Source organism: Streptomyces sp. NBC_01465 (assembly GCF_036227325.1).
Classification (GTDB): domain Bacteria; phylum Actinomycetota; class Actinomycetes; order Streptomycetales; family Streptomycetaceae; genus Streptomyces.
In genome coordinates this window covers 6565534-6796219 of record NZ_CP109467.1, presented here as the reverse complement: position 1 = coordinate 6796219, position 230686 = coordinate 6565534, and the positions used below count along the sequence as shown (strand labels likewise).

198 protein-coding genes, 3 rRNA genes and 1 pseudogene (2 of these 202 running past the window's edge) are annotated in these 230686 nt (G+C 70.5%); 96 read left to right on the top strand and 106 right to left on the bottom strand.

Annotation, left to right across the window (positions count from 1 at the left end; genetic code table 11):
• Positions 1-281, top strand: the end of a protein-coding gene (gene glgX / locus OG707_RS31915) for a glycogen debranching protein GlgX (RefSeq protein ID WP_329124491.1). The gene continues 1843 nt to the left of window position 1, outside the view; only the last 281 of its 2124 coding nucleotides appear in the window; its start codon lies beyond the left edge, outside the window; it ends in the stop codon at positions 279-281.
• A gap of 15 nt (positions 282-296) precedes the next feature.
• On the top strand, positions 297-2645 hold the full coding sequence (gene treY / locus OG707_RS31910; protein ID WP_329124489.1) for a malto-oligosyltrehalose synthase: 2349 nt from the start codon (positions 297-299) through the stop codon (positions 2643-2645).
• On the opposite strand, the gene OG707_RS31905 is transcribed toward treY, so the two are convergent.
• Both OG707_RS31905 and OG707_RS31900 read right to left on the bottom strand, forming a co-directional pair.
• On the bottom strand, positions 2605-3465 hold the full coding sequence (locus OG707_RS31905; protein WP_329124488.1) for a cytochrome P450: 861 nt from the start codon (positions 3463-3465) through the stop codon (positions 2605-2607). The genes treY and OG707_RS31905 overlap by 41 nt on opposite strands.
• 48 nt (positions 3466-3513) lie before the next feature.
• Positions 3514-4428 carry a LysR family transcriptional regulator gene (locus OG707_RS31900; RefSeq protein WP_329128086.1) on the bottom strand — a complete coding sequence of 305 codons (915 nt, stop codon included), beginning with the start codon at positions 4426-4428 and terminating at the stop codon, positions 3514-3516.
• A 114-nt stretch (positions 4429-4542) separates the two neighbouring features.
• On the opposite strand from OG707_RS31900, the gene lpdA reads away from it, so the two are divergent.
• On the top strand, positions 4543-5964 hold the full coding sequence (gene lpdA, locus OG707_RS31895; protein ID WP_329124486.1) for a dihydrolipoyl dehydrogenase: 1422 nt from the start codon (positions 4543-4545) through the stop codon (positions 5962-5964).
• Here the strand turns inward: lpdA and OG707_RS31890 are convergent.
• A complete protein-coding gene (locus OG707_RS31890; RefSeq protein ID WP_329128085.1) occupies positions 5930-7216 on the bottom strand; it encodes a M14 family zinc carboxypeptidase in 1287 nt (428 codons plus the stop codon). The two genes, lpdA and OG707_RS31890, sit on opposite strands and share 35 nt — an antisense overlap.
• Before the next feature lie 146 nt (positions 7217-7362).
• Positions 7363-8883 (bottom strand): glycoside hydrolase family 3 protein, encoded by a 1521-nt coding sequence (locus tag OG707_RS31885; protein WP_329124483.1) that lies wholly within the window; start codon positions 8881-8883, stop codon positions 7363-7365.
• Positions 8884-9051: 168 nt separating this feature from the next.
• Between OG707_RS31885 and OG707_RS31880 the strand changes: the two genes are divergently transcribed.
• Both OG707_RS31880 and OG707_RS31875 read left to right on the top strand, forming a co-directional pair.
• Entirely contained in the window at positions 9052-9192 is a 141-nt protein-coding gene (locus OG707_RS31880) for a hypothetical protein (protein ID WP_329124482.1), read from the top strand.
• A complete protein-coding gene (locus OG707_RS31875; protein ID WP_329124480.1) occupies positions 9189-10349 on the top strand; it encodes an anhydro-N-acetylmuramic acid kinase in 1161 nt (386 codons plus the stop codon). The genes OG707_RS31880 and OG707_RS31875 overlap by 4 nt, the downstream gene beginning before the upstream one ends.
• A 6-nt stretch (positions 10350-10355) precedes the next feature.
• Here the strand turns inward: OG707_RS31875 and OG707_RS31870 are convergent, their stop codons facing one another.
• Positions 10356-10769, bottom strand: a complete 414-nt coding sequence (locus OG707_RS31870) for an SSI family serine proteinase inhibitor (protein ID WP_329124478.1) — start codon at positions 10767-10769, stop codon at positions 10356-10358.
• Positions 10770-10916: 147 nt separating this feature from the next.
• Positions 10917-11465 carry a DUF1707 and FHA domain-containing protein gene (locus tag OG707_RS31865; RefSeq protein WP_329124476.1) on the bottom strand — a complete coding sequence of 183 codons (549 nt, stop codon included), beginning with the start codon at positions 11463-11465 and terminating at the stop codon, positions 10917-10919.
• Between the two features lie 118 nt (positions 11466-11583).
• Here OG707_RS31865 and OG707_RS31860 point away from each other — a divergent pair, with 118 nt between their 5' ends.
• Positions 11584-12537 carry a GNAT family N-acetyltransferase gene (locus OG707_RS31860; RefSeq protein WP_329124474.1) on the top strand — a complete coding sequence of 318 codons (954 nt, stop codon included), beginning with the start codon at positions 11584-11586 and terminating at the stop codon, positions 12535-12537.
• On the opposite strand, the gene OG707_RS31855 is transcribed toward OG707_RS31860, so the two are convergent.
• Complete coding sequence (locus tag OG707_RS31855; RefSeq protein WP_329124472.1) at positions 12495-13871, bottom strand: GH1 family beta-glucosidase; 1377 nt, start codon at positions 13869-13871, stop codon at positions 12495-12497. The genes OG707_RS31860 and OG707_RS31855 overlap by 43 nt on opposite strands.
• 95 nt (positions 13872-13966) lie before the next feature.
• On the opposite strand from OG707_RS31855, the gene treZ reads away from it, so the two are divergent.
• Both treZ and OG707_RS31845 read left to right on the top strand, forming a co-directional pair.
• Positions 13967-15712, top strand: coding sequence for a malto-oligosyltrehalose trehalohydrolase (treZ, locus tag OG707_RS31850; protein WP_329124470.1), 1746 nt, complete (start codon positions 13967-13969; stop codon positions 15710-15712).
• A 247-nt stretch (positions 15713-15959) separates the two neighbouring features.
• Positions 15960-16958: an aldo/keto reductase gene (locus tag OG707_RS31845; RefSeq protein ID WP_329124468.1), complete on the top strand. Its 999-nt coding sequence runs from the start codon at positions 15960-15962 to the stop codon at positions 16956-16958.
• Between the two features lie 30 nt (positions 16959-16988).
• Here the strand turns inward: OG707_RS31845 and OG707_RS31840 are convergent, their stop codons facing one another.
• Positions 16989-18116 (bottom strand): aminopeptidase P family protein, encoded by a 1128-nt coding sequence (locus OG707_RS31840; RefSeq protein ID WP_329124465.1) that lies wholly within the window; start codon positions 18114-18116, stop codon positions 16989-16991.
• A gap of 65 nt (positions 18117-18181) precedes the next feature.
• On the opposite strand from OG707_RS31840, the gene OG707_RS31835 reads away from it, so the two are divergent.
• A complete protein-coding gene (locus OG707_RS31835) occupies positions 18182-18826 on the top strand; it encodes an NAD(P)-dependent oxidoreductase (protein ID WP_329124463.1) in 645 nt (214 codons plus the stop codon).
• On the opposite strand, the gene OG707_RS31830 is transcribed toward OG707_RS31835, so the two are convergent.
• Positions 18820-19422, bottom strand: a complete 603-nt coding sequence (locus tag OG707_RS31830) for a nucleoside/nucleotide kinase family protein (RefSeq protein ID WP_329124461.1) — start codon at positions 19420-19422, stop codon at positions 18820-18822. The two genes, OG707_RS31835 and OG707_RS31830, sit on opposite strands and share 7 nt — an antisense overlap.
• 161 nt (positions 19423-19583) lie before the next feature.
• On the opposite strand from OG707_RS31830, the gene OG707_RS31825 reads away from it, so the two are divergent.
• Positions 19584-19973: a VOC family protein gene (locus OG707_RS31825; RefSeq protein ID WP_329124459.1), complete on the top strand. Its 390-nt coding sequence runs from the start codon at positions 19584-19586 to the stop codon at positions 19971-19973.
• 9 nt (positions 19974-19982) lie between these two features.
• Here the strand turns inward: OG707_RS31825 and OG707_RS31820 are convergent, their stop codons facing one another.
• Together OG707_RS31820 and OG707_RS31815 are read right to left on the bottom strand one after the other, a co-directional pair.
• Complete coding sequence (locus OG707_RS31820; protein ID WP_329124457.1) at positions 19983-20864, bottom strand: class II fructose-bisphosphate aldolase; 882 nt, start codon at positions 20862-20864, stop codon at positions 19983-19985.
• 4 nt (positions 20865-20868) lie between these two features.
• Complete coding sequence (locus OG707_RS31815) at positions 20869-21753, bottom strand: SIS domain-containing protein (protein WP_329124455.1); 885 nt, start codon at positions 21751-21753, stop codon at positions 20869-20871.
• A 98-nt stretch (positions 21754-21851) separates the two neighbouring features.
• On the opposite strand from OG707_RS31815, the gene OG707_RS31810 reads away from it, so the two are divergent.
• Positions 21852-22631: a DeoR/GlpR family DNA-binding transcription regulator gene (locus OG707_RS31810; protein ID WP_329124453.1), complete on the top strand. Its 780-nt coding sequence runs from the start codon at positions 21852-21854 to the stop codon at positions 22629-22631.
• Here OG707_RS31810 and OG707_RS31805 read toward each other — a convergent pair.
• From OG707_RS31805 to OG707_RS31785, 5 genes are all read right to left on the bottom strand, one after another.
• Positions 22618-24456 (bottom strand): hypothetical protein, encoded by a 1839-nt coding sequence (locus tag OG707_RS31805; RefSeq protein ID WP_329124451.1) that lies wholly within the window; start codon positions 24454-24456, stop codon positions 22618-22620. The genes OG707_RS31810 and OG707_RS31805 overlap by 14 nt on opposite strands.
• A 440-nt stretch (positions 24457-24896) precedes the next feature.
• Positions 24897-25013, bottom strand: a 5S ribosomal RNA gene (rrf, locus tag OG707_RS31800).
• 77 nt (positions 25014-25090) lie between these two features.
• Positions 25091-28216: ribosomal RNA gene (locus OG707_RS31795) — 23S ribosomal RNA — on the bottom strand.
• A gap of 302 nt (positions 28217-28518) precedes the next feature.
• A 16S ribosomal RNA gene (locus OG707_RS31790) occupies positions 28519-30044 on the bottom strand.
• The 16S, 23S and 5S rRNA genes sit together here, the layout of an rRNA operon.
• A gap of 518 nt (positions 30045-30562) precedes the next feature.
• Positions 30563-30973 carry a cupin domain-containing protein gene (locus OG707_RS31785; RefSeq protein WP_329124449.1) on the bottom strand — a complete coding sequence of 137 codons (411 nt, stop codon included), beginning with the start codon at positions 30971-30973 and terminating at the stop codon, positions 30563-30565.
• 53 nt (positions 30974-31026) lie between these two features.
• On the opposite strand from OG707_RS31785, the gene OG707_RS31780 reads away from it, so the two are divergent.
• The gene (locus OG707_RS31780; protein ID WP_329124447.1) at positions 31027-31992 is read left to right on the top strand and encodes a GlxA family transcriptional regulator; all 966 of its coding nucleotides are present in this window, start codon (positions 31027-31029) and stop codon (positions 31990-31992) included.
• On the opposite strand, the gene OG707_RS31775 is transcribed toward OG707_RS31780, so the two are convergent.
• A complete protein-coding gene (locus OG707_RS31775; RefSeq protein WP_329124444.1) occupies positions 31989-32948 on the bottom strand; it encodes a D-2-hydroxyacid dehydrogenase family protein in 960 nt (319 codons plus the stop codon). The genes OG707_RS31780 and OG707_RS31775 overlap by 4 nt on opposite strands.
• A gap of 119 nt (positions 32949-33067) precedes the next feature.
• Here OG707_RS31775 and OG707_RS31770 point away from each other — a divergent pair, with 119 nt between their 5' ends.
• From OG707_RS31770 to OG707_RS31735, 8 genes are all read left to right on the top strand, one after another.
• Complete coding sequence (locus OG707_RS31770) at positions 33068-35254, top strand: carboxypeptidase-like regulatory domain-containing protein (protein ID WP_329124442.1); 2187 nt, start codon at positions 33068-33070, stop codon at positions 35252-35254.
• Between the two features lies 1 nt (position 35255).
• On the top strand, positions 35256-36494 hold the full coding sequence (locus tag OG707_RS31765) for a TRAFAC clade GTPase domain-containing protein (RefSeq protein ID WP_329124440.1): 1239 nt from the start codon (positions 35256-35258) through the stop codon (positions 36492-36494).
• Positions 36491-38965 carry a GTPase-associated protein 1-related protein gene (locus OG707_RS31760; protein WP_329124438.1) on the top strand — a complete coding sequence of 825 codons (2475 nt, stop codon included), beginning with the start codon at positions 36491-36493 and terminating at the stop codon, positions 38963-38965. Before OG707_RS31765 ends, OG707_RS31760 begins: the two co-directional genes overlap by 4 nt.
• A complete protein-coding gene (locus OG707_RS31755; RefSeq protein ID WP_329124436.1) occupies positions 38962-40596 on the top strand; it encodes a TRAFAC clade GTPase domain-containing protein in 1635 nt (544 codons plus the stop codon). The genes OG707_RS31760 and OG707_RS31755 overlap by 4 nt, the downstream gene beginning before the upstream one ends.
• A gap of 6 nt (positions 40597-40602) precedes the next feature.
• Positions 40603-40734: a hypothetical protein gene (locus tag OG707_RS31750; RefSeq protein ID WP_329124434.1), complete on the top strand. Its 132-nt coding sequence runs from the start codon at positions 40603-40605 to the stop codon at positions 40732-40734.
• A gap of 73 nt (positions 40735-40807) precedes the next feature.
• The gene (locus OG707_RS31745) at positions 40808-41470 is read left to right on the top strand and encodes a vWA domain-containing protein (protein ID WP_329128083.1); all 663 of its coding nucleotides are present in this window, start codon (positions 40808-40810) and stop codon (positions 41468-41470) included.
• Positions 41467-42330 carry a protein phosphatase 2C domain-containing protein gene (locus OG707_RS31740; RefSeq protein ID WP_329124432.1) on the top strand — a complete coding sequence of 288 codons (864 nt, stop codon included), beginning with the start codon at positions 41467-41469 and terminating at the stop codon, positions 42328-42330. Before OG707_RS31745 ends, OG707_RS31740 begins: the two co-directional genes overlap by 4 nt.
• The gene (locus tag OG707_RS31735; RefSeq protein ID WP_329124430.1) at positions 42327-43658 is read left to right on the top strand and encodes a protein kinase domain-containing protein; all 1332 of its coding nucleotides are present in this window, start codon (positions 42327-42329) and stop codon (positions 43656-43658) included. Before OG707_RS31740 ends, OG707_RS31735 begins: the two co-directional genes overlap by 4 nt.
• Positions 43659-43667: 9 nt before the next feature.
• On the opposite strand, the gene OG707_RS31730 is transcribed toward OG707_RS31735, so the two are convergent.
• Both OG707_RS31730 and OG707_RS31725 read right to left on the bottom strand, forming a co-directional pair.
• On the bottom strand, positions 43668-43994 hold the full coding sequence (locus OG707_RS31730; RefSeq protein WP_329124428.1) for a hypothetical protein: 327 nt from the start codon (positions 43992-43994) through the stop codon (positions 43668-43670).
• 13 nt (positions 43995-44007) lie between these two features.
• Positions 44008-45510, bottom strand: coding sequence for a hypothetical protein (locus tag OG707_RS31725; protein WP_329124426.1), 1503 nt, complete (start codon positions 45508-45510; stop codon positions 44008-44010).
• Between the two features lie 229 nt (positions 45511-45739).
• Between OG707_RS31725 and OG707_RS31720 the strand changes: the two genes are divergently transcribed.
• From OG707_RS31720 to OG707_RS31670, 11 genes are all read left to right on the top strand, one after another.
• Positions 45740-46543 carry a putative protein N(5)-glutamine methyltransferase gene (locus OG707_RS31720; protein WP_329124424.1) on the top strand — a complete coding sequence of 268 codons (804 nt, stop codon included), beginning with the start codon at positions 45740-45742 and terminating at the stop codon, positions 46541-46543.
• 76 nt (positions 46544-46619) lie between these two features.
• Positions 46620-47729: a substrate-binding domain-containing protein gene (locus OG707_RS31715; protein ID WP_329124422.1), complete on the top strand. Its 1110-nt coding sequence runs from the start codon at positions 46620-46622 to the stop codon at positions 47727-47729.
• A gap of 102 nt (positions 47730-47831) precedes the next feature.
• Positions 47832-49181, top strand: a complete 1350-nt coding sequence (locus OG707_RS31710) for an ABC transporter substrate-binding protein (protein WP_329124420.1) — start codon at positions 47832-47834, stop codon at positions 49179-49181.
• Between the two features lie 40 nt (positions 49182-49221).
• On the top strand, positions 49222-50208 hold the full coding sequence (locus OG707_RS31705) for a carbohydrate ABC transporter permease (RefSeq protein WP_329124418.1): 987 nt from the start codon (positions 49222-49224) through the stop codon (positions 50206-50208).
• Complete coding sequence (locus OG707_RS31700) at positions 50205-51071, top strand: carbohydrate ABC transporter permease (RefSeq protein WP_329124416.1); 867 nt, start codon at positions 50205-50207, stop codon at positions 51069-51071. Before OG707_RS31705 ends, OG707_RS31700 begins: the two co-directional genes overlap by 4 nt.
• A 44-nt stretch (positions 51072-51115) precedes the next feature.
• Positions 51116-52096, top strand: a complete 981-nt coding sequence (locus OG707_RS31695) for a hydroxyacid dehydrogenase (protein ID WP_329128081.1) — start codon at positions 51116-51118, stop codon at positions 52094-52096.
• Positions 52093-53973 (top strand): DUF2264 domain-containing protein, encoded by a 1881-nt coding sequence (locus OG707_RS31690; RefSeq protein ID WP_329124414.1) that lies wholly within the window; start codon positions 52093-52095, stop codon positions 53971-53973. Before OG707_RS31695 ends, OG707_RS31690 begins: the two co-directional genes overlap by 4 nt.
• Positions 53974-54065: 92 nt before the next feature.
• Complete coding sequence (locus OG707_RS31685; RefSeq protein WP_329124412.1) at positions 54066-54188, top strand: hypothetical protein; 123 nt, start codon at positions 54066-54068, stop codon at positions 54186-54188.
• Between the two features lie 29 nt (positions 54189-54217).
• A complete protein-coding gene (locus OG707_RS31680) occupies positions 54218-56092 on the top strand; it encodes a RiPP maturation radical SAM C-methyltransferase (protein ID WP_329124410.1) in 1875 nt (624 codons plus the stop codon).
• A complete protein-coding gene (locus OG707_RS31675) occupies positions 56089-56625 on the top strand; it encodes a DUF5825 family protein (RefSeq protein WP_329124408.1) in 537 nt (178 codons plus the stop codon). Before OG707_RS31680 ends, OG707_RS31675 begins: the two co-directional genes overlap by 4 nt.
• A 4-nt stretch (positions 56626-56629) precedes the next feature.
• Positions 56630-57916, top strand: a complete 1287-nt coding sequence (locus OG707_RS31670) for an MFS transporter (RefSeq protein WP_329124406.1) — start codon at positions 56630-56632, stop codon at positions 57914-57916.
• Here OG707_RS31670 and OG707_RS31665 read toward each other — a convergent pair.
• Positions 57888-58331, bottom strand: a complete 444-nt coding sequence (locus OG707_RS31665) for a MarR family winged helix-turn-helix transcriptional regulator (RefSeq protein ID WP_329124404.1) — start codon at positions 58329-58331, stop codon at positions 57888-57890. The genes OG707_RS31670 and OG707_RS31665 overlap by 29 nt on opposite strands.
• An 89-nt stretch (positions 58332-58420) precedes the next feature.
• Here OG707_RS31665 and OG707_RS31660 point away from each other — a divergent pair, with 89 nt between their 5' ends.
• Positions 58421-58831: an organic hydroperoxide resistance protein gene (locus OG707_RS31660; RefSeq protein ID WP_329124402.1), complete on the top strand. Its 411-nt coding sequence runs from the start codon at positions 58421-58423 to the stop codon at positions 58829-58831.
• Between the two features lie 12 nt (positions 58832-58843).
• Here OG707_RS31660 and OG707_RS31655 read toward each other — a convergent pair whose 3' ends face one another.
• The 4 genes from OG707_RS31655 to OG707_RS31640 all read right to left on the bottom strand — a co-directional run bounded on the left by OG707_RS31655 (position 58844) and on the right by OG707_RS31640 (position 63266).
• Positions 58844-60403 carry an aldehyde dehydrogenase family protein gene (locus OG707_RS31655; RefSeq protein WP_329124400.1) on the bottom strand — a complete coding sequence of 520 codons (1560 nt, stop codon included), beginning with the start codon at positions 60401-60403 and terminating at the stop codon, positions 58844-58846.
• Between the two features lie 137 nt (positions 60404-60540).
• Positions 60541-62088, bottom strand: coding sequence for a pectate lyase family protein (locus tag OG707_RS31650; RefSeq protein WP_329124398.1), 1548 nt, complete (start codon positions 62086-62088; stop codon positions 60541-60543).
• An 87-nt stretch (positions 62089-62175) separates the two neighbouring features.
• Positions 62176-62631, bottom strand: coding sequence for a nuclear transport factor 2 family protein (locus OG707_RS31645; RefSeq protein WP_329124396.1), 456 nt, complete (start codon positions 62629-62631; stop codon positions 62176-62178).
• The gene (locus tag OG707_RS31640; protein ID WP_329124394.1) at positions 62628-63266 is read right to left on the bottom strand and encodes an HD domain-containing protein; all 639 of its coding nucleotides are present in this window, start codon (positions 63264-63266) and stop codon (positions 62628-62630) included. The genes OG707_RS31645 and OG707_RS31640 overlap by 4 nt, the downstream gene beginning before the upstream one ends.
• Before the next feature lie 94 nt (positions 63267-63360).
• Between OG707_RS31640 and OG707_RS31635 the strand changes: the two genes are divergently transcribed.
• Positions 63361-64371 (top strand): GlxA family transcriptional regulator, encoded by a 1011-nt coding sequence (locus tag OG707_RS31635; RefSeq protein ID WP_329124391.1) that lies wholly within the window; start codon positions 63361-63363, stop codon positions 64369-64371.
• Here the strand turns inward: OG707_RS31635 and OG707_RS31630 are convergent.
• The 5 genes from OG707_RS31630 to OG707_RS31610 are packed head-to-tail and all read right to left on the bottom strand — an operon-like array spanning position 64313 to position 69138.
• Positions 64313-65011, bottom strand: coding sequence for a hypothetical protein (locus OG707_RS31630; protein WP_329124388.1), 699 nt, complete (start codon positions 65009-65011; stop codon positions 64313-64315). The genes OG707_RS31635 and OG707_RS31630 overlap by 59 nt on opposite strands.
• Positions 65008-65844, bottom strand: coding sequence for a carbohydrate ABC transporter permease (locus tag OG707_RS31625; RefSeq protein WP_329124386.1), 837 nt, complete (start codon positions 65842-65844; stop codon positions 65008-65010). The genes OG707_RS31630 and OG707_RS31625 overlap by 4 nt, the downstream gene beginning before the upstream one ends.
• Positions 65841-66800, bottom strand: coding sequence for a carbohydrate ABC transporter permease (locus tag OG707_RS31620; RefSeq protein ID WP_329124383.1), 960 nt, complete (start codon positions 66798-66800; stop codon positions 65841-65843). The genes OG707_RS31625 and OG707_RS31620 overlap by 4 nt, the downstream gene beginning before the upstream one ends.
• Positions 66797-68065: an extracellular solute-binding protein gene (locus OG707_RS31615; RefSeq protein ID WP_329124381.1), complete on the bottom strand. Its 1269-nt coding sequence runs from the start codon at positions 68063-68065 to the stop codon at positions 66797-66799. The genes OG707_RS31620 and OG707_RS31615 overlap by 4 nt, the downstream gene beginning before the upstream one ends.
• Positions 68066-68118: 53 nt before the next feature.
• A complete protein-coding gene (locus OG707_RS31610) occupies positions 68119-69138 on the bottom strand; it encodes a hydroxyacid dehydrogenase (protein ID WP_329124379.1) in 1020 nt (339 codons plus the stop codon).
• Between the two features lie 200 nt (positions 69139-69338).
• On the opposite strand from OG707_RS31610, the gene OG707_RS31605 reads away from it, so the two are divergent.
• Positions 69339-70514, top strand: coding sequence for a substrate-binding domain-containing protein (locus OG707_RS31605; RefSeq protein ID WP_329124377.1), 1176 nt, complete (start codon positions 69339-69341; stop codon positions 70512-70514).
• A 52-nt stretch (positions 70515-70566) separates the two neighbouring features.
• On the opposite strand, the gene OG707_RS31600 is transcribed toward OG707_RS31605, so the two are convergent.
• Positions 70567-73467, bottom strand: a complete 2901-nt coding sequence (locus OG707_RS31600) for a GH59 galactosidase (RefSeq protein WP_329124375.1) — start codon at positions 73465-73467, stop codon at positions 70567-70569.
• 300 nt (positions 73468-73767) lie between these two features.
• Here OG707_RS31600 and OG707_RS31595 point away from each other — a divergent pair, with 300 nt between their 5' ends.
• Both OG707_RS31595 and OG707_RS31590 read left to right on the top strand, forming a co-directional pair.
• Positions 73768-75777: a glucose PTS transporter subunit IIA gene (locus OG707_RS31595; protein WP_329124373.1), complete on the top strand. Its 2010-nt coding sequence runs from the start codon at positions 73768-73770 to the stop codon at positions 75775-75777.
• 108 nt (positions 75778-75885) lie between these two features.
• Positions 75886-76737 carry a PRD domain-containing protein gene (locus OG707_RS31590; RefSeq protein ID WP_329124371.1) on the top strand — a complete coding sequence of 284 codons (852 nt, stop codon included), beginning with the start codon at positions 75886-75888 and terminating at the stop codon, positions 76735-76737.
• Positions 76738-76762: 25 nt separating this feature from the next.
• Here the strand turns inward: OG707_RS31590 and msrB are convergent, their stop codons facing one another.
• The 4 genes from msrB to OG707_RS31570 all read right to left on the bottom strand — a co-directional run bounded on the left by msrB (position 76763) and on the right by OG707_RS31570 (position 79983).
• The gene (gene msrB, locus OG707_RS31585; protein ID WP_329124368.1) at positions 76763-77170 is read right to left on the bottom strand and encodes a peptide-methionine (R)-S-oxide reductase MsrB; all 408 of its coding nucleotides are present in this window, start codon (positions 77168-77170) and stop codon (positions 76763-76765) included.
• A 12-nt stretch (positions 77171-77182) separates the two neighbouring features.
• Complete coding sequence (gene murC, locus OG707_RS31580; RefSeq protein WP_329124366.1) at positions 77183-78577, bottom strand: UDP-N-acetylmuramate--L-alanine ligase; 1395 nt, start codon at positions 78575-78577, stop codon at positions 77183-77185.
• A 46-nt stretch (positions 78578-78623) separates the two neighbouring features.
• Entirely contained in the window at positions 78624-79076 is a 453-nt protein-coding gene (locus tag OG707_RS31575) for an indole-3-glycerol phosphate synthase (protein ID WP_329124364.1), read from the bottom strand.
• A 124-nt stretch (positions 79077-79200) separates the two neighbouring features.
• Positions 79201-79983 carry a pyrimidine reductase family protein gene (locus OG707_RS31570; RefSeq protein ID WP_329124362.1) on the bottom strand — a complete coding sequence of 261 codons (783 nt, stop codon included), beginning with the start codon at positions 79981-79983 and terminating at the stop codon, positions 79201-79203.
• On the opposite strand from OG707_RS31570, the gene zapE reads away from it, so the two are divergent.
• From zapE to OG707_RS31550, 4 genes are all read left to right on the top strand, one after another.
• Complete coding sequence (gene zapE / locus OG707_RS31565; protein ID WP_329124360.1) at positions 79982-81097, top strand: cell division protein ZapE; 1116 nt, start codon at positions 79982-79984, stop codon at positions 81095-81097. The two genes, OG707_RS31570 and zapE, sit on opposite strands and share 2 nt — an antisense overlap.
• Before the next feature lie 36 nt (positions 81098-81133).
• On the top strand, positions 81134-81559 hold the full coding sequence (locus OG707_RS31560) for an OsmC family protein (RefSeq protein WP_206963921.1): 426 nt from the start codon (positions 81134-81136) through the stop codon (positions 81557-81559).
• Positions 81560-81667: 108 nt separating this feature from the next.
• Positions 81668-83038 (top strand): alkaline phosphatase PhoX, encoded by a 1371-nt coding sequence (locus OG707_RS31555; RefSeq protein ID WP_329124356.1) that lies wholly within the window; start codon positions 81668-81670, stop codon positions 83036-83038.
• A 23-nt stretch (positions 83039-83061) separates the two neighbouring features.
• The gene (locus tag OG707_RS31550) at positions 83062-83928 is read left to right on the top strand and encodes a PPK2 family polyphosphate kinase (RefSeq protein WP_329124354.1); all 867 of its coding nucleotides are present in this window, start codon (positions 83062-83064) and stop codon (positions 83926-83928) included.
• A gap of 1 nt (position 83929) precedes the next feature.
• Here OG707_RS31550 and OG707_RS31545 read toward each other — a convergent pair whose 3' ends face one another.
• Positions 83930-85039 (bottom strand): baeRF3 domain-containing protein, encoded by a 1110-nt coding sequence (locus OG707_RS31545; RefSeq protein ID WP_329124352.1) that lies wholly within the window; start codon positions 85037-85039, stop codon positions 83930-83932.
• A 92-nt stretch (positions 85040-85131) separates the two neighbouring features.
• Here OG707_RS31545 and OG707_RS31540 point away from each other — a divergent pair, with 92 nt between their 5' ends.
• The gene (locus tag OG707_RS31540) at positions 85132-86001 is read left to right on the top strand and encodes a polysaccharide deacetylase family protein (protein WP_329124349.1); all 870 of its coding nucleotides are present in this window, start codon (positions 85132-85134) and stop codon (positions 85999-86001) included.
• Here OG707_RS31540 and OG707_RS31535 read toward each other — a convergent pair.
• The 4 genes from OG707_RS31535 to OG707_RS31520 are packed head-to-tail and all read right to left on the bottom strand — an operon-like array spanning position 85998 to position 88334.
• Positions 85998-86147, bottom strand: a complete 150-nt coding sequence (locus OG707_RS31535; protein WP_329124347.1) for a hypothetical protein — start codon at positions 86145-86147, stop codon at positions 85998-86000. The two genes, OG707_RS31540 and OG707_RS31535, sit on opposite strands and share 4 nt — an antisense overlap.
• 14 nt (positions 86148-86161) lie before the next feature.
• A complete protein-coding gene (locus tag OG707_RS31530; protein WP_329124345.1) occupies positions 86162-86830 on the bottom strand; it encodes an ABC transporter in 669 nt (222 codons plus the stop codon).
• Positions 86827-87660 carry an ABC transporter ATP-binding protein gene (locus OG707_RS31525; protein WP_329128079.1) on the bottom strand — a complete coding sequence of 278 codons (834 nt, stop codon included), beginning with the start codon at positions 87658-87660 and terminating at the stop codon, positions 86827-86829. The genes OG707_RS31530 and OG707_RS31525 overlap by 4 nt, the downstream gene beginning before the upstream one ends.
• A complete protein-coding gene (locus OG707_RS31520) occupies positions 87657-88334 on the bottom strand; it encodes an AIM24 family protein (protein ID WP_329124343.1) in 678 nt (225 codons plus the stop codon). Before OG707_RS31520 ends, OG707_RS31525 begins: the two co-directional genes overlap by 4 nt.
• Before the next feature lie 72 nt (positions 88335-88406).
• Here OG707_RS31520 and OG707_RS31515 point away from each other — a divergent pair, with 72 nt between their 5' ends.
• The 6 genes from OG707_RS31515 (at position 88407) to OG707_RS31490 (ending at position 95208) form a co-directional block, all read left to right on the top strand.
• On the top strand, positions 88407-89117 hold the full coding sequence (locus OG707_RS31515) for an aminoacyl-tRNA hydrolase (protein ID WP_329124341.1): 711 nt from the start codon (positions 88407-88409) through the stop codon (positions 89115-89117).
• Between the two features lie 95 nt (positions 89118-89212).
• The gene (locus OG707_RS31510; protein WP_329124340.1) at positions 89213-90736 is read left to right on the top strand and encodes a DUF692 domain-containing protein; all 1524 of its coding nucleotides are present in this window, start codon (positions 89213-89215) and stop codon (positions 90734-90736) included.
• Between the two features lie 4 nt (positions 90737-90740).
• Positions 90741-91793 (top strand): TIGR04222 domain-containing membrane protein, encoded by a 1053-nt coding sequence (locus OG707_RS31505; protein ID WP_329124338.1) that lies wholly within the window; start codon positions 90741-90743, stop codon positions 91791-91793.
• Positions 91794-91880: 87 nt separating this feature from the next.
• The gene (locus tag OG707_RS31500; RefSeq protein ID WP_329124336.1) at positions 91881-92654 is read left to right on the top strand and encodes a DUF4142 domain-containing protein; all 774 of its coding nucleotides are present in this window, start codon (positions 91881-91883) and stop codon (positions 92652-92654) included.
• A 63-nt stretch (positions 92655-92717) separates the two neighbouring features.
• The gene (locus OG707_RS31495; protein ID WP_329124334.1) at positions 92718-93485 is read left to right on the top strand and encodes a TIGR04222 domain-containing membrane protein; all 768 of its coding nucleotides are present in this window, start codon (positions 92718-92720) and stop codon (positions 93483-93485) included.
• A gap of 91 nt (positions 93486-93576) precedes the next feature.
• Positions 93577-95208: an alpha/beta hydrolase gene (locus OG707_RS31490; RefSeq protein ID WP_329124332.1), complete on the top strand. Its 1632-nt coding sequence runs from the start codon at positions 93577-93579 to the stop codon at positions 95206-95208.
• Positions 95209-95233: 25 nt separating this feature from the next.
• On the opposite strand, the gene hemQ is transcribed toward OG707_RS31490, so the two are convergent.
• Together hemQ and hemG are read right to left on the bottom strand one after the other, a co-directional pair.
• Positions 95234-95950 carry a hydrogen peroxide-dependent heme synthase gene (hemQ, locus tag OG707_RS31485; RefSeq protein WP_329124330.1) on the bottom strand — a complete coding sequence of 239 codons (717 nt, stop codon included), beginning with the start codon at positions 95948-95950 and terminating at the stop codon, positions 95234-95236.
• A 4-nt stretch (positions 95951-95954) separates the two neighbouring features.
• Positions 95955-97391, bottom strand: a complete 1437-nt coding sequence (gene hemG, locus OG707_RS31480) for a protoporphyrinogen oxidase (protein ID WP_329124328.1) — start codon at positions 97389-97391, stop codon at positions 95955-95957.
• A gap of 142 nt (positions 97392-97533) precedes the next feature.
• Between hemG and OG707_RS31475 the strand changes: the two genes are divergently transcribed.
• Together OG707_RS31475 and OG707_RS31470 are read left to right on the top strand one after the other, a co-directional pair.
• Positions 97534-98469, top strand: a complete 936-nt coding sequence (locus OG707_RS31475) for a DUF4349 domain-containing protein (protein ID WP_329124326.1) — start codon at positions 97534-97536, stop codon at positions 98467-98469.
• A 16-nt stretch (positions 98470-98485) separates the two neighbouring features.
• Complete coding sequence (locus OG707_RS31470; protein WP_329124323.1) at positions 98486-99844, top strand: FAD-dependent oxidoreductase; 1359 nt, start codon at positions 98486-98488, stop codon at positions 99842-99844.
• Here OG707_RS31470 and hemE read toward each other — a convergent pair.
• On the bottom strand, positions 99841-100905 hold the full coding sequence (gene hemE / locus OG707_RS31465; RefSeq protein WP_329124321.1) for a uroporphyrinogen decarboxylase: 1065 nt from the start codon (positions 100903-100905) through the stop codon (positions 99841-99843). The two genes, OG707_RS31470 and hemE, sit on opposite strands and share 4 nt — an antisense overlap.
• Before the next feature lie 68 nt (positions 100906-100973).
• On the opposite strand from hemE, the gene OG707_RS31460 reads away from it, so the two are divergent.
• From OG707_RS31460 to OG707_RS31415, 10 genes are all read left to right on the top strand, one after another.
• A complete protein-coding gene (locus OG707_RS31460) occupies positions 100974-101624 on the top strand; it encodes a DUF3000 domain-containing protein (protein WP_329124319.1) in 651 nt (216 codons plus the stop codon).
• A 152-nt stretch (positions 101625-101776) separates the two neighbouring features.
• Entirely contained in the window at positions 101777-102439 is a 663-nt protein-coding gene (locus OG707_RS31455; protein WP_329124317.1) for a helix-turn-helix transcriptional regulator, read from the top strand.
• 78 nt (positions 102440-102517) lie between these two features.
• Positions 102518-103801, top strand: a complete 1284-nt coding sequence (locus tag OG707_RS31450; RefSeq protein WP_329124315.1) for a ribonuclease D — start codon at positions 102518-102520, stop codon at positions 103799-103801.
• Positions 103802-103993: 192 nt separating this feature from the next.
• Positions 103994-105220 (top strand): thiolase family protein, encoded by a 1227-nt coding sequence (locus tag OG707_RS31445; RefSeq protein WP_329124312.1) that lies wholly within the window; start codon positions 103994-103996, stop codon positions 105218-105220.
• Entirely contained in the window at positions 105217-107358 is a 2142-nt protein-coding gene (locus tag OG707_RS31440; protein WP_329124310.1) for a 3-hydroxyacyl-CoA dehydrogenase NAD-binding domain-containing protein, read from the top strand. The genes OG707_RS31445 and OG707_RS31440 overlap by 4 nt, the downstream gene beginning before the upstream one ends.
• Before the next feature lie 85 nt (positions 107359-107443).
• Positions 107444-108490 carry a phage baseplate protein gene (locus OG707_RS31435; protein WP_329124307.1) on the top strand — a complete coding sequence of 349 codons (1047 nt, stop codon included), beginning with the start codon at positions 107444-107446 and terminating at the stop codon, positions 108488-108490.
• Positions 108491-108631: 141 nt separating this feature from the next.
• Entirely contained in the window at positions 108632-110686 is a 2055-nt protein-coding gene (locus tag OG707_RS31430) for a hypothetical protein (RefSeq protein ID WP_329124305.1), read from the top strand.
• A gap of 52 nt (positions 110687-110738) precedes the next feature.
• The gene (locus OG707_RS31425) at positions 110739-111548 is read left to right on the top strand and encodes a rhamnogalacturonan acetylesterase (RefSeq protein WP_329124303.1); all 810 of its coding nucleotides are present in this window, start codon (positions 110739-110741) and stop codon (positions 111546-111548) included.
• A complete protein-coding gene (locus OG707_RS31420; RefSeq protein WP_329124301.1) occupies positions 111545-112369 on the top strand; it encodes an Ig-like domain-containing protein in 825 nt (274 codons plus the stop codon). The genes OG707_RS31425 and OG707_RS31420 overlap by 4 nt, the downstream gene beginning before the upstream one ends.
• A complete protein-coding gene (locus OG707_RS31415; RefSeq protein WP_329124299.1) occupies positions 112363-113964 on the top strand; it encodes a glycosyltransferase family 2 protein in 1602 nt (533 codons plus the stop codon). Before OG707_RS31420 ends, OG707_RS31415 begins: the two co-directional genes overlap by 7 nt.
• Here OG707_RS31415 and OG707_RS31410 read toward each other — a convergent pair.
• Positions 113898-115052, bottom strand: coding sequence for a hypothetical protein (locus OG707_RS31410; protein WP_329124297.1), 1155 nt, complete (start codon positions 115050-115052; stop codon positions 113898-113900). The genes OG707_RS31415 and OG707_RS31410 overlap by 67 nt on opposite strands.
• 125 nt (positions 115053-115177) lie before the next feature.
• Between OG707_RS31410 and OG707_RS31405 the strand changes: the two genes are divergently transcribed.
• Positions 115178-116287: an LCP family protein gene (locus OG707_RS31405; protein WP_443071423.1), complete on the top strand. Its 1110-nt coding sequence runs from the start codon at positions 115178-115180 to the stop codon at positions 116285-116287.
• Here the strand turns inward: OG707_RS31405 and OG707_RS31400 are convergent, their stop codons facing one another.
• On the bottom strand, positions 116288-116473 hold the full coding sequence (locus OG707_RS31400) for a hypothetical protein (RefSeq protein WP_329124294.1): 186 nt from the start codon (positions 116471-116473) through the stop codon (positions 116288-116290).
• Positions 116474-116585: 112 nt separating this feature from the next.
• Entirely contained in the window at positions 116586-117632 is a 1047-nt protein-coding gene (locus OG707_RS31395) for a hypothetical protein (RefSeq protein ID WP_329124292.1), read from the bottom strand.
• Positions 117633-117711: 79 nt separating this feature from the next.
• On the opposite strand from OG707_RS31395, the gene OG707_RS31390 reads away from it, so the two are divergent.
• Positions 117712-118077: an NTP pyrophosphohydrolase gene (locus tag OG707_RS31390; RefSeq protein WP_329124290.1), complete on the top strand. Its 366-nt coding sequence runs from the start codon at positions 117712-117714 to the stop codon at positions 118075-118077.
• Here OG707_RS31390 and OG707_RS31385 read toward each other — a convergent pair.
• The 8 genes from OG707_RS31385 to OG707_RS31350 all read right to left on the bottom strand — a co-directional run bounded on the left by OG707_RS31385 (position 118053) and on the right by OG707_RS31350 (position 129362).
• Positions 118053-119525 carry an ArnT family glycosyltransferase gene (locus tag OG707_RS31385; protein ID WP_329124288.1) on the bottom strand — a complete coding sequence of 491 codons (1473 nt, stop codon included), beginning with the start codon at positions 119523-119525 and terminating at the stop codon, positions 118053-118055. The two genes, OG707_RS31390 and OG707_RS31385, sit on opposite strands and share 25 nt — an antisense overlap.
• Before the next feature lie 72 nt (positions 119526-119597).
• The gene (locus tag OG707_RS31380) at positions 119598-121115 is read right to left on the bottom strand and encodes an amino acid permease (protein ID WP_329124285.1); all 1518 of its coding nucleotides are present in this window, start codon (positions 121113-121115) and stop codon (positions 119598-119600) included.
• A gap of 188 nt (positions 121116-121303) precedes the next feature.
• Complete coding sequence (gene dxs, locus OG707_RS31375) at positions 121304-123229, bottom strand: 1-deoxy-D-xylulose-5-phosphate synthase (protein ID WP_329128075.1); 1926 nt, start codon at positions 123227-123229, stop codon at positions 121304-121306.
• Positions 123230-123445: 216 nt separating this feature from the next.
• Positions 123446-124744 (bottom strand): sugar ABC transporter permease, encoded by a 1299-nt coding sequence (locus OG707_RS31370; RefSeq protein WP_329124284.1) that lies wholly within the window; start codon positions 124742-124744, stop codon positions 123446-123448.
• Positions 124741-125529: an ATP-binding cassette domain-containing protein gene (locus tag OG707_RS31365; protein ID WP_329124280.1), complete on the bottom strand. Its 789-nt coding sequence runs from the start codon at positions 125527-125529 to the stop codon at positions 124741-124743. Before OG707_RS31365 ends, OG707_RS31370 begins: the two co-directional genes overlap by 4 nt.
• Positions 125530-125760: 231 nt before the next feature.
• Entirely contained in the window at positions 125761-126828 is a 1068-nt protein-coding gene (locus tag OG707_RS31360) for a sugar ABC transporter substrate-binding protein (protein WP_329124278.1), read from the bottom strand.
• A gap of 122 nt (positions 126829-126950) precedes the next feature.
• Positions 126951-128150 carry an ROK family transcriptional regulator gene (locus OG707_RS31355; protein WP_329124276.1) on the bottom strand — a complete coding sequence of 400 codons (1200 nt, stop codon included), beginning with the start codon at positions 128148-128150 and terminating at the stop codon, positions 126951-126953.
• Between the two features lie 198 nt (positions 128151-128348).
• Complete coding sequence (locus OG707_RS31350; RefSeq protein WP_329124274.1) at positions 128349-129362, bottom strand: N-acetylglucosamine kinase; 1014 nt, start codon at positions 129360-129362, stop codon at positions 128349-128351.
• A gap of 79 nt (positions 129363-129441) precedes the next feature.
• On the opposite strand from OG707_RS31350, the gene OG707_RS31345 reads away from it, so the two are divergent.
• Entirely contained in the window at positions 129442-130317 is an 876-nt protein-coding gene (locus tag OG707_RS31345; protein WP_329124272.1) for a MurR/RpiR family transcriptional regulator, read from the top strand.
• Positions 130314-131066: an SIS domain-containing protein gene (locus tag OG707_RS31340; RefSeq protein WP_329124270.1), complete on the top strand. Its 753-nt coding sequence runs from the start codon at positions 130314-130316 to the stop codon at positions 131064-131066. Before OG707_RS31345 ends, OG707_RS31340 begins: the two co-directional genes overlap by 4 nt.
• Before the next feature lie 65 nt (positions 131067-131131).
• On the opposite strand, the gene OG707_RS31335 is transcribed toward OG707_RS31340, so the two are convergent.
• Genes OG707_RS31335 through ngcE form a run of 3 tightly spaced genes read right to left on the bottom strand, consistent with a single transcriptional unit; the run spans position 131132 to position 134470 of the window.
• On the bottom strand, positions 131132-132004 hold the full coding sequence (locus tag OG707_RS31335) for a carbohydrate ABC transporter permease (RefSeq protein ID WP_329124269.1): 873 nt from the start codon (positions 132002-132004) through the stop codon (positions 131132-131134).
• Positions 132001-133056, bottom strand: coding sequence for a carbohydrate ABC transporter permease (locus OG707_RS31330; RefSeq protein WP_329124267.1), 1056 nt, complete (start codon positions 133054-133056; stop codon positions 132001-132003). The genes OG707_RS31335 and OG707_RS31330 overlap by 4 nt, the downstream gene beginning before the upstream one ends.
• Positions 133057-133063: 7 nt before the next feature.
• The gene (ngcE, locus tag OG707_RS31325) at positions 133064-134470 is read right to left on the bottom strand and encodes an N-acetylglucosamine/diacetylchitobiose ABC transporter substrate-binding protein (RefSeq protein WP_329124265.1); all 1407 of its coding nucleotides are present in this window, start codon (positions 134468-134470) and stop codon (positions 133064-133066) included.
• 709 nt (positions 134471-135179) lie between these two features.
• On the opposite strand from ngcE, the gene OG707_RS31320 reads away from it, so the two are divergent.
• Positions 135180-139004, top strand: a complete 3825-nt coding sequence (locus OG707_RS31320; protein WP_329124263.1) for a GH92 family glycosyl hydrolase — start codon at positions 135180-135182, stop codon at positions 139002-139004.
• 46 nt (positions 139005-139050) lie between these two features.
• Here the strand turns inward: OG707_RS31320 and OG707_RS31315 are convergent, their stop codons facing one another.
• Positions 139051-139443 (bottom strand): ATP-binding protein, encoded by a 393-nt coding sequence (locus tag OG707_RS31315; RefSeq protein ID WP_329124260.1) that lies wholly within the window; start codon positions 139441-139443, stop codon positions 139051-139053.
• A 114-nt stretch (positions 139444-139557) separates the two neighbouring features.
• Between OG707_RS31315 and OG707_RS31310 the strand changes: the two genes are divergently transcribed.
• Complete coding sequence (locus OG707_RS31310) at positions 139558-140382, top strand: helix-turn-helix domain-containing protein (RefSeq protein ID WP_329124258.1); 825 nt, start codon at positions 139558-139560, stop codon at positions 140380-140382.
• Entirely contained in the window at positions 140379-140615 is a 237-nt protein-coding gene (locus OG707_RS31305; RefSeq protein ID WP_329124257.1) for a DUF397 domain-containing protein, read from the top strand. The genes OG707_RS31310 and OG707_RS31305 overlap by 4 nt, the downstream gene beginning before the upstream one ends.
• 4 nt (positions 140616-140619) lie before the next feature.
• On the opposite strand, the gene OG707_RS31300 is transcribed toward OG707_RS31305, so the two are convergent.
• Positions 140620-141501 (bottom strand): LysR family transcriptional regulator, encoded by an 882-nt coding sequence (locus tag OG707_RS31300; protein WP_329124255.1) that lies wholly within the window; start codon positions 141499-141501, stop codon positions 140620-140622.
• 169 nt (positions 141502-141670) lie between these two features.
• Between OG707_RS31300 and OG707_RS31295 the strand changes: the two genes are divergently transcribed.
• Entirely contained in the window at positions 141671-142720 is a 1050-nt protein-coding gene (locus OG707_RS31295; RefSeq protein ID WP_329124253.1) for an FAD-dependent monooxygenase, read from the top strand.
• 53 nt (positions 142721-142773) lie between these two features.
• Positions 142774-143295 carry a hypothetical protein gene (locus OG707_RS31290; protein ID WP_329124251.1) on the top strand — a complete coding sequence of 174 codons (522 nt, stop codon included), beginning with the start codon at positions 142774-142776 and terminating at the stop codon, positions 143293-143295.
• A 7-nt stretch (positions 143296-143302) separates the two neighbouring features.
• Here the strand turns inward: OG707_RS31290 and OG707_RS31285 are convergent, their stop codons facing one another.
• Both OG707_RS31285 and OG707_RS31280 read right to left on the bottom strand, forming a co-directional pair.
• Positions 143303-143743: a MarR family transcriptional regulator gene (locus OG707_RS31285; RefSeq protein ID WP_329124249.1), complete on the bottom strand. Its 441-nt coding sequence runs from the start codon at positions 143741-143743 to the stop codon at positions 143303-143305.
• Positions 143744-143745: 2 nt separating this feature from the next.
• A complete protein-coding gene (locus OG707_RS31280; protein WP_329124248.1) occupies positions 143746-144210 on the bottom strand; it encodes a MarR family winged helix-turn-helix transcriptional regulator in 465 nt (154 codons plus the stop codon).
• A gap of 73 nt (positions 144211-144283) precedes the next feature.
• On the opposite strand from OG707_RS31280, the gene OG707_RS31275 reads away from it, so the two are divergent.
• Entirely contained in the window at positions 144284-145276 is a 993-nt protein-coding gene (locus OG707_RS31275; RefSeq protein ID WP_329124245.1) for an aldo/keto reductase, read from the top strand.
• 66 nt (positions 145277-145342) lie between these two features.
• Here OG707_RS31275 and acnA read toward each other — a convergent pair whose 3' ends face one another.
• The gene (acnA, locus tag OG707_RS31270; RefSeq protein WP_329124243.1) at positions 145343-148072 is read right to left on the bottom strand and encodes an aconitate hydratase AcnA; all 2730 of its coding nucleotides are present in this window, start codon (positions 148070-148072) and stop codon (positions 145343-145345) included.
• 164 nt (positions 148073-148236) lie between these two features.
• Between acnA and OG707_RS31265 the strand changes: the two genes are divergently transcribed.
• Positions 148237-148914, top strand: a complete 678-nt coding sequence (locus OG707_RS31265; RefSeq protein WP_329124241.1) for a dienelactone hydrolase family protein — start codon at positions 148237-148239, stop codon at positions 148912-148914.
• A 7-nt stretch (positions 148915-148921) separates the two neighbouring features.
• Here OG707_RS31265 and OG707_RS31260 read toward each other — a convergent pair whose 3' ends face one another.
• Genes OG707_RS31260 through OG707_RS31250 form a run of 3 tightly spaced genes read right to left on the bottom strand, consistent with a single transcriptional unit; the run spans position 148922 to position 152893 of the window.
• Positions 148922-151000, bottom strand: coding sequence for an iron ABC transporter permease (locus tag OG707_RS31260; protein WP_329124239.1), 2079 nt, complete (start codon positions 150998-151000; stop codon positions 148922-148924).
• 22 nt (positions 151001-151022) lie between these two features.
• Positions 151023-152003 (bottom strand): iron-siderophore ABC transporter substrate-binding protein, encoded by a 981-nt coding sequence (locus OG707_RS31255; RefSeq protein ID WP_329124237.1) that lies wholly within the window; start codon positions 152001-152003, stop codon positions 151023-151025.
• Positions 152000-152893 (bottom strand): ABC transporter ATP-binding protein, encoded by an 894-nt coding sequence (locus OG707_RS31250; RefSeq protein WP_329124235.1) that lies wholly within the window; start codon positions 152891-152893, stop codon positions 152000-152002. Before OG707_RS31250 ends, OG707_RS31255 begins: the two co-directional genes overlap by 4 nt.
• A 131-nt stretch (positions 152894-153024) precedes the next feature.
• Between OG707_RS31250 and OG707_RS31245 the strand changes: the two genes are divergently transcribed.
• From OG707_RS31245 to OG707_RS31230, 4 genes are all read left to right on the top strand, one after another.
• Positions 153025-153654: a dihydrofolate reductase family protein gene (locus OG707_RS31245; RefSeq protein WP_329124233.1), complete on the top strand. Its 630-nt coding sequence runs from the start codon at positions 153025-153027 to the stop codon at positions 153652-153654.
• Between the two features lie 29 nt (positions 153655-153683).
• Complete coding sequence (locus OG707_RS31240; RefSeq protein WP_329124231.1) at positions 153684-154034, top strand: hypothetical protein; 351 nt, start codon at positions 153684-153686, stop codon at positions 154032-154034.
• 86 nt (positions 154035-154120) lie between these two features.
• Positions 154121-155518: an FAD-binding oxidoreductase gene (locus OG707_RS31235; protein WP_329124229.1), complete on the top strand. Its 1398-nt coding sequence runs from the start codon at positions 154121-154123 to the stop codon at positions 155516-155518.
• A 14-nt stretch (positions 155519-155532) separates the two neighbouring features.
• Complete coding sequence (locus OG707_RS31230) at positions 155533-157059, top strand: helix-turn-helix domain-containing protein (protein WP_329124227.1); 1527 nt, start codon at positions 155533-155535, stop codon at positions 157057-157059.
• 49 nt (positions 157060-157108) lie between these two features.
• Here OG707_RS31230 and OG707_RS31225 read toward each other — a convergent pair whose 3' ends face one another.
• The 3 genes from OG707_RS31225 to OG707_RS31215 form a co-directional block, all read right to left on the bottom strand.
• Positions 157109-157474, bottom strand: a complete 366-nt coding sequence (locus OG707_RS31225; RefSeq protein ID WP_329124225.1) for a nuclear transport factor 2 family protein — start codon at positions 157472-157474, stop codon at positions 157109-157111.
• A gap of 134 nt (positions 157475-157608) precedes the next feature.
• Positions 157609-158409, bottom strand: coding sequence for a helix-turn-helix domain-containing protein (locus OG707_RS31220; RefSeq protein ID WP_329124223.1), 801 nt, complete (start codon positions 158407-158409; stop codon positions 157609-157611).
• A 55-nt stretch (positions 158410-158464) separates the two neighbouring features.
• The gene (locus OG707_RS31215) at positions 158465-158758 is read right to left on the bottom strand and encodes a DUF2218 domain-containing protein (protein ID WP_329124220.1); all 294 of its coding nucleotides are present in this window, start codon (positions 158756-158758) and stop codon (positions 158465-158467) included.
• A gap of 76 nt (positions 158759-158834) precedes the next feature.
• Between OG707_RS31215 and OG707_RS31210 the strand changes: the two genes are divergently transcribed.
• Complete coding sequence (locus tag OG707_RS31210; RefSeq protein ID WP_329124218.1) at positions 158835-159407, top strand: TetR/AcrR family transcriptional regulator; 573 nt, start codon at positions 158835-158837, stop codon at positions 159405-159407.
• Here OG707_RS31210 and OG707_RS31205 read toward each other — a convergent pair.
• The 4 genes from OG707_RS31205 to OG707_RS31190 form a co-directional block, all read right to left on the bottom strand.
• Positions 159404-160327 carry an acetamidase/formamidase family protein gene (locus OG707_RS31205; RefSeq protein ID WP_329124216.1) on the bottom strand — a complete coding sequence of 308 codons (924 nt, stop codon included), beginning with the start codon at positions 160325-160327 and terminating at the stop codon, positions 159404-159406. The two genes, OG707_RS31210 and OG707_RS31205, sit on opposite strands and share 4 nt — an antisense overlap.
• Before the next feature lie 6 nt (positions 160328-160333).
• Positions 160334-160864: a hypothetical protein gene (locus OG707_RS31200; RefSeq protein WP_329124214.1), complete on the bottom strand. Its 531-nt coding sequence runs from the start codon at positions 160862-160864 to the stop codon at positions 160334-160336.
• 67 nt (positions 160865-160931) lie between these two features.
• Positions 160932-161330 (bottom strand): RidA family protein, encoded by a 399-nt coding sequence (locus OG707_RS31195; protein WP_329124212.1) that lies wholly within the window; start codon positions 161328-161330, stop codon positions 160932-160934.
• The gene (locus OG707_RS31190; RefSeq protein WP_329124209.1) at positions 161330-162439 is read right to left on the bottom strand and encodes an acyl-CoA dehydrogenase family protein; all 1110 of its coding nucleotides are present in this window, start codon (positions 162437-162439) and stop codon (positions 161330-161332) included. Before OG707_RS31190 ends, OG707_RS31195 begins: the two co-directional genes overlap by 1 nt.
• A gap of 93 nt (positions 162440-162532) precedes the next feature.
• On the opposite strand from OG707_RS31190, the gene OG707_RS31185 reads away from it, so the two are divergent.
• Genes OG707_RS31185 through OG707_RS31170 form a run of 4 tightly spaced genes read left to right on the top strand, consistent with a single transcriptional unit; the run spans position 162533 to position 166241 of the window.
• On the top strand, positions 162533-164137 hold the full coding sequence (locus OG707_RS31185; RefSeq protein ID WP_329124207.1) for an AMP-binding protein: 1605 nt from the start codon (positions 162533-162535) through the stop codon (positions 164135-164137).
• Positions 164138-164141: 4 nt separating this feature from the next.
• On the top strand, positions 164142-164951 hold the full coding sequence (locus OG707_RS31180; protein ID WP_329124205.1) for a PaaX family transcriptional regulator: 810 nt from the start codon (positions 164142-164144) through the stop codon (positions 164949-164951).
• 28 nt (positions 164952-164979) lie between these two features.
• On the top strand, positions 164980-165810 hold the full coding sequence (locus OG707_RS31175) for a GNAT family N-acetyltransferase (protein WP_329124202.1): 831 nt from the start codon (positions 164980-164982) through the stop codon (positions 165808-165810).
• Positions 165807-166241: a hypothetical protein gene (locus OG707_RS31170; RefSeq protein ID WP_329124200.1), complete on the top strand. Its 435-nt coding sequence runs from the start codon at positions 165807-165809 to the stop codon at positions 166239-166241. The genes OG707_RS31175 and OG707_RS31170 overlap by 4 nt, the downstream gene beginning before the upstream one ends.
• On the opposite strand, the gene OG707_RS31165 is transcribed toward OG707_RS31170, so the two are convergent.
• Both OG707_RS31165 and OG707_RS31160 read right to left on the bottom strand, forming a co-directional pair.
• Positions 166228-168519 (bottom strand): bifunctional salicylyl-CoA 5-hydroxylase/oxidoreductase, encoded by a 2292-nt coding sequence (locus tag OG707_RS31165; RefSeq protein WP_329124198.1) that lies wholly within the window; start codon positions 168517-168519, stop codon positions 166228-166230. The genes OG707_RS31170 and OG707_RS31165 overlap by 14 nt on opposite strands.
• Positions 168504-169331 (bottom strand): enoyl-CoA hydratase family protein, encoded by an 828-nt coding sequence (locus OG707_RS31160; RefSeq protein ID WP_329124196.1) that lies wholly within the window; start codon positions 169329-169331, stop codon positions 168504-168506. The genes OG707_RS31165 and OG707_RS31160 overlap by 16 nt, the downstream gene beginning before the upstream one ends.
• A 208-nt stretch (positions 169332-169539) precedes the next feature.
• Here OG707_RS31160 and OG707_RS31155 point away from each other — a divergent pair, with 208 nt between their 5' ends.
• On the top strand, positions 169540-169983 hold the full coding sequence (locus OG707_RS31155; protein ID WP_329124194.1) for an ATP-binding protein: 444 nt from the start codon (positions 169540-169542) through the stop codon (positions 169981-169983).
• Here the strand turns inward: OG707_RS31155 and OG707_RS31150 are convergent.
• The 6 genes from OG707_RS31150 to OG707_RS31125 form a co-directional block, all read right to left on the bottom strand.
• A complete protein-coding gene (locus tag OG707_RS31150) occupies positions 169961-171394 on the bottom strand; it encodes an amino acid permease (protein ID WP_443071505.1) in 1434 nt (477 codons plus the stop codon). The genes OG707_RS31155 and OG707_RS31150 overlap by 23 nt on opposite strands.
• A gap of 118 nt (positions 171395-171512) precedes the next feature.
• Positions 171513-172529, bottom strand: coding sequence for an ornithine carbamoyltransferase (gene argF / locus OG707_RS31145; RefSeq protein ID WP_329124190.1), 1017 nt, complete (start codon positions 172527-172529; stop codon positions 171513-171515).
• Positions 172530-172591: 62 nt separating this feature from the next.
• Positions 172592-173815, bottom strand: a complete 1224-nt coding sequence (locus OG707_RS31140) for an arginine deiminase (RefSeq protein ID WP_329124188.1) — start codon at positions 173813-173815, stop codon at positions 172592-172594.
• 62 nt (positions 173816-173877) lie between these two features.
• On the bottom strand, positions 173878-176430 hold the full coding sequence (locus OG707_RS31135; protein ID WP_329124186.1) for a polynucleotide kinase-phosphatase: 2553 nt from the start codon (positions 176428-176430) through the stop codon (positions 173878-173880).
• Positions 176427-177914: a 3' terminal RNA ribose 2'-O-methyltransferase Hen1 gene (locus tag OG707_RS31130; protein WP_329124184.1), complete on the bottom strand. Its 1488-nt coding sequence runs from the start codon at positions 177912-177914 to the stop codon at positions 176427-176429. The genes OG707_RS31135 and OG707_RS31130 overlap by 4 nt, the downstream gene beginning before the upstream one ends.
• 69 nt (positions 177915-177983) lie before the next feature.
• On the bottom strand, positions 177984-178910 hold the full coding sequence (locus OG707_RS31125) for an LLM class F420-dependent oxidoreductase (protein WP_329124182.1): 927 nt from the start codon (positions 178908-178910) through the stop codon (positions 177984-177986).
• A 246-nt stretch (positions 178911-179156) separates the two neighbouring features.
• On the opposite strand from OG707_RS31125, the gene OG707_RS31120 reads away from it, so the two are divergent.
• Positions 179157-179384 carry a hypothetical protein gene (locus tag OG707_RS31120; protein WP_329128243.1) on the top strand — a complete coding sequence of 76 codons (228 nt, stop codon included), beginning with the start codon at positions 179157-179159 and terminating at the stop codon, positions 179382-179384.
• A gap of 2 nt (positions 179385-179386) precedes the next feature.
• Here OG707_RS31120 and OG707_RS31115 read toward each other — a convergent pair whose 3' ends face one another.
• The 10 genes from OG707_RS31115 to OG707_RS31070 all read right to left on the bottom strand — a co-directional run bounded on the left by OG707_RS31115 (position 179387) and on the right by OG707_RS31070 (position 191021).
• Positions 179387-179878 carry a DUF6099 family protein gene (locus OG707_RS31115; protein ID WP_329124180.1) on the bottom strand — a complete coding sequence of 164 codons (492 nt, stop codon included), beginning with the start codon at positions 179876-179878 and terminating at the stop codon, positions 179387-179389.
• A gap of 125 nt (positions 179879-180003) precedes the next feature.
• Positions 180004-180357, bottom strand: coding sequence for a nucleotide pyrophosphohydrolase (locus OG707_RS31110; protein WP_329124178.1), 354 nt, complete (start codon positions 180355-180357; stop codon positions 180004-180006).
• On the bottom strand, positions 180350-181489 hold the full coding sequence (locus OG707_RS31105; RefSeq protein ID WP_329124176.1) for an AAA family ATPase: 1140 nt from the start codon (positions 181487-181489) through the stop codon (positions 180350-180352). The genes OG707_RS31110 and OG707_RS31105 overlap by 8 nt, the downstream gene beginning before the upstream one ends.
• Before the next feature lie 55 nt (positions 181490-181544).
• The gene (locus OG707_RS31100) at positions 181545-181949 is read right to left on the bottom strand and encodes a cell division protein SepF (RefSeq protein ID WP_329124175.1); all 405 of its coding nucleotides are present in this window, start codon (positions 181947-181949) and stop codon (positions 181545-181547) included.
• A gap of 51 nt (positions 181950-182000) precedes the next feature.
• Positions 182001-185474 (bottom strand): phosphodiester glycosidase family protein, encoded by a 3474-nt coding sequence (locus OG707_RS31095; protein ID WP_329124173.1) that lies wholly within the window; start codon positions 185472-185474, stop codon positions 182001-182003.
• Between the two features lie 122 nt (positions 185475-185596).
• Entirely contained in the window at positions 185597-186079 is a 483-nt protein-coding gene (locus OG707_RS31090; protein ID WP_329124172.1) for a hypothetical protein, read from the bottom strand.
• Entirely contained in the window at positions 186076-187512 is a 1437-nt protein-coding gene (locus OG707_RS31085; RefSeq protein WP_329124171.1) for a sensor histidine kinase, read from the bottom strand. Before OG707_RS31085 ends, OG707_RS31090 begins: the two co-directional genes overlap by 4 nt.
• Entirely contained in the window at positions 187509-188198 is a 690-nt protein-coding gene (locus OG707_RS31080; RefSeq protein ID WP_329124169.1) for a response regulator transcription factor, read from the bottom strand. Before OG707_RS31080 ends, OG707_RS31085 begins: the two co-directional genes overlap by 4 nt.
• Positions 188199-188220: 22 nt before the next feature.
• A complete protein-coding gene (gene murJ, locus OG707_RS31075) occupies positions 188221-189867 on the bottom strand; it encodes a murein biosynthesis integral membrane protein MurJ (RefSeq protein WP_329124167.1) in 1647 nt (548 codons plus the stop codon).
• Positions 189864-191021 carry a lipid II:glycine glycyltransferase FemX gene (locus OG707_RS31070; protein ID WP_329124164.1) on the bottom strand — a complete coding sequence of 386 codons (1158 nt, stop codon included), beginning with the start codon at positions 191019-191021 and terminating at the stop codon, positions 189864-189866. The genes murJ and OG707_RS31070 overlap by 4 nt, the downstream gene beginning before the upstream one ends.
• A 157-nt stretch (positions 191022-191178) precedes the next feature.
• Here OG707_RS31070 and OG707_RS31065 point away from each other — a divergent pair, with 157 nt between their 5' ends.
• From OG707_RS31065 to OG707_RS31050, 4 genes are all read left to right on the top strand, one after another.
• A complete protein-coding gene (locus OG707_RS31065; RefSeq protein WP_329124162.1) occupies positions 191179-192369 on the top strand; it encodes a L,D-transpeptidase in 1191 nt (396 codons plus the stop codon).
• A 50-nt stretch (positions 192370-192419) separates the two neighbouring features.
• Positions 192420-192821, top strand: a complete 402-nt coding sequence (locus tag OG707_RS31060; RefSeq protein WP_329124159.1) for a VOC family protein — start codon at positions 192420-192422, stop codon at positions 192819-192821.
• Positions 192818-193330: a mycothiol transferase gene (locus OG707_RS31055; RefSeq protein WP_329124157.1), complete on the top strand. Its 513-nt coding sequence runs from the start codon at positions 192818-192820 to the stop codon at positions 193328-193330. Before OG707_RS31060 ends, OG707_RS31055 begins: the two co-directional genes overlap by 4 nt.
• 81 nt (positions 193331-193411) lie before the next feature.
• Positions 193412-195331, top strand: a complete 1920-nt coding sequence (locus tag OG707_RS31050; protein ID WP_329128073.1) for an NAD-binding protein — start codon at positions 193412-193414, stop codon at positions 195329-195331.
• On the opposite strand, the gene OG707_RS31045 is transcribed toward OG707_RS31050, so the two are convergent.
• Positions 195328-196851, bottom strand: a complete 1524-nt coding sequence (locus tag OG707_RS31045) for a sulfatase-like hydrolase/transferase (protein ID WP_329124155.1) — start codon at positions 196849-196851, stop codon at positions 195328-195330. The two genes, OG707_RS31050 and OG707_RS31045, sit on opposite strands and share 4 nt — an antisense overlap.
• Positions 196852-197107: 256 nt before the next feature.
• Between OG707_RS31045 and OG707_RS31040 the strand changes: the two genes are divergently transcribed.
• Positions 197108-197701, top strand: coding sequence for a TetR/AcrR family transcriptional regulator (locus tag OG707_RS31040; RefSeq protein WP_329124153.1), 594 nt, complete (start codon positions 197108-197110; stop codon positions 197699-197701).
• 6 nt (positions 197702-197707) lie between these two features.
• On the opposite strand, the gene OG707_RS31035 is transcribed toward OG707_RS31040, so the two are convergent.
• Positions 197708-198643 carry an SDR family oxidoreductase gene (locus OG707_RS31035; RefSeq protein WP_329124151.1) on the bottom strand — a complete coding sequence of 312 codons (936 nt, stop codon included), beginning with the start codon at positions 198641-198643 and terminating at the stop codon, positions 197708-197710.
• 91 nt (positions 198644-198734) lie between these two features.
• On the opposite strand from OG707_RS31035, the gene OG707_RS31030 reads away from it, so the two are divergent.
• Positions 198735-199301, top strand: a complete 567-nt coding sequence (locus OG707_RS31030; RefSeq protein WP_329124149.1) for a TetR family transcriptional regulator — start codon at positions 198735-198737, stop codon at positions 199299-199301.
• Positions 199302-199349: 48 nt separating this feature from the next.
• Positions 199350-199961 carry a DUF4126 domain-containing protein gene (locus tag OG707_RS31025; protein ID WP_329124147.1) on the top strand — a complete coding sequence of 204 codons (612 nt, stop codon included), beginning with the start codon at positions 199350-199352 and terminating at the stop codon, positions 199959-199961.
• Positions 199962-199966: 5 nt separating this feature from the next.
• Here the strand turns inward: OG707_RS31025 and OG707_RS31020 are convergent, their stop codons facing one another.
• Entirely contained in the window at positions 199967-203020 is a 3054-nt protein-coding gene (locus OG707_RS31020; RefSeq protein WP_329124145.1) for an ATP-binding protein, read from the bottom strand.
• Positions 203021-203163: 143 nt separating this feature from the next.
• On the opposite strand from OG707_RS31020, the gene OG707_RS31015 reads away from it, so the two are divergent.
• The 8 genes from OG707_RS31015 (at position 203164) to OG707_RS30980 (ending at position 214357) form a co-directional block, all read left to right on the top strand.
• Complete coding sequence (locus tag OG707_RS31015; protein WP_329124143.1) at positions 203164-205728, top strand: FtsX-like permease family protein; 2565 nt, start codon at positions 203164-203166, stop codon at positions 205726-205728.
• Positions 205729-205783: 55 nt separating this feature from the next.
• A complete protein-coding gene (locus tag OG707_RS31010) occupies positions 205784-206551 on the top strand; it encodes an ABC transporter ATP-binding protein (RefSeq protein ID WP_329124141.1) in 768 nt (255 codons plus the stop codon).
• Between the two features lies 1 nt (position 206552).
• Complete coding sequence (locus tag OG707_RS31005) at positions 206553-209123, top strand: FtsX-like permease family protein (protein ID WP_329124139.1); 2571 nt, start codon at positions 206553-206555, stop codon at positions 209121-209123.
• A 130-nt stretch (positions 209124-209253) separates the two neighbouring features.
• Positions 209254-210363 carry a radical SAM protein gene (locus OG707_RS31000; RefSeq protein WP_329124137.1) on the top strand — a complete coding sequence of 370 codons (1110 nt, stop codon included), beginning with the start codon at positions 209254-209256 and terminating at the stop codon, positions 210361-210363.
• A complete protein-coding gene (locus OG707_RS30995; RefSeq protein ID WP_329124135.1) occupies positions 210360-211382 on the top strand; it encodes a radical SAM protein in 1023 nt (340 codons plus the stop codon). The genes OG707_RS31000 and OG707_RS30995 overlap by 4 nt, the downstream gene beginning before the upstream one ends.
• Positions 211379-212074 (top strand): iron-containing redox enzyme family protein, encoded by a 696-nt coding sequence (locus tag OG707_RS30990; protein WP_329124133.1) that lies wholly within the window; start codon positions 211379-211381, stop codon positions 212072-212074. Before OG707_RS30995 ends, OG707_RS30990 begins: the two co-directional genes overlap by 4 nt.
• 65 nt (positions 212075-212139) lie before the next feature.
• Complete coding sequence (locus OG707_RS30985) at positions 212140-212337, top strand: aroma-sacti cluster domain-containing protein (protein ID WP_329124132.1); 198 nt, start codon at positions 212140-212142, stop codon at positions 212335-212337.
• A 91-nt stretch (positions 212338-212428) separates the two neighbouring features.
• On the top strand, positions 212429-214357 hold the full coding sequence (locus OG707_RS30980; RefSeq protein ID WP_329124130.1) for an AfsR/SARP family transcriptional regulator: 1929 nt from the start codon (positions 212429-212431) through the stop codon (positions 214355-214357).
• A 21-nt stretch (positions 214358-214378) separates the two neighbouring features.
• Here OG707_RS30980 and OG707_RS30975 read toward each other — a convergent pair whose 3' ends face one another.
• From OG707_RS30975 to OG707_RS30910, 14 genes and pseudogenes are all read right to left on the bottom strand, one after another.
• Entirely contained in the window at positions 214379-214969 is a 591-nt protein-coding gene (locus tag OG707_RS30975) for a GAF domain-containing protein (protein WP_329124129.1), read from the bottom strand.
• Entirely contained in the window at positions 214966-215814 is an 849-nt protein-coding gene (locus OG707_RS30970) for a S8 family peptidase (protein WP_329124128.1), read from the bottom strand. The genes OG707_RS30975 and OG707_RS30970 overlap by 4 nt, the downstream gene beginning before the upstream one ends.
• On the bottom strand, positions 215798-218896 hold the full coding sequence (locus OG707_RS30965) for an adenylate/guanylate cyclase domain-containing protein (RefSeq protein WP_329124127.1): 3099 nt from the start codon (positions 218894-218896) through the stop codon (positions 215798-215800). The genes OG707_RS30970 and OG707_RS30965 overlap by 17 nt, the downstream gene beginning before the upstream one ends.
• Positions 218897-218927: 31 nt before the next feature.
• Positions 218928-219164: an aroma-sacti cluster domain-containing protein gene (locus OG707_RS30960; RefSeq protein WP_329124126.1), complete on the bottom strand. Its 237-nt coding sequence runs from the start codon at positions 219162-219164 to the stop codon at positions 218928-218930.
• Positions 219165-219181: 17 nt separating this feature from the next.
• Positions 219182-220579, bottom strand: a complete 1398-nt coding sequence (locus OG707_RS30955) for an MFS transporter (protein ID WP_329124123.1) — start codon at positions 220577-220579, stop codon at positions 219182-219184.
• Positions 220576-221268: an iron-containing redox enzyme family protein gene (locus OG707_RS30950; protein WP_329124122.1), complete on the bottom strand. Its 693-nt coding sequence runs from the start codon at positions 221266-221268 to the stop codon at positions 220576-220578. Before OG707_RS30950 ends, OG707_RS30955 begins: the two co-directional genes overlap by 4 nt.
• On the bottom strand, positions 221265-222332 hold the full coding sequence (locus OG707_RS30945; RefSeq protein ID WP_329124120.1) for a radical SAM protein: 1068 nt from the start codon (positions 222330-222332) through the stop codon (positions 221265-221267). Before OG707_RS30945 ends, OG707_RS30950 begins: the two co-directional genes overlap by 4 nt.
• A 104-nt stretch (positions 222333-222436) precedes the next feature.
• Complete coding sequence (locus OG707_RS30940; RefSeq protein WP_329124118.1) at positions 222437-224389, bottom strand: M13 family metallopeptidase; 1953 nt, start codon at positions 224387-224389, stop codon at positions 222437-222439.
• 37 nt (positions 224390-224426) lie between these two features.
• Complete coding sequence (locus tag OG707_RS30935; protein WP_329124116.1) at positions 224427-224927, bottom strand: VOC family protein; 501 nt, start codon at positions 224925-224927, stop codon at positions 224427-224429.
• Between the two features lie 76 nt (positions 224928-225003).
• Positions 225004-226173 (bottom strand): sensor histidine kinase, encoded by a 1170-nt coding sequence (locus OG707_RS30930; protein WP_329124114.1) that lies wholly within the window; start codon positions 226171-226173, stop codon positions 225004-225006.
• 5 nt (positions 226174-226178) lie between these two features.
• Positions 226179-227507 carry an ABC transporter permease gene (locus tag OG707_RS30925; protein ID WP_329124112.1) on the bottom strand — a complete coding sequence of 443 codons (1329 nt, stop codon included), beginning with the start codon at positions 227505-227507 and terminating at the stop codon, positions 226179-226181.
• 181 nt (positions 227508-227688) lie between these two features.
• Positions 227689-227892, bottom strand: a pseudogene (locus OG707_RS42460) (ATP-binding cassette domain-containing protein); the annotation flags it as partial.
• Between the two features lie 293 nt (positions 227893-228185).
• Positions 228186-229520 carry a class I SAM-dependent RNA methyltransferase gene (locus OG707_RS30915; RefSeq protein WP_329124110.1) on the bottom strand — a complete coding sequence of 445 codons (1335 nt, stop codon included), beginning with the start codon at positions 229518-229520 and terminating at the stop codon, positions 228186-228188.
• A 100-nt stretch (positions 229521-229620) separates the two neighbouring features.
• Positions 229621-230686 carry the 3' portion of an APC family permease gene (locus OG707_RS30910; RefSeq protein WP_329124108.1) on the bottom strand. The gene runs 983 nt beyond the window's last position, so 1066 of the gene's 2049 nt are visible here — the last part of the coding sequence; its start codon lies beyond the right edge, outside the window; its stop codon occupies positions 229621-229623.

Here is a 230686-nt window from a genome sequence, read left to right as displayed (position 1 = left end):
CCAGCGCCAAGGCCCTCACGGTCTTCCTCAACGGCAACGCGATCTCCGAGCCGGGGACCAGGGGCGAGCGGATCTCCGACGACTCCTTCCTGCTGATGTTCAACGCGAGCGCGGAGGACATCGACTTCGCGGTCCCCGAGGACCACGGCAGGCAGTGGCAGGTGGTGGTCGACACCGCCCGCCAGGACGGTGTGCCGCCCGGGACGGGCCCCAAGGTGGGGGCGGGCGACCGGGTCACACTGATCGGGAGGAGTCTGACGGTGCTGCAACGGCCCGCATAGGGTACGTACGAAGCCATGACGCCCACCGCCACCTACCGGCTGCAGCTGCAGCCGGAGTTCCCCTTCTCGGCCGCCGAGAAGGCCGTGCCGTACCTGGCCGCACTCGGTGTCTCCCACCTCCATCTCTCGCCGGTCCTGGAGTCCGTCCCCGGCTCCACGCACGGTTACGACGTCGTCGATCCCACCCGCGTACGGGAGGAGCTGGGCGGCGAGGACGGTCTGCGCTCGCTCGCCCGCACCGCCCGCGCGCACGGCCTGCGCCTCGTCCTGGACATCGTCCCGAACCACATGGCCGCAGCCCCCCGCTTCAACACACCGCTGTGGGAGGTCCTGCGCGAGGGTCCCGCCTCCCCGTACGCCCGCTGGTTCGACATCGACTGGGAGGGCGGCGGCGGGCGGATCCTGCTGCCGGTCCTCGGTCACCGACTGGGCGTCGAATGGGAGCAGTTGAGCGTCGAGGGCAACCAACTCCACTACTACGACCAGGCGTTCCCGATCCGTGAGGGCACAGCGGACCTTCCGCTGCCCGAGCTGCTCGACGCCCAGTACTACCGCCTCGCCTGGTGGCGCCTGGCCCGCACCGAGCTCAACTACCGCCGCTTCTTCACCATTTCGGATCTGATCGGGGTCCGAGTCGACGACCCGGAGGTCTTCCGCGCCACCCACACCAAGATCCTGGAGCTCTTACGGGACGGCGTCGCCGACGGCCTGCGCATCGACCACCCCGACGGTCTCGCCGACCCGGGGACCTATCTGCGCCGGCTGAGCGAGGCCACCGGGAGCAGCTGGACGGTCGTGGAGAAGATCCTCACGGGCGACGAGCACCTCCAGGCGGAGTGGGCGGTCGCGGGGACGACCGGATACGACGCACTGCACCAGATCGACGGGCTGTTCACCGATCCGCAGGGTACGGGCGAACTGGCCCACCAGTACCGCGAGTTCACCGGACTGACCGGCGACCGCGGCGGCTACTGGGAGGCCACGGTGCGCCGGGCCGCGTACAAGGTCCTCACCCATGAGCTGGCCGCCGAGACCGAGTTCCTGGTCCGTACGGCGGCGCGCGTCTGCGCGGCCGATCCCGCCCTGCGCGACCACGCCCCGTGGGCGCTGCGCATCGCCCTGCGCGAGTTGCTCGTACGGGTCCCGGTCTACCGCCCCTACGTCACCCCGGGCAGCCACCCCGACCGGACCAGCCCGGCGCTCCCCCCGGAGGCGCTCGCCCGGGCCGCGGCGGCGTTCACCGTGCCCGAGGAGGCCGAGGCGCTGTCCGTGGTGCGCGATCTGGCGCTCGGCGCGCTGGGCGAGGGCCCCGACCGGGCCGCGTTCTGCGCCCGCTTCGCGCAGACGGCGTCCGCGCTGCGCGCCAAGTCCGTGGAGGACACGGCCTTCTACCGGTACGCGCCGCTCCTGTCGGCCGCCGAGGTGGGTGGCGACCCCGGGAGCCCCGCCGTCTCCCCCGAGGCGTTCCACGCCTTCTGTGCGCGGATCGCGCGCGACTGGCCTGGCACCGGGACGGTGCTGACGACGCACGACACCAAGCGCAGTGCGGACGTACGGGCCAGGATCGCGGTCCTCACCGAATGCCCGTCCCTGTGGGGCGAGTTGCTGACCCGGCTGAACGCCACCCCGGCCCCCGACCCGCAGCTGGCGTGGACGGCCTGGCAGACCGCGTTCGGGTTCGGGCTGCCCGACCGGGGGCGGCTGGAGCCCGCGCTGCTCAAGTCCGTACGGGAGGCGGGGCTGCACACCAGCTGGACCGAGCAGGACCCGGTGTACGAGGAGGCGGTGGCGGCCTTCGTGGCGGCGGGGCCGTGCGGGCCGCCGCACGCGGCGCTCGCGGAGTTCTCGCAGGGTCTCGATCCGTACGTACGGGCCAACGCGCTCGGTGCGGCGCTGGTGCACCTGACGATGCCGGGTGTGCCGGACGTCTACCAGGGCTCCGAGGGGACGTACATCGCCCTGGTCGACCCGGACAACAGGGACCCTTTCCGCCCTGCCGATCCCACGGACGAGAAGCTGGCCCTGACGACGGCGGCACTGCGGCTGCGCCGCCAACTCCCGGACGTTTTCGGGGAGTCGGGCACGTACACCCCGCTCACGGCGACCGGCCCGACGGCCGACCACTGCCTGGCCTTCAGCCGCTCGGGCGAGGCGATCACGGCGGTGACCCGCCTCTCTCTCCGTCTGGCGGAGGCGGGCGGCTGGGGGGACACGGAGCTGCCGCTGCCCGAGGGGGCGTGGACCGATCTCCTCGCCCCTGAAAGGGAGTTCACCGGCCTGGTCCGCCTGACAGATCTGTTCGCCCTGCGCCCGGTGGCGCTGCTCACTCGGGCCGTACGAGCAGACTCCGGGGTGAGCGCGTGAACAGCCCCGTCTCGACAGGCCGGAACCCGTCGACGTAGCGGAGCCCCGGCATGGCGTCGAGGAGGGCGCGCACCCCGTACTGCGCCTGGAGCGCGGCCGGGCAGTCCGCGGTGAGCTGCCCGGTGTCGGACCGGTGGAGGTCGAAGCGGTCGGGGTTCGCGAACCGGTCGGGGTCGCGCCCGGCCGCCCCGACGAGGCAGGCGAGGGTCGCCCCGGCGGGCACGGTCCCGCCGGCCAGCGGGACGTCGCGCACCGCCGTGCGCACCAGGACGTGGACGGGCGGATTGCGGCGCAGCGACTCCGCCCAGGCGCGCGGGATCAGCCCGGGTGCGGCGCGTACGGCGGCGAGCTGGGCCGGGTGGTCGAGGAGGTTGGCGAGGAGCGAGGCCAGCGCGCGCTCGGTGGTGGCGACCCGCAGCCGGGCGAAGTCCTCGTACGGCAGCCGCGAGGCCGTGGCGAGCACCCCGGCGGGCAGCCACCGGCAGAACTCGCCCACCAGATCGGCATCCCTGCGCCCGCCCAGCCGCGCGGCCAGCACATAGGCGGTCCGCTCGGCGATCTCCCGCTGCCCGCCGGGCGACGACGCTCCGGCGCAGGTCGGGTCACCGGGCTCGCAGCACCGGCTGGACCGCCCGCGCACGAGGCGCGGATCGGTGAGGGCGGCGGCCACGTCGGCGTACCGGCTCACCACCCAGACCCCGAGCCGCACGTCCCGGAAGAGGGGATGCTGCTCGCGCAGGAGGCGGTAGACGGGGTACGGATCGCGGTCGAGCCCGGCGTCGAAGAGCCCGGGCGGTCGCGTGGTCCGGTCCGTGACCATGCAGGTTGCTCCCGGGGCCGGGGCGCCGGACGACGGCGCGGGTACCTTCTAGGCGACCACCGGTCGGGCCCCTTCGCAGTCGTCGTGCGGCCGTACGGGTGACGGCTGCGCCTCCCGCAGCAGCTCCGCGAAGGCCTCCGCCGCACCCGTCAGCTCCACCCGCGAGAAGACGGCCAGGGCGCGCCGCCATCCCGGTTCCAGGGGCAGGGCCACGCAGTCCTCGCCGAGCGCTCCCCGTACGACCTGCAGGGGCGCGCAGACGATGCCGACGCCGGCGGCGGCCATCCGTACCGCCGTCGACGTGTGCTCGGTGCGGACCGCCGTACGGGGCAGGAAGCCCGCCTTGGCGCAGGCCCAGTCCAGGAGCGGCTGCCCGTGGACGACCGGTTCCATCGCGCACCTGATCCAGATGTGGTCGGAGAGCTCCTCCAGGCGGACCGACGACCGGCCCGCGAGGCGGTCGTCGAAGGGGGCCACGATCACGATCTCCTCGTCGCCGAGCGGGACGACGGGGCCCTGCCAGTCCGCGGGCAGCGGACCGACCGCGAGATCCGCCGTGCCGCGCTCGATCGCCTCCTCCAGTGCCTCGGTCGTGCCGTACTCGTGCAGGACCAGGGCGACGCCCGGGTGCTCGCGCTGCCAGCGGGCGAAGACCTCGGGGAGCACCCCGACGGCGAGCGCGTGCACCGTCGCGATGTGCAGCTCGCCGCCCTCCGCCCCCGCGGCCGCGCGGGCCGCCCGCTGGGCCTGGGCGGCGCTGCGTACGGCGCGCTCGGCGTGCGGGAGGTAGGCGCGGCCCATCGCGGTGAGCCGCACCCCGCGCGGCATCCGTTCCAGGAGTTCGCCGCCCACCGACCGCTCAAGTGCCTTGATCTGGTGGGAGAGTGCGGGCTGGGTGACGTGCAGGATCTCCGAGGCGCGGGTGAAGGACGATTCCTCCACAACCGTGACGAAGTACTCCATCTGCCGCAGACTGCTCATGGCCGGCTCTCCCCGCTCCCCCATAAAGACTGTGCATCGCTTCCACAAGAACATTGCCTTGGACGCATGGCAAGCGTCGGGCGGAGGGTGGGAGCCATGACAACAAGCACAGCAACACCCCAGGTGACAGACGTGATCGTCATCGGTGGCGGCACCGGCGGCTACTCCACCGCCCTGCGCGCCGCGGCCCTCGGCCTCGACGTCGTCCTCGCCGAGCGCGACAAGGTGGGCGGCACCTGCCTGCACCGCGGCTGCATCCCCAGCAAGGCGATGCTGCACGCCGCCGAACTCGTCGACGGCATCGCGGAGGCGCGCGAGCGCTGGGGTGTGAAGGCGACGCTGGACTCGGTGGACTGGCCCGCGCTGGTCGCCACCCGTGACGACATCGTCTCCCGCAACCACAAGGGCGTGGAGAGCCACCTCTCGCACGCCGGGGTCCACGTCCTCAGCGGGAGCGCCGAGTTGACCGACGCCCGTACGGTGCGGATCGAGGGCGCCGGCTCCTTCACCGCGCGCCGCGGCATCGTCCTGGCCACCGGATCGCGCCCCCGTACGCTGCCGGGCCTGGTCCCCGACGGGCGCCGCGTCGTCACGAGCGACGACGCGCTCTTCGCCCCCGGGCTGCCCGGCTCGGTCCTGGTCCTGGGCGGGGGCGCGATCGGCGTCGAGTACGCCTCCTTCCACCGGTCGATGGGCGCCGATGTCACCCTGGTCGAGGCGGCGGAGCGGCTCGTACCGCTCGAAGACGCCGACGTCTCCCGCCACTTGACCCGCGGTCTGAAGAAGCGCGGCATCGACATCCGCACCGGCGCCCGTCTGGAGTCCACCGCGCTCCTCCCCGACGGGATCCGCGCCACGGTCCGTACCGCGCGCGGCGAGGTGCTCACGATCGAGGCGGACCGGATCCTGGTCGCGGTCGGCCGCACCCCGGTCACCGACGGGCTGAACCTCGCCGCGGCCGGGCTCACCACCGACGAGCGCGGTTTCGTCGCCCCCGCCGACTGGTCGCGGCTGGAGACCGCCGTGCCCGGCATCCACGTGGTCGGCGATCTTCTGCCGCCGCCGTCGCTCGGGCTGGCCCACGCCTCGTTCGCGGAGGGCCTGTTGGTGGCCGAGACCCTGGCCGGAGTACCGTCACCGCCCGTCGACTACGCGGCCGTGCCCCGGGTCACGTACTCCTCGCCGCAGACCGCCTCGGTCGGCCTGACCGAGGCGGAGGCCCGCAACCGGGACCACGACGTGGTCGTCAACACCATGCCGCTGACCGCCGTCGCGAAGGGCATGGTGCACGGGCAGGGCGGGGTCGTGAAGGTCGTCGCGGAGCGCGGCGGGCAGGTCCTCGGCGTGCATCTCGTCGGACCGAACGTCTCCGAGATGATCGCCGAGAGCCAGCTGATCGTCGGCTGGGACGCCGAACCCGCCGACGTCGCCCGCCACATCCACGCCCACCCGACCCTCTCCGAGGCGGTCGGCGAGACCTTCCTCAGCTTGGCGGGGCGGGGGCTGCACCAGCAGTGAACGGCCGCAGCGGCGCCAGCGCCTCGAAGGCGGCGAGGACCACCCTCGACTGGAACTCCACCTGATCTCCTACGGGGATCCAGCGGGCGCCGCACTCGTCCTCGTACTCGGTGCACCCCTGGGCGATCGACGCGGCGAGGGCGTCCCGTACGTCCTGGTGGCGGCCCGCGGGCACCGCGCCGAGCGCCCGGATCAGCAGCCCGGCCGGGCGGAGCATCAGCCGCCGCGCCGAGATCCGCAGCGCCGTCACATGGGCCCGGGTCAGCGGCGGCATCCGGCTCGGCTCGCTCAGGGCCGCATCGGGGTGCCAGGCGTCGGCGAGCGCGGGCGAGATCGCGACGTACTCCTCGGCGGGAGCGAGCAACTGCCCGCCGAGGGCCGCCAGTTCGGGCCGTACGCGATCGAGCAGCTCCCCCAGCCGGAACGCCCGCTCCCGCAACCCGTCGCTGATCGCGAGGAGTTCGGGCCGCGGATCGGGGTGGAGCGACCCGTCGGCGACGGAGTCGACACCCCACATCGGCGACTCGACGACGGCGGTGACGGTGCCGTAGGGCTGCGGATGGAACCAGGTGGACTCGACCGCGGCCTCGGTGATGGCGGCGAACTGGTCGCCCTGCTTGGGCGGGGGTATCTCGAAGACCCCCGGGCCGAGCGCGGGCCAGTACAGGGCGTCGTACGGCCCCACTTCCAGCGGCACCCGCAGCGCGCGGGCGGCCCGCGCGACCCGCTCCGGCAGCCTTTCGAGCGGCCGCGTCACCTCCACGAACCCGCCGCCGACCTCGACGCCGTGCAGCGAGCACTGGAGGTAGGGCTTCAGTTCGTCCTGGACGGCGAGCAGCGCGAGGGTCTCCGGAAGCCGCTCGGCGCCGGCCTCCTCCTCGGGGAGCCACTCGGGCTGTGCGGCGAAGCCGGGACGGTAGAACTCCCGGTAGTAGTGGGCGAGTCGGTACGGACCCGACTGCCAGCCCGTGTTGAGGCGGGCTCCGTCGGGGTCCAGGCAGAGCAGGAAGTTCCAGGTGGTGTCCGCCCCCTCGCAGAGCCGGGGGTCGGCGGCGGCCCGCCGGGCGAGGCTGAGGACGGTCCCGCCGCCGACGGGTTCGTTGGCGTGCGGTCCGGCGACGATCAGTACGTTTCTGCTCCCGCGCCCCACGGAGAGCAGCCACAGCGGCTCGCCGGAACGCGACGTTCCCACTCTGCGGAGCCGGACCCCCGGCGGATGATGTTCCGTGAGGTCAACAGCACCGGCGACCACTTCGTCCACGCGCGGGAATCGGTCCACCAGGCGATGATCACGGCGGCCGCCCGGGCCGTCAACACCTTCTCGACTGTGCGCCGAGGGAGCGTGGAAGCGCAATACGGCGGGCGCCGCGCTCCGTGTCACCGCAGGTGCCCTCGGGCTCAGCTTGCGAGCCGCCTCCCGGCGAGTGCCTCGGCTGCCGCCTGCCCGCAGACGCGGGCCGCGCCGTGGGTGTCGATCCGGGCTGCTCCGGTGGCGCCGGAGTCCGGTTGGGGGACGCCGAGTTCGACGGTGACCGCATCGGGCCGCGCGGCGAGGAGCGCGTCGAGCCACTCCCGTACGGCGGGCCTGCGGTGGGCGTCCCGTACGGCCAGGACCAGCGGCCGCCCCTCCGCTCCGGCGAGGATCTCGCGGGCACGGTCGGGGTCGTACGGGGCGAGGGCGGGCAGGGTGGTGCGCACGGTGCCCGGCATGAGGCCGGTGAGCGCGCCGCCGAGCCCCCAGGGCACGCCGTCGCCCTCGACGACGGTGCCGGGGACCCCGAACTCGACGACAACAGGCGGGACTTGGAGCGGCAGCACGGCAGGGTCGGCGGCGGTGACCCGCAGCGCACGGCGCGCGGCATCGAGCCCGAGCGCCCGGTCCGGCACGGGGGCGGGTACGGACGCGGCGAGCGCCCGCTGCCAGGCGGCGAAGGCGGTGACGCGGGCGGCGGCTTCGGCGAGGCGGGCCTCGGGGAGCTCTCCGCGTACGACCGCGTCGACGACGGCGCTACGGAGCTGCGCGTACTCGGCGTCCTCCGAGCGGTCGCCGAGGCAGACGAGGTCCACTCCGGCGGCGAGCGCCCGCACGGCCGCACCGGTGAGTCCGTAACGCGCTCTGACGGCCTGCATCTCGACGGCGTCGCTGACGATCAGCCCCTCGAAGCCGAGCTCCTCGCGCAGGAGGCCGGTGATGATGCGGGGGCTGACGGTGGCCGGGTGCTCGGTGTCGTACGCGGGGATCAGCAGATGGGCGGTCATGACCGCGCGGACGCCCGCGGCGACGGCGGCGCGGAACGGCGGAAGGGCCAGTTCGGCGATGCGGTCGGCGTCCATGGCGACGGTGGGCAGGGCGAGGTGGGAGTCGGTGTCGGTGTCGCCGTGGCCGGGGAAGTGCTTGGCGCAGGCGGCGACCCCGGCGTCGTGCATGCCGCGGATCCAGGCGGCGGTGTGCCGGGCGACGAGGTCCGGATCCGCGCCGAAGGAGCGGACGCCGATGACCGGGTTGCCGGGGTTGGAGTTGACGTCGGCGTCGGGCGCGTAGTCGAGCCCGATCCCGACGGCGCGCAGCTCGCCGCCGACGGAGTGGGCGACGGCGGCGGTGAGTTCGGGGTCGTCAACGGTGCCGAGGGCGAGATTGCCGGGGTAGGACGAGCCGGTCGCGGCCTCGAGGCGGGTGATGTCGCCGCCCTCCTCGTCGACGGCGATCAGGACGTCGGGGTTCTCGACGCGCAGGGCGTCGGTGAGCGCCAGGGTCTGTGCGCGGTCGCGGACGTTGCCCCCGAAGAGCAGCACGGAGGCGAGCCCGCCGGAGAGCCTGCGGCGGATCCAGTCGGGGGCGGTGGTGCCCCGGAAGCCGGGCTGCAGCACCTGGTCGGCGAGGGCGAGGAGTTCGGGGGACGGAGCGGGCGCAGACGGCATGGCGGGTCCTCTCGGGCGGACGGCAGGCCCCGTTCGTGCTGGTCGGCGAGGCAGCGGCGGAGCAGTACGGTACCGGTGGCCAGGAGGCCGGGACCGCCCGGGGTTCCGTCACGGCGAAGATCCACGCGCCTCTTGCGGTGAAGCAAGCGGCTGGGGATCATCGGCCGGGTGTACGACGAGAACCACCTCTCCACACCGGCCGCCACGCACGCCCCGGACGGGACCCCGGACGTCGCCGGCGACTGCGGCCGCCCGGCACTGCACCACGCGGCCGGCGTGGGGACCGAACGGAAGAGCCGCCCGGCATGAAGATCCTCGGACTCAGCTCCGGCACCTCGCACGACGCCATCGACGCGGCGGTCGTCGAACTCGCCCTGGACGGCGGCACGTTGGTGGGCCATCTCGTCCACATGTCGCAGCACCCCTACCCGCACGCGCTGCGCGCCGAGATCCTGGCCGCACTGCCCCCGCACGAGGTGTCGCTGGCCACTGTCTGCCGCCTGGACACCCTGATCGGGCAGTCGTTCGCCGACGCTGCCGCCGCCTCGGTGGCGGCAGCGGGCCCGGTGGACCTGGTGTGCTCCCACGGCCAGACCCTGTACCACTGGGTGGACGAGGGCACGGTGCGCGGCACACTCCAGCTGGGCCAGCCCGCCTGGATCGCCGAGCGTCTGGGCGTGCCCGTGGTCTCGGACGTACGGACGGCGGACGTGGCGGCGGGCGGCCAGGGTGCTCCCCTGGTCTCCCTGCTCGACACCCTGCTCCTGGCCGGACTGCCGGGCCCCGCGGGCGCGCTGAATCTCGGCGGGATCGCCAATGTGACGGTGGTCGGGGCGGGTTCGGGTGCCCCGTTCGCCTTCGACACCGGTCCGGCCAATGCGCTGATGGACGCGGCGGCGCTGGCCGCGACGGGTATTCCGTACGACGAGGACGGCAGGCTCGCGGCGGCGGGAGAAATCGACGAGGAGCTGCTGACGGCGCTGCTCGCCGAGCCGTACTACCGGCGCGAGCCCCCGAAGACCACCGGCAAGGAGCTCTTCCACGCCGGCTATCTGGCGGGGCACCTGGCCGCGCGTCCCGCCCTCGCGGCCGAGGACCTGCTGGCCACGCTCGCCGAGCTGACCGCCCGTACGGTCGCCGACGCCGTACGGGACTGCGGTCTGCGGACCCTGGTGGTGTCGGGCGGCGGTGCGGAGAACCCGGTGCTGACGGGCCGGATCGGCGCGCTGCTGCCGGGTGTTGAGGTGGTGCGCTCCGACGCGCTGGGTCTGCCGTCGGCGGCCAAGGAGGCGGCGGCGTTCGCCCTGCTCGGCTGGTTCACCGCACACGGTCTGCCGGGCACGCTGCCCAGCTGCACCGGGGCCGAGGGCGGCCGCGTCCTGGGCAGGATCACCCCAGGCGGCGGACCGCTGCGGCTGCCGGAGCCTCTGGCCGAGGCCCCGGCAGCCGTCCGGTTCAGCTGCTGAGGCGGGTCAGCGGAGCCCGAAGACCGACCCCGTCGCGTTCTTCAGTACGCACGGGTTGGAGAAGGTCATCGAGTACACCTTGCGGTGACCGTTCCAGACGCCGTACGCCATCGCCGTGACCGGCTGGTAGATCATCGGGCACATGACGCCCGTCCTGGGCTTCATCCGCGTGATGTCCCCGCCGACCGCGGCCAGCTCCTTGCAGGCCTGCTTGCCGTGCGGGTGCCCGCCGCCGCCCTGCGGACAGCGCACCAGCGTGCCGCTGACATTGCCCAGGGCCTCCTCGCCCTGCATGACCGCGACGTACATCCAGTTGCCGGGGTACGCACGGGCCTCCTGGGCCTGCGCGACGCCGCTGCCGGACAGCAGCAGCGCGCCCGCTGCGAGGATTCCGCCGCACAAAGCCCTGAACCTGGTCATCCGCTTCACCGTTCTCCGCACTCGGGGTACGCAAGTGATCACTTGCGACGCTGCATCCATCGACACAGCGGACCCCCGGGCGCACCCCACTCACTCGAACGAGTTCAGGGATTGCCTGGAACAGCCCAGCAGGCCAGCGGTCAGCGCTCAGCGCGAGGCCAGCCGGAAGTTCATCCGCCCGAAGCTCACCGAGTCCCCGTCGCTCACGACGATCGCGCCGGTGACCCGGCGCCCGTTGACCGTGGTGCCGTTCGTCGACCCGAGGTCGCGCAGCACCCACATCCCCGCCTGCACGCTCAGCTCTGCATGGATGCGCGAGACCGTCTCGTGGCTGAGGCGCAGCCCGTTGACCGGATCGCGTCCGATGCGCAGCGGGTAGGGACCCGGTTCGGGCAGCAGCAGCTTCGGGAGGCGCTCGGCCTGCCAGGTCCTGCGCAGCCGTACGGTGAAGGCGGACGCCCGGCCCACCGCCGCGAACAGCCGCTGCGACCAGCGGCTCTCGGTCTCCAGGTCCGCGGTGAGCGCCACCAGCTCGTCGGATCTGCGGGCGGCGAGCGCCAGCTCCATGCGGCGCATGAACGTGTCGTGCGAGAGCCGGCCCTGGGCAGCGCCCTCCTTGAGCACACCGAGGACACGGTCGCGCTCGGCGTCGGTCAGCCGCGCGGGATACGTGTGGAACTCGGAGGAGGACGTCACAGTGGAGATTGTCGGGCCGACCGGCCCGGGGTGTCCAGAAGAACCGGGATATCCCGTACCCCCTGACCAGCACCGACTGCTACGGTCTGCGCTGCATCCCACAAACCCTGGAGTTGATTTGCCGCCGATATCGGTGACGTACCGCCCGCTGACCGGCCCCGAGGAGCTCGATCTCTTCTGCCGTCTGACCTATGTCCTCGACCACGAACTGGCCGACGACTTCGCCAACGGCAGCCGCCGCCCCGAGTGGACCTGGGTGGCCGTGGACGGCGACCGCCTCCTCGCCCGCCTCTCCTGGTGGACGACGCCGGGCGGCGACACCCCGCTCCAGTTCGACTTCTTCGACCTGGACGACGAGCTGCCCCGCACCGAGCGCGAGCAGATCGGTCTGCGGCTGTTCGAAACCGCGAAGGCCGCGGTCTTCCCCGCGGGGGCGAAGCTCCCGGAGTACGGCCGCTTCGTGCCGCCGGACTGGCACGACGACCCGGCGGCCCGCGACGTCGTCGAGAGCCGCACCCGCATTCTGGAGAGCACCGGCGCCCGGTTCCTCGTCGAGCGACTGCGGCTGGGCTGGACCCCTGAGTCGGCGGTCGCGGACACCGGGACGTCGCGTCTCGTCTTCCGTACGGTGAAGGACCGCGAGGACCTCGTCGCCCTGATGACCCCGGTCATGGAGGGAACCCTCGACGCCCACGGCCAGGCGGACCTCGCGTCCGGGCTGAGCGCGCGGGCCGCGGCCGAGCTGCACTACGACGACGAGTTCGCGGGGTTCAAGAGCCCGCAGGAGTGGTGGCGCATCGCCGAACTCCCGGACGGCGGCGGCCCGGTGGGCTTCGTGATCCCGGCCCGCAACACGTACAACCCCATCATCGCGTACATCGGTGTGCTGCCCGCGCACCGCGGCAACGGCTACATCGACGACATCCTCGCCGAGGGCACCCGCATCCTGGTGGCGGAGGGCGTCGACCGCATCCGCGCGGCGACGGACCTCGCCAACGTGCCGATGGCGAAGGCCTTCGAGCGGGCCGGTTACGTCAACTTCGAGCGCGCGCTCAACCTGGTCTGGGACTGAATGACGTCCCGGTACCAGCGGTAGGAGTCCTTGGGCGTGCGCTCCAGGGTCTCGTAGTCGACATGGACGAGGCCGAAGCGGCGGCTGACGCCTTCGATCCACTCGAAGTTGTCGGTGAGCGACCAGGTGAAGTAGCCGCGCACGTCGACTCCTTCGGCCATGGCGGTGTGCAGGGCGCGCAGGTGCCCGTCGAGGAAGTCGATACGGGCCGGGTCGTGCACGCCGTCGTAGCTGCAGCCGTTCTCGGTGATGTACAGCGGCGGAAGGCGGTCCCCGAAGCGGGCCTTGAGCAAGGTCAGCATCTCGTGCAGCCCTTCGGGGACCACCGGCCAGCCGAAGTCGGTCTTCGCGTACCCCTCGATCTCCCTTATGCCGAAGGGGAGTTCGGCGGGCATCTCGAATCCGGCGAAGGAGTCGAGGGCTTCGGTGGCGGGGGCGCCGACGAGGGTGGGGTTGTAGTAGTTGACCCCGTACCAGTCGAGGGGCTGCGAGATGATCTTGAGGTCCTCGGCGACCGGGCCCGGCATCAGGGCGGCGAAGTTCTCGTCCGGATAGGCGCCGGTGAGGATCGGGTCGGCGAACAGCCAGTTGGAGATCGTGTCGTACAGCTCGGCCCCGAACCGGTCCGCGTCGCTCTCCCCGGCCGTCCGGACGGGCGTGTGCGAGACGGCGATCCCGATGTTCGACGCACCGGCCGCACGGAGCGCCTGTACGGACAGACCGTGCGCCAGGAGCTGGTGGTGGGCGGCGGGCAGGGCGTCGAAGAGCAGCTTGCGGCCCGGGGCGTGCTCGCCCAACGCGTAGCCGAGCAGGGTCACTTCGGCCGGTTCGTTGAGGGTGATCCACATGGGGACACGGTCGGCGAGCCGCTCGGCGACCACGCCCGCGTACTCGGCGAACCGGTAGGCGGTGTCGCGCTGCAGCCAGCCGCCGGCGTCGTCGAGCTCCACGGGGGTGTCCCAGTGGTAGAGGGTCGGGGCAGGTGTGATGCCGTGCGCGCACAGCTCGTCGACGAGCCGGTCGTAGAAGTCGAGCCCCGCGGCGTTGACCGCACCGCTGCCCCCGGGGACGACGCGCGGCCAGCTCACGGAGAAGCGGAACGCCCCCGCGCCGAGCCCGGCGAGCAGGGCGACGTCCTCGCGGTAGCGGTCGTGGAACCCGGTGCCGCGCGAGGCGTCGGAGCCGTCCTTGATGCGCCCCGGCTCGGCGGCGAACCGGTCCCAGCCGGACGCCCCCTTGCCGTCCGCGTCGGACGCACCCTCGGTCTGAAAGGCGGAGGCGGAAGCTCCCCACAGGAAATCCGGCGGGAAGGAAGGCAGCGGATTATGGCTCATGCCCGGACCCTAATCGCCAGTTATGCCCAACCTCTAGACCTTGATCGCATCTTCCGCCGAGCATGGGGACCCATTCCCCGGGGGAGGAGCCAGAGATGCTGTTCGACGTATGGGCACCAGAGGCGGAACGGGTCACGCTGCACGCGGCGGACCGTACGGAACCGATGGAGCGGGACCCCTCGCGCCCCGGCTGGTGGTCGGCGCAGGCCGACGCCGACGAGGGTGTGCGGTACGGGTTCGCGCTCGGCGACAGCCCCCAGGTGCTGCCCGACCCGCGCTCGCGCCGCCAGCCGGACGGACCCGACGGGCTCAGCGCCGTCGTCGACCACTCCGCCCACACGTGGCAGCAGGAGTGGCCGGGCCGCCCGCTGCCCGGCGCGGTCCTCTACGAGCTGCACATCGGTACGTACACGCACGAGGGCACCTTCGACGCCGCAGCCCAACACCTCGCCCACCTAAGGGACTTGGGCATCACGCACATCGAGCTGATGCCCGTCTGCCCCTTCCCCGGCCGGCACGGCTGGGGGTACGAGGGCGTCTCCCTCTGGGCGGTGCACGAGCCGTACGGCGGCCCCGAGGGCCTGAAGCGCTTCGTCGACGCCGCCCACGCGCACGGGCTCGGCGTCGTCCTCGACGTGGTCCACAACCACCTCGGCCCGTCCGGCAACTACCTCCCCCTGTTCGGCCCGTACTTCACCGACACCCACCACACCCCGTGGGGCTCCGCCGTCAACCTGGACGCCCCCGGGTCCGACGAGGTCCGCGCCTACCTCCGCGAGAGCGCACTGTCCTGGCTGCGCGACTACCACCTCGACGGGCTGCGCCTGGACGCGGTGCACGCCCTCGCCGACACCCGCGCACTCCCCTTCCTGGAGGAGCTGTCCGCCGCCGTCGACGCCCTCTCCGCCGAACTGCACCGCCCGCTCTTCCTCATCGCCGAGTCCGACCTGGGCGACCCGGGCACCACAACACCCCGCGAAGCGGGCGGACTTGGCCTGCACGCGCAGTGGAACGACGACTTCCACCACGCCCTGCACACCGCGCTGACCGGCGAGTCCCAGGGCTACTACGAGGATTTCGCGCGCGCCCCCCTGGCCGCCGTGGCCAAGACCCTCACGCACGCCTTCTTCCACGACGGTACGTACTCGACGTTCCGCGCCCGCCACCACGGCCGCCCCGTCCCGCGCACCACCACCCCCGCCCACCGCTTCCTCGGCTACGCCCAGACCCACGACCAGATCGGCAACCGCGCCACCGGCGACCGGCTCTCCGCCACGCTCTCCCCCGGTCTGCTCGCCTGCGCGGCGGCGCTCGTCCTCACCGGGCCCTTCACCCCGATGCTGTTCATGGGCGAGGAGTGGGGCGCGACCACGCCCTGGCAGTTCTTCACCGACCACACCGACCCGGAGCTCGCGGAGGCCGTACGGCGGGGCAGGCGGCGGGAGTTCGCGGCGCACGGCTGGGCGGAGGAGGACATCCCCGACCCCCAGGACCCCGCCACCCGCGACCGCTCCTGCCTTGACTGGGCCCAGCCCGCACAGCCCCCGTACGACCGCCTCCTGGCCTGGCACCGCGCCCTCCTGGCCCTGCGCCGCGCCCAGCCCGACCTCTCCGATCCGGACCTGGCGGCGATCCGGGTGGCGTACGACGAGGAGGCCCGCTGGCTGGTGTTCCGCCGGGGCGATCTGCGCACCGCGGTGAACCTCTCCAAGGAGCCGGTGGAGATCCCGCTCGGCGGCGGCCCCGGCCGGGTGCTCGCCGCCTGGGACCCGGTCGAACACCCGGGCAGGGACGGCCTGTTGAGGCTGCGCCCCCAGTCGTGCGTGGTGCTCGGCCCATAACCCGTACCCCGTAAAACCCTTGCCTTCGAGCGCACTCCAGCCCCTAGGGGGTGTCCGGCGGACCATGCCACGGTCGCGCCGGTCTGGCACGCACATCTGCGGCGTTGTCGTCAGTTGCCAACGCTCCGCGTTGTCGCCCTCCTCCGCCTTGCAGCTGCACGCACCAGACCACCGCTCACCAGCAGCGAAAGGATCAACGCCGAGCAAGGGTGGCCTGATCCGCCGGACACCCCCTAGCGTCCTGCGCATGAAGCAACGACATCTCGGCCGCACCGGCCTGCGCGTCAGCGAGCTCTGCCTGGGCACCATGATCTTCGGCATGGGGGACGAGGCGGGCGCGCACCGCATCTTCGACGCCTTCACCGAGGCGGGCGGCACCTTCATCGACACGGCGGACATGTACGGCCACGGCGACTCGGAGGAGGTGCTCGGCAGCTGGCTCAAGGGCCGCGACCGCGACCAACTCGTCATCGCCACCAAGGTGTTCGGGCAGATGACCCCGGAGCCGAACAACGGCGGCCTGAGCCGCAAGCACATCGTCTCGGCCGTCGAGGCGAGCCTGCGCCGCCTCGGCACCGACTACATCGACCTCTACCAGACCCATGTCTGGGACGCGACGACCCCCATCGAGGAGACCCTCGCCACGCTGGACACCCTCGTCCGCTCGGGGAAGGTCCGCTATCTGGGCGCCAGCAATCTGGCCCCGTCCCAGCTCCAGCGCTCCCTCGACCTCGCCCGGCAGCACGGCTGGGAGCCGTACACCGCCCTCCAGCCGCTCTACAACCTGCTGCACCGCGAGGTGGAGTGGGAGCTGGGCCCGGTCAGCGAGGCCGGGGGCGTCGGCATCATCCCGTGGAGCCCGCTGCAGGGCGGCTGGCTGACCGGCAAGTACCGGCGCGGCATGACGGCGGCCCCCGCGGACTCGCGCTCCGCGAACAGCGGGGACTGGCAGGAGCGGGACACCGACCACACCTGGCGGGTCGTCGACGCGCTGACGGAGGTCGCCGAGGAGGCCGAACGCACGCCGTCCCAGGTAGCGTTGAGGTGGCTGCTCGGCCGCCCCGCCGTCACCGCGCCCATCGTCGGGGCCCGCACGGTGGAGCAGCTGACGGAGAATCTCGGCGCCACCGGCTGGGAGTTGACGCCCGATCAGACGGCGAAGCTGGACGCGGCGAGCGCCCGCCCGCTGCCGTACCCGTACGACGTGCTCCACCGCTTCCGCGACCGCGAGCCGCGCGACGACTGAGCCCCGCGACCCCCGCGACCCACCGGCCCCCTACTCCACGATGGCCATCTCGCGCGCGGTGGCGTTCAGCCGCCGCCCGCCGTCCTCGGTGACCGTCACGATGTCCTCGATCCGTACGCCGAACCGGCCCGGGAGATAGATCCCGGGCTCGACGGAGAAGCACATCCCCGGCACGAGCGGCTGCTCCTCGCCCTCGATCATGTACGGCGGCTCGTGCGTCGTCACGCCGATCCCGTGGCCGGTGCGGTGGATGAACTGCTCCCCGTACCCGGCCTCGGTGATGATCGCGCGCGCCACCCGGTCCACCTCCTGGCAGGCGATCCCGGGCCGCACGGCCTCGCAGCCGGCCTCCTGCGCCGCCCGTACGACGTCGTGCACCCGCTGTTCGGCGACGCTGGGCTCGCCGACGTGGACCGTACGGGAGGTGTCGGAGCCGTACCCGTGCTTGAGCCCGCCGAAGTCGAGCACCACCATGTCGCCGCCCTCGATGACGCGCTCCCCGGCCTCGTGGTGCGGATTGGCGCCGTTGGGCCCCGATCCGACGACCGTGAAGTCGACCTGCGAGTGCCCGAACTGCCGCAGCAGATCGGCGAGATCACCCGCGACGTCCGTCTCCCTGCGCCCCTCGAAGCGCACCTTCAGGATCTGCTCGTACGTCGCATCGGCGGCGGCCCCCGCCGCCGCGAGCCGCGCCAGCTCGTGCGCGTCCTTGACGGCACGGAGCATGGGCAGCCCCTCCGTCAGTGAGACGTACGACGTACCCGGCAACTCCTTCTGCAGTCCGAGCAGATGCATCGCCCACGCGTTGTCGCTGATCCCGAACCGACCGTCGACGTCGAGGAGCGGCGCGGTGACGTCGTACGGGTCCTTGCCGTCGGTCCAGTCGCGCAGGGTCAGCACGGACGCCCCCACGGCGTGCTCGGCGTCCGGCGCCTCCAGGGTCGGCACGACGAGAACCGGGTCCTGTCCGACGGCGAGCACCAGCAGGGTCAGGCGCTCGGTGGTCGCGGTCGGCGCGTAACCGGTGAGGTAGACCATGTCGGGACCGGGCGCGACGAGCACCCCGGCGAGCCCCGCGTCGGCCGCGCTGCGGGCGGCGCGGTCCATACGGGCGCGGTAGTCGTCAGCGGTGAAAGGTGTGGGCTCGGCAGCATCCATGGCCACAATCCTGCCGGGCGGCCGCCCCGGATGCGACCGGTGCGCCACCGGGGGACGATTCCTCCATGAAGATCCTCCTTTTCGGCGCCACGGGCATGGTCGGCAGCCGCATCACGGCCGAGGCGGTCCGGCGCGGTCACACGGTCACGGCGGCCACCCGCTCCGGCAGGTCGCCCGAGGGAACGGCCGAGGGACTGACCCTGGTCACCGCCGACGCCTCGGACCCGGCCAGGGTCGCCGAACTGGCCGCAGGACACGACGTGGTGGCCTCGGCGCTCGCACCGCCGCGCGACGGCTCCGAGCCCTCGGGTCCGTTCGTCGCCGCCAACAAGTCGCTGATCGAGGGCGTACGGGCCGCGGGCGCGCCCCGCCTGGTGGTCGTCGGCGGCGCGGGCAGCCTCGAAGTCGCCCCGGGCGTACAGCTGGTGACGACCCCCGGCTTCCCGGAGGCCGTGAAGCCCGAAGCGCTGGCGCACGGCGACGTCCTGGACCTGTACCGCACGGTGGACGACCTGGACTGGACGTACGTCTCCCCGGCCGCCCTGATCCAGCCGGGCACCCGCACCGGCTCCTACCGCCTGGGCGGCGACCAGCTGCTCACGGGCCCCGAGGGCGACAGCCACATCTCGGCGGAGGACTACGCGGTCGCCTTCGTCGACGAGCTGGAGATGCCCACGCACCCCAAGTCCCGTATCTGCGTGGCCTACTGACCCGTCACGACGAGATCGGCGCGCGCCCGGCCCGCCGCGACGAGCCGGGCGTTGGCCTCGTCGGAGGTACGCACCCACCGCTCGGCCTCCGCGGGCTCCTTGCCGTACCGCACATGCCGCGCGACGAGCCGCCGCACCCGCTCCTCCGCGCCGAGCTCCAGGAACCACACCTCGTCGACGAGCGCCCGCGCCCGCTCCCAGTGCAGCAGGTAGTTCCCCTCGGTGATCACCAGCGGCACCCCGGCCGGCACGGCGATGGCCCCGGCGACGGCCTCCTCGAGGTCCCGGTGGAAGGCGGGCGCGTACACGACGTCCTCGTCAGGGGTACGCAGCCGGGCGAGCAGCGCCGCGTACCCGCCCGCGTCGAAGGTGTCCGGCGCCCCTTTGCGCCCGGCCCGCCCGAGCCGCTCCAGCTCGGCCTGCGCCAGATGGAACCCGTCCATCGGCACCAGTACGGCGAGCCCGCCGAGGGCGTCGACGAGCCCGGCGGCCAGGGTGGACTTCCCGGCGCCGGGCGCCCCGGCAATGCCCAGGATCCGGCGCTGCCCGGCCCCGGCGAGCGCACGGGCGCGCTCCACAAGATCAGTACGGATCACCCCGCCACCCTCCCACGTGGTACGTGCTGCATTCTCCCGGGGGACACTGCGCCCGAATGCGGCTTCGCCGCGGGCCGGACCCCCAGCAGTACAAGCGACTCCGCGCGATCACCCCCTGGGCACCACGAGGCGAAGCAAAGTGGTACGTATAACCTAGCCCCATGTCCCACATCGCACTCATCACCCTCGTCGTCCGCGACTACGACGAGGCGATCGCCTTCTACACCGACGCCCTCGGCTTCGAGCTGACCGAGGACACCGACCGCGGCAACGGCACCCGCTGGGTCGTCGTCACCCCGCCGGGCGGAGCCCCCGGCACCGGCCTCCTGCTGGCCCGCGCCAAGGACGAGACCCAGCAGTCGGCGGTGGGCGCGCAGACGGGCGGCCGGGTCGGCTTCTTCCTGCACACCGAGGACTTCGCCGCCGACCACGCCCGGATGTCCGCCTCGGGGGTCCGCTTCCTGGAAGAACCGCGCCACGAGCCGTACGGCTCGGTCGCGGTCTTCGAGGACCTCTACGGCAACCGCTGGGATCTCCTGGAGCCCAGGTAACCGACTGCGCTAGACCCCTGTCCGGGAGGCAGGCACCACGGCCCCGCCCAGCACCCCGATCAGCGTGCTGACGGTCTCCGCCATCGCCTGCCGCCCGGCCGTGAGGTACTTGCGCGAGTCGACCGCATCCGGCCGCTCGGCCAGCACCTGGCGTATCGCCCCGGTCATCGCGATGTTCAGCGCGGTCCCGATGTTGACCTTCGCGATCCCGCCGCGCACCGCGGCCGCCAGCTCGCCGTCCGGCACCCCGGACGACCCGTGCAGCACCAGCGGCACATCGAGCGCACCGCTCAGCCGCCCCAGCAGCTCATGGTCGAGCACGGCGGTGCGCGAGGTCATCGCGTGCGAACTGCCCACCGCGACGGCAAGCGCGTCGACCCCCGACTCGGCGACGAAGGCCCGCGCCTCCTCGGGATCGGTACGCGCCCCGGGTGCGTGCGCATCCAGCGGCGCGGCCCCGTCCTTGCCGCCGACCTCCCCCAACTCGGCCTCGATCCACAGCCCTTGGGCGTGCGCCCAGTCGGCGGCGGCCCGGGTGGCGGCCAGGTTCTCCGCGTACGGAAGGTGCGCGGCGTCGTACATCACCGAGCTGAACCCGGCAGCGGCCGCCTGCCGCAGCAGGGCGTCGCTCTTCACATGGTCCAGGTGCAACGCGACGTCCACACCGGCCAGTCGAGCGGCCTCCGCGGCGGCCCGCGCCAGCGGCTCGAGCTGTCCGCGCCGGTACTTCACCGCGTTCTCGCTGATCTGCAGGATGACGGGCGCCCCGACGGCCTCGGCCCCCGCGATCACCGCCTCCACATGCTCCAGCGTGATGACGTTGAACGCGGCGACGGCACCCTGCCGGGCGGCCGCACCGGCGACCAGGTCCCCACTCCCCACCAGCGGCATCGGCTCAGCCCTCGTCGAGGATGACGGAGCGCGTCAGGTGCCGCGGCAGGTCCGGGTCGAGCCCCTTGAGGTCCGCGACGGCGACGGCCAGGCGCTGTGCCCGTACGAGCTCGGCGAGCGGGTCCAGCCCGCCGGCCACCCACATCCCCCCGGTGGCGCCGACCTGCTCGGCCAGCCCCTCGGGAGCCTCGCCGAACATCAGCGTCGCGGTCCCTTCCGTGGTGATGCTGATGGGCCCGTGCCGGTACTCCATCGCCGGGTACGCCTCAGTCCACGACAGCGACGCCTCACGCATCTTCAGCCCGGCCTCCTGCGCGAGCCCGACGCTCCAGCCGCGCCCGAGGAAGGTGAACTGCGTGCACTCCACGAGCCCTTCGGGCAGCGGCTCGGCGAGCGCGGTCCGCGCATCGGCGACGACCACGTCGCTGTGCAGCCCGAGGTGGGCCCGGAGCAGCGTCAGCGCGGTCGTCGCGAACCGCGTCTGCACGACGGACTTCTCGTCGGCGAACTCCATGACGACGACGTCGTCCGCCGCGTCCATGATCGGCGTCTTGGGGTCCCCGGTGATCGCGAGGGTCCGCGCCTTCCCGCGCACCTTCCCCAGCAGTTCGAGAACCTCGGTCGTGGTGCCCGACCGGGTCAGCGCGATCACCCGGTCGTAGGTCCGCCCGTACGGGAACTCCGATGCGGCGAAGGCGTCGGTCTCCCCCTGCCCCGACTCCTCGCGCAGCACGGCGACGGCCTGCGCCATGAAGAAGGAGGTACCGCACCCGACGATCGCGACCCGCTCACCCGCCGCGGGCAGCGCGTCCGCGTGCTCCACCGCCAGCGCGGCAGCACGCTCCCAGCACTCGGGCTGACTGCTCAACTCATCCAGGACATGGCTCACGCCGTACTCCACCCCTCACGCATCCAATGCTTGTTTCTGCAAGATACTGCGCACTTCCGAGCAGAATCAAGCATCAGTTTCTGAGCTAAGGTCGCTCCATGTCACGTGACGCACGCTGGAAGGCCCTCCTGGAGCTGCTCGTCGAACAGGGCCGCCTGGACGTAGAAGAAGCAGCCACGGCCCTCGACGTCTCCGCGGCCACCATCCGCCGCGACTTCGACCAGCTCGCACAGCAGCAGATGCTCGTACGCACCCGGGGCGGCGCCGTCGTCCACGGCGTCAGCTACGAACTCCCGCTGCGCTACAAGACGGCCCGCCGCGCCTCCGAGAAGCAGCGCATCGCCGAGGCCGTGGCAGCGCTCCTCACCCCGGGCGAGGCAGTGGGCCTGACCGGCGGCACGACGACCACGGAGGTCGCCCGCGCCCTGGCCGTACGCCCCGACCTCGCCTCCGGCACCCCGGCGCTGACCATCGTCACCAACGCCCTGAACATCGCCAACGAGCTGGCGATCCGCCCCCAGTTCAAGATCGTCGTCACCGGCGGAGTGGCCCGCCCCCAGTCGTACGAGCTCATCGGCCCCCTCGCCGACGGAGTCCTCTCCCAGATCACGATGGACACCGCGGTCCTCGGCGTGAACGGCTTCGACGTCACCCACGGCGCCGCCGCCCACCACGAGGACGAGGCCGGCATCAACCGCCTCCTGTGCGAGCGCGCCGAGCGCGTCATCGTCGCCGCGGACTCCACCAAGCTCGGCCAGCGCGCCTTCGCGCGCATCTGCACCACGGAGCAGGTCGACACCCTGGTCACGGACACCGGCATCACCGACGAGACGAAGGCCCGCTTCGAGGAAGCGGGCGTCACGGTCATCGCGGTGTAGCCGAACCGCCGCCCTTCCCCTTCTTCCGCCGCACCCAGGCGATCCGCCCCACGGCGACGAGCATCAGCACCACACCGCCCCCGACGACCCACAGGGCCCCGGTCTGGATGGACGTCACCTCGACGGTGAAGGTGACCGGATCCCCCCAGGCCTCGCCGGTGTCGGTCCGGTACAACTGCGCGGTCACCTGCGCCTGACCGTTGCTGCGCGCGGCGACGGGCACCGACACGGTGCTCACCGCCGCGGCCGTCAGCGACAGATCGGGCACGTCCCCGAGCTCCAGCATCGGCGCCTGAGAGGTCAGCCTCAGCTCCAGCCCCTGCGCCTTCTGCTGCAGCCCGTTGTCGACGGACACCTGCAGCTTCCCGCTGTCCCCGGACAGCGTGACCTTCGACTTCTGCACCAGATGTACGGCCCCGAGAGACGCAGTGATCGAGTCGGCGAGCCCCGTCCGGTACGCATCGCCCTTGGTCTGGTCGGCCCGCCAGGCGGTGGAGAGCCCGGACGCCATCGCCGCCTGCGTCTGCTGCTCCACGCGGTCCGGCTCGGTGAGAAGAGGCAGCAGAGTCTCCAGCCGCCCCTTCTGGTCCACCAGGCTCTGCAGCTGATCGGCGGAGATCTCGTCGGCGGCCTCGGAGGCGGGATAGGCGGACACCGCCGGCACCGCGACCTCCCCCGCCGGTGCGGCCATGTCCGTACGCAACCGATCCAGCGTCAGGCCCTTGACCCACCCGGCGTCCTGCGCGGCCTCCAGCGCCGCTCCGAGCCCCTGCACGGCGTCCCCCGACACCTGCCGGGGCGGCACCACGAACAGCCCCGCACGGTCCTTGGGCGAGGTGAGCGTGACGGCGAGCGTCTCGGCCAGCACACGCTGCTCGACGAGGACCTGACCGGAGTCGTCACCGAGTACGCCGCCCAGGGTGGAATCGGCGACGAGAGCGGTGGTCCCCGAGCTGGTGTCCTGCACCGGCGCGCTCCCTGGCACCTGCGTGCCCGACGTGACAACGGCACTGGACCCGAGCGACTTGGCCAGCCCCACGATGCCGGTGTCGACCACCCCGTCTGCGGGCCAGGCGACCCCGGTCTCCGGAGTCACCCCCAGCACATCCTCGACCTCGGCAACCCCACTGCTCCCCGCCTGCTTCAGCAGCTCCATGAGCCCGTCCACGCCGCCCCCGTGATGGGCCACGGACGCCAGATCCGGATCCCCGTACGCAAGCGACACCACATCGGCGTCGTCGCTCACGGCGCTCTTCAACCGCTTCAGCCAGGAGGAGGCCGCACTGCGCCCGCTGCCGGCGGTGTTGTCCTGCACGGCCTGCTGCCCGGAGTCGTCGGGCGAGGAGGCAACGCGATACCCCGCAGCCATGGCGCTCGCCTCGGCCAGCAGCTCAGGGTCAACCACCCAAGTGACGGGTAGATCGCCCGCGGCCCGCACGGCGTCGTCGAGCCGCCCGCCGTCCCCGAGATCATCGGCAAGCGTGTCATCACTGAACACGGCCTCGCCCTTGTCCTCCCCGTTCGCCATCGACCAGGCGTTGATGTGCGGGGTGGCGGTGAGCGGCCACACGGCACTCACCAGGGTGGCTTCGGCGCTGGTGCCGCTCGGATACCAGGGCAGAAACGTCCGCGTGATTCCGAGGGTCTCCGTCTCTTCCGCCCCGTCCGAAGTCCCCTGCGCATCGACGGCGAACTCGTACACCCCGGCCTTGTCCATTCCCAGCGCACTCACCGGAACGGCCACGCTGAAATCGGCGCTCTTCCCCGCAGCCACATCCCCGACATCGTCGAGATGCCCGGAAATCTCATCCCCGTCGGCACTCACCGGCTTACTGCGCCCAGCAACGTCCGCAATCCCCTTACGCCCGGAAAGAGGCTTCCCCTCCCCCATCCGGACCCCTACATGCAGCCCCGTCACAGCGGTGGCAGCGGTGTTCTTCACGCTGCCCTTGACCGTCACAGTGTCTCCGGCGGCCGGCACAGCAGGACTGAGGGAGGTGAGCGTGACGGTCACCGACAATCCCTTGCTGCCACTGTCAGCCGCCCCGGCAACGCCCGGCGGAAGGCCGACGCAGCCAGCAAGGAGAAGAAGCACCACCGCCGCCACACGTCCCACGAACGGCATGCGCACTCCTCCGAACCCATCGGCCGCTGTTGCCCGCATGGTGACGTAAGACGAGCGCCCCCGCCACTTCGACTCGCACAACCCCCGGAACGCAGAAAACCCCCGCACCAAAAGGTGCGGGGGTTTCCCATCTAAAAGAAGTTCGGCGGCGTCCTACTCTCCCACAGGGTCCCCCCTGCAGTACCATCGGCGCTGAAAGGCTTAGCTTCCGGGTTCGGAATGTAACCGGGCGTTTCCCTAACGCTATGACCACCGAAACACTATGAAATTGAACTACCGGATATGGACACGGTTGTTCGTTATTTCAGAACTAACACAGTGGACGCGAGCAACTGAGGACAAGCCCTCGGCCTATTAGTACCAGTCAGCTCCACCCGTTACCGGGCTTCCACATCTGGCCTATCAACCCAGTCGTCTACTGGGAGCCTTAACCCCTCAAAGGGGGTGGGAATACTCATCTCGAAGCAGGCTTCCCGCTTAGATGCTTTCAGCGGTTATCCTTTCCGAACGTAGCCAACCAGCCATGCCCTTGGCAGGACAACTGGCACACCAGAGGTTCGTCCGTCCCGGTCCTCTCGTACTAGGGACAGCCCTTCTCAATATTCCTACGCGCACAGAGGATAGGGACCGAACTGTCTCACGACGTTCTAAACCCAGCTCGCGTACCGCTTTAATGGGCGAACAGCCCAACCCTTGGGACCGACTCCAGCCCCAGGATGCGACGAGCCGACATCGAGGTGCCAAACCATCCCGTCGATATGGACTCTTGGGGAAGATCAGCCTGTTATCCCCGGGGTACCTTTTATCCGTTGAGCGACAGCGCTTCCACAAGCCACTGCCGGATCACTAGTCCCGACTTTCGTCCCTGCTCGACCCGTCGGTCTCACAGTCAAGCTCCCTTGTGCACTTACACTCAACACCTGATTGCCAACCAGGCTGAGGGAACCTTTGGGCGCCTCCGTTACTCTTTAGGAGGCAACCGCCCCAGTTAAACTACCCATCAGACACTGTCCCTGATCCGGATCACGGACCGAGGTTAGACATCCAGCACGACCAGAGTGGTATTTCAACGGCGACTCCACCATGACTGGCGTCACAGCTTCAAAGTCTCCCACCTATCCTACACAAGCCGAACCGAACACCAATATCAAACTGTAGTAAAGGTCCCGGGGTCTTTCCGTCCTTCTGCGCGAAACGAGCATCTTTACTCGTAGTGCAATTTCACCGGGCCTATGGTTGAGACAGTCGAGAAGTCGTTACGCCATTCGTGCAGGTCGGAACTTACCCGACAAGGAATTTCGCTACCTTAGGATGGTTATAGTTACCACCGCCGTTTACTGGCGCTTAAGTTCTCAGCTTCGCAACCCCGAAAGGTCACTAACCGGTCCCCTTAACGTTCCAGCACCGGGCAGGCGTCAGTCCGTATACATCGCCTTACGGCTTCGCACGGACCTGTGTTTTTAGTAAACAGTCGCTTCTCGCTGGTCTCTGCGGCCACCCCCAGCTCAGAGTGCAAGACTCATCACCGGTGATGGCCCCCCTTCTCCCGAAGTTACGGGGGCATTTTGCCGAGTTCCTTAACCATAGTTCACCCGAACGCCTCGGTATTCTCTACCTGACCACCTGAGTCGGTTTAGGGTACGGGCCGCCATGAAACTCGCTAGAGGCTTTTCTCGACAGCATAGGATCATCCACTTCACCACAATCGGCTCGGCATCAGGTCTCAGCCTTAATGTGTGACGGATTTGCCTATCACACGGCCTACACCCTTACCCCGGGACAACCACCGCCCGGGCTGGACTACCTTCCTGCGTCACCCCATCGCTTACCTAGTACAGATCTGGGTCACCGGCTCCACCACTTCCCTCAACTCCGAAGAGATCAGGACGGCTTCACGGGCTTAGCATCGTCTGATTCAGTATTGGGCGTTTCAAAGCGGGTACCGGAATATCAACCGGTTGTCCATCGACTACGCCTGTCGGCCTCGCCTTAGGTCCCGACTTACCCTGGGCAGATCAGCTTGACCCAGGAACCCTTAGTCAATCGGCGCACACGTTTCTCACGTGTGTATCGCTACTCATGCCTGCATTCTCACTCGTGAACCGTCCACCACTGCCTTCCGGCGCGGCTTCACCCGGCACACGACGCTCCCCTACCCATCCCAGCCCCCGTTGGGGGTATGTGCTGGAATGACACGACTTCGGCGGTACGCTTGAGCCCCGCTACATTGTCGGCGCGGAATCACTTGACCAGTGAGCTATTACGCACTCTTTCAAGGGTGGCTGCTTCTAAGCCAACCTCCTGGTTGTCTCTGCGACTCCACATCCTTTCCCACTTAGCGTACGCTTAGGGGCCTTAGTCGATGCTCTGGGCTGTTTCCCTCTCGACCATGGAGCTTATCCCCCACAGTCTCACTGCCGTGCTCTCACTTACCGGCATTCGGAGTTTGGCTAAGGTCAGTAACCCGGTAGGGCCCATCGCCTATCCAGTGCTCTACCTCCGGCAAGAAACACACGACGCTGCACCTAAATGCATTTCGGGGAGAACCAGCTATCACGGAGTTTGATTGGCCTTTCACCCCTAACCACAGGTCATCCCCCAGGTTTTCAACCCTGGTGGGTTCGGTCCTCCACGACCTCTTACAGCCGCTTCAACCTGCCCATGGCTAGATCACTCCGCTTCGGGTCTAGAGCGTGCAACTCAATCGCCCTATTCGGACTCGCTTTCGCTACGGCTTCCCCACACGGGTTAACCTCGCTACACACCGCTAACTCGCAGGCTCATTCTTCAAAAGGCACGCAGTCACGACTGACAGCACAAGTGCTGCCAGCGACGCTCCCACGGCTTGTAGGCACACGGTTTCAGGTACTATTTCACTCCGCTCCCGCGGTACTTTTCACCATTCCCTCACGGTACTATCCGCTATCGGTCACCAGGGAATATTTAGGCTTAGCGGGTGGTCCCGCCAGATTCACACGGGATTTCTCGGGCCCCGTGCTACTTGGGTGTCTCTCAAACGAGCCGCATGAATTTCAGCTACGGGGGTCTTACCCTCTACGCCGGACCTTTCGCATGTCCTTCGCCTATCCATACGGTTTCTGACTCGTCTCACAGCCGGCAGACTGTGAAAGAGAGATCCCACAACCCCGCATGCGCAACCCCTGCCGGGTATCACACGCATACGGTTTGGCCTCATCCGGTTTCGCTCGCCACTACTCCCGGAATCACGGTTGTTTTCTCTTCCTGAGGGTACTGAGATGTTTCACTTCCCCTCGTTCCCTCCACATACCCTATGTGTTCAGGTATGGGTGACAGCCCATGACGACTGCCGGGTTTCCCCATTCGGAAACCCCCGGATCAAAGCCTGGTTGACGGCTCCCCGGGGACTATCGTGGCCTCCCACGTCCTTCATCGGTTCCTGGTGCCAAGGCATCCACCGTGCGCCCTTAAAAACTTGGCCACAGATGCTCGCGTCCACTGTGCAGTTCTCAAACAACGACCAACCACCCATCACACACCACTCACGCGGTGCTTTACCGGGGCCGGCAACCGAAGACACAAGGCTTTACAGCCCGTACCTTCAGATACCCAACAGCGTGCCCGACCCGATCCCTCTTCGCTCAACGTTCCACGCCGAAGCAGTACTTGTTGTGCTGAAGAGACCGTGCCGAGTAGTCAACGTTCCACCCATGAGCTAACCACCGTCGAACATTTGCCGACGTAGTGGCTCTGGATTCCTTGCGGAATCTAGATGCTCCTTAGAAAGGAGGTGATCCAGCCGCACCTTCCGGTACGGCTACCTTGTTACGACTTCGTCCCAATCGCCAGTCCCACCTTCGACAGCTCCCTCCCACAAGGGGTTGGGCCACCGGCTTCGGGTGTTACCGACTTTCGTGACGTGACGGGCGGTGTGTACAAGGCCCGGGAACGTATTCACCGCAGCAATGCTGATCTGCGATTACTAGCAACTCCGACTTCATGGGGTCGAGTTGCAGACCCCAATCCGAACTGAGACCGGCTTTTTGAGATTCGCTCCGCCTCGCGGCATCGCAGCTCATTGTACCGGCCATTGTAGCACGTGTGCAGCCCAAGACATAAGGGGCATGATGACTTGACGTCGTCCCCACCTTCCTCCGAGTTGACCCCGGCAGTCTCCTGTGAGTCCCCATCACCCCGAAGGGCATGCTGGCAACACAGAACAAGGGTTGCGCTCGTTGCGGGACTTAACCCAACATCTCACGACACGAGCTGACGACAGCCATGCACCACCTGTCACCCGACCACAAGGGGGGCCGTATCTCTACGGCTTTCCGGGCGATGTCAAGCCTTGGTAAGGTTCTTCGCGTTGCGTCGAATTAAGCCACATGCTCCGCTGCTTGTGCGGGCCCCCGTCAATTCCTTTGAGTTTTAGCCTTGCGGCCGTACTCCCCAGGCGGGGAACTTAATGCGTTAGCTGCGGCACCGACGACGTGGAATGTCGCCAACACCTAGTTCCCAACGTTTACGGCGTGGACTACCAGGGTATCTAATCCTGTTCGCTCCCCACGCTTTCGCTCCTCAGCGTCAGTAATGGCCCAGAGATCCGCCTTCGCCACCGGTGTTCCTCCTGATATCTGCGCATTTCACCGCTACACCAGGAATTCCGATCTCCCCTACCACACTCTAGCCTGCCCGTATCGACTGCAGACCCGGGGTTAAGCCCCGGGCTTTCACAACCGACGTGACAAGCCGCCTACGAGCTCTTTACGCCCAATAATTCCGGACAACGCTCGCACCCTACGTATTACCGCGGCTGCTGGCACGTAGTTAGCCGGTGCTTCTTCTGCAGGTACCGTCACTTTCGCTTCTTCCCTGCTGAAAGAGGTTTACAACCCGAAGGCCGTCATCCCTCACGCGGCGTCGCTGCATCAGGCTTTCGCCCATTGTGCAATATTCCCCACTGCTGCCTCCCGTAGGAGTCTGGGCCGTGTCTCAGTCCCAGTGTGGCCGGTCGCCCTCTCAGGCCGGCTACCCGTCGTCGCCTTGGTAGGCCATCACCCCACCAACAAGCTGATAGGCCGCGGGCTCATCCTTCACCGCCGGAGCTTTTAACCAGGTCCCATGCGGAACCCGGTGTTATCCGGTATTAGACCCCGTTTCCAGGGCTTGTCCCAGAGTGAAGGGCAGATTGCCCACGTGTTACTCACCCGTTCGCCACTAATCCACCCCGAAGGGCTTCATCGTTCGACTTGCATGTGTTAAGCACGCCGCCAGCGTTCGTCCTGAGCCAGGATCAAACTCTCCGTGAATGTTTTCCCGTAATCGGGACCACACATCGGAAGAGCGGAACGGTCATGTCGGAATAGGACCGACCGTTCACTGCGTCCTCGCTGTGTTGCCTTGCCTTCAGTTAAGAGACAAGGTCTTTTTCAAAGGAACCACCAACCCACCGAAGTGGGCCGGGGTATCAACATATCTGGCGTTGACTTTTGGCACGCTGTTGAGTTCTCAAGGAACGGACGCTTCCTTTGTACTCACCCTCTCGGGCTTTCCTCCGGGCGCTTCCCTTCGGTCTTGCGTTTCCGACTCTATCAGATCCTTTCGGGCCTGATTCCCAGTCGAAGTGGGTTTGTCTTTCCGGCTGTTGGGCCGTTCCGACGTCTCAAACTCTAGCGGTTTTCCCCGGTGACTCATAATCGAGTCTCGGTTATCAATTTCGGCATGCCGAAATTGTCCCCGGTGGGATGTCGTGCTGAGTTTGTTTGCCGCTTTCGCGGCGGGATGGCTGTCACGGAACCCTTGAGGTTCCCTGGCAACTCGGAGGACACTACGGACTCTGAGGTTCCGCGTCAACTCGGTGACCTGTCGTCACATCTACATGGTCCGGGACCGCCTCGTGACGGTCGCCGACCGTCAGTGTGCCCGTGGGCTCGAACATGAGGATCGATGCGCCGGTGGGCGCGTGCGGTTTGTGTTCTGTGCCCCTGGGGACCGTGAAGACCGATCCCTTGGCCAGCGTCACCGTGCGCTCGCCCGTCGGCTCGCGCAGGTCGATGTGGAGTTCGCCGTCCAGTACGAGGAAGAACTCGTCGGTGTGGTCGTGGGCGTGCCAGACGTGTTCGCCTTCCACCTTGGCGATGCGTACGTCGTAGTCATTGACGTGGCCGACGATGCGGGGGCTCCACAGCTCGTCGAATGCGGTCAGGGCCTGGTGGAGGTCTGTCGGGTTGGTGGGCATGTGTCAACAGCATGGGAGGTGTGCGGGGCTGTCGCCAGTGCTAGAAATCGCATATGGCGCAAGGATCCTCGCAACTCCATCGGGTCGTCGTGATCGTCGACGAGAACTCCAATCCTTTTGAGCTCGGGTGCGCCACCGAGGTGTTCGGGCTGCGCAGGCCGGAGCTGGGGCGGGAGCTGTACGACTTCGGGCTCTGTTCGCCCGTGCCGCGCACGGTGATGCGGGACGGGTTCTTCACTCTCACCGGGGTTGCCGGGCTCGAGGCTGCCGAGCGTGCCGACACCTTGATCGTGCCCAATCGGCCCGACACCGATGTGCCGCGGCGTCCCGCCGTTCTGGATGCCGTACGGCGGGCGCATGCGCGGGGGGCCCGGCTGGTGGGGTTCTGCAGTGGGGCCTTCACGCTGGCCGAGGCCGGGGTGCTGGACGGGCGGCGGGCCACCACCCACTGGCAGTGGGCCGATTCCTTTCGGGAGCGCTTTCCTGCCGTACGGCTCGAGGCCGATGTGCTCTTTGTCGATGACGGGGACATCCTCACCGCCGCGGGCAGCGCTGCCGCGCTCGATCTCGGGCTGCATCTGGTGCGGCGTGATCATGGGGCCGAGGTTGCCAATTCCGTCAGCCGGCGGCTTGTGTTTGCTGCCCATCGTGATGGGGGGCAAAGACAGTTTGTGGAGCGGCCCGTGCCCGATGTGCCGGATGCGTCGCTGGCTCCTGTTCTCGTCTGGGCCCAGGAGCGGCTCGGGGAGCCGCTGACCGTGGCCGGGCTCGCGGCTCGGGCCGCCGTCAGTCAGGCCACCTTGCACCGGCGGTTTCGGGCGCAGCTCGGTACCACCCCTCTGGCCTGGCTCACCGGGGAGCGCGTTGCGCTCGCCTGCCGGCTCATCGAGCGGGGTGAGGAGCGGATCGACGTCGTGGCGCAGCGCAGTGGGCTGGGGTCCGGGGCCAATCTGCGGGCGCTGATGCAGCGGGAGACAGGGCTCAGTCCGTCTGCGTATCGGAAGCGGTTCGGGGGTTAGTCGATGCGGCGCGTGGGTGTGCCCGCCAGGTACGCCTCGATGTTCTCCACTGCCTGCGTGTAGTAGGTGCGGTAGTTCTGCTGGGAGACGTAGCCGAGGTGTGGGGTCGCGAGGAGGCGCGGGAGGGTGCGGAGCTCGTCGTTGGTGGGGAGTGGTTCTGTTTCGTAGACGTCCAGGGCCGCTCCTGCGATGCGGCCCTCGCGGAGGGTCTCGATGAGGGCGGGCTGGTCGACGATCGCCGCGCGTGAGGTGTTGATCAGGTACGCGGTCGGTTTGAGTAGGGCCAGTTCGGCGGGGCCCAGGAGGCCTCGGGTGCGGTCGCTCAGGGCCAGGTGGATCGAGACGTAGTCGCTGGTGGAGAGGAGAGTGGGGAGGGAGGGCGACAACACTGCGCCTGTTTCCTCCGCTCGTTCCTTCGTGAGGTTCTGGCTCCAGGCCGTGACCTCCATGTCGAAGGCCCGGGCGATCTTCGCCACCTTGCTGCCGATCCTGCCCAGGCCGAGGATGCCCAGGCGCCTGCCTGCCAGGTCCGCGCCGACCGTGCTCTGCCAGGGGCCTCCGGTGCGCAGGGCGGTGGCCTCGGGGACGATCGAGCGGGCCAGGCCCAGGAGCAGGGCCCAGGTCAGTTCCACCGGCGGGGTGCCCGCGCTCGCCGTGCCGCAGACCGTGATGCCGTGGGCCCTCGCCGCGTCGAAGTCGATCACGGAGTTGCGCATCCCTGAGGCGATCAGGAGTTTCAGGCGGGGCAGGCGGGCGAGGAGCGTGGCGGGGAAGGGGACGCGTTCGCGGAGTGTGACCACGATGTCGAACTCGGCCAGCGCGGCTGCCAGTTCATCCTCCGTGGGGAAGTGTTCGGGGTGGGTGACCACTTCGACCCGGTCGGTCAGCGGGGTCCAGTCGGCCATCGTGGTGGCGGCGTTCTGGTAGTCGTCGAGTACGGCACAGCGCAGCGTCATCGGAAGTCTCGTTTCGGCACGTCAGACATTGCGGAAAGCATCTCGCGGCGCGTGGAGTTCTGCTGGGATGGGGTCCTGAAGAGACGGCGGACGTGCCGTCGGCGGTCACGGGGGCTGGGATGGGGCTGCAGTTCGGGCACCGGTTGGGCCTGCCCGTCGCGCTCTGCAACCTTCCGGTGGCTCCGCTGGTGGAGGGTTACCGGGAACTGGCCGCCGAGCAGCGGGCTTTGGGGCTGCGGCATGTCGCGGATGCCTTTGCCCCTCGGGGGGCGCGCTTCCAGGTGCTCGACGGGGTGTTCGTCCCGCGCGGTCGGCAGGGGCGCGGATGGCAGCGCGTCGACGGGGCCGTACTGCGCGCCCGGCGCGACGAGGGTGGGGCGGCGGCCGGGTTTCTGGGGCGGCTGGTCGCGCTGCAGGATGCGGATCCGGGCGTACTGCGACGGGTGCTGCTGTATCAGCTGGTGGCGCTTCTGCAGGGTGGGCAGGATGCCGTGGACCTCGGGGTCGACGACGGTGAGGCTGCGGCTCTGGCGCATGCGGCGCGGATGCTTCCCGTACTCACCGATGAGCAGCGGCGCGCGGCCGAGGGGCTGCAGGACGCCTGGGCCGCGCGGCGGCTGCGGCGGGCCGAGCGGCTGGCCGGGCAGTTGGCGGGTGTCGTACGGCAGGATCCCTGGCTCGCGCGGCGGTTGAAGGAGATCGCCGGCGCTGTGCGGGCCGCTGATCTGGAGCTGCGTGAGGCGCGGGTGAGGGAGCACGCGGGGGACCTTGAGGGGGCTGGGGCTCGTTTTCTGCGGGTGGCGCGGCTCGCGGGCGACGATCGGCGGGCGCTGCGCGGGCTGGTGCGGGTACATGCGGGCGGTGAGGAATTACGGACCCGACTCGGGGCGGATTCAGTTGAGTTGAGCTGGCCGCGGACACCGGGAGTCGAAGCATGGCGGGTCTGTCGGCTGACCCGGGCCGAGGGGCGTCCCCCGGTCGTGGCCGAGGTTGCGGCCCGGGTGACCGACGGGGCCCTGGTGGACCGGCGGGCCGCGTTGGGCAGTGAGGTGCGGTACGCCGCTCTGCCGTTGCGGGGCGGGGTGGTCGACGGGCCGCCCGTCGTCTCGGCGGCGCTGCTCTTCGCGCCGGAGGTGGCGGGGCTGCGGGTGAGCGACGGCAGGGAGCGGCTGGAGGCGGACTGGCAGAGCCCGCCCGGGGCGGCCGCTGTGACGGTGACGCTGACCGGTCCGGACGGGAGTGCGCGGACCGTGGACGCGGAGAGCGGCAGGTGTGTGGTGCGCGGGCTCGGCGTCGGTGCGTACCGGCTGCGCGTCCGGTGCCGGTATCGCACCGCCGAGGGGCTTGACGTGGACTCCCCCGGTGTCGAGGCCGGCCGCACGGTCCATGCCTGGCCCGAGCCCGTCGATGCGCTGAAGGCCGAGGCGCGGGACGGCGGGGTGCGGTTCCGGTGGACCGGGGGTGCGGGGGCGCGGGTGCGGCTCGTGGAGTGGGCGGGTGGTGGCGTACCGCCGGAGGGGACGGAGCTGGATGAGGGTGCGGTGCCCGGGGCGCTCGGCTGGGCGCGGGACGGGGACGTGTCCGTACCGCCTGAGGGGTCGACCACGCTGGTAACCGCCGTCGCCGTGCTCGGTGAGCGGGCCGTCGTGGGGCCCGGGGTGCTGGTCGAGGCGGTGGCCGCCGTCGGTGCGCTGCGCGTCGAGCGGGACGGTGCGGGCGCCGCCCGGGTCGCCTTCGACTGGCCGGGGAACGCGGGGCAGGTGACCGTGGTGCGGGAACAGGACGGGGAGCGGGCGGAGTTCCGGGTCGCGCGCAGCGTGTTTCTGCGCGAGGGGCTGCGGGTGCCCGTATCCGCTGCGGCGGTACGGTTCCGGGCGGCCGCCGCGGCCCGTGCGGCGGGGGCCGTCGTCGTGGAGCCCGGGGCCGCCGCGGCGGAGCTGCCCGCGGACATCGCCATCGCGTACCGGATCGTTCCCGGGCCCCGTCGTCCGCTGCGCCGCAAGCCCGCTACCGTACACATCACGCTGTCGTCCCCGGACGGCGAAGATGCCCTGGACATACCGGAGTTCGTGCTCGTGGCCCGGCCTGGCGAACCGCCGGCGCCGGTGCGGCCCCGCGACCCTGCCGACGGCACCACCGTGCTGCGGCTGAGCGGTGCGGAGCTGCTGCGGGCGGGGAGCGTGGAGCGCGAGCTGGAGCCCGGGCTCTGCCGGACTCCGTATGCGCTGCGTGGGTTTCTGCTCGGCGGCCGGGCCGCCTCCGTACGACTTGAAGAGCCTTCCCCTTCGTCCCTGGTGGTTCGCTGACGTGACGACTGTTGTCTGCCCCTACTGCTTCGACCGCGCGCCCGCCGCCCGGCTGCCGTACCGCTGTCTGATGACGGCCACCGGGGTGCGCGGCGGGAAGCCGTGCGATGCCGAACGCGACGATCTGTGGGCCGAGTTCATGGGTCCGAGCGTGCCGCCCGCGCTGCGGATGCGCGGGCCTGTTTTTGTGGCGCAGCGCTCGATGGGCGGGATGCGCGGGGGTGGGCCGCGGGCCGCCTGTCCCGGGTGCGGGGTGTCGACTCCGGTGCGGGTCTGCCGGCGGTGTCACAGCGATTTCCCGAGCGACTACTGCGACCAGGACAGCCGGATCATCGCGCTCGTGGGGGCCAAGGCCTCGGGGAAGAGCACCTATGTGTCCGTGCTGGTCAATGAGTTGAGGCACCGGGTGGGGAGTGCGTTCGGCGCCTCGCTGGCCGCGATGGGCGGGGAGACGCAGCGCAGGGACCGGGAGATGGCCGAGGAGCTGTACGACCGCCTGCGGCTGCCGCAGGCGACGCGGCCGGCCGCGATGGGGCTCAACGATCCGCTGCTGTACCGGCTGAGCCTGCCGCGGCGGGGGCGGCTCGGGGACGGCAGCCGGCACACGACGCTGGTGTTCTTCGATGCCGCGGGCGAGGACCTGAAGAGCGCGGAGGCCATGGACCGGTACACGCACTATCTGGGGGCCGCCGACGGGATCATCCTGCTGGTGGACTCGTTGCAGCTCGGTTCCGTACGCGATCAGCTGCCGCCGGGCGAGGGGCCTCCGCTGCCCGCGGTGGAAACCTCGCCGCAGCAGATCGCCGCCGATCTGGCAGCGCAGCTGAGGGCGCACGGGAAGGGCTCGTCGCGGGGGCGGGTCTCCACGCCGATGGCGGTGGCGGTCACCAAGACGGACATGCTGCGGCCGGTCCTCGGGACCCACTCGCCGCTGCTGCGCAACGCGCCGCACGCGGGCGGAGAGCTGGACGAGGAGGACCGGCAGGCCGTGCACGAGGAGATGCGGTCGCTGATGGAGGGGTGGGACTCGGGCGGTCTCTCCCGTCAACTGGAGCGGGACTTCTCGGAGTTGTCGCTCTTCGGGATATCCGCGCTGGGGGCTCCGCCGCCGGCGAACGCTCCCGCGGACGCGCCGAAGGCGGGGCCGCGGCCGTTGCGCGTCGAGGATCCGCTGTTGTGGCTGCTCGGGCGGCGCGGGCTGCTTCCGGTACGCAAGAAGGGCAAGGGGACCAGCGCATGAGCCTGGCACAGCTCCACTACACCTCGGCTCCGCCCGGGCCCGACGGTTCGGGTTTCCGCTTCACGGCGGTGTCGCCCGGGCTGCCGCAGTCGCTGCTGAGGGAGGCCGAGCAGCTGATCGGGTACGAACCGCCGCGCGATGCCCCGCCCCGGCCGACCGATGCCGAACTCGCCGATTTTCCGCAGGCGTTGAGTCACAGCGTGCTGTCCGACGGCGGGCGGCTGCTGGCCAGGACCGTCTACACGGGCGCCGACTACAGCGGGCGGTGGGGCAATTTCCACGCCCATGCCGTGCATCTGCCGGACGGGGCGCAGCTGCCCGGCGGGGTGCTCCCCATCACCGCCTGGGACTCCTCGCAGTGGGCGGTGCGCACCCCGGAGGGCGGGGTGCCGGCGCCGTTGGAGAAGCTGGCGCCCTCGGGGCTCTTCGGCGTGGACGGTCTGGCCTCGTTCGCCGCTTCGCGCGCGGCGTGGCTGGCGGGCTTCTTCGGTGATCTGCGGCGGCTGTGCGAGGACCCGGCGGCGCCGCAGATCGTTCTGGTGGAGCAGCGCAGCGCGGACGTGGCGCAGTGGGTGGCGCTGGGGAGTGCGGTGCTGCCGCTGGAGAGCGCGCGCCGGCTGACCTTCACCACGTACACCAGGCGTCCGCAGCAGGCGCGGCAGCAGATCATCGGGGTGCTGCCGGACGACGCGCAGTCGATGAGCGGGCACGACCACCGTTACCGGCTGCACCACTGCGCGGGGAGGGCGGGGCCCGTCGAGGGGACCGCCGACGCGTGGGCGCAGACGGCGGCGCGGGTGTGGCTGGGGCGGGCCCCTGAGCTGTTCAGGGCCGCGGAAGCCTTGTCGGAAGGGCCCTTCGAGGCCGGGCCGCTGGCCGCTCTCGCGCTGGGTGCGGGGATCGCGCTGCCCGCGGGCAGCCGGGCGGCCGGGGTCGGCTGGGTGCCGGGGCGGATCGACGTACTGGACGAGGAGCAGCTGGAGCGGCTCGTCGCCACGGTGTGCGCGCCGGGCGAGGAGCGGCACGCCGAGGAGTCGGCGGCACTGGGGCGGCTCTTCGCGGCGCTCGAGGGGCGGGTCCCGGCGGCGGTGACCGCTCCGCTCGCGGCGCTGCTGCTCACGGAGGCGGTGCGGACGGCGGGGGCCGGGCTCTCTCCCGTACGCAGGTCGGCTCTCACCGAGGGGCTGCGGCAGCGGCTCGCGGCGGAGCTCGGGCCCGAGATCCGTGAGGGGGTGGCGCACGGGACCGATGCGGTGCGGCCGCTGGAGCTGCTGCGGATCGCGGACACGCTCGACGTGGACTGTACGGATCTGCTGCCGGATCTCGCGCGGAAGCTCTCGAGGGCGCTGCTCGCCGATCCCGACGGGGTCTACACGCCGTCCGTACGGCTGTGTCTGGAGGAGCAGTTCGAGCTGCGGGCCGCGCTCCTGGAGAAGCTGGACACGTTCGCCGCGGGGGATCCGCCGGCGGCGGCGCGGATGCTGGAGCGGACCGCGCTGCCCTTCACCGGGATGCAGGCGCTGCCGCACTTGCGGATGTGCGCGGAGGCTTCGCGGGTCGGGAACGGGGACCGGGTGTCGACGCTGCACTCGGTGCTGCGGGCGTCGGGCATGTCGCCGTTCGCCGAGCCGCTGGTGCTGCGGACCGCGGTGGCGCTGGTGTGGGACGGGGTGGTGCCGCGGGCGGGCGAGGCGCGGCTGATGCTGGACGAGACGGGGTCGGACGCGCACCGGACGGCGGGCACCTGGACGGTGCTGGTGCGGGCCGCGCTGGAGGGGTCGGTGGACGATCCGGATGTTCCTGCGCTCGCCCGTGATCTGTTGCGGCGTTTCACCGGGGAGCTGGACGCGCAGGTGCGCGGGGCGCTGATGCTGCTTGATTTCGCCGGGCAGTTGAGGGAGGGGACGGCGCCCGAGGGGTGGACCGCGCGGGTGCTGAGTCTGCGGTCGGCCGCCGATCCGGTGGAGCCCGTCGTACTGGAGCGGACCTTCCGGGCGCTTGCGCGGCGGCTGCTGGGCGACGACGTGCCGGACGGTGAGCTGTTCGCGCTGACGCACAGTGGCGACGCGGATCTGATCGCGGCGTACGGGCGTGCGGCGCGCGACGAGAGGGTGCTGAACCGGCTGCGGATCTCACCGGGTTACGTCGCCGACTGCTTCACGGCGTGGAGCGGGCACTCGGGGGCGAGCACGGACTGGGACAACACGCGGAACGTGCTGCTCGAGGACGTGCTGCGGCCGATCGTACGGGCGCTGCCGGACGGGGACATCGCGGCGGTGGAGCAGCGTCTTGAGCGGGCCGGGGGCCGTTGGGCCGAGGGGTTCCGTACGTGGAACCGGCCGGGGGCCTTCGGCCGGTTCGCCCAGCGTTTCGGCGGCGGGCGGGGGCGGCGCGGGTACGGATCCGGGGCCGCAGACTCCACGCGGTGGGGCGATGTGGAGCCGCCGCGGAAGGGCGGCAGGGAGTCATGAGCAGCTGGGGCTTGGTTGTTGTCGCGCTGTGGGCGGTGGGCCTGGTCGCCGTACCGCTCTGCGTCTTCTACACGCTGTGGCATCTGCTCAGTCTGTCCCTGGTGGGTGCGGCCCAGGTGCTGGGACCGTGGCGCACCGGGGCTCCCGACCGGCGGATTCCGCTCGTCGGCACGGGTGAGCCCGCGCAGCGCGCGTACTGGTCGCGGCAGATGTGGTCGGACGCCGGGGCCGCGACGCGCAGCTCGTACTGGATCATCTGGCACCGGCTGACCCAGCAGTGGGTCGGGCACTACGCGAAGAACCTCTACCGGGGTCGGCGACCGGCCACGGGGCGCCTGGGCGAGAACGGCTTCACGCGTCTGGTGATGCGGCTCGTCGCGACGGGGACGGCGGTCGGGGCGGGGCTCGGGGCGCTGATCGCCGCACTGGTCGTCTCGACGGTGCTGTGTGTCTTCGCCGCGCTGCTCGGTGTCGCCTGGCTGCTGCCCGCGGGCACCGCCCTGGTGCTGCGGGGCGTGGAGCGGGGGTGGCGGCTGGCCCGCGGGATCCGGATGAAGTGCCCGTATCCCGGCTGCTATCTGCCGGTGCCGCTCGCCGTGCACCACTGTCCCCAATGCAAGGCGGCACACCGGGAGTTGAGGCCCGGGCGGTACGGGGCGCTGTGGCACGCGTGCAGCTGCGGGCAGCGGCTGGTCACCACCTCGCTCGCGGGCCGCGCCAAGCTGACGGCCCGCTGTCCGCACTGCGACCAGCTGCTGCCGGCCGCGGTGGGCACGACCCGGGTCGTGCATCTTCCGCTGGTCGGCGGGACCTCGTCGGGCAAGACGATGCTGATGGCGGCGGTCGTGGCCGGACTGCAGTCGTGGTCGCACCGGTCCGCGCTGACGGTGGAGTTCGCGTCCGACGACGACCGGCGGGATTCCGGGACGCTCAACCAGCAGCTGACGCAGACCGGTTGGGCGATGAAGACCCAGGGCGGCCAGCCGCGCGCCTTCATGCTGCAGATCGGGCACGGGCGGCGGCGCAGGCTGCTGTATCTGTACGACCCGATGGGCGAGTCCCTGCGCGACGCCGGTGCGGTCAGGGAGCAGAACTATCTGGCCCATGCGGACGGGGTGATCCTGGTCGCCGACGTGCTGGCCGAGCCGCAGGTGCGGCGGGCCCTGGGGAGCGACGACGCGGCGCGGGTGAACGCTGCCAGCCCTTCCGATCAGGGCCCCTTCGACACGTACCAGGGGCTGGCGGGTGAACTGGCGGCGCTCACGGGGCGGCGCCGGCGCATCCCGGTGGCGACCGTGGTCACCAAGCGGGACGTCCTGGACCAGCTCGCCTCGCTGCCGGTGCCGGGTGCGCGGATCGACGACTGGCTGACGGAGGTCGGTCTGGGTGCGCTGGTACGGAGCCTGGGGCACGACTTCGGCGCCGCCCGCTACTGGGCGGTCAGCGCCCACGCGGCCACCGGTGCGGGTGCGCTGGAGAGCGAGCAGCGCAGGGCGGCGGAGCCGGTGCTCTGGATGCTGGGCCGGTCGGGGCTGCGGACCGGGGCCCTCGTCGCGGAGGATCCGGCCGCGGGCGTACCGGGGCCGCGGTCGGCGACTAGGGTCAACATCGCTTCGAAGAAGGAGAGTTGAGCCGACATGACGGTGGTGACACCGCAGGTCTCACGGGGCCGGCGGATGATTCTGGGGCTGTTCGTCACCGCGGTGGTGCTCGCCGTCGCTCCGGTGACGGCGCTTGTTCTGTACGTACTGAAGGAGCTCGCGGGCTGATGCGCCGCATCCGCGGAAAAGGCCCGCACGACACGGCGGAGGACATGGAGTGAGTGACATTCCCGGCGGGCCGATGGCGAATCGCCCGGTCCATTTCATCTGGCTGCTGGACTGCTCGTACTCCATGCAGGGGGAGAAGATCGGCCAGCTCAACTATGCGATCAGGGAAGCGATTCCGGAGATGCGCTCGGTCGCGCACGACAATCCGGCGGCGCAGCTCCTGCTCCGTACGCTCACCTTCTCCTCGGTGGCGCGCTGGCACCACAAGGACCCGGTGCCGGTCGACGACTTCACCTGGCAGGACGTGCAGGTGGACGGGATGACCAATCTGGGCGAGGCCCTGCAGACGGTCTCGCGCGAGCTGCAGACGCCGCCGATGCCGCAGCGTGCGCTGAAGCCGGTGCTGGCGCTGGTGTCGGACGGGGTGCCGACCGACGACTGGCGGGCGGGGCTCAAGGCGATCGACGCGACGCCGTGGGGGAAGAAGGCCGTACGGGTGGCGATCGCCATCGGGGCGGACGCCGACCGGAGCGTGCTGCAGGAGTTCCTGGGCAATCCGGAGCTGCAGCCGCTGGACGCCAACAGCCCCAAGCAGCTTGCCGCGGCGATCCGTTGGGCCTCGACGGCGGCGGTGAAGGCGGCTTCGCAGCCGGTGGTGGGCGGGTCCGCGGACACGCTGGTGAAGCAGCCGTACGCGCCGCCCGTCCTGGACGACGACGATGACGACGTCTGGTGAGCGCGGAGGCGTGGGAGACGCTCACCGCGAGCGTGCGGGGTGTCAACAAGAAGCGGAACCAGGACTGGAGTGAGGCGAAGGGGCGGGGCACCACGGACGACCCGCTGATCCTGACCGTCGCCGACGGACACGGCTCGGCCCCCCACGCGCGCAGCCACATCGGGGCGTGGAGCGCCACGGAGAAGGTGTTCCTGCCCCTCGCCACGGAGTTCGCCCGGCTCGCCGGGGCGGAGGGTCCCGACGGGCCGCGCAGTCTCAGCAGGCTGATGCGGTACGCCCGCGACGACATGCCGCGCCGGCTGGTCTCCCGCTGGCAGCAGGAGGTCCTTGGCCACTGGGAGCGCCATCGCGAGAGCGGCGAGCCGGAGCCGAGCACCGGGCAGAAGCTGCTGCTGTACGGGTCGACGCTGATCGGCGCCGTACTGACCCCGCAGTTCTTCGCGGCGTGGCAGCTCGGCGACGGCGAGCTGACCGTCGTGGAGTCGGGCGGCGAGGTGACGCTGCCGCTCGCGCCCGCGGAGGCGGATCTCGGCGACGAGACGGAGTCGCTGTGCAGCCGGGAGGCGTGGCGGATGGTGCGGGTGCACTGGGCGCCGATCACCGACGAGGCGCGGGCGCCGCGGCTCATCGCGCTGACCTCGGACGGGCTCTCCAAGAGTTTCGCCTCGGACGAGGGGTTCACCCAGTTCATGACGGGGCTCGACCAGCGGCTGACGGAGGAGGGCACCGCGGGTGTGCGCGCCGTCCTGCCGGAGTGGTTGCACAAGGCCGCCCAGTACTCCGGCGACGACACCACGCTGGCGGCCGGGCGGAGGACCGGGCCCGTAACCGGATCTTCAGCAGCAGAGAGGACAGCATGAGCGGCATGCTCGACAACGGCACCCGTCTCACCGCCGACAACGGCGAGGAGATCCAGGTCGACGGGATGCTCGGGGCAGGTGGTCAGGGCGAGGTGTACCGGGTGCGGACCCCGGGCGGGAACAAGGCCCTGAAGTGGTACTACCCGACGTGCGCGACACCCGAACAGGACGCCATCGTCCAGGAGTTGGTGTCCAGGGACTTCGACGACGACCGCTTCCTGTGGCCGACGTCGTACGTCAGCGCGGGCCCCGGCGCCTTCGGGTATCTGATGGACATCAGGCCCGATCACTTCAAGGGGCTGCCCGCGCTGTTCCGGCGCTCCCTGAACACGACCCCGCGCGCGCTGCTGACGGCCGCGCTCTACACGGTGGAGGCGTACCAGGCGCTGCACTCGCGGGGCATCGCCTACCGGGACATCTCCTGGGGCAACATCTTCTTCGACCCGGACACCGGCGCCGTACTGGTCTGCGACAACGACAACGCCGTGGTGGAGGGCGACAGCAGCGGCATCTCGGGGACCATGGAGTTCATGGCGCCCGAGCTGGTGCGCGGGGACGACGGCGCGCACCCCGGCACCCAGAGCGATCTCCACTCGCTGTCCGTGCTGCTCTTCATGCTCCTGATGAACCATCACCCCATGAAGGGCAAGCGGGAGTTGAGCATCCACTGTCTCGACGAGGCGGCGGAGCGCAAGCTGTACGGAAAGCGGCCGCTGTTCGTCTTCGACCCGAAGGACAACAGCAATGAGCCCGATCCGATGGAGCACGCCACGGTCCTCATCACCTGGGATCTGGCGCCCCAGGCGCTGAAGGACCTGTTCCTCCACAACTTCACCGACGGGCTCCACGACCCCGCCTCCCGGGTGCGCGAGTCCCAGTGGCGGGACGCGCTGCGGGCGGTCATCGACGCGGTGATCGAGTGCGCGTCCTGCGGCCGGCAGAACATGACGCAGCCCGACGCGAAGGACGCGGGCGCGTGCTGGAAGTGTGGGGCGGCCCTGATCCTGCCTCCGCGCCTCGTCATCACCACTCCCCCGCCGCGCGCGGAACGCCATGTGCGGCTGCGGCGGGCCGCCCGGGTGCACGCCCACCATCTGGTGCCGGAGCCGACACGGCACGACTACAGCGACGCCACACTGGTGGCCGAGCTCACCGAACACCCCCAGAAACCGGGGAAGTTCGGCATCGCGAACCGCTCGGGCGAGGCCTGGACGGGGACCCGTTCGGACGGTACGACACAGCGCATCGAGCCCGGCCAGACCGTGCCGCTGCGCTCGGGTCTGGAGCTGGAGATGGGCGGCGCGCTGGCCACCGTACGGGCGAAGTAGCCGCCGCGGTCAGAGCCCGACGGCTTGCCGCAGTTGCTCGGCGAGTGCCAGGCCGCTGCTGCCGGTGGCCAGGCCGAGCGAGATGGCCTGCAGGGCCCGGCTGATCCGGCCGGGGTCGGCGGGCCGCTGCTCGTCCCTGGCGCCGACGAGCTCGCCCCGGACGATCTCGGCCTGCTCGGCCAACACCGGGGATTCGGTGCGCAGTTGGCGTACGAGCTCGGCGGCGAGCTGCAGTGCTTCGGCCGGGCTCGCCCCGTGGTGGTGGATCTCGATCTTCCCGCCGTCGCCGAAGTTGCTCGGGCCCGAGACCTCGCCGTGGAAGTTGAACGTGCTCATGGGCTTGCTCCCCTCAGGGGTGTGCGGCGCCGCCCTGTCCGGCCGGCGGCTGTGCTTGTGGTTGTTGTCCGTACTGCGCGATCTGACCGTTGTTGCCGAAGTTGCTGGGCCCGGTGACGTTTCCGTTGACGGTGTACGTCTGGGTGATGATGGACTGCTGCGCCGCGTCGAAGGAACTGGTGTCGACGTTGTGGGCCTTGAGGAAGCGCTCGGTGGCGGTGAGCACTCCTCCCTGGAGGCGGTACAGGAAGTCCCGTGCGTCGGTGCGCTCGGAGTGTCCCATCTGGTCGTTGTCGCCGATCCATTCGCGCACGCTGTTGATGGCGCCGTAGTCGTAGAGCTCATTGCGTTTGGTGATGCCCTTGCGCCGCTTGTCCAGCGCCCTCTCCTGCCGGTTCCGTTCGGCGGAGCGGCGCCGGATGCGGCCGGTCGCGCCGCGCAGCGCGGGCCAGAAGCCGCCCGTGGTGTACGCGACCAGGCTCCACCAGCGCTCCGCCCCGCCGAGGGGAAGCCGGTCGACGCGGCTGAAGCGCGGACCGACCGGGGGCAGCACGCACGCGGTGACCTCCCAGGTCAGGCTGGGGTGCTGGACCCTGGCCCGCAGATACATCGAGACGATGGCCCGGCCGCCCTCGCCCACCCGCTCCAGGCTCAGATAGGTCCGCATGCCGGCGCCCGGGTTCAGCAGCCCGGCCTGCACCAGACCCTTGTCGATGCGGGCGCGCGGGCGCCCGAGCGGATCGGGAAGCAACTCGGGCCCCAGGTACTGGACATGACTGCCGATCACATAGAGCCGGTTGTTGGCGCGCAGGCCGTCGAGACCGGCGATCTTCTCCATCTCCCTGGCCACATAGGTGTGCAGGTCGACGGCGTCGAAGTCGATGATGGTGAGCTTTCCGCCACCGCTGGGATCGTCCGCGGGGCGGCTGACGTCGATGGGCTGCCAGCCCGTGTCCCTGACCTTCGCTCCGCTGCCGACGAAGGGGTTGTCGAGTTCCGCCTCGGCCGAGTAGGGCAGGACGTTGGCCCGCTTGACCTCGTGCAGATGGGCTTCGAGCTCGGCAGGAGCCGCCGGGGCGAGATCCTCGGTCTTGGCGTTCGTCCGTACGTGGTGGATGTCCACGGCGAGGTCCCTGGACTGCGCCTCGGTCGTGTACACCAGGGCCCACGCCCCGGCGAGCGCGCCGAGGAAGCCCGCTCCACCGGCCAGCATCGCCGGGGAGGAACCGGAAACGAGACCGCCGAGCACCACGAGCAGCGAGGCCAGAAATCCGGCGAAGAGCCAGGCGAGCCGGTGGTCGAGACGGTCCTGGCGGGCGGCGGCGGCACGGCAGTGGCGTACCAGCGCGACCAGGTTGATCCCGAGCGGCAGCCCGACCGCGTGCAGGGACTCGGTGGTGAAGTAGGCGCGGATCTGCCGGGCGAAGTCCGCGTCGAGATGTGCGGAGGCGCAGAGCCGCCGCGTCACCGCGTCCTTCCGGTACTGCGGCAGTGACGGTAACTGTCTCGGTGCCACTGGTGCCTCCCCCTCGGCGCTCGTACCGATCACCCTATGGGCGCGGCGCAGTTGGTGTCAGGCGGTGTTACGGTTGCCGTCTCCACAGCAGTGGACCGACCGAGGAGGTGTGCCCCATCAACGCTGGAACAGGCTGGGTGCTCTCCTCTCACAGCTGTACGGCTCACCGGACGTTTCGGACGTAGGTGACCGCGAGAGCGCCCTTCGGTAGCGCGAAAGGTTCTCTCCCATGTCGGCAGTCCCCTCTTCTTCTCTTTCTCTCCCCGCTCTTGTCACCAGGCTCCGTGCCGCCGGCTGTGTCTTCGCCGAGGACGAGGCGGAGCTCCTGTTGTCCGCCGCCGCGGATCCGGCCGATCTCGCCGCCATGGTGGAGCGCCGTGCCGCCGGGCATCCGCTGGAACACGTCCTGGGCTGGGCGGAGTTCGCCGGGCGGCGCTACGCCGTCGACGCGGGGGTCTTCGTCCCGCGCCGCCGTACGGAGTTCCTCGTCACGCAGGCCGTCCCGCTCGCCCCGCCGCGCGCGGTCGTCGTCGACCTGTGCTGCGGCTCCGGTGCGCTGGGGGCCGCCGTGGTCTCGGCCCTGGGCGGGGCCGAGCTGCACGCCGCGGACATCGATCCGGCCGCGGTGCGGTGTGCGCGGCGCAATGTGGCGGAGGCCGGCGGCCTCACGTACGAGGGTGATCTCTTCGAGCCGCTGCCCGTGGCGCTGCAGGGGCGGGTCGATGTGCTGATCGCCAATGTGCCGTACGTACCGACCGCGAAGGTGGGGCTGCTGCCGGCCGAGGCCCGGGTCCATGAGGCGCTGGTGGCCCTGGACGGGGGCGTCGACGGGCTCGATGTGCTGCGGCGTGTGGCGGCGGAGGCTCCGCGGTGGCTGGCTCCGGGCGGGCATCTGCTCTTCGAGGTCAGTGAGCGGCAGGCGGACGAGGCGGTCGCGACCGTGGCGGAGTGCGGGCTGCTCGCGCGGGTGGTCTCCTCCGAGGAGTGGTACGCCACCGTGGTCGTCGCGCGAATGCCGGTCCTGCGGAACTGATGCCCCGGGCCGCCGACGATCGTTATGCTGCGGCGAAAGCGTTCAAACGAACACAGCATGGCGAGGGGGCCTCAGCATGCGGGAGCCGGTCGAGCTCAGGCGGCAGCGGATTCTGTCCGCGGTGCAGTCGCGCGGTGCGGTCAAAGTGACCGATCTGGCGGTCGAGTTGGCGGTCTCGGTGGTCACGCTCCGGCGGGACGTCGAGGAGCTGGCGCGGGCGGGGCAGCTGCGGCGCGGCCACGGGGTGGCCCGGTCCATGGTGCCCGTGCAGGCCGCGCCCGAGGCCGGGCGGCCGGCCGCCGACGGGGATGCGGTGGCGCTGGTCGTGCCCGAGCGGCACTCGTATCTCAACGAGACGCTGCACGGCGCGCGGACCGTGCTGGAGGCGGCCGGGATCCGCACCGCCCTGCATATCGCACCGAGAGCGCCGGGGGCCGAACAGGCCATTGTGGAGCGGGCGTTGGCGGACGGGGCGCGTGGTCTGCTGATCGCTCCGAGGTGGCGGAGCGCCGCTGCGGAGCAGGCGGACTACGGCTGGCTGGCGGAGGTGAAGGTGCCGGCCGTGCTGATGGAGCGGCGACCGGTCCCCGGCAGTGCGCTGCACGCGCTGGATTCGGTCTGCTCGGACCATTGGTACGGCACGCATCTGGCGGTGGAACACCTGGTCGCGCTGGGTCACCGCCGGATCGTGCTGGCCGCCCGCGACGACAGCCCGACCGCGCGCGCGATCCGCGCGGCCTTCGCCAAGATCGCCGAGGACCGGCCGGAGATCGAGGACTGGGCGATCATGCTGAGCGCCCCCGACGCGGGCGCCGAGCCGGCGGCGGACCGCGGGCCGCACCCGAGCCTCGCGGCGCTGCTGCGGGAGCGGGGGGCCACGGCGGCGGTGCTGCACGGGGACGTGGACGCGCTGATGCTGGTGCAGCAGATCGGCGACGAGGGGGTGCGGGTGCCGCAGGACTGCTCGGTGGTGGCGTACGACGACATGGTGGCGGGGCTCGGCGGTACGCCGCTGACCGCGGTCGCTCCGCCCAAGGCGGAGATCGGGCGGGCGGCCGCCGAGCTGCTGCTGCACCGTCTGGAGCGGCCGTCGGGCGCGGGGGCCGGCACGGTGCGCAGGGTCGAGCTGCTCCCGGAGCTGAAGGTGCGCGGATCGGCGCAGGTGCCAACCCACCCCCCGAAGTGAGCGTTTGACCGCTTTGGGTTTCTTCTGATCGATCTATTGACCCCGACCGGTCAGGCGATCAGTATTCCCCGTGTCCCGACCAGGAGCCGCGGGAGGCGCCACATGCCCGGCCGACAGAGCCGTCGATCCGTGCTCGCCGCAGTAGCAGCTCTGCCCCTGACAGGTGCGCTCAACGCGTGCAGCAGCGGCGGAGCCGAGCGATCGAGCAGTACGAGCAAGACCAGTACGCGCAAGAGCACCACCACCATCACCTTCTGGTCCGCGCTGCGCGGCAGCCAGGAAGTGGTGGACGAGTTCAACAAGACCCACGACAGCATCCAGGTCCTGTACCAGCAGATACCGTCGGGCGATCAGGGCGGCTACGCCAAGCTGAGCAACGCCGCCCGCGCGGGCAACGCCCCGGACGTCGCCACCATCGAGTACCCGCAGGTGCCCACCTTCGCGATCGACGGCGTCGCCCGCGACATCACCGATCTGGTCAGCGACGGGCTCCGCGCCAAGCTCCTTCCGCAGGCCCTGGGGCTGACCACCTTCGAGAAGCGCACCTTCAGCGTCCCGCTCGACGTCGAACCGATGGTGATGCACTACCGCAGCGACCTCTTCGAGAGTTACGGCCTCCAAGTCCCCCGCACCTGGGACGAGTTCGAGGAGACGGCGAAGACGGTACGGAGCAAGGGCGGCGACCGCAGGCTCGCCCTCTTCCCCACCGACGGCGCCTCCTCGATGGCCGCGTTCGCCTGGCAGGCGGGCGGCCAGTGGTTCGACACCAGCGCCGGTGCGTGGAACGTCTCGATGGCCGACGCCCCGAGCCGCAAGGCGGCCGCGTACTGGCAGCGGCTGTTCGACCAGGACCTGGTCTTCATGAACCCGCTCAACACCCGGCAGGGCGACGCCCAGATCGCCAACGACAAGATCATGGTCCGGCTCACCGGCGCCTGGGAGGCCGGCGCCGTGATGCGGTCGCAGCCCGCGCAGAGCGGCAAGTGGAAGATCGCCCCGCTGCCCCAGTGGGACACCGCGCACCCGGCTCTCGGCACCCAGGGCGGCTCGACCTTCGCCGTCACCAAGGACTGCCGGCACCCGGAAGCGGCCATGGAGTTCATCGAGTGGCAGGTGGCGAGCGCGGACTCGCTGCGCGCCCGCCTCACCAGCGGCGCGAGCAGCCAGTACCCCGCGGCCCACGGCCTGGTCGCCGCCGGCCGCAAGGCCTTCGACCGCAAGTACTACAGCGGCCAGGACATCTACACCCTCTTCGAGCAGGAGGCGCCGAAGATCCGCGACGGCTGGGTCTGGGGCCCCCGGATGTCGGCCACCAACTCGGTGCTGCAGGACAGGTTCGCCCGGGTCAGCGCCGGTCAGGGCACCCTGACCGAAGCCCTGAGCGCGGCCCAGCAGGGCACGATGCCGGACCTCAAGGCGCTCGGTCTCTCCGTGACCGAGCACACCGCATGACCGGCATCCGCGCGCTCAGAGAGGCAGGTGACACCACGCCATGACCACCACAACCGCTTCCACCACCACCGCTCCCGCCGACCGCAAGGCCGCGGCGGACGCCCGCCCCACCTCCACCCTCAAGGGAACCCGCCGCCGTGAACTCGGCGCCGCTTCCGTCCTGATGACGCCCTTCTTCGCCCTCCTGGTGACGGTCTTCCTCATCCCGGTCGGCACGGCGATCTGGCTGAGCTTCTTCAGCCAGGACGAGCCGGGGCTCGGCTTCGGCCCCGAGCACACCGTCTTCGTCGGACTGCGCTCCTACGCGGCCGTCCTGACCGACCCCACGTTCCTCAGTGGTCTCGGTGTGGTCGCCCTGTACTGCCTCATCTACATCCCGCTGATGGTGATCGGCGCGCTCGCACTGGCGCTGCTGCTCGACTCGGGCGTCGTACGCCTGCGCGCCTGGGCACAGCTCGCGCTGTTCCTGCCGCACGCGGTGCCCGGCATCATCGCCGCGCTGATCTGGCTCTACCTCTACACACCCGGCCTCAGCCCGATCATCGACCTGTTCGCCAAGGGCGACATCACGATCAACTTCCTGGGCATCCACACCGTGCTGCCCTCGATCGTGAACATCTCGCTCTGGTCCAACCTCGGCTACAACATGGTCGTCTTCTACGCCGCCCTGCAGGCCGTCCCGCGCGAGGTCATCGAGGCCTCGGTCGTCGACGGCGCGGGCCCGGTGCGCTCCGCACTCCAGGTCAAGACGCCCCTCGTACGGCCGTCCATCGTGATGGTCGCGATCTTCACGCTGATCTGGGCGCTGCAGCTGTTCACGGAACCGAAGCTGCTCAGCCTGGCCACGCCGATGATCAACCAGCGGTTCTCGCCCAGCATGTACATCTACGACGCCGCCTTCACCCGCAACAACTACGGCATGGCGGCCGCCGCGTCCGTCGTCCTGCTCGTGGTCACCATCGCCCTGTCGTACGGCGTCACCCGCTGGACCAACCGCGCCGACTCCCCCGAGGAGAACGCCCGATGAGCACTTACGACACCGCCGCGTCCCTGCGGCCCCGGCTGCTCGGCCGTACCACCGTCAAGGTCGTCGTCGGCCTGTCCGTCCTCTACACGCTGCTGCCGGCGCTCTGGCTGGTGCTGGCCGCGGGCAAGAAGCAGGACGCGCTGTCGGGCGGCTCCATCTTCTCGCCGCACGACTTCTCCTTCCTGCAGAACCTGCGCAACCTGTTCGCGATGGACGACGGGATCTACAGCCGCTGGTACGGCAACAGCCTGCTGTACGCGGTCCTCGGCGCCGGCATCGGCGCGATGGTGAGCATCGCCTGCGGGTACGCCTTCGACAAGTACCGCTTCGCGCACAAGGAGAAGCTCTTCGGCCTGGTGCTCGCCGCGGTCATGGTGCCGCAGACCGTCCTGGCCCTCCCCCTCTATCTGATGGCGTCCGAGACGGGTCTGGTCAACACCTTCTGGTCGGTCTTCATCCCCGTCCTCTTCAACCCCTTCGGCGTCTACCTCGGCCGGATGTTCAGCCAGGGCTACGTACCCAACGAGGTCCTGGAAGCCGCGCGGATGGACGGCGCGGGCGAGCTGAAGACGTATCTGCGGGTCTCGCTGCGGATGCTGGGCCCCGGGCTCGTGACGGTCTTCCTCTTCCAGCTCACCGCGATCTGGAACAACTTCTTCCTGCCGATGGTGATGCTCTCCAACCAGAAGCTCTATCCCGTCAGCCTCGGCCTCTACACCTGGAACAGCTCGGCCACCACCGAGCCCGACTACTACGCGGTGGTGATCATGGGATCGCTGCTCGCGATCGTGCCGCTGATCCTCGCCTTCATCCTGCTGCAGCGCTTCTGGAAGTCGGGACTCACCGCCGGAGCCGTCAAGTGACCTCTGCACCACCCCGGTTCAGCCGTCCGCGCGCCGCCGTCGCCATGTCGAAGGAGGCGGCGGCGGCCGTGCTCGGCCCCGAGACCCTGGCCGCGCTCGGCGAGGTCTGCGACCTCGCGCCTCTTCCCGTACTCGACGACCTGACCACCGACCGGGCCCGCGCCGCGCTCGCCGACACCGAGATCCTGATCACCGGCTGGGGCTGTCCGCCCCTGGATCAGGCCGTCCTGGACGCCGCGCCCCGGCTGCGGGCCGTCGTCCACACGGCCGGTTCCGTACGGGGCCATGTCACCGAGGCCTGCTGGGAGCGCGGCATCGAGGTCTCCTCGGCCGCCGCGGCCAACGCCGTCCCGGTGGCCGAGTACACCATCGCCATGATCCTTCTGGCGGGCAAGCGCGTCCTGGAGCGCGCCCGCGACTTCCGCGCCGCCCGCCGCCGCGACAACTTCCTGCGCACCCCCGACGAGGTGGGCAACTACCGCCGTACGGTGGGCATCCTGTCCGCCTCGCTGATCGGCCGCAGGGTGATCGACCTGCTCCAGCCGTACGACCTGCGGATCCTGCTGTGCGACCCCTTCGTCACCCCCGAGGAGGCCGCGGCGCTCGGCGCCGAGGCCGCGTCCCTGCCCGAACTCTTCGCGCAGAGCGACATCGTGAGCGTCCACACCCCGCTGCTGCCGGTCACCGAGGGCCTGGTCAGCGCCGAACTCCTCGCCCTGATGCGCCAGGACGCCACCCTCATCAACACCGCGCGCGGCCCGGTCGTCGACCGCCACGCCCTCCTCGCCGCCCTCCAGGAGGGCCGCATCCGCGCGATCCTCGATGTCACCGACCCCGAGCCGCTGCCGCCGACGGACCCCCTGTGGGAGTGCGAGAACGCACTGATCACCCCGCACCTCGCCGGCTCCCAGGGCAACGAGTGGCGCCGTCTCGCCGACCTCGCCGTGAGCGAGGTCGGCCGGTGGGCCGCGGGCGACGGCTTCGCCCATCCCGTACGTAATGAAAGGCGGGCCTCCCTCGCATGAACAGCCCTCTCGAACTCCCCCCGTACGACACCGACTTGAGCCCGCACACCGGGTTGACCCGCGCCCACTGGGAGGCGGCCGCCGACGGTCTGCTGCACGCCGCCTGGAAGTGGGCGACCCCTGAGGGCGCCCTCCTCGACCTGCCCGGCCGGCCCTCCGTGTCCGGGGTGCGCTCCGACGGTCTGGAGGGGTACGCCCGTACGTTCCTGGCGGCCGCGTTCCGCGTCGCCGGCAGCGAAGGCAAGGACCCGCACGGCTGGCTGGACCGGTACGCGCAGGGTCTGGTGGCGGGCACCCGCACCCCGGGCCGTGACGACGCCGAGTCCTGGCCGCTGATCCAGGACCACACGGTCTTCGGGCAGCCCATGGTCGAGTCCGCGTCCGTCGCGCTCGGGCTGCGGCTGACCCGCCCCTGGCTCTGGGACCGTCTGGACTCCGGCGCCCAGGACCGCGCCGAGGAGTGGCTGCGCGGATCGCTGCGGCACACGCCCGCCCCCAACAACTGGTACCTCTTCCCGTACACCGTGGCCGGATTCCTGGAGTCGGTGGGCCGAGGCGACGCCGAGACGGTCCGCGCGCAGGAGCGCGCCCTGGACCTGATGGAGACCTGGTACCGGGGCGACGGCTGGTACGCCGACGGCGACGGCCGCGCCTTCGACCACTACAACGGCTGGGCGCTGCACCTCTACCCGGTGCTCCACGCCCACCTGTCCGGCGACTCCGAGCTCTCCGCCCACTTCGGTGCGCGCCTGCGCGAGCACCTGGAGAGCTTCGGTCTGCTCTTCGGCGCGGACGGCGCCCCGATCCACTTCGGCCGCTCGCTCACCTACCGGTTCGCGGCCTCCAGCGCGGTCTCGCTGGGCGCCCTCACCGGGCACACCCCGCTGACGCCGGGCGCCTCGCGCCGGGTGGCGAGCGGCTCCCTGCGCCACTTCCTGGACCGGGGTGCGACCGGCGACGACGGGCTGCTGTCGCTGGGCTGGTACGGCCCGCACGACGCCTCGCTCCAGCCGTACTCGGCTCCCGCGTCGCCGTACTGGGCGTCGAAGGCGTTCGTCGCGCTGCTCGCCCCCGCCGGCCACGCGTTCTGGACGGCGACCGAGGAGGAGGCGCCGAGCGAGGGCCCCGACCGGGTCCTCTCCGTACCCGCTCCCGGTCTGCTGATCCAGTCGACGCAGGAGGACGGGATCGTACGGCTGCACAATCACGGCAGTGACCATGTGCGGCCGCACGAGGGCGAGTTCGCGTCCGAGAGCGACCCGCACTACGGCCGCCAGGCGTACTCCACGCGCACCGGACCCACCTCGAAGGTCAACGCCGAGGACAACCACTTCGCCGTGAACCTGGCGGGCGTACGCTCCACCCGCCGCCGCATCCACCCGCTCGGCGCGGGCCACGGCGACGGCTGGGGCTGGGCCGCGTCCTGGCACACCCCGGTCTTCCCCAAGGGCCCGCCGACGGAGCCCGGTCTGCGCGTGGAGAGCGTCACTGTCGCGCGCGGCCGCCACGAGATACGGGTGCACCGGGTGACCGGCGCCCCGCCCGGGGCCCGTGTGGAGCAGACGGGCTGGGCGACAGGTCCTGAGGAGGGCCTCGTCTCGGCGCTGCACCCCCTGCACGGGTGGAGCGGCGAGGAGGAGGTGCGCGCCCCCCAGGGCACGGCGTTCACGCGCTGGGCGCTGGTGCCGCGGCTGACCGGCGAGGCGGAGGGCACGGAGATCTACGCGTCGCTGGCCGCGCTCACGACCTCCGCGGAGCCGGTCGCGGACGCGGTGACCTCGGTGACGGCGACGCCCGACGGCATCGACGTCCAGTGGGCCGACGACGGCTCGACCACCCGCGTCACGTTCTCGCCACTGGCGGTCCTGAGCGTGTGATGACCTGAATCCGACTCTTGTGCCCCACACGCAACTCCCCTTACGGTCAACGGACTTCGAGCCCGGACACCGACCCCGTAAGGAGTGCGCGTATGGACGACGAGAAGGAAGACGACGTCACCGAGATCACCCTGGACCTGAACAAGGTGGTGGTCCGCGACGAGGAGTCGAAGAACCGCGAGCGGCACACCATCGACAAGCGGCCCGCGCTCTGAGCACCACGCAAGGGCTCCGCGTCCACCTGGTGACCATGCCGTGGCAGCCGGTGGAACTCCCTTCCCTCCAGATCGGCCTGCTGCACGCGCTCGTCGCGCGCACCAGGCCGCAGGACGAGGTGCGGGAGTTCCACGGCTCGCTGCGCTGGGCGGAGTTCCTGCTCGAGCGGTCCCAGGGGCTGCTGCGTCCGGGCGACCATGTCGCGGTGGGCAGCGACGCCATCTTCGACGGGCTCGGGGACTGGGTCTTCTCCGGCGTCCTGTACGAGGACCCGTCCTGGGGCGTCGCCGCCCTCGACGACTACGCCCGCCGCCGGGGCACCGCCATCGACAAGGCCTCCGCGATGCGCGTCCACGCGGCGGAGTTCGTGCAGTTGTGCGCGGCGGAGATCCTCGCCGGCGACCCGGACGTCGTGGGGTTCACCAGTACGTTCATGCAGAACGTGTCCTCGCTCGCGCTCGCGAAGGAGCTCAAGCGGCGCCGTCCGGGGATCACTGTCGTCTTCGGCGGCAGCAACTGCGACGGGCCCATGGGCCATGCCCTGCACCGCAATCACCGCTTCGTCGACCATGTGGTGCGCGGCGAGGGCGAGTACGCCTTCCCCGCCCTCCTCGGCCATCTGGCCGCCGCCACCCGCCCGGTGGACGTACCCGGAGTGTGCTGGTGGGACGGCGCCGTCTCACGGGCCAACGAGGAGACCCGGCGCACGGTGGCGCCCGCCGACATCCCCCCGCCCGACTACGACCTGTGGCAGTCGGCCCTGGACGCGTCCCCGGTGGCGGAGTACGTGCACCCCAAGCTGGTGGTGGAGGGTGCGCGGGGCTGCTGGTGGGGCGAGAAGCACCACTGCACCTTCTGCGGGCTCAACGGTTCGGCCATGGCATTTCGCGCCAAGCCCGGCGAGCAGCTGTGGGCGGAGATCGACCGGCTGGTGCGACGCCACCGCCTCCTCGACATCGTCACCGTCGACAACATCATCGACATGAGCTACTTCAAGGACTTCCTCCCCATGGCCGCGAGAAGTGGCTGGGACCTGCGGATGCACTACGAGGTCAAGTCCAACCTCTCCTCGGACCAGTTGGGGCTGCTGGCCCGGGCCGGGGCGGTGCACATCCAGCCGGGGATCGAGTCCCTCAGCAACCGGGCGCTGGAGCTCATGGACAAGGGCGTCACCGGCACTCGCAACGTCCGCACGCTGCGGGACTGCGCGAACCACTCGCTGACCTGCACCTGGAACTACCTCTACGGCTTCCCCGGCGAGAGCGCCGAGGACTACACGTCCGTCATCGACCAGCTGCCCGCGCTCGTCCATCTGCAGCCGCCGGGCGGCGCCTTCCGCATCCAGCTGGAGCGCTTCAGCCCCAACTTCGCCACCCCTGCCCTGGGTTTCGCGGAGCGCCGTCCGGCCGAGATGTACGGCCATGTCTACGACCTGCCCGAGGCCGAACTGGCCGATCTGGTCTATCTCTTCGACACCCCGCCCGCGGGGATCGGCGGCACCACCGAGGAGCGCCTCCTGGCGGCCGTACGCGCCTGGCATGCCGGGCACGCCTCCTCCACCCTGCTCCTGGAGGAGGTGGCGGAGGACGGCGGTGGCGATCTGCTGGTGCACGACCGCCGCCACGGCCGGCCGCACCGCACGCACCGGCTCACCGGCTGGGAGGCGGCGGCACTGCGCCATCTGGAGCCCGGCCGCACCGAGCCCGCGCTGCTCAGGCTGCTGACGGGCGAGGGCAACCCGGTGAGCTCCGAAGAACTGGGCGCATGGCTTCAACAGGCGGTCGCCCTGGGGCTGTTGTACTTCGACACCCGGTCGTACGTGTCGCTGCCCACCCGCAACGAGCCGGTACGTCTGACCGAACCCGCGCCGGAGCGGCCGGCGTTCGAGGGAGTCGCCGGATGACCGCGCTCCTCCCGGCCGCCGTACCGCATACCGTCACGGGCCGTCGCGTGCGGGTGCGGGAGCCGCTCCCGCTGGCCGGAGGCGGCCGGGGTGCGGCGGTGTCGGTCCAGTTCCTGCGCGAGTGCCAGAGCCATGCGCTCGCCGTGGACTGGGTCCCGGACGGCGCGGCGGACACCGCGCCGCTGCACCATCTTCCGCCGCCCGCCCCGCTGCCCGACGAGCCGCCCGCGCTGACGGACTGGCGCTCCCGCCATGCGTACGGGCTGCTCTACCACCGGCGCGGTCCGGACTTCGTCACGGTCATGGACCGCAGGGAGTCCTCGGCCTCGGCACGGTTCACGCTCGCCCATCCCGAGCTTCTGGCCGCCTTCCTCACCCTCGCCGAGCCGACACCGCTGGACGGGCTGAGCGCCGTACACCGCAAGGCGGCCTCCGTACTGGCGGCCGAGAGGCTGGTCCTGGTCACCGACGGCTGGGCGGTGGCCCTGCCGCCGCGCCTGCGCCAGTGGCCCGTGCCCTGCGCAGCGATCTGACCCGATGGATTCCGGCCCCCCGGTACGCCCTCTCCGCCGTCACCGCGCCTTCCTTCTCCTCTGCGGCGAGCAGGCGGCCAGCTCCGTCGGACGCCAGGTCACCACCCTGGCGCTCGCGCTGCTGGCCGTGGACCGGCTGAACGCGGGCCCCTTCGGGGCGGCGGCCCTGATGGCGCTGAACTATCTGCCCGGAGCGGTGCTGAGTCCCTTCGCCGGTGTGCTCGTCGACCGGGCCAGGCTGCGCTCCCTGGCCGTACTGCTGACGGTCCTACAGGTCCTGGTCGTCGGCTCCGTTCCGCTCGCGGGCGCCATGGACCGGCTCAGCTGGCTCCATCTGTACGTGGTCGCCACCGCGTCGGGCGCCCTCACCTCCACGCTCACCGTGGCCCTGCAGGCCGCCCTGCCCCGGGTGGTGCGGGGGAAGCAGCTGCTGACCGCCAACTCCGCGCTGACGGGCGCCCGTACGGCGGGCCAGATCGGCGGCCCGGCCCTCGGCGGTGTGCTGGTCGGTTTCGCGGGGGCGGCCCCCGCGCTGCTCGCGGGTTCGGTCGCGTACGGCGTGGAGGCCGTGCTCCTGCTCTGTCTCCCCGCCTCGCTGAACACCCCGGCCGAGCGGAAAGGCCCTTCGGGCGGATCCCGGGCGGCCGCGCTGCGCGAGGGTTTCGAGGTGGTGCGCGCGCACCGGCTGCTGCGGCGGCAGGTGCTCGCGGGTGCCGGGTTCAATGTGGGCAGCGGGGCGGCGGACGCGCTCTTCGTCGTGTACGCGACCCGTGACCTTGCTCTGCCCGCCTGGCAGTTGGGGACCGTGTACGCCACCTTCAGCGTCGCCACGGTCCTCGGCGTGCTCCTGGCCGGGCGCTTCGCCGCGACCATCGGTCTCTTCCGGGCGACGCAGATCTGCGCCCTGCTCGCGGCCGCCGCGATCTTCCTGATCCCGGCCGCGTCACTGGGTTTCGCCTTTCCCGCGCTGATCGCCTACCAGCTCTGTTTCGGGCTGACGGGCACGGTATGGGCGATCTCCATGACCACCACCCAGCAGCTCATCGCCCCGCCCCACCTCCAGGGCCGCGTGGCCGGTTTTGTCCAGGCGGCCCTCATGGGGACGGTCCCCGCGGGGGCGCTGGCGGGCGGCGCGCTCGCCTCCTGGGCCGGCAACGTACCGGTGCTCACCGGAGCGGCGGCGACCGCACTCCTTGCTGCGGGCGGCCTCTGGCTGCCGCAGCGGGCGGGAGCCGATGCGCTGCCACCCGCCGCCGAAGTCCTCAGTGAGCGCGGTCGAGAGCGCCGGTGAGCCGCCCCAGCAGGGCCTGGAGGGCGAGGATCTCCTCGATCTCCATACCCGTGGCGGCGAGGATCCGGCGCGGCACGGGCAGCGCCTTCTCCTTCAACTCGTGTCCCGCGACGGTGAGTTCGACGGTCACGGACCGCTCGTCGGCGGCGCTGCGCTCACGTCGTACGAGACCGGCCGTCTCCAGCCGCTTGAGCAGCGGCGAGAGCGTCCCCGAGTCGAGCCGCAGCTGCTCGCCGATCGCCTTGACGGGCTGCGGTCCGTGCTCCCAGAGCACCATCATCGCCAGGTACTGGGGGTAGGTGAGCCCGAGGTCCTTCAGGGCGTCGCGGTAGACGCCGCCGAACGCGCGCGAGGCGGCGTGCAGCGAGAAGCAGACCTGGTGGTCGAGGCGGAGCAGTTCGGCGTCGTCGGTCATGGGAACAGCGTAGCTCTTCGCACGCGATTGAGTTGTGCACAACTTAATTGCGTGCCATGCTTAAGGCCGGACCTACGGAAGGACATCCCATGGACGCGCTGTACACCGCTGTCGCCACCGCCAACGGCCGCGAGGGCCGCGCCGTCAGCTCCGACGGCCAGATCGACCTCACCCTCGCCATGCCCCCGGCCCTCGGCGGCAACGGTCAGGGCACCAACCCCGAGCAGCTCTTCGCCGCCGGGTACGCGGCCTGTTTCGCCAGTGCCATGAGCGCCGTCGGCCGCCAGATGAAGGTCGACACCAAGGACGTCTCGGTGACCGCCGAGGTCTCCATCGGCAAGGACGACACGGGCTTCGGCCTCGCGGTCGTGATGCGCGTCGAGCTGCCGGACACGATCGAGGCCGCGACCGGCCGCGAGCTGGTCGAGGCGACCCACGCGTACTGCCCGTACTCGAAGGCGACCCGCGGCAACATCGAGGTCGAGCTCGTCGTCGAGTAGCAGCTCGGCTGCTCAGCGCGGCGGGTACTGGCTGTAGTCCGGGAAGTTTCCGTACAGCAGCTCGTGCACGCCCGCGTCCGCGGGCTGCGTCACCGCCTGTACGAGCAGGTCGCCGCCGACGAACGCGCCCTTCCAGGAGGCGCCCACCCCGCCGAAGGGCTCCTCGCGGTCGCCTCGGCTGCGGGGCGCGTTCACGCCGACCTTGAAGGCGCGGACCTCCGGGGCGACGCGGTCGGCGAACGCCTGGTCGTCGGTCGCGATGCTCGCCACCAGTGAGCCGTTGCTCGCGTTCATCTCGGCCAGCAGCTCGCTCTCGGAGTCCACGATGACGACCGAGTCCAGCGGCCCGAAGGGCTCGCGGTGGCGAAGCGCCCAGTTGGCGGGCGGTGCGAGGACGGCGGCCGGGGCCGCGTAGGCGCCGGTGTCCTGGCCGTCCAGGAAACGCCCGGCCTCCAGGGCACTGTGGTGGAGCGGGACGGCACCGCCCTGCAGCGCCTCCTCGTAGTAGCGGGCGAGCTCGGCGGCCTTGGCCGCGTGGATGACGGGGCCGAAGTCGAGCTCCGGGAGGTCGTCGTCCGGCTGGTCCACGGCGAGCGGATGCCCGAAGCGCAGGTCGGCCGCGACACCGAGATAGGTCTCCAGGAACTGCGGGAAGAGCCGGCGCTGGACGACGAAGCGCGGGTAGGCGGTGCACCGCTGCTTCCCGTACTCGTACCCCTTGCGCAGATGCTTGGCCAGAACGTCCCACTGGGAGAAGTCCCAGATGCCCCAGGCGTTGAGGCCCTCCTGCTCGATCATGTGGCGCCGACCGGTGTCGGCGAGCTCGGCGGCGGCCTTGCGGCCGTTGCTGCGTCCGCCGACGAAGGCGAGCGCGCCGAGGCCCTCGCCGCGGATGAGGGAGCTGCCGATCTGCGAGCCGACACCGGAGATCAGGGTGACGGGCAGGTCGCAGCGGCGCATCAGGGCGTGGGCGAGGGTCAGGCAGTGGAATCCGCCCTGGCTCGGGGTCTTGGCGATCACGGCGTTGCCCGCCAGCAGCTGCACCAGTTCGGCGTGGACCTGGACGCTCATGGGGTAGTTCCAGCTGGCGATGTTGGAGACGGGCCCGTCCAGGGGCTTGCGCCGACCGCCGAGCTCCATCTGCCGCTCGATCTCGCCCACGTACCAGCGCACCCCGTCCAGACACCGGTCCACGTCGGCGAGCGCGAGGCGCCAGGGCTTGCCGATCTCCCAGACCAGCAGCAGGGCGAGGAGTTCGCGGTGGGCCTCCAGCGCGTCCACGGCGGCGCTGACCCGCGCCCGGCGCTCGTCCAGATCCACCCGCTGCCAGGCCCGGTGCTCGGCACAGGCCCAGCCGACCGCGGTGGCCGCGTCCTCGGCGCCGACGCGCGGCGGTCCGGGGATCGCGCTGCCGTCGACGGGTGTGGTGTGTTCACCGGGGGTGCCGCTGGCGAGCCACTCGCCGCGCTCCAGGTTGTTCAGCCGGTCGGCCTGGAAGGCCTCGGGGGCGGCGCGCACGCACCTGGCGTACACCTCGTCCCATGATGTTCCCGGCTTCACGCGCAATGACATGGTCGCCTCCCGGCACGGTGGTCTCCCACCGAGCGTAGGCACCGCGGCGGACTCCCGCGCCTTGAGCCGTACGGCCACAGGGCCCGGAAAATCCCGTCCCGCCGGGACCAAAGGCCCCGGCGGGAGGGAACAGCCGGTTATCCGGCGTACGTCTCGAACTCGGCGACCTGCGGGGTGCCGGTCGACCCGGTGATCTCGAAGGTGATCTTCTTCAGCGAGACTGCGGGGAAGGAGATGACGCCCGCCCCGCTGCCGGTGGTCAGCACGGCGCCCGTGTCGCCGTTGAGCAACCGCCACGACCCGATGCGGCCCGCCGCGCCCGACGTCTCACGGATGGTGGCCCGCGCCACCGAGGTGGCGGAGCCCCACTTGACCGAGACGGAACCGGTCGCCGACGCAGGCGACCAGTAAGTGCTCAGGTTCCCGTCCCGTACGTTGCCGTAGCTCGTCCCGTCGGCCTTGCTGGAGCCGTCGGCACCGGCACCGAGGCTGAGGTTGGTGCCGGTGGGCTGGGTCGCGGTGGCCGTCGGGGTCGGGGTGGCTGTGGCCGTCGTACTGGGCGTCGGGCTCGGCGACTGCGCCGCGCACTTGCCGTCGGAGACCAGCAGCCCCTTGCCGGCGCCCGCCGTGCGGCTCACGACGTCGGGGACACAGCTCGCCGCGTCGAGGGTGTACGCGTACGGAATGCTGACGGTGGTGTTGGACGTCGGGTCGGGCCCCGCCGGATTGTTCTCGCTGCTCTTCGCCGACCAGGTCACGTTGTCGAAGATGTTGCCGCTGACCTGCCAGTATCCGGCCGCGTCGGTGTAGAAGGTACCCAGGACGTCCTTGGAGTCCTTGAAGTAGTTGTTGTCGACCTTGGCGTGGGCCCCGGCACGGGAGTTGATGCCGGACTCGTTCAGGCTCACGTAGTAGTTGTTGTAGATGTGGGCCGTGCCGCCGCGCAGCAGGGGCGTGCGCGAGTCGATGTTCTCGTACAGGTTGTGGTCGTACGTGATGAAGCTGTTCGAAAGCTCGGTCTCGCTGGAGCCGACGAGCCCGCCGCGCCCGGAGTTGCGCAGGGTGCTGTAGGACAGCGTCACGTACTGGGTGTTGTCCTTCAGGTCGAAGAGGCCGTCGTAGCCCGCGGACTCACCGCCCGAGGCCAACAGGCTGGTGTGGTCGACCCAGACGTTGCGTACGTCGGCCTCCATGCCGATGGCGTCACCGCCGTTGGAGGTGGGCGAGCCCGACTTCTTGACGTTCTTGACGGTCACGTTCTGGATGATGATGTTGCTCGACTCGCGGACGTGGATGCCCAGTTGGTCGAAGACCGCCCCGCTGCCGACGCCCACGAGCGTGACGTTGCTGATCTGCTTCAGCTCGATCCGGTCGGCGGCGGTGTTGCAGCTGTCCCCCGACACCTTGGTGGTGTTGCCGTGGTTGATGGTCCCCTCGACCTGGATGATGATCGGGGTGCTGCTGGAGGCCCGGCTGCACAGGGCCTGGTGGATCTGGGTCCCGGTGGTGGCCTTGACGGTTGTCCCGCCCGCTCCCCCGGTGGTCCCGCCGTTCTGGGACGCGTAGCCGGTGGCGCCCGCGGCCGCCGCCGATGCCTCGGGCATCGACAGGGCCACGCCGGCGGCGGCCACACAGGCCGCCGCGGCCACGACCGCACTGAGTCTCACTACGACTGGTCGTCGCATCCTCGCCTCGCAATTCGTCGTCTTCGAATGCTGGATGAGTGCTGTTCCATGCCGTAGTCGACGCTGTCGAACCAAAGGTTGCCGCCCTCACGCCAGAGGAAGCGCGCCTCGCGTCCCCGGCCGCCGGGGACCGAAGATGCGGCGTTCCTCCGCACGGATCGGCACGTCGTTGATGCTCGCCTCGCGCCGTCGCATCAGGCCGTGGGCGTCGAACTCCCACAACTCGTTGCCGTACGAGCGCCAGTGCCCGCCGTCCGCGTCCCGCCACTCGTACTGGAAGCGGACGGCGATGCGGTCCTCGGTGAAGGACCACAGCTCCTTGCGCAGTGCGTAGTCGAGCTCCCTGCTCCACTTCGCGGCGAGGAACGCGCGGATCTCCTCCCGCCCTCGCACGAAGGTGTCGCGGTTGCGCCACACGGAATCCTCCGTGTACGCGAGTGAGACCCGGTCGGGGTCACGGGTGTTCCACGCGTCCTCGGCGGCCTGCACCTTGGCGAGCGCGCCGGCTTCGGTGAACGGCGGCAGCGGGGGGCGCGTGCTCATTCCGACCACTCCGAGTTCTCGATGACGGTCACGAAGTCGGTACGGACGAAGCCCGGTGAGAAGTGGGCGAGCACATCGGACTTGACGTTGCCGAACGCGCTGGCGGGGCGGTGCGCGATGCCCTCGGTGAACGCCGCGAGGATCCGGCGCTTGAAGTCGGGCCGGGGATGCGCGGTCACGACCGCCTCCCGCTGCGCGTCGCCGACCTCGTCGAACCCGAGCCCCAGGACGTCGACTTCGACCCCGGCGGTGACCAGGGCCACCTCCGGCTCCATCCGGTACGGGATCTCGGGCGTCGTGTGCAGGGCGATCGCCGTCCAGGCGACCCGGGCGCGCTCGGCTGTCAGACCGTGCCGCAGCAGGAAGTCGCGGGCCGCGTCCGCGCCGTCGATCTCGAAGCGCTGCTCGGAGGCGGCGTACTTCTGTGTGAGCCCCAGGTCGTGGAACAGGGCTGCCACGTAGAGGAGTTCAGGGTCGAAGGCCAGATCGCGACGGCGGCCGCGCAGTGCACCGAAGAGGTAGACCCGGCGCGAATGGTCGTACAGGAGCGGGCCCGCGGTGTCGCGGACGAGTTCGGTCGCCTCCCTGGCGAGCGCGCTGTCGGGGATTTCGACGCCGGCGATGTGTGTGGTCATGTCCTCATCCTGTCGGCCGCACGCACCGTCCGGCCATGTCCATCAGGACAGGAATCCCACACATATGGACATGGCGCTTCGCTAACCTGGAGAGATGAGCTTGCGCAGGCCCGCCCTCTCCCGCACCGTCGCCGTACTCGCCTACGACGGTGTCCGGCTCCTCGACGTCACGGCCCCCCTCGAGGTGTTCAGTACGGCCGTCACCCTGGGGGCCCGGTACACGCCGGTCCTGCTCTCCCCGCACGGCGGGGCCGTCACCACCTCGGCAGGAACCCGGCTGCTCACGGACTCCGCCGACAGCCTGTCCGGGCGCATCCACACCCTGATCGTGCCCGGCTCCCCCGGCCTCCCCCAGCAGGTGCCGGCCGGCCTTCTCGACGCCGTCCGCACGCTGCACTCCGCGTCCTGGCGCACCGCATCCGTCTGCACCGGCGCCTTCGCGCTGGCCGAGGCGGGGCTGCTGCGCGGCCGGCGTGCCACCACGCACTGGCGGCACGCGGGGACGCTGACGCGACACCATCCCGACATCGAGGTGCACGAGGACGCGATCTTCGTACAGGACGGCCGGATCTACACCTCGGCGGGCGTGAGCGCCGGCCTGGATCTCTCCCTGGCCCTCGTCGAGGCCGACGAGGGCGCGGAGCTGGCCCGTGAAGTCGCCCGCGACCTGGTGGTCTTCCTCCAACGCCCGGGCGGGCAGTCGCAGTTCTCCGTGGCCGGGCACACCCCGGCACCGCGCCACGACGTGCTCGCCGCACTCCTCAGGGAGATCGCCGCGGACCCGGCGGCGGACCACTCCCTGCCGGAGCTCGCCCGCCGGGCCGGTGTCAGCGCACGCCACCTCACCCGGCTCTTCCACAGCGAGATCCGCGATACGCCGGGCGGTTACGTGGAGTCGGTCCGCCTCGAAGCCGCCCGGACCCTCCTCGACACGGGCGAGAGCGTCACCGCCGCGGCCCGGCGCAGCGGCCTCGGCAGCGACGAGACCCTGCGCCGGGTGTTCCTGCGCCATCTCGGTGTGACGCCCTCGGCGTACCGGGCGCGCTTCAGGACAACGTCGCCAGGACGGCTTCCGGTCGGTGGCGGCCCGGAAGGGCCACCATGACCCGGCAGTTGCGCCACACCACGAACAGCACACACCCGGGCAGCACCGCGAGCCCCAGCAACGGCATCTGGTTGACGAGGACCAGGGCCACGATCCCCAGCACCAGGTTCATCAGGGCCAGCCCCGCGTGCCGGACCACCGCGTACGGAGCGAGCAGGAACAGTCTCCGCTCCACGGTCTCTCCCGCGGCCACGTGGGCGAGTGCGACGGGCCACGCGAGCGCGGCGACCAGCGCGGCCACCGCCGCCATGGGGACAACTGCCGTCCCCAGTCCGGTGGTTCGCAGGGTGACGACATCGGCCACGGCCGCGATCATGAGCAGTACGAACGGCGCCGAGACCAGCAGAGCCCGCCGGAAGAGCTGCCGGTAGGCCCGGACGAACAGCCGTACGGGAGCCTGTTCGTCCCCCGTCGTCGCACCGAGATACGCGAACGCGGCAGCCAGCGAGGGCCCCGGCAGCACCAGCAGCAACAGCCCGAAGACCACGGGGTGGCGCCACGGCTGATGGCTCACCTGCAGCGCGAGCAGCAGGGGAAGGTTCGTCACGGCGATCCCGAGGTTGACGACCAGGACGCGGTGGACGTGCGCCCAGATCAACTCCCACGATCCGTGGGCGACGTTGAGCCGCGTCCGGTTCATCCCTTCACCCCCGTGGTCGCGATGCCCTCGACGAAGTAGCGCTGGCCGAGCAGGAACACGGCCAGGACCGGCACCACGGAGAGCACCGAACCCGTCATGATCATCGCGGACTCGGCGTCGTACTGGCCGATGAAGGCGCGCAGCCCCAACTGCACCGTCCACAGGCGGTTGTCCGTCAGATAGATGAACGGGCCCATGTAGTCGTTCCAGGTGTTCACGAACGTCAGGAGCGCGAGGCTCGCGAGGGCCGGCTTGGACAGCGGGAGCACGATCCGCGCCCAGATCCCGTACTCGGTCAGGCCGTCGAGGCGGGCCGCCTCGCTGATCTCGACCGGGATCGTCAGATAGAACTGCCGCATCAGGAAGACGCCGAACGCGCCGAAGGCCTGCAGCAGGATCAGTGACGTGTACGAGTTCACCAGGCCGAGCTTCTGCATGATCACGTACTGGGGCACCATGTACGCCTGCCACGGCACGGCGATCGTCGCGATGTACCCGGTGAAGAGGAGGTCCCGGCCGGGGAAGCGCATCTTGGCGAAGCCGTACGCCGCGAAGCTGCCGGTCAGCACCTGCAGGAACGTGATCACGACGCTCAGGAAGAACGAGTTGCCGAGGTAGGCGGCGAACGGCACCCGCGTCCAGATGCTGGAGAAGTTCTCCCACTTGAACTCTTCGGGGATCCACTGGACCGGCACCGTGAACACGTCGCGGTCGTCCTTGACCGACGAGATCAGCATCCAGATGAACGGCAGCAGGACCGCGACCGCCACCGCGGCGAGCAGTACGTACAGGACGATCTGCCCGGTCACCTTGCGCACGACGGTGGTGCTCATCGCTCGCTCCTTCGCTGCATCTGGAACTGGATCACCGTGATCACCAGGCAGATCAGGAAGAGCGCGAGGGAGACGGCCGAGGCGTAGCCGAAGCGGCCCTGGGTGATGCCCTCACGGAAGATCAGCTGGGACAGGACGAGGGTGGAGCGGCCGGGACCGCCCTCGGTCATCACCTGCACCAGGTCGAAGACCTTGAAGCTGGAGACCGTGATCATGACGGTGACGAAGAAGGTCGTGGGCCGCAGCCCGGGCAGGGTGACGTGCCAGAACCGCTGCCAGGGACCTGCTCCGTCCATGCGGGCCGCCTCGTACAGCTCGGCCGGGACGGTCTGCAGGCCGGCCAGGAACAGCACCATGTAGTAGCCCATGTCGCGCCACACGCTCGCGATGATCAGCGCGGGCATCGCCCAGTCCCGTGAACTGGTCCAGCCCGGCGGGTGATCGACTCCGAGGAACGACAGGAACTGGTTGACGGGCCCCGAGTCGGGGCTCAGCAGCATGTTCCACACCACGGCGACCGCGACGAGCGAGGTGATGTACGGGAAGAAGAACGCGGTCCGCAGGACGTGCACGCCGCGCAGCTTCTGATTGAGCAGTACGGCGAGGCCGAGCGAGACGCCGAGGGTCAGCGGGATGTGGCCGGCCGCGTAGTAGAAGGTGTTCTGCAGGGCGGCCCAGAAGTTGGAGTCGTTCCACAGCCGCTGGAAGTTGTCCAGGCCCACCCACTTCGGGGTGGAGTAGGAGTCCCACTGGGTGAAGGCCATCGCGAGCGCGCCGATCACCGGGACGAGGGTGAGGGCGGCGAAGCCGAGGAAGTTCGGCAGGATGAAGGACCAGCCGACCAGGAGGTTCCGGCGCCGCCGGCGCTTCGCGGCGGCCTGGTGGGCGGCCGCGGAAGCGCCGGGGGACGCGTTCTTGGTGACGGGCGGTGCGACGGGCGGGGCGGCGGCACTCACTGGACTTCGTCCTTCACACGCTTGTCCATCTCCTTGATCCCCGCGTCGACGGACTTCTCGCCGCTCATGATCAGCTCGTGCTCCTCCTTGAGGATCTGGTCGATGTCGGAGGTCTTGTCGCTGACCGGCATCTCCAGCTTCACCGTGGTCGGCTGCATCGCCGTACGGGACAGCGCGTCGGTCGGCATGCCGTCGACCGAGAAGAAGGTGTCGAGGATCTTGTCGCTGGTGTACGCGGGCGTGACACCGATCTTCGCGACGGCGGCCGCGCCCTCGGGGCCCGAGGCCCAGGTGACGAACTTCTTGGCGGCGTCGGCGTTCTTGGCCTTCTTGTTGACGGCGAACGCGGTCGGCGAGCCGAAGGTGACGGTCTTGCCGTCGCTCTTGATCTGCGGCATCGGCGCCATGCCCCAGTTGATGTCGTTCTTGCCCTGCTGCTTCTCGGCGAGCAGCGCGGCCGCCCACCAGGAGCCCATCGGGACCATCGCGGCCTTGCCGGTGGTCAGCTGGGAGTCGTAGGTGATCTGGTTGCTGGAGGCCGCGGAGAACGGCAGGACCGCCTTCGCCTTCTGCAGGCCGAGGGCCATGTCGTACTGGTCCTTGAAGAACCCGTAGTCGCCGCCGAGCTGGTCGCCGCCGGTCTGCGCGGAGGAGATCGCCTGGACGACGGAGCGCCAGGTGTGCAGATAGGTGCCGTAGACCTTGTCGGATCCCGAGCCCTTGGTGAACTGCTTCGCGAGCTTCGCGTAGTCGTCCCAGGTCAGCTTAGACATGTCGGCCTTGCCCGTCATGTCCTTGTTGTAGAAGAGGACCCAGAAGTCGGAGCGGTACGGCAGCGCGTAGTACTTGCCCTTGAGGTTGTAGTCATCGAGGCCGGAGTACGACGCCTTGTCGAGCTTGGTCGCCTCGTCGGTCAGCGGGAGGAGCTGGCCGCGGGTGGCGTAGCGGGCGTAGTCGGTGACGTTCTTCATGGTGAGGACGTCGGTGGTGTCACCGCCCGCCAGCATCGTGGTGACCTTGTCCGGGTAGCTGTCGGCGAGGATGTCGACCGGCTGGACGTCGATGTCGGGGTTCTTGGCCTCGAAGCCGTCGATCAGTGCCTTGAACTCGGGTGTGGTCTTGTAGTTCCACAGCGCGACCTTCACGACGGTCTTGCCGTCGGACGACGAGCTGCTGTCCGTCCCGCTGGCGTCGCAGGCGGTGGCGGTGAGGGCCGTGGCGACGACCAGCGGTGCTATGCGGGCGAGGCTCTTCTTCAACTTCATGGCGGCGGCTCTCCTTTGAGCTCACGGATGGTGCGGGGGAAATCGGGGGAGGGTCAGGCGCTCAGGCCCAGGGCCCAGCTCTCCGCGGTGACCTCGGCCCGCAGGGGCTGCCGGCCGACAAAGCGGGTGAGTTCGTCGAGGACGTGGTCGGTGAGCCGGCCGATCTCGGTGCCCAGGGACCCGGCGATGTGCGGGGTGATCATCACGCGGCCGAGGCGGCGCAACGGCGAGTCGGCGGGCAGCGGTTCGGGGTCGGTGACGTCGAGGATCGCGAACAGCCGTCGTGAGGCGCACTCGGCGGCCAGCGCGTCGGGGTCCACGAGCGAGCCGCGGGCGGTGTTGATGACGGTCGCGAAGTCGGGGAGCCTGCGCAGCTGCCCGGCGCCGATGAGGTGGTGGGTCCCGGCCGTCTCGGGGGCGTGCACGGACAGGACGTGGACCCGCGGCAGCATCTCCTCCAGCGGTACGAGGGTCGCGCCGGCCCGGGCCACCTCGTCCGGGTCCGCGTACGGGTCGGCGACCAGGACGGTGGTGCCGCGCAGCACCTTCAGGAGCTCGACGACCTGCCGCCCGATCCGCGAGAAGCCGACGATGCCGACGGTCCGCCGGAAGTTGGACACGTCGCCGTACCCGGTGACCGAGCCCCAGCCCCCGTACGCGCGCTGCTCGTCGGCGGCGAGGAACGGGGCCTTCTTCCCGGCGAAGATGATCGCCGCGAGGGTGTACTCGGCGACCGGTACGGCGTTGGCGTCCGCGGCGCTGGTCACCCGGATCCCGCGCCGCCACACCTCCTGGCCGACGAGATCGCGCACGCTGCCCGCGCCGTGCAGCACGGCCCGCAGCCGGGGGGCCGCGGCGACCCGCTGCGGGGTGAGGGCGGGCGCGCCCCAGGACGTGAGGAGCACCTCGGCGCGGGCCAGGCGTTCGCGCGACCGGGCGCTGTCGAGCTCGTCGGTCCAGCAGGGGTCGTCCAGGGTCACGAGGCCGGCGAGGCGGCGCAGGCGGTCGGCGTCGAAGTGGGCCTCGAAGCTGGACCTGCTCATCACGACCAGAGCGCGGGCCTTGGTCTGCATGCGGTACGAGCTCCTCTGTCATGGGGCGCCTGCTCAAACAGCAGGTGCCCTCTGTGTTTCCGGCGAGTTCCAGCCAGAAGTCGCTGAGTCAGAGATAGTGGTCGCCCACACAAACCCACCAGAGCTCGACCAGAGACGAAACGATCCGAACAGACTCGAACATCGCGCCCGGCTCAGCACCGGACGGGAGGGGATGCGCCATGACGTCGGCACAGCACGAGAACCACGAACCGCCCGCGGGGGCCGACCAGTTGTTCGCGCTGCAACGCCGCGAGCGGCTGATGGACCGGCTGCGACTGCACGGCGCTGTTCGCGTACGCGAACTCGCCCTCGATCTGTCGGTGAGCGAGCTGACCATCCGGCGGGACATCGCGGCCCTGGCCGACCGCGGCCTGCTGACCCGGGTGCACGGCGGGGCCACGCTGCCGTCTCCGCTGGAGCAGGAGCCGGTGCGCCGGCGCAGGCTCGCGACGCCCGCGTTCACGATCGGGATGGTCGTCCCTTCGCTGGACTTCTACTGGCCTCACATCGTCAGTGGCGTACGCAATGCCGCGGCCGCGCACGGCGTCAACGTCCAGCTGCGGGGCTCCAGTTACGACCAGGCGGAGGACCGCAGGCAGATCGTGCGGCTGACCGAATCCGGACAGGTGCAGGGGCTGCTGCTCGCCCCGAACCTGGAGGGTCCCGGCATGCACGAGATGATCGACTGGATCGGGAAACTGCCGGTCCCGGTCATCTTCGTGGAGCGCCAGACGCCCGAGTGGACCCCGACGCCGCACCAGCTCGAATGGGTGCGCAGCGACCATGCGACCGGCCTGGAGATGGCGGTGCGGCATCTGCACACGCTCGGCCACCGCAACATCGGTCTCGTCCTGTCCAAGGGCAGCCCCACCTCGGCGCACCTGGCCGTGGGCTGGCACCGCGCGTGCGCCGGGCTCGGCCTGTCCGACGCCTTCCTGATACGCGAGAGCGTCGCCCTCGACGTGCCGGGTCACCGCCGGATCATCGGCGACATCCTGGAGGGCTGCCGCCGCTCCCGCATCACGGCGCTCATCGTGCACAGCGACCCCGACGCCCTCTCGGTGGTCCAGTACCTGACCGAACAGGGCATCCGCGTCCCCGACGACATGGCGCTCGTCAGCTACGACGACGAGGTGGCCCATCTCGCCGACCCGGCCATCACCGCGGTGCGGCCGCCGAAGGCGCTCGTGGGCCGTACGGCCGTCGAGATGATGCTGGCGCGGCTCCTAGAAGGAAGGCGCAGGCCCGCCCAACGGGCGCTGATCCTCCCGGAGTTGATCATCCGCTCGTCGTCGCTCCCGGCCGCGCCCCCGTCCCTGCCCGCACGCACGCCCCGGCGCCGCGAAACGGTGTGAGCGGCCCCGGCGACACCCGCGCCAAAGCCGCTCACCCTCGCAACAGAACCGTCTACGTACGCACCAGCTGGTCGTACGCCGCCCGCAGCCGGCCCGCGAGCTGCTCGACGCCGACCGCGTCGAGCCCCTTCCGCCCGTCCGCGCCGGCCTTTGCCGCAGCAAGGGCACGGGCGAACACCGGCCACGAAGCGTCGGTGTAATCGCCCCGCTCCGGCGTCCCGACGTCCGCCAGGGCGCTCCGGACCGGTGCCGTGTCGACAGCGCCGTGCACATCACCGCCGGAGACGGTGTTGAGGGCGTCCACGACGAGCTTCCCGGCCGTCAGAACGAACCGCACCTCGTGCCTGCCGTCCGGCAGACCGCGCAGCGCATACGTCGCCAGACGCTTGTCGGTGGCGGCGGTCTTCGCGCCCCGGACGGCCAACTCGCCGTCGACATAGACGTCGAGGACGGCGCTGCCGTCGTTGCCGCCGATGACATCCACACCCGTACCGCGGAACGGGACGGTGAAGGAGGCCCCGGCCGTCGTGCTCGTCGACGTCGACCGGTACCAGTCCATCGCGTCGCCGAGAGACGCCTTCCGGCTCCATGTGCCCTCGTACGACACCGCGCTGTCCATGTTGTCCACCTGCGCGGCCGCGTACGGCGTGTAGCCGTCGACCTTCTCGACCTTCAAGTTGTCGAAGCCGGTCTTCTGGAAACCGCTGCCGAGCTTGACGCGCCCCTCGGTCTCCGGGGTCGGGTCCTCGTACGCCGCCACCGCCTTGCCGTCGACGAAGGCGGTGACCTGCGCCCCCTTCGCCTCGACGGCGAGGCGGTAGCCGCCGGCCGCCGCGACCGTGCCCTGCTGGAGCGCCGTGCCGTACTCGTAGAACGTCCAGGCGCCGTCGGGACCGATCCGCAGGCTGTAGGCGGCGTCGCTGATCGCCATGCCCTTCTGCTGGCGCACGCCGAGGGCGGCGAGCCCGCCGTCCTTGTCCGGGAAGGAGACGTCGACGGATGCCTTGTAGTTCTCCCAACGGAAGTCGCCGACCGTCGTGTTGGGGGTGTTCTTGTTCCATGCGCCGGTGTCCTTCATGGACTGGTCCATGTACTGGTAGAGCACCCCGTCGCCGCCCACCTCCCACGCGCCGGTCTGGTCGACCATGTAGCGGGGCTGGTTGCCGCGCGAAGAGAGATACGGCTGGGACGTACGGCCGACCCTGACCCTGCCCTCCTCGTCGTACGCGAAGTCGTCGGCGTAGAGGAAGCCGTCGCGGGTGTCGGACCGCTTGCCGTGCGCGTCGGTGTCGAGGACGGCGCGCTCGCCGGACTGCGGAAGGCGCTGCCGCGTGGCCGGGTCGGCGCTCTTGTCCAGCGTCGTCAGGGTCGTGATGGACCGCGGCTTCACGGTGTACGTGTAGAAGCCGTCGCCGTCGGGGCGCATCTCGTCGACCAGGTGCTTGAAGTCGGCGTCGTAGCGCTGCCCGGCGTCGGCCGCCCGGGTCTCCCACACCTCCATCGTGGGATCGCTGCCGAGCCGCAGGTTCTCGGCCTTGATGCGATAGGTCTTCGGCTGGTCGCTGTCGTTGACGACGACGGTCGAGAAGTCCTTCTTCGCGGGGTCGGCGAGCGTCATGTAGCTCGGTGCGCCGTTGGACCCGTCGAGGTTCTCGGTCCCGCTCACCCCGCTGTAACTGGCCTCGGGGACGGTCCGCCAGATCCCGGCCGTGTTGGTGTCGTTCTCCCAGCCGGTCTTCGCGAACTGGGTGAACTGCTGCATGACGTACAGCGCCGCGTCGTAGTGCAGATATCCCGACCACGGGTCGCGGGCGCTGACCAGTTCCTTGTGGCTGTACTGGGCACCCTCGTAGAAGGCGCCGATCGCCGGCTGGAATATGTAGTGGGTGCGCTTGGAGTTCGCGTAACTCTTGACCAGCCGGTTGGCGACGTCGAGCGCGCTCTGCACACCGCCGATTCCGGTGCTCGCTCCGTTCGGGCCTTCATTGTTGTTGACCCGGTAGTCGGTGTATCCGAACGAGGCGGTGCCCTCGCTGTACCAGACCTCTTTGTCCTGGCCGAAGGTGTTGTCGCCGGTGGCCAGCTTCGTATACGGAAGGTTCGTGGCGCTGTCGGCGGTGCCGTCGTGCCGGTCCTCGGTCGTGTAGTGGTACCCGGTCGCGTCGACGATCCCGAACAGATCGGCGTCGCTGAGCATCGCCGGCCCCATGTTCAGGGTGTTGTTCTCGTCGGAGGCGACGATCTTGATGCGGTGGTACGCCTTCGCCACCGCGCCCCGCTCGGCCACCGGAATGCCGTAGCGCGCGTCGGAGAAATCCGTGTCGTTCACGACGGCGTTCTTGTACCACTTGACGAACGACACGTCCGGCGTGCGGGTCTCGTTCTTGTCCGGGTTCACGTAGTCGACCATGTACCCGTACTTCTGGTACACGTCGAGAAGCGTCTCCTTGTACCACCGGTACATCTCGTCGTTGCCGGTCCCCTTGTCCCATTCCTGCTGGACCCATCGCGGCATTTCCCAGCGCAGGACCGACACCTTGAGCCCCGGATTGACCGTCCTGGCGTCGGCGGCCAGCTGGAAGCCCGGGGAGCGGGCGGCGTCGGCGAGTTCGTCCGCCGTACGCATGGTCGCCGGGTCGGCGCCGGTCGAGGTGTTGGTGTCCGAGCCCATCTCGACCTTGACGTGGTTGACGAGCGGGTTGGCACCCCCGAACAGCACCCGGATCAACTGCCAGTACCGCTCCGGGTGTTCGGCCTTGTAGTCCATCAGCAGATTGCTCGTGCTGTTGCAGCTGAGCACGCCGAGGCCCTTGTACGTCAGGCCGTTCACGTTGTCGGCCCGTACGTCGTTCCCGTCGACCACGACGTCCACCGGATCGTCGGCGGCGTGTCCGGGCGGCGCGGCGACCAGCCCCGCCCCCAGTGCGACGGCGGCCGCGGCGGCGACCGACACCCATCTCAGTCTTCTCTGTGTCCTCATCCGGAACATGACACATCCATGCCGCTCCGGCGCTCTACGGATCATCCGCACCCGACCACACTCATTCGCACTCGAACATCAGGGGGCGTTTGCCCTCGCCGCCGCGGTCGGTCTACAGTGACGGCCGATCGATCTCGATCACAGGGTTGTTACTCCCCCGAGCGGTTCCGCCCGAGGGGAGGCAAGGCCTGAGCAGCGCCATTGGCGTTGCTCAGGCCTTTTTTGTTGGGCCGAGCCACGTTGGCAGAGAAGCAAAGGATGCAAGGACGCATCATGAACACACCCGCACCGGCGACCGATGCACTGGCGAAGGACATCCTTCGCGGTATCGGCGGAGCCGAGAACATCGAGAGCGTCACGCACTGCGCGACGCGCCTGCGCTTCCAGCTCCATGACGGAGCCAAGGTCGACCAGGCCGCGCTCGACGCCCTGAACGGCGTGATGGGCACCGTTCCGCAGTCCGGCGACCGCTTCCAGATCGTGGTCGGCGGCGCCGTCGCGCGGGTCTACTCCGAGATCATGAACCTGCCGTCGATGAGCGGGGGCGGCAAGCCCCGTCCGCAGTCCGACGCCGACGTCAAGGCCGCCGCCCGCGCCAAGGGCCGCGGGCGCTTCGCCTGGGTCGACAACTTCTTCGAGTACCTCTCGGACTCGTTCCGCCCGCTCATGGGTGTGCTGCTCGGCTCCTCGCTGATCATCGCGATCGCCTCCGTCCTCGACGCCGTCGGCGTGGTCGACTTCCGGGCCGCGGACAAGTCCGCGACCTGGGTGTTCGTCGACGCCATGTGGCGCTCGGTCCTGTACTTCCTGCCGATCTTCGTCGCCTACAACGCGGCGAAGAAGCTGAAGATCGACCCGTGGGTGGGCGCCGCCGTGATGGCCGCGGTGATGACCCCGAACTTCACGGGCATGCTCAACAAGGACTCCGGAATCCCCGGGATCACCTGCACCACCAACGGGACGCTGGGCACCCAGGAGTGCGTCGCGCACGTCTTCGGGCTGCCGATGCAGCTGAACGACTACGGCGGCCAGGTCTTCGTACCGCTGCTGATGGTCGCCCTGCTCGCCCTGGTCTACAAGGGCCTGCAGCGCATCTTCCCCGAGGCCGTGCACATGGTCTTCGTGCCGTTCTTCAGCATGCTGATCATGATCCCGATCACCGCCTTCCTCATCGGCCCCATGGGCATCTGGGCCGGCAACGGCCTCGGCGAGGGTCTGTCCTGGCTGAACGGCAACGCCCCGATCGTCTTCGCGATCATGATCCCGCTGATCTACCCGTTCCTGGTCCCGCTGGGTCTGCACTGGCCGCTGAACGCGCTCATGCTCGTCAACATCAACACCCTGGGATACGACTTCATCCAGGGCCCCATGGGCGCCTGGAACTTCGCCTGCTTCGGCGCGACCGCCGGTGTGCTGCTGCTCTCGATGCGCCACCGCGAGAAGGAGATGCGCCAGACCGCCACCGGCGCCCTGGCCGCGGGCCTGCTCGGCGGCATCTCCGAGCCTTCCCTGTACGGCATCCACCTGCGCTTCAAGCGGATCTACCCGCGCATGCTCGTGGGCTGCCTCGTGGGCGGCGTGATCGTGGGCGTCATGGGCGGCGTGGACACCAAGGCCTTCGCCTTCACGTCCCTGCTGACCATCCCCGTCTTCTCCCCGGCGGTCGCGTACGTCATCGCGATCACGGCGGCGTTCTTCACCTCGATGGCGCTGGTCTACTTCTCCGACTTCCGCACCGCTGAGGACCGCGCCGAGTTCAACGCCGAGCGCGACGCGGCCGAGGCCGCCGCCCGCGGCGAGGACGCACCGGCCGCCGCCGCCACCGCCACGGGCACCGAGCTCGCGGCGCCGGTCGCAGGCCGTGTGGTCTCCCTCGACGAGGTCGGGGACCCGGTCTTCGCCTCCCGCGCGCTCGGCGAGGGCGTGGGCATCGAGCCCGCCGACGGCCGTGTGGTCGCCCCGGTCGACGGCGAGCTCGTCACGGTCGTCGACACCGGCCACGCCTACGGCATCCGCACCGCGGACGGCATCGAGGTGCTCATCCACGTCGGCATCGACACGGTGCAGATGAAGGGCGAAGGCTTCGACGTACGCGTCGAGTCCGGCCAGAAGGTCCGTACCGGCGACCTCCTCGTCGAGGTCGACCTCGACGCCGTGCGCGCCGCGGACCACTCGACCGTCACCCTGATGACCGTCACCAACACCGCGGACCTCGCCTCGGTCGAACCGCACACCGGTCAGGACGCCGCCGCGGGTGACCCCGTGGTGACCGTACGCCGGTAAGGCCCGCCCCCGACGCGGCGTGCGCCTCCCCTGGTGGAGCGCACGCCGCGTCGGTCGGGGATCATGGAGCAGAACAGAACCGGACCACGCACGGGAGGAGAGCCACTGATGGAGGCCCTGCGCGTCCTCAACAACAACGTGGTCCTCGCGCGCGACGAGAAGGGCCAGGAGGTCATCCTCACCGGCCGCGGCATCGGCTTCGTCTCCCGCCAGGGCAAGCCCATCGACCCGTCGCTGATCGTGCGCGTCTTCGTCCCGGCCGACGGCCGCGACCCCGACCATCTGGCCGAGGCCCTCGCCCTCATCGGCGAGGAAGTCCTGCGGGCCGTCGTCATCGCCCTCGACGAGGTCGGTATCGAGGGGCGCGAGTCCACCCGCCCCACCCTCGCCATCGGCGTCGCCGACCACGTCGCCGGCGCACTGGAGCGGGCCGCACGCGGCGTCGTCGTCGAGTACCCGCTGCGCGCCGAGGCCCAGGCCCTGTACGGCGCCGAGTACGCCCAGGCGCAGCGCCTGCTGGCGGCCATCAACGAGCGCGTGGACCCGAAGCTGGACGAGTCCGAGGCGACCGCGCTCGCACTGCACCTGGTCAACGCGGGCTTCGCCTCGGGCGACCTGTCGTTCACGTACACGATGACCGGGGTCATCCAGCAGCTGCTCGCCGTCGTGGCCGAGCAGTACGGCCTGGACGTCTCCCAGGAGTCCGTGAGCGCGGCGCGGTTCATCACCCATGTGCGCTATCTCTTCGTACGGATCCAGCAGCACGGGCAGCTGAAGGGCCACGAGGCCACGATCGGCAAGGGCATCCGCCAGCACTACCCGGAGGCGACCCGCACCGCGCAGAAGCTGGCGACGATCGTCGAGCTGCGGCTGGGGCAGCAGCTGAGCGAGGACGAGGTCTCGTACCTGGCGCTGCACGTGGCCCGGATGACCCTGGAGACCGACGGCAGCGCCGTCTGAGGCAGCAGCCGCCGGCCTGTCGTGCTCAGCCCTCGTCGGGCGTCAGCTTCAGCGAGATCGAGTTGATGCAGTACCGCTGGTCCGTCGGGGTCGCGTACCCCTCGCCCTCGAAGACATGGCCCAGGTGCGATCCGCAGCGCGCGCACCGCACCTCGGTGCGGGTCATGCCGTGGGAGGTGTCCTGGATCAGCTCGACGGCCTCGGTGTCCTTCGGGTCGTAGAACGACGGCCAGCCGCAGTGCGACTCGAACTTGGTGTCCGAGCGGAAGAGCTCGGCGCTGCACGCCCGGCACGAGTAGACGCCGGTCGTCTTGGTGTCGGTGTACTCGCCGACGAAGGCGGGCTCCGTGCCGGCCTGGCGCAGTACCGCGTACTCCGCCGGGCTCAGCTCCTCGCGCCACTGCTCGTCGGGCTTGTCGATCTCGTACGACATGGTTGCGTCCCCTCAGTTCGAAAGGCGGGCGAGGATCTGCGGACCCAGGTCCGTGACGTCGCCCGCGCCCATGGTGAGAACCAGGTCGCCCGGCTTCGCCATTCCCGCGACGACGTCCGGGACCGTCGCCTTGTCGTGCACGGCGGTCACGTCGGCGCCCGCCGCCTTCGCCGCGTCGATGATCAGGGTGCTGGTGATGCCGGGGATCGGGTCCTCGCGGGCCGGGTAGATGTCGAGGACCACCGAGGCGTCCGCGAGGGCCAGCGCCTGGCCCATCTCGGTGCCGAGCTCCTGGGTGCGGGAGAAGAGGTGGGGCTGGAAGACCACCAGCAGGCGCGCTTCGGAGGCGGCGCCGCGCATGGCTTCCAGGTCGGCCGTCATCTCGGTGGGGTGGTGGGCGTAACTGTCGATGACCTGGACGCCCGCCTCCTCGCCCTTGAGCTGCAGCCGGCGCTTGACGCCGGTGTACTTGCCGAGCGCGGAGGCCAGGTTGTGCGCGGGCAGGCCGAGCGCGACGCCCGCCGAGAGGGCCGCGACGGCGTTGAGGGCGTAGTGGCTGCCGGGGACCGAGACCGTGAAGGTGAGGTATTTGCCGCCGAGGACGACGGTGACCTCGCTGGTCAGACCGCGCGGGGTGATCTTCTGGACGCGTACGTCGGCCGAGGGGTCGATGCCGTACGTGACGACCTTGAGCGTGGAGAGGTCGCGGATCCGCGAGGTCAGCTCGACCGCGCCCGGCTGGTCGGCCGAGATGACCAGGGTGCCGCCGGGGACGACCTTGCCGACGAACGTCTCGAAGGAGTCGTAGATCTCGTCCATCGAGGCGTAGTTGGCGTGGTGGTCGAGCTCGACGTTGAGGACGATGGCGACCTCGGGGTCGTACTTCTGGAAGCTGCGGTCGCTTTCGTCCGCCTCGGCGACGAAGATCGCGCCCTCGCCGTGCCGGGCGTTGGTGCCGGGGCCCGCGAGATCGCCGCCGATCGCGTACGAGGGGTCGAGGCCCAGCTCGGTCAGGGCGACGGCCAGCATCGAGGTGGTCGTCGTCTTGCCGTGGGTGCCGGCCACCGCGATGGAGCGCAGGCCGTTCATCAGGGAGGCCAGTGCGTCCGAACGGTGGACCACCGGAATGCCCAGCTCGGCAGCGCGCACGAGCTCCGGGTTGTCGTCGCGGATGGCGCTGGAGACGACGACCGAGGTGGCGTCGTCCGCGAGGTTCGCCGCTTCGTGGCCGATGTGGACCGTGGCGCCCAGCGCGCGCAGGGACTCCGCCGTGGCGGACTCACGGGAGTCGCTGCCCGCGACCTTGGCTCCGCGCTGGGCGAGGATCTTCGCGATCCCCGACATTCCGGCGCCGCCGATGCCGATGAAGTGCGGTCGGTCCATGGCGGCAGGAATACCGGGTGCCATGTGCGTTTCTCCCCAAGGTGTACGGACGTAAGTGAGGCGGCCCAGCCTATTCGCTGTGCGCGAAGAGCTTGAGCACCGGTACGCCGACCTTGTGACGGGCGCGCGAGGCCCAGTCCCGGTGGAAGAACTCCTCGACGTAGTGCGGCTCGGTCAGCACGATGACCTCGTCGGCGCTCTTCTCGTTGACGACGCTCGTCAGCAGGTCGAGGGGGTGCTCCTCGACGACCCGCCCCTCCGCCGTGCTGCCGGCGTCGCGCAGCGCCTGCAGGGAGTGCTGCAGCGCCTGTTCCGCGGGGAGCCTGGCGTCCTGCCCCTCGGGTTCGTCGCTCTCGTGGGTGGCGTCGTCCAGTTCGCCCATGGCCACGTCGTCGATGGCTCGCAGCAGTACGTCCGCCTGGTCGCCGCGCGGCTGGATCAGCACCACGAAGGAGACCTGTTCGTCGCCGTGCAGCGTGGTGACGAACTCCACGTCTTCCGAGGTCAGGGGCTTCTCGATCATCAATACGCTCGTGAACACCGCTGGAGCCCTTCTGCTGAAACCATCCTTCCCCGTGCCGACACGGGGTCTGAAAAGGTAAGTCTGCCCATCCGGAGCTAACCGGAACGACAAATTCCGCCGATTGTCAGACACGACGGTAGCGGCTGAAAAGGAACCCGGCCTCCTCCAGGAGCGACACCAAGGAGAACCGTTCCGGCACCGCCAACGCGGGGCCTCCGGCGATCCGCTGCGCATCGCCCGACGTGAGGGTCGGCGACAGCGTGAGACAGAGCTCGTCGAGCACCCCGGCCGCCACGAACTGGCCCAGCATCCGGGGCCCGCCCTCGGTCAGCAGCCGCCGGTGTCCCCGCTCGCCCAGCTCCCGCAGCGCCCGGGCCGGGTCCACGCCCGCCCCGTCACCGGCGATGACCACCTCGGCGCCCGCCTTCTCGGCCGCCCGTACGCGGTCCTCGGGCGCCGAGGCCCCCGTCAGGACCAGGGTCGGGACGAGCGGCGCGGCGAACAGCGGAAGCTCGAAGTCCAGCTCCAGGCTCGCGCTGACCACGGCGATCGCGGGCGCGGGCCCCTGGCCGGCCGCCGCCCTGCGCGCGGCGAAGGCCTCACGGGCGCGGGCCGGCCGGTACCCCTCGAGGCGAACCGTTTCCGCACCGACCACCACCGCATCGGCAAGCGCCCTCAGCGTGCCGAAGATCCGCATGTCCGTCTCGGAGGAGATCGGCTGCGATCGGCCGTCGTGCTGGGCCGCGCCGTCGAGCGAGGAGACCATGTTGGCCCGCAGCCACGGAGCGCCTCCTTCCGGGGCGGTCACCGGGTAGGCGTAGGCATCGGCCAGTTCGTCCAGGCTCCACTCGCGGTCCTCCGCGGGCGCTGGCACTGTCTGGTCGGTCACAGGGAGCAGGCGTCGCATGCCAGGCAGTGTGGCACGGCGCATAGAGTTAAGAACTGTGTCGTCGTCCATAGCTGAAGTGGTCCCCCAATCCCTGTGCGCCCTCGAGCCGCGCGTCCCCGCCGACCGTCTGGTCGCGGAGATGGTGCCGCCGCCGCGCTTCGACTCGGTCCGCTTCGATACGTACAACCCCGACCCCAACCAGCCCAGCCAGGCCGAGGCGGTCACCGTCCTCAGCGCCTTCGCCGCCGGTCTCGGCGGTGGCGCCACGGCCACCGGCGCGGGCAGGAAGCGCTGGTTCGGGGGTACGAAAAAGCCCGCCGCGCCCACCGGACCGCGCGGGGTCTACCTCGACGGCGGGTACGGCGTCGGCAAGACCCACCTGCTGGCCTCCCTCTGGCACGCCACCCCTGCGCCCCCCGAGCTCAAGGCCTTCGGCACCTTCGTGGAGCTGACGAACCTGGTCGGCGCGCTCGGCTTCCAGCAGACGGTCCAGACCCTCAGCGGCCACAAGCTGCTCTGCATCGACGAGTTCGAACTCGACGACCCGGGCGACACCGTCCTGGTCTCCTCCCTGCTGCGCCGCCTCGTCGAGGCGGGTGTCGCGCTGGCCGCGACCTCCAACACCCTGCCCGGCAAGCTCGGCGAGGGCCGCTTCGCCTCCGCCGACTTCCTCCGCGAGATCCAGGGCCTCTCCGCCCACTTCCGCCCGCTGCGGATCGACGGCGAGGACTACCGCCACCGGGGGCTGCCCGAGGCGCCCGCCCCGTACAGCGACGAGCAGGTCACCAAGGCGGCATACGCGACCGAGGGCGCGTCCCTCGACGACTTCCCTGCGCTGCTCGCCCATCTCGCCCGTATCCACCCGAGCCGCTACGGCGCCCTCACCGAGTCCGTCACCGCGGTCTGCCTGACCGATGTGACGCCGGTGCCCGACCAGTCGACGGCGCTGCGCCTGGTCGTCCTCGCTGACCGGCTCTACGACCGCGAGATCCCCGTGCTCGCCTCGGGCCTGCCCTTCGACCGCCTGTTCAGTGAAGAAATGCTCAACGGCGGCTACAAGAAGAAGTACTTCCGGGCGATCTCCCGGCTCACGGCCCTGGCACGCGACGCGAAGGGCCTGGTAGCGCAGTAGATTTGGGGCCACCAACCAACAGATTGGGATTTCATCATGGCCACCACGCGTCAGGCGCACACGGTCTGGGACGGCACGCTCCTCGAGGGTTCGGGCGTCGTCACCTTCGACTCCTCCGGCATCGGCGAGTACCCGGTCTCCTGGCCCGCCCGTGCCGAGCAGGCCAACGGCAAGACCAGCCCGGAGGAGCTCATCGCGGCCGCTCACTCCAGCTGCTTCTCCATGGCGCTGTCCAACGGTCTGACCAAGGCCGGCAACCCGCCGACCCAGCTGACCACCCAGGCCGACGTCACCTTCCAGCCGGGCACCGGCATCACCGGTATCCACATCACGGTCGAGGGCCAGGTCCCCGGTCTCGACGCGGACGGTTTCCAGGCCGCCGCCGAGGACGCCAAGGCCAACTGCCCGGTGAGCCAGGCCCTTTCGGGTACGACGATCACGCTCACCGCGAAGCTCGCCTGACCCTCGGGACTCCCGGGGCATCGTGACCCGCATGGTTCACGTGCCGTTGTGTACGTGCTAGACACATGCGGGTCATGCACCACCTGTCCGCCAACAGGGAGATGCCCCATGACCGATGCAACACGTCGTCACGTCCTGGCCCGTACCGGCGCGGTCGGCGCCGGTATCGCCTTTTCCGGGACTCTGTCGGCCCTCTTCGAGGGCACGGCCGCCGCTTCCCAGCCGAGCGGCAGATCGGGGTACGGACCGCTCGTCCCCGACCCCGCCGGACTGCTCGACCTCCCCCGGGGGTTCCACTACAAGGTCCTCTCCCGCGAGGGCGACCAGCTCCGCTCGGGCGAGGGCACCGTCCCCTCCAACCACGACGGGATGACGGCCCTGCCGGGGCGCAGGGGCCGCACGTACCTGGTCCGCAACCACGAGAACCGCGTCACGGCCAAGCACCGGGTGCCGGCGATCGCCGGGATCACGTACGACCCGAACGGCATGGGCGGCTGTACGGCCCTGGAGCTGGACGGCCGCAACAACGTGCTGTCCGAGCGGGTCGCCATCGCCGGTACGGCCGTCAACTGCGCGGGCGGGCCCACCCCTTGGCACACCTGGCTGACCTGCGAGGAGACCGAGGACAAGGCCGGCACCAACGGCTACACCAAGGACCACGGCTTCATCTTCGAGACCGACCCCTCCGACCCGCAGCGCAGCGGCGCCGTCCCGCTCACCGCGATGGGCCGCTTCGCGCACGAGGCGATCGCGATCGACCCGGACCACGGCACGGTGTACGAGACCGAGGACGCGTTCATCAAGCCGTTCGGCCTCTTCTACCGCTTCCACCCCAACAAGCCGCTGGGCGGCGTCGGTTCACTGCGCGCGGGCGGCGCCCTGGAGGCGATGCGGGTGCCGGGAGTGCCCGACCTCTCCGCCGTGCAGGAGACCGGGGCGCGCTTCGAGGGCGTCGAGTGGGTCCCCGTACCGGATCCGCTCGCGAAGGAAACCCCCATCCGGCTGCAGGACTTCGGGCCGAAGGGCATCACGCACGCGCAGAAGCTGGAGGGCTGCTACTGGGGCGGCTCCTGCGTGTACTTCGTCTCCAGCTTCGCCATCTCCAAGGACGGCGCGGCGGGCGACCACTTCGGGCAGGTCTGGAAGTACGAGCCGAAGAAGCGGCGCCTCACTCTGGTCGTGGTCTTCGGGCCGAGTACGGACATCCAGCTGCCCGGCGAGTCCCCCGACAACATCACGCTCGCCCCAGGCGGCGGGCTGATGGTGTGCGAGGACGGCGAGGGCGCCCAGCACGTCTTCGGTCTGGACCGGAAGGGGAAGGTCTATCCGATGGCCCGGGGGAGGCAGAACATCGGCACCGCGGAGGAACCGGCGTGGGGCGAGTTCGCGGGGGTCACCTTCGCCCCGGACGGCCGAACCATGTTCGTGAACTGCTACACCCCTGGCACGACCTTCGCCGTGACCGGACCATGGTGTTAACCGTCGGCTGAAAGGGATGCGCAGTGGCCAAGAAGGGTTCCAAGAAGAAAGACGTCCCCCTGCGCGAGCTGCTGCGCATCCCGCCCGGCGGGGAGGTCGATCTCTCCTCGTACGATCCGGAGGCCCTCCCCGCGGGCCCGAAGAAGAAGGCCGACGGCCTCGCCGAGACCACCCTGATGGGTGAACGTCTCGCCGATCTCCAGGAGCGCCTGTACGCGGCCTCCACGGGCGGCGACCGGCGGCGCGTGCTGCTGGTGCTCCAGGGCATGGACACCAGCGGCAAGGGCGGTGTCGTCAAGCACGTCATCGGCCTCTTCAATCCGTCGGGCTGCCGGATCAAGGCCTTCAAGAAGCCGACGCAGGAGGAGCTCAACCACCCGTTCCTGTGGCGGATCATCAAGTCGCTCCCGCAGCCGGGCGAGATCGGGATCTTCGACCGCTCGCACTACGAGGACGTCCTCATCGCCCGGGTGCGCGAGCTGGTGCCGCGCAGCCAACTGGGGCGCAGGTACGGGCAGATAAACCGCTTCGAGCAGTCCCTCGCCGAGGACGGCGTGACCGTCGTCAAGATCTTCCTGCACATCAGTTACGAGCAGCAGCAGCGACGCCTCCTGGAGCGGCTCGACAACCCGGACAAGCACTGGAAGTTCAATCCGGGCGACATCGAGGAACGGGCCCTGTGGCCCGCCTACCAGGAGGCGTACGAGATCGCCCTGGAGCGGTGCTCCACGGACGCCGCGCCCTGGTTCCTGGTGCCCTCGGACCGCAAGTGGTACCGGAACTGGGCGATCAGCAAGCTGCTGCTCGAGCACCTCGAGGCGCTCGATCCGCAGTATCCGAAGGCCGATTTCGACGTCGCCCAGTGCCGCAAGCAGCTGCTGGCCGGATAGGTCAGTAGCGCAGGTCGGCGGCGATGCGGCCGTGGGCGGCGAGCGCGTCGTCGGGGAGGAAGACGACTTCGGCGCCGCTGTCCAGGGCCGCCTCGACCAGTTCGTCGACGATGTCCTCGCGGACCTCGTGGTCGCCGTCCTGACCGGTGCCGGCGGGCGCCAGGTGGCCGTCCTCGAGCCGGACCTCCTCCTGGTAGTTGTCCTCGACGGCGACCAGCGCCGCACGTCCCTCGCGGACCGCTTCCCACACCTCGTCGAGCCCGGCGGCGAAGGTGCGCCGGCCTCTCGCCTCGTCCAGCCGACGCGCGACCTCGGCGGCCGACTTCTGCTCGAACTCGGCGACCAGGGGCGCCAGTTGGGCGTGCAGCTCCTGGGCGGGGCCGTTGGTGAGGCCGCCCTTGAGCAGCTTGCCCGCGACCTTGCGGGCCGCGCCGCCCGCCTCTTCGAGCGCGCCGAGGGCGGGGGCCAGGCCGACGACGTACACGGGGCGCGGATGCGCGGCGGTCACGGCGCCCAGTGCGGCGTCGACGCTGCGCAGGTACTGCTTCGTCGTCTCGTCCCGGTACGTGCTGGGGGTGTCGCCCTGGCGCTCCTCGCGCTGCACGTCCGTCTGGATCTCCTCGGGCTCCAGGGGGAAACCGTCCCCGGTGTGCTCGCGCAGACTCTCGCCCGAGCCGTCCCACAGCGTCGCGCGGTCGGCCGCGACGGCCAGCACCCAGTACGGCCTGGACTGCGCCTTCGCGGCGACCAGGTTGCGGGTGAGGTAGGTGTCGCTGAGCACGATGCGCTCGGGCACCGACCGCGGCAGCGACCAGAGTTGGTACTCGTCGGGGCGTACGAAGACGACCAGACCGTCGTGGGCGTGACTCAGGTCCAGGTCGGCGACGGCCCGGTCCAGCTGCGCCTTGATGTCGATGCGCGCCTTGCGCGGCACGGACTCGTCGGCCTCCAGGCGGTGCACGGCCTCCGCGACCAGATTGCGCAGCCGTACACCGTCCTGGGCGTTGTCGGGCTCGCGGCGGTGGGTCGGCATGCTCAGCGAGACGACCGGATACGGCTGGGGCGCGCGCAGTTCCTGCAGCAGCGCCGAGGTCAGTGCATCGGTTTCCATGGCTCCCTTTCGGGTTCACAAATGCCGCATTTACGACAATAGCCTAGACCGGGGTGCACGGTTCCTGCCCGTCGCTCGGATACGTTCCGTCCGTGATCACACTCGCCCGGCGGCTGACGGCCGCCGCCGCCCTCGGGGCCCTCCTCACCGGCTGCGGAACCGCCGCCCCGCAGTCCCGCACCGGCAGGCCCGCACCGGCAGCCTCTCCCGCGCCGCACCGCCACTCCCCCTCGCCCGCCGCCTCGCCCACCCCGTCGAAGCCGCCGACGATGGCGCCGGGGCCCGGCGGACTGACCCCCGTCTTCTCGCACGGCTCCCGCACCCGCGGCAAGATCGTCGCGCTGAGCTTCGACGCGGACATGACCGCGAGCGAGGGGCCGAGGGCGGCCGCGGGCGAGCACTTCGACAATCCGCGGCTCATCGCCGATCTACGGCGACTGAAGGTCCCGGCGACGGTCTTCATGACGGGCCGCTGGGCCGACGAGTACCCGGCCGAGGCCCGCTCGATCGGGGCCGACCCGCTCTTCGAGGTCGCCAACCACTCCTACAGCCACTACGCCTTCACGTCCCCCTGCTACGGACTGCCCGAGCTCGGCGCCGACTCGATGCGCTCCGACGCGGCGCGGGCGACAGCTGCCTTCCGCAGGGCGGGGGTGAGACACACGGTCCCCTACTTCCGCTTCCCCGGGGGCTGTTACAACAGCGCGGCCCTGCGCGCACTGGCTCCGCTGGGCATGACGGCGGTGCAGTGGGACGTGGTCAGCGGCGACCCCTTCGCGCAGGACTCCGACGCGGTGGCCGAGCAGGTGCTGTCGGGGGTGCGGCCCGGCTCGCTGGTGGTCATGCACTGCACCGAGAGCGCCGCGCCCGCCACGGACTCGGCCGTACGGCGGATCGTGCCCGAACTGCGCGCCCGCGGCTACCGGTTCGTGAAGGTCTCGGACCTGATGGGCGCGAGCTAGCCGGAACAGGCCGTGCGCTGGGCTTCCTGCCACTCGCAGACGGGGCAGAGCGTGATGCCGCGGGTCGACTCCGGGTACTCGGTCGGCTTGCGGCACAGCACGCACTCCGCCGTCGCCACTGCTGCTTTCGGTTCGGTCTCCTTCATACGGACGAGAGTAGTCAGCCGCGCCGGGAGGTGAGCCGGCAGACCACCGCCGCAGCTGCGGCCGCGATCGCCGCGGACGCGGCCAGGGGCAGCAGCGGGATGTGCACGGTGCCGGTCCGCGAGCCGCTGACCAGGCCGTACACCGCGGTATGGGCCGGTGATCCTGTCGTCACCAGGACCAGCAGCGCGGCCAGCGCGGTGGCCGTGACCGACCAGCCGGTGGAGCGCAGCACCGGCCAGGTGCAGAGGGCGCCCACGGCGGCGCCGACGAGGGCGCACACCAGGGCGGCGAGGAGTCCGGCGGCGGCCGCGGAGAGTCGCGGTACGGCCGTCTGATGGTCGGTGCTCGACGGGTCGCTCATCGCGGTGATCACCGCGGTCCCCGCCACCGCGAGCACGGCCGCGCAGACCGACGCCGCGCCCAGGCAGGAGAGATGGACCCGGGCGGGGCTGGTCGCGGCCGCCGCGCAGTGCCGGGCGGCAGGGGGTTCCTGGGTGGCGCAGATGCGGACCAGCCAGGCGGTGACCGGGAGCAGGGCCGCGGCCGCGACGCCGAGGGAGTCGAGCACCGGGTCGCCGCCCTGGGCGCCGACCGCGAGGAAGATCCCGTACAGGAGGACGGGCGGGAGCCAGCGCTGGGAGCGCAGGAGCAGCTCGGTCTGGTAGCGGAGCAGTGCGGTCATCGGTCCTCGTGCACCTGGTGGGTCAGTCCGCGAATGTGCCAGCGCGCGGCGAGCAGCGCCCGCAGCAGGGCGTCGGAGTGGACGGCGGCGACGGTCAGGGTGGCGGCATCGGGACCCTGCTCGCACACGGGCGCCCCCGGCAGATGCGTCGGAAGTACGGCACCGGGCGGGCCCGAGGCCTCGACCCGGACCCGAGGTCCGGCCGTCTCCTCCCGTACGACCGCGACCGGCACCAGCGCGCTGCCCTCCACCCGGTGGCCCACGTCGACGGCGTCCGCGAGGCGGCGCGGGTCGTGGTCGACGAAGACGGCGGTGGCGCCCGCGGCGACGCGCTCGGCGACCGCGCCGTCGAGGGTGTCGCGGGCTGCGGTGTCCAGGCCGGTCCAGGCCTCGTCCAGGATCAGCAACTCCGGTGCGGCGAGGAGGGCTTGGGCCACGGCAATCTTCTGGCTGGTGCCCTTGGAGAGGCGGCTGAGCGGCGTACGGGCGTACTCCGTGATCCCGAACCGCTCCAGCCATTCGGCGGCCCCGGCCTGTGCGGCGGCCCGGCCCAGGCCGTGGATCCGGCCGAGGTGGACCAGATAGGCGCGCGCCGTGAACGGCAGGGCGGCGGGGAAGCGTTCGGGGACGTACGCGGTGCGCGGGCGGCCGGTGACGGACCCCTCCGTCGGGGTGTCGATCCCGGCGAGCAGCCGCAGCAGCGTCGACTTGCCGCTGCCGTTGACCCCTTCGACGCGTACGACGGCGTGCGGGGGCAGATCAAGATCCACCCCGCGCAGCACCCAGGGCCCGCCGAGGCCGTACCGACGGCCGACTCCGTTCAGTTTCAGTGCTGTTGGGCCTTCTGCGGGGTGGCCTCGCTCGGCCGTACGATCACGAATCCCTCGCCCTGCAGCATCAGCTGGACGGCTTCGCCCGAGCCGCCGCGGATCATCGAGCCGATGGACTGCGAGCGGTGCAGGGAGGTGCTGAGGTGCGCGGACCAGCCGACCACGGCGTCGGTGTCGACGTACACCGGGGCCTGGGGCGAGACGGGGATGACGATGGGGTTGCCCTCGCAGATCAGGCCGAGCTTGCCGTGGCCCGTGAAGACGCTGTTGAAGAGGCCGCCGCCCGCGATGCCCGAGCCCTTCACGGTCTTGATCTCGTACGAGAGCGTGGAGTCGAAGCACAGGACGTTGCGGCCGTTGATGGTGAGCGCGTCGCCCTGCTCGACGTCGACGATGAAGCAGTTCGCGGCCTCCTGCGCGAACCAGGCCTCGCCCTGTCCGGTGACCGCCATCAGCGGCAGGCCCTCGCCGGTGACGGCGCGCTTGAGCATGCCGCCTATCCCCTGGCCCTTCCGCTCGAACTGCAGATTTCCGCGGTAGGCGATCATCGAGCCCTGGCGGGCGAGCATGTCGCCATTGATCGCGTACTTGATCGATTTGGCGTTCTGCAGGGTCATGCCGGGGGCGACGGCCGGCTGCGCCATGTTGTCCGTGGAGAAAAGATCGCTCTTCATGCGGAGCATCCTCGCCCGGAGGGACTGCCTCCGCCAAGAAGGTGCGCAGGACGGGCTGGCAAACTGGTACGCGTGAGCAGCAACGACAGTCCTTTTGTGGTGGAGCCGACGTCGCGCGACGAGGCCCCGCAGTTCGTCCTCCCCCTCGTGGTCCACATCGAGAAGGCCGAACCCCCCGCCCGTACCGACGCCTTGGAGACGGCGGCGCGGGCCGTCCTGGTGATCCTCTCCGACGAGCGGTCGCTGGGCGACGGGGAGTGGGCGGACGTCATGCGGGACTGGCAGGACGCCCGGATCCGCAAGGTGGTGCGGCGTGCGCGCGGCGCGGAGTGGCGCAAGGCGTGCGCGCTGCCGGGGATCACGGTGACGGGCAAGGCCGCGGAGGTACGGGTCTTCCCGCCGGTGCCGCTGGACGGCTGGCCGAAGGAGCTGGCGAAGCTGCAGGTCAGCGGGACGGACCTGGACGACCCCGAGGAGCCTGCGGCGCCCGACCTCACCGCGCCCGTCCTCTGGATGAGCCCGGACGTCGAGATGTCGGCGGGCAAGGCGATGGCGCAGGCCGGACACGGGGCGCAGCTGGCGTGGTGGGAGCTGTCGGCGGCGGAGCGCGAGGAGTGGCGGGCGGCGGGCTTCCCACTGTCGGTGCGTACGGCCGCGGCGGTGCAGTGGAAGGAGCTCACGGAGAGCGGGCTGCCGGTGGTCAGGGATGCGGGCTTCACGGAAATCGCGCCGGGATCCTGCACGGTCGTCTCCGACCATCCCGCGCTGCGGAACCTCAAATGAAGCTCTGAACGTCTCTCCGGCAGGGTTCGCCTCCGTCTGAGGGGGTCATGACCCCTGCACGCACAACGCGGGTGGGTGTGAAGGAGGGGGAAACGATGCGGCATCACCTGGGTACGGGGATCGGCTGGCGTCCGGAGATCGCGGAGACGGTGGAGGCGCTGCCCGGCCTGGACTGGGTCGAGGTGGTGGCGGAGAACATCTGCCCCGGCCATCTCCCCGCCTCGCTGCAGCGCCTGCGCGACCGGGGCGTGACGATCGTCCCGCACGGTGTCTCGCTGGGGATCGGCGGCGCGGACCGCCCCGACGCGGGCCGCCTGGCGGACCTGGCGGCGCGGGCGGAGTTCCTTCAGTCGCCCCTGGTCACGGAACACATCGCGTTCGTACGGGCGGGAGGCGCGCTGACGGCATCGCCCGCGCTGGAGGCCGGCCATCTGCTGCCGGTCCCGCGCACCTGGGACGCGCTCGACGTGCTGTGCGAGAACGTCCGCATCGCGCAGGACGCGCTGCCCGTACCGCTCGCGCTGGAGAACATCGCGGCACTGATCGCCTGGCCGGACGAGGAGCTCACGGAGGGCCAGTTCCTGGCGGAGCTGGTGGCCCGCACGGGGGTGCGCCTCCTGATCGACGTGGCCAACCTCCACACGAACCACGTGAACAGGGGCGAGGACCCGGCTAAGGCCCTGGCCGAGCTCCCCCTGGAGGCGATCGCGTACGTCCACGTGGCGGGCGGAGTGGAGAAGGACGGCGTCTGGCACGACACCCACGCCCACCCGGTCACCGAGCCGGTCCTGAACGTCCTGGCGGAACTCCGCTCCCGGGTGGACCCGCCGGGCGTACTCCTGGAACGCGACGACGACTTCCCGCCTGCGGCGGAGCTGGAGGCCGAACTCGCGGCGATACGGGGAGTGTTGACGACTGGAGGCTTGTCCCGCGGGTCTGTGTCTGTCGGGACCAGCGCCGTCGCGCGGCCCGGCAAGGCGCACGGCACTGAGTGCGCGCCCGGCACCCCGGCCGCCCGCACCGGCGCAGTGGTACTGGACCGGTCGCCCGGCACGAGCACGATCGAGCCGACGACGCCCGGTTCCGGAGGCGGATCCGGCGAACCCGGCCCCGACTCCTCATCGCACGGCGAAGCTCGTGCCACCGAGGCGCGGGCCGATCGCCCCGACGGCGCTGTTGTCCCGGCCCCGGAGGGGCACGGCGCGAGCGACGCCGCGCGTCTGGGCGTCGCGCTGGCTCAGGCATCCTTGCTGTCCGCGCTCGTCGCCGGCACGCCCGCTCCCGAGGGGTTCGACACCCGGCGGCTTCGCGTGCAGAGCCGCTCCCTGGCCGCCAAGCGCGCCGACGTCGTCGCCAAGGTCGCCCCCGAGCTGCCCCGGATACTGGGCAGCGGATACCGGGACGCCTTCCTCTCGTACGCCAAGTCCCGCCCGATGTCCGGTGGTTACCGCCGCGACGCCCTGGACTTCGCCGAGCATCTGCTCGTCGCGGGGCGGCCCGCCGACCCCGCCGCCCGGCAGGCGCTGACCCGGTGGTGGCAGGACCGGGCCGCCCCTCGTCCGCCCACCCGCAGGACCCGTTTCGTACGGGCCGCCCGTGCCGCACTTGCGGGAAGGTGATCACGTGAACGGTCTCGCGCTCCTCTACTACCTGGTGATCGGCGCCTCCTCCATCGGCCTGATCTCCCTCACCGTCCGTGCCCGCGGGCACGCCACCGCCGGCTCCGGCGTCCATGACGTCATGGAGGCCGCCTTCCTGTCGGGCGGACCCGCCCGGGTCACCGACACCGCTCTCACGGCCATGTCCGAGGACGGCCGGATCCAGGTGGGCGGTCCGGGCATCGTCGCCGTGCAGCGGCCCGTCGCGCAGGAGCCCGTCGAGCGCGCCGTGCTGGCGGCGCTCGCCGAGGCGCCCAGCGGAGCGCTGCACGAGCTGCGGTACGCGGTGATGCGCAGCCCCGCCGTGCAGGAGATCGGCGACGGGCTCGCGGCGCGCGGGCTGATGGTGGAGCCGCACGCCCGGCGGGCGCCCGGGGTGTGGGGGCTCGTCCAGTTCGTCGTCTGCTTCCTGGGGCTGCCGCTGTCCGTCATTCCGACGGCCATGGAATTCTCGTCGGCCGAGTTCGGCGAGGACCCGTTCCCCTTCATCATCAAGGTGCTTCCCGCCCTGATCGGCGGGATGGTCACCGGCCTGGTGTGCTCGGCCGTCTCCGGACGCCGGGTGACAGGACCGGGCAAGGCGGCCCTGGCCGCCTACCGGGCCGAGTACGCACTGCATCCGGCCGGCGCCGTACGGGTCGCGCTGCACGGGCTGCGCGCGCTGCCCGATCCGCTCCTGCAGGCACAGCTGTTCGCGGCCGCGCGCATGCCGGGAGCCGGGCCGCGCAGGTCCTCCTCCATGTCCTCGGGCTCGCATTACGACCCGTACACCGCCGCTGTCATCACCACGCCAACGGTGTGGTGCGGCAGCCCGGGCTCGAGCGGATCGGGCTGCGGGAGCAGCAGCAGCGGAGGCGGCGGGTCCAGCTGCGGAGGCGGCTCCGGGTCCTCCTGCAGCAGTGGCTCGAGTTGCAGCAGTGGCTCCAGTTGCGGCAGTTCCGGGTCGAGCTGCGGCGGTAGTTCGGGCTCCAGCTGCGGATCGAGTTCCGGTTCCAGCTGCGGATCCAGCAGCAGCTAGGGCCCCACCCCTGCCTGGGATTTCGCCGAACTCCCCACAGGATCATCGAAACGCGCACTAACGTGCGGTGCCGCACCAGGAGGCACCATGCGTTCCATCACCGGCACCACGCTGGTCGTCGTCGCCCTCACGGCGACGATCAGCGCCCTGCTCTTTCCGATCTGGTCGTACGCGGACCGTTCCGGAACCGGCGTCGCGAATCTCAACGCCGGTACGGTGAACACCCGTTGGGGCCCGCTCTCCGCCGCCGACCGCGACTTTGTCGTACGCGTCAGACTCGCCGGCCTGTGGGAGGGCCCGGCGGGCCAGCAGGCCATCGAGCGCGCCCCCACGCCCGCGATCAAGACCGCGGGCGAGCACCTCGTCGACGGCCACGCCTTCCTCGACGCCCGCGTCCGCGAAGTCGCGGCCCAGTTGGGCATGGAGCTGCCGACCCAGCCCAACGCCCAGCAGCAGGGCTTCCTGAAGACCCTCACCGGGGACCGCGACACGACGACGTACGAGAAGGACTTCGCCACCATCGTGCGCCAGGCCCACGGCAAGGTCTTCTCCCTCGTCGCCCAGATCAGGGCCAACACCCGTAACTCCTTGGTCCGCACCCTCGCGGACGACGCGAACACGACCGTCCTGGACCATATGAAGGTCCTCGAGGCGACCGGCTTCGTCGACTTCCAGGCGCTCGCCACGTCCGCAGCCGCCACCGCGACCGCAAGTCCCACCGGACCGCCCCCGCCCGTCCCGGGCAGCACCCCGCCGGCCGTGCCGCCCGTCACCTCCTCGCCCAGCTTCCCGCTGCCCCCGCCCGCCTCCCGCGCGAATCCCTCCCCGGCCGCCGCGTCGCCCACCGCAACGAACCCATAACGCCCGGTCCACATCGTGGATATCCCATGGCGCTCCGGCAACCGACTCGCGTAGAAAGCCGACATGTTCTGGGTCATCTTTCTGCTGGTCGCATGGGCTGCCGCAGGAATCTCGTGCGGCCGGCTCTGCCTCGCCACGGTCGAAGCCGCCCGCCCCGCACCGGAGTCCGCGGACAGCGAAGGCCGCTCGCTCACGCTCTACGAGGCCGCGTTCCTCGCGGGCGGCCCCCACCGGGTCACCGATCTGACGCTGATCTCCATGCACCGCCGGCGGCGGCTGCTGCTCGCCCACACCGGCTGGGCAACCGTCGTCGACCCCGAGGGCCAGGACGACCTGGAGCGCAGCGTGCTGCGGGCGATCGGCCCCGCGGGTCAGGCCCGTACCGCCGCGATACGGACCGCGGCAGCGGCCGCCGACGCCGTACGCACCCTCGCCGACCGCCTGGTCCACGCGGGCCTCGCCGTCCCCGAGAACGCCCGCACGGACATCGCGGCGGGCGTCCGCGCGGTGCGCGCCGCGACCGTGCTCGTCCTCGCGATGGCCGCCGCGGCCCTGCTGATGGTGGATCAGAGCAACACCGGCCGGGGCCCGATCGCCGCCTGGTTCTCCCTCCCGCTCGTTCTCACCCTGGGCTGCCTGGCGATCGCCCGCATCGAGGTCCACCCGTACACCCGCTGGGCCTCCGCCGAGGGGCAGCGCCTGCTGGCCGCTCTCGGGGACGTGGAGCCGGACTATCTGACCGCCGTGGCCGTACGGGGCCTGCGCGCGGTGGACGATCCGGCGCTGCGGGCGGCCCTCGGCAGTGGCCGCACCGCGCATAGGAGTCATTGACCCCGACACCGGCAGGCGGTGCTTTACTTAGTCAACTACCGCACGAATCATCCCTTTTGTTCTGCAGGTACGCAGTCACGAAGGGATAGCGATGAGAGCAGTAGCGCTGTACGGAACAGCCGGGGCCTTGATCCTGTCGGCCATGTCCTCCCTGGCCACCGCCCCCGCCGCACACGCCGGCAGCGCCGACACCGCCGCCGCCCCCGCCTCCGCCGAGTCCACGGGCACCGAGGTCGCGGCCCGGCGCGCGGCCGCCACCGGTATCGCCTTCGGCAAGTGCGCCGCCGTCGAGCAGGTGTCGGCGCCCGCCCAGTGCGGCACCGTGAAGGTCCCGCTCGACTACGCGCACCCCAACGGGAAGCAGATCGCGCTGACGGTCAGCCGCCTGCGCGCCACCGGCGAAAAGGCCGCCCGCCAGGGCGCGTTGGTCTTCAACCCGGGCGGCCCCGGCGCCTCCTCCATGTACTTCCCCCTCGTCGCCGACTTCCCGGAGTGGAAGGGCCTCGCGAAGGCGTACGACATGGTGGGCTACGCCCCACGCGGTGTCGGCCGCTCCGCCCCGCTCTCCTGCGTCTCCCCCGCCGAGTTCGCCAAGGCGCCCACCGGCGCCCCGGCGTTCCCCTCCGAGGCGTACAAGCGCAAGCGCATCGCACAGGCGAAGGCGTACGCCGAGGGCTGCGCACGCCGCGCGGGCTCGGCGCTGCGCCACTACACCTCGCTCAACAACGCCCGTGACCTGGACGTCCTGCGGGCCGCGCTCGGCGAGAAGAAGCTGACCTTCATGGGTGCCTCGTACGGCACCTACTTCGGTGCGGTGTACGCGACGCTCTTCCCCTCGCACGTACGCCGCATGGTCTTCGACTCGGCGGTCAACCCCGACCCGAAGCAGATCTGGTACGACAACAACCTCGACCAGTCGCTCGCCTTCGAGCGCCGCTGGGAGGACTTCCGCCGCTGGGTCGCCAAGCACGACAAGACGTACCACCTCGGCTCAACTCCCCAGGCGGTACTGGCCAGTTACGACAAGGTGCGGGCCCGTCTCGCACACGACCCGGCCGGCGGTACGGTCGGCCCCGCGCAGCTCCAGGCGGCGTTCCTGCAGGCCGGTTACTACGACGACGTGTGGGCCGACCGCGCCGCCGCCCTGAGCGCGTATCTGAAGGGCGACCCGAAGCCGCTGATCGCCCAGGCCGCCCCGGACCCGAAGTCCGCCTGGGACAACGAGAACGGCAACGCCGTCTACACGGCGGTGGAGTGCAACGACACCGCCTGGCCGAGGGACTGGAGGACCTGGGACCGCGACAACACCGCGCTCGCGCGCCGGGCGCCGTTCGAGACCTGGGACAACGCCTGGATGAACCTGCCGTGCGCGTTCTGGAAGGCACCGCACCAGCAGCCGCTGGACGTCCGCACCGCGCGCGGCGCACTGCCGCCGACGCTGATCCTGGCCGCGGAGCGCGATGCGGCGACCCCGTACCCGGGGGCGCTGGAGCTGCAGAGGAGGCTGCCCGGGTCCGTACTGATCACGGAGCGGGGCGCGGGGACGCATGGTATCGGCGGCGGCGCCAACGCCTGCGTGAACAACTACATGGAGGAGTACCTGCTGAGTGGTCGGACGCCGGTGCGGCGCGCTGCGTGCGCGCCGCACCCGGAGCCGAACCCGGTGTCATTGGACGGGCGGGCGCTGGCAGGGCTAGTGCCCCCGCTGGATTCCGCCGTCTGATCTTCCGGGTTGAGGGGTGGTGGGCCTAGGCCAGGCCCGCCACCAGGTCTGCGACGGACTTGCGGCGGCCCGTGTAGAACGGGACCTCCTCGCGGACGTGCATCCGCGCCTCGGACGCCCGCAGATGGCGCATGAGGTCGACGATGCGGTAGAGCTCGTCGGCCTCGAAGGCCAGCAGCCACTCGTAGTCGCCGAGCGAGAACGAGGCGACCGTGTTGGCGCGCACGTCGGGGTAGCCGCGGGCCATCATGCCGTGGTCCTTGAGCATGCGGCGACGGTCCTCGTCGGGCAGCAGGTACCAGTCGTAGGAGCGCACGAAGGGGTAGACGCTCACATAGTTGCGGGGCGTCTCGTCGGCCAGGAAGGCCGGGATGTGCGACTTGTTGAACTCGGCGGGGCGGTGCAGCGCCATGTTCGACCAGACCGGCTCCAGCGCGCGGCCGAGCTTGGTGCGGCGGAAGAGGTTGTACGCCTCCTGCAGCTCGTCGGCCGTCTCAGCGTGCCACCAGATCATGACGTCGGCGTCGGCGCGCAGCCCCGAGACGTCGTACGTGCCGCGGACGGTGATGTCCTTGGCGGCGAGCTGGTCGAAGAGCTCCTGGACCTCGTCCGCGTAACCGGCGCGGTTCTCGGGCAGGACATCGCGCAGCTTGAAGACGGACCACAGGGTGTAGCGGATGACCTCGTTGAGGTCCTTCGCCTTCTTCCCCGCGTTGGGAATCTTCTCTGGTGCATCAGTCATGCCGCTATTGTCCCAAGCCGTTCGGGATGCCCGGCACCAGGGTGGGCGTGGCCAAGATCTCGTCGGCCGCGCGCTGTGCACCGGCGATGCACGCAGGGATACCGACCCCGTCGTACGCCGCCCCGCAGACGCTCAGTCCGGGCAGTGCGGCGACCGCGGTACGGATACGGCCGACCCGCGCCAGATGCCCGACCGGGTACTGCGGCAGCCCTCCTATCCACCGGGTGACGGCGGACGCGACCGGCTTGGCGCTCAGCCCGGTCGCCTCGCCCAGGTCGCTCAGCGACACGTCCACCAGGTCGGCGTCCTCGCGGTGCAGATGCGCCTCGTCGCCGTAGCGGCCCAGCGAGGTGCGCAGCAGGACGAGTTCGGGGTCGCGGTCGGCCCAGGCCCACTTCTGGCTGGAGAAGGTGGAGGCCTTGATGGTGTGGCCGTCGACGGGCGGCACCAGGAAGCCGGAGCCCTTCGGCAGGTTCACCTCGCTGCGGCGGAAGGCGAGGGTGACCAGGGACATCGACGCGTACTCGACGGCGGCCAGTTCGGCGGAAGCGGCGGGCGACTCGGCGGCGAGGAGCGCGGAGGCGGCCCAGGCGGGGGCGGCCAGGACGACGGCGTCGGCCTCGACGAATCCGTCGTCGGTACGCAGCCGCCAGCCGGCCCCGGTGCGCCGCAGCTCGTGGACGGGCCGGTGCAGCTGGATGTCGCCGCCGCCCGCGCGGATCGCGTCGGCGACCGCGCCGGGAAGGGTGCCGATGCCGCCTTCGAGGCCCGCGAAGACGGGGGTGGCGGGGGCGACTGAGCTGTTGGGGGTCCGCTCCTGGATCGAGCGGACGGCGCCGGTGAGGGTGTCGTGGCTGCGGACGGCCTCGTAGAGCGCGGGGACGGAGGAGCGCATCGAGGTGCGGTAGACGTCGCCCGCGTACACCCCGCCGAGCAGCGGCTCGACGAGCCGGTCGACGACCTCGCGTCCCATGCGGGCGGCGACGTACTCACCGAGCGCGGTGTCCTCGCCGATCTCGGTGCGCGGCAGTTCGAGGTCCTGGGCGATCCGGCGCAGGCCGTCCTCGGAGAGGACGCCGGTGAGCGCCTGTGCGTCGCCGGGTACGCCCATCACATGCCCCTTGGGCATGGGGACGAGCGCGCCCCGGTTCCAGAGACTGGCGCTCGCGATCGCGGGCGGCTGCAGGGCGTCGCCGAGGCCCACCGCGCGGGCGAGGCCGACGCCTTCTGTGCGGCGGGCGAGCATGGACTCGGCGCCGAAGTCGGTCCGTACGCCCTCGATCTCGCCCGTCAGCAGCTTGCCGCCCAGCGTCCCCGAGCCCTCCAGGACGGTCACGCGCACCCCGGTGCCCAGCAGCCGGTGGGCGGCCGCGAGGCCGGAGATGCCGCCGCCGACGACGACGACGTGGCCCGTACGTGTGTCCTGTGTGTCCGCACTCATGGGGTCCACTCTCTCAAACCCCTGCCGCAACCCCTTTCCGAGTCCCGAACGTGACCGCTTCGGGATCAGCGGAGAGCAACCCGCCCCAGGGCCCCGTACGTCGAACCTGCAACAACGGACACGACGTTCGGGGGACCCCGGAATGCGCGCACCCAGAAGTCTCGCGGCAGTACTGCTCGCCGCCTCGCTCGCCCTCGCCGGATGCGGTGCGAGCGGCAGCGACGACTCCGCCGGCAAATCGGAGGCCGACCACAAGGCGGCCCAGCCCGAGCAGGGCAGCGGGGCGGCCGACGCCGGTGGCAAACAGCCGTCGTCCGGGAGCAAGCCGGCGAAGAGCCCGGCGCTCGCCAAGGCCCAGATCATCCGGACCGCCTCGCTCTCCGTACAGGTCAAGGACGTGGCGACGGCGCTGGACACCGCGCGTTCGGCGGCCTCGACCGCGGGCGGTTTCGTCGGCAACGAGGCGACCAGCAGGGACGGCTCGGGACGCGAGATCTCGACGGTCGTCCTGCGGGTCCCGCAGGACAGCTACGACAGTGTGCTCGCCTCGCTGCAGGGCACGGGAAAGCTCCTCTCCCGCAAGTCCGACGCCAAGGACGTCACCGGTCAGGTCGTCGACGTGGAGAGCCGGATCTCCACCCAGCGGGCGAGCGTCGCCCGGATACGCGCACTGATGGACCGGGCGCAGAAGATCGCCGACGTGGTCGAGCTGGAGAGCGAACTCTCCAGCCGCCAGGCCGACTTGGAGTCCCTCCTCGCCCAGCAGGCGTCCCTGAAGGACCAGACGAGCCTGTCGACGATCACGCTCTCGCTCTCCGAGCCGCCGGTCACGAAGAAGGCGGAGAAGAAGAAGGACGACGACAGCCCGGGCTTCCTGGACGCGCTCGGCGGCGGCTGGGACGCGTTCGTGACGATGCTCAAGTGGATCGCGATGGTGGTCGCCGCGGTCGCCCCCTTCGCCGCAGCGCTCGCCTTCCTGTACGTCGTGTGGCGGCTGATCAGGGCACGGCTGCCGAAGCGCCCCGCAGCCGTTCCGGCTCACGTACCGTCCGAGGAGGAAGGCGAACAGGGCAGCTGACACGAGGGGTCAACGCATGGCGGCGGAACGACTGGTGGTCATCGGCGGCGATGCGGCGGGCATGTCCGCCGCATCGCAGGCCCGCAGGCTCAGGGGCCCCGAGGAGTTGGAGATCATCGCCTTCGAGCGCTCCGGTTTCACCTCGTTCTCGGCCTGCGGAATCCCGTACTGGGTGGGCGGCGAGGTCCCGGAGCGGGACGACCTGATCGCCCGTACGCCCGAGGAGCACCGGGAGCGCGCGATCGATCTCCGGATGCACACGGAGGTCACGGAGATCGACGTGGCGGGGCAGCGGGTCCGCACCCGGGACGGCTGGACCGCGTACGACAAACTCGTGATCGCGACCGGCGCCCGCCCGATCCGCCCGCCGCTCCCCGGCATCGACGCACCGGGCGTGCACGGGGTCCACACGCTCGACGACGGCCAGGCGCTGCTCGGGACGCTGGAGCGGACCGCCGGCCGGCGCGCGGTGATCGTCGGCGCGGGCTACATCGGCGTGGAGATGGCCGAGGCGCTCCTGAACCACGGTTACGAGGTCACGGTCCTGACCCGCGGGCCGGAGCCGATGTCCACGCTCGACCCGGACATGGGCCGTCTCGTCCGCGAGGCGATGGAGGCGATGGGCATCACGACGGTCACCGGCGCCGAGGTCACGAAAATCCTCACGGGCGAGGAGGGGCGGGTGCGCGCGGTCGCCACGGACGCGGCCGAGTACCCGGCGGACCTCGTGGTCCTGGGCATCGGCGTCGAGCCGGCGACGGAGCTGGCCAGGGCGGCCGGACTCCCGCTGGGCGCACACGGAGGCCTCCTCACGGACCTCTCCATGCGTGTGCGCGGCCACGAGAACATCTGGGCGGGCGGCGACTGCGTGGAGGTGCACGACCTGGTCTCGGGCAGCGAACGCCACATCGCGCTCGGCACGCACGCCAACAAACACGGCCAGATCATCGGCTCGAACGTCGGCGGCGGGTACGGGATCTTCCCCGGCGTGGTCGGTACGGCGATCTCCAAGGTCCGCGACCTGGAGATCGGCCGCACGGGCCTGCGCGAGAAGGACGCCCGAGCGGCGGGCCTGCAGTTCGTGACCGTGACGATCCAGTCGACGAACACGTCCGGCTACTACCCGGGTGCGGCCCTGATGACGGTGAAGATGCTCGCCGAGCGCCGCACGGGGCGGCTGCTCGGCGTGCAGATCGTGGGCCGCGAGGGGGCGGCGAAGCGGGTGGACGTGGCGGCGGTCGCGCTCACCGCCCGTATGACGGTGGAGCAGATGACCGCCCTGGACCTGGGCTACGCCCCGCCGTTCTCCCCGGTGTGGGACCCGGTCCTGGTCGCCGCGCGCAAGGCGACGGCGGCCGTGAAGGGGTCCGACTAGCGCGCGGTCTGCGTGTGCACGTACTCGACGAGCCGGGTCAGCGCCTCGGGGTCCATGTTCGGCATGACCCCGTGGCCCAGGTTGAAGATGTGCCCCTCAAGACCCGCTGCCGCGTCAAGCACCTCGCGGGTCTTCGCCTCGACCACCTCGGTCGAGGCGAAGAGGACGGCCGGGTCGAGGTTGCCCTGGAGCGCCTTGCCGGGCCCGACCCGGCGCGCGGCCTCGTCGAGCGGGACGCGCCAGTCGACGCCGACGACGTCCGCGCCGGCCTCGCCCATGAGCCCGAGCAGCTCACCGGTGCCGACGCCGAAGTGGATGCGCGGGACGCCGTACGAGGCCACCGAGTCGAGGACCTTCGCCGAGGCCGGAAGGACCGAGCGCCGGTAGTCGGCGGGCGCCAGCGCGCCCACCCAGGAGTCGAAGAGCTGGACGGCGCTCGCGCCCGCCTCGATCTGCACCTTCAGGAAGGCGGAGGTGATCTCGGCGAGACGGTCGAGCAGGTCGGCCCAGAGCTGCGGGTCGCCGTACATCAGCGCCTTGGTGTGCTCGTGGTTGCGCGAGGGACCGCCCTCCACGAGGTAGCTCGCGAGAGTGAAAGGTGCGCCCGCGAATCCGATGAGCGGAGTGGAGCCGAGTTCGGTGGTCAGGAGTCCGATCGCCTCGGTGACGTACGAGACGTCCTCCGGCGTCAGATCCCGCAGACGGTCCAGATCGGCGCGCGTACGGATCGGATCGGCGATGACGGGACCGACGCCCGGCTTGATGTCGAGGTCGATGCCGATGGCCTTCAGCGGGACCACGATGTCGCTGAAGTAGACCGCCGCGTCCACGTTGTGCCTGCGTACGGGCTGCATCGTGATCTCGGCGACCAACTCGGGACGCGTGCAGGACTCGAGCATCGGGATGCCCTCGCGCACCTTCAGGTACTCGGGCAGCGAGCGCCCCGCCTGGCGCATGAACCAGACCGGCGTGTGTTCGACGGCCTCCCGCCGGCAGGCCTTCATGAAAGGCGAGTCGTACGTCTTGCTCTGCTGGCCCTGGGGGCGGTCGTTGGCGCTCACGTCCAGAAGTTTCGCATGGCGGGTGTCTGTCCCCGTGCGAAGCCCTCGTTCCGCCTAGTCTTCCCCGCATGGCTGCGGCTCAAGGACGATTTTCAGATGGCGCTGACGGTTCGGACAGCGCGGACGGGAACCCCGTCCCGCCCGCTTTTCAGCGGGCGGTCGATGCTCTGCAGTCGGCGCGCCTGCGCCCGGAGGTGGAGATCGACCCGACCAAGGCACCCAAACGCCTCGCGCCGCACGCCTACGCACTGGAGGCCGCGGTCGTCCAGGACGACCTCGATCTGGCCGACGGCCGGCTCGTACTCCTGCACGACCCGTCGGGACACGACGCCTGGCAGGGCACGTTCCGCCTGGTCACGCTCGTCCGGGCGGAGCTGGAGCCGGAGATGGCCGCGGATCCGCTGCTGCCCGAGGTCTGCTGGTCGTGGCTGACCGGGGCGCTGGAGGCGCGCGGTCTCTCGTACGGGGAGGCGAGCGGCACGGTCACCCGCGCGGGGTCGCACTACTTCGGCGGCCTCTCGGAGCGCAGACCCGCCACGCAGATCGAGATCCGGGCGTCGTGGACCCCGCGCGAGGGGATGGGCGGGGTGCCCGATGCCGCCTCCCACCTGGCCGCCTGGTGCGATCTGCTCTGTCAGATCGGGGGGCTGCCGCCGGCCGGTCCGGTGGACACCGGAGTGGTCTCGCTGCCGCAGCGGCGCGGCCCGCAGACCCTCTGAACGAGCTCCGAGCGATTCGAACAATCGCGCGCACGTCCGAATTGCCGGAAATGTTACTCACCAAATCGTGATCTTTCTCTAAAGCCTGGGCCAATTGGTGCCGAAGAGGACAGTGACCCGCAAGCACCCCACTCTTCTCCCCAGGAGGCCTGGTGTCCGTTCTTCTCGAGCAGCCCGCAAGCCTGGTCGCCTACCGCCCGAACAAGCCGACGGCCATGGTCGTCGTGGCCGACCCTCGCGTCCGCTCCACCGTCACCCGCCACCTGTGGGCCCTCGGAGTGCGTGACGTCATCGAGGCCTCGTCCATCGCGGAGGCGCGTCCCCGCGTCGGCAACCCGCGCGACATCTGCGTTGCCGACGTCCACCTGCCCGACGGTTCCGGGCTGACCCTGCTGTCCGAGACCCGAGCCGCGGGGTGGCCGAACGGCCTGGCCCTCTCCGCAGCCGACGACATCGGTGCCGTACGCAATGCCCTCGCGGGCGGCGTGAAGGGCTACGTAGTCACCGGCACCCGTACAAACGTCGGGCACCCGACCCGCCCGGGCGCCGCACCCATCGGCGCCAACGCCGCCCGACTGCACCGCCGCCCCCCGGGCGCCCCGAGCCACCCGGGCGGTTACCGCGAGCTGTCGGGCCGTGAGGTCGAGGTGCTCCGCCTCGTCGCCGAAGGCCAGTCCAACAAGGCCATCGGCGTCTCGATGGGGCTCTCCGCCCTGACCGTCAAGAGCCACCTGGCCCGCATCGCACGCAAGCTCGGCACGGGCGACCGTGCCGGGATGGTCGCGGTGGCTCTCCGTACCGGAATCATCCACTGACCGATTTACACACCCTCTGGGCCCGTCGACGGAACGTTCCGTCGACGGGCCCCGTGCGTTCACAGATACCCTTGACAGGTGACCGACGCCCAAGAGACCGCAGCAGAGACAGCACTGCGCACCACGGGGGGCGCTCCCCCCGACGACGTCGATTCGGCGCCGATTCCCTTGCTGGAGCCCCGCGAGGGCATTCCGCCTGTAACCGCCACCGATGACGCGCTCGCCGAAGTGATCGCGGCCTTCGCCGCGGGCACGGGCCCCGTCGCCGTCGACGCCGAGCGTGCGTCCGGCTACCGCTACGGACAGCGCGCCTATCTCGTCCAGCTCCGCCGCGAGGGCGCGGGCTCCGCGCTGATCGATCCGGTCGGCTGCCCGGACCTGTCCGGTCTGGGCGAGGCGATCGCGGACGCCGAGTGGGTGCTGCACGCCGCGACCCAGGACCTTCCGTGTCTGCGCGAAATAGGCATGGTCCCGACGCGGATCTTCGACACCGAGCTGGCCGGGAGGCTCGCCGGGTTCCCGCGGGTCGGACTCGGCGCGATGGTCGAGAACGTACTGGGCTACGCACTGGAGAAGGGCCACTCCGCCGTCGACTGGTCGACGCGACCGCTCCCCGACCCCTGGCTGCGCTACGCCGCGCTCGACGTGGAGCTCCTCGTCGACCTGCGCGACGCGCTGGAGAAGGAGCTGGACCGGCAGGGCAAGCTGGAGTGGGCCCTGGAGGAGTTCGACGCGATCGCCTCCGCGCCGCCCGCGCCGCCGCGCAAGGACCCCTGGCGCCGTACGTCGGGCATGCACAAGGTGCGCAGGCGCCGTCAGATGGCCGTCGTACGGGAGCTGTGGACCGCGCGCGACGCGGTGGCCCAGCGGCGTGACGTGTCGCCGGGGAAGGTGCTCGGCGACGGCGCGATCGTGGAGGCGGCCCTCGCGCTGCCCGCCAATGTGACGGCGCTGACCGCGCTGCCGGGGTTCGGTCACCGGATGGGCCGGCGCGCGCTGGATCAGTGGCAGTCCGCGGTCGACCGGGCCAAGGCCCTGCCCGACAACGAACTCCCGCAGCCGGGGACGCAGGTGGCGGGTCCGCCGCCGCCGCGCGCCTGGGCGGACAAGGACCCGGCGGCCGCGGCACGGCTCTCGGCTGCGCGTACGGCGGTGTCGGCGCTGGCCGAGGAGCTGAACATGCCGCAGGAGAACCTGATGACGCCGGACACGGTGCGCCGGGTGTGCTGGGAGCCGCCGAGGGAGCGCACCGAGGAAAAGATCTCGGCCGTTCTTGCCGGGCTCGGAGCGCGCAAGTGGCAGATCGGTCAGGTCGCGCCGCTGCTGGTGACGGCGCTCCAGGCCGCACCGGCGCAGGGCTGACTTCCGGTTCGTACGACGAGGGCGGGCCACGGCATCGGGATGCTGTGGCCCGCCCTCGTCATGTGACCTTCGCCGCTCCTGCCGTGAAGGCTGGGCAGTTTGGTTACCCGTGGGTAGCATGGCCGTATGCGGACCACGACCCCGTCGTGCCCGCAGCAGCTGTGCCATCCCGCACCCTGGAGGAGAGCCATCGTGCCTCGTACCATCCGGGACGTCGTCTTCGTCGACGGCGTCCGCACCCCGTTCGGCAAGGCGGGCCCGAAGGGCATCTACCACGAGACCCGGGCCGACGATCTCGTCGTGAAGGCGATCCGGGAGCTGCTGCGCCGCAACCCGGACCTCGACCCCGCGAAGATCGACGAGGTGGCCATCGCCGCCACCACGCAGATCGGCGACCAGGGTCTGACGCTCGGCCGGACCGCGGGCATCCTCGCCGGTCTGCCGCAGTCCGTCCCCGGCTACTCCATCGACCGCATGTGCGCGGGCGCGCTGACCGCGGTGACGTCCCTCGCGGGCTCGATCGCCTTCGGTGCGTACGACGCCGTCATCGCCGGTGGCGTGGAGCACATGGGCCGTCACCCCATGGGCGAGGGCGTCGACCCGAACCCGCGGTTCGTGAGCGAGAAGCTCGTCGACGAGTCCGCCCTCTTCATGGGCATGACCGCCGAGAACCTGCACGACCGCTACCCGACCATCACCAAGCAGCGCGCCGACGAGTACGCCGTGCGCTCGCAGGAGAAGGCGGCGAAGGCGTACTCGAACGGGAAGATCCAGCAGGACCTGGTCCCGATCTCCGTACGCAACACCAACGCCGAGGTGGGCGAGACCGGCTGGGGCCTGGTCACCGCCGACGAGCCGATGCGTCCGGGCACGACCCTGGAGATGCTCGCCGGGCTGAAGACGCCGTTCCGTACCCACGGACGCGTCACCGCGGGCAACGCCGCCGGTCTCAACGACGGTGCCACCGCCTCGATCATCGCCTCCGAGGACTTCGCCCGCGAGAACAACCTCCCGGTGAAGATGCGCCTCGTCTCCTACGCCTTCACGGGCGTCGAGCCGGAGGTCATGGGCTACGGCCCGATCCCCGCCACCGAGAAGGCCCTCGCCAAGGCCGGCCTCTCCATCGAGGACATCAACCTCTTCGAGATCAACGAGGCCTTCGCGGTCCAGGTGCTCGCCTTCCTTGAGCACTACGGCATCGCGGACGACGACGCGCGCGTCAACCAGTACGGCGGCGCCATCGCCTACGGCCACCCCCTCGCCTCCTCCGGTGTGCGTCTGATGACGCAGCTGGCGCGGCAGTTCGAGGAGCAGCCCGAGGTCCGCTACGGCCTGACCACGATGTGTGTCGGCTTCGGCATGGGCGCCACGGTCATCTGGGAGAACCCGCACCACAAGGACGCCGGAGGCGACAAGTGAGCACCACCACCGCTGAGCTTCTGAAGGGCGCGGCCGAGCTGTTCCCCGGTGAGGTCGTCACGTCGGCGCACGTACGCCACCTCGATCTGCCGTACGGCGCGGGCAAGTTCGCGCTGATCACGCTGGACAACGGCTTCGACCACACCAAGCCGACCACCTTCGGCCCGGGCTCGCTCGCGAACCTGGACCTCGCCATCACCCAGGTGGAGAAGGAGGCGGCCGAGGGCGGGATCGTCGGTGTCGGTATCACCGGCAAGCCGTTCATCTTCGCCGTCGGCGCCGACCTCAAGGGCGTCGAGCTCCTCAAGAACCACGAGGACGCGCTGGCCATCGGCAAGGGCGGCCACGAGGTCTTCAAGCGCCTCGCGGGCCTGGCCGTGCCGACCTTCGCGTACTACAACGGTGCCGCGATGGGCGGCGGTGTCGAGGTCGGTCTGCACTGCAGCTACCGCACCGTCTCCAAGGCGCTGCCCGCCTTCTCGCTGCCCGAGGTCTTCCTCGGTCTGGTCCCCGGCTGGGGCGGCTGCGCCCTGCTGCCGAACCTGATCGGCGCGGAGCGCGCGGTCTCGGTGATCATCGAGAACTCGCTCAGCCAGAACCGTCAGCTCAAGGGCAAGCAGGTCTTCGAGCTCGGGATCGCGGACGCGATCTTCGAGGGCGCGGACTTCCTGGAGCAGTCGCTGATCTGGACGGCGAACGTCCTCAAGGGCGACGTGAAGGTCGAGCGCCCCGAGATCGACCGCGGCGAGGCCTGGGACCAGGCCGTCGCCAAGGGCCGCTTCGTCGCCGACTCCAAGGTGCACGGCGCCGCCCCGGCCGCGTACCGCGCGCTGGACATCATCGCCGCCGCCAAGAGCGGTGACCTGCAGGCCGGCTTCGACGCCGAGGACCAGGCCCTCGCGGACCTGATCATGGGCGGGGAACTCCGCAGCGGCATCTACGCGTTCAACCTCGTACAGAAGCGCGCCAAGCGCCCGGCGGGTGCGCCGGACAAGAACCTGGCGCGTCCGGTGACGAAGGTGGGCGTCGTGGGCGCGGGCCTGATGGCCTCGCAGCTCGCGCTGCTCTTCCTGCGCCGCCTGGAGGTCCCGGTCGTCCTCACGGACATCGACCAGGCGCGAGTCGACAAGGGCGTCGGTTACGTCCACGGCGAGATCGACAAGCTGCTGCTGAAGTCCCGTATCAACCAGGACAAGGCCAACCGCCTGAAGGCCCTGGTCACCGGTGTTCTGGACAAGGCCGAGGGCTTCTCCGACGCCGACTTCATCATCGAGGCCGTCTTCGAGGAGATCGGCGTCAAGCAGCAGGTGTTCGCGGAGGTCGAGGCGGTCGCCCCGGCGCACGCGATCCTCGCCACCAACACCTCGTCCCTCTCGATCACCGAGATGGCGTCGAAGCTGAAGAACCCCGAGCGGGTCGTCGGCTTCCACTTCTTCAACCCGGTCGCGATCCTCCCGCTGCTTGAGATCGTCCGCGGCGAGCAGACCGACGACGCCGCGCTGGCCACGGCGTTCGCTGTCGCGCGGAAGCTGAAGAAGACGGCGGTCCTGGTGAAGGACGCCCCGGCGTTCGTCGTCAACCGCATCCTCACCCGCTTCATGGGCGAGATCCAGAACGTCATCGACGAGGGCACCCCGGTGGAGGTCGCCGAGAAGGCGGTCGAGCCGCTGGGCCTGCCGATGTCGCCGCTGGTGCTGCTCGAGCTGGTCGGCCCGGCCATCGGTCTGCATGTCTCGGAGACCCTGAACCGCGCCTTCCCCGACCGCTTCACGGTCTCGGAGAACCTGGCCGCCGTCGTCAAGGCGGGCAAGCGCGGCTTCTACGTCTACTCCGCCGAGAATCCAGCCAAGCCGGAGCTGGACCCGGAGGTCGCGGCGCTGCTCAAGCAGGGCGACACCGTACTGACCGAGGAGCAGACGCGGGACCGTGTCCTGGACGCGGTGGCGCAGGAGATCGGCCTGATGCTGGCCGAGGGTGTCGTGGCCGAGGCCCAGGACATCGACCTCTGCCTGATCACCGGCGCGGGCTGGCCCTTCCACCTGGGCGGAATCACTCCGTACCTGGACCGCGAGGGCGTCTCGCAGCGGGTGAACGGGAAGCCGTTCCTCGCGCAGGGGGTAGCGAGCGTTCCGGCGTAACCTGGTCTGCCGAAGCGAGGAGCGCCCGTCCGTGCACCCCACGGGCGGGCGCTCCTCGCCGTAGTCCGGAGGAACAGAGACGACCGTGCCGATCATCGAGGCGAAACCTGCCAAGCCGGTCAGCCGGAGGACTCTGCTGCTCGCGGGCGGCGGCTCGGCGGCCGCACTCGTCACCGGGGGTGTGGCGGCGACGGCACTGATCACCGACCAGTCCCCGCCGAAGGCCGGCAGCCCGGCCGGGGTGTTCGACATCGCCGCGGCGTCGAGACTTCTGTCCCCCACACCGCTCCATGAGGTCAGCGGCCCTCAGGCTCTCGCCTTCGACGACACCCGCGGCCATCTCTACACACTTCAGGGCATCCCCGGCGGCGTGCGGCTGGCGGGCGAATCACGGCCGCGCAGTTCCTCGCAGCGGCGTCTGCACGGGGACATGTGCGTCTCCAGGTTGTCGCGGTCCGGAGAGCTGCTCGCCCATATGTATCTGCGCGGGTTCGGCCACGGCATTTCCCTGGGCATCGAACCGTCCGGCGCACAGGTCGAGTTGTGGGTCGAGTCCCGGGCCGACCCGCGGACCGGTTACGGACGCTCGGTGGCCAGGGTTCCGTTCCGCGACCGCACGGTGCTCGACAGCTCCGCACCCTCCGTACGCCACCACAGCCCGCTCCCGGGAAGTCACACCGTCCACCCGGCCCTGGATCTGTCCGGACGGCGGGTCCTGGTCAGCCACTGGACCGGACGGCAGCACCGGTATGCCGTCTACCCCATGGACGACTTCCTCGCCGGAAGGTACCGGCCGTCGCACACGGTGCTGGACACCGTACGGCGCAAGGGGGAGCCGCTCCAGGGATGCGCTCTGCACGGGGACTTCATCTACCAGCTCACCGGAAATCCGTACACGGACGAAGACGGCGACAACCCGCCCTCCGCCGGCGGGAACACCTATCTGTCGGCCATCGCGCTGAGGACCGGAAAGCCGGCGGGACGCAGACGGGTCACCGTCGCACCCACGCTCCCCTTCCGCGAGCCGGAGGGTCTGGCCGTCCGGCTCACTCCGCGTCCCGCGCTGTGCATGGGTTTCTCGACGAAGGCCCGTGGGCGCCGGGAACTCAGCGTCTACGGGTTCGCCGGCTGAGGCCGACCACTCATCCACCGTTGATAACCATTCGGTACCAGCGGCATCCAAGGTTCCGCTTCTGGCCATATTTTGTTCACCGTTGACCTAATCAGCACCTAAGATGCGTCTGAGATTTCACAAAATCCCTACACAGCTGCCGTGCCCGTCCCCACCGTGGCAAAGCCGCACCACGCCACGTTCAAGGAGGGCCGACCGGCCATGGGCAAGCAGCGACGCCAGGCCGTGCTGGGTGTTCTCATATCCGGCGCTCTCGTACTCAGCTTCGTCGCGATGATGACGTCGGTCGTCATCGCGTCCCTCCCTCTGTTCGTGTACGCCGCGACCACCAGCTACGTCGCCGACCTGCTGCTGCACAACGCGCAGTCCTCGACACTCGACCGGCTGCGGGAGTCCCGCTTCGGCCTCACCATCCGGTTCCTGATCCGCCAGTTCCTGCTGCTGGCGCTCTGCGGATCCATCGTGGACATCGACTCCTTCGTCGTACAGATCAGCACCGTGGGCTTCCTGCTGCTCTTCGTCCTGCAGCTCGCGTACAGCGGCATGCTGAAGCAGGTGCGCTCCCAGCGGGCGGCCCTGCCCTTCACCACCCGCGGGCTCGACGTCGAGGCGCTGGACATCCGGCGCATGCCTCATCCGTTCCTGATGAGCAAGCACGTCCGCAAGATGCTCCACCTGGACATCCCGCTGGTGGGCGGCGCGCTGGCCACCATGGCGACCGACGAAGGCCGCTACGTCGCCTTCGGCGGGATCATCACCGTCTCGGTCGCCTTCCTGGCGTTCCTCGCCCTGATCCCCGGAGCGCGGAACGCTCTCGTACTGCCGACGCACGACGAGGCCCTCGACGAGCTCAACCGACAGCTCGCGGACTACCGGCCGCAGGTGGCGCTGTACTTCACCTTCGCCGCGGTCTCCAAGGACTTCATGTACCAGGTGAACATGTGGCTGGAGTCGCTGGAGTCCCTGGATCTGCGCCCCGTCATCGTGCTGCGGGAGCGGGCCACTCTGCGCTTCCTCGACGCCACGTCGGTGCCGGTCGTCTGCGTGCCCAAGGCCGAATACCTGGCCCGCGTCGAGATGCCCGAGCTGCGGGTCACCCTCTACCCGGGCAACGCGGGCAAGAACGTGCACATGCTCCAGCGGGCCGAGGTGAAGCATGTGTTCATCGGGCACGGCGACAGCGACAAGCTGGCCAGCAGCAACCGCGTGAGCAAGGTGTTCGACGAGATCTGGGTGGCCGGCCGGGCCGGGCGCGACCGGTACGAGCGCATCAAGCACGCCGTCAACGCCGACCAGATCGTCGAGGTCGGACGACCGCAGCTGATGCCGCTGCACCGCTGGACCGGTTCCGTCAGCAACAGGATCCCCACCGTGATCTACGCGCCGACCTGGGAGGGCTGGACCGACGACGCCTGCTACACCTCGGTCATCCCGGCGGGCGAGAAGCTGGTCCGGGCGCTCCTCTCGCACGAGCGCGAGATACGGGTGATCTACAAGCCCCACCCGCTCACCGGAAGCAGGTCGCCGGAGGCCGCGGCCGCGCACCGGCGCATCATCGCCCTCCTCCAGGAGGGCAACGCCCAGCGGTTCGGGCGCAATCTCCACGACTCCAAGAGCGCTGCCCGCAAGCTGGCCCGCCTCGACAAGCAGATCGCGGAGGTCTCCGAGCGCGGGGTCAGGTCCAAGTACCCCGACCTCACCGAGGAGGAGCGGACCGCGCGCGTGCGCGGCAGCCGCAACCGGGCGGGTGCGCTGTACTGGAACGCGATCCCCGACGAGGCCCACCACGTGGTGATCGAGCGGGTGCCCTCCCTCTACGACTGCTTCAACCACTCGGACCTGCTGATCGGCGACATGTCCAGTGTGGTCTCGGACTTCGTGGCGACCCGCAAGCCGTACGCGATCTTCAACCTGGACGGCCTGCCCGACGACGAGTTCCGCAACGAGCAGCGCACCGCGTACGCCTCCTACCTCCTCGACTCCGACTGCGAGGGACTCGACGAGGCCCTGAACGCGATGCTCTTCCCCGAGCAGGACGTCATGGCCCCGTACCGCGAGCAGCTCAAGGAGTACCTGCTCGGGGCGGACTACCCGCCGTCCGGCGTGCGGTTCAACAACGCCGCGAACGACCTCTACGCGCGCGGAATGCGTGACTTCCCCATCGAGTACCCGGACGAACCCGAGCTGATGGCGTAGCGCCTCCGCCCCCACCCCGTCCAGCGACACCAGCCCCAGGAGGCAGGAACGCATGTCTGCCCAGCACCCGGGACGCCCGGCTCGGATCTTCGTGGCCGGTGACTCCACCGCGGTCACCCGCCCGTTCAGCCATCTCCCGATGGCCGGCTGGGCCCAGGCGCTTCCCCTCTTCCTCACCGACGAGGTCGAGGTCGTCAACTGCGCCAGGGCGCGGGCCAGTTCGAAGAGCTTCCACGAGCGCGGCCGCCTCCAGTGGATCCTGGAGAACATCGCGCCCGGCGACTACCTCGTCTACGGATTCGGCCAGATCGACTGGAAGCCCGACCCCGGACTGCACACCGACCCGTACGGCAGCTTCCTCGACCACATGCGGGCGTACGCCACGGGGGTCCGCGAGCGCCAGGCGCATCCGGTGATCCTGCTGCCGTACGAGCGGCGCCGTCTCGACCGCCACGGCAACGTGTCCCGGTTCCTCGCCGACTATCCCCGTGCGATGCGGCAGCTGGCCCGCGAGGAGCACCTCCCCGTCGTCGATCTCTACGGGCAGAGTCTGGCCTGGTGGGAGGAGCTCGGACCGGAGAACTCCCGGCACGCCTTCACCTATCTCCGCCCCGGTGAGCCGCTCCAGGAGATCGTCCAGGACGCGGACAATGTGCACCTCCGTGCCGAGGGCGCCGTCGAGTGCGCGCGCTTCGTGGCCCGCAGCCTCGCCGAGCAGCAGGTGATCCCCGCCCACTGGGTCAAGGGGCTCGACGTCCGCTCCTTCTCGTACGACGAGCTGGGCTGGCTCGACGAAGCCACCTTCCAGGACCGCACCCGCTCACGCGTCTCCGCATCCCCCGTCCCGAAGGCCGGCGCATGAACCATCTCCTCGGCCAGGGCCGTGCCATCGGCACCGAACCGTCCCAGGGTGCGGTGTACGCGGCCCTCTACAGCTCTGCGGATCCCCTGGAGGAGGTCGCCGTCGGTGACCTCGTCCAGCTCGGGCTCTCCGTCGCTCCCGACCGGGGCGCACCGCGCGGCTGTGCCTACCTGCACGCGGACGCGCTGACCGAAGCGGCCGAGATCGTCGGCGCCGAGCAGCTGGAGTACTTCCCCGCGCAGCGCTGGTTCCGGGTGCGCGCCGAGGCAGGAGAGAGCCGCTCGGGCGTCCTGTCCCTGCGCGTCAAGCAGCCCTCCGGGCCGCCGCGGCTGCGCCCGCAGTTCAGGGTCGCGGTGCCGGACGGCTCGGGGATGAAGCTGATCCGTACCGGGCGGCTCGATGCCCTCGCACTGCCCGTACGCACGTCGCCGGCCGCGGGGCTGCGGATCCTCACCGCGCAGGACACTCCGGGCGCGGTACGGATCCCGGCCGGGGGCGGCGCCCCGGTCTCACTGACTCAACCCCGGCACGGAGAAGCACAGTTGACCGGGGACGGAGCGCTGGCCTACCTGCCCGCGCCCGGCTTCCTGGGGTACGACCGTTTCACGTACACGGTGACCGCAGTGGACGGATCGCTCGCCTCCGCACCGGTGAATGTGCACGTCGGCCCCCTCGGGCAGGCACCCGGCGCCTTTCCCGAGTGCACCTCGGCCGTCGAATTCCACCCGTGGCAGTGGCCCGGGCTCACGGGCGAGATGCCCTGGCCCCGTTCCCCGGAGAGCGCACAGCCCCAGCAGACGCAGCAGAGGCAGTCATGGTGAATCGCGGCCCCTTCCACCCCGGTGACCTCCTTGACGTCACCGTCGTCCTGCGTGTCTGCGACCATGCGGAGACGGTGCTCGCCTGTGTCGATTCGCTGCTCGAGCAGACGACCGGCAAGCTCCGGCTGGAAATCATCGCGGTCGACGACGGTTCGACCGACGACAGCGGCCCCCTGCTGGCCCGTGCCGCCGACCGCAGCGGCGGCGTCCTGCGCATCGGCCGCCAGCAGCGTGGGCTGAGCCCGGCCGCCGCCCGCAACCTCGGTCTGAGCCAGGCGAGGGGACGGTTCGTCATCTTCCTCGAGGGCGCGGACCGGCTGGCACCGGACGCCCTCGCCCGTATGGTCGCCGTCGCGGACAAGACCGAGGCGGACGTCGTGCTCGGCAAGCCGGAGAGCTCCGGGCGCCACGCGGTGGCTACCTCGATGTTCCGTACCGGACGCGAGTACGCCGACCTCTACGCCTCGCGGGTCTACTGGTCGCTCACCCCGGACAAGCTCTTCCGCACCAGCATGCTGGAGCGACGCGGACTGCAGTTCCCCACCGATGTCCTCATCGGCGACGACCAGGCCTTCACCGCGGCCGCCTATGTGGCCGCGGACAACATCGCGGTGGTCGCGGACCGGACCTGCATCATCAAGGGACCCTCGTCCGCGCCGTCGGTGCCGCTGCCCGAACGGGTGGCCCTGGCTGCCCGGATGATGGCCCTGGTGACCACGCTGGTGCCGGCCGGCCCCCGGCTCGATCTGCTGCTCTCGCGTCACCTGGAGTCCGAACTCGGCCGTGCCACCGGTGCGTTGCTGCTCGCTTCGGACCATCAGGCCGAGCGGCAGCAGGCCATGTGGAGCGCCCAGAGCGTACTGCGCACCCACCTCACTCCCGGTGCGCTCGCCCGGCTGCCCAGGCCGCTGGCCGTTCGGCTCGCCCTGCTGTCGGCAGGCCGGTTCCCCGAGGCCGAGCAGATGGCCGTCTACGAGGCGGAGAAGCCACCCGCGCCGCGCAAGACCGTCGAGGACGGCCGGGTGTTCACCACGCTTCCGTACTTCCGGGATCCGCAAGTCCCCCTGGACGACGACCTGTTCGACATCACGGACCGGATGACCGTGACGCACGAACTCACGCGTCTGCAGTGGACCGGCCCCATGCTGACCCTGGACGGCTTCGCCTTCTTCGAGCAGCTCTCCACCCGGGACCGTGCCACCAAGGTGGTGCTGCGTCACCGTGAGAGCGGGGCGGAAGAACGCTTCTCCGTGACCGCACGCAGGGACGAGACCCTGCTGAACTCCAAGGGGAAGCCACGCGCCATGGCCCGCTTCTCGGCACGGGTCGGTCTGGGACAGACCTCGAGCGGCTGGCCCGTGGCCCCGGGGATCTGGGACATCTCCCTGGCCGTGAGCTTCGAGGGCGTGACCCGCGAGGTGCGGCTCGGCCGCCGGCGCTCGGCCGATGTGGACACCACCGCGCGTCCCCCCGTGGTGATCGCCCCGTCGCCCCGCTCGGAGCAGCACGAACTCGTCGCCGCACCCTTCTACACGCCGGAGGGCGACCTCTCCATCGAGGTCGCCGAGCGACGTCCGCTGCCTGGTGCCCGGTGATCCGGTCGGCCCAGCCGGCCCCACGGGCCGAAGGCAAGGCCCTCCCGGCCGATGTCCTGGCGCGCCAGCAGCAGTTCGCCGTCGCTGCCGAGGGCGGTGACCACCAGACGCCCCGCTCCGTCGACGGCCAGCTTCGGGGTGTGCGCGCCCTCGCCGTCCAGGGTCGCCCACCAGGCTCCGTACGCCTCGTTCTCCGTACCGTGGGCGGTCACTTCGATACCGCCGTGCGCCCCCGTCTGCGCCAGCACGGTGCAGTCGACGCCTCCGACGAGCGCGCGGGTGACGTCGGGCCTGCCCCGGCCCCCCGCACCGCCGAGCGGAATCAGGCCGCCGCCCTGCGCCTGCTGTCCCTGGGCACGCCAGGCGACGAGCGAGCCGTCGCCCGGATAGCGCCAGTAGTACGTCGCCCGCTTGGGACCGGTCTCGTACGCGATCTGGGTGCCGTCGACGAGCGGCGTCCCCAGGCGTTCCCTGAGTTCGAACCGGCCCTGTGCGACACCCACCCAGCGGTCGGTGCCGGCCGGGCCCGTGGCCAGGATCTCCAGCGGTCCTCCGGTCGTCATGACGGTGGCGAACGCATGGGGGTACGCCTCGGCCGTGACGGACTTCCAGCCGCCCCAGACACCGTCCGCGTTGCGACTGCGCCGCACGATTCCGCCGGCCCGCAGGGAGACCACGACGTGGACCGTGCCGATCGCCTTGTTCACCTCGATCAGGGGACCTGCGACCACGCTGTCCCCCGGCACGCCGGGCGACGCCGGAGCACCCAGGCTGCGCCAGTCGGTCAGCCCGCGCCCGGTCTGGAACTGCGTGGCGAAGGCAACCTCCAGGGCGCCGTCGGCGGTCCGCGGACGGCGCAGAACAGCGAGATACACGTAGCCCTCGGGGCTCTGCGCCATGGCGACCCGGCCGGTCCAGCCCGGAACCTCGACCAGGTCGGGGCCGGTCCAGGGAAGGTGACCCGAGGCCGGCTCGGTCAGGCGCAGCAGTCCGTGTTCTGCCGGCAGATAGGCAGTGAGCCGGCCGTCCTGCCCAGTGAAGAGCCAGTTGCCGGACGCGCTGCCGCCGTCACCGCTGCCACCGATCACGCCCCTGCCCCGCCTTTCCACAGGTTCGAACACATGCACAAGGATCCGCAGTTTGTCACACGGTCCATGCAACGTTCACCGAACCCCCTCAGCCTCACCATCCACATGAAAGGGCGCCACGAGCAGTGACGTACCAGACCGACGCAGACAGTCCCCACAGCGGCCACCGCGCCGCCCCCGCCAAGGGCTCCCGGCGCAAGGGGGGCAAGGGAGGCAAGGGCAAGAAGAGGCGCGGCCTGCGGATCGTGCTCATCAGCCTGGTCGTCCTGCTGCTCGCCGGAGGCGGCACCGTCTGGTGGCTCTACAGCCACCTCAACGGCAACATCAAGGGCGTCGACATCAACAAGGCGCTCGGCACCGACCGCCCCGAGAAGCTCCCCACCAGCGGACAGAACGTGCTGGTCCTGGGCTCGGACTCGCGGTCGGGTGAGAACAAGGGGCTCGCGGGCGGCAACGTCAGCGGGGCCCGCTCCGACACCGCGATGGTCGTGCACATACCGGAGGGCCGGAAGAAGGCCGTCGCCGTGAGCATTCCGCGCGACACCCTGGTGACCAGGCCCGAGTGCACCAAGAAGGACGGCTCGACGCTCTCCTCGGCGCAGCGCGTGATGTTCAACTCCGTCTACTCCCTTGCCGGTCCGGCCTGCGTGGTCAAGACCGTCGAGAAGATGTCCGGGGTGCGCATCGACCACTACATGGAGATCAACTTCGCCGGGTTCAAGGGGCTCGTCGACGCGATCGGCGGGGTCGATGTGACCACCGAGCAGGCGATCCACGACACATCCTCGGGGCTCGACCTCACGGCCGGTACGCACAAGCTGAACGGCACCGAGTCGCTGGCCTTCGTCCGCACCCGGCACGGGATCGGCGACGGCAGTGACCTCGGGCGCATCGGGCTGCAGCAGCAGTTCATGCTGGCCCTGCTGAGCGAGGTCAAGTCGCAGGATCTGCTGGGCAGTCCGACCAAGTCGTACAAGATCGCCAACTCGCTCACCAAGTCGCTGACCACCGACTCCGAGCTCGCCTCGCTGACCTCGCTGGCCGACTTCGCGCGGAGCCTGAACGGCGTCGATCCCGCCACCATGGAGACGATCATGCTCCCGGTGGCGTACGACAAGATCGACCCGAACCGGGTGATCGCGGCCGAACCGCAGGCGAAGACCCTCTGGAAGGCGATCCGCACCGACTCGACGATTCCCGCGTCGGCGAAGAAGTCCCCCGCGACCGGGGGCTGATCAGCGGGCGCTCGCGCCCAGGACGACCGTCAGGGACGTCGTGGGCGCGAGCCAGGGCAGGCCCGACGGGCCCGAGTTCGCGATCGCCGTGCGGTCGTGTTCGGCGGCCGCCGCGAGCACCTCTGCGGCCTTCGCCTCGCTGCCGGCCGCCGTGTCCGCCGTTGCTGCTTCCTGGATGTACGCCATTGCTCTGCTCCCTCGCCGATGTCCCCTCCAGCGTGACCGGGCCGTACGGCGAGGAGCAGGGGGCGTACGTCACCGGCGCGAAGGACCAAGGTCCCGTCGCCCTACTTGCTCCCTACACCTTTGCCCAGGCCGCGAGCGCCAGCCCCGGTTCGGCCTTCTGGCGGGCGATCCGCAGGGTGCCGTCCTCGGCGATGGCCGCCATGACCACCCGGTCCTCGGCGTCCAGCGCCAGGGCGGGGGCGCCGAGGGAGGGCTCGCCGGTCGGGGTCCACCACAGGCCGTCCGCCTCGCCCTCGGTCGGGCAGGCGGCGATGGCGGGGCGGCCGCTGCGGCTCCGGTAGGCCAGGACCGTGCAGTCGTGGCCTTCTATCGGGGTGCGCAGGACCGCGGGGGGACCGCTGTCGGGGTCGCCGCCGAGGGGGATCGGGTCGGAGCCGGGGCGGTGGGCGACGATGCCGGGGTTCTCGCGGTCGCTCCAGTAGTACGTGGCACGGCTCTCGGCGGTCTGCAGACCCTCGATCGATCCCGGGTACGGGGTGGCCGCGACCGGTTCCGCCTCCGTGAAGTCCCCGCCGGGGGCGTCCTGTTCGCGGCGGAGCAGTTCCTTGTCGGCGGGGGCGAGTGCCTCGACGAGACCGCCCACGGCGACGGCCGCAGCCATGCCCTCGCGGAAGTTCGCACCCTTGAGGTCCTGCCATCCCTGCCACTTCACGGCCTTGGTCTGGCGCCGCAGGTTGACCGCGCCGTTGCCGTTGTTCAGGAAGAGGTGCACATAGCCGTCGGCGCTGACCGCGACCCCCGGGACGCCGACGGCACGGGCCTTGTTCATGTCCTTGGTGTGGGGGTTGCCCAGTGACTGCCAGGGGCCGATCGGGCGGCCGCTCTGGTACTGGACGGCGTGCATCAGGTCGTCGCCGCCCTGCGCCCGTCTGCGGCGGGCGAGCAGATGGACGTAGCCGTCGGGGCCCTGGCCGAAGGAGACGTGCAGGAGGTCGGGCGTGGCGAGGAAATCGGGGCCGGTCCACTCGGGTCCGCCCGGCACGCTCTCCGTCCAGCGGAGAATTCCGCCGTCGGCGAGGGCATAGGCGGTGAGCCTGCCGTCCTTGCCGCGGAAAAGCCAGCGGCTGGTGCTCGGCGCTAGAGCGATGTGCGGCGACATGGCTGGCTGCCAGCCTTCCCTCAACTGGTCATACTTGTCGTCAACACTAACATTCTGGCTGGTGAGGGGCGGTGCGAGGGTGTCCCTGTTGATCGTGGACGCGGCAAATGTCGTGGGTTCCGTGCCCGACGGCTGGTGGCGGGACCGGCGCGGGGCCGCCGTACGGCTGCGGGACGGGCTCGTCGGGTACGGGGACGGCGCCGAGATCGTGCTGGTCGTCGAGGGTGCGGCCCGCGGGGTGGAGTCCGTCGAGGGCGTACGGGTGGAGTCGGCGCCCGGCAGCGGCGACGACCGGATCGTGGAGCTGGCCGCCGAGGCCGCTGCCGCCGGGGCGGAGTGCACCGTGGTCACCGCCGACCGGGAGCTGCGGCGCCGCGTGGAGGCGTACGGGGCGCGCTGCGCCGGGCCGCGGACCGTGCGTCAGCCGCCCGGGGAGCGTACGTAGAGGACCGCCCCGTCGACGGTGGCCCGTTCCGTGTAGCGGCCGTCGAGCAGCCGGCGCAGGGTGGGGACGCGGTCGGGGGCGAAGGGCTTGCCGCGCGAGTCGTCGACGATCAGGGCCGGAGGCCGCTCGGCCATCTCCTGGCGGAAGGTCGTCCAGGCCCCCTCGACGGCGTACTTCTCGCCGACCTGCGGGCCGTCGCGGCCGCCGCTGTAGTTGGTGAGAAGCCCTGCGGTGAGGAAGCGGCTGGCGGGGGCGCGGTCGGCGAAGAGGTACGTCTCCGGGTGTATCCCCCAGACGAGGACACGGTCCGTGGGAACGGTGCGCTCCTGCACGGCTTCGGCCAGACGCTGGACGTGGGCGAGTTCCGGGCGCGGGGCGAGCAGGCCCCAGGCGAGGAACAGCGCGCAGGTGCAGGCCGAGGTGAGGACGGTGGTGTGCAGCCAGTCGCGCGGCAGGATCTGCAGCGCGGCCGTCCCCAACAGGGCCAGGGGCGGGATGAGTTGGAGATAGTAGTGGCCGAAGAAGTGGAAGCCGATGACGACCGCGGCGGCCGAGGAGCCGAGCCAGAGCCAGAGGTCGGCGGCGCCGGTGCGGGCGATGCGCAGGACGCGCAGGACCGGTGGGATCAGTCCGGCGCAGGCGAAGGCGAGGATCGCGGTGTTGGTCATCGCGCGTACCAGCACGTGGAGTTCGGATCCCGTGAAGGAGGCGTACGCCCCCGATCCGGTCACCGTCCAGAAGACGAAGCCGGTGGGCGTGGTCAGGAGTGCCGCGGTGAGCACCGGAAGCGTGAGGCCGACTGCCGTACGCAGCAGGGCCTTTCGGGTCGGAGCGGTGTGCCAGAGCAGCCACAGGACCGGGATCAGCACCGCGCCGCCGGTCTGCTTCGTGAGGAACGCGGCCGCCACCGCCAGGCCCGCCCCGGCCCATCTGCGGCGGTCCGCGCACCAGAGCGCGGCCGCGGTGAAGGGCAGCATGAAGACCTCGAAGGTGGCCGCCTGGGTGTCCTCGGGGTTGAGGCCGATGGAGGCCAGGAGATAGAGGACACCTGCGGTGCGGCCGGCGCGGTCGCCCCAGCGGCGGCGGGCGATCGCGGCGAGTAGGGCCGCGGTGGTGAGCTGGGCGAGGACGGCGAGGACCTTCAGCGGGTGCAGCGATCCGTCGCCGCAGAGCGCGAAGGCGGCTTCGTACAGCCAGGGCAGCAGCGGTGGTTTGCGGTCGACGACGGTGCCGTAGAGCGTGCCGCCGTCGAGCAGTATCCGCGCCTGGACGGCGAGATACCCCTCGTCCGGGTTCCAGAGGGGGAGCCGGAAGGAGGGGATGCGGGTGACGGTGGCCAGTGCGGCGAGGAGAAGGAGGACGCGGGGCCAGAAGGGCGGCGCGGGTGCCCGTCGCGGCAGCCGGGGGGCGGATACGTACCGTAGCGAAGGCGGCGGCTCGACAAGCATGGGTGCAAACTACCGGCCCCGCACTCCGCTGTTTATACGGACATACGGGGCCGGAGATGAATTCCGGTGTGATTACCGGGAGTTGCGGGCCGGGTTGAGGCGGCTGTGCTTGCGGCCGTAGGCGAAGTAGATGACGATCCCGATCACCATCCAGATCCCGAAGCGCAGCCACGTCTCGACCGACAGGTTCAGCATCAGCCAGACCGAGCAGGCCACGGAGAGCACCGGGAGTACGGGCACCCAGGGGGCCTTGAAGTTGCGCGGCAGGTCGGGGCGGGTGCGGCGCAGGATGATCACGCCGAGGGCCACGACGACGAAGGCGAAGAGCGTGCCGATGTTGACGAGCTTGGAGAGCTCGTCGAGCGAGACGAAACCGGCCACCAGCGCGGAGATGAGGCCCAGGATGATCGTCGAGCGGTAGGGCGTACGGAACTTGGGGTGGACGTGGCTGAAGAGCGGCGGCAGCAGTCCGTCGCGGCTCATCGCGAAGAAGACGCGGCTCTGGCCCATCAGCAGGATCATGCAGACGGTGACCAGGCCGATGATCGCGCCGAAGTTGATGAGCCCGGCCCAGAAGGGGTGCCCGACGGACTTGAAGGCCTCGGAGAGCGGGGCCTCGGAGTCGAGTTCGGTGTACTTCTGCATGCCGGTCACCACGATCGCGACGGCGACGTACAGAATCGTGCAGATCAGCAGCGAGCCGAGGATGCCGCGCGGGATGTCCTTCTGCGGGTTGCGCGTCTCCTCGGCGGCGGTGGCGACGACGTCGAAGCCGATGTACGCGAAGAAGACGACGGCCGCGGCGGTGAAGATCCCCATGAAGCCGAAGCTGGTCGGGGTGAAGCCGAAGATCGCTTCGAGGAGGGTCGAGCTGAGGCCGTCGCCGCCCTTGGTCTCCTGCGAGGGCGGGATGAACGGGTGGTAGTTGGAGCCGTTGATCAGGAAGGCGCCGACCGCGATGACGATCAGGACGACGACGACCTTGATCGCCACGACGACGGAGGTGACCATCGCGGAGAGCTTCATACCGATGACGATCACCGCGGTGACCGCGAGGATGAGGAGGAACGCGGCGATGTTGAAGCCGAACCCCCCGTCGGCGGGCGGCCCTTGGAGCTTCTCGGGCAGCGGGATGCCCCAGCTGTCGAGGAGCGACTGGACGTAGCCGGACCAGCCGACGGCGACGGTCGCGCAGCCCAGCGCGAGCTCCAGGACGAGGTCCCAGCCGATGATCCAGGCGGGGAACTCGCCCATGGAGGCGTAACTGAAGGTGTACGCGGACCCGGCGACGGGGACGGTCGAGGCGAACTCGGCGTAGCAGAGGGCCGCCAGCGCGCAGACGACGGCGGCGACGACGAAGGCGAGGGTGACGGCGGGGCCCGCGTAGTTCTTGGCCGCCGTACCGGTGACGACGAAGATCCCCGAGCCGATGACGACCCCGACGCCGAAGACCGTGAGATCGAGCGCCGAGAGCGACTTCTTCAGCGCGTGCTCGGGCTCCTCCGTGTCCTGGATCGACTGCTCGATGGATTTCGTCCGCAGCAGCCCCTGCTGCCGCTTGCTGGTGGTGTGGTCGGTCTGTTGTGCCACTGCCGCGCCTCCCTGGTGGTCCGGTCCCGATGGCCGAGTCACCGCAATGATCGAGACCACACCTGCCGGTACGGAGAAGGGGAGGGGCAATTCACCCAATGGGGCCCATGCGGGCGAAAACCAATGGGCCGTACGGACCACCCTGACGGATGGTCCGTACGGCCCAGGGGCTGACGGGGGCGGACGGGTCAGTCGCGCGCGACCTCTGCCGCGACGTCCTCCATACGGCCGTCCAGCTTCGCGACCAGGCCGGTGACCTGGCGGGCGATGTCCGGCGCGGTCAGACCGATCTCGGCCATGACCTCGCCCCGCGACGCGTGGTCGAGGAAGCGCGCCGGGATGCCGAAGTCCCGCAGGGGGACGTCCACGCCCGCGTCCCGCAGCGCCTGCGAGACGGCGGAGCCGACGCCGCCGGCACGGCTGTTGTCCTCGACGGTGACGACGACCCGGTGCTGCTCGGCGAGCGGGGGCAGCGCCTCGTCGACGGGCTTGACCCAGCGGGGGTCGACGACGGTGGTGGTGATGCCCTGCTTGTTGAGCAGTTCGGCGATCTCCAGGCACATGGGCGCCAGGGCGCCGACCGAGACCAGGAGAACGTCCGGGCTGTCCGTACCCGCCTTGCGCAGGACGTCCATGCCGCCGACCTTGCCGACGGCGGGGACGGCCGGTCCGACCGCGCCCTTGGAGAAGCGGACCACGGTGGGGGCGTCCTCGACCTGGACGGCCTCGCGCAGCTGGGACCTGACCTGGTCGGCGTCGCGCGGGGCGGCGATCCGCAGGGTCGGGACGCACTGCAGGATCGACATGTCCCACATGCCGTTGTGCGAGGCGCCGTCCGTGCCGGTGACGCCCGCCCGGTCGAGGACGAAGGTCACGCCGCACTTGTGCAGGGCGACGTCCATCAGGACCTGGTCGAAGGCACGGTTGAGGAAGGTCGCGTACACGGCGAAGACGGGGTGCAGTCCGCCGGTGGCCAGTCCGGCCGCGGAGACCGCGCCGTGCTGCTCGGCGATCCCGACGTCGTACATACGGTCGGGGAAGGCCTTGGCGAACTTGTCGAGGCCGACGGGCTGGAGCATGGCCGCGGTGATCGCGACGATGTCCTTGCGCTCCTTGCCGAGGCGGACCATCTCCTCGCCGAAGACCGAGGTCCAGTCGAGGCCCGAGGTGGCGATCGGCAGTCCGGTGTCCGGGTGGATCTTGCCGACGGAGTGGAAGCGGTCGGCCTCGTCCGCGAGCGCGGGCTCGTAACCGCGGCCCTTCTCGGTGAGGCAGTGGACGATCACCGGGCCGCCGAAGCGCTTGGCGCGCTCCAGGGCGGACTCCAGGGCGGTGATGTCGTGGCCGTCGATCGGACCGAGGTACTTCAGGCCGAGGTCCTCGAACATGCCCTGCGGGGCGATGAAGTCCTTGAGGCCCTTCTTGGCGCCGTGCAGGGTCTCGTACAGCGGCTTGCCGACGACCGGCGTGCGCTCCAGGAGGTCCTTGCCCTTGGCCAGGAAGCGCTCGTAGCCGTCGGTGGTGCGGAGCGTGGCGAGGTGGTTGGCGAGGCCGCCGATCGTGGGGGCGTAGGAGCGCTCGTTGTCGTTGACGACGATGACGAGCGGGCGGTCCTTGGCGGCGGCGATGTTGTTCAGCGCCTCCCAGGCCATGCCGCCGGTGAGGGCGCCGTCACCGATGACGGCCACGACGTGGTCGTCCTTGCCCAGGACCTCGTTCGCCTTGGCGAGGCCGTCGGCCCAGCCCAGGACGGTGGAGGCGTGGCTGTTCTCGATGACGTCGTGCTCGGACTCCTCGCGCGAGGGGTAGCCGGAGAGGCCGCCCTTCATCTTCAGCTTCGAGAAGTCCTGACGGCCGGTGAGGAGCTTGTGCACATAGCTCTGGTGACCGGTGTCGAAGAGGACACGGTCCTTCGGGGAGTCGAAGACGCGGTGCAGGGCAATGGTCAGTTCGACGACGCCCAGGTTGGGGCCGAGGTGGCCGCCGGTCTTGGACACGGCGTCGACGAGGAAGGTCCGGATCTCATCGGCCAGCTGGTCCAGCTGCTCCGGGGTGAGCCGGTCCAGATCGCGCGGTCCCGTGATGCGGGTCAGCAGCTCCCCCCCGTCACCCACCGCCGCCCTTGTGGGACGCGCTCCGCGCGGCTGTGTCACCGTGCCTCCTTGCGTTCTAGCCTGATCGAGCTTCTGCCGGATCTTGTCGAGTCTAATGTTCCGGCCGCGACCGTGTTCATCGGGCGGTGCGTTCTATGTCACGCGTGCATCACGCTGTACCCACGCAGGAGCGCCCGACACCGGAGTACGGTGCCGGGCGCTCCTGCGGATCCGCGGTCAGGCGCGGCCCGCGGTCTTCTGGGTCTTGCGCGAGACCGAGTCGATGATCACGGCGATGAGGAGTACTCCACCGGTGATCATGTACTGGATCGCGTTCGACGACAGGTTCATCTGGTTGAGGCCCTGGACGATCGACTGGATGACCAGAATGCCCAGCAGCGCGGACCAGACCTTGCCGCGTCCGCCGAACAGGGACGTACCGCCGATGACCGCTGCGGCGATGCACATCATCAGCTGGTTGCCGCCACCGAGCGAACGGTCGGCGCCGCCGGTCGCGGAGGCCAGGAAGAGACCGCCGACCGCACCGAGCGTGCCGGAGATCATGAACACCGAGATACGGATCCAGGACACGTTGATACCGGCACGACGCGCTGCCTCGATGCCACCGCCGACCGCGAAGATCTGGCGGCCGTAGGTGGTGCGGCGCAGGACGAAGTCGGTGATGACCAGGATCGCGAGGAAGATCACCAGGGAGAGCGGGAGGCCCTGCTCCTGGTTGAACGCGTATGCCGCGAGGAGGGAGAGGATCGCGAGCAGCACGGTGCGCAGGATGATCTCGCTCTGCGGGCGGTGCGGCAGCTCCGCGGCCTTGCGGCGGCGAGCGTCGCGCAGCTGCGCGAGGTAGAAGGCGACGATCACGACGACGGCGAGACCGTAGGCGGCGGCCACGTCGGCGAAGTAGTAGCTGGTCAGGTCCCTGACGAAGCTGCCGAGCGGGGTGGTGATGGTGGACTTGTCGCCCATCACCCAGGTCTGCAGACCGGCCCAGCCCAGGAAGCCCGCCAGCGTCACGACGAACGCGGGCACGCCGATCTTGGCGAAGACGATGCCGTGGAAGGCGCCGATGACCGTGCCGGAGAGGATGCCGACCACGATGGCGAGGGAGTCGGGCATGTCCGTACCGAGCACGGCCCAGACCGAACCCGCGAGACCCGCGACGGAGCCGACCGCGAGGTCGATCTCGCCGAGCAGCAGGACGAAGACGATGCCGACGGCCATGATGCCGGGGCCGGCCGCGTACAGCGTGATCTGGTCGAGGTTGTACGAGGTGAGGAAGTTGCCGGTCTCGAGCTGGAAGACGATCCCGATGATGATCAGGCCCACCACGACGGGCAGCGAGCCGATCTCGCCCGAGCGCACCTTGCGCTTGAACTCGATCCAGTAGCCCTTGAAGCCCTGCTCACGGATGAGCAGGCGGGGGTCGACGACCTTGACGGCGCCGGCCGCTGCTGCGGGAGCCTCGGTGGACTCGGCCTGGGCCGGGACCTGTGCCGACGTCTTGCTGATCTTGCTCACTTGGATGCCTCCGCGCTGCGGGACTTGCGGCGGGTCACGGCGTTGTCCGTGGCGCCCGTGATCGCGGCGATGATTTCTTCGTGGCTGGTCGTCGCCACGGGGAAGATGCCGTTGTTGTGGCCGAGTCGCAGCACGGCGACCTGGTCGGCAACAGCCTTCACATCGGCCATGTTGTGGCTGATGAGGATGACGCCGAGGTTCTGCTCGCGCAGCCGCTCCACCAGGTCGAGGACCTGTGCGGTCTGCTCGACGCCGAGGGCCGCGGTGGGCTCGTCCAGGATCACGATCTTGGGGTCGCCGACCAGGGCGCGGGCGATGGCCACGACCTGGCGCTGACCGCCGGAGAGCGCGGCAACCGGGATACGGACGCTGGGGATGCGGATGGAGAGGGTGGACAGGAGGTCCTGCGCCCGCTTCTCCATGGCGACCTCGTCGAGGACGCCGCCCTTGCGGATCTCCCGGCCGAGGAACAGGTTGGCGACGACGTCCAGGTTGTCGCAGAGCGCGAGGTCCTGGTAGACGGTGGCGATGCCGAGGTTCTGGGCGTCGTGCGGACGGTTGATGTCCACCTTGTTGCCCTCCCACTCGATGACGCCCTCATCGATGGGGTGCACGCCGGCGATCGTCTTGACCAGCGTGGACTTTCCTGCACCGTTGTCGCCGACGAGGGCGACCACTTCTCCGGCATGGACTTCGAGATCGACACCGGAGAGGACCTGGACCGCTCCGAATCGCTTGAAGACTCCACGCAACGCCAGCACGGGCGTCTGTGACACGTGAACCATCTCCTTCGCCGCCTGACCGGCGGGGATGTGCCGCCTGACCGGCGGAGACGCCGCGCCACGAGGGGCAGCGTCGACGTACTGGAAGTACTGGGGGGAATGTGTCCGGCACCCGGCCGACAGCGGGGTGTGAGCCGGCCGGGGCCGGACAGTCATGGGGCGGGCCGACTCCGCCGTACGGGGCGGGTCAAACCCGTGCGCGCCAGGGCCTGTTGGCCCTGGCGCGCGAGGTGACTACTTGATGCCCAGCGCGGTGCACTTGGCGGCGATGTCCGAGACGCAGATGTCGGACACCTTGTAGATGCCGTCCTTGACCACGGTGGACGCGATGTTGTCCTTGTTCACGACGGTCGGCTCGAGCAGCGTGGACGGAACGCCGTCCGTCTTGCCCGTGGCGCCGATGTCCTTGCCCTGGAGCAGGTTGACCGCGAACTGGGCGGCGGCGGGGGCGAGCTGCTTCGGCGACTTGTAGATCGTGAAGGTCTGCGTGCCCGCGATGATCCGCTGGATACCGGTGATCTCGGCGTCCTGGCCACCGACCGGGATGTCCTTGATGCCGGCGTTGCCCAGGGAGGTGATGATGCCGCCGGCCATGCCGTCGTTGGCGGAGTAGACCGCGTTGATCTTGCCCTTGCCGACCGAGGAGATGGCGGCGGTCATCTTCTCACCGGCGATCTTCGGGTCCCACTCGCCAGAGGCCTCGTAGGCAATCTTGATCTTGCCGTCGAGGGACTCGTGCGCGCCCTTCTTGAACAGGCCGGCGTTCGGGTCCTTCTCGTCACCGTTGATCATGACGAGGTTGGAGCTGGCCGCCTTCGAGCCGAGGGCGTCGAGGATGGCCTGGCCCTGGAGCTTGCCGATCTTCTCGTTGTCGTGGCTGACGTACGCGTCGGCACCGACGATGGCGCGGTCGTACGCAACGACCTTGACGCCCTTCTTGTGCGCGTCCGCGACCCACGCGGCCGACTTCTCGGCGTCGACCGAGGAGATCGCGATGACCTTGATGCCGTCGGCTATCTGCTGCTCGAACTGCTGCTTCTGCTGGCCGACATCGCCGGCGGCGTTCTTGTACTCGACCTCACAGTCGGCACAGTCCTTCTTGACCGCTTCGATGAAGAGCGGCTTGTCCAGCGTCTCGTAGCGCGCGGTCTTGTTCTCCGGGAGCAGCAGACCGATCTTGGTCTTGCTGCCCGAGTCCGCCGAGTCCTTCTTGTCGTCGCCGGCCTTGCCACAGGCGGCGATGGAAAGGGCCATCGAAACAGCAGCGGTACCGATGACGGCACGACGCATCATTGCGTTCATGTGGAGATGCCTCCCTGACGAGGCCGCAACGTCGCGGCCGAGGTGGGAGTGAGTCAACTCGGCCGCCACGTAGGCGTCAAGGAGTAAATCCTTAACGAGATGGCAACGGTGTCATTCGTTATCTAAGTGAAGGCAGGGGTCCCCGCGGGGACACTACTGTCCAAAAGGGTCGAATCGCCCATTTCGCTGAGTACGAGAGCGAGCGCGCCCAGCACCTCCGCGCGGCCGCCCAACGCCCCCGGAAGCACGGAGAGTTGACGTGCCGCACTGGGGATCGCGTACCTGCCGACGGATTCACGGATGGGCCCGAGGACCAGTTCACCGGCCTCTGCGAGGTCTCCCCCGAGGACGACCCTGCTGGGGTTGAGGAGGTTGCACAGGTTCGCGACACCGCTTCCGATGTGGCGGCCCACGTCGGCGACCACCCTGCGGCAGCCCGGATCGCCCTCGCGGGCGAGCTGTACGACCCGCTCCATGGTCAGGTCCACGCCGTGGCTGGACTGGAGAAGGGGCAGCACGTACCGGGCCGCGGTGAAGGTCTCCAGGCAGCCGCGGTTGCCGCAGCGGCAGACCGGGCCGGACTCGTCGAGCGTGATGTGGCCGATCTCGCCGGCCGTGCCGCCCGGGCCACGGTAGATCTGCCCGTCGATGACGAGGCCTGCGCCCACACCGCTGGCGACCTTGATGTACGCGAGGTCCTTGACCCCCCGGCCGCTCCCCCACACCAGCTCGCCGAGCGCGCCCAGGTTGGCGTCGTTGTCGACGTACACCGGCACTCCGAGCCGTGCGGAGAGCTCCTCGGCGGGGTTGATGCCCGTCCAGCCCGGCAGGATCGAGGTGGAGCCGAGCGTGCCCGACTCGACGTCTATGGGGCCCGGTACACCGAGCCCCACGCCGATCACCTTGTCCGCGCCGATGCCGGTCGCCGAGATCAGCCGCTTGACCAGCTCCTCGGCCCGTCCGAAGCCCTCCGCGGAGGAGGCGTCCACGTCCAGTGGCTCGGACTCCTCGGCGAGCACCTGGTGGGCCAGGTTGCCGACCGCGACCCTGAGGTGCGTATGCCCGAAATCGACACCGATGACGATGCCGGCCGAGCCGCTCAGCGAGACGCTTCGGGCCCTGCGGCCGCCTGCGGAGGTCGGGGTGACCTCGACGGTTCCGCCGTCCTTCAGCTCCCGGACGATATTGGAGACCGTGGCTGCCGAGAGCCCGGTGGAGCGGGCGATCTCCGCCTGAGTGAGCGAGCCCGCCATCCGCACCGCGCGAACGACCCGCTCAAGGTTGGCCCGGTGCAGAGATGTCTGCGACCCCGGAGTCTCCATCGACTCATCCACTCCCGCCTTTGGCAGACGGCACGACGGCCGCCCCCCGCGCGGGGTCGCAGCAACGAGACCCCGCCCTATCTCCAACATGTGAACTCTAAGATGAGCCTTTGGGGTTCCTATCCGTCAAGACCTTGAGCAGGGGAAGGCACGAATGAGCGGCCCTGCCACTGACCACAGTTGAGACAGAAGCGCAGGTCAGGCGGGTGTGACGGGCGCAGATGTCGATTCGGACGGATTACCGCCGGTAAATTTTGCATGCAGTGAGACGTGCACGGCTGCCTCCACTGGGTTCACAACCTCGCCCGCCGCCAGCCACGCGGCCGCTCCGGCGCCGCTTCCCGCCGTGCAGACCGGTGCGTACCCCTGCGCGGCAAGGAGCTCCCGTACCGCCGCGCGAAGCGGACCTTCGCTGGTCAGAACGGATCCGGCGAGCACGATCGGGCCCTGCGCGCGGTGCACACGGGATGCCGTGGCGACGAGGTGGCGCGCTCCCTCTCGTACGATCTCCAGCGCCTTCGGGTCGCCCGCCTCGGCGGCCCTGTTCACGGCCGGGGCGAGGCGGGTCAGCGACTGGGGGGCGCTCTGGGCGCGCTCCACCAGAGCGATCGCCTGATCGTTCAGGTCACGAAAAGGTCGCGGTGAGCCGAGCAGTTCGGCGGTGACGAGTTCCCCGAGCAGCCCCGGATCCCTGCTGTCCGGTTGCGCCAGGGTGTGTACGACGGCCTTGGCCGCCTCCCGTCCGAGCCAGAAGCCGGAGCCCTCGTCGCCGAGGAGCCAGCCGAGCCCGTCCGCAACGGCCTCGACCGATCCGCCCTCGACCCGGCAGGCGATCGCACCCGTACCGCTGAGCAGGAGCGTCCCCGACGGCTCCGGGGTGCCGGCCACGAAGGCGATCAGCGCGTCGCCCACGAAGCGGGGCGCACAGCCGAGTCCGGCGCCCTTCCACACCTCTTCGAGCACGCCCGGCGCGAAGGCCTGACCGCCCGCGATGCCCGCCACACCGGCGGCCACGTCGGCCGGGTCCACGCCGCTCAGCGCTTGTGCGAGCGCGGCGGTCAACTGGGCGCCGGCGGCGGCCTGTCCATGGCTGGTGGGGTTTCCGCCGCCGGCCTTTCCGCGGCCCAGCGGCTCTCCGTCGAGGCGCGTGACGACCGCGCGGGTCGATGTGCCGCCCGCGTCGATTCCCAGGACGAGCCGGTGATCCGTCATGCCGACATGGTGGGTCTTGACGGGAACCCATGGCAAGAATAATTTTCATTCGGTTGGCACTTCGATGAAAAGAGTTACCTTGACAGCGGGGACAGTTGGGCGGATCACGGATGAACTGCCCGAATTGCCGGGCGCGTTGCGCCGTATCGCGGAGGCCGTTCTCGCCGACCCCGCCGCGGCCGCACGCTCGACGATCATCGAGCTGGCCGCCCGCGGCGGGGCCTCCCCCGCGACGGTGACGCGCTTCGCCAGGACCTTCGGATTCGCCGGGTACACGGAGCTCCGTTATGCCCTGGCGGCCGACACCGGGCGTACGGAACAGGCCAGTTGGGAGAGCACGACGGCGGCGACGGTCTCGCGGGACGACTCGCTCGCCGTCATGGTCCAGTCCCTGCTGACCACCGACACCGAGCTGCTGCGCGAGACCGGGGAACAGCTCGACCTCGACGCGGTCGCCCGGGCGGCCGCCGCCATGGTCGCGGCCCGACGCGTGCTCTTCTTCGGTACGTCGGTGAGCGGGGCCGTCGCCGCCCTGATGGCGGGGCAGTTCAACCGCATCAGGCTGCCCTGCTGGAGCTCCACGGACCCGCACGAGGCCCTGCCGAACGCGGCCCTGCTCCAGCCGGGCGACGTCGTCGTCGGGGTCTCCCACCGGGGGCGTACGCGCGAGGTCCTGGAGGTCCTGACCGAGGGGGCCGACAACGGCGCGGTCTCGGTCGCCGTCACCTCCTCCGCCCGTTCCCCGCTGGCGGAGACCGCGGACCACGTCCTGCTCACGGCCGGCCGGGAGGGCGTCCTGAGCGCGCGCGGCATGGCCACGGTCCACTCCCAGCTCTTCGCCCTCAACGCCCTCTACATGGCAGTCGCCCAACTGACGTACGAACGCACCACGCACGCCCTGGAGATCACCAGCCAGGCCACCGCAAGCCACCGCACAGAGAAGAGACGGTCATGACCATCGACGCGCAGTCCTTCGTCGGACACATCGAGAAGCTGATCCCCTCGGTCGCCACCAGTCAGACGGAGGCGGTCGGCCGTGCCGCCCGGCTGATCAGTGCCTCCCTCCTGGACGGCGGGGTGATCCAGGCCTTCGGTTCCGGGCACTCCGAATCCATCTCCATGGAGATAGCGGGCCGTGCGGGCGGTCTCGTCCCCACGAACAAGATCGCGCTGCGCGACCTGGTGCTGTACGGCGGTGAGCCGGCCTCGCTGCTCGGCTCCCCGGAACTGGAGCGCGATCCCACGATCGCCCAGAAGCTGTACGACCTGATCCCCGTCCAGCCGCAGGACGTCTTCGTGATCACGTCCAACTCCGGTGTCAACGGGACGATCGTGGAGTTCGCCTCGATCGTGAAGGAGAAGGGGCACGGCCTGATCGCCATCACGTCGCTGCAGCACACGCACGAGATGACCTCGCGCCACCCCTCGGGCCGCAAGCTGATCGAGCTGGCCGATGTGGTGCTGGACAACGGTGCCCCGTACGGGGACTCGGTGATGGACCTGCCCGGCGGCGGCACCTTCGGCGCCGTCTCCACGATCACCTCCGCGCTGCTCGCCCAGATGACGGTCGCCGAGGTGGTCAAGGACCTGCTGGCCGCCGGCCAGGTTCCACCGGTCTATCTCTCGGCCAACATGGCGGGCGGGGACGAGCACAACCGCGAACTCGAGGCGCGGTACGCGGGACGGATCCGCCGCGGGGCCTGAGACACGAAGGGCGGTGCCCCGGCGGAGCAATCCGCCGGGGCACCGCTTTCTGCTGTACCGCGCCGCTAGCGGAAGGTGCCCTGCGACACCGAACCGGCGATCCGGCGCTGGAATATGACGTACACGACCAGTACGGGCGCCACCGTGACCACGATCGCCGCGAACAGCGCGCCGTAGTCGACGTCGTAGACCTGCGAGGACGCGTAGGCGGCCATTCCCTGGGTCAAGACCCACTTGTCCTGGTTGGTGTTGAGCGCCACGGGCAGCAGGAACTGGTTCCACAGCCCCAGGAAGTTGAAGATCGCCACCGCTGCCATGCCAGGACTGGCCATCGGCAGCATCACCTGGAAGAACGCCCGCCAGTCACCGGCGCCGTCGATCTGCGCGGCCTCGTAGACGTCATGCGGCAGTGACCGGAAGAACGAATAGAGGAAGAACATCGTGAACGGCAGCGCGAACGCGACGTAGGTGAGGATCAGTCCGGGACGCGTGTTCAGCAACCCGAGGTTCTGCAGCTGGAAGAAGAGCGGCACGATCGCCAGGAAGACCGGGAAGGTCAGTCCCGCCAGCATGACGTAGTAGATCACCCGGCGTCCGGGGAACTCGAACCGCGCCAGGATGTAGGCGCACATCGAGCCCAGCAACATCACCAGGAACAGCGCGCAGACAACGACGATCACCGAATTCAGGAAGTACTTCCCGATGTTCGCGTCGGTCCACGCGTGCGAGTAGTTCTCGACTCTCCAGTGGTCCGGCAACGAGAACGGCGACGACAGAATCTCGCTGTTCGACTTGAACGACGACATCAGCACCCAGAGCATGGGCACGATCACGATCACGGACCACAGGATCAGCAAAGCGTGCGAGATCGCAGCGAATCTGCGGTCGCTGCTCGCGGCGCCTCTCGCCAGCTTCCGGTCGACGGCTATGGCGCTCACTGAGCACCTCCCTTGACTTTGGCACGCCGAGCCTTCAACCCACGCGCTTTCTCTTTGCCCTCGCCACCGCCGGTCAGACGATTGACGGTGAACACCAGCAGCGCGAACACAAGGGTGACAACGGCGAGGACGACCCCCATCGCGGTGGCATATCCGAACTGCCCCTGGCGGAAGGCGACATTGAACAGCCGCTGACTGATCGTCAGAGTCGAGTTGTCCGGTCCGCCGTTCGGCAGCAGCGCCTGTACGTAGACGAACGCGTCCAGCGCGGCGATGCCCAGGTAGATATACGCCGTCTGCACCGTGTCCCGGATCGCCGGCAAGGTGATCGAGAACGTGGCGCGGAAGCGACCGGCCCCGTCGATCTTCGCCGCCTCGTACAACTCGGCGGGAACTCCCTTGATCGCAGCGATGAAGAGCACCGCGTAGAACCCGACGAGCCCCCAGACGAAGACGAACATCAGGGCGGGCATCGCAGTCGACGCTTCGCCCAGCCAGGCGAACTCCTTGAACCCGTCAAGACCGAGCTTGGTGAGCATGCCGTTGAGCAGGCCGGCGTTCGGGTCGTACATCTGCGCCCAGATCAGACCGACGATGATCGCCGGCACGACGTAGGGGAAGAACGAGACGACCCGGTAGAACGACGCCCCCCGGATTCCCCGGACGGGGCCCTTGCTGGGCCCTCCCAGGGTGATGGCCACCGCGACCCCGAGGGCGAGCGTCAACGTCACGAACGGCACGATGGCCGCCAGCAACGCGACATTGCGCAACGCCTTCATGAAGACGTCGTCCTGGAACATCTTGGTGAAGTTGTCCAGCCCGATGAAGTTGTAGTCGGGGCTGAAGCCGCGCCAGTCGGTCATCGCCCAGAAAATTGCCTGGACGAAGGGGATCAGGACGAAGGTCACGAAAACAGCCAACGGGACACCGAGGAACGCGAGGAAGAACGTCACCCGGTCGAAGGTGAGCTTGCGGCGTCGGGGACGCCCGCCGCGAGCGGCCGGTGTGGACCGGCCGCTTGCGGTGTCGGATTTGGCGATCGTGTCACTCATGGTGATGCTAGCTAACCTCGAACTTCTTGATGGAGTCGTCGTTCCGGATCTTGTCGGAGATCTTCTGCAGAGCCTTGGTCAGGCCGGCTGCGTCGAGGTCACCGGCAAGGAACGAGTTCCACGGCACCAGCATGTCGGTGTTGATCCCGTAGGCGCCGACGAACTTGTGGTCGAAGATGTTCTCGCCCGCGTCGGCGAGCATCTTCGACTGCGAGACCAGCGCCGTCGATCCGTAGCCGTCGGCGGGGACGGTGTCCTTGACGATCGTCGGGGCGAGCTTCGTCTTGGAGAAGTTGGAGGCCGCCTCCTTGGACAGCATCGCCCGCAGCGTCTCCTTGCCGCCCGCCGCGTTCTTGGCCTTCTTGGGAACCATGAACGGCTCGCCCGCGGCAGCGTGAACCGCCTCGTAAGGCATCTTCGGGCTGCTGGTGACCGTGAACTCCGGAATACCGGTCATCTGGAAGTCGGCCTTGGTGGCCTTCTTCATCTCGTTCTCGATCCAGCCACCGGTCGGGTAGAGGAGCGCCTTCTGGTCGTTGCTCCAGGCCGCCTGCGCCTTCTGGAACTGGGTGCCGGAGCCGCCAGGGACGAACATTCCCTCCTTGACCATCTTCTCGAGGACCTTGAGGATGTCCTGGATGGGCTTCTGCGACCAGGAGTCCGCCTCCAGCTTCTCCAGGGAGATGCGGACCTCGTCGCCACCCTCCTTGATCGCGGAGTCGATGACCAGCGTCTGGTAGTACGTGGCGGCTTCCTTGCCGAAGACCCAGAGGTACTTGCCCTTCTCCTTCGCCTTCTTGCCGAGCTCGTACGCCTCGTCCCACGTCTTCGGCGCGGTCCAGCCGTTCGCCGCGAACAGCGTCTTGGAGTACCAGACGCCGTAGACCGTCATCACGTAGTTGAGGCCGACGAACTTGCCGTTGAACGTTCCGGGGGCCTTCACGCCGGCGTAGATCGTGTCGGCGATCTTCTTGCCCTCGTAGTTGTTGGCCTCGAGGACGTCATCAAGCGTCTCGAGCTGGTCGAGAATGCTGAGGAAGCCGATCTGGTCCTCACCGGAGTTGTCGATGAGGTCCGGCGGGTTGCCGCCGACGAACCGGGGCTGGAGCTCCGGGGCGATGTCGACGACCGGCTTGACCGTCACCGAGACACCGGCGATCTGGCTGCCGATGACCTTGTTGGCGTATCCGACGTAGTCAGTGCCGTAGCCGCCGTTGAAGATGCAGGCTTCGACCTTGGAGTTCTTGGCGACACCGAAGGGGTTCTTGGCCGAGGTCTCGCCCTTCGGCTTGTCCGTGTCACCGCTGTCGGAGGAGGGAGAGCCACACGCAACCGCCATCGACCCCATGGCCGCTGCTGCGATCGCCCCTCGCAGGAACATCCGCCTGTCAAGAGACCCGATACGAGTCGTCATCTCTGCATCCTCACTGATCGATTCGATCTTCATGGGTTTCACTGCGTGTTCGGCCGTCAGGGCCAGGTCGGCGATGCGCTTGCCGCGCTTTCCTGTGAGCGCGACTTTCGGTGAGCCTCCGCGTGGGATATCGGCGGAGAGGCACATCCGGAGCGTTTCGCCGTCGTTTCGGAGCCGCTCAGCGGCGCCGATGGTGATCAGCTGCGAGATGTATGGCGGCGTGATCGATGCTCCTGATCAGATCGCGATGGCTTACGCCGAGGATGGATCCCATGCTCAAGTCCTCGCCTTCTCCAGGACTCAGGCGGTGCAGCGGAATCCACCGGCGCCCGCGAACAGATGAAGCTCTAAGTGCTGCTGCTTTTACTGAGGTGGGTGAACCGCTGACGACAGGACGCTTTAGGCCCCTTGCTCCCCCTGCCTCGCACCCGCTTCCGCGGGATGCTCGGACGCCGACAGGTATAGTCCACTTCCCTTCAACTGGGCAAGATCGAATGCAGGTTTGAACGTCAGTCTTTCCCGAGTTGAGACCTCACGGACATCTGGGGCCCCGGGTTCCGGCACCGGAGGGCGATATTCCGGACCCGTCCGAAACGCCGCACCCTCCCGTTCAACACCCTTGACACCACTGGCCACTTGGCTTCCTACTTGACCCTGCGCTTCATCATGACAACGTTGTCCAGATCGAACCCGCAGGAGGACGTCCCACATGCCGCTCAGATCCCGGCGGAGAAGGAACTCCGCAACCGTCCTGGTGGCGACCGCCTTCGCGCTCGTCGTCTCGGCCCAGGGCGCGGCCGTCGCCCGGCCCGCCCAACCCCAGCAGCAGGGGGGCGAGTTCACGTCCTCCTTCGAAGAGGGACAACCACAGCCCGACTGGCGCAACACCGTTGAAGTGGGGTCCGACGGGCAGAAGCGCTCATCCGGTGTGGAAGGGGGCTTCATCAGTGGAATACCGGGCAATGTGACGGACCAGGTCACCGATGTCCGGGCGAGCGGCGAGAACACCGACGGCGGGGAGGTCAAGGAGAACCTCGTCGACGGGGACTCCGCCACGAAATGGCTGGCCTTTACACCGACTGCCTGGGCCGAGTTCGACCTGGACGAACCGGTCAAGGTCGTGACGTACGCGCTCACTTCGGCCAACGACCACGCCGAGCGCGACCCCAAGGACTGGACCCTGCAGGGTTCGGCCGACGGGACCACCTGGACGACGCTGGACACCCGCAAGGGTGAAACCTTCTCCGGGCGCTTCCAGACGAAGTCGTACGACTTCGCCAATGACACGGCCTATGCGCACTACCGGCTGAACGTCACCGCCAATGGTGGAGCCAATGACGCTCTGCAGCTCGCGGACGTTCAGTTCTCGAACGGTGACACCAGCACCCCGCCGCCGTCCGACATGCGCACCCAGGTCGACAACGGCCCCACCAGCTCCCCCACGGCGAAGGCACGCGCGGGCTTCACGGGCACGAAGGCGCTGCGCTACGCGGGCACGCAGTCGGGCACCGGGCACGCCTACTCGTACAACAAGGTCTTCGACGTCAATACACGCATCGCCAAGGACACCCAGCTCTCCTACAAGGTGTTCCCCGCGATGGCGGAGACGGACCTCAACTACCCCGCCACCAATGTGTCGGTCGACCTCGCCTTCACGGACGGCACCTATCTGAGTGATCTGGGTGCCCTCGACAGCAACGGCGGGCTCCTCACGCCCCAGGGCCAGGGCGCCGCCAAGCGGCTCTACGTCAACCAGTGGAACGCCGTCGCCTCGCGCATCGGCACGGTCGCGGCAGGCAAGACCGTCGACCGGGTGCTCGTCGCATACGACTCCCCCAAGGGCCCGGCGAAGTTCCAGGGCTGGATCGACGACATCAAGATCGCGCCCAAGGCCCCGGAGAAGCGCCTGGCGCATCTTTCGGACTACGCGCTGACCACCCGGGGCACCAACTCCAGCGGCTCCTTCTCGCGCGGCAACAACTTCCCCGCGACCGCCGTGCCCAATGGCTTCAACTTCTGGACGCCGGTCACCAACGCCGGCTCCACCAGCTGGCTCTACGACTACGCGCGCGGAAACAACGCGGACAACCTGCCGACACTCCAGGCCTTCTCCGCGAGCCACGAGCCGAGCCCCTGGATGGGCGACCGGCAGACCTTCCAGCTGATGCCGTCGGTGGCCTCCGGCACCCCGGACGCCGACCGCACCAAGCGGGCCATGCCCTTCCGCCACGAGAACGAGACGGCGAAGCCCCACTACTACGGGGTCACCTTCGAGAACGGTCTCAAGGCGGAGATGACGCCGACCGACCACGCGGCGATGATGCGGTTCACCTATCCCGGTGACGACGCGAGCATGATCTTCGACAACGTCACCAACGACGGCGGCCTGACCCTCGACCCGGCCACCCGCTCCTTCTCCGGCTTCTCCGACGTCAAGAGCGGCGGCTCCACAGGAGCGACCCGCCTCTTCGTGTACGGGACCTTCGACACCCCCGTCACCGACAGCGGCAAGCTCAAGGGCGGGGGCGGCGACGACGTCACCGGCTACCTCCGCTTCAAGCCGGGCAAGAACCGGACCGTCACCCTCAAGCTGGCCACCTCGCTGATCAGCCTCGACCAGGCGAAGGACAACCTCCGCCAGGAGCTCCCGGCCTCCGCGACCTTCGCGGGCACCGAGGCGCGCGCCCAGTCCGCCTGGGACAAGATCCTCAAGAAGGTCGAGGTGGAGGGCGCCACGCAGGACCAGCTCACCACCCTCTACTCCTCGCTCTACCGGCTGTACCTCTACCCCAACTCCGGTTCGGAGAAGGTCGGTTCGAAGGTCCAGTACGCCAGCCCCTTCTCCAAGGCGACCGGTGAGAACACCCCGACCCGGACCGGCGCGAAGATCGTCGACGGTCAGGTCTACGTCAACAACGGCTTCTGGGACACCTACCGCACGACCTGGCCCGCGTACTCCTTCCTCACCCCGAAGAAGGCGGGCACGCTCGTCGACGGCTTCGTCCAGCAGTACAAGGACGGCGGCTGGACCTCCCGCTGGTCGTCGCCCGGCTACGCGGACCTGATGACCGGCACCAGCTCGGACGTGGCCTTCGCGGACGCGTACGTCAAGGGCGTCACCAACTTCGACGCGAAGGCGGCGTACGAGGCGGCCGTGAAGAACGCCACGGTCGTCCCCCCGAGCTCGGGCGTCGGCCGCAAGGGCATGGACACCTCCCCCTTCCTCGGATACACCTCGACCTCCACCGGCGAGGGCATGTCCTGGGCGATGGAGGGCTACGTCAACGACTACGGCATCGCCAAGATGGGCGAGGCCCTCTACGAGAAGACCCACGAGAAGCGCTACAAGGAGGAGTCCGCGTACTTCCTCAACCGCGCCCAGGACTACGTGAAGCTCTTCGACTCGAAGGCCGGCTTCTTCCAGGGCAAGGACCTCCAGGGCAACTGGCGCGTGGACTCCTCGAAGTTCGACCCGCGCATCTGGGGCTACGACTACACGGAGACCAACGCCTGGGGCATGGCCTTCACCGCCCCGCAGGACTCGCGCGGCCTCGCCAACCTCTACGGCGGCCAGGACGACCTCGCGAAGAAGCTCGACACGTACTTCTCGACACCGGAGACCGCGTCTCCCGACGTCGCCGGTTCCTACGGCGGTGTCATCCACGAGATGACCGAGGCGCGTGACGTGCGGATGGGCCAGTACGGCCACAGCAACCAGGTCGCGCACCACATCACCTACATGTACGACGCGGCCGGCCGGCCCTGGAAGACCCAGGAGAAGGTCCGCGAGGTGATGAGCCGCCTCTACACGGGCAGCGAGATCGGCCAGGGCTACCACGGCGACGAGGACAACGGCGAGCAGTCGGCCTGGTACCTCTTCTCCTCGCTCGGCTTCTACCCGCTCGTCATGGGCAGCGGCGAATACGCCATCGGCTCCCCGCAGTTCACCAAGGCGACCGTCCATCTGGAGAACGGCCACGACCTGGTCGTCAAGGCGCCGAAGAACAGCACCAAGAACATCTACATCCAGTCGCTGAAGGTCAACGGCAAGTCCTGGAACTCCACCGCCCTCCCGAACGGCCTTCTGGAGCGCGGCGGCACGCTGGACTTCTCGATGGGCTCGAAGCCGTCCGCGTGGGGCTCGGGCAAGAACGCGGCCCCCGTCTCCATCGAGAAGGACGACAAGGTCCCCGCCCCGCGCGAGGACAAGATCACCGCAACCGGCCCGCTCTTCGACAACACCTCTGCCACCGCAGGGGAGTTCACCTCGGCGGACCTCCCGGTCGCGGGCCCCGTGCGCCCGGTCCAGTACACGCTCACCTCGTCCGACAGGACGAAGGCACCGTCCGCCTGGACCCTGCAGGGCTCCAACGACGGTACGAAGTGGACCTCGCTGGACGAGCGCACCGGCCAGTCCTTCACCTGGGACAAGCAGACCCGGGTCTTCTCGGTGGCGCACCCCGGTACGTACAAGAACTACCGTCTCGTGAACTCGGGCACGGCGACTCTGGCGGAGGTGGAGCTGCTCTCCTGACGTGACCTGAACTGAAGGGCGGGCGTGGCGAGTCCACGCCCGCCCTTCACGTACGCAGCCCGAATTCGCACCACACCACCTTGCCCGGGTCCCGCTCCCCCACGTCCCACTTGTCGGAGAGGGCCTCCACCAGGAGCAGACCCCTGCCGCCGTCGGCGTCCGCGTCCGGTCGCGGTATGGCCGGTACGCCGTCGCCGCTGTCGTGGACCTCGACGCGCACCCCGCCCTCGTACGGCAGCACGCGCAGAAGGAAGCCGCGGCCGGGCGGGACACCGTGCACCAGGGCATTGGTCACGAGCTCGCTCACGCAGAGCAGGATGTCGTACGAGCGATCCCGCACACCCCAGTCGGCCAGCGCCTCGCGCGTGAACTCCCGCGCGGCGGGGACGGATTGGCGTTCGCGACGGTAGAAGCGCTCACGGAATTGCACAGGTTCCATGAACGGAAATGTCGCGCACGGTGATTCACTGGGAACAGCGCGTCCACCCCGACAGAAGTTCTGTCGGGGTTCCAGTGGGGTCGAGCGAGAGTGGGGGCGGGGACATTGACCGTCATGAGCCCGGGAAAGCGTCCACCGAAGAACCCGTCCGCGATGAAGATGGTCGGCGACCTGGTGGCCCTGTTCCGCAAGGCGGCCGGGTTCACGCAGGCGGCGCTCGCCGGGCGGCTGGTGGTGGCGGAGTCCACGATCGCCGCGATCGAGCAGGGCAGGAGGCCGCTGCTGCCGGACATGGCGGTGGCGATGGACCAAGTCCTGGACACGAAGGGCGCGTTGGCGGTTGCGGTGGCGGGGATGCCGGAGATCGACCAGTACCCCATGTGGGCCGAGTCGTACATCCAACACGAGCGGGAGGCCATCGCTCTCTCCTGGTACGACACCCTGGTCGTCCCTGGCCTGCTCCAGACATCCGAGTACGCCCGCACGCTCCTCGGGCAGCGCGTGCCCGCGTACGACGAGGACGAGATCGAGACGAGGACGGCGGGCCGCGTCGAGCGTCAGGAGATCCTGCACCGCAAGTACCCGCCGACGCTGAGCTTCATCGTCTGGGAGCCCGCACTCAAGATGGCCATCTCCGAACCGCTCGTGCGCGCGGCCCAGTTGAGGTTTCTGCGCGAGTGCGCGGATCTCCCCGGCCTGTCCCTGCAGGTCCTTCCGCTCGACGCTCCCGAGAACGCCGGAACCGCAGGTCCGTTCATCCTCCTGGAGACCTCGGACCACCAGCACCTCGCATACACCGAGTCGCAGCGCGGAAGCCAGTGGGTTTCCGCCCCGGGCGAAGTCTCCGTCCTCGAACGCAAATATGCGATGCTGCGGTCACAGGCCCTCACGCCGAAAGCGACCAAGGGCCTGCTGGACCGGCTGCTAGGAGAGCAATGAGCACCGCACTGACCTGGTTCAAGTCGAGCTACAGCAGCGACGAAGGCGGCGCCTGCCTCGAAGTCGCCTACGACTGGCGGAAGTCGAGCTACAGCAGCAGCGAGGGCGGCGCCTGCGTAGAGGTCGCCGCCCACCCCACCGCCGTACACATCCGCGACTCCAAGAACCCCGAAGGCCCGCACTTCACGGTCGCGCCGGAGGCCTGGACCGCCTTCCTCAACGCCCGTTCCTGACGGGTCACTTGCCCTCCGCTGACGCGGCCTCCGCGAAGGCGCGGATCAGAGGGTTGCGATTGTCGGTGCGCCAGGCGAACGCCCAGCGGACGGGGGGCGCGTCGCGTACGGGGATGTAGACCAGATCGGGCCAGGGGTAGAAGCGGGCCGCCTCAGCGCTGGTGCCTGCGACGGCATGCCCGGCGAAGGTCGCCTTGAGCTGATCGTCCCAGGTGGCGACTTCCGGGCCGCGGGCGATGGGGCGACCGGAGGGGGTGTAGAAGGGCTGGAAGACCTCCTCCATGTACGCCGGGATCGGGGACCGGTGGGAGAGGAAGGTCAGATCGCCGAAGTCCTCCAGGCAGACCGACTCGCGGTCGGCGTACGGGTGGGAGGCGGCCATCATCACCATGAGCGGTGAGGTGTGGGTGACCGGACCGACGGTGATGTCGGGTTCGTGCACCGGCAGCCACAGGTGGGCCACATCGACCTCGCCCGTGTGCAGCGGGGTCAGCGGGTCGACGGGGCTGATGTCCTTCTGGACCAGCCGTGCAGCCGGAAGGCGGGCCTGGAAGCGGTCGATGGCGTCGCGGATGAGCCAGCCCTGCAGACCCATGGTGCCGAGAGCGAGCGTGCCGTCCGAGTCCTGGGCGGACGCGGACACTTCGTCGATCCCGTCGAGGATCTGCTGGTAGGCGGGCCGCAGGGTCTTGACCAACTGCTCGCCGGTCGCGGTGAGGCGGACCGTGCGGGAGGTGCGCTCGAACAGCGGAGCGCCGATGCGGCGTTCCTGCTTCTTGACCGCGTGACTCACTCGCGACGGCGTGACGTGCAGACGCTCGGCGGTGCGGCCGAAGTGCAGTTCCTCTGCCAGTGCCAGAAAGATCTCAATGTCCCGCAGCTCCATGGAATCTCCCCCGGTTCGAACTCCGTGAACCTAACGGTCAACTCAGCGGTGACACAACGCTCATTGATGACTCTTTAGGCAACGCAGCCTTGCCGATCCGGCCGTTGATAGCCGGATGCCGCCGCTTCAGTCTGATGTCCAGCAGGCCACGACGGACAGAGGAGCAGACATGAGCAAGCGCGTACTGATTTCGGGTGCGAGCGTTTCCGGGCCGTCCCTGGCGTACTGGTTGGTGCGGCAGGGCTGGGACGTGACCGTCGTGGAACGCGCCCCGCGGCTGCGTGCTGATGGTTACGCGGTGGACTTCCGAGGCGATGCCCTCGGGCTGCTCGAGGACATGGGCATCCTGGACGAGGTGCGCGGCCACGAGACGCACATGCTCGGCACCGACCTGATCGACGCCGACGGCGTCAGGACAGGGGAGCTGCCCGCTGAGGCGTTCGCCGGTGAACTGGAGGTGCCCAAGCCCGACTTGACGCGCATCCTGCACCGCATCACCGCCGATGACGTGCACTACGTCTTCGACGACTCGATCAGCGCGCTGGCGCAGGACGGGACGGGTGTGCACGTGGAGTTCGAGCGCGGTCGCCCCGCCGACTTCGACCTGGCGGTCGGGGCCGACGGCGTGTACTCGACGGTGCGCCGCCTGGCCTTCGGACCGCACCAGGAGTTCGTGAAGCACCTGGGCATGTCCGGCGCCTACTTCACCACGGCCAACCACCTCGGCCTCGACCACCGGGGCCTGCTGTACACGGCGCCGGGGCACGCCGTGTACACATTCAGCTCCGACGACCCGGACCGGCTGAAGGTCAGCCTGTCGTTCGCCACCGACTCCGCGGACGTGGACCGGCTGGACCGCGCGCGGCAGGAGGACCTGGCGCGTGCCGCGTGCGCCGACGCCGGCTGGGAAGTCCCGCACCTGCTCAAGGAGATGACGGCTGCCACCGACTACTTCTTCGCCTCCGCCTGCCAGGTCGAGCTGGACCGCTGGTCCGACGGCCGCGTGGTGCTGGTCGGCGACGCCGGGTACTGCGCCGCGCCGACGTCCGGCATGGGGACGTCCCAGGCCCTCATCGGCGCGCACACCCTCGCCGCACGTCTCGCCCGGCACGGCGGCGACCACACCACCGCGTTCTGCGAGTACGAGAAGCAGTTGCGGCCGTACGTCGCCGCCAATCAGGAGATCGGCCGCGAGGGCGCCAAGCGGTTCGGTGCCTGATCGGTCTCCTGTCGGGCCTTGCCGTCAACACCCGCCGGTGCAATGTTGATTACATGATTACAGCCGAACAGCACGAGAAGTTGCGCGGCTGGTTCGTCGGCCGCCTGTCCGAGGATCTCTTCGAGGGACCTGCCGACGTGACCGTGGACCGCGAGGAGATCACCGTCGTCGGCCGCATCGCCGAGCCGCAGCTCGCGAAGGACGTGTCCGACGCCGAACGGGCGGCCGCCGTCGAGGGTCGCATCCAGGAGTTCCGGGAGCGCACCCGCGACGAACGGGTCGGGGTCGCCAGGGAAGCCGAGCACAAGTTCCGCAGGAAGGTGTCCTGGGGCGTGCGCTGCGGGGACGAGCGGGCTCTGTTCACCCACGTGTCCGCGCCGGTCATGACGCGGCTGCGCCAGCCCGAGCGGCAGGTCCTCGACACCCTGGTCGCCGGTGGCGTGGCGCGCAGCCGCAGCGATGCGCTCGCGTGGTGCGTACGCCTGGTGCAGCGCAACGCCGACGCCTGGCTCGCCGAGCTCGGCGAGTCTCTGGAGCAGGTACGGCGCGTCCGGGCACAGGGCCCGGACGCGTAAGCAACGGTCAGGAGGCCGCGAGTTCCGCGTTGGCGCGCTGGGTGACCAGGGCCAGGACGCGTCCCGCGGTCTCCAGGTCGGCGGCCGGGATGTCCCCGTACAGCCGCGCCGTGAGCTTGGCGCCCGCTGCGCGCGTGTACGCGTGCAGCTCGGCCCCCGCGTCCGTGAAACGGACCACGTCGCCCGGTGCCGCCTCCAGCAGCTTCGCAGCGATCAGCTCGTCGACGACCGCACGGGCGAGCGCCGCGTCGATCTTCACTCCGCCGACCAGCCCACCGACGATCGCCTCGATGTCGGCGGAACCGCCTTGCGCAGCAACGTAGTTGAGCCCGAGCCCCTGATGGAAGCTGGCGCCGCTCTTGACCAGCAGGCCCTCCAGGAGGGCGCGGGTCGCGTAGTGGGCCTGGCCTATGACCTGGCCGTTGACGGTGGTGGGTGCAGTGGTCATGACTACTCCTCGATGATGTCGAGTGATACGTCGAGCAGCGCCGTCAGCTCTCTGGCGAGCGCTTTGGTCCGTGCGCCGTCCAGCCCTCCGAGCGGCGCCAACATCCGTCCGTGCAGCTCCCGTACGACCTGGATCGCCCTCTGGACGACCTCACGCCCTTCCCCAGTGAGCGCGAGGCGGACGGCCCGCGAGTCGGCCGGGTCCTTGGTCCGCTCCACGAGCCCGGCGGACTCGGAGGCGCGGGCCAGCTTGGAGACGTACAGCGCCTCCAGGCCCGTCTGGTCGGCGAGTTGACGCTGGGTGGGCTGCACTCCGGAGTACTCCAGGCCGTACAGCGAGGCGAGCAGTGAGTACTGCGCGTGCGTCAGCCCCAGAGGTGCCACCGCCCGGTCGACGGCGACCCGCCACTTCATGGACAGGCGCCAGACCAGGAAACCGGGCGTCGAGCCTTCGTATGCCGTACTCATGAGAGATACAGTACATGGCTATTAAGTACATGGCTACTATTTCTGAGTGCCGGAACCGCTTACGGTCGGGTCCATGACTTCCACCCTCCCCACCCGCAGGCTCGGCGCGCTGACCGTCTCCGCACAGGGCCTCGGCTGCATGGGCATGAGCCACGCGTACGGCGCGGCGGACGACGACCAGTCGATCGCCACCATCCATCGCGCCCTCGACCTGGGCGTCACCCTGCTGGACACCTCCGACTTCTACGGGCAGGGCCACAACGAGGAGCTGATCGGCCGCGCCCTCACCGGCGCCCGCCGCGAACAGGCCGTCGTGGCAACGAAGTTCGGCTTCGCCAACCGGCTGGGCGAGCCGACCGCGATCCGCGGCGACGCCGCCTACGTACGGAAGGCCTGCGACGCCTCGCTGCGCCGCCTCGGCACCGACCACATCGACCTCTACTACCAGCACCGGGTCGACCCGGACGTCCCGATCGAGGAGACGGTCGGCGCGATGTCCGAGCTCGTACAGGCCGGAAAGGTGCGCCACCTCGGCCTCTCCGAGGCGGGCGCGGCAACGATCCGCCGTGCGCACGCCGTGCACCCGATCGCGGCGCTGCAGAGCGAATGGTCGCTGTGGACGCGGGAGTTGGAGGCGGAGATCGCCCCGGTCTGCCGTGAGCTCGGGGTCGGCCTGGTGCCGTTCTCGCCGCTCGGCCGGGGTTTCCTGACCGGCCGCTACACCTCGGCCGACAGCTTCTCCGCGTCCGACATGCGCCGCTCCCAGCCGCGTTTCGCGGACGGCAACCTCGAACAGAACCTCGCGATCGTGGACCACCTCAACGCCCTGGCCGCCGAGAAGGGCGTCACCGCCGGGCAGTTGGCGCTGGCCTGGGTGCAGCACCGTGGCGCGGACGTGGTGCCGATCCCCGGCACTCGCCGCCAGAAGTACCTGGAGGAGAACCTCGCCGCCGTGACGGTCGAGCTGTCGCAGGAGGAGCTGGCGGCGATCGACGCGGCCGCTCCGGCGGGCAAGGTCGCGGGCACCCGCTACGACGAGAACAGCCTGCGCTTCGTCAACGGCTGACCTCAGGAACGGCCGAGGGCCGCACCCCCACAGGGGGTGCGGCCCTCAACTGCGTTCCCGTACCGCTTACTTGCGGATGAGGTTGCGCAGGACGTACTGCATGATGCCGCCGTTGCGGTAGTAGTCCGCCTCACCGGGGGTGTCGATGCGGACGACCGCGTCGAACTCCACACCGGTGTCGGTCGTGACCTTGACCGTACGGGGGGTGGTGCCGTTGTTGAGCTCGGTCACGCCGGTGAAGGAGAAGGACTCCTCGCCGGTCAGACCCAGGGACTCGGCGTTCTGGCCCTCCGGGTACTGGAGCGGCAGGACGCCCATGCCGATGAGGTTCGAGCGGTGGATGCGCTCGTACGACTCGGCGATGACGGCCTTGACGCCGAGCAGTGCGGTGCCCTTGGCGGCCCAGTCGCGGGACGAGCCCGAGCCGTACTCCTTGCCCGCGAGGATCGCGAGGGGGGTGCCGGCGGCCTGGTAGTTCTGCGAGGCGTCGTAGATGTACGCCACCGGGGCGTCCGTCTGCGTGAAGTCGCGGGTGAAGCCGCCCTCGGTGCCCGGCGCGATCTGGTTGCGCAGGCGGATGTTGGCGAACGTGCCGCGGATCATGACCTCGTGGTTGCCACGGCGCGAGCCGTAGGAGTTGAAGTCACGGCGCTCGACGCCGTGCTCCGTGAGGTACTTGCCGGCCGGGGTGTCGGCCTTGATCGCACCGGCCGGGGAGATGTGGTCGGTGGTGACCGAGTCGCCCAGCTTGGCGAGGACGCGGGCGCCCGTGATGTCGGAGACCGGGGTGGTCTCCATCGTCATGCCGTCGAAGTACGGGGGCTTCCGCACGTAGGTCGACTGCGGGTCCCACTCGAAGGTGTTGCCGGTCGGGATCGAGAGCGCCTGCCACTGGGCGTCGCCCGCGAAGACGTCCTGGTAGGACTTGTTGAACATGTCCTCGCCGATCGCGGAGGCCACGACCTCGTTGACCTCGGCCTCGGTCGGCCAGATGTCGGCCAGGAAGACCGGCTTGCCCTCGGAGTCGGTGGCGATCGCGTCGGTCGTGATGTTGACCTTCATCGAGCCCGCGATGGCGTACGCGACGACCAGCGGCGGCGATGCGAGGTAGTTCATCTTGACGTCGGGGTTGATGCGGCCCTCGAAGTTGCGGTTGCCCGAGAGCACCGAGGTGACGGCCAGGTCCGCGTCGTTGATCGCCTTCGAGATCTCCTCGTCGAGGGGGCCCGAGTTGCCGATGCAGGTGGTGCAGCCGTAGCCGACCAGGTTGAAGCCGAGCTTGTCGAGGTACGGCGTGAGGCCGGCCTTGTCGAAGTAGTCGGTGACGACCTTGGAGCCCGGGGCGAGGGTGGTCTTGACCCACGGCTTGCGGGTCAGGCCCTTCTCGGCGGCCTTCTTCGCGACGAGCGCGGCGGCGACCATGACGTACGGGTTCGAGGTGTTGGTGCAGGAGGTGATGGCCGCGACCGTCACCGCGCCGTGGTCGAGCTCGAACGAGGTGCCGTCGGCCAGGGTGACCTGGGTCGGCTTCGTCGGGACGCCGTTGGAGGACGCCGGGGAGTCGGACGCCGGGAAGGACTCCTTGCCGGCCTCCTCGTCGTCGGAGACGTAGTTGCGGACGTCCTGCGCGAACTGCTGCGAGGCGTTGGCGAGGACGATGCGGTCCTGCGGGCGCTTCGGGCCTGCGATGGAGGGGACGACCGTGGAGAGGTCGAGCTCCAGCTTCTCGGAGAAGTCGGGCTCGGCGGCCGGGTCGAGCCAGAGGCCCTGCTCCTTGGCGTACGCCTCGACGAGCGCGACCTGCTGGGCGTCGCGGCCGGTCAGACGCAGGTACTTCAGCGTCTCGTCGTCGATCGGGAAGATCGCGGCGGTGGAGCCGAACTCCGGCGACATGTTGCCGATGGTGGCGCGGTTGGCGAGGGAGGTCGCGGCGACGCCCTCACCGTAGAACTCGACGAACTTGCCGACGACGCCGTGCTTGCGCAGCATCTCGGTGATCGTGAGGACGAGGTCCGTGGCGGTCGTGCCCGGGGTCAGCTCACCGGTCAGCTTGAAGCCGACGACGCGCGGGATGAGCATCGAGACCGGCTGGCCGAGCATGGCTGCCTCGGCCTCGATGCCGCCGACGCCCCAGCCCAGCACGCCCAGGCCGTTGACCATGGTGGTGTGCGAGTCGGTGCCGACGAGGGTGTCGGGGTAGGCCTGGCCGTTGCGCACCATGACCGTACGAGCGAGGTGCTCGATGTTGACCTGGTGGACGATGCCGGTGCCCGGCGGGACGACCTTGAAGTCGTCGAAGGCGGTCTGGCCCCAGCGCAGGAACTGGTAGCGCTCCTTGTTGCGGCCGTACTCCAGCTCGACGTTCTGCGCGAAGGCGTCCTTCGTGCCGAACTTGTCGGCGATGACCGAGTGGTCGATGACCATCTCGGCGGGCGAGAGCGGGTTGATCTTCGCCGGGTCGCCGCCGAGCGCCTTCACGGCCTCACGCATGGTGGCGAGGTCCACGACACAGGGCACACCGGTGAAGTCCTGCATGATCACGCGGGCCGGCGTGAACTGGATCTCCCGGCTGGGCTGGGCCTGGGAGTCCCAGCCGCCGAGCGCGCGGATGTGGTCGGCGGTGATGTTCGCGCCGTCCTCCGTACGCAGCAGGTTCTCCAGCAGCACCTTCAGGCTGTAAGGGAGGCGCGCGGAGCCCTCGACCTTGTCCAGCTTGAAGATCTCGTACGACTCGTCGCCCACGCGCAGCGTGCTGCGGGCGTCGAAGCTGTTCGCCGACACGACAGTCTCCTTCATAACAAAAGTGCGCCTCGGCCCCAGCGCCGATCAGGTAAGGTAACCCTTACTTGCGAGGCGGCTGCGGTGCGCCTGGGCAGATATCTCGATGTCGAGATAACTCTAGTACACCGCCGCGCCGGGGTCATGTCCGGGCACGTGACGTCCGTGACATCGTGAGCGCCATGCATCAGAACGTGACGTTTCCCAGTGCCGGCAGCACCGCCCACGGCTATCTCGCGCTTCCGCCCGCCGGACGCGGCCCTGGCGTCATCGTCATCCAGGAGTGGTGGGGTCTGACCGACCACATCGCGGACGTCGCGGACCGGCTCGCCGCCGAGGGCTTCGTGGTCCTCGCGCCCGATCTGTACGGCGGCAGCGTCGCACACGACAGCGCCGAGGCCTTCCGCATGATGCAGGAGCTCCCTGTCGCGCGCGGCGTCGAGCTGCTCGCCGGCGCCGTCGACTGTCTGCTGGAGCGGCCCGAGGTCACCTCCGCCACCGTGGCCTCGGTCGGCTTCTGCATGGGCGGCGGATTCGTCGTCCAGCAGGCCGCCGCCGACCCGCGCGTCAGTGCGGCGGTCCCTTTCTACGGAGTGATCCAGGGCGAGCTCCCCGACTTCTCGGGGCTCAAGGCCCAGATCCTGGGGCACTACGGCGAGCAGGACTCCACCGTTCCGCCGGAGACCCTGGACGCGCTGGCCGAGGCGATCCAGCAGCAGTCGGGCGTCACCCCGGACTTCCGCCTCTACCCCGCCGGGCACGCCTTCTTCAACGACGACCGCCCCGAGGCGTACGCCCCCGGACCTGCCGCGGAGGCCTGGGAGAGCACCCTCGCTTTCCTGCGCGAGCAGCTGGGCTGACCGACTTCTAGCGCGCGTCGCCCCGGCTCCGTACGAGCAGCCACAGGAAGTACGGCGTCCCGATGACCGCCGTGAGCAGGCCCGCGCCGAGCTGGGCCGGTGCGATCACCGTCCGGCCCACCACGTCCGCGGTCCCCACGAGGACCGCGCCCAGCAGCAGCGCCACCGGCACCACGCGCACATGCCGGCGCCCCACCAGGGCGCGCGCGGCGTGCGGGGCCACCAGGCCCACGAAGGCGATGGTGCCGGCCGCGGCGACGGCCGCCGCGCTCAGCAGGACAGCGAGCGCCAGGAAGCCCAGCCGCGCCCGGGGCAGTCCGAGACCCAGCAGCCTCGGGGTGTCCTCGTCGAGCGAGACGAGGTCGAGCTCGGTGCGCCGTACGACCGCGAAGGCGACCGCCGCCACGAGGACGACGGCGAGCGGCAGCAGGTCGGGCAGGGTGCGTCCGTACGTCGAACCCGACAGCCAGGTCAGCGCCTTGGTGGCGTTGAACGGGTCGGTGAGGACGATGAACAGGCTGATCAGCGCGGAGCTCGCGGTGGCCACGCCCATGCCGACCAGCACGAGGCGGTTCTGCTGGAAGCCGCCGCGCGCGGACAGTCCGAAGACCAGTGCGGAGGCGGCGGCCGCGCCCGCGAAGGCCGCGACGGCCAGACCCGTCGGTCCGGCCGACGGCACGGTCGTCAGCAGGATCACCGCGCCCAGTGCGGCCCCGCCGGAGACGCCCATGACGCCCGGTTCGGCGAGCGGGTTGCGGGTCACCGCCTGGACCAGGGTTCCCGCCAGCGCGAGCGCCGCGCCGGCGAGGAGGGCGGCGAGCACCCTCGGCACGCGGGTGTCGAGGACGAAGGAGACGGACCGACCGGCCCTGCCCTGCGCCCAGTTGACGACATCGCCGAGGAGCAGTTTCGAGTCGCCGAGCAGTACGGAGGCGACGGTCAGCGCGATCAGCACGGCCACCAGCGTCCCGGCGACGGTCAGGAAGACGGCCCGGCTGCGGATGCGCAGGCGGTCGGGCGGGGCCGCGCCGCCGGTGTCCCTGCCCCGGGTCGCCAGCACCATCAGGAAGACGGCGCCGACCAGGCTGGTGACCACCCCGGTCGGCACGGCCACCGCCACGTCGGAGGCGACCAGGCTCCGCAGTACGACGTCCGAGCCCAGCACCAGAGCCGCACCGGCCAGCGCGGACACACTCACGCTCGTACGCAGCCGGGAGAAGCCGCGGTAGCGGCGCGCCATGAGTCGTACCCCGGCCGGGGCCGCCAGCCCCACGAAGCCGATCGGCCCGGCGAGGGTGACGGCCGCGGCGGACAGCAGCGCGCACAGCACGACCGTGGTCACACGGGTGGCCCGCACCGGTACGCCCAGCCCGCGTGCGGCGTCGTCGCCGAGCGCCAGGGCGTCGACCTTGCGGGCCACGAGGAGCAGCCCCGCCAGCCCGACGACGGCGAGCGGCACCATCCAAAGGACACCGCCGAAACCGTTCTGCGCGATGCTGCCCTGGTTCCAGGCGAACAGCCCCTGCGTCTGTACGGGGAAGAGCAGCAGCAGTCCCTCCGTGACGGAGCTGAGCCCGAGGGTGAGAGCGCTGCCCGCGAGGACCAGTCGTACGGTCCCCGCTCCGAGCCCGGAGAGACCGAGCACCACCGCCGCGGCCGCAAGCCCGCCGACGAAGGCGATGCCCGAGGAGGCGAGCAGCGGCAGCGAGACGCCGGTCGCCGCGGCCAGTCCGAGCGAGAAGTACGAACCGGCGTTGACCGCAAGGGTGTCGGGGGCGGCGAGCACATTGCGGCTGACGGCCTGGAGTGCGGCGCCCGCCATGCCGAGCACGGCGCCGACGAAGAGCCCGGCGGTCATGCGCGGCAGCCGCGAGGCGACGACGACGGAGGCGTCCGCCGTGTCGGCCTGCCCGGTGAGCGCCTTCCACACCTCGGCCGCGCCGACCGAGGAGGTGCCCTGGGTGATGTCGACGACCGCGAGGGCGGCGACCAGCAGGGCGAGCACGGCCGTCACCGCGAACGCGCCGCCCGTCCGGGGAGCTTCCGCCGTGGTGGGGGCGGTGGGAGCGGTGGTGGTGACGGCCATGATGGTTACGTGCGTCCCGTCGTCACTTCGTCAGCGCGGCGACGACGGAGTCGACGTACGACTCCATCGACGCGGTGCCGCCGAACATCCACACGCCGTCGGGCAGCCGGTGCACCTTGTTCGCCTTCACGAACGGGAGCGACTTCCACACAGCGTTGCCGGCGAGCTCTCCGGTGAACGGCTTGCTGCCCTTGTCGTCGTCGCTGGCGATGTACGCGAACTGCACGTCGCCGAGCTTGGTCAGCCCCTCGACATCGGTGGTGGCGAGCCCGTAGGCCGGGTCGCCCTTCATCGTCCAGGGGTTCTTCAGCCCGAGCTTCTCGTTCACCGCGCCGAGCAGCGAACCGCTGGTGTACGGACGGATCGACACCTGATTGCCCGTCACATAGCCGTCGGCGAAGGCGAACTTCTCCCCCGCGTGCCCGGCCTTCGCCAGCTGCTGCTTGCCCTCGGCGAGCTTCGTCTCGAAGCCCTTCTTGAGCTCGGTGGCACGGGCCGTGGTGCCCGTGGCCTTGGCGATCATGTCCAGGTCGTTGTACGTCTGCCCGATCGGGTCGGCGGCGTCGGCCGCCTTCAGGTCGAGCACCGGGGCTATCTTGCGCAGTTGCTTGATGGCGGCCGGGGGCAGGTCGCTGGTGGCGACGATGAGATCGGGCGCGAGCGCGGCGACGGTGTCCATGCTGGGCTCGCCGCGCGTGCCGATGTCCTTCGGACTGCCGGTCAGCGGGGCCGACTTGTCCCACGACGTGTAGCCCTTGACGTCGGCGACGCCGACCGGTGCGACGCCCAGCGAGACGAGGTGCTCGACGACGTTCCACTCGGTCCCGACGACCTTCTTGGCGGGTCCGTCGAGCTCCACCTTCGTACCGGAAGCACCGGTCAGGGTGATGTGTGCGGCGGCCTTGTTCTCCGCCTTGTCCGCGGCCGGCTCGGTCGTACCGCAGGCGCTCAGGGCGAGTGCCGCGGCGGTGGCCGCGGCGGCGGTGAGAAGGAGTCGTCTCATGAGGTGGCACTGAGCCTTTCGCTGTGCGCGTGGTGCGCGTTCTGCTTGCTGTCTTGTCGTGTGTGGTGGCGGCCGACGGCCCGGGTGCGCAGACGCCCCGTCAGCGGATCGGTGGAGACCTCGATGCGGATGCCGTACGTGTCCGTCAGCCGCTCAGGGGTGAGTACGTCCACGGGGTCGCCGTCCGCGATCACGCGTCCCGCCCGGAGCAGCACGATCCGGTCGGCGACGGCCGCCGCCTGGTCGAGGTCGTGCAGGACCACGCCGACGGCGATCTGGTGGTCGTCCGCCAAGTCCCGTATGAGATCGAGCAGTTCGACCTGGTAGCGCAGGTCGAGGTAGGTCGTCGGTTCGTCCAGGAGCAGTACGCCGGTCTCCTGCGCGAGGCACCCCGCGAGCCACACCCGTTGCAACTGCCCGCCGGAGAGGTGCTCGGCGCCCCTCTCGGCGAGCTCGGCGACCCCGGTCATCCGGAGCGCCCGCTCGACGGCCGCGGGGCCGTCCGGATCAGCCCTGCCCCAGCGGCCGCGGTACGGATAGCGCCCGAACTCCACGACGTCGCGCACGGTCAGCCCGCCGGGCGTGGGCCGCCCCTGCGTCAACAGCGCGACGTGCTGCGAGAACTCACGGGGCGTCAGCGCGAAGGCGTCCGTGCCCGCGTCGAGGGTCAGCTCGGCACTCCGCGCCCGCTGCAGTCGCGCCACGGTCCGCAACAGCGTCGACTTGCCACTGCCGTTCGGCCCGACCAGCGCGGTCACCTGCCCTGGCGCGAGCGCGAGGGACGCCTCGTGCACGACATCGACACCGTCGTACGCCACGGTGACACCCGTGGCAGAGAGGGTGTGGCCGCGGGAATGCGCGGCCCGGGGAAGCTCTTCACCGACTTTCACGTGCCGAAGGTTAGCCTAACCTAACCCCAGCTGAACACACCGGGAAACGTCACACGCGGAACTGTCGATCCCGCCGCCTGCCGTTCGACGCATGGATAAGAGCAAGCAGAGACCTGACCAAGGAGAGCGCCATGCCCAAGCTGCGCGTACACAGCCTCACCGTCACACTTGACGGCTTCGCCGCCGGCGTCGACCAGAGCCTCGACGCCCCTCTCGGTACCAACGTCGACGGACTGCACGAGTGGGCCTTCGCCGCATGGAGGGATCTCGCCGAGGGCAAGGGCGGGATCGACGCCGAGTGGATCGCGCGCGGCGACGAGAACATCGGGGCCCACATCATGGGGCGCAACATGTTCGGCCCCGTGCGCGGACCGTGGCAGGACGAGTCGTGGACGGGCTGGTGGGGCGAGAACCCGCCGTACCACCATGACGTGTTCGTGCACACCCACCATCTGCGGCCGTCGGTGTCCATGGAGGGCGGGACGGTCTTCCACTTCACGGACGAGCCCGTCGAAACCGTGCTGCGGCGGGCGTTCGAGGCCGCGGGCGGGCAGGACGTGCGGATCGGCGGCGGGCCGGCCACCATCCAGCAGTATCTGCGCGCCGGGCTCGTCGACGAGATCCATGTGGCGGTCGTCCCGATCCTCGCCGGCCGGGGCGAGCGCCTCTTCGACAACCTGGGGGACGCACTCGACGACTTCCGCGTCGCCGAGGTGGTCAGCTCCCCCGCCGTGACGCACTCTCTGCTGGTCCGGCGCTGAATCCCCGCTTCCGCCCGTACGGTGAGCCCATGACGAAGAGCGACGCGCACGACGAGAAGACCGACGTCCATGTCAGCCTCATCGGCGGTACGCGGCTGGAGGGGGCCACCGTCCATGAGCGCACCCTGACCGTCTCACTGATCGGGGGCGCGAACATCGACCTGACCGACGTGGACATCCCCGACGGATCGGAACTGCGCATCACCAAGCTGAGCCTGATCGGAGGCGTCTCGCTCCGGGTGAACCCCGATGTGCAGGTGCAGGTCAAGGGGATCAGGCTCGGCGGGGTCACGGACTCGGGGCCCACCGAGCCGGGCGGCCCCGTCGTGGTGGTCAATGCGTACGGGCTGCTCGGCGGGGTGAGCGTGCGGCGCGACTGACTTCTCCTTCCATACCTGACGGCGGATGTCAGGTATACGAGGCAGTCTCTCCCTCAACGGACCTGCCATTGATGGAGAGTTGCCTCATGAACACCTTCCCTGCCGATGAGATCAAGGGCTCCGTCCTCTTCCCGGGGGACGAGGAGTACGAGGCCGAACTGGCCGGGTTCCAGACCGCATACGGGCACCGGCCCTCGGTGGTCGTGGGCGCGGCCGGCGCCGAGGACGTACGGATCGCCGTGGAGTTCGCCGCGGGACAGGGGCTGCCGGTCGCCGTGCAGGCCACCGGGCACGGCCTGTCCGTCGCCACCGAGGGCGGAGTCCTGATCACCACCCGCCGGATGGACGAGGTCCGGATCGACGCCGCCGCGCGGACCGCGCGGATCGGGGCGGGGGTCCGCTGGGAGCAGGTCGTGGGGGCCGCCGCCGAGCACGGGCTCGCGCCGCTGAGCGGGTCGTCGCCGGGGGTGGGCGCGGTCTCGTACACCCTGGGCGGCGGAATCGGGCTGCTGGCACGGCAGTTCGGGTACGCGTCCGACCGGATCCGCTCGGCGGAGATCGTCACCGCGGACGGGCGGCTGCGTACGGTGACCGCCGACAGCGACCCCGGTCTCTTCTGGGCGCTGCGCGGGGCCGGGCACAACTTCGGCGTGGTGACCGCGCTGGAGATCGAACTCGTACAGGTCGCTCAGGTCTACGGCGGCGGGATGTTCTTCGCGGCGGAGCGGATCGCCGACGTCCTGGAGGCGTACCGGACGTGGAGCGCGACCGTGCCCGAGGCGCTGACGTCGTCGGTCGGGCTGATCGCCTACCCCGACATGGAGCAGTTGCCGGCGCCGCTGCGCGGGCAGTACGTGGCCCATGTGCGGATCGCCTTCGACGGGGACGCGGCCGACGGCGAGCGGCTGGTGGAGCCGCTGCGGGCGGTGGGGCCGCGGCTGATCGACACGCTGCGCACGCTCCCGTACACCGAGGGCGGATCGATCTACCAGGACCCGCCCTTCCCGCACGCCTACCTGGGTACGAACGTGCTGCTCAGCGCCCTGGACGCGGAGGCGCTGGAGGCCGTGCGGGAGCTGACGGGACCCGGCGCCCCGATGATGTCGGTGGTCGACGTACGGCACCTGGGCGGTGCGCTGTCGCGCCGGCCGGAGGGCGGGAGCGCTGTCGGGCGGCGTGATGCGCAGTACATCGTGCGGATCATCACCATGCCGGGCGAGCACGAGGGCGCTCTGGACGAGGCGCGGGGCGTGCTGGACCGGGCGGAGGAGATCCTCGCGCCGTGGAGCCTCGGACTCGCGCTGCCCTTCGTGTACGGGGACGGGGCGCGGGCCGGCGAGGCGCAGACGCGCGCCGGTTACGACCCGCAGGACTACGAGCGGCTGGCCCGGCTGAAGGCCGTCCACGACCCCGCCAACCTCTTCCGCCTCAACCGCAACATCACTCCGGTGGCCGTCCCCGGAAATGCAACATCTCATATGTGAGATAGCCTGCCGATATGGCAGACGACTACCTCGTACGCATCGGCAAGCTCATCCGTGACGCCCGTCAGCACCGGGGCTGGACACAGACTCAGCTTGCCGATGCGCTCTCCACCAGCCAGAGCGCGGTGAACCGCATCGAGCGCGGGAACCAGAACATCAGCCTTGAGATGATCGCCCGTATCGGTGAGGCGCTGGACAGCGAGATCGTGTCGCTGGGGTACGCCGGACCGATGCATCTGCGCGTCGTCGGCGGCCGCCGCCTCTCGGGCTCGATCGACGTCAAGACGAGCAAGAACGCGTGTGTGGCACTGCTCTGCGCCTCGCTGCTCAACAAGGGCCGCACCGTGCTGCGCCGCGTCGCGCGCATCGAAGAGGTCTACCGCCTGCTGGAGGTGCTCAACTCCATCGGCGTGCGCACCCGTTGGATCAACGACGGCAAGGACCTGGAGATCGTGCCGCCCGCACGGCTCGAGATGGACCAGATGGACGCGGAGGCCGCGCGCCGGACCCGCTCGATCATCATGTTCCTGGGCCCGCTGCTGCACCGCATGGACCGCTTCAAGCTGCCGTACGCCGGCGGCTGCGACCTCGGCACGCGCACGATCGAGCCGCACATGATCGCCCTGCGCCGCTTCGGTCTGGACATCTCCGCAACGGAGGGCATCTACCACGCCGAGGTGCAGCGCACCTCGCCCGACCGCCCGATCGTCCTGACCGAGCGCGGCGACACGGTCACCGAGAACGCGCTGCTGGCCGCCGCCCGCAACGCGGGCACGACCGTGATCCGTAACGCCTCGTCGAACTACATGGTCCAGGACCTGTGCTTCTTCCTGGAGGCGCTGGGGGTACGGGTCGACGGCATCGGCACGACGACACTCACCGTCCACGGGGTGCCGGAGATCGACGTCGACGTCGACTACTCCCCCTCCGAGGACCCGGTCGAGGCGATGAGCCTGCTGGCCGCGGCCGTGGTGACCGAGTCGGAGCTCACCATCCGCCGGGTGCCGATCGAGTTCCTGGAGATCGAGCTCGCGGTCCTGGAGGAGATGGGCCTCGACCACGACCGCAGCGCGGAGTACGCGGCGGACAACGGGCGGACCCGGCTGATCGATCTGACGGTGCGCCCCTCGAAGCTCGAAGCGCCGATCGACAAGATCCACCCGATGCCCTTCCCGGGCCTCAACATCGACAACGTGCCGTTCTTCGCGGCGATCGCGGCGGTCGCACAGGGCCAGACGCTGATCCACGACTGGGTCTACGACAACCGCGCGATCTACCTCACCGACCTGAACCGGCTCGGCGGCCGCCTCCAACTCCTGGACCCGCACCGCGTGTTGGTCGAGGGCCCGACGCGCTGGCGCGCGGCCGAGATGATGTGCCCGCCGGCCCTGCGGCCTGCTGTGGTGGTGCTGCTCGCGATGATGGCGGCCGAGGGCACGTCCGTACTGCGGAACGTCTACGTCATCAACCGCGGGTACGAGGACCTGGCCGAGCGTCTCAACTCGGTGGGCGCCCAGATCGAGATCTTCCGCGACATCTGACGAGGGAAGGGCCGCACACCGGTGACGGCGTGCGGCCCTTCGGCAGGGGTCAGTCGACGAACTGGTAGTCCGTCTCGATCAGTCCGGACTCGTCGAGCGTGATGAAGTCGAATCCGACCGAGTCCGCCCGGCCCGTCGCGACGTCGTACATCTCCCAGTTGAACCGCACCGAGCGGTGGTGTCCGGTCGCGTTGGGCACGGCCCGGAAGGCGTACCGGCCCGACTCGACCCACTTCTCGTAAGCCGTGCCCACGCGCTCCTCAAGCTGGGCCCGGCCGTGCACTTCCTGGGCGGGCGTGTAGTGCTGCGCCTCGGGGGCGAAGAGTTCTTCGATCGCCTTGCTGCGCAGGGCGGGGTCGGGTTCGTTCCACAGGGCGATGTAGCGGGTCGCGAATGCGTTCAGGTTTTCCGTCATGATTCTCTTCCTTCGCTCCGGGCTCGATGCCGCCAATCTCCCGCCGAAAGGTAAGAGAGGCAATTACCTCTGAGGTAGGAAGGATCTGCCTCAACTCGCTGACCTGCGACAGGACTTGGAGAAAAGCTCCGGCCTCAGGAGCGGTTCAGACCTCGTACCGCCTCGGCGGTGGCCTCGTCGGCCGGGAAGAACGACTCGATGATCAGCTCGGCCACCGTGATGTCGCGCGGCGTGCCGAACGTCGCGAGGGTGGCGAAGAAGGACAGCTCGTGGTCGCCCCGGCGCAGTTGCAGGGGGATGCAGATGTCCCCGAGCCCCGGCACGTCGAGCTCCGGTTCCTCCTGGTCGCACGGGTACGCGAGCAACTCCTCGTAGAGCGGGCCCAGTCGGGGGTCAGCCGCCGCCCGCCGGCTCAGCCGGCCCAGGAGTTTGGCGCGCCACACACCGAGGTTGACGATGCCCGGGGCCATGCCCTTGGGGTGCAGTACGAGGCGCAGGGCGTTCACGGGAGGCTCGAGAAGTTCGGGCGCGACCCCCTCGGTGAACAGCGCGAAGCTCCTGTTGGTGTCGACGAGGTTCCACTCGCCGTCGACGACGAGCGCCGGGTACGGGTCATGGCCGCTCAGGATCTGCTTGACGGCGCCGAGCACCGGTCCCATCGCCGGGTCCGCGAGCGGCTTCTGCTCGTACGCCGGGGCGTAACCGGCCGCGAGCAGCAGCGGATTGCGGTCGCGCAGGGGGACTTCGAGCTGCTCGGCCAGGCGCAGCACCATGGCCCGGCTGGGCATGGCCCGGCCGGTCTCGAGAAAGCTGAGATGGCGGGCGGAGACGCCGGCCCGGTTGGCGAGATCCACCTGGCTGAGGCGGCGGCGCTCGCGCCAACCCCGCAGCAACAGACCCACCTTCGACTGCTTGCGCTGCTCGGACACGGCCATGTGTCTGCTCACCCCTGCCCCACGATGTCACGTCGGACGACGACGGTCGCGGAGATCAGGCCGGGGTCCATTCCACCGTGAGACCGTCCCGGACCGCGAACCGTTCGATGTCGCTGCCGATGATCCGCTGCATCCTGGCGAGCTGTGCGCCGTCCGCGGCTTCGAGCACAAGGTGCAGGCACTCCGGTTCCGCGGTCAGCCGGCAGGTGCCCGCCGAGGCGGGGAACTCGATCACTCCCTCCGGCGGATCCCACTCCGCACGCGGGGCCATGTGGGCCGCATGGCTGCACAGTTGCTTGGCGTATCGCTCGCCCCTCGTGGTCGGGACGCGGGCTTCGGACTTCTCCATGCCCATCTGTTTATCGAGACACTCTGTCGCTGTCAATGCAAAGTGTCGTGCTGTCGTCGCCGCGTAAACTGGCGGGGTGCCGAAGCTGTGGAACGAGACGATCGAGGCGCACCGGCGTTCGGTGCGGGAGGCGGTTCTGGACGTGACGGCCGGGCTGGTGTCCGAGCAGGGGCTGCGGGCGGTGACGATGTCGCAGATCGCCGAGGGGACCGGCATCGGGCGGGCCACGCTGTACAAGTACTTCCCGGACGTCGAAGCGATCCTGACCGCCTGGCACGAACGCCGGATAACGGCCCACCTCGCGCAGCTCGCGGAGGTCCGCGACCGGGCCGGGGACGCGGGCGAGCGCCTCGAAGCGGTGCTGACCGCGTACGCCTTCATCGCCCACGGGACCCGGGAGCACCACGGTACGGAGCTCTCCGGGGTGCTCCACCGCGACCGGCATGTCGTCGACGGGGAGCGGCAGTTGCGCGGCATGGTCAGGGAGCTGCTCGCCGAGGGGGCGGCGAGCGGCGCCCTCCGGGGCGACGTCGCACCCGACGAGCTCGCGGGCTACTGCCTCCATGCCCTCTCCGCGGCCGGCACCCTCTCCTCCCGGGCCGCGGTCCACCGCCTCGTCACCGTCACACTGGCCGGGCTGCGCCCCTAGGCTCCGCCCAGGAGTTCGCGCTCCAGGTGCGCCGAGACGACCCAGTTGGGGGCGTCGACGACCTCGGAGATCTTGAGGTCCGCGGCGACGCTCGCCAGCAGGTACGCATCTTCCGGGGGCAGTCCCGTACGGGCCGTGATCTCCTCGATGAGCGCGCGCACCGCGTCCCGTGACGCCTCCATCAGGTCGGGGCCGATCCCCGTGGTGGCGAGGGCCGCGCCGGTGCGTGCGGTGACCGGGTGGGTCTCGATGACCGGGGTGCGGGGCGCGGCTCCCTTGCGTACGTCCACACGGAGGCGGGCCGTCGAGGAGGTCTCGACGCCGGTGCCGCAGACCTCGCCGTCGCCCATGGCCGCATGGGTGTCGCCCGCGGAGAGCAGGGCGCCCTCCACGCCGACCGGGAGGATCAGCCGGGCGCCGGGGCCGATGTGCCGGATGTCCATGTTGCCGCCCCAGCGCCGCGGCGGGATCACCGAGTGCGGGCCGGGCTCGGGCGGGGCGACGCCGATCGTGCCGATCATCGGGACGACGGGGATGCGCAGGCCGGGCAGGAGTTCGGCGTATCCGTCCGTGATGCGGGAGATCCTCAGGTGCGGGTCGGGGAACTCGTCGGCGAGCAGCCCGAATCCGGGGATGCAGGCGGTCCAGCCCCACTCCCCCACCTCCACGTCCAGGATGTCCACGACCAGGGCGTCGCCGGGCTCGGCCCCCTTGACGTACAGCGGCCCGGTGACCGGGTTGAGCCGGCCGAAGTCGAGCTTGCCGAGGTCGGCGGCGGTGGACTCGGCGGTGAGCTGGCCGCCGCCCGCGTCGAGGAGCTGGAGGGTCGCCTCGTCGCCGGGGGCGAGGGTGGTGACGGGGGCGATGGCGCGGTCCCAGGTGTGGTGGACCCGGTCGCCGTGGATGCTGAAGGAGGTCATGAACGGTCAGTGTCGCAGGGCGAGTTCGTCCCTGCCGAGTACGTCGTCCAAGTGGTGCAGTTTGCGGGCGGCACGGCGACGGATCCACACCATGGCCCCGGTGACGACCGCACTGATCGCGAGGAAGACCGCGGCCACGGCCCAGTCGCCGGTCACAGCTGCGAGGACGGCGACCAGCGCCAGCATGACGGAGAAGGCGGGTACTGACCAACGGGTGCGGCTCATCAGGTCGAGCCGGTGCAGCACCAGCCGGCGCATGGCGGCCCGCTCCTGCGGGTCCTCCGGCACCGTACCGCGCTGGATCCTGCGCTCCAGTGACTTCAGCGTCGCGGTGTCGGTGCCGGCGGCTTCGGCGTCCCTGCGCCGGCGGCGGGCGGCGAAAGCGACGCTGATCGCGATGTAGAGCCCCAGCTTGACGAGCCACCAGCCGGGCGTATGGCCCCAATTGAGCGAAAGGATCACCGCGGCGAAAAGGACGAACCCGAGCACCGTCTGGGCCGCGGGACTGTCCTTGAACCATTTCCTGACAGCGCGCATTGGCATCGAACCTCCGTCGTGGACGGTCGAGTGATGCCATCCGGGTACCCCCGTATCGGTGGACGTGTCAGGGAAGTACGGCCGTCCCGTCGAGCTCCACCATGGCCTGTTCGTCCCAGAGGCGCGTCGCGCCGATCACCGCCATCGCCGGGTAGTCGCGGCCCGCCAACTCCCGCCAGATGCGGCCGAGTTCGGGCGCGTTGATGCGGTACGCGGCGACGTCGGTGGCGTAGACCGTGACGCGGGCCAGGTCGGCGGGGGTGCCGCCCGCCGCCCCCAGTGCCGCGAGGAGGTTCGTGAGTGCCGTACGGAACTGGGCCGGGAGCGTGTCGCCGACCACCTTGCCGTCCGCGTCCAGCGCGGTCTGGCCCGCCAGGAAGACCAGGCGGGCGCCGGTGGCGACGACCGCGTGCGAGAAGCCGGCCGGCGGGGAGAGGTGCGGCGGGTTGATGCGGTCGAGGGGCATCAGGTGTACAACTCCTTGGCGATGATGGTGCGTTGGACCTCGGTGGCGCCCTCATAGATCCGGGGTGCGCGGACCTCGCGGTAGAGGTGTTCGAGGAGGTGGCCGCGCTGGAGGGCGCGGGCGCCGTGGAGCTGGACGGCCTGGTCGACCACGTACTGGGCGGTCTCGGTGGCCAGGAGCTTGGCCATGGCGGAGTGCTTCGCGATCCCCGGGTCCCCGGCGTCGTACGCGGCGGCCGCCGCGTAGACCAGGAGGCGGGCCGCCTCGGTGCGGGTCGCCATCTCCGCCACCTGGTGGGCCACCGACTGGAGGTCCTTCAACAGGCCCCCGAAAGCGGCCCGTTGTGCGGTGTGGGCGATCGTGGCGTCCAACGCCGCCTGTGCCATGCCGACCGCGAAGGCGCCGACGCTGGGGCGGAAGAGGTTGAGGGTGTTCATCGCCACGCGGAAGCCTCGGTCGGGGTCGCCCAGAACGTCCTCGGGGCCGACGGGGACGTCTGTGAAGGTCAGCGCGCCGATCGGGTGCGGCGAAAGCATGTCGAGCGGCGCGCCGGTGAGGCCCGGGCGGTCCGCGGGGACCAGGAAGGCGGTGACGCCGCGTGCCCCGGCCCCCTGTGTCGTACGGGCGAAGACGGTGTAGAAGTCGGCCTCGGGGGCGTTGGAGATCCAGCACTTCTCGCCGGTCAGGCGCCAACCCCCTTGATGCGGTACGGCGTTGAGGGACAGCGCCCCCGCGTCCGAGCCCGCCCCCGGCTCGCTCAGCGCGAACGCGGCCACCGCACGGCCCGCGGTGACCTCCGGGAGCCAGCGGTCCTGCTGGGCCCGTGTGCCCGACTGGACCAGGGGGTACGTGCCGAGCCCCTGGAGGGCGAGCGCCGTCTCGGCCTCCGTGCAGCCATGGGCGAGGGATTCGCGCATGAGGCAGAGGTCCAGCGCCCCGGAGGTGAACAGGCGTTCCAGCAGGCCTAGTTCGGCCAAGGCGGCCAGGAGCGGGCGGTTCACGCGGCCCGGCTCGCCCTTCTCCGCCAGGGAGCGCAGCCGTTCGGCGGAGAGGGTGCGCAGCTCCGCGCACCAGGCCTGCTGCTCGGGTTCCAGTGCGAATGCGGGCATCCGGGCAACCCCTCTTCACGCGTCTTATCGCGGACCGTTGACTGTCGTCATGTAAACGATACGCTCAACAGGCGACAAGGGGGCGATCCCGTCATGGAGCTGAAGACCTCAGCGCACGTCGACACCTTTCCCCGCGAGCAGCTGCCGCCCGCCGACCAGTGGCCGGAGCTGATCGTCGACCTGCCCGAACTGCGCTACCCGGACCGGCTCAACTGCGGTTCCGAGCTGCTGGACGGCACCGTACGGCGCTTCGGCGCGGACCGGCCCGTGTTCCGTACCGCCGCCGGCGAGGTCTGGACGTACGGGGAACTGCGGTCCGAAGTCGACCGCATCGCGCATGTGCTCACCGACGACCTCGGGGTCGTACCCGGCAACCGCGTCCTGCTGCGCGGGCCCACCACCCCTCATCTGGCGGCCTGTTGGCTCGCCGTGATGAAGGCGGGCGCGGTCGCGGTGACCGTGCTGGCCGCGCAGCGCTCGCAGGAGCTGGCGACGATCTGCTCCCTCGCACGGATCAGTCATGCGCTGTGCGACATCAGATCGGTCGACGACCTGGCGAAGGCGGAGGTGCCGGGGCTGCGGATCACCACCTTCGGGGGTGAAGGGCCCGACGATCTCTGCCAGTTGGCGCAGGACAGGCCCGATGTGTACGAGGCCGTGCCGACCTCCTCCGACGACGTGGCCCTGATCGCCTTCACCTCGGGGACCACCGGGCGTCCCAAGGGGTGCATGCACTTCCACCGGGACGTCCTCGCCATCGCGGACACCTTCTCGCGCCACGTCCTCAAGCCCGATCCTGACGATGTCTTCGCGGGCAGTCCGCCGCTGGGGTTCACCTTCGGGCTCGGCGGGCTCGTCATCTTCCCGATGCGGGCGGGCGCTTCGGCGCTGCTGCTCGAACAGGCCGGTCCCAAGCAGCTGTTGCCCGCGCTCGCCGAACACCGCGTCTCGGTCCTGTTCACCGCGCCGACCGCCTACCGGGCGATGCTGGCGGACGTGGACGCGTACGACATCTCGGCTCTGCGCCGCTGTGTCTCGGCGGGCGAGAACCTGACGGAAGCGACCTGGCGCGCCTGGCACGAGCGGACCGGGCTGCGCATCATCAACGGCATCGGCGCCACCGAGCTCCTCCACATCTTCGTCTCGGCGGCGGACGACGCGATCCGCCCGGGGACGACCGGGGTCCCGGTGCCGGGCTGGCGGGCGCGGGTGGTGGACCGGGCGGGGCAGCCTGTGCCGGACGGGGAGGCGGGGCTGCTCGCGGTGCGGGGTCCTGTCGGTTGCCGCTATCTCGCCGACGCGCGCCAGCTGGAGTACGTGCGCGACGGCTGGAACCTCACCGGCGACACTTATGTCCGCGAGCCCGACGGCTACTTCCGCTACGTCGCCCGCGCGGACGACATGATCATCTCGGCGGGGTACAACATCGCGGGCCCCGAGGTCGAGGACGCGCTGCTGCGCCACCCCGATGTGCTGGAGGCGGCCGTCGTGGGCCGCGCGGACGAGGACCGGGGGCAGGTGGCGGTCGCGTACGCCGTGCTGCGGGCGGGCGCGCGGCGCGACCGGCGGGCGCTGCAGGAGTTCGTACGGCAGGAGCTGGTGCCGTACAAGTGCCCGCGCGAGATCGTCTTCCTGGACGCCCTGCCGCGAACGCCCACGGGCAAACTGCAGCGCTTCCGCCTGCGCGAATTAGAGTGATCGCGTGAGTGAGCTGCACGCCCCCCGGTCCCTGATCGTCACGCTGTACGGCGCGTACGGCCGCGAGTCCGCAGGCCCCGTCCCCGTGGCGGAACTGATCCGCCTGCTGGCCGCGGTGGGCGTCGACGCGCCGTCGTTGCGCTCCTCGGTGTCGCGGCTGAAGCGGCGCGGGCTGCTGGAGTCCTCCCGCACGGAGGAGGGCGCCGCGGGCTACGCGCTGTCGCCGGACGCGCGCCAATTGCTCGACGACGGCGACCGGCGGATCTACGAACGGCCCGCGCCACGGCTCGCGGACGGCTGGGTGCTCGCCGTCTTCTCGGTCCCCGAGTCGGAACGCGACCGCCGTCATGTGCTGCGCTCGCGACTGGCCGGGCTGGGTTTCGGGACGGCCGCGCCCGGCGTGTGGATCGCACCGGCAGCGCTGTACGAGGAGACGCGGCACACCCTGGAGCGGCTCGAACTCGGTCCGTACGTCGACCTGTTCAGGGGCGAGCACCTCGGCTTCACGGCGACCGCCGCGTCGGTGGCGCGGTGGTGGGACCTCGGGGCGATCGCCAAGGAGTACGAGGCGTTCCTGGACCGCCACGAGCCGGTGCTGAGCCGCTGGGAACGCACCGAGCCCGACGCCGAGTCCGCCTACCGCGACTACCTCCTGGCCCTGGACTCCTGGCGCCGCCTCCCGTACGCGGACCCGGGCCTGCCGCCGGAACTGCTTCCGCACGACTGGCCGGGCGGGCGTGCGGCGCAGGTCTTCGCGGCGCTGCACGGGCGGCTGCGGGACGCCGGGGCGGGGTTCGCGAAACTGGGGTGCTGAAGACCGGGCTCCTCGGCATCATGAAGCGATGACCTGGACCTTCACTGAGGATCTCGACGCTTTCCTGGCGACGGCGGGCGACGCGGCCGCCACGCATCCGGCGGAGAACACGCTGATCCTGACCATCACGGCCGGCCTCAAGAAGCGCGGCCTCCACATCTACGGCGACGACGCCCCCGTGTTCGGCTGGTGGCGCGGGCGCGACGGCGCCGTCGAAGGGACCGCGGTGTGGACTCCGCCGCACCCCTTCCAGGTGGGCGTGGTGCCCGAAGAGGCGCTCGCGCCGCTGGCCGCGGAGATACGGAAGCTGGGCGCGACCACGGTCAATGCGCGGCCCTCCGAGCTCGATGCGCTGACGGCGGACTGGCCCGAGCGCAGGACCCTGCTGGAACAACGCCTTTACCGCCTCGACGAGTTGACCCCGCCCTCCCCCGCCCCACCGGGCCGCGCTCGCATCGCCACGGAATCCGACCGCGAGCTCCTGGTGGAGTGGCTACACGCGTTCGCCCGTGACACCGGTACCGACCGGGCTGATGCGCACGTCGAGGAGGCGGTGACCGACCGGCTCTCGTACGGCGGCCTGACGCTCTGGGAGCACGAAGGGACACCGGTGTCGCTGGCCGGAGCGATCCGCCCGGTCGCGGGCTCGGTCCGCGTCGCCCCGGTCTACACCCCGCCCGAACTGCGCGGCCACGGCTACGCGGCGGCGGTCACGGCGGAGGTGAGCCGGGCGGCGCAGGACGCGGGCGCGGCGGAGGTGCTGCTCTTCACCGACCTGGCCAACCCGACCAGCAACGGGGTCTACCAGCGCATCGGGTACCGCCCGGTCACCGACCGCGTCATCGTCACCGCATCATGAGCGAGGGGCCCGAGCCGGTCTGGCTGGTCGCCGCGAACGTCGTGTTCCACCGGCGGTACGGCGAGGGCGGCCAGGAGCTGCGGCCGGGGACCAAGTCGTACCGGGGCGGGGCGAAGGTGTACGTCATCGGGGGCCATCCGGGCATGGGCTGGGAGCAGGTGACCACCGTCGGGCACGGGCGGCACACCGGGGCGTACATCACCATCGACATGGCGGCCCGCAATCTGCATGGCTTCCGGGCCGAACTCGTCTACAGCCCGGCGGTGCTGCGCCGCTACGAGGACAGCTGGCTCGGGTACGGCGGCCGTGAACAGGCCGACGAGCGCGCCCGGTTCTTCGAGCGGGTCTCGCGCGAGTACCGCGCCTCGCACTGGGGCGGCGTACCGCACCCCGACCCGTGCCTGTGCCACGACTGCCTCACGCCAGAGTGAGCCGCGGCTTCGGGCCGTCCGTCCTTCCTGTCTGGGGGCGGCGGCTGCCCGCCTGGTACGGGAGGGGCCACGGGGCACCCGGGCCCTTGTACTCCTGGTCGGCCGCCGCGTGCAGCGTCCAGTTCGGGTCGTGGAGGTGGGGGCGGGCCAGCGCGCAGAGGTCCGAACGGCCCGCCAGGAGCAGCGAGTTGACGTCGTCCCAGGAGGAGATCGCACCGACCGCGATCACCGGGATGCCCAGCTCGTTGCGGATGCGGTCCGCGTAGGGGGTCTGGTACGAGCGGCCGTAGGCGGGCTGCTCGTCGGCGACGACCTGTCCCGTGGACACGTCGATCGCGTCCGCGCCGTGGTCGGCGAAGGCCCGGGCGATCTCCACCGCCTCCTCTGCGGTCGTGCCGCCGTCCGCCCAGTCCGTGGCCGAGATACGGACCGTCATCGGGCGGTCGTCCGGCCAGATGCCGCGTACCGCGTCGAAGACCTCCAGGGGGAAGCGCAGGCGGGCGGCCAGGGAACCGCCGTAACCGTCGGTTCGTTGATTGGTCAGCGGGGAGAGGAATCCGGACAGCAAGTAGCCGTGAGCGCAGTGGAGTTCGAGGAGGTCGAAGCCGCAGCGGGCCGCACGCCAGGCCGCTGCCGCGAACTGTTCGCGGATGTCGATGAGTCCGGTGCGGTCGAGCTGGTGCGGGGTCTGGCTGACGCCGCGCAGGTACGGGAGGGGGGAGGCGGCCGACAGGGGCCAGTTCTCGCCGTCCGGGAGCGGCTGGTCCATGCCCTCCCACATCAGGCGGGTCGATCCCTTGCGGCCCGAGTGGCCCAGCTGGACTCCGATGGCCGTCCCCGGCGACTGCGTGTGCACGAAGTCGGCGATACGGCGCCAGGCCGTGGCCTGTTCCGGGGTGTAGAGGCCCGCACAGCCCGGTGTGATGCGGCCCTCCGGGCTGACGCACACCATCTCCGTCATGACGAGACCCGCCCCGCCGAGCGCCCGCGCGCCCAGGTGAACGAGGTGGAAGTCGCCGGGGACGCCGTGCGTGGCGGAGTACATGTCCATCGGCGAGACGACGACCCGGTTGCGCAGGGTCAGTCGGCGCAGCCGGAAGGGCGTGAACATCGGGGGTGTGTCCTGCTCACAGCCGAAGGCGCGCTCCACCGCATCGGTGAAGGCGGGGTCGCGCAGGCGCAGGTTGTCGTGGGTGACACGGCGGCTGCGGGTGAGGAGGTTGAAGGCGAACTGGCGCGGCGGCTGACCGACGTACGTCTCCAGCTGCTCGAACCACTCCAGGCTGGCCTGCGCGGCACGCTGTGTGGAGGCGACGACGGGGCGGCGTTCGCTCTCGTACGCGGCGAGCGCGGTGGGGAGGTCGGGCTGTTCCTCGATGCAGGCGACGAGGGCGAGGGCGTCCTCGACCGCCAGCTTCGTACCGGAGCCGATGGAGAAATGGGCGGTGTGGGCGGCGTCGCCGATCAGGACCGTACTGCCGTGCGACCAGCGGTCGTTGACGACGGTGCGGAACGCGGTCCACGTCGAGTTGTTGCCGCGCAGGGCACGTCCGCCCAGCGCGTCCGCGAAGATCTTCGCGCAGCGTTCCGTCGACTCCTGCTCGTCGCAGGTGTCAAGGCCGGCCGCCCGCCACACCTCCTCGCGCATCTCGACGATGACGGTGGAGGCGTCGGCCGCATACGGGTAGCCGTGCAGCTGCATCACGCCGTGTTCGGTCTCGGCGATCTCGAAACGGAAGGCATCGAAGGCGAAGTCGGCGGAGAGCCAGATGTAGCGGCAGCGGTGGGTGGTGAGGCGGGGCGCGAAGACGTCGGCGTGCGCGGTGCGGGTCGCGCTGTGCACCCCGTCGGCCGCGATCACCAGATCGTGTTCCAGGGCGAGTTCGGCAGCGGGCGGCGCCTCGTTGCGGAACCGGAGGTCGACACCCAGCGAGCGGCAGCGCTCGTGCAGGATCTCCAGGAGACGGCGCCGGCCGAGCGCCGAGAAGCCGTGGCCGCCGGAGGTCAGGGTCGTGCCCCGGTGGACGACGTCGATGTCGTCCCAGCGCACGAACTCCTTCTGGAGCGCGGCGTAGACGACGGGGTCCGCGTGCTGGATGCCGCCGAGGGTCTCGTCGGAGAGGACGACGCCGAAGCCGAAGGTGTCGTCGGGGGCGTTGCGCTCCCAGACGGTGACGGAGCGGGTGGGGTCGAGCCGCTTCAGGAGGGCCGCGGCGTACAGCCCGCCGGGTCCGCCGCCGATGACCGCGACACGCATCCCGGCTACCTCCCCTGCCATTTCGGCGGCCGCTTCTCGGTGAAGGCGGCGTGGAACTCGGCGTAGTCCTCGCCGTTCATCAGGAGCGCCTGGGTGGCGGCGTCGAGCTCGACCGCGGCCGCGAGGGGCATGTCGAGCTCGGCGGTGAGCAGCGCCTTGGTCTGTGCGTACGCGAGGGCCGGCCCCTCGGCGAGCCTGCGGGCGAGCGCGGCGGCGGCCTCACCGGCACGGCCCTCGGCCGCCAACTCGCTGACCAGGCCGATGCGTTCGGCCTCATGGGCACGGACCGGGTCACCGAGCATCAGCAGCCGGGTGGCGTGCCCGAGCCCGACCACGCGCGGCAGCAGATACGCCGCCCCCATGTCGCCCCCGGAGAGCCCCACCTTGGTGAAGAGGAAGGCGAACCGGGTGGAGGGGTCGGCGATCCGGAAGTCCGCGGCCAGTGCGAGGACGGCGCCCGCGCCCGCCGCGACGCCGTGGACCGCGGCGATGACCGGGAAGGGGCATTCGCGCAGGGCCCGTACGACCTGCCCGGTCATCCGGTTGAAGTCGAGGAGCTGTGCGGTGTCCATGGCGAGCGTCGCGCCGATGATCTCGTCGACGTCACCGCCGGAGCAGAAGCCGCGCCCCTCGCCGCCCAAGACCAGGGCGCGCACCGCACGCTCGCGGGAGAGCTCGGCGAGGAGATCGCGCAGGTCGGCGTAGGCGCCGAAGGTGAGGGCGTTGAGTTTCTCGGGCCGGGCGAGGGTGACGGTGGCGACCCCGCCGTCGACGGCGAGACGCAGATGCTGCCACTCGCCGGTACGGGGTGTGGAGCCTGTAAAGGGGCTCATGACGTGCGGCCTCCTTCGGTCGGAGGGCTGCCGGTCCCTAGAAGTTATCACCTGTTCGTGACCCCCGTCACGAGCGCGCAATAAAGGGAATGCAGCAAAGCGCGCCGAAGGTCCCGCCCCCGGGGAGACTGCGGCCTCTACTCGCACACAGGTCCGCTCCGTACCGTTGAACACTCGACGAACACGACGCACCCCCGACCGTACGGAGATGAAGCTCAGCGTGTCCGACACCTCCCGCCCCGCCTCATGGCGCATCGCGCTGCCGCACACCACCGCGGCCGTGCCGATCGCCCGCGCCCTGATCCGCACCGCGCTCGCGGACATCGCGGCGGGCGACGGCAGCGCGGCGGACAGCGACACGGCCGAGCTCCTGACGGCGGAGCTGGTGGCCAACGCGGTGGAGCACACGGACGGCGACGACCCGATCGAGCTGGTCGTCGAGCTGCTCCCGACGGGCTGCCAGGTCGAGGTGCACGACCGCGATCCGGTCGCCCCCGGCGATCTCGTACGCAGCGAACCCGCGGGCGAGCCCGACCCCTGGCAGGAGCACGGGCGCGGACTGCTGCTGATCCGCACCCTCTCCTCGTCCTACGGCCACCGCCCCACCGCGCACGGCAAGGCGATCTGGTTCACGCTGCCGGGGCGGGACTGACGGGGTCGGTGCCGGGGTCGGTGAGGCGGGAGTTGCGGCGCCCGTAGAGCGCGTACACGACCAGTCCGACCACGACGAAGACGATGAACTGGACCCAGGTCGTCCAGCCCGTTCCGTACATCAGGTACACACAGAACGCCATGCCCACCAGCGGGCTGACCGGGTAGAACGGCACCCGGAAGGAACGCTCGAGCTCCGGGTGGCTGCGGCGCAGGACGATCACCGCGATATTGACGACGGCCATGGTCGCGGCCGCGCCGATGGTCGTCAGGTTCACGACGATGTCGAGCGAGGAGAAGGCCGCGGGCACCGCGAAGACGAGCGCGACGATCCAGGTGTTGGCGACAGGGGTCGCCGTCTTCGGCGAGACGCGTTCGAAGACGCGCGGGATCAGGCCGTCGCGGGACATCGACATCAGGATGCGGGTCTGGCCGTACATCACGGCGAGGACGACCGAGGCGATCGCGACGACGGCGCCGAAGGCGATGATTCCGCCGCCCACGGTGGAGTCGGTGACCTGGTTGACGATGAGCGAGAGCGCGGCGGGCTTGTCGCCGACGGCGTCCGCGCCCAGTGCGCCGATGGCGGCGACGGCGACCAGGCAGTAGATGACCGTGACGACACCGATGCAGATCAGGATCGCGATGGGGATGTTGCGACGGGGGTTCTTGACCTCTTCACCGGCCGTGGTGATCGCGTCGAAGCCGATGTACGAGAAGAACGCGGCCGACGTGCCGGCCGTGATGCCGGCGAAGCCCTCTGGGGAGAACGGCACGAGGTTGCCGTCCTCGAAGGCCGTGAAGGCGATCGCGCAGAAGGCGATCAGGATGGCGATCTTGAGGACGGCCATGGCGGCGGTGGCGCGGGCGCTCTCGCGGATGCCGCGCACCAGCAGGAGGGCGGCCATCAGGATCACGACGACGGCGGGGATGTTGATCACGCCTCCGTCGCCGGGGCCCGCCGAGAGCGAGGCGGGCAGCTGGTGGCCGAAGATGCTGTCGAGCAGTTCATTGACGTACTGGCTCCAGCCGACCGCGACGGCAGAGACCGAGACGCCGTACTCGAGCAGCAGGCACCACCCGGTCAGGAAGGCGATGCGCTCGCCGAGGGTCGCGTAGGCGAAGGAGTACGAGGAGCCCGAGACCGGGATCGCGCCGCCCAGCTCCGCGAAGGAGAAGGCGGTGAAGATGCAGGTGATCGCGGCCAGGATGAACGAGATGATCACCGCGGGGCCGGCTTCGGCGACCGTGTCGGAGAGGCCGACGAAGATGCCGGTGCCGACGATGGCGCCGACGCCGAAGCACACGAGCTGGAAGAGCCCCATGGTGCGCTTGAGGCCGTGGCCCTCGAGGTCGGCGCCCGATTCGGCGACCAGCTGTTCCGGGGACTTGATGCGCAGCACGGGGTGGATCTCTTCTCTGATCTCTGTTTTTGCACAAGAAAGTGGGGTTCGAGCGTGCGAGCTCGAACCCCACCAAGAAGCGACATACTAGTCGCCACACTGCATATTCACCCAATCGGGCGCATTGCTATTCGCCTCGGGCGGGGCCCGCGAGTGTCGCGACCATGATCGCCTTGATGGTGTGCATCCGGTTCTCGGCCTCGTCGAAGACGACCGACTGCTCGGACTCGAAGACCTCGTCGGTGACCTCGAGCTCCGAGAGCCCGTACTTCTCGTAGATCTCGCGGCCGAGCCTGGTGCCGAGGTCATGGAAGGCGGGCAGGCAGTGCAGGAACTTCACGGCCGGGTTGCCGGTGGCCTTCAGGACGTCCATGGTCACCGCGTACGGGCTGAGGAGCTTGATGCGCTCGGCCCAGATCTCCTCGGGCTCGCCCATGGAGACCCAGACGTCGGTGACGACGAAGTCCGCGCCCCGGACGCCCTCGGCGATGTCCTCGGTGAGGGTGATGCGGGCGCCGCTGGTCTCGGCGGCCTCGCGGGCCTGCGCGACGATCTCCTCGGACGGCCAGTAGGACTTCGGCGCCACGATGCGGACGTCCATGCCGAGGAGCGCGCCGGTGACCAGGTAGGAGTTGCCCATGTTGAAGCGGGCGTCGCCGAGGTAGGCGAAGGCCATCTCGGTGAGGGGCTTTTCGCTGTGCTCGGTCATAGTGAGCACGTCGGCGAGCATCTGGGTGGGGTGCCAGTCGTCGGTGAGCCCGTTGTAGACGGGGACACCGGCGTACGCGGCGAGCTCGTCGACCGTGTCCTGCGCGTCCCCGCGGAACTCGATGGCGTCGAACATCCGGCCCAGCACACGGGCGGTGTCCTTGGCCGACTCCTTCTTGCCGATGTGCGAACCCGCGGGGTCGATGTACGTCGTCGACGCACCCTGGTCGGCGGCCGCGACCTCGAACGAACAGCGCGTACGGGTCGAGGACTTCTCGAAGATCAGGGCGATGTTCCTGCCGCGCAGCCGCTGCGTCTCGGTGCCCGACTTCTTGGCCGCCTTGAGCTCGGCGGCCAGCTCGACGAGCCCGCGGAACTCCTCGGCGGTGAAGTCCAGCTCCTTGAGGAAGTGGCGGCCTGCGAGGTCTATCGCCATGGTGACTACTCCTGAGACAGTGAAATTCTATGCATTAGAACGCATCACTATACGGCATGGTCTCACGCGGCGTCCCGTTCGACGGGGCAGCTCATGCACCGCGGCCCGCCCCGGCCCCGCCCCAGCTCGCTGCCGCGGATCTCGATGACCTCGATCCCCTGCTTCCGCAGATGCGTATTGGTGGTCACGTTGCGCTCGTACGCGACGACCACGCCCGGCTCCACGGCGAGGACGTTGCAGCCGTCGTCCCACTGCTCGCGCTCGGCGGAGTGCACGTCCTGCGTCGCGGTCAGGACGCGCACGGAGTCCAGGCCGAGGGCGGCGGCGATGGCGCGGTGCATGTGCTCCGGCGGGTGATCGGTGACCTTGAGCTCGCTCGTCTCCGCGCCCGGTTCAATGGTGTACGAGCGGAGCATGCCGAGGCCCGCGTACTGCGTGAAGGTGTCCCCGTCGACCATCGTCATCACCGTGTCCAGGTGCATGAAGGCGCGGCGCTTGGGCATGTCGAGGGCCACGATCGTCCGCGCCGAACCGGCCGCGAACATCCCGCGCGCCAGCATCTCCACGGCCTGCGGGGTGGTGCGCTCGCTCATCCCGATGAGGACCGCGCCGTTGCCGATGACCAGGACGTCACCGCCCTCGATGGTGGACGGGTAGTCGCTCTGCCCCTGGGACCAGGTGTGGAAGGTCTCGCGGGCGAAGAGCGGGTGGTGACGGTAGATCGCCTCGAAGTGGACGGTCTCGCGCTGCCGGGCGGGCCAGCGCATCGCGTTGATGGAGACGCCGTCGTAGATCCAGGCGGAGGTGTCACGGGTGAAGAGGTGGTTCGGGAGCGGACCGAGGAGGAAGTCGTCCAGGTCCATGACGTGGAAGCGGACGGAGGTCGGCTCGGTGTGGCGCTCCAGGAATTCGCGTTTGGTCATCCCGCCGACCAACGCTCCGACGAGATCGGCAGCGGGCATCGAGTCGAAGGCCGTCCGCAGATGGTCGGTCGCGAGGGGGCCGTACTCCTTCTCGTCGAAGACCCGGTCCAGGACGAGGCGTCTCGCCTCGGGGACGTCGAGGGCTTCGCGGAGCAGATCGCCGAAGAGGTGCACCTCGACCCCTCGGTCGCGCAGCACGTCGGCGAATCCGTCGTGTTCCTGGCGGGCCCGGCGCACCCAGAGCACGTCATCGAAGAGGAGCGCGTCCTTGTTGCTGGGGGTGAGCCGTTTCAGCTCCAGATCGGGCCGGTGGAGGATGACGCGGCGCAGCCGCCCGGACTCGGAATCGACATGGAATCCCATGCCACCATCCTGTCCCCGGGCGGCTGCGCTCACCCCCTGAGTGCCCCGATCAGAGGCGGGGGTCAGAGCCGGGGGTCCACCGGCTCCGACTCCAGCGCGAGTACGGCGAAGACCGCCTCGTGGATGCGCCACAGCGGCTCGCCGCCGGCCAGCCGGTCCAGGGCCTCGAGCCCGAGCCCGTACTCGCGCAGGGCGAGCGAGCGCTTGTGGCCGAGGAAGCGCTGGCGCAGGCGGTCCAGGTTGTCGGGGCGCGTGTACTCGGGACCGTAGATGATCCGCAGGTACTCGCGGCCGCGCACCTTGATGCCGGGCTGGACCAGCCGGCCCTTCCCATCGCGCACCAGCGCCTGGAGCGGCTTGACGACCATGCCTTCGCCGCCGCGGCCGGTCATCTCCAGCCACCAGTCGATGCCTGCCTGGACGGAGGCCTCGTCGCCGGTGTCGACGATCAGGCGGCGGGTGGTCTGGAGCAGACCGGTCGGGTCGTGCTCGACCAGGCGGTCCAGCCAGGCCAGCTGTTCGTCGTGCGGTACGGCGGCGAGACTGCGGCCCTGGGCCGCGAGGAGCTGGAACGGCGCGATCCGTACGCCGTCCAGACCTTCGGTGGTCCAGCAGTAGCGGCGGTAGGCGTCGGTGAACGCGGCTGCGTCCACGGCCCGTTCGCGCTGTTTGGTGAGCAGCGCTTCGGCCCCTTCGACTCCGCGTGCGGCCGCTGCTTCCAGGGCGCCGATCGCGCCGGGGAAGACGGCGCGCGAGGCGGCGCCCACGGCTGCGTACTGCGTACGCAGCAGGCCCGAGGCCTTGAGCGACCAGGGCATCAACTCGGCGTCGATCAGCAGCCAGTCGGTGGCGAGCTCGTCCCAGAGTCCGGCCTCGGTGACGGCGGTGCGCAGCCGGCCGAGGATCTCCTCGGTGACGGCGTCGTCGGAGAAGAAGGGGCGCCCGGTGCGGGTGTGGAGCGCGCCGGTGGGTCCCTCCACTCCGAAGCGCTCGCGGGCCACGTCCGCGTCGCGGCAGACGAGGGCGACCGCGCGCGAGCCCATGTGCTTCTCCTCGCACACGACCCTGCCGACGCCGTCGGACTTGTACTGGGCGAACGCTTCGGCCGGGTGCTCCAGGTAGCCGTCCACCTGGGACGTCCCGGTCGGGGACATCGTCGGCGGGAGGTAGGCGAGCAGGCGCGGGTCGACCGCGAACCGGCTCATCACCTCCAGCGCGGCTGCCGCGTTCTCCTCGCGCACGGCGACGCGGCCCGAGTGCCGGGTCTCCACGATCCGGCGGCCGTTGACGTCGGCGAGGTCGAGCGGGCGCCCGTCCTGACCGCCCGGCGCCTCGGTGGTGAGGGGCTTGGCGGGTTCGTACCAGACCTGCTCGGCCGGTACGTCGACGAGCTCGCGCTCCGGCCAGCGCAGCGCGGTCATCTTCCCGCCGAAGACCGCACCGGTGTCCAGGCAGATGGTGTTGTTGATCCAGCTCGTCGACGGGACCGGGGTGTGCCCGTAGACGACCGCGGCGCGGCCCCGGTAGTCCTCGGCCCACGGGTAGCGGACGGGCAGGCCGAACTCGTCGGTCTCCCCGGTCGTGTCGCCGTACAGCACGTGCGAGCGGACCCGGCCCGAGGTGCGGCCGTGGTACTTCTCGGGCAGGCCTGCGTGACAGACGACGAGCTTGCCGCCGTCCAGGACGTAGTGGCTGACCAGTCCGTCGATGAACTCCCGCACCTCGGTGCGGAATTCGTCGCTCTCCTTCTCCAGCTGTTCGATGGTCTCGGCGAGACCGTGGGTGTGCTGGACGTTCCTTCCCTTCAGGTAACGGCTGAGCTTGTTCTCGTGGTTCCCGGGTACGCACAGCGCGTTGCCGTCGGCGACCATCGACATGACGCGCCGCAGTACGCCGGGGCTGTCGGGCCCGCGGTCGACGAGGTCCCCGACGAAGACGGCCGTACGGCCCTCGGGGTGCGCTCCGTCGACGTAGCCGAGCTCGCCGAGCAGGGTGTCCAGCTCGGAGCGGCAGCCGTGGATGTCACCGATGATGTCGAAGGGGCCTGTGAGGTGGGTGAGGTCGTTGTACCGCTTCTCCAGGACGACTTCGGCGCTCTCGACCTCCTCCACGGAACGCAGGATGTGCACCTTGCGGAAGCCCTCGCGCTCCAGGCCGCGCAGGGAGCGGTGGAGTTCGCGACGGTGGCGCGCGATGACATGGCGGGGCATGCCGGCCCGGTCGGGGCGTGCGGCGTTGCGCTCGGCGCAGACCGCTTCGGGCAGGTCGAGGACGATCGCGATGGGCAGCACGTCGTGCTCGCGGGCGAGGCGGACGAGCTGCTTGCGGCTCTCGGACTGCACGCTCGTCGCGTCGACGACGGTGAGCCGGCCGGCGGCGAGGCGCTTCCCGGCGATGTAGTGCAGGACGTCGAAGGCGTCGCCGCTGGCGCTCTGGTCGTTCTCGTCGTCGGCGACGAGTCCTCGGCAGAAGTCGGAGGAGATCACTTCGGTGGGCTTGAAGTGGGTGCGGGCGAAGGTGGACTTGCCCGATCCGGTGGCGCCGATCAGAACCACGAGGGCGAGGTCGGTCACCGGGAGAGTGCGCTTGCTGATGGTGGATTCGGTACTGGTCATGCGGCCTTCGCCTCCTTCTCGTTCGTCTCGTTCGTCTCGTTCTTCGCAGCCATCGTGAATACCGCCATCTGCGTGGGCGGCCCCACCTCGGGGTCGTCGGGGCCCACGGCCACGAACTCCACGCCGTAGCCGTGCCGTTCGGCCACCGCTCCCGCCCAGTTCCTGAACTCCTCGCGGGTCCACTCGAAGCGGTGGTCGCCGTGGCGCACATGCCCGGCCGGGAGGGTCTCCCAGCGGACGTTGTACTCGACGTTCGGAGTGGTCACCAGGACGGTCTGCGGGCGGGCCGAGCCGAAGACCGCGTACTCCAGAGCGGGCAACCGGTTGAGGTCGAGATGCTCGATGACCTCGCTGAGCACCGCCGCGTCGTACCCCTTGAGCCGCTTGTCGGTGTAGGAGAGGGAGCCCTGCATCAACTTGACGCGCCCGGACTGGCGCTCGCCCATCCGCTCGATCCGCAGCCGGCGCGCGGCGGTGTTCAGCGCCCGCATCGACACGTCGACGCCGACGACCTCGGTGAAGCGCACGTCCTTGAGCAGCTCGTGCACCAACTGGCCCTGTCCGCAGCCCAGGTCGAGCACCCGGCCCGCACCGGCGGTGCGCAGGGCGTCGAGGATCGCCTCACGCCGCTGCACGGCGAGCGGCACGGGTTTGTCCTCCGTGTCGGTGTTCTCGTCGACGGCGTTGTCGATCTCCTCGACCTCGCTGTCGTCCGCCTCCGCGAGCCGTACGAGCTCCAGCGCCTCGGTGGCCTGACGGGTCAGCCCCCAGCGGTGCGAGAGATAGCGGCTGGTGATCAGCTTCTGCTCGGGGTGCTCCGCCAGCCAGCCCTCGCCCGCCCGCAGCAGCTTGTCGACCTCGTCGGGTGCGACCCAGTAGTGCTTGGCGTCGTCGAGCACCGGCAGCAGCACGTACAGCTGGCGCAGGGCGTCGGCGAGCCGCAGCTCGCCTTCGAGCACGAGGCGTACGTACCGGGAGTCGCCCCATTCGGGGAACTGCTCGTCCAGCGCCACCGGCTCGGCGACGACGCTCGACCAGCCGAGCGGCCCGAAGAGCTTGTGGACCAGCTCGGGGCCGCCCCGTGCGGGCAGCGCGGGCACCTCGATCCGCAGCGGCAGCGGCTGGGCGGCCAGCTCGGGGCGCGCTGTGCACACACCGCGCAGCGCGCTCTTGAAGACGGTGCTCATCGCGACGGACAGCAGGGAGGACGCGGCGTAGGGGCGGTCGTTCACGTACTGCGCGAGCGCCGCGTCGGGCGCGCCTCCGCGCCCCTTGCCCTTGCCCCTGCGCACCAGCGCCACGGGATCCACTTCCAGGAGCAGCGCCGCCGTGCAGCGCTCGTCGGTCGCCTCGGGGTAGAGGACGTGCGCCGTGCCGTGGGAGGTGGAGAACGCCTGCGCGTTGTCGGGATGCTTGTGCAGCAGGAAGCCGAGGTCGGTCGCGGGACGCTCTGGGGAGCCGTAGGTGCTGATCGTCAGAAACACGTGTCCGAGTATCGCCCGGTACGACCGCCGCGACCACGGGTTTTACCCGTGACGCGGCGGCCGGGCGGACTACCGGCTGAGCTGGGACAGGACCTGGGAGGAGATCAGGTCCAGGTGGTCGAGGTCGTCCAGGTCGAGGACCTGGAGATAGACCCGGGAGGCCCCGATGGCCTCGTACTGGCCGATCTTGTCGATGACCTCGGCCGGTGATCCGGCAAGACCGTTGGCCTTCAGCTCCGCCACGTCCCGTCCGATGACATCGGCCCTGCGCTTCACCTCCGCGTCGTCCTTGCCGACACACACGACCAGGGCGTTGGAGTACACCAGATCGTCCTTGCCGCGGCCCGCCAGCTCCGCGGCCGCCTTCACCCGGCCGAACTGCCGCTCGCTGTCCTCCAGGGAGGCGAACGGGATGTTGAACTCGTCCGCGTACTGGGCGGCGAGTCGCGGGGTGCGGCTCGCTCCGTGTCCGCCGATCAGCACCGGGATCTTCATCTGGGCGGGCTTGGGCAGCGCGGGCGAGTCGGTGAGCTGGTAGTAGGTGCCGTCATAGCTGAACTTCTCGCCGACCCCGGTCCCCCAGAGCCCGGTGATGATCGCCAGCTGCTCCTCGAGCCGGCCGAACTTCTCCTTCGGGAACGGAATGCCGTACGCCTTGTGCTCCTCCTCGAACCAGCCTGCGCCCAGGCCCAGTTCGACCCGGCCACCCGACATCTGGTCGACCTGCGCCACCTGGATGGCCAGCACACCAGGGAGCCGGAAGGTGCCCGCGGTCATCAGCGTGCCGAGCCGGATCCGCTTGGTCTCGCGGGCCAGGCCGGCCAGCGTGATCCAGGCGTCGGTCGGTCCGGGGAGACCGTCGCCCGACCCCATCCGCAAGTAGTGGTCGGAACGGTAGAAGGCGTCAAATCCCAGATCCTCGGTGGCCTTGGCGACCGCGAGGAGGGTGTCGTAGCTCGCCCCCTGCTGGGGCTCGGTGAAGATTCGAAGGTCCATACATCCATCCTGCACCTTCGAACGCCCGTCAACCTCTCCCGCCTCACCCACCCCACACCCGCACGGCCGGGTGAAATCCCGTCAACCTGGGGGTCCGCGCACGGCCGCGCCAGTGACTGGCGGCCGGGGCCGGTCGTTGGCTCGGTCGGAGCCGGACCGTCCGGCTCGCGCGCCGGCCCCCGCAGCCGGTGCGTCGCTCGTTGTTGCAGCTCTCCCCGTGGGAGGGCTCGGGCCGAGGAGGCCGTCATGTCCCAGGAAGCCGTACCCGAACAGGTTGTGCCAGCACCGTCCGCACCGTCCGCACCCGGGCAGTCCGTACCGGAGCAGACCGTGCCCGAGCAGAAGGGCGCACCGAAGGGTCTGCTGCAGCAGATGGAGGAGTTGATGGCATCGCTCAACGCCGATCTCTCGCAGCTCGACGCCGATCTGCAGTCCTCCGCCGACCGCCCGCCGGCGGGCGAGACCTCCCGCTGACGTCATGACGGCCCCGCCGCCGAGTCATGGACAGGCCCCGACGGTCTCTCCTGTTCCCGCACCGTGAGTCTTCGCAGCATTCCGCGCACCCGGTCGCCCGACTCGTCGGCGGCGTCCACCGCCTCGATGCACTGCCAGTAGAGCCCGTCGACGTCCGTCGCACAGCCGACGCCGACCAGGGCGATCCCGACCTCCCCGAGCAGGATGCCCAGGCCGGTCAACGCCGCCCGCACATCGGCCACTTCGGTCAGCTGGGCCGCCCGAACCGCCCCTATGGGCAGCTCCACCGGATCGAGCGCACCGCATCCCCGGCCGCCCGACTCGGCGAGCCCGCGCGCCTCCGCTCTCAGCTCGGGGGGACCGGTCAGCGCGAGATGGCCGCCTATCGCCTGTGCGAGTGCCTGCGCCTGCCAGGCCTCCGCCACCGTGTCCCACTCCGCCCGGCTCTGCGCCAGGGCGTGCCGGCACACTCCGATGAGCCGCACCGCATCCATACGCCGCCCCCGTATCTACGACTTTCCGTCCCACTCACTCCATTACCCAGAGTGAGCGAGCGCAGCCCGGAAAGCCAGGGGAATCGGGAAATCTGTGGACACGAAGCCGGTTGTGGACAACTCCGTCACTTCGAAGAGTGACGATCCTGATGATCCGGCACAGGAAAGCGGTGCTCATTCCGGTCGATCTTGGCTGAAAGCGCCTCCAGCACATCGATCCCCAACACCTCGCAGAACTGCAGGAGATAGGCCAGTACGTCGGCGACCTCGTCCGCCACCCGGTGCGCCTTCTCCGGGTCCTCCATCACCCCGGCAGACTCCTCGGGCGTCAGCCACTGGAAGATCTCCTGAAGCTCCGAGGCCTCCACGCTCAACGCGGCCACCAGGTTCTTCGGCGTGTGGTACGGCCCCCAGCCCCGCGCATCGGCGAAGGCGGCGAGCCGCTCCTGCAGGGCTGCTACATCACGTGGTTCAGTCACGGCTCAGGTCTACCACCGTCACGCCCGCCGTCTCACGCGCGTACGCGGCGGCCGCCGACGCATCGCCGACCGCCCCCACCAGCCGCCGGTTGTCCCTGGCGCAGGTCCGGGCCGCCAGTTCCAGAAGCTCCCGCGACTGCCGCGCGTCCAGGCACCGGTCGAAGCCGTCGAGCAGGAAGGTGAGCGACTGCAGCGCCTCCGGCACCTCGTGCGCCGGGTCCATCGCCAGGACCCGGTCCCCGGTGAGCAGCACCAGGGCGAGCGCGAGGTATCTCAACTCGCCGTCCCCCAGCCGCTCCAGAGGGGTTTCGCGCTCCCCGCCCCGGCCGAGCACCGCGCGTACCGTGCCGTCGGCGAGTTCCTCGGCCAGCAGTGTCTCCACGGGTCCTGCGCAGCCTGCCCGTGCGGCGGCGACCAGTTCGCGGAAGCGGATCGCGCACTCGGACTGCGTACGCAGCACGACGGCGGCCAGGTTGTCGCAGCCGTTCTCCAGCCGTCCCGTGCCCACCGTGACCCGGCCCCGCATGCGCTGCGGCTGCGGATCGCACACGTACACCGACCGCAGGGCCACGACCGTCTGTTCGGCGGCGGCCAGCACCTGCAACTGCCCCTCCGTCTTGCCCGCGACGCGCAGCGGCAGCAGCGCCGTGCCCAGCAGGTCGTCCGGCAGCGGCGCCCTGGTCACGGGAGCCGCGCCCGCCGTGTGCCAGGCCGCCTGGACGGTGGAGCGGCCGGGGTCGCGCAGCGCGGTCGTCAGCAGCATCTGCCCGCCGCAGCTCAACCGTTCGCCCGCGATGCGCAGTTCGGGCTCCGCCTGTACGGCGAGATCGAGGCGTACGGATCCGGCGGGCCCCTGGACCGTGCAGCCGATGCGGAATCCCCTGCGCCCCTGCGTGTCCGGCTCCGCCCCCTCCGGCACGCAGCCCGCCGGGTCGGGGAAGGCCTCGGCCAGGGTGTCTCCGGCGCCGAGCCGGGCGAGGGCCTCGTACGCCTGCAGCACCGTCGACTTGCCGCTGCCGCCGGCCCCCGCGAACAGGGTCACGGGGGCCAGCGGGAACACCGCGCCGCGGTGCGTTCTGAAGGCGGCGAGCCGCAGTTCGGTGACGGTCGGCAGCGCGCAGGTTACGTCCATGGTCGGACCGTATGCACCCGCCGAACTGCCGAACCGTTACACCGCGTTGACCTTCCTACGATCGGGGGACGGCCTCGGCCGCGATCCCTTCCACCTCCGTGCCGACGGGGGCGAGCAGGAAGACGTTCTTGTCGACCCGGTGCATACCGCTGCCGAGACCGAAGACGACCCCGGTGCTGAAATCCAGGATCCGTTTGGCCACGGAGATGTCCGCACCGGTCAGGTCGAGCAGCACCGGAATCTGCGCGATGAGGTACTCGGCGACCTCGCGGGCGTCCGCGAAGACCTGCACTCTCAGCACGACGAACCGGCGCTGCTCCTCTGCGTACTCGGTGGGGAGGGTCCGGTGGTCGACCCGTGAGGGCCACTCGTTCCGGCTCCTCAGGGGCACGACCTGGGCAAGCCCTTCCCACTGCTCGTCGGTGGCGTCGAACTGGTCGTATCTGCCGTACCTGCTCACCGGACCGCCTCGGTTGGACTCACTATCTGCATCAGTCGATGATGACCCCTCTCACCCGTTCAGCCCAACACCGACACGGGGCTGCACGCGGATCGTCGCCTGCCTGGTCACCCCGTTGACCTTGAGCGTCACGGTCAGCGGGCCCGCCCGACGGGGTGTCAGCACTCCGGTCGACGGGTCGATGGAGGCGCCGCTGCCCGGGCTCACCGACCAGTCCGCGCTCACCGGCCAGGCGACCGGCACCGTACGCCCGGACTGCTCCACGCTGCCCTTCAGCCCCACCGACTGGCCGACCGTGACGGTCGCGGGTGCGTCGAGCGTCAGCTCGTCGACGTGCGCCCTGGTCTGTACGGAGATCCAGTCGCCCGGCCGGGAGCCGCGGTCGACGCCCACCAGGGACCAGCCGGTGAAGCCGCCCTCGGCGGCCGGTGCGGCAGGGTTCTTGCCGGAGTTGCCGTTGATCAGATACGGCACCCCGTCGACGTGCGAGGCGTGGAAGACCCCGACGTGCCCGCCGATGAACACGGCGCCCTTGCCGCTGCGGTGCTGGAACTCCGAGAGCCAGTTCTCCAGGAGTGCGGCCTCCTTGCGGTCGTTCAACTGGCTGCCCGCCTGCGGGGTGGGGTCGCGCGGCGGTACGTGCTCGATGACCGCCACGGAGCCGACCGCCGGGTCGGTCGCGGCCGCGTCCAGTTGCTTGCGCACCTCCTTGACCTGTGCGAAGCCTCCGCCGCGCAGGGTCAGTGACGAGGTGTCCACGGTGATGAAGCGGGTGCCCTTGTGGTCGAACGTGCGCTGTGCGGGGCCGAATTCGGCGGTGAAGGTGGCGATCGAGCCGCCCATCACCTCGTGATTGCCCGGCACGTAGTACCAGGGAACTGCCGTGCCCAGCTCTTCGTTCAGTATCTGGTGGGCGAATTTCAGGTCGGCGGCCGACCCCTCGTCGACGAGATCCCCATTGATGACCAGGAAGTCCGGCTTCGCCGCCCGGATCTCCTGGAGGGTGCGGCGCGCCTGGCGCACGATGTCGCTGTCCGGTGCCCGCGCCACGAACTGGGCGTCGGACATCACCGCGAACCGCCAGTCGCGGTGTCCGACCCTGGCCGCGGTCTGGATGAGCGGGTCCGCGACCACCGGTTCGGCCGGCAGGTCCACGTCCGGCGGGAGCTGTGCGTGGAGGTCGTCGATGGCGATCTGCCCGGTGTACTGCTGGGTGGCCACCGTCTCGGCGATGTAGAAGCGGTAGACGCTCAGCGGGTAGGCGACCCCGGCGGGCACGGTGAAGGTGACCTGCTTCCAGCCGGTCCAGGTGATGTACGGGCCGCGCAGCACCTGGTCGGTGCCTGCCGCGTCCTTGAGGTGGAGGCTCGGCCAGGAGCCCTTGCCGTCGCCCTTGATCCAGAGGGTGAAGGACTGCGGCTGGCCGGGGACGGCGATCTGCTGCGGCGGGTTGGCGTAGGCGGCGCGGGTCGCGGTGTCCTTGCCGAAGTCGTAGCTCATGGTGAGCGCGGTGCCGGTGTGGCCGTCGGCGCTCGCGGCGACCGAACCGGTGGCGCGGGCGGCGGTGAAGGTCCACTGTGCCGCGTCGTCGTACGAGGCCACCTCGCGGTCGGCGAGACCGATGGTCACCCCGACCGTGGTGCCCTTCCCGCCGACCGTGGCGGTGACGAGCCCCGATCCGCCGGCGGTCTTCGCCCGGACGGTGAAGGACCCGGTCGCCTCGTCCGCGGTGATGTCGAACAGGTCGTGGTCGTAGGCGAGTTGTACGTCGCCGGGCTCGATCGGCGCACTGTCGCCGCGCGCGTCGAGGCCGACCAGCCCGAAGCTGCCGGTCGCCGCGGGGTCGGCGAGTCCGACCTTGCGGGTGGTGGACGTGATCCGGTCGAGCGGGTCGAGGACGGTCATCCGCAGGGAACCCTTCGCGGCACCGTTACGGGCAAGGGCGTCGGTCGTGCCGGTGCGGCGGGCGCTGAACACGCCGTCCGGGGAGACCCTGCCCACGTCGGGACGGGAGGTGCGCCAGCCGGGGCGGCCGGACGCGGGCCCGTAGGCGGCGTCGTAACCGGTGGCCGTCAAACGGCGCGTCAGGCCGGGGAAGACACGGTCGGGGTGGCCGCCCTTGACCGGGTCGACGGTGGGCGCCGCCGCGGCGGAGGCCGTGGTGGCGACCGCGTACCCCTTGAGCCGTCCGGTGCCGGTGGGTGCGGTCACGGCGATGCCGGTGGCGTCCGCGCGTTCGGAGCCGTCGGAGGGGTTGTTCTCGACGACCGTCCCGGTGCGGCCCGCCTCGCGGGCGAGCAGGACGGAGGAGCCGCCGCCGTCGAGGTTGAGGGCGCTGTAGGCGCCCAACTTCTTCATCATCAGGGCGAGTTCGGTGAGGGTGGTGCCGCCGCTGTCGGCCTGGCGGCCGTCGACGACCAGGACGTGCATCGTCAGTCCGTCCTTGGAGAACCCGACGGCGGTGCGCGGCGCGGTCGCGTTGTTGGGCCTGCCCTCCCAGTTCTGCGCCTGTCCGTCGACGACCAGCAGTCCGGATCCGCCGACGGCCGTGCGGGGCACGGATCCGCCGTCGGTGCGCGGCTCGTAGGCGGTCGCCACGGCGTCGCCCGGCTTGAGCGCGGAGAGCACGTCGGCGCCCGCGTCGCGTCCGATCAGCACCGTCTCGCCGTCGGGTATCGCGCCGCTGCCGGCCTTGTCGTTCACGGAGACGACCTTGCCGTCCACGACGTCTGCCTCGACGACCTTCGACGATCCGTCGACGGTCTGCGCGCGGTCGGCCTCGCCCCACTGCGGGGTGTAGAGGCCGATGCCGCCGGCCGGGACGTCGGCGGCGTTGTACGAGTCGAGTCGGTGGGCGCCGTCGGGGAGGGTGAGGGTGCCGTCGAAGGTGAGGTTGAGGATGCGTCCGGCGGCGTCCGCCGGGTCGGTGGCGGAGCCGAAGCCGAGGGAGGTGTTGTAACCGGCCTTCGCGGAGTGGTCGATCACGCCGTTCGCGATGCCGAAGCCGAGCGGGGCGCCGGTCTGGTTGATGTCGAAGAAGTCGGCGTTGGTCGCGGCGACCGTCGTACGGCCCTTGCCCGCGTCGTGGTGGGCGACCATCTGCGAGATGGTCTCGCGCCGGGAGACCTTGCCGGAGGAGAGGTAGTCGACGCGGGCGCTGCCGCCGAGGTCGACGGAGAGGGCGTCGGCCCGCAGCCACTTGTCCGATTCCATACGGTCGAACTTGGTCAACGTCACGCCCTGCGCGAGGGGTTGGGACGACGAGGCGGTCTCGATGCCGTCGCCGTCGACGACGGCGTCCGGGGAGAGACCGCCGTCCGGGGCGCTCGCGGCGGGCGCCGATATCGGGCGGAGGACGTCGGCCCCGGTGACCGGGCGTACGTCGACGGAGGGGCCGGTGTCCGCGAGGGCGGGTGCGGTGGCCGCGAGGGTCCCGGCGAGCGTCAGGGCCGCGAGTACGGCGACCGGTCTGACGCGTCGGCGGTGGCGGGAGCGGCCGGTGCGTATGTGGGCGGACGAGAGCAAGGTGGACCCCCTGAGTCTGGTGCGACGGCAGGCGTGTGCAGCGACTCAGGGTTCCAGGGGGACGGGTGTGCTCCAAGGGGTGGCGCATGAATTGCCCGGGAACAGCTCGACCGCGGCCCGCTTCAGACCAGACACGACGCGCTGCCGGTGTCCTCGTCGCTGCCGTCGATCCGCACGGTCGTCACCCCGCTGCGCCCTCCGAGATACGCGGCCGTGCACACCAGTTGCTGGCGGGCGACAGCGGAGAGTCCGGCCACCGGACCGTGCATCCTGAGCACCACGTCACCCTGGCCCCGCTCCAGATCTACCCAGGCCCGGACCGCGGGCAGTTCCGTACGGAGCCCCGCCGCCTTCTCCGACTGCGTGGGGCCCGCGAACAGCATGGCGAACACCTTGACCGGGGAGGCGTTCGCCGTGTTCGACCGCACCACGGGCATCAGCCGGTCGGGCCCCTGAAAGTACAGCGTCACTCCTTCGTGGCCGGGCGTCCCGATCTGCGCGGTCGCCGGATCCCCGACCTCGACCACATCGGTGGACCGTATGCCGCAGCCGCCCACGAGGAGCACGGCGGCCAGCACCGCGGCCCAGCGCCGCGCCTGCCTCACTGGGCCTCGCCCACGGGCAGTTCCACGGTGAAGACCGCCCCGCCCGCAGGCCCGTTCGCCGCGCGCACCGTCCCCCCGTGCAGCCGTACGTTCTCCAGCGTGATCGCGAGCCCGAGGCCACTGCCCGCCGAGCGGGTGCGCGCCACGTCCGCCTTGAAGAACCGGTCGAAGATGTTCGGCAGTACGGCCGGGTCGATGCCCGGTCCACTGTCGGCCACCTCGACCGCAATCCCCTCGGCGGCCGGGACCTCGTACAGCCGCACGGTCACCGGCTGCGACCCGTGACGCAGCGCGTTGCCGACCAGGTTGGCGACGACGATGTCGAAGCGGCGCGGGTCGAGCATCGCCCGTATCCCGTCCGGGAGTTCGATGCTCACCTGCCCCTCCCAGTGCCGCCGCTGGAGCGTCTTGCGGATCATCTCGGCGACGTCGACCTCGTCCGTGTGGAGCTCCGCGGCCTTCGCGTCGAAGCGCGAGATCTCCATCAGGTCCTCGACGAGGGTGGCGAGTTTGCCGGTCTCGGCGGAGATCAGCCGGACGGCGGCCGCGGTGTCGGGTGCGAGCCGGTCGGCGTCCTCGTCGAGCACCTCGGTGACGGCGAGCATCCCGGCGAGCGGGGTGCGCAGTTCGTGCGAGACGTCGGAGGCGAACCGCCGGGCCCGCGCCTCCGCCTTGCGCAGCTCCTCGACGGACCGCTCCAGGGCGATCGCGGATTCGTTGAACGTCCAGGCCAAGTCGGCGAGTTCGTCGGAGCCCTTCACCTCGATACGGGTGTCGAGCGCGCCCTTGCCCATGCTGCTCGCGGCCCGTCGCAGATCACGCACAGGACGCAGCACGCTGCGCGCGGCCAGCAGCGCGGGCACCAGCGCGACGGCGAGGGCGGGCAGGGCGCCGTCGCGCGCCGCCGTGACCATGGCGTCGATGTTGGCGGCCTCGGTGTCGAGCTTCATCACGGCGTAGAGGACGATGCCGGTGCGCTGTTGGTTCTCTCCCTCGCCGAACATCACCGGCATCCCGACGGTCAGCCAGGGCGTACCGCCCTTGACCACCCGCTGGAAGGAGCCGTGCGCGCTGGTGCGGGCCTGCTGCCGCAGCTGGGCCGTGACCACGCCGGAGGTGGGGCGGTCGGAGGAGGACGCGGTGATCTTCCCGTACTCGCCGAAGACGATCCACGGGCGCGGGCGGCCCTGCCAGGCGAGCGCGGTGCAGACCTGCCGCAGCGAGACGGTGGTCATGGGCAGGGTCAGGTGCTGGGCGGCGATCTGGTCGCGGAACGCGGCGACGGCCGAGTCCTGCGCCTGCTGCAGGATGGTCGAGCGCGCCTCCCGGTAGGTGAGGGTCGCGGTGGCGGCCGCGCTGATGGCGGCGACCAGGAGGAAGGCGGCGATCAGCCGGGAGCGCAGGCCGAGGCGGCCGCGGAGGCGGCGTCTCACAGCGGTCCGAAGCGGTAGCCGAAGCCGCGCACGGTCTGGATGTAGCGGGGGGTCGCGGAGCTGTCCTCGATCTTCTGGCGCAGTCGCCGTACGCAGGCGTCGACCAGCCGGGCGTCCCCGTGGTAGCTGTGCTCCCAGACCGATTCGAGGAGCTGCTGGCGGCTGAAGACCTGTTCGGGCGAGGCGGCGAGGTACAGCAGCAGCTTCAGTTCGGAGGGGGCGAGCTGGAGGCGCTCCCCCGCCTTCGAGGCGCTCAGTCCGTTCCGGTCCAGGGCGAGTTCGCCGTGGAACTCGGGTCCGGGGCGGCCTCCGGGGTCGGCGAGTCTGCGCAGGACGGCCCGGATGCGCGCCTCTATCACCTCGGTGCGGGCGGGTTTGACGATGTAGTCGTCGGCGCCCGCCTCCAGGCCCACGACCACGTCGAAGTCGTCGCCGCGTGCGGTCAGCATGATGACCGGCAGCAGGCTCGTCTCCTCGGTCTCGCGGATACGGCGGCAGACCTGCACCCCGTTCATCCCGGGCAGCATCAGGTCGAGGAGGACCAACTCGGGCTGGAACGACTTGAGTTCACCGAGTCCCGCCTCGCCGCTCTCGGCGGCGCGCACCTCGTGGCCGCGGCGGCGCAGCCCGAGCTCGACCCCTTCGCGTACGGAAGGGTCGTCTTCGATCAGGAGCACGCGTGGCATGGCTTCGTCCGTCCCCGGTGGTTCAACGGCTTCTGCGGCCGCGGAGTCTGGTGATCATGGTGTTGAGCTCGGTGAGCCCCAGCGGCCGGGCGAGCAGCGCGAGGACCGCCAGGAGGGCGACGGTTCCGGTACCGGCCGCCGCGAAGTCCCCGAGCGGGGCTGCCGTGCGGGCGGTGCCGTACGCGAGGAGGGCTGCGGGCAGCGCGGCGAGCAGCAGCATCCCGTGGGCGCGCAGGGCCGGGGAGCTCAGGAGTCCCGCGCCGCCGAGCCGGCGGCCGAGGGTGTACGCGGTGACCGCGCAGCCCGCGAAGAGCGCGAGGGAGTAGGCGGCGGCCATGCCGGTGACCGCCCAGCGGGCGGGCAGCAGCAGATACGCCGCGTAGGTGAGGGCGGCGTTCGTGCCGGCGATGACCAGGTTCAGGAAGAACGGGGTGCGGGTGTCGCCGAGTGCGTAGAAGCCGCGGGAGAGGACGTACTGGCCGGAGAGCGCGATCAGTCCGGGCGCGAACGCCATCAGCATGCCGGACATCACGGTGATCTCTCCGGCCCCCGTCTGCCCGTATTCGTAGACCGCGCCCAGCACCCAGGGCGCCAGCGCGAAGAGCGCGCAGGCGGCGGGGACGATGGCGGCGGCGCTGGTCCGCAGGCCGTACGAGATGTCCCGCCGGACCGCGGCGAGGTCGCCGTCAGTGTGGCTGCGGCTCATCCGCGGGAGCAGGACCGTGACCAGGGAGACGGTGATGATGCCGTGCGGGACCATCCAGAGGAGGTTGGCGTTGGTGTACGCGGCGTAGCCCGCGCCGCGTACACCCGCGTCGGCGGCCCGTGCGCCCGCGGTGGTGGAGAGCCGGGTGATCACCCAGTACGCGGCCTGGTTGGTCAGCACGAGCAGCACCAGCCAGCCGGCGGACCGCAGCGGCCGGGCGAGCCCGCTGCCGCGCCAGTCGAACCGGGGCCGCCAGCGGAAGCGGGCCGCGCGCAGGGAGGGGATCAGGGCTAGGGCCTGGACGGCGATTCCGGCGGTGGTGCCGTAGCCGAGGAGGCGGGCGTCGGCGTCGCTGAGGGTGTCGCCGCCGCCGGTGGCGGTCGCGAGGAAGAGCCCGAACACCCCTATGACGACCAGGTTGTTGAGGATCGGGGTCCACATCATGGCGCCGAAGCGGCCGCGGGCGTTGAGGACCTGGCCGAAGAGGGTGAAGAGGCCGTAGAAGAGGATCTGCGGCAGGCAGTAGCGGGCGAGGGCGACGGTGAGGTCGGCCCTGGCGCCCGTGTAGTCGGTGTAGAAGCCGATCAGCCAGGGGGCGGCGAGCACGGCGGCCGCGGTGATCAGCAGGAGCCCGGCGGTGCAGGCGGTGAGCAGCCGGTCGGTGTAGGCGGCGCCGCCGTCGGCGTGCTCCTTGGCGGCGCGCACCAGCTCGGGCACGAAGACCGCGTTGAGGGTGCCGCCGATGAGCAGGGTGTAGAGGATGTTCGGGATGTTGTTGGCGACCGCGTACCCGTCGCCGAGGAACGCGACACCCAGGGCGGCCGCGACGACCGCGGACCGTATGAACCCGGTGGCGCGCGAGACGACGGACCCCGCGGCCATGACGGCCCCGCTGCGCAGCACGGAGTCCTTGGCCTTGGACCGCGCGTGCCGGGGCCCCGTCCCCTCGGTCACCGCCGTCATCTGCGGGCCAGATAGGCCTGGAAGGCCCGGTACAGCGTGTTGTTGGCAGCCCCGCCCATCGACATCTCCCACTCCCCCAGCGTCTCGACGGCCTGTCCGCCGGTGCCGAGCTTCCAGCGCAGCAGGCCGAAGGACCGGTCGCCCGGATCAAGGGTGGAGGGTACCCCGCGCATGTCGTACACCTGTGCACCGAGTCCGAGTGCATCGCGCATCATCTGCCACTGCAGGGCGTTGCTGGGCCGTACCTCACGGCGGTGATCGGCCGACGCTCCGGTCTGGTACCAGGCGCGGCCCCCGGCGACGATCAGCGTGTGCGCGGCGAGGATCTCCCCGTCGTGCACGGCGAGGTAGAGCCGCATGCGCCCCGGGCACTCGGCGTTGAGCACGGCGTACTGGCGCTGGAAGTACGCGAGCGAGCGCCCGAGCCGGAAGCCGTCGCGCTCCTCGGTGATCTGCAGCAGCCGGTAGAAGTCGGCCAGTTCGTCCGCCCCGCCCTGGACCACCCGCACTCCGGCACGGTTGGCGATGCGTACGTTGCGCCGCCACTCCTGGTTGAGCCCGGCCCACAGCTCGTCCGCGCTCCGCCCGGCAAGGGGCACCTGGAAGACATGGCGGGGCTGGGCGTCGGCGTCCCCGTCGTCCCCGCCGCAGCGCTTCCAGCCGCGCGCCCGCAGCCGCTCGGCGACGGCGGACCCCAGCGGGTCCACCTCGGTCGCCAGTACGTCACCGATCCTGCGCCCGGGCCCGGTGGACGCCTTCAGCCGGGCGGCGTCCCAGCGGCGGTACGCGGGCGAGGGTCCTATCCGTACGGCGAAGGCGCCCGCCTTCCGCAGATGCGCGAGCAGTGGCCCGAGCCAGCGGTCGATGTCCGGATCCTCCCAGTCCGCGACGGGCCCTTCGGGAAGATAGGCGAAGTATTTACGGGTGCCGGGGAATTGCCGGTAAAGGACAAGAGCTGCCCCGGCCAATTCGCCTTTCCCCGTCGCCCATCCGACCCTTTCGGCACGCCACTGGCTTTTCACCTCGGCCCAGGACGGATATTGCAGGAAACTCGCCCCCGGCCGTCCGTCGAGGAAGGAGCGGTACTCGGCGGTGTCGAGGCTGCGCATGCCGAGCTCCACATCGCGGTCGCCGGTCACCAGGAGTGCTGTCATGCACAGGATGTTCACAGCGGTCCATGACCGGCCCGAGCGGCGCATGTGACGGGACGGTGACCGTTGCTCACCGGTCGCTGTCACACGGTGAATTGCCGGATTTCCGGCGGCGGACGCGTCCTACAGTCCGGGGAAATACCCTTACGGAGGAATCCAGTTGAACCCCATACGCAGAAACGCGGTCATAGGCGCCGTGCTGTGCGCGACCGCCGCACTCAGTGCCTGCTCCGGCACTGCGTCCGCCGGCGGTTCCGGAAGCGGCACTGACGGAAAGGCCCCGGGAAAGACGGCGGCGGCCCCCGCGAAGATCACCGTGAATCTCACCGGACAGCAGGCCAGGGCCGGCACCCCGGTGAAGGTGACACTCGCTGCGGGCACCCTCGACAACGTCACGGTGACCGCGGACAAGGGCGGGAGTCTCGCGGGCACGCTCTCCCCGGACGGAAAGTCCTGGACCTCGGCCCGCAGCGCGGCCCCCGGCACCGGCTACACCGTGCGGGCCGCCACGGCGGACGGCGGCACCGCGCAGGCGGCGTTCGCGACGGCTGCGGCGGACCGGGTCAACAAGGTCACCATGTCCCCCGCCAAGGACACCGCGGTCGGCGTCGCCCAGCCGCTGTCGATCGTGTTCGACAGCCCGGTCGGGAACAAGACGGCGGTGGAGAAGCAGCTGAAGGTCACCACCTCCAACAACACCGAGGGCTCCTGGGGCTGGATCAAGGACTACTCGGGGCGCGACCGCGTCGACTGGCGCCCCAAGGAGTACTGGAAGCCCGGCACGAAGGTCTCTCTCCAGGCCGATCTGAACGGTGTCGACACGGGCTCGGCGGGCGGTTTCTTCGTACGCGACTACAGCACCCGGTTCACCATCGGCAGAGACCAGTTGAACAAGGTCAATCTCGACACCAAGAAGATGACGGTGTACCGCGACGGCCGCAGTGTCCGGCAGATCCTCGTCTCGGGCGGCACTCCGGGCGGCGACACGCGGTCCTGGCGGGGTACGGCGGTCGTCCTCGCACGGGAGGGCACGATCAAGATGCGCTCGGAGACGGTCGGGCTCGGCCACGCGTACAACCAGATGGTCGACGACTCCATGCGGCTGACCTGGTCGGGGATGTATGCCCATGCCGCCCCGTGGAACGCGCAGTTCCTCGGCCGCGCCAACCGCAGTCACGGGTGCATCGGCATGAGCGACGCCGACGCCGGCTACCTCTTCGGCATCACCCAGGTCGGCGACCCCTTCGAGATCACCGGAGCCGAGACGAAGGGCGTCGTCGCGCCCGGGAACGGCTACGGCGAGTGGAATCTCAACTGGGCGGACTGGCAGGCGAAGAGCGCCCTGCACTGATCGCGTCCGCCTGTTGCCACGGCGCGTCCGCCGGGGAGATCCTTCCGGTCATGAGCGACACCGCAGAAGACCGCGCCTGGCCCAGAGGCATCAGCGCCATCACGCTCTTCACCGAGGACCTGGAAGCCACACGGCAGTTCTACCGCGAGGTCTTCGGACTTCCGGTGGTCTACGAGGACGCCAACTCGGCCGTGTTCGGCTTCGGGGACACCCTCATCAACCTGCTCCGGATCTCCGAGGCGCCCGGGCTGATCGGGCCCGCGCGCGTCGCGGACCCCGGGGCCGGGGCCCGCAGCCAGTTCACCCTGACCGTGGACGACGTGGACGCGATGTGCGAGGAGCTCGCCGCACGCGGCGTGACCCTGCTCAACGGGCCGATGGACCGGCCCTGGGGAATCCGGACCGCCAGCTTCCGGGACCCCGGCGGCCACATCTGGGAGATCGCCAAGTGACCGTCCCCGCAACCCCGGACGCCGAGTCGCGTGCGCTGCTCACCTCCCTGGCGGGGCAGCGCCGCCACATCCTGGGCATCATCGAAGGGCTGGACGCCGACGCGCTGCGCCGTCCCGTGCTGCCCTCGGGCTGGAGCTGTCTGGGGCTCGTCCAGCACCTGGCGCTCGACGTGGAACGGTTCTGGTTCCGCGCGGTCGCGACCGGCGACCAGGAGGTGATCCGCGCGCTGGACGACATCGACGACGCCTGGCAGGTGGACCCCGCCGTCCCGGCCGACGACGTACTCGACCGCTACCGCAGGGAGACGGAGCTGGCGGACGCCGTGATCACCGCGACGCCCATGGACGCCGCCCTGGCCTGGTGGCCCCACCACCTGTTCGGCGACCCGCACCTGCACAGCCTCCGTGAGGTCGTGCTGCACGTCATCACGGAGACCGCGGCCCACGCGGGCCATCTGGACGCGGCCCGCGAACTCATCGACGGGCACCGCTGGTTGGTCCTCACGTAGAGCTGTACGGCATGCTCTGATCCCGTGTCCTCACTTCCGCACCAGCAGCAGCCGGCAGGCCCCGCAGACCCCACGGGCCACATGGTCGTCTGCGGCGACGACACCCTCGCCCACCGGCTCGCGGCCGAACTGCGCGAGGTGTACCGGGAACAGGTGACCCTCGTCGTACCGCCGCTGGCCGAAACCTCCCTGGCGCAGCTGCCGTTGACCGGGCGCGCCAGGGCCTCGGCTCTCCTCGGCCGGGTGTCGGCTGTGATGAACCGTACGGAGCCGAACCGTACGGACGAGACCCCTGCCGCCGCACCGGCCCCCGAGGCGACCGAGCCGACCGACGAGGTGCTGATCGCGGCCGGGGTCGGCCGGGCCGCCGCGCTGGCGCTCGTCTACGAGGACGACGAGACCAACATCCGCGGGGCGCTGATCGCCCGCCGTCTCAACCCCCGTCTGCGGCTGGTGATCCGCCTCTACAACCGCAGGCTGGGGCAGTACCTGTCGGAGGTCCTCGACCAGGCCGCGGCGCTCGCCGACCCGGATCTCGACCGGGCGGTGCTCGACAGGTCGACCACGGTCCTGTCCGACGCGGACACCGCCGCCCCCGCTCTGGCGGCCTCCGCGGTGGCCGGCACCAGCAAGGTCGTCCAGGCCGACGGCGTACTGCTGCGGGCGGCCGACCGGTCCCCGCCCGAGCCCGGCGTGAGCGCCGATCCGGGTCTGTACACGCTCGCCCTGCTCTCCTCGACCGCGGTGAACCCGGCCGGCTCGGAAGGCGCGGAGGGCAGCGGCGCCGACGGACCCCAACTCCTCCCCGACGAAGCCACGGTGGCCTCCGCGACCGGGCGCGGCACCGTGGTCCTGGAGGCCGTCTCCCGCCCGGGCCCCGCCCAGCCCGCCGCGCGCCTCACCGACCGCGGCGTCCCGCTGGGCCGGCTCTTCTCGCGCCGGCTGCGCTGGTCGTTCGCCGGGATCACCGCGGCCGTCCTGGGCCTGACCATCGCCTCCTGGCTGACCTCCTCCGACAACAACCACTTCCTGCACGCCGCCTACCTCACGCTCCTGGACATCTTCGCGATCGGCGACCCGGCCGTCGACGAGCCCCTCAGCCGCCAGATCCTGCAGCTCTGTTCGGGCCTGACCGGCCTGCTGCTCCTGCCGGTCCTGATCGCCGCCGTCCTGGAGGGCCTCGGCACCTTCCGCTCCAGCTCCGCGCTGCTGCGCCCCTCGCGCCGGCTCTCCGGCCATGTCGTCCTGCTGGGCCTCGGGAAGATCGGCTCCCGCGTCCTGCTGCGGCTGCACGAACTCGACATCCCCGTCGTCTGCGTGGAGGCCGACCCGGAGGCCCGCGGCGTCGGTCTCGCACGCCATCTCCGCGTCCCCACCGTCATCGGCGACGTCACCCAGGAGGGAGTCCTGGAGGCGGCCCGCGTCCACCGGGCACACGCCCTGCTCGCCCTCACCAGCTCCGACACCACCAACCTGGAGGCGTCGCTCGTCGCCCGCTCGCTCGATCCCGAACTGCGCGTCGTCATGCGCCTGTACGACGACGACTTCGCCACGGCGGTCTTCCGCACCCTGCGCGCCGCACACCCCGGGGCCCTCACCCGCAGCCGCAGCGTCTCCCACCTCGCCGCGCCCGCCTTCGCCGGGGCCATGATGGGCCGTCACATCCTGGGCGCCATACCGGTGGAGCGCAAAGTGCTGCTCTTCGCGGCGGTGGACGTGGCGGGCCACCCCCAGCTGGAGGGCCGTACGGTCGCGGAGGCGTTCCGCCCCGGCGTCTGGCGCATCCTCGCCCTGGACACCGCGGCCCCCGCCGACCGCGCCCCCGACCTGCGGACCCAGCACGGCACTTCGCGCCCGCGCACCCTGGTCTGGGACCTCCCCGGCACCTATGTCCTGCGCCCCGAGGACCGCGTGGTGCTGGCCGCGACCCGCCGCGGCCTGGCCGAACTCCTCGGCAGGGGCGGCGCGCAGGCCCGTACGGCCGCCCCGGACCGGGCCTAAGAAGTGACGCGCGGAGCCTCCTTGCGGCGGACGGCCTCCGTCGCCTCCAGACCCGTGGCGTAGTCCAGCTGCCGGGGCTGGTGACCGGGGTCGGCGGGGCGCCCTCGGGTCATCCCGTCGTACGCCCAGGTCGCCTCGCGGGCGTCCGCGCGCCAGGGCCTGCGCTCCCAGTACGTGCCCCGGAACGGGTCCCGGGTCTCGTTCATCCACTCCAGGAGACGGTCGTGCAGCCGGTCGCGCGGCCCCGAGTGCGCCGGATGGCCGATCAGGTTGCGGAGCTCGCCGGGGTCCTCGGCGAGGTCGTACAACTCGTCGTCCGACAGCAGATTGACGACCAGCTTGTACCGGCCGTCGAAGACTCCGCGCATCGGCTGGAAGCCGCCGAACCCGTCGTGGTCGACCTCGTACCGCCCGAACTCCACGAAGATCTCGGCATTCACCCGGTGCTCCGCGTCGGCGAGCGCGGGCAGCAGGCTCCGGCCCGCCAGGAACTCCGGGATCTCCATGCCCGCGTGGGCGAGCACGGTGGGGGCGAGGTCGATGTGCGAGACCGGATGCGGGCCGACCGTGCCGGGGACGGTGGTGCCGGGCAGTCTGATCAGCAGCGGCACCCGGGCGATCTCGTCGTACATGGCAGGGCCCTTGGCGTGCAGCCGGTGCGAGCCGAGCATGTCGCCGTGGTCGGAGGTGTAGATCACCAGCGCACCTGGTGCATGGAGATCGACCGCGTCGAGGACCCGGCCCAGCTGACTGTCCACGAACTCCTGCGCCGCGAAGTAGCGGGCGTCGCGGCGCTCGTACCCGCCGGAGCGGTCCTCGGCCAGCCGCGGCCCCGCCCACACGCGCTGGTGCTCGGGCTTGCCCTCCAGACCGTCGAGCACGTTCTCGTCGTGGGGGAAGACGAAGTCCCGGTAACGGTCGGCGAATTCGGGCGGTGTGATGCCCGGGTCGTGCGGTTCGTCGTACGACACCACGAGCAGGAAGTCCTCGTCGCTGTGCTGCTCGATGAAGTCCATGGCCCGCTCCGTGCAGCGGTGGGCGTACGTGAACCCGCTCTCCACGCCCGGGTCGTCCACGGTGTCCGGGTCCCGGGAGGCGAGCCGCTCCTCGGGGGTGAGCTCCTCGAGATAGCGGCGCATGTCGTACCAGTACTCGGGGTCCCAGCCGTCCGGGCAGCGGCCGTTGCCGAAGTAGTCGGTGCCGTCGAGATGCCACTTGCCGATGTATCCGGCGGCGATGTCGTGCGCGCCGAGCCGCTGTCCGAGGGTGGGGACGCCGAGGCCCGGCGCGAGGCTGTTGGACCAGGTGCCGTTGGAGTGCGGCCAGGTGCCGGTGAAGAGCGCCGAGCGGGCGGGCGCGCACACGGGCTGGGTGGTGTACGCGCGCTCGAAGCGGGTGCCGGTGGCGGCCAGCCGGTCGAGGTGCGGGGTGCGGACCCCGGTCTCGCGGTAGCTGCCGAGCATGTCCCAGCGGGTGGCGTCGGTCATCAGCAGGACGGTCTGGCGGGGCGGTGCGGTCATGGCGGAATGCGGTCCTCTCGGCTCGGAGGACCAGTCTCGGCCGACGGGGGCGGCGACGGCCATGGACAAAGCCGCGCAGTACATGGACGGGACGGAACCTGCCCCGCCGGTCCCTGACCTGCGCCGGCCTGTGCGCTCCCCCCGGTCCGCACAGACGGACGCAGGCCCGGGACACCGGGCCAGTCTGACCCATCGACCCCACGCATTGGAAGATCTTTCTAGAAAAGCGTTCTACTCCTCTACTCTGATCACCACCATGAGTCCCAAGCAGCAACGCGGCGAGGAAACCGCCGACCGCCTCCTGGACGCCGCACTCCGTGTGTACGCCGAGTCCGGCGAGCAGGGCGTCACTGTCAGCGCCCTCACCCGGGCCAGCGGTGTCAGTCTCGGCAGCCTCTACCACCACTTCGGGAGCGTCGACGGCCTCATGAACGCGCTGTTGCTGCGCTGGCTCGGCCGCCTCCTGGCCGACCTGGGCGCGGCCGTGGAGCGTTCCCGTACGGCCAGGACCGGCATCCGTGCTCTCGTACGGAGCTATCTGGCCTTCGTCCAGGAGCACCCGGACGCCGCCGGGCTTCTGCACTCCTCGTACGCCGACCGCCTCGGCATGGCCCAGGCCAGGGCGCTCCGCGACGCCCAGGAGGCGAGGCTGTCGCCACTGGCCGCCTGGGTGCAGCAGCACATCGATTCGGGTGAACTCGCCGTGCTGCCCGTGCCCTTGATCGAGGGGCTGGTGATGGGGCCCGTCGTCGCGACCGCGCGCCGCTGGCTGTCCGGTGTCGGCGACGTCGACCTGGACGAGGCCGCACGCGTCCTGCCCGAGCGGATCTGGCGGTCCCTCGCCCCCTGAGAGCGGTCAGGCGGACGGGGCGGCGAAGTAGTGGCCCTTGTCGAGGTCCTCGACGAGCCCGGGCCCGACCGGCTCCCAGCCCAGCAGTTCACGGGTGTACGCACTGGAGGCAGGCGTGTCCAGGCCGAGGAAGGCGGCCAGCCAGCCGAAGTGCGCGGCCGCGTCGTCGGGTGCGACCGGGGCGACGGGCAGGTCCAGTTGGCGTCCGATGACCTCGGCGACGGCGCGGATCGGCACTCCTTCGTCCCCGACGGCGTGCAGGACGGAACCGGCCGGGGCGTTCTCCAGCGCCAGCCGGAAGAGGTGCGCCGCGTCGGAACGGTGCACGGCGGGCCAGCGGTTGGCGCCGTCGCCGATGTAACTGGAGACGCCCTTGTCGCGGGCGGTGGCGACCAGGGTGGCGACGAAGCCCTGGTCCCCGTCGCCGTGCACGGTCGGGGGAAGCCGTACGACCGACGCGCGGACGCCTCGGTCCGCGAGCGCCAGCGTCGCGTGCGCGTTGGCCAGCCGCTGGGCCGGGGCGCCGGCCAGGTGGGCGCCGAGCGATGCGGGCGTCCGGCCGTCCTGCTCGGTCGCGAGCCGCCCCGGCGTCAGCCCTCCCGTACCCGAAGCGATGAGGAAGGGCCGGTCGGAGCCGGCCAGCGCCTCGCCGAGGGCGTCGATGGCACGCCGGTCCGCCGCGGCGGCCTCCTCGAAGCCGCCACTGAAGGCGATGTCGTGCTTGAAGGCGAGGTGGATCACGCCGTCGGAGGCGGCGGCCGCGCCGCGCAGGGTGTCGAGGTCGTCGAGGGTGCCGAGGACCACCTCGGCGCCTGCCTCGGTCAGGGCGGCGGCCGAGGCGTCGGAGCGGGCGAGCCCGACGACCCGGTGACCGGCCCCGATGAGCTCGGGCACGACGGCGGAACCGATCCAGCCGGACGCGCCGGTGATGAATACACGCATGGGAGAAACCTCCGCACAGGAGCCGATGTCAGCAACTGTCATCAACCGTAGCACTCCATGTCAGTGACTGTCATCACGTAGGATCGGACCCATGGGTCGATGGAAACCGGACGCGCGCGGACGTCTTGAGCAGGCGGCACTGGATCTCTTCGGCGAGCGCGGGTTCGAGCAGACCACCGCCGCCCAGATCGCCGAACGCGCGGAGCTCACGGAGCGGACCTTCTTCCGGCACTACGCGGACAAGCGCGAGGTGCTCTTCGGGAACGCCCACGAGTTCGAGCAGGTCTTCGTCGACGCCCTCGCCGACGCCCCGGAGAAGGCTTCGCCGATCGACGCGATGGCCACGACGCTGGAGGCGGCAGCGGCCCTCTTCCTGGAGCGTCACGAGTTCGCCCGCCGCCGCCAGGCCGTCATCATGGCCAGCACGGAGCTGCGCGAGCGCGAGCTGATCAAACTCGCCTCGCTCTCCGCCGCACTCGCCGCCACCCTGCGCCGGCGAGGCGTCAGGGACCCGGCCGCCGCCCTGACGGCGGAGGCGGGCATGGCCGTCTTCAGGGTCGGGTTCGAGCGCTGGGTCGGCGACAGCGGGGAGCGGGATCTGGTGGAGTACGTACGGGAGTCGCTGGCCGAGCTCAGGGCCGTGACCGCGGGCGAGTGACCGCGGGAGCCCAGGCGCGGAGCCCGCTCACTGGATACGCTCTTGTCCGTGTCCGTACTGCCCCTGGTCTTCACCAGCGGCTGGGCGAGCGGCATCAACGCGTACGCGGTGGTCCTGCTGCTCGGCCTCTTCGGCGCGACCGGGATCACCGACGAGGTCCCCGAGTCGCTGCAGCGCCCGGACGTCCTGATCGTGGCCGCGGTGCTCTTCCTCTGCGAGGCCGTCGCCGACAAGATCCCGTACGTGGACTCGGCGTGGGACACGGTGCACACCGTGATCCGCCCGGTGTCGGGCGCGGTCGTGGGTGCCCTGCTCGCCGGGCAGAGCGGTTCGCTCTCCGACCTGGCGGCGGGCGCGGTCGGCGGCTCCACGGCGCTGGCCAGCCACACCGTGAAGGCCGGCACCCGGATGGCGATCAACACCTCGCCCGAGCCGTTCTCGAACGTCGTCATGAGCACGGCCGAGGACCTCGGGGTGGGCGGCATCGTGACGTTCGCGATGTTCTATCCGAAGGCGGCCGCGACGATCGCCGCGGTGCTGCTCGTCATCGGCCTGGTGGTGCTGTTCTTCCTGATCCGGCGCATCCGCCGCTTCCTGCGCCGCCGGGCCCAGCGGCGCGAGGAGAAACGAATGGCCCGCGAGGCGCCGCCGCCTCCTTGACCGTGTCAGTCCAGTGCCGTGACGGCGAGATGGAAGGGGCACTCGGTGGTGCGGTGGAGGGCGGGCCCCGCGGTGAGTTCGGCGAGGCGCGTGCGCAGGGCCGGATTGTCGGGGTGGTCTTCGCGCAGGGGGATCAGGCACCGCAGGGGCAGGATCTCGGACTGCGGGCGACCCGATTCGCGGGCGTCCCGCAGAGCTTGTTCGGCTCGTACCTGGGCGAGCACGAGGTCTCCCGCCTCGGCGGCGAGGCGCGCGAGCATCGCGAGGTCGTGGGCCGCGCACTCCGGGCGCTGGGCCGCGGTGTAGCGCTCGACCGCCGTGCGGTGAAGGCGCTCCGCCACCTTCACGTCGCCCCGGGCGCGGGCGGCGAGGGCGTGGATCGTGTCGGCCGTGGCCTGCAGATACCGCTCGCCGCTGTCGGCCGCGTACTGCGCGAGGTCGTCGGCGGTGGACATGGCGGTCGGCCAGTCGTGGTCGCCGGCGGCGGCGCAGGCGAGGATGGCGAGGACGTACGCGGCCTCGTGCTCGGCGCCGATCATGGTCAGTTCGTCGTACGCGGCGCGCCAGTAGTGCACGGCGGTACCGCTGCGGCCGAGGCGTTCGTGGGCGATGCCCGTCATGATGTGGGCCGTTGCCGCGGAGTGCGGGTCGAGGCCGGTGAGCGTCTCGCGGGCGGTGACGGCGGATTTGAGGGCGGCCTCGGGGTCGTCGCCGGTAACCAGCAGTTCGCTGTGGAAGAGCTGCCACACGCCGGTCTCCCAGCGATGGTGCCGGTCGTCGAGGGCGCCTTCGGTGCGTTCGGCGACCGCGCGGGCCTCGTCGGGGCGTTCACACCGCAGATGGGTCGTGAGGGCGAGGGCCCCGACCAGGGTGAGGGCAGCGGCGTCGCCCCGGGCCTCGGCGGCGGCGAGCGCGCGGCGCAGCAGATCGGCGTGGGAACTCATCTCCGCCTGACGGGCGTTGGTGCCGAGCCAGGCGCACCAGGCGAGGGCCTCGGCGTACCAGGGCGATGCGTCGGTGGTGGTCTCCAGTGCGCGTACGAGCCGCCGGTGGCCCTCTTCGCGGCGGCCCGAGGCGAGCCAGTAGAGGGAAAGCCGGGTGGCGGCGCGCGAGGCGAGTTCCAGGCGTGCGGGGTCGGTGCCGCTCTGCAGCCAGTCGAGTGCGGCCGTGACTTCGGGGAAGGCTGCGGTGACGGCGGCGAAGGCCTCGCCGGCGCCGCCCGAGCGGATGCGGTCGGCGGCGCGGTCGGCCAGGCAGGCGACCCAGGTGCCGTGCCGGTGCAGTATCGCCTCCTCGTCGCCGGACGCGGCGAGTGCGGCCCGGGCGTACTGGCGTACGGGGACCAGCATCCGGTAGCGGGACAGGTTCACTTCGGGTTCGAAGACGAGGAGTGACTTGTCGGCGAGGTCGGCGAGGATGTCGGCCGTGCCGGGGCCCGCGACGGCGTCGGCGGCCCCGGGTGTGAAGGCGGTGCTGAACACGGACAGGGCGCGCAGGGCGGCCTGTTCCTCGGGTGCCAGCAGCCGGAAGCTCCAGTCGACGGCGGCGCGCAGGGTGTCGTGCCGGAAGTCGGCGGAGCGCAGCCGCACTTCCAGCATTCCGCGCCGGGAGCCGATCTGGTCGACGATGGCGGGGATGGGCGCGGAGCCTGCCTTCGCGGCGACGAGTTCGATGCCGAGCGGCAGCCGGTCGACGGCGTTGCAGACGGCTGTGATGTCGTCCGGGGTGGCTGCTTCGGCGGCGCGCGGCGAGAGCCAGGCGAGGCGGGCGAGGAAGAGCGCCGCCGCGTCGGGTTCGGTCATGGGCCGCAGGACGACGACGGCTTCGCCCGCGGCGCCGAGCCGCTCGCGGCTGGTGGCGAGGATGCGCAGGCCGGGGTGGCTGTCGAGGAGGCGTACGACGAGGTCGGCGCAGGCCGCGAGGACGTGTTCGCAGTTGTCGAGCAGGAGCAGTGGGTGCCTGGCGCGGCCGACGGACGCCGTCAGCCGCTCGACCAGCAACTCGGCGGGAAGGGAACCAGGACCCACGCCTGCGGCGGCTCCGACCGCCGCCGGCACGTCGTCGGGGGTGCAGGGGACGAGGTCGGTCCACCAGACGGTGGCGCCCGCCTCCCGTTCCCATGCGGCGGCGGCGAGGGCGAGACTGGTCTTGCCGATACCGCCCGCACCGACGAGGGTGACGAGCCGCGAGGTGGTCAACTTCGTCTTGAGATCGTCGAGTTCATGGCGCCGTCCGATGAACGACTCGCGGGGTTCGGCGCTGTCGTGGGCGGTGACGGCGGCCATCGGAGGCGTTTCGATCCCCCGGAGCACGGCGCGCTGTGCGGCACGCAGTTCGGGGCCCGGTTCGATGCCGAGACGGTCGCGGAGGCCGACCCGCACCTGCTGGTAGGCCTCCAGCGCCTCGGTCTGGCGGCCGCACAGCTGCAGGGCGCGGATCAGCAGGGCGTGCAGCCGTTCGCGGCCGGGCTCCTCGCGTACGCCGGTGCGCAGGGCGGCGACGAGATCGTACGGGTCCGTGAACGCGCCGACACCCGACTGGCGTGCGGCGACGGAGAGTTCGGCGTCGGCACGGTCCTCGAGCGCGGCCAGGCGCAGGGCTTCGAGGCGGGCGCGCTCCTGCTGGACGAACGGCAGGGGCTCGAATCCGGCGAGCGGGATGCCGGGGTGCCGCTTCAGCGCGGAACGCAGGAGCGCGGCCCGCTGGTCGGGCTCGGGGACGGAGCGCGCATGGGAGAGCTCGGCCTCGAGACTGCGGATGTCGAGGGTGTGCTCGGCGAGGTCGAGACGGTAGCCCGCACGCCCCGTGTGCAGCAGTTCGCCTCCGTGCGGACGCAGTCCGCGGCGGAGTTTGGCGACGGCCGTGTGCAGAGCCGCGACCGGGTCCTTGGCAGGAGCGCCTCCGGTCCACAACTCGTCCAGGATGCGCCCGCTGCTGACCCATGAAGGGGCGTGCAGCAACAGGAGCGCGAGCAGCATCTTCGGACGCGCCCCGGGGATCGCCAGGGGTGCGCCGTACGGGTCCAGGACAGCGATGTCACCAAGTAAGTGGAACTCCACGTGACCATTGGATCACGCCCAAGTCGCAGGTGTCGTCGTCCCATTGGACGAGGGGCGCTACTGCGGACAGAGCACGGACAGAGTTTGGACAGGGCGTCGAGCGAACCTGGAGTCTTCTGCTCGGAGGGGGAGGGGAGTTTTCGGTGCTGCGGCTTGCCTTCAGTACGGTACGCACGCGGCGTGCGCTGTTCCTCGGGTCGCTGGCCTCGGTGATCCTGTCGCTGGTACTGCTCACCTCGGCGGGGATCCTGCTCGAATCGGCGCTGCGCGGGCACGGTGAGGCGGACCGGTTCGCGGCGGCGGACGCGGTGGTGGTGGGTGATCCCGCGGTGGGTCTGGACAACCGCGGGCACCCGGCGGGGTTCGGCGACCTGGACGCGGCGCTCACCCCGCGCCCGCTGGTGCCCGAGAGTGTGGTCGACCGGGTGCGGTCCGTCGACGGGGTGGCCTCGGTCGTGCCCGACCGGGTTTTCTACGCGCAGGTCGTGGGCACCGACGGCACGGCGGTCACGCCGCGCGAGGGGGACCGTTCGTACGGGCATGCGTGGGACAGCGCGCGCGTGACGCCGTTCGCCCTGCGCTCGGGCCGCGCGCCGACGGGCGCGCGCGAGGTCGCCGTCGATGCGGTGACCGCCGAGCGCGGCGGGCTGCGGGTCGGCACCGAGGCGACCGTCCTCGACTCCGTCGAGGGACAGGCGCGTTACCGGGTGAGCGGCATCGTGGCACCGCCCCGGGCCGGCCTGACGAAGGATCAGTCCGCGCTGTTCTTCGCCCCGGGGACGGCCCTGCGACTGGCTCCCGACGGCGGCCGGCTGCAGGCGGTCGCGGTCTTCGCGCGACCCGGGACCGACACGTCGGCGCTGGCCGCCCGAGTACGTACGGCGGTCGGATCCTCCCCTTCGCTGAGTGTGCTCACCGACACGTACAAGGCCGAACTCTCGGGCAGTGACGTGCTGTTCATCAACACGCTGGTGTTCGTCGTCAGCATGGGTTCACTGGCGGTGTTCGTCGCACTGTTCGTGATGGCGAGCGGTTTCGCGTTCGCCGTCCTGCAGCGCTACCGCGAGATCGCGCTGCTGCGGGTGGTCGGCGCCACACCCCGGCAGGTCAAGCGCATGATCGGCTGGGAGACGCTGGTGGTGGCGGTGCTCGGCGCGGCCGTCGCCGTGCCGCTCGGCGCGCTGGCCGCAGGTCCGCTGGCGCGCGGCCTGGTGTCGATCGGGGTGGCGCCGGAGGAGCTCCATGTACGGGTCGGGCCCTGGCCGTTGGCCGGTTCCGCCCTCGCGGGTCTGGTCATCACCCGGCTCGCCGTGTGGTCGGCGGCGCGGCGTGCGGCCCGGGTCTCCCCCACCGAGGCGCTGCGCGAATCGGAGGCGCCGGACCGGCGGATGCCGTGGTCGCGGCTGCTGACGGGGTTCGCGTTCCTGCTGTTCACGGGCGCCTTCCTCGCGTTCGGGATCGGCATGGGCGGGGTGGCGGGATCGGGTCTCGCGTTCGGCGGGGCCCTGACGCTGCTGGTCGCCGCGGCCGCGCTCGGCCCCGCGCTGGTGCGGCCGCTGGTGCCGCTGGTGGGTCTGCTCGTACGGACGACCGCGCCCAGCACCGGACGCCTCGCGCTGGCCAACAGCGCGGCGTCCCCGCGCAGGGTCGCGGCCGCCGCGGTGCCGATCATCCTGATGGTGGGTTTCACGGCGTCCGCGCTGCTGATGCAGACCACCCAGCAGTCGGTCGCGGCGAGTTGGGCCGGTGAGCGGCTCGCTGCCGCGCAGGTGCTGCTGCCGCAGGACGCTCCGGGACTGCCGCCGGCGGTCGCCCGGGAAGCGGCCCGGCTGCCCGGCGTCGCGGCCGTCTCGGCGACGAGCACCGCCTCGGTCCGGGCCTCCGTACGCGCCGACGACGCGGAGAGCGCCACCCAGCCCGCGCTCGCGGCGGACGCGCACTTCGGCGAGGTGCTGAAGCCGCACGTACGGGAGGGCGATCTGCGGGGGCTCGCGGCGGGGACGGCCGTCGCCGTGAGCCAGGAGCAGGCGAAGGACTACGGCTGGCGGGTCGGTGACCGCATGAAGCTGCGGCTCCCCGACGGGACGGTGACGACCCTGCGGATCGGGGCGCGCTTCGACCGCTCGCTGGGCTTCGCCGATCTGATCGTGCCCGCTGCCGTACTGCGCGCCCACACCCCGGACGCGGTCCTCGACGCGGTGTATCTGATCGCCGCACCGGGCGCTCAACTCGACGGTGCTGTAAGCAAGTTGACCAAGCGGTGGCCCACCGTCCACGGCGCCGACCGGGCCGCGATGCGGGCCGCAGGGGCTGCCGACGCGGTGACGGAGACCTGGCCGGTGTATCTGTTCAGCGCGCTGATCGCCGTGTTCACCGCGCTCGCGCTGGCGAACGCGCTCGTCACGGCCACGCTGGTGCGGGCCGGTGAGTTCTCGGTGCTGCGCCTGATCGGGGCCACCCGGCGCAATGTGCTGGCCCTGGTGGCATGGGAGTCGGCCGTGATCGCCGGGTGCGGGGTGGTGCTCGGCGGGGCCGTCGCGTTCGTCGTCCTGTCCGCGACGAGCGTCGCCCTGTCCGGGGCGATACACATCAGCGGCCCGCCCGGATTCGTGATCGCGGCCGCCGCGGGCGCGACGGCGCTCGCGCTGGTGTCCGCACTGGTGCCGGCCTGGCGGATGTTGCGTACCGGACCAGCGTCCGCGGCATGAGCCCGTACCGACCGCTCGACCCCCCACACGATTCATGACAGAGAGTGAGAGAACAATGGCGTTCCCCGAAGAGCTGACCCGCGCCACCCAGTCCGGTGCGCCGCCCGCACTGCATCTCCGCGAGGTGACCAGGCGCTACGGACGCGGCAACGGGACCGTGCATGCGCTGCGCGGCGTCTCGGTGGCGCTGCCCGCCGGGTCGTTCACCTCGATCATGGGTCCCTCGGGTTCAGGGAAGAGCACGTTCCTGCGGTGTGCGGCCGGGCTCGACAAGCCCACGTCGGGCGAGGTGTTCCTCGGGCAGACCGACATCAGCAGGATGAGCGAGCGCAAGCTGACACTGCTGCGGCGCGAGCGGATCGGCTTTGTGTTCCAGGCCTTCAACCTGGTGCCTTCGCTGAGCGCGCAGGAGAACATCCTGCTGCCGTTCCGCCTCGCCAGGCGGCGACCCGACAGGGACTGGGTGCGTACGGTGATCGAGCGGACCCACCTCACCGACCGGCTGAAGCACCGGCCCGCCGAACTCTCCGGCGGTCAGCAGCAGCGGGTCGCCGTGGCCCGCGCCCTGGCAACGCGCCCCGAGGTGGTGTTCGCGGACGAGCCCACCGGGGCGCTCGACCTGACGTCCGGGCACGAAGTGCTCTCGCTGCTGCGGGAGATCGTGGACTCCATGGGACAGACCCTGGTGATGGTCACCCACGATCCGAACGCGGCGGCACGCGCGGACCGGGTGCTCTTCCTCGCGGACGGTTCGATCGTGGACACCATGGACCGGCCGTCCCAGAACCGCGTCGCGGACCGTATGTCCCGGCTGGGGGCCTGAGGTGCTGAGGCTGGCCGTCGGCGGGGCGCGCCACCACCGGGTCGGGTTCTTCGGCGCGGTGTGCGCGTCGGCGCTCGCCGCGATGCTGATCGCGGCGTGCGCGGTCCTGGTGGAGTCGGGGCTGCGGGCGGTGCCGGGCACGGACCGGTTCGGGGCGAGCGCCGCCGTCGTACGGATGGATCCGGATCTGACCGTACGCACGGGATCCGGGCAGAACGTCGACTACGAGAAGTATCCGCTGGACCAGCCACCCCTGTTGAGCGCGCAGGCCGTCGCGCAGGTGGGGCGGGTCAAGGGCGTGGGGCGGGTCGTCGCCGACACGCCCTTCTACGCGCAGGCGGTGGCCAAGGACGGTACGCCGATCGCCGGTCCCGACGACGGCGGGACCCAGGGGCACGGGTGGGAGGCGGCAGCGCTGACGCCCTTCGCACTGAGCGCGGGCAAGGCGCCGGCGGCCGACGACGAGGTGGTCGTCGACGCGGATGTGGCGGCGCGCGGCGGATTGCGGGTCGGGGACGCGGTGCGTGTGGTGACCGGGCGGGGGACCCTGGAATTCCGGGTCTCCGGGATCGCGGCGCCCGCCGGACGCCCGGGGCTGCCCGACCAGTCGGCCCTGTTCTTCACCGGTACGAGGGCCGCGCAGCTCTCCGGATCGGACGGCCGGGCGGCCGCCGTCGGAGTGTTCCCCGCCGACGGCGTGAGCGCGTCGGCGCTGCGCGACACCCTGTCGAAGGACCTCGGGGTGAAGGGCGCCCAGGTGCTGACCGGCGACAAGCGCGCGAAGGCGGGCGCGCCGGACACTACCGATCAACTCTCCTCCGCCACCCTTCTGTTCGGGCCGATGGCCGGGATCGGCGGCTTTCTCGCGGTGTTCGTCCTGGGCGGCACGATCGGCCTGGGCGTACTGCAGCGGACGATGGAGATCGCGATGCTGCGGGCGGCCGGTGCCACTCCGGGGCAGGTGCGGCGGCTCGTCGTCATGGAGACGCTCCTCGCGACGGTGGTCGGTCTGGTGCCCGGGTTCCTGCTCGCGGTGCCGCTGGCCCGGGTGATCCTGGGTGAGCTGCACGCGCGGGGGGTCGCGCCGGATGCGTACCACATCGTCGTCGGGCCCCTGCCGTTCCTGCTCGCGGCCGGGGCCACTGTGCTCCTCGCGGCGCTCGCCGGGTATGCGGCGGCGGTCCGGATCTCGCGGATCCGGGCGGGCGAGGCGCTGATGGAGGCGGCGGCTCCGCGCCGTGTCATGACGGTGACGCGGGGCGTGTTCGCGCTGCTGTTCCTGGGCGGCGGGATCGCGCTGTTCCTGGCGACCCAGCACATCGGAGGGGAGGTGGGGGTGGCCTTCCAGTACCTGGTCGTCATGTTGTTCATGGGCGCGGGCGCGCTCCTCGGGCCTCTTCTCACCCGTCTCCTGGAGCCGCCGCTGGGCGCCCTCGTGCAGGCGTTCGCCGGAGTGACGGGCCGGCTCGCGCACGCCAACTCGCGTGCCGCCGTGCGGCGGGTGGCCGCTACGGCTTCCGCGCTGATGCTGACCGTGGCGATGGCCTGCACGGTGCTGCTCGTCACCGGTTCCCTCAACCGGATCACGGCCGACCAGACCGAGGAGCGCACCCGCGCCGATGTGGTGCTGCTGCCGAAGGACGCGCCGGGTCTGGCTCCCGGTGTCGCCGATGCCGCGGGAAAGCTGAAGGGGGTCACGTCGCTGGCCACCACCCGCTCCACCACCTTCATCTCGTATGTGCTCGGCACCCCCGATGTGCTGCCCGCGCAGGGCGTCGACCCGTCGGCCGCCTCCGGAGTGCTCGACGTCGGCGTACGGGAAGGCGCGCTCGCCTCCCTCGCACAGGACGGAACGGCGGCGGTGAGCCGGACCCACGCCCGTGAGCGAGGGCTGAAGCTCGGCGAGACCTTCGACGGCTGGCTCGGTGACGGCACTCCTGTGAAGCTGAAAGTGGGGGCGATCTTCGACCGTCCGCTGGGGCTCGGCGACATCCTGCTCTCCCGCGACTACCTCGCCCCGCATCTGCACGACCAGCTCGACGACGCCGTACTGCTCAAGGCGGCTCCGGGTCAGGGGTCCCAACTCCTGCAGGCGGCACGGTCCTTGGCGAAGGAGAATCCCACCGTCAAGGTGACGGACGTCGCCGACTATGCGGCGGGGACCCGCACCTCGCTCGCCCAGAACACCGCGGGAACCTATCTGGTCCTCTCCGTCCTGATCATGTTCACCGCCGTGTCGGTGGTCAACGGGCTGCTCATGGGCACCGCCCAACGCACCCGGGAATTCGCCCTGTTGCGGCTGCTCGGCGCCACCAGGGGGCAAATCACCCGAATGCTGTATCTGGAAACCCTCATCGCGATTCTCATCGGCTCGGCCGTCGGCACGGCGATTGCCGTCGCAGGCCTCGCCGGGGCGAATGGCGCTTTGACCGGTTCGACGGATTTCAGCATTCCACCGGCGGGTTACGCACTGGTGCTGGCGGGAGTTGCGGCACTGGCCGCTGCGTCGACGGCCGTTCCGGCCGCGCTCGCACTGCGAAATCGTGCCGAAGGCGCCCTGCCCGCAGGGTGATTCCCTCCCCGGGCCCCGGCCGAAAACCATTACTAAAGCGTTTCTATAGATCGAACCAAGAGACGGATTCCATTATAGAAATGCATCCGGTCGAGCATCTGTCGAAGGAGGAGGATTTCTGGTGCACCTCATGGAGATTCTGCGTCACCGCCCCGTACCGGCCTCCGCCGTGTTCTTCGGCATCACGCGCAGGTGCCCGCTCCACTGCAAGCACTGTTCGACGAGTTCCATGCTCGACAGCGAGGAATACCCGGAGGAGATGTTCCGCAGGTTCGCGACCACCTTCACCACCGGGAACCGGCCCGAGTTCGTCCTGATGTCGGGCGGCGAGGCACTGCTTCGCCCCCGGCTCGTCAAGGACGTCGCGGACATCTCCCGTGCGGTGGGCGCCCGTTCGCACATCCTGTCCGGGCTGTACTTCGCGGCGAAGGACAAGAACTACGCCACCACCGGGCGCATCCCGCGCTCACTGCGGCCGGCGATCGACGCGGTGGACCACTTCTCGGCGAGCCTGGACTTCTTCCACGAGGAGGAGGTGCCGCGCAAGGCGGTCTTCCGCGTACTGAGGGAGCTCCTCGAGGAGGGCAAGCACGTCAGCCTCCAGCTGACGGGCACCGGGCCCGACGACCCGTACCTCGAAGGCCTGACCGCCGAGGTGCGCCGCGAGTTCGACGACCGGGTGCCGATGCTGGTGGCGCCCGTCAGCCCGCACGGCCGGGCGGACGCCTGGCTGCTCAAGCAGGTGCAGCTGCCGCGCACCACCGTCGATCCCGCTCCCTGCTCGGTCTCCGCCTGGCCGGTGATCGGGTTCAACGGGCAGGTCACGGCATGCGGCAACCAGGACGTGATGGACGGAAAGGTCCCTCTCCCGCCCCATCTCTACCTCGGTCACATCAACAAGGACGACTGGTCGGTCATCCGGGAGCGCTCCCTCAACAACCCGATGGTGCGCGCGATCCGGGCGACCGGACCCGAGTACCTCGCCGAGCGGTACGGGTCCGGCAAGCCCGGCTGCGCGGCCGGCGGCTACTGCGAGACGTGCTGGGTCCTGTCCAAGGACGAGGCCGTGCCGCGCGCGGTACGGGCGGCCGCAGACCGCGAGTCCGTCCGTCTTGTGGAGAAGCGTACGGAGGAACTGCTGGTGGAGGCCGGTCCGTTGACCTTCGCCAAGCAGTACGGCATCACCAGGTACGCAGAGCTCGTGACCCTCGGGGACACCTCCGCGAGGAGCCTCGTATGACCGCGCGCCTCAACCACCGTGCCATCGTCGACATCCGGCGGACCAGGGGCCGTTCGGTGCTCCTGTTCATCACCGACAGGTGCCCGGTCGGCTGCGGACACTGCTCGGTGGACTCGCGGCCCGACTCGCCGAGGATCACCGACTTCGCGCTCCTGGAGTCGATCGTGGACCGGCTCGCCGGGATCGAAGGGCTCGAGATGGCGGGGATCTCCGGGGGCGAACCGTTCGTGGAGCGGCGCGGGCTGACCCGTACCGTGCGACAGCTCTCGGAGGCCGGCAAGCACGTCGTCATCTACACCAGCGGCTTCTGGGCGCGCTCCGAGCGGGCGCCCCAGTGGATCCATGACGTGCTCGACAGATCGGCCGTGATCTATCTCAGCACCGACGCGTACCACGTGGCGGGGCAGGGACCCGAGCGGTTCGGGCACGCGGCGCGGGTGATCGCCGGGCACGAGGTGCCGATCGTCGTCCAGTGCATCGACGAGGGCGACACCCTGCAGCGCGCCGAGGAGGCCCTCACCAAGGCGCTGGGCCGCGACTGGTCCGCGTACGCCGAACTGATCCCCACCCATGGCCTCCCCCACGGGCGGGGTGCCGACCACTACAGCTTCCAGGAGCGCACACAGGGGTCCGACTTCGGTCCGTGCGACGTGGTGGACGCGACCGTGGTCCGCTACGACGGCAGGGTCACCGCCTGCTGCAACGAGTCCGTGATCATGGGGGCCGGGCCTGCCGCCCTCCGCGCGGACTGCACGACGGGCGAGGAAGTCGAGGCGGCGGTACGGGACTTCCACGCCGACCCCTTCTACCGGGCGCTGGGCTCGGTGGGACCGGGGGCCCTGACCGCGCTGCCCCGCTACAACGATCTGGCCGAGCGCCACTACAGCTCGATCTGCGGGCTGTGCTGGGCCATGACACGACGCAACAGCGAGGCCGGCGCACGGACGGACGCACCACTGCTGACCGCCATCGCCGGCATCGGACGAGACCACACGGGACGAGAGGAGCACACGGCATGACCGACCACAGCCTTGTCCTGCGCGCGAAGATCGCCCTGCTGATCCCCCATCTCGGGGCGGCCAGCCACGAGTTGTGGTCGCACCCCCGGGTGGCCGAGCTCTACCCCGAGTACCTCTGCATGCTGCACACCGCGATCCGTTCCACCGTGCCGCTCATGGAGAACGCCCTGGAGCGGTCGAAGGAAATCGCGGACCACGATCCGACGGCCGCCGCGCTCATTCCGTATCTGACCCGGCACATCAAGGAGGAGCAGGGCCATGACGAATGGCTGCGGCAGGACCTCGCGGCGATCGGGTACGACCCCGACATTCCGCTGCGCCGGCTCCCGGGGGCGGCCGTCGCGAATCTCGTGGGAGCCCAGTACTACTGGATACGGCATTTCCACCCGGTCTGTCTGCTGGGGCACATCGCGGTACTCGAAGGAAACCCCCCTTCGCGTGCGCTGGTGCCGGAACTGATGCGCCGCACCGGATATCCGCGGGAGGGTTTCCGGACACTGGAGCGGCATTCCGCGCTCGATGTGAAACACCGCGACGAACTGATGCACACCATCGACGAGTTGCCGCTCACGGAGCAGCTCGTCACGGCGATCGGCCTGAGCGCGCTCCATGCCGCCGACGCCGCCACGACTTCGCTCGGTGCCGTTGTGGCCACCGCCGGGCGAAACGTTCCGGCTCCGGCCGGGGCGTGAAACACCTGAAACCGCAATTTCGCAGTAACTCGCATCCACAGCTCGCATCCACAAAGGAGAACAGCATGTCGTTCGAGGCTCTCAAGGAACTCGCCGCTGCCGGTCACAACTTCAAGGGCGCCAACCCCGCCCAGCTGGACGCCATCTCCTCCCTCAGCCAGGAGGAGGTCTCGCTGCTGAACTCCATCAAGCAGCGCCTGGACGGCGCCGAGGACGTGGTCTCGCACAGCAACAGCCCGCTGAGCGGCGCGTTCGTCTGGTAACAGCACTTCACCGCAGGGCCCAGGCAGAAGCTGCCTGGGCCCTCCGGCGCGACCTGGAAACCCCACTTCCGGTTCAGGGGGAGACACGAGAGTGATCAGTTTCGGCATATTAGGCCCGCTCACCGCCACCGCCGGTGCGCGGCCGCTGGCGCTCGGCCCGTACAAGCAACAGCTCCTGCTGGCCTCGCTGTTGTGCGAGCCCGACGCGGTGGTCTCCGTCGACCACCTGGTGGACACCCTGTGGAGCGAGGGGCCGCCCAAGAGCGCCGCCAAGAACCTCCAGGTGTACGTGCACCATCTGCGCCGCACCCTGGAGTCGGCGGACGACGACGTCCGGATCCTGCTCCAGCGGCCGGGCTACCGCCTGACCGTGGACCCCGCGCGGGTGGACCGGGTCAACTTCGAGCAAGGCATCGACCGGGCCCGCCGGGCCACCGCCGAGAGCGATCCCGGGGTGGTCGACCGGCTGATGGCCGGGGCGATGAAGCTGTGGCGTGGACGCCCCTTCGCCGGGCTCGAAGGCGCCCAGCCGCTCGACGAGGAGGCGGACCGGCTGCACGAGCGCCGGCTCGCCGCGCTGGAGGTGTGGTTCTCGGCGCGGCTCGCGCTGGGCCGGCACCAGGAGGTGCTCGAGGAGGTGGAACCGCTCGTCGGCGCCAATCCGTACCGCGAGCAGCTGCGCGCCCACCACATGCGGGCCCTGCGCGGTCTCGGCAGACAGAGCGACGCACTGCTCGCCTACGACGAGGTGCGCCGCCTGTTCTCCCTGGAGCTCGGCCTGGAGCCGGGGACCGCACTGCGGCAGCTGCAGCAGGAGATCCTCTCCGGCTACGACGGCCGCCCCGACCCCGCGCCCGCGGACCTGCCGTCCCGCGCACAGGTCGAGTCCCGCCCGTGCGCGACCTCCCAACTGCCTCCCGGCATCAGCGACTTCACCGGGAGACTGAAGGAGTCGGCGGAGATACTGCCGGACGTGACGGCGCACTCGGTGGAGCCCGCCGTCCCCTGGCAGCTCACCGTCGTCACGGGTCGGCCGGGGGTGGGCAAGTCGTCGACGGCGATCGCGGCGGCACACGCGGCGGGAGAGATCTTCCCCGGCGGCCGGTTCCATGTGGATCTCGCGGACGAGAACGGCGCCCCGCGATCCCCCGAGGACGCCCTGGCCGATCTGCTGCGCGACCTGGGCCGTCCGGCGGAGCGCCTGCCGCGCCGGCTGGCCGACCTGGTCCGTCTCTACCGCGCCCGGCTCACCGGGCGCGGTCCCATGCTGTTCCTCCTGGACAACGCGTACGACGAGGCCCAGGTGCGTCCGCTGCTGCCGAGCGCCCCCATGTCGACCACCGTGGTGACGAGTTGCTCACGGCTCGCCGCCCTCGACGGGGCCCGGCTCGTGGAGCTGGCGCCGCTGTCGACGGCCGACTCCGTGGAGCTGCTGCGCCGCATCGTCGGCCCCGAGCGGGTCGACTCGGAGCCGGCCGCCGCGGTGGGGATCGCCAGGGCCTGTGACCGGCTGCCGCTCGCCCTGCGGATCGCGGGCGCCCAGCTCGCCGCCCGGCGGGCCTGGCCGCTGACGCGGCTCGCGGCGCAGCTGGGGGCGCCGGGGAGCCTGGACCTGTTCACGGTCGGCGATGTGGACCTGCGGGGCCGTCTGATGCGCGGGTACCAGGGGGTCGCGCCGCAGGACTGGGCGCTGATCCGGCTGCTCGGTACGTCGGCGGGGTTCACCTTCGACGACGCGGTCCGGGTGCTCGACGGCGATGTGGTGCGGGCGGGCCGTTCCCTGGACCGGCTGCACGATCTGCGGCTCTGCGACTGGCCTGCCCCGGCGGGCCCGGACGGCGCCCGGACCTTCCATGTCCCCGTGCTGGTACAGGCGTTGGCGCGGGAGCTGGCGCCCGGGCCGGTCTGGTCCGTACCGCCCGCACCGCCCGTACCGTCCATCCCGTCGATGCGCTCGCACACGGCAGCACCGGCCGACGGGTTCCTCCGCCTCCCGGTGTCCGGCCGCGCGCCGGTGTGACCCGCCACCGCGGGGCGGCCCTCAGCCGGCCGTCCGCAGCAGCTCCTCCAGAGCGCTGACCACCCGCCTGCCCGCCTCGCGCCGGTCACTGTCCAGGGACCCCAGCACCCTGGACAGGCCCAGGGTGTCGGCCGGCGCCGGGCTGCGCCGGCCGAGCTGGACCAGCCGCAGTGCCGCCGACGCCTGGTCGGCGAAGAGGGCGAGGAGGTCCATCGCGGCCAGTGGCGTGCGCAACTCCTGGCTCCGGTCGAGGACTTCGAGGACGCCGAGCGGGGTGTCGCCGTGCAGGAGCGGCGCGGCCATCAGCGACCTGGGTACGAAGAGGGTGGACTCGGCGAAGTCCCTGGCGAAGGAGGGATCGCCTTCGAGGTCCTCGACCTCCACGGACTGACGGGACTCCAGGACCCACCCCGCGATGCCGCGCCCGGCGTCCAGGCGCCGGCCGACGAGGTGTTCCTCGCCGCGGCCGGACACCGCCTCGAAGACCAGCTCGCCGCTGCTCTCGTCGACCAGGAAGATCGAACTGGCCTGGGCGTCGAAGATGGCGCGTGCCGTACGCACCACCGACTGCAGCAGCCTGCGGTGTTCGGCGTCTGGCTCGTGCACGGTCATGCAGGACCTCCGGACGTGGGGCGGCCGATGTTGGCCGAGGCGAGGAACAGCGCCTGCTTCACCTGGAACTGCGTCATGTCCGGGTGTTTGGAGAGGATGCGCGCGCACAGTCCGGCCACGTGCGGAGTGGCGAAACTGTTGCCGGTGCAGCTGCGGGTGCCACCGCCCGGCCAGGCCGCGGGGACGCGCACGCCCCGGGCGAAGAACTCGACGGGCGGGCTGGGGTTGTAGAGCAGCAGCTCCGGGTCGGGTTCGTCGTGGCTGCCCACCGAGATCACCGAGGAGAACCGCCAGGGGAAGCTCTCCACCGGCATGTTGTGCGCGGAGGCCACGATGAGACTGCGGCCGAAGTAGGCCCGGTCGGCGATCTCGTGGAGGGCCGAGGCGAACTCGCGCCGCGTGGTGGACAGACTCATGTTGATGACGTCGTAACCCTGCTCGACCGCCCACCTCATGCCCTCGATCAGCACATCGCCGCTGCCCCGGAATCCGGCGGAGAGCACCTGCACGCTGTCGATGCGGCACTGCGGGGCCATCGCCCGGATGATCGAGGCGCAGGCCGTGCCGTGCCCCCAGGAGTCGCCTCCCCTGATCTTCACCACCTCGTGGCCGCCGGAGCTTCCGTCGGCCGTCTCGCGCACCAGGTACGAGGCGCCGACCTCGCCGACCGCCGGATGGTCGGTGTCGATGCCGCTGTCGATGACACAGGCGCGCACGCCGTAGCCGGTGCCGTCGCCCCACGCCCGGTCCGCGCCCGAAGGACCGGCCCAGTCGGCGCGCATCTCGATCTCCGCGCGGTCGCGGCCGAGCAGATTCCAGGTCAGGCGGTCACTGTCCCGCTCCATCGTCCCCCCTTCCCGGATCCGCCGCGTCGAGTGCGGCGACGAGTTCTGCCGCGCGCTCCGCCCCCGTCCGGTGACCCTTGGCGGTGAAGTGCCGGTGGGCGGCCTCGGCTGCGTGACGTGCCTCGGCGGTGCGGCCGAGCGCCTCGTGGACCCGGGCCCGGTCGAGTTCGGCGGTGGCCATCGAGGTCGGCGAGTCGGTGGCGCGCGCTGCGCGCAGGGCGGCCTCCGCGTGCCGGTCGGCGCCTGCCGCGTCGCCCTCGGCCGCCGCGGCTCGCGCCCGTACGCCGTGGGCGTCGGCGGCGGCCGCGGGCTTCTCGGCGAGCCTGTCCCCCGCGAGGAGGCCGTCGGCGAGCTCGCGCGCCTCGCTGTCACCGGGGTTCAGACCGACCAGGACCCTGGCGAGGTCGGCCCTCGCGGTGACCAGGAGCTGGCGGTCGCCGAGCTCCTCCAGTCCGCCGACGACCGTACGGAGCTGCCGCTCGGCCTCCTCCCTGCGCCCCGCCAGCCGCTCGACGGTGGCGAGGAAAAGCCCCACTGCGGGCAGCGCGAAGAGGTGTCCGAGGTCGGTGAGCGTCTGTTCGGCGTCGCCGATCAGGAGGCGCGCCTCGTCGAAGCTGCCGCGCATCGCAAGGAGTACGGCCATGGGGCAGGACACCGTGGCGCGGGCCATGCGAAGCCCGGCGAGCTCTCCGAGGAAGGTCTGGCAGCGCTCCAGGGCGAGGGCCGCCGGCTCGGGTCCGAGCCACAGCGACACCGTCAACGCGCCCAGTACGCCCGCCCGTTCGAGACCGGCGTCGGCGCGGACGGCTTCGGTCAGCGCCCGCTCCAGGAAGGCGCTGGCCTCGGCGTGCAGGCTGCGGCTCTGCCGCTCCTGGCCCAGGGTCAGCCAGGCGCGGGCGAGCCCGAGTGCGTCGTCGGCCTCGGTGAACACCTCGACGGCGTCCCTGGCCGTCTCGGCCAGCGGGCCGAATCCGCCGGACGCCGGGTCCAGGTAGGCGAGTTGGAGCCGGGCCCTGGCCTCGGTCCTGCGGTCCCCCGCGCTGCGGGCGTCTGCGCGCAGCCGGCCGAGTTCGGCGACGGCGTCGGCCGCGTCCCCGGCGGCGATCCTGGCTTCGGCGAGTGCGAGGCGTACGGCGAGCGCACCGGGTTCCCCCGGCCGTACGGCGGCCAGTTCGGCGGCGCGCCGCAGCATGTCCATGGCCCAGCGGACGTCGCCGTGGGCCAGTGCCAGGGTTCCGGCGGTCCCCAGGTGTCCGGATGCCCGGTCGGCGAGGTCGCGGGTGGACTCGTCGGCGCCGCCGAGCTGACGGCGCAGCCGGTAACTCTGTTCCAGGTGGGTCCCCATCGTGTTGTGGTCGCCCGGGGAGTCGAGGGCCAGGTGTCCCGCGAAGGCCTCGTGCTGACGGGAGCGCAGCATTTTGGACATTCCGCTGTAGACCTCGTCGTGGATGAGCTGGCTGACGAACCTCCACCCGGCGGGCGCGGCCGCCTCCAGGAGCCGGCGGCGCGCCAGGTCGCGGACTGTGCGGTCGACGACATCCGGCCCCGCCTGCAGCGCAGTCGCCGAGCCGTCGTCCCCGCTCATCAGGGCCCGCAGTCCGGACGCGGAGAACTGGACCCCGATGACGGAGGCGTGCTGGAGAAGCGCGCGCTCGCCCGGTCCGAGCCGGTCGAGGCGGGCTGCGACCACGGCCCGTACGGAGGGCGGGACGTCGTCGTCGCTGCCCGACTCGCCGAACATCGCCACGATCTGCTCGACGAACAGCGGGTTGCCCTCGGATCTGCTGACGAGCCGGTCCACCACCGCGCTCCCCGCGAGGTGCGGGACGACCTCGGGCTCGTACAACCGCAGGACCAGTTCGCGGCAGTCGTCCTCGGCGAGCGGCGGCACGACCAGCGCGGTCGCGTTGAACTTGCCGCTCCCCCACTCCCGGTGCGCTTCCAGGAACTCGGTTCTGGCCACGCACATCAGCAGGACGGGCGCGCCCTGCACCCAGTCGCCGAGGTAGTCGAGCGCACGGAGCAGGTCCTCGTGCGCCCACTGCAGATCGTCGAGCACGAGGACGAGGGGCCGATCGGCGGCGAGCCGCGCGCACAGCAGCTGCAGCGCCCAGCAGGTCTCCTCGAACGAGGTCCCGGAGGATCCGCTGCGGGCGAGGCGCAGCAGTGCGGTGGCGGCGGCCGACTCGGCCTCGCCGCTGCCGAGCAGCGCGGTGGGTTCCGCGTCGCCGATCAGGATCCGCAGGAGCTCGGCGAGCGGCTGCAGTGCGCTCGTACTGCCGTACGGGACACAGCGCACGGACGCCGCGAGGGCGCCCTGCGTCCCGGCGCGCGCCACGAATTCCCCGGCCAGCCGGGACTTGCCGACCCCGGGGTCACCGAGCAGCGTCACCAGATGGCAGGACCGGTCGCGGCGCACCCGGCCGAACGCCAGGTCGAGCTGGGCGAGTTCGTCGTCGCGCCCCACGAGGAGGTCGCCGGGCCCGCCCCGGGCCGGTTCGGCGCCGCTGGGCACGGAGAGCAGCCGCCAGGCGGGGACCGGTGCGGACTTGCCCTTGACCGTCAGCGGCTCCACGGGGGTGGTGAGGGCGGTGTCCTTCAGCAGCCAGTAGGTGTCGGCTCCGACGAGTATCTGCCCTTCGGGGGCGTGCTGTTCGAGCCGGGCGGCGACATTGACGGTCTCCCCGGAGACCAGGGTGTGCCCGGCCTCCGGATCCCCTGAAGTGACCACCTCACCGGTGTGGACGCCGATGCGCACTGCAATCCGTACACCGACGTCCTCACCGAGCTCCGCCCCGAAGTCGTCGACGGCCGCCAGGATGTCGAGGGCCGCGCGGGCCGCGCGCAGCGCGTCGTCCTCGTGCACGACGGGCACCCCGAAGACCGCCATCACGGCATCGCCGATGAACTTCTCCACGGTGCCGCCGTGGCGCTCCAGGCACTCCCGCAGCCGTGCGTAGTACCGCAGCATGACGTGGCGCAGCGCCTCCGGGTCCAGCCGTTCGCTGAGCGCGGTGGAACCGGCCATGTCGCAGAAGACCACCGTGACGGTCCTGCGGCTCTCCGCGCCCGACCAGTCCACTTCGCCTCCATCCCTCCTGTGTCCGGTCCGGTCAGAACAGCACGCCGCCGATGATGGGCTCGACGCTGTGTGCCTCGACCTCCGAAGTGATGTCCGTCAGGCGGGACTTGAGGCCGAGAAGGATCGTGACCTCCTCGGGGGTGAGCTGTGCGAGCGACACGACGTCCTCGACGTCGAGCCCCTCGTCGGGGAATCCGCCGGCGCGCAGCGCGGCCAGCGGGTCGAACTCGCCGTCGGGGGACGGGAGTTCGTGCTCGGGTACGTCCATGGGTCCTCTCCGCTCTCTCACCAGAAGAAGTGCTGCCGTCTGCCGCCGGATCCGCTCTCCGGCCATTCGGGGCCGCCGTGTTCGGGCTCCGGCTCGTCCGCCATGTGGACCTCGACCTCCGGCCGCTGCACGGTCCCGGCGTACGAGTCCTCCGGGCCCTCCGGGTCCGGTACGGGATCCGCCCGCCCTCTTCGCCCGTACCACCAGACGGCGACCCCGAGGACGGCGAGCGCACAGCCCGATCCGAGGAAGACGGAGGCGACGCCGAGCTGGGCCGCGAGCGCCGCGCCCAGCGGGGGCGCGGCGAGCTGGAGCAGGACCGGGAAGGCGTTGGCGGTGGCCGAGACCCGGCCGATGAGCTCCTGCGGGGTCTCCTGCTGGAGGACGTACGGAAAGACGACCATGATCCCCGCCGCACCGAACCCGACGACGAACCCGACGACCATCCACAGCCAGACGGCGCCCTGCAGATCGGCGGAGAGGCCGACCCCCATGACGCACACCATCGCGCCGACGGCCGCCTGGGCGAGGGCCAGCACGGCGAACGGCCCCGGGCGCATGCCCCATTGACTGATGGCCAGCGTGCCGAGCGCGGCCCCGAGCCCCACGGCCGCGACGACGTACCCCAAGCTGCTCTGGGCCACGCCGAGTTCGCGCATGGCGAGCGGCGAGAGGGTGTCGAAGGTGAGGACGAGGAAGAGCGTGGCAGCCATGCTGACGGTGACCGCGACGAGCGCGGGCGTCCGCAGCACATGGGCGAGCCCCTCCTTGAACTCCTGCCGGAACCCTCCCGGCCGGCCTTCGTCGGCGTCCTGCCTCCCGACCGCGGGGGTGCGTGCCGGAAGCCGTACGAGAGCGATCAGAAGTGCGGACACCAGGAAGGTCGCGGCGTCGACGAGAAACGCCGCCCGCACCCCCCAGGCGGCGACGATCAGCCCGCTCAGCGCGGGTCCCGCGACCTTGGCGGCCTGGTGGGCGAAGACGCTCACCGACATCGCGGAGAGCATGTCGCCCTCGGGGACGACGGAGCGCAGCACGCTCTGGTGCACGGGGTTGAACAGCGCCCCGCAGGCCGTCTTGGCCAGCACGAGCGCCAGCAGGACAGGGAGGTCGGGGGCCACGAGATAGCCGAGTACGAGGCCCGAGCGGGCCAGGTCGCAGCCGATGAGGACCGGGGCGCGGTGCGCCATCCGGTCCGCGAGGACCCCGGCGAACGGGGCGAGCACCACCAGCGGCACGGCCACCGCCACGCTGAGCGCGGCGAGCGCGCCGGCGCCGTACTCCCAGGTGTAGGTGATCAGCACGACGAGCGCGAGGTAGTCCAGCCAGTCGCCGATGCTGGAGACGGCCTGGCCGCCGAAGAGCAGCCTGAATCGCGGGTTTCTGAGCGAGGTGACCAGCGTGAGTGAGGTCATCGGCAAGCGCCCTCCGGTGAGGCGAGGAGCCCGGCGAACGCCGACGTCAGCATGTTCAGCGTGTGCAGGGCGGACAGCCGTACGGTGGCGGCCAGTTGGGCGTCCCCGGGCAAAGCGTCGATGGTGCGGCGGAGCTCGTCGCGGTGGTGCCGGTCGAGTACGGCGTGCCGCTGCAGCGTGCGGAAGGCCGCGCGGGGCAGTCCGGTGCGGTCGCTGAGCACGGCCGCGACGTCGGGGGGCGGCGGGCTGCCCTCGGTGACCGCGACGTAGCCGAGCAGGCTGGCGGGGTGCCGGTGACGTATCCAGAAGTACTGGGCGCCGACCGCCGAGGCCACGGATGCGCAGGGGAAGCGCGCCCACACCTCGTCCGGATCACGGCCGAGTGCGGCGAGGTCCTCCCTGACCCAGTCGTCGTGCCCCGCCTCTTCGGCGATGTGCCGCTGCCAGTACGGGTGCAGTGCGGCCGCGACCGGGTCACCGCCGGCGGCGAGCTCGGCGCACCGGTCGCGCGCGCTCTCCATCATGGGGACGGAGGCCCGCAGGAGCTGGTGGGTGAGGTGGAGGAACTCCGGGTAGACCAGGGCTGGTTGGGGCACCGTCCAGATCCGGTCGAGCGTGCGGTGCAGGGCGGGCCGCAGCAGGCGCAGCCAGGCGTCGAGTTGCCGCCCCGCCGGGGCGGGGGCTGTCACCGGTGCCCCAGGTGTACGAGTTCCGCGTAGCGCTCGGACGCGTACCGCCGTACGAATCCGTCCGCGCCCTCGGCCGCGGCCAGCCGCCCGGCCTGTCGCTCGACGACCTGCCCGAAGGGCTCCCGCAACAGCGCGTCCGCCGCCCGTTCCGCCTCGGGCCCTGCCAGGGTCTGCACACAGGTGTCGCAGTAGCCGCCGCAATCACGCCCGGCGCGCTCTGCGGCGTACTGCGGCCCGAACGCGCGCACGGCACGCAGAACGGGCCGCCGAAGATGCCGCGTGCGGATCAACTCCCAGGGATCCTCGGCGATATGACCGAGCCTCAGATGATCGGGAAGCCGTCCGCCGAGCCCGTCGACGACATCCTGGTTGCAGCAGGCGACCACGGTCCCGTCGAAGGTGACGACCGGCCAGGAGGCCATCGCGCAGGGCACGGGCAGCGCCGTGTGCCGTCCCCGGCTCACGGCACGGGGCAGCCATGCGGCGGCCCGCCCCGCGGAACGCACCGCGCCCACAAGAACCGGAACCCGGTCGTCCAGGGTCCGGCGGATGTCGTCGGTCGCCTCGCGCAGATACGGATCGTCGGGCCCGAGCCCGGTCAACTGGACGCTGACGTCCTTGCCTTCGTCGAGGAGCTGCCGCAGCACCCGGAGCACGGCGGCCCGCGGAACCTCCCGCTCGTGGAAGGCGTCGATGCTCACGGCGAGATGACCGACGGCGTCGATGGCGGCCCGGACGGGCGCCGGTATCCGGTCCTGACGGGCGAAGAACATCCCGGTCAGCACCTGCGTACGGCACCCGACAGCCCCGGCCAGTTCGGCGAGCCGGCGCACGAGCCCGGGACGCAGCAGGGGTTCACCGCCAGTGAGCAGCAGGAAATCGGGCCGGTCCAGGGCCGTGAACGTACCGACGAAGCGCTCGATGAGCTCCGCGTCGCACTGCTCGCTCGCCATGGAGGACGAGGTCGAGCAGTGCGCGCAGCTCAGCGGGCAGCGCCGGGTGACCGTGAGGAGGAGCGCGGCTGCGGGCCGCGACCGGGCATCGAGCAGATCGACCAGATGCATCGGGCAGCCTCCTTCCGGCTCCCCTTCACTGTCGGAGGTACGGCTTGCCTGCCGGTATGCACAGACTTGCGGACCTCTTGCGTCGCTTCAGCGGCGCAGCCCCTTCACCAGATCCGCACCCGGTCCTCCGGGGCGAGCCACAGCCCGTCGCCCTCCGTCGTGCCGAAAGCCTCGTGGAACTCGTCGAGGTTGCGCACGATGTTCGCGCGGAACTCCGGCGGCGAGTGCGGGTCGATGGTCAGGTACTGCTGCTCCTGCTCCTTGCGGCGCTTGGTGCGCCAGCAGAAGGCCCAGTTGAGGAAGAGCCGCTGCGAACCGGAGAGCCCGTCCTGCTCCGGGGCCGGCGCGCCGTCCAGCGCGATCAGATAGGCCGTGTGCCCGATGGTCAGCCCGCCCAGGTCGCCGATGTTCTCGCCGACGGTGAGTGCGCCGTTGACGAACTCGCCGGGCAGATTGCGCGGCGAGAACGCGTCGTACTGCTTGATCAGCTCGCTGGACTTCGCCTTGAAGGCCGTGGTGTCGGCCTCGGTCCACCAGTCGTTGAGGTTGCCCTGGCCGTCGTACTGGGCGCCCTGGTCGTCGAAGCCGTGTCCGATCTCGTGACCGATCACCGAGCCGATGCCGCCGTAGTTCTCCGCCGCGTCGGCGTCGGGCGAGAAGAACGGCTTCTGGAGAATGCCCGCCGGGAAGCAGATCTCGTTCGTGCCCGGGTTGTAGTACGCGTTGACGGTCTGCGGCAGCATGAACCACTCGTCGCGGTCGACCGGCGCCCCGATCTTGGCGAGCTGGCGGTCGGACTCGAAGGCTTCCGCGGCCTGCGCGTTGGCGAGCAGATCGCCCTCGGTCACCTCCAGTGCCGAGTAGTCGCGGAACTTCTCCGGGTAGCCGATCTTCGGCCGGAAGGTGGCGAGCTTCTCGTACGCCCGCTCCTTCGTCTCCTCCGTCATCCAGTCGAGCCGGCCGATGGACTGGCGGTACGCCTCGAGGAGGTTGGCGACCAGCTCGTCCATCATCTCCTTGGAGCTCGGCGGGAAGTGCCGTGCGACGTACTCCTTGCCGACGGCCTCGCCGACCGCGCCCTCCACGAACTGCACGGCGCGCTTCCAGCGGTCGCGCAGTTCGGGGGTGCCGTTCAGAGTGCGCCCGTAGAAGGCGAAGTTGTTCTCGACGAACGCGCCGGAGAGATACGGCGAGCAGGCCCCCACGACGCGCACGAGCAGCCAGTCGCGCCACTGCTCGACGGGCACCTCGGTCAGCACACCCGACAGATGCGCGAGGTACGAGGGCTGGCGCACACAGGTCTCCGCGAACACGGCCTCCGACCCGCCGAGCCCGGCCGCGTACCCGCTCCAGTCGAACTCCGGTGCCAGCACGGCCAGTTCGGCGAAGGTCGTGAGGTTGTACGTCTTCTGTACGTCCCGGGTCTCGGCCCGCTCCCAGTGCCCGGCCGCCAGCTTCGCCTCGATGTCGAAGACGGTCTGCGCGGCGCCCGCAGGGTCGCCGTGCTCGGCAAGCGTGAGCAGCTCGGTGAGATAGGAGAGGTACGCCGCACGAATGTCGGCGAACTTCTCCTCGCGGTAGTAGGACTCGTCGGGCAGCCCGATCCCGCCCTGCAGCAGATTGACGAGATACCGGTCGGAGTCGCGGTCGTCGCTGGAGATGTACGAACCGAAGAGCCCGGAGCCGCCGATGCGCTCGAAGCGGCCGAGGAAAGCAGCCAGCTCACGCAGATCGCGGACCCCGCCCACGGCCTCGATCAGCGGCCTGGCGGGGTCGAGCCCCTTGGCCTCGGCCGCGTCCTCGTCCATGAAGGAGGCGTAGAGCGCGCCGATCTTCCGCGCGTCCTCGTCGTCGGTCCCGCCCGCCGCGAGTTCCTGGATGATCTCCTTGACATGCCGTTCGGCGTTGTCGACCAGCTCGACGAAGGGACCCCAGCTGGAGCGGTCGTCGGGGATCCGCGCAGTGTCCAGCCAGCGGCCGTTGACGTGCCCGAACAGGTCGTCCTGCGGGCGGATCTCGGGGTTCATGCCCTCACGGGCTTCATCCAGGATGCTCATCCCTGAACCGTAACGGTCGACCGCCGTCCCGGAACGCTCAGGTGGCAGATCCCGCGGCGGCACCGGTCTTCAGATCCGGCCCCCATCGGTCCAGCGATGCCTCAAGATCCAGCGCCCGCGGCTGGGCGGCTTCGCCCTCGGCGGGCCAGTCCTCGCGCGGCACCCGCCACATGACCTCGAACTCGTTGCCGTCGGGGTCCTTGGCGTACAGCGACTTGGACACCTGGTGGTTGGTCGCACCGACGAGCGCGCCGCGCCCGTTCAGCTTGTCCAGCATCTCGACGAGTTCCCCGAGTGTGCCGACCTCCCAGGCCAGGTGGTACAGCCCGACCCGTCCCTGTTCGGGCCCCGGAGCGTCGGCGCCGATCGCGAACAGCCCGAGATCGTGATCGTTGAGGGTCTCCTGGGCGCTGAGGAACGCCGCACGGCCCGGAATCTCGACATCGACCTTGAAGCCGAACACATCGGTGTAGAACTCGACGGCGCGAGCGACGTCGCGGATGTAGAGCACAGCGTGATTGAGACGACGTACGGGCATGGGTTCCTCCTGCGATTCAGCTTCACCCCCGACAGTACGTCCAACAACTTGAGACTTCAAACAAATGTCGTGCTCATCACGCCGGACCGTTCACAGGGAGTACGGCGAGGACGCGCGTGCCGTCGCCCAGCGAGCTGGTGACGGTGAGTTCCCCGCCCAGCTCGGCCAGCCGTCGCCGCATGCCGTCCAGGCCGAAGCCCTGGGACTCCCCGACCACGAAGCCCTTTCCGTCGTCGGTGATCTCCAGCTCGATCCCCGGGGCCAGTTCGGCGAGGACGACACCGACGTGCGCGGCGGCCGCGTGCTTGCGTATGTTCGCGAGCGATTCCTGCAGGCAGCGCAGCAGCGCGATCCGGGTCTGCTGATCACAGTCGATGTCCGGAAGTTCCGCGCTGACGGTGTGGTCCGTGTCCTCGGCGAAGCGCTCCAGAGTCCGCCGCAGGGAGGTCGCCACCGAGCCGGGAGCCACACCGCTCTGCGGAGCCGAGCCGACCAGCACCCGGGCCTCGGCCAGGTTCTCCCGGGCGGTGTTCTCGATGGAGACCAGCTGCGCCCTGCTCCTGCCCGGGTCCTTCTCGAAACCGAGGCGAGCCGCTTCGGCCAGCACCACGATGGAGGCGAAACCCTGGGCAAGGGTGTCGTGGATGTCGCGCGCCATGCGTTCACGCTCCTCCACGGCGCCCCGGCGCTGGTTCGCCGCGGCGAGCGCCGACTCGGCGGCGGCCAGCTCGGCTCGGAGCCGTCTGGCCCGCTCGTTGTTCTGCTCGATGACGCGGTGCACCCACACACCGATCACCACGCCCGCCGCATAGCCGAGCACGATGACCGCGTCGATCTCGGCATCGACTCCTTCGATGGACCCGCAGCCCAGGGTGACCGCTGCGGCAACACCGCTCCAGACGGCAGCGGAGCGCGGACTCCTCGCGAAGACCCAGAACTGTGGAAGAGCCACCACGAACATCGAGGCCTCACCACCGAGCAGATAGGCCATCGCGCCCAGGCCGACGACGAGCACACCCAGATAGACGTGCGGCCGCAGCACGGGACGTCCGGGGAAGACCGGCCCGATCGGATAACACAGGGCAAGCACGGCCAGCAGGCCCAACGACCAGTACGTCCGCGCACTGGAGTCGTCCAGTACCGCCAGAGCCGGCGGCACAAGTCCCAGGAGCAACCAGAAGACGGCATGCCAGCGATGGAGCGAACCTATCCAGAACTGGTCGTTGGACTGCGGCTGTTGATCCATACGGATCAGCGTACGATTCCGTGATCCCCGGGCCGCCCGCGCAGAACGGCTCCCGCCGCAAGCAGGGTCGTCGCCAGGGTGAGGGCGACCGCGCCGGTGATCACCGCGACCAGGATCCACGGGGAACCGGCCGGCAGCGCCGTGCCGAGGACACTGATGCTCAGCGGCACCAGGGTCGCCGCGGCGACGAGGCCGCCCAGCACAACGCCGGCCAGTGCCACCAGCGCTGCTTCCACGGTCATCATCTGCAGGACCTGCCGCCGGGTGGCGCCGATGAGCCGCTGCAGCATGAACTCCCCGCGCCGCTCGGCGGTTGCGAGGATCTGGGTGTTGACCAGGGCGAGTGCCGCGTAGCCGACGACCACGCCCAGGATCAGATACGCCATCCAGGTCTGGGTGTCGTCCGCATCGGCCTGCGCCGCCTCCAGAACCTCCGTGCCGGACACCCGCAGCCCCGGGTGCTGTTCCGTCAACGAGCCGAGAGCGGCGGCCAGTTGGTCCGGCCGTGTGCCTTCTGCCGCACTCACCACGATCTGGGGGACGAGCCCGCCGTCCGTGTGCCCGACCAGGAGCGAGGCCGGGACGAGTGCCGTCTCGTAGCCGCGGCGTCCCTCCAGGGTGGCGACCAGCTTCAGTTTCACCTGGGTGCCGTCACCGAGGCGCATCGGCACCAAGTCACCGAGCCTGCGGCCGTCCGCGTACGTCGCGGGCAGCGCGACGGTGTCGCCCTGCAGCGCGTTCAGGCTTCCGTCGGCCGCACGGTATGCCGTGGCGCGCTCCACCCCTTGCGCGGTGACGCCCTGCATCGGCAGCTCGACGGGCTGCGGTCCTGTGTCCTCGCCCTCACTCGGGCGCATCGGCTCGTCCGGCTCGATGTAGCCGGTGGTGGGTATCTGCGCGGAGACCGCGGCGACACCCGGCTGCCGGCGGACGGTGTCGACCAGATCGAGCGGCAGCCCGCCGGAGGCGGAGGTCACCACCAGGTCCGCGCGCAACGTCTCGTCGAACGCCCGCTTCGCTCCGGCGGATTGAGTGGTCTGCATAAAGATGAGCCCGACGGCAAGGCCACTGGCGAGCATCACCGGCATGACCGCGGACGCCATCCGGGCCGTGCGCGCCCGTGCGTTGTGCGCGGCGAGTTCCCCGGCCAGCCCGGACATCCTGCCGACGGGACGGCGCAGTACGGCAGTCATGGCGCGTACGACCACGGGCCCCAGCAGACCGAAGGCCGCGGCCCAGACCATCGCGGCCGGAGTGGCGACGCCCGCGGCATCGGGCCCGGCCGATGCCGCGGTGCCCCAGGAGAGGGCCGCTCCCCCGGCCAGGCAGAGCACTCCGGCGATCAGCCGGAACGCGCTGAACCAGCGGCGCTGCAGCGTGGCTTCGGCCAGCGCCTCGGTGGGCCGGGTGCGAGCGGCCGACTGCGCCGCGACGTACGCGGCGCCGACGGCGGTGAGCAGTGCCGTTCACGACGGTCCGCCGGGGGCGGGTGCCGGCGAGGCGCAGCGGCAGGGTCACGTTGTCCACCACGCTGAGCGCGGGCAGCAGGTTGAACGCCTGGAAGACGAAGCCGATGCGCTCGCGCCGGAAGCCGGTCAGGGACCGCTCCCGCATCGAGGCGAGATCCACCCCCTCCAGATGCACCGACCCCGAAGTGGGCCGGTCCAGACCCGCGGCACAGTGCAGGAACGTGGACTTGCCCGACCCGGAGGGCCCCATGACGGCGGTGAAGGTGCCGCGCTCCAGGCCGAGGGTGACATCGTCGAGCGCGGTCACCGGATTCCTCGCCCCGCCGTACACCTTGCTGACGTGGCTGAGCCGGACGGTCTCTTCGTGGGCCGGGCCCGGGGCGGAGGCTGACAGCACCCGCGTGCGGCGTGAACTCTTCATGCCCCAAGGCTCGTTGAGAGGCCGGGGTCGTCGACAGCGGCTACTGGTGGAACCTGGGGTCCACCAGTCGGTGGACCCCAGAGGACGGACCGCAGCGATAAAGGTCAGGCAGGTAAGACAGGTCAGGCAGCCTTGGCGATCGGCTCGAGGATCGCGACGCACTCCACGTGGTGGGTCATCGGGAAGAGGTCGAACGCCCGCAGCATCCGCACCTTGTACCCGCCCTCCTTGAAGTACGCCAGGTCCCGTGCCAGCGCCGCCGGATCGCACGCCACGTACGCGATGCGCCGCGCCCCAAGGGCTGCCAGCTGCTTCACCGTCTGCTTGCCCGCTCCTGCGCGCGGCGGGTCCAGGACGATCAGGTCGACCTCCGTGATGCCCGTGCGGGGCAGGACCGACTCGACCTTGCCCTGCTCGATACGGACCCGGGGGAAGCCCTGGAGGTTGTGCCGGGCGTCCTCGACGGCGCGCTTGCCCGACTCGATGCCGAGCACGGCGCCCTTCTCGCCGATGCGGTCCGCGATGGCCCCGGCGAAGAGGCCGACCCCGCAGTACAGGTCGAGTGCCATGTCGCCCTTGCGCGGGAGCAGGCCCTGCATCACGGCGCGCATCAGGGTGTCCGCGGCCTTCGGGTGGACCTGCCAGAAGCCGCCGTTGCCGACGCGGTAGGTGCGGTCGTCGGCCCGCTCGCGGACGAAGGCCCGGCCGTGCACGCGGTGGATCCCGCCGTCGTGCTCCTCGATGCGCAGGACCGAGACGGGCTTGTCCAGTTCGACCAGCGGGAGGCGGGCGCCGGGGCGCGGCTCCAGGATCACCTGGCGGTCGTTCGAGCCGGTCGCCGCGATGGCCTCGACCGAGGCCATGCCGGCCCAGTCGCGCTCCTCGATGCCGAGTTCCGTCACTCCGGGCGCCGCGATCATGCACCGCTCGATCGGCTCGATCTCGTGCGAGCGGTGCCGGCGCAGACCCGCGTTGCCGTCGGCGTCGACCGCGTACTGCACGCGGGTGCGCCACTGCGGGACCTCGCCGGGCGGAAGCTTGTCGCCGTCGGCCGGCATGACCGTGCCGTCCCAGCCCGCCTCCTCGGGGGTCAGGCCCGCGAGGCGCTGCAGCTGCTCGGCGATGACCTCGCCCTTGAGGCGGCGCTGGGCGCCCGGCTTGGCGTGCTGCCAGTCGCAGCCGCCGCACTTGCCGGGGCCCGCGTACTCGCAGGGCGCCTCGACGCGGTCCTTGGACGCCTCGATGATCTTCACCGCGTCGGCGCGCAGGAAGCGCGAGTCCTCGGCGCCGTCGGTGACACGGGCGACGATCTTCTCGCCGGGCAGGGTGTGGCGTACGAAGAGGACGCGGCCGTCTTCCGTACGGGCGATGCAGTGGCCGCCGTGTGCGACGGGGCCGACCTCGACCTCGTACTCCTCCCCGACCAGCGAAGACTCAGGTGCGTTCGCGTTCTGCATGGTGGGGTGACTCCAGAGGTCAAAAGGGAAGCGGCCGGACAACGACCCACCAGTCTACGTGGGTGTTGTCCGGCCGCTCGCCAACGAGAGGCGACGGGGGTCAGCTCTTGTTCGTCGGCTCCTTGGGGCGCTGGCTGACCGGGCCACGACGCACCGCACCCGGCGCGTTCCACTCGGCCCGCCTGCGCGCCCGCACCTTCGCGGCCTCGGAGGACTCCAGCTGGTACGGCACCGAGGTGACCATCACGCCGGGCAGGAAGAGCAGCCGGCCCTTGAGGCGCAGGGCGCTCTGGTTGTGCAGGAGGTGCTCGTACCAGTGGCCGACGACGTACTCCGGGATGTAGACGGAGACGACGTCCCGCGGGCTCTCGCGCCGCAGGCCCTTCACGTACTCGATGATCGGCCGGGTGATCTCGCGGTACGGGGAGTCGAGGATCTTCAGCGGCACATTGATGCCGCGCCGCTCCCACTCCTCCTTGAGCGCCTTGGTCTCGGCCTGGTCGACGCCGATCGAGAGCGCCTCCAGCTGGTCCGAGCGCATCAGCTTGGCGTACGCGAGGGCGCGCAGCGTCGGCTTGTGCAGCTTGGAGACCAGGACGATCGAGTGGACCCGGGAGGGGCGCACGGTGTCGTCGGAGGGGACTTCGGGGGCCGCGATCTCGTCGGTGACCCGGTCGTAGTGCCTGCGGATCGCGGACATCGTGCCGTAGAAGATCACCATGCCGAGCAGGGCGACCCAGGCGCCGTGCGTGAACTTGGTGGCCAGGACGACGACCAGGACCAGGCCGGTGAAGAAGGCGCCGAAGGTGTTGATCGCGCGTGAACGGATCATCTTGCGGCGCTTGTTGGGGTCGGTCTCGGTGCGCAGGTGGCGGTTCCAGTGACGGACCATGCCGGTCTGGCTGAGCGTGAAGGAGACGAAGACACCGACGATGTAGAGCTGGATGAGGCGCGTCGAGTCGGCGCCGTAGATCACTATCAGCAGCACGGCCGCGCCGGCCAGCAGCACGATGCCGTTGGAGAAGGCGAGGCGGTCTCCGCGGGTGTGCAGCTGGCGCGGGAGGTAACGGTCCTGCGCGAGGATCGAGCCGAGCAGCGGGAAGCCGTTGTACGCGGTGTTGGCGGCCAGGAAGAGGACCAGCGCGGTGGCTGCGGCGAGCACCACG

Bases quoted from the DNA above. Each gene is read 5' to 3' on its own strand.
- treY (WP_329124489.1), top strand. From the start codon at position 297: ATGACGCCCACCGCCACCTACCGGCTGCAGCTGCAGCCGGAGTTCCCC.
- OG707_RS31905 (WP_329124488.1), bottom strand. From the start codon at position 3,465: ATGGTCACGGACCGGACCACGCGACCGCCCGGGCTCTTCGACGCCGGG.
- OG707_RS31900 (WP_329128086.1), bottom strand. From the start codon at position 4,428: ATGGAGTACTTCGTCACGGTTGTGGAGGAATCGTCCTTCACCCGCGCC.
- lpdA (WP_329124486.1), top strand. From the start codon at position 4,543: ATGACAACAAGCACAGCAACACCCCAGGTGACAGACGTGATCGTCATC.
- OG707_RS31885 (WP_329124483.1), bottom strand. From the start codon at position 8,883: ATGCCGTCTGCGCCCGCTCCGTCCCCCGAACTCCTCGCCCTCGCCGAC.
- OG707_RS31875 (WP_329124480.1), top strand. From the start codon at position 9,189: ATGAAGATCCTCGGACTCAGCTCCGGCACCTCGCACGACGCCATCGAC.
- OG707_RS31870 (WP_329124478.1), bottom strand. From the start codon at position 10,769: ATGACCAGGTTCAGGGCTTTGTGCGGCGGAATCCTCGCAGCGGGCGCG.
- OG707_RS31855 (WP_329124472.1), bottom strand. From the start codon at position 13,871: ATGAGCCATAATCCGCTGCCTTCCTTCCCGCCGGATTTCCTGTGGGGA.
- treZ (WP_329124470.1), top strand. From the start codon at position 13,967: ATGCTGTTCGACGTATGGGCACCAGAGGCGGAACGGGTCACGCTGCAC.
- OG707_RS31845 (WP_329124468.1), top strand. From the start codon at position 15,960: ATGAAGCAACGACATCTCGGCCGCACCGGCCTGCGCGTCAGCGAGCTC.
- OG707_RS31840 (WP_329124465.1), bottom strand. From the start codon at position 18,116: ATGGATGCTGCCGAGCCCACACCTTTCACCGCTGACGACTACCGCGCC.
- OG707_RS31835 (WP_329124463.1), top strand. From the start codon at position 18,182: ATGAAGATCCTCCTTTTCGGCGCCACGGGCATGGTCGGCAGCCGCATC.
- OG707_RS31825 (WP_329124459.1), top strand. From the start codon at position 19,584: ATGTCCCACATCGCACTCATCACCCTCGTCGTCCGCGACTACGACGAG.
- OG707_RS31820 (WP_329124457.1), bottom strand. From the start codon at position 20,864: ATGCCGCTGGTGGGGAGTGGGGACCTGGTCGCCGGTGCGGCCGCCCGG.
- OG707_RS31810 (WP_329124453.1), top strand. From the start codon at position 21,852: ATGTCACGTGACGCACGCTGGAAGGCCCTCCTGGAGCTGCTCGTCGAA.
- OG707_RS31785 (WP_329124449.1), bottom strand. From the start codon at position 30,973: ATGCCCACCAACCCGACAGACCTCCACCAGGCCCTGACCGCATTCGAC.
- OG707_RS31780 (WP_329124447.1), top strand. From the start codon at position 31,027: ATGGCGCAAGGATCCTCGCAACTCCATCGGGTCGTCGTGATCGTCGAC.
- OG707_RS31775 (WP_329124444.1), bottom strand. From the start codon at position 32,948: ATGACGCTGCGCTGTGCCGTACTCGACGACTACCAGAACGCCGCCACC.
- OG707_RS31770 (WP_329124442.1), top strand. From the start codon at position 33,068: ATGGGGCTGCAGTTCGGGCACCGGTTGGGCCTGCCCGTCGCGCTCTGC.
- OG707_RS31760 (WP_329124438.1), top strand. From the start codon at position 36,491: ATGAGCCTGGCACAGCTCCACTACACCTCGGCTCCGCCCGGGCCCGAC.
- OG707_RS31755 (WP_329124436.1), top strand. From the start codon at position 38,962: ATGAGCAGCTGGGGCTTGGTTGTTGTCGCGCTGTGGGCGGTGGGCCTG.
- OG707_RS31750 (WP_329124434.1), top strand. From the start codon at position 40,603: ATGACGGTGGTGACACCGCAGGTCTCACGGGGCCGGCGGATGATTCTG.
- OG707_RS31745 (WP_329128083.1), top strand. From the start codon at position 40,808: ATGGCGAATCGCCCGGTCCATTTCATCTGGCTGCTGGACTGCTCGTAC.
- OG707_RS31735 (WP_329124430.1), top strand. From the start codon at position 42,327: ATGAGCGGCATGCTCGACAACGGCACCCGTCTCACCGCCGACAACGGC.
- OG707_RS31730 (WP_329124428.1), bottom strand. From the start codon at position 43,994: ATGAGCACGTTCAACTTCCACGGCGAGGTCTCGGGCCCGAGCAACTTC.
- OG707_RS31720 (WP_329124424.1), top strand. From the start codon at position 45,740: ATGTCGGCAGTCCCCTCTTCTTCTCTTTCTCTCCCCGCTCTTGTCACC.
- OG707_RS31715 (WP_329124422.1), top strand. From the start codon at position 46,620: ATGCGGGAGCCGGTCGAGCTCAGGCGGCAGCGGATTCTGTCCGCGGTG.
- OG707_RS31710 (WP_329124420.1), top strand. From the start codon at position 47,832: ATGCCCGGCCGACAGAGCCGTCGATCCGTGCTCGCCGCAGTAGCAGCT.
- OG707_RS31705 (WP_329124418.1), top strand. From the start codon at position 49,222: ATGACCACCACAACCGCTTCCACCACCACCGCTCCCGCCGACCGCAAG.
- OG707_RS31700 (WP_329124416.1), top strand. From the start codon at position 50,205: ATGAGCACTTACGACACCGCCGCGTCCCTGCGGCCCCGGCTGCTCGGC.
- OG707_RS31695 (WP_329128081.1), top strand. From the start codon at position 51,116: ATGTCGAAGGAGGCGGCGGCGGCCGTGCTCGGCCCCGAGACCCTGGCC.
- OG707_RS31690 (WP_329124414.1), top strand. From the start codon at position 52,093: ATGAACAGCCCTCTCGAACTCCCCCCGTACGACACCGACTTGAGCCCG.
- OG707_RS31685 (WP_329124412.1), top strand. From the start codon at position 54,066: ATGGACGACGAGAAGGAAGACGACGTCACCGAGATCACCCTGGACCTG.
- OG707_RS31675 (WP_329124408.1), top strand. From the start codon at position 56,089: ATGACCGCGCTCCTCCCGGCCGCCGTACCGCATACCGTCACGGGCCGT.
- OG707_RS31670 (WP_329124406.1), top strand. From the start codon at position 56,630: ATGGATTCCGGCCCCCCGGTACGCCCTCTCCGCCGTCACCGCGCCTTC.
- OG707_RS31665 (WP_329124404.1), bottom strand. From the start codon at position 58,331: ATGACCGACGACGCCGAACTGCTCCGCCTCGACCACCAGGTCTGCTTC.
- OG707_RS31660 (WP_329124402.1), top strand. From the start codon at position 58,421: ATGGACGCGCTGTACACCGCTGTCGCCACCGCCAACGGCCGCGAGGGC.
- OG707_RS31655 (WP_329124400.1), bottom strand. From the start codon at position 60,403: ATGTCATTGCGCGTGAAGCCGGGAACATCATGGGACGAGGTGTACGCC.
- OG707_RS31650 (WP_329124398.1), bottom strand. From the start codon at position 62,088: ATGCGACGACCAGTCGTAGTGAGACTCAGTGCGGTCGTGGCCGCGGCG.
- OG707_RS31645 (WP_329124396.1), bottom strand. From the start codon at position 62,631: ATGAGCACGCGCCCCCCGCTGCCGCCGTTCACCGAAGCCGGCGCGCTC.
- OG707_RS31640 (WP_329124394.1), bottom strand. From the start codon at position 63,266: ATGACCACACACATCGCCGGCGTCGAAATCCCCGACAGCGCGCTCGCC.
- OG707_RS31635 (WP_329124391.1), top strand. From the start codon at position 63,361: ATGAGCTTGCGCAGGCCCGCCCTCTCCCGCACCGTCGCCGTACTCGCC.
- OG707_RS31630 (WP_329124388.1), bottom strand. From the start codon at position 65,011: ATGAACCGGACGCGGCTCAACGTCGCCCACGGATCGTGGGAGTTGATC.
- OG707_RS31625 (WP_329124386.1), bottom strand. From the start codon at position 65,844: ATGAGCACCACCGTCGTGCGCAAGGTGACCGGGCAGATCGTCCTGTAC.
- OG707_RS31615 (WP_329124381.1), bottom strand. From the start codon at position 68,065: ATGAAGTTGAAGAAGAGCCTCGCCCGCATAGCACCGCTGGTCGTCGCC.
- OG707_RS31610 (WP_329124379.1), bottom strand. From the start codon at position 69,138: ATGCAGACCAAGGCCCGCGCTCTGGTCGTGATGAGCAGGTCCAGCTTC.
- OG707_RS31605 (WP_329124377.1), top strand. From the start codon at position 69,339: ATGACGTCGGCACAGCACGAGAACCACGAACCGCCCGCGGGGGCCGAC.
- OG707_RS31595 (WP_329124373.1), top strand. From the start codon at position 73,768: ATGAACACACCCGCACCGGCGACCGATGCACTGGCGAAGGACATCCTT.
- OG707_RS31590 (WP_329124371.1), top strand. From the start codon at position 75,886: ATGGAGGCCCTGCGCGTCCTCAACAACAACGTGGTCCTCGCGCGCGAC.
- msrB (WP_329124368.1), bottom strand. From the start codon at position 77,170: ATGTCGTACGAGATCGACAAGCCCGACGAGCAGTGGCGCGAGGAGCTG.
- murC (WP_329124366.1), bottom strand. From the start codon at position 78,577: ATGGCACCCGGTATTCCTGCCGCCATGGACCGACCGCACTTCATCGGC.
- OG707_RS31575 (WP_329124364.1), bottom strand. From the start codon at position 79,076: ATGATCGAGAAGCCCCTGACCTCGGAAGACGTGGAGTTCGTCACCACG.
- zapE (WP_329124360.1), top strand. From the start codon at position 79,982: ATGCCAGGCAGTGTGGCACGGCGCATAGAGTTAAGAACTGTGTCGTCG.
- OG707_RS31570 (WP_329124362.1), bottom strand. From the start codon at position 79,983: ATGCGACGCCTGCTCCCTGTGACCGACCAGACAGTGCCAGCGCCCGCG.
- OG707_RS31560 (WP_206963921.1), top strand. From the start codon at position 81,134: ATGGCCACCACGCGTCAGGCGCACACGGTCTGGGACGGCACGCTCCTC.
- OG707_RS31555 (WP_329124356.1), top strand. From the start codon at position 81,668: ATGACCGATGCAACACGTCGTCACGTCCTGGCCCGTACCGGCGCGGTC.
- OG707_RS31545 (WP_329124352.1), bottom strand. From the start codon at position 85,039: ATGGAAACCGATGCACTGACCTCGGCGCTGCTGCAGGAACTGCGCGCG.
- OG707_RS31535 (WP_329124347.1), bottom strand. From the start codon at position 86,147: ATGAAGGAGACCGAACCGAAAGCAGCAGTGGCGACGGCGGAGTGCGTG.
- OG707_RS31530 (WP_329124345.1), bottom strand. From the start codon at position 86,830: ATGACCGCACTGCTCCGCTACCAGACCGAGCTGCTCCTGCGCTCCCAG.
- OG707_RS31520 (WP_329124343.1), bottom strand. From the start codon at position 88,334: ATGAAGAGCGATCTTTTCTCCACGGACAACATGGCGCAGCCGGCCGTC.
- OG707_RS31510 (WP_329124340.1), top strand. From the start codon at position 89,213: ATGCGGCATCACCTGGGTACGGGGATCGGCTGGCGTCCGGAGATCGCG.
- OG707_RS31500 (WP_329124336.1), top strand. From the start codon at position 91,881: ATGCGTTCCATCACCGGCACCACGCTGGTCGTCGTCGCCCTCACGGCG.
- OG707_RS31495 (WP_329124334.1), top strand. From the start codon at position 92,718: ATGTTCTGGGTCATCTTTCTGCTGGTCGCATGGGCTGCCGCAGGAATC.
- OG707_RS31490 (WP_329124332.1), top strand. From the start codon at position 93,577: ATGAGAGCAGTAGCGCTGTACGGAACAGCCGGGGCCTTGATCCTGTCG.
- hemQ (WP_329124330.1), bottom strand. From the start codon at position 95,950: ATGACTGATGCACCAGAGAAGATTCCCAACGCGGGGAAGAAGGCGAAG.
- hemG (WP_329124328.1), bottom strand. From the start codon at position 97,391: ATGAGTGCGGACACACAGGACACACGTACGGGCCACGTCGTCGTCGTC.
- OG707_RS31475 (WP_329124326.1), top strand. From the start codon at position 97,534: ATGCGCGCACCCAGAAGTCTCGCGGCAGTACTGCTCGCCGCCTCGCTC.
- OG707_RS31470 (WP_329124323.1), top strand. From the start codon at position 98,486: ATGGCGGCGGAACGACTGGTGGTCATCGGCGGCGATGCGGCGGGCATG.
- OG707_RS31460 (WP_329124319.1), top strand. From the start codon at position 100,974: ATGGCTGCGGCTCAAGGACGATTTTCAGATGGCGCTGACGGTTCGGAC.
- OG707_RS31425 (WP_329124303.1), top strand. From the start codon at position 110,739: ATGTCTGCCCAGCACCCGGGACGCCCGGCTCGGATCTTCGTGGCCGGT.
- OG707_RS31420 (WP_329124301.1), top strand. From the start codon at position 111,545: ATGAACCATCTCCTCGGCCAGGGCCGTGCCATCGGCACCGAACCGTCC.
- OG707_RS31415 (WP_329124299.1), top strand. From the start codon at position 112,363: ATGGTGAATCGCGGCCCCTTCCACCCCGGTGACCTCCTTGACGTCACC.
- OG707_RS31400 (WP_329124294.1), bottom strand. From the start codon at position 116,473: ATGGCGTACATCCAGGAAGCAGCAACGGCGGACACGGCGGCCGGCAGC.
- OG707_RS31395 (WP_329124292.1), bottom strand. From the start codon at position 117,632: ATGTCGCCGCACATCGCTCTAGCGCCGAGCACCAGCCGCTGGCTTTTC.
- OG707_RS31385 (WP_329124288.1), bottom strand. From the start codon at position 119,525: ATGCTTGTCGAGCCGCCGCCTTCGCTACGGTACGTATCCGCCCCCCGG.
- OG707_RS31365 (WP_329124280.1), bottom strand. From the start codon at position 125,529: ATGGTTCACGTGTCACAGACGCCCGTGCTGGCGTTGCGTGGAGTCTTC.
- OG707_RS31360 (WP_329124278.1), bottom strand. From the start codon at position 126,828: ATGAACGCAATGATGCGTCGTGCCGTCATCGGTACCGCTGCTGTTTCG.
- OG707_RS31355 (WP_329124276.1), bottom strand. From the start codon at position 128,150: ATGGAGACTCCGGGGTCGCAGACATCTCTGCACCGGGCCAACCTTGAG.
- OG707_RS31350 (WP_329124274.1), bottom strand. From the start codon at position 129,362: ATGACGGATCACCGGCTCGTCCTGGGAATCGACGCGGGCGGCACATCG.
- OG707_RS31340 (WP_329124270.1), top strand. From the start codon at position 130,314: ATGACCATCGACGCGCAGTCCTTCGTCGGACACATCGAGAAGCTGATC.
- OG707_RS31330 (WP_329124267.1), bottom strand. From the start codon at position 133,056: ATGAGTGACACGATCGCCAAATCCGACACCGCAAGCGGCCGGTCCACA.
- ngcE (WP_329124265.1), bottom strand. From the start codon at position 134,470: ATGACGACTCGTATCGGGTCTCTTGACAGGCGGATGTTCCTGCGAGGG.
- OG707_RS31320 (WP_329124263.1), top strand. From the start codon at position 135,180: ATGCCGCTCAGATCCCGGCGGAGAAGGAACTCCGCAACCGTCCTGGTG.
- OG707_RS31315 (WP_329124260.1), bottom strand. From the start codon at position 139,443: ATGGAACCTGTGCAATTCCGTGAGCGCTTCTACCGTCGCGAACGCCAA.
- OG707_RS31310 (WP_329124258.1), top strand. From the start codon at position 139,558: ATGAGCCCGGGAAAGCGTCCACCGAAGAACCCGTCCGCGATGAAGATG.
- OG707_RS31305 (WP_329124257.1), top strand. From the start codon at position 140,379: ATGAGCACCGCACTGACCTGGTTCAAGTCGAGCTACAGCAGCGACGAA.
- OG707_RS31300 (WP_329124255.1), bottom strand. From the start codon at position 141,501: ATGGAGCTGCGGGACATTGAGATCTTTCTGGCACTGGCAGAGGAACTG.
- OG707_RS31295 (WP_329124253.1), top strand. From the start codon at position 141,671: ATGAGCAAGCGCGTACTGATTTCGGGTGCGAGCGTTTCCGGGCCGTCC.
- OG707_RS31290 (WP_329124251.1), top strand. From the start codon at position 142,774: ATGATTACAGCCGAACAGCACGAGAAGTTGCGCGGCTGGTTCGTCGGC.
- OG707_RS31285 (WP_329124249.1), bottom strand. From the start codon at position 143,743: ATGACCACTGCACCCACCACCGTCAACGGCCAGGTCATAGGCCAGGCC.
- OG707_RS31280 (WP_329124248.1), bottom strand. From the start codon at position 144,210: ATGAGTACGGCATACGAAGGCTCGACGCCCGGTTTCCTGGTCTGGCGC.
- OG707_RS31275 (WP_329124245.1), top strand. From the start codon at position 144,284: ATGACTTCCACCCTCCCCACCCGCAGGCTCGGCGCGCTGACCGTCTCC.
- acnA (WP_329124243.1), bottom strand. From the start codon at position 148,072: ATGAAGGAGACTGTCGTGTCGGCGAACAGCTTCGACGCCCGCAGCACG.
- OG707_RS31265 (WP_329124241.1), top strand. From the start codon at position 148,237: ATGCATCAGAACGTGACGTTTCCCAGTGCCGGCAGCACCGCCCACGGC.
- OG707_RS31260 (WP_329124239.1), bottom strand. From the start codon at position 151,000: ATGGCCGTCACCACCACCGCTCCCACCGCCCCCACCACGGCGGAAGCT.
- OG707_RS31255 (WP_329124237.1), bottom strand. From the start codon at position 152,003: ATGAGACGACTCCTTCTCACCGCCGCCGCGGCCACCGCCGCGGCACTC.
- OG707_RS31245 (WP_329124233.1), top strand. From the start codon at position 153,025: ATGCCCAAGCTGCGCGTACACAGCCTCACCGTCACACTTGACGGCTTC.
- OG707_RS31240 (WP_329124231.1), top strand. From the start codon at position 153,684: ATGACGAAGAGCGACGCGCACGACGAGAAGACCGACGTCCATGTCAGC.
- OG707_RS31235 (WP_329124229.1), top strand. From the start codon at position 154,121: ATGAACACCTTCCCTGCCGATGAGATCAAGGGCTCCGTCCTCTTCCCG.
- OG707_RS31230 (WP_329124227.1), top strand. From the start codon at position 155,533: ATGGCAGACGACTACCTCGTACGCATCGGCAAGCTCATCCGTGACGCC.
- OG707_RS31225 (WP_329124225.1), bottom strand. From the start codon at position 157,474: ATGACGGAAAACCTGAACGCATTCGCGACCCGCTACATCGCCCTGTGG.
- OG707_RS31220 (WP_329124223.1), bottom strand. From the start codon at position 158,409: ATGGCCGTGTCCGAGCAGCGCAAGCAGTCGAAGGTGGGTCTGTTGCTG.
- OG707_RS31215 (WP_329124220.1), bottom strand. From the start codon at position 158,758: ATGGAGAAGTCCGAAGCCCGCGTCCCGACCACGAGGGGCGAGCGATAC.
- OG707_RS31205 (WP_329124216.1), bottom strand. From the start codon at position 160,327: ATGACCTCCTTCAGCATCCACGGCGACCGGGTCCACCACACCTGGGAC.
- OG707_RS31200 (WP_329124214.1), bottom strand. From the start codon at position 160,864: ATGCGCGCTGTCAGGAAATGGTTCAAGGACAGTCCCGCGGCCCAGACG.
- OG707_RS31195 (WP_329124212.1), bottom strand. From the start codon at position 161,330: ATGCCCCTCGACCGCATCAACCCGCCGCACCTCTCCCCGCCGGCCGGC.
- OG707_RS31190 (WP_329124209.1), bottom strand. From the start codon at position 162,439: ATGCCCGCATTCGCACTGGAACCCGAGCAGCAGGCCTGGTGCGCGGAG.
- OG707_RS31185 (WP_329124207.1), top strand. From the start codon at position 162,533: ATGGAGCTGAAGACCTCAGCGCACGTCGACACCTTTCCCCGCGAGCAG.
- OG707_RS31175 (WP_329124202.1), top strand. From the start codon at position 164,980: ATGACCTGGACCTTCACTGAGGATCTCGACGCTTTCCTGGCGACGGCG.
- OG707_RS31170 (WP_329124200.1), top strand. From the start codon at position 165,807: ATGAGCGAGGGGCCCGAGCCGGTCTGGCTGGTCGCCGCGAACGTCGTG.
- OG707_RS31165 (WP_329124198.1), bottom strand. From the start codon at position 168,519: ATGGCAGGGGAGGTAGCCGGGATGCGTGTCGCGGTCATCGGCGGCGGA.
- OG707_RS31160 (WP_329124196.1), bottom strand. From the start codon at position 169,331: ATGAGCCCCTTTACAGGCTCCACACCCCGTACCGGCGAGTGGCAGCAT.
- OG707_RS31155 (WP_329124194.1), top strand. From the start codon at position 169,540: ATGAAGCTCAGCGTGTCCGACACCTCCCGCCCCGCCTCATGGCGCATC.
- argF (WP_329124190.1), bottom strand. From the start codon at position 172,529: ATGGCGATAGACCTCGCAGGCCGCCACTTCCTCAAGGAGCTGGACTTC.
- OG707_RS31140 (WP_329124188.1), bottom strand. From the start codon at position 173,815: ATGGGATTCCATGTCGATTCCGAGTCCGGGCGGCTGCGCCGCGTCATC.
- OG707_RS31135 (WP_329124186.1), bottom strand. From the start codon at position 176,430: ATGACCAGTACCGAATCCACCATCAGCAAGCGCACTCTCCCGGTGACC.
- OG707_RS31125 (WP_329124182.1), bottom strand. From the start codon at position 178,910: ATGGACCTTCGAATCTTCACCGAGCCCCAGCAGGGGGCGAGCTACGAC.
- OG707_RS31120 (WP_329128243.1), top strand. From the start codon at position 179,157: ATGTCCCAGGAAGCCGTACCCGAACAGGTTGTGCCAGCACCGTCCGCA.
- OG707_RS31115 (WP_329124180.1), bottom strand. From the start codon at position 179,878: ATGGATGCGGTGCGGCTCATCGGAGTGTGCCGGCACGCCCTGGCGCAG.
- OG707_RS31105 (WP_329124176.1), bottom strand. From the start codon at position 181,489: ATGGACGTAACCTGCGCGCTGCCGACCGTCACCGAACTGCGGCTCGCC.
- OG707_RS31080 (WP_329124169.1), bottom strand. From the start codon at position 188,198: ATGCCACGCGTGCTCCTGATCGAAGACGACCCTTCCGTACGCGAAGGG.
- murJ (WP_329124167.1), bottom strand. From the start codon at position 189,867: ATGACGGCGGTGACCGAGGGGACGGGGCCCCGGCACGCGCGGTCCAAG.
- OG707_RS31070 (WP_329124164.1), bottom strand. From the start codon at position 191,021: ATGACAGCACTCCTGGTGACCGGCGACCGCGATGTGGAGCTCGGCATG.
- OG707_RS31060 (WP_329124159.1), top strand. From the start codon at position 192,420: ATGAGCGACACCGCAGAAGACCGCGCCTGGCCCAGAGGCATCAGCGCC.
- OG707_RS31050 (WP_329128073.1), top strand. From the start codon at position 193,412: ATGGTCGTCTGCGGCGACGACACCCTCGCCCACCGGCTCGCGGCCGAA.
- OG707_RS31045 (WP_329124155.1), bottom strand. From the start codon at position 196,851: ATGACCGCACCGCCCCGCCAGACCGTCCTGCTGATGACCGACGCCACC.
- OG707_RS31040 (WP_329124153.1), top strand. From the start codon at position 197,108: ATGAGTCCCAAGCAGCAACGCGGCGAGGAAACCGCCGACCGCCTCCTG.
- OG707_RS31035 (WP_329124151.1), bottom strand. From the start codon at position 198,643: ATGCGTGTATTCATCACCGGCGCGTCCGGCTGGATCGGTTCCGCCGTC.
- OG707_RS31030 (WP_329124149.1), top strand. From the start codon at position 198,735: ATGGGTCGATGGAAACCGGACGCGCGCGGACGTCTTGAGCAGGCGGCA.
- OG707_RS31010 (WP_329124141.1), top strand. From the start codon at position 205,784: ATGGCGTTCCCCGAAGAGCTGACCCGCGCCACCCAGTCCGGTGCGCCG.
- OG707_RS31000 (WP_329124137.1), top strand. From the start codon at position 209,254: ATGGAGATTCTGCGTCACCGCCCCGTACCGGCCTCCGCCGTGTTCTTC.
- OG707_RS30995 (WP_329124135.1), top strand. From the start codon at position 210,360: ATGACCGCGCGCCTCAACCACCGTGCCATCGTCGACATCCGGCGGACC.
- OG707_RS30990 (WP_329124133.1), top strand. From the start codon at position 211,379: ATGACCGACCACAGCCTTGTCCTGCGCGCGAAGATCGCCCTGCTGATC.
- OG707_RS30985 (WP_329124132.1), top strand. From the start codon at position 212,140: ATGTCGTTCGAGGCTCTCAAGGAACTCGCCGCTGCCGGTCACAACTTC.
- OG707_RS30975 (WP_329124129.1), bottom strand. From the start codon at position 214,969: ATGACCGTGCACGAGCCAGACGCCGAACACCGCAGGCTGCTGCAGTCG.
- OG707_RS30970 (WP_329124128.1), bottom strand. From the start codon at position 215,814: ATGGAGCGGGACAGTGACCGCCTGACCTGGAATCTGCTCGGCCGCGAC.
- OG707_RS30960 (WP_329124126.1), bottom strand. From the start codon at position 219,164: ATGGACGTACCCGAGCACGAACTCCCGTCCCCCGACGGCGAGTTCGAC.
- OG707_RS30955 (WP_329124123.1), bottom strand. From the start codon at position 220,579: ATGACCTCACTCACGCTGGTCACCTCGCTCAGAAACCCGCGATTCAGG.
- OG707_RS30945 (WP_329124120.1), bottom strand. From the start codon at position 222,332: ATGCATCTGGTCGATCTGCTCGATGCCCGGTCGCGGCCCGCAGCCGCG.
- OG707_RS30940 (WP_329124118.1), bottom strand. From the start codon at position 224,389: ATGAGCATCCTGGATGAAGCCCGTGAGGGCATGAACCCCGAGATCCGC.
- OG707_RS30935 (WP_329124116.1), bottom strand. From the start codon at position 224,927: ATGCCCGTACGTCGTCTCAATCACGCTGTGCTCTACATCCGCGACGTC.
- OG707_RS30930 (WP_329124114.1), bottom strand. From the start codon at position 226,173: ATGGATCAACAGCCGCAGTCCAACGACCAGTTCTGGATAGGTTCGCTC.
- OG707_RS30915 (WP_329124110.1), bottom strand. From the start codon at position 229,520: ATGCAGAACGCGAACGCACCTGAGTCTTCGCTGGTCGGGGAGGAGTAC.